The 183,135-nt window shown below is 62.7% G+C and carries 169 protein-coding genes, 6 tRNA genes, 1 other RNA gene, 4 pseudogenes and 2 riboswitches (2 of these 182 only partly in view); of the genes and pseudogenes, 91 read left to right on the top strand and 89 right to left on the bottom strand.

What is annotated here, in order from left to right; all coding sequences use genetic code 11:
- Both ACMDCM_RS10550 and ACMDCM_RS10555 read right to left on the bottom strand, forming a co-directional pair.
- Positions 1–948: the 5' portion of a methyltransferase gene (locus tag ACMDCM_RS10550; RefSeq protein ID WP_412773517.1), read on the bottom strand. Its footprint begins 204 nt before the window's first position; only the first 948 of its 1,152 coding nucleotides appear in the window; the start codon lies at positions 946–948; its stop codon lies off the left edge, out of view.
- 143 nt (positions 949–1,091) lie between these two features.
- Entirely contained in the window at positions 1,092–1,961 is an 870-nt protein-coding gene (locus ACMDCM_RS10555; RefSeq protein WP_412773518.1) for a polyprenyl synthetase family protein, read from the bottom strand.
- A 127-nt stretch (positions 1,962–2,088) separates the two neighbouring features.
- Between ACMDCM_RS10555 and crtD the strand changes: the two genes are divergently transcribed.
- Both crtD and ACMDCM_RS10565 read left to right on the top strand, forming a co-directional pair.
- Positions 2,089–3,618, top strand: coding sequence for a 1-hydroxycarotenoid 3,4-desaturase CrtD (gene crtD / locus ACMDCM_RS10560; protein ID WP_412773519.1), 1,530 nt, complete (start codon positions 2,089–2,091; stop codon positions 3,616–3,618).
- Positions 3,573–4,484, top strand: a complete 912-nt coding sequence (locus ACMDCM_RS10565) for a hypothetical protein (protein ID WP_412774727.1) — start codon at positions 3,573–3,575, stop codon at positions 4,482–4,484. The genes crtD and ACMDCM_RS10565 overlap by 46 nt, the downstream gene beginning before the upstream one ends.
- A 10-nt stretch (positions 4,485–4,494) precedes the next feature.
- Here ACMDCM_RS10565 and ACMDCM_RS10570 read toward each other — a convergent pair whose 3' ends face one another.
- The 9 genes from ACMDCM_RS10570 to ACMDCM_RS10610 all read right to left on the bottom strand — a co-directional run bounded on the left by ACMDCM_RS10570 (position 4,495) and on the right by ACMDCM_RS10610 (position 14,530).
- On the bottom strand, positions 4,495–4,629 hold the full coding sequence (locus ACMDCM_RS10570; RefSeq protein WP_412774793.1) for a hypothetical protein: 135 nt from the start codon (positions 4,627–4,629) through the stop codon (positions 4,495–4,497).
- Positions 4,630–4,634: 5 nt separating this feature from the next.
- Positions 4,635–5,681, bottom strand: coding sequence for a phytoene/squalene synthase family protein (locus tag ACMDCM_RS10575; RefSeq protein ID WP_412773520.1), 1,047 nt, complete (start codon positions 5,679–5,681; stop codon positions 4,635–4,637).
- Positions 5,678–7,219 carry a phytoene desaturase gene (locus tag ACMDCM_RS10580; RefSeq protein ID WP_412773521.1) on the bottom strand — a complete coding sequence of 514 codons (1,542 nt, stop codon included), beginning with the start codon at positions 7,217–7,219 and terminating at the stop codon, positions 5,678–5,680. Before ACMDCM_RS10580 ends, ACMDCM_RS10575 begins: the two co-directional genes overlap by 4 nt.
- A gap of 50 nt (positions 7,220–7,269) precedes the next feature.
- Positions 7,270–8,175, bottom strand: a complete 906-nt coding sequence (gene bchO / locus ACMDCM_RS10585) for an alpha/beta fold hydrolase BchO (protein ID WP_412773522.1) — start codon at positions 8,173–8,175, stop codon at positions 7,270–7,272.
- A gap of 45 nt (positions 8,176–8,220) precedes the next feature.
- Positions 8,221–9,192: an alpha/beta fold hydrolase gene (locus tag ACMDCM_RS10590; RefSeq protein ID WP_412773523.1), complete on the bottom strand. Its 972-nt coding sequence runs from the start codon at positions 9,190–9,192 to the stop codon at positions 8,221–8,223.
- 113 nt (positions 9,193–9,305) lie between these two features.
- Positions 9,306–11,066, bottom strand: a complete 1,761-nt coding sequence (locus ACMDCM_RS10595; protein WP_412773524.1) for a magnesium chelatase subunit D — start codon at positions 11,064–11,066, stop codon at positions 9,306–9,308.
- Positions 11,063–12,088 carry a magnesium chelatase ATPase subunit I gene (gene bchI / locus ACMDCM_RS10600; protein ID WP_412773525.1) on the bottom strand — a complete coding sequence of 342 codons (1,026 nt, stop codon included), beginning with the start codon at positions 12,086–12,088 and terminating at the stop codon, positions 11,063–11,065. Before bchI ends, ACMDCM_RS10595 begins: the two co-directional genes overlap by 4 nt.
- An 824-nt stretch (positions 12,089–12,912) precedes the next feature.
- Complete coding sequence (locus tag ACMDCM_RS10605) at positions 12,913–13,692, bottom strand: TIGR02391 family protein (RefSeq protein WP_412773526.1); 780 nt, start codon at positions 13,690–13,692, stop codon at positions 12,913–12,915.
- 283 nt (positions 13,693–13,975) lie between these two features.
- The gene (locus ACMDCM_RS10610; RefSeq protein ID WP_412773527.1) at positions 13,976–14,530 is read right to left on the bottom strand and encodes a recombinase family protein; all 555 of its coding nucleotides are present in this window, start codon (positions 14,528–14,530) and stop codon (positions 13,976–13,978) included.
- Between the two features lie 889 nt (positions 14,531–15,419).
- Here ACMDCM_RS10610 and ACMDCM_RS10615 point away from each other — a divergent pair.
- The 5 genes from ACMDCM_RS10615 (at position 15,420) to ACMDCM_RS10635 (ending at position 23,727) form a co-directional block, all read left to right on the top strand.
- Entirely contained in the window at positions 15,420–19,292 is a 3,873-nt protein-coding gene (locus ACMDCM_RS10615; protein ID WP_412773528.1) for a hypothetical protein, read from the top strand.
- Between the two features lie 122 nt (positions 19,293–19,414).
- On the top strand, positions 19,415–21,988 hold the full coding sequence (locus tag ACMDCM_RS10620) for a TIGR02594 family protein (RefSeq protein ID WP_412773529.1): 2,574 nt from the start codon (positions 19,415–19,417) through the stop codon (positions 21,986–21,988).
- Positions 21,989–22,256: 268 nt separating this feature from the next.
- Positions 22,257–22,967 carry a hypothetical protein gene (locus tag ACMDCM_RS10625; RefSeq protein WP_412773530.1) on the top strand — a complete coding sequence of 237 codons (711 nt, stop codon included), beginning with the start codon at positions 22,257–22,259 and terminating at the stop codon, positions 22,965–22,967.
- The gene (locus tag ACMDCM_RS10630) at positions 22,964–23,380 is read left to right on the top strand and encodes a hypothetical protein (RefSeq protein ID WP_412773531.1); all 417 of its coding nucleotides are present in this window, start codon (positions 22,964–22,966) and stop codon (positions 23,378–23,380) included. The genes ACMDCM_RS10625 and ACMDCM_RS10630 overlap by 4 nt, the downstream gene beginning before the upstream one ends.
- The gene (locus ACMDCM_RS10635) at positions 23,377–23,727 is read left to right on the top strand and encodes a hypothetical protein (RefSeq protein WP_412773532.1); all 351 of its coding nucleotides are present in this window, start codon (positions 23,377–23,379) and stop codon (positions 23,725–23,727) included. The genes ACMDCM_RS10630 and ACMDCM_RS10635 overlap by 4 nt, the downstream gene beginning before the upstream one ends.
- A 15-nt stretch (positions 23,728–23,742) precedes the next feature.
- Here ACMDCM_RS10635 and ACMDCM_RS10640 read toward each other — a convergent pair whose 3' ends face one another.
- Positions 23,743–23,916 carry a hypothetical protein gene (locus ACMDCM_RS10640; RefSeq protein WP_412773534.1) on the bottom strand — a complete coding sequence of 58 codons (174 nt, stop codon included), beginning with the start codon at positions 23,914–23,916 and terminating at the stop codon, positions 23,743–23,745.
- A gap of 465 nt (positions 23,917–24,381) precedes the next feature.
- Between ACMDCM_RS10640 and ACMDCM_RS10645 the strand changes: the two genes are divergently transcribed.
- The 4 genes and pseudogenes from ACMDCM_RS10645 to ACMDCM_RS10660 all read left to right on the top strand — a co-directional run.
- Complete coding sequence (locus tag ACMDCM_RS10645) at positions 24,382–24,873, top strand: hypothetical protein (protein WP_412773535.1); 492 nt, start codon at positions 24,382–24,384, stop codon at positions 24,871–24,873.
- Between the two features lie 9 nt (positions 24,874–24,882).
- Positions 24,883–25,656, top strand: coding sequence for a hypothetical protein (locus ACMDCM_RS10650; RefSeq protein WP_412773536.1), 774 nt, complete (start codon positions 24,883–24,885; stop codon positions 25,654–25,656).
- Between the two features lie 160 nt (positions 25,657–25,816).
- Positions 25,817–27,004, top strand: coding sequence for a hypothetical protein (locus tag ACMDCM_RS10655; RefSeq protein ID WP_412773537.1), 1,188 nt, complete (start codon positions 25,817–25,819; stop codon positions 27,002–27,004).
- A 1,802-nt stretch (positions 27,005–28,806) separates the two neighbouring features.
- Positions 28,807–29,454: pseudogene (locus ACMDCM_RS10660) on the top strand (tyrosine-type recombinase/integrase); the annotation flags it as partial.
- 150 nt (positions 29,455–29,604) lie between these two features.
- Here ACMDCM_RS10660 and ACMDCM_RS10665 read toward each other — a convergent pair.
- Positions 29,605–29,679, bottom strand: a tRNA-Glu gene (locus ACMDCM_RS10665).
- Positions 29,680–29,733: 54 nt separating this feature from the next.
- A complete protein-coding gene (locus ACMDCM_RS10670; RefSeq protein WP_412773538.1) occupies positions 29,734–30,066 on the bottom strand; it encodes a hypothetical protein in 333 nt (110 codons plus the stop codon).
- Between ACMDCM_RS10670 and ACMDCM_RS10675 the strand changes: the two genes are divergently transcribed.
- Entirely contained in the window at positions 30,065–31,144 is a 1,080-nt protein-coding gene (locus ACMDCM_RS10675) for an RluA family pseudouridine synthase (RefSeq protein WP_412773539.1), read from the top strand. The genes ACMDCM_RS10670 and ACMDCM_RS10675 overlap by 2 nt on opposite strands.
- A 215-nt stretch (positions 31,145–31,359) precedes the next feature.
- Positions 31,360–32,259, top strand: coding sequence for an RNA polymerase sigma factor RpoH (rpoH, locus tag ACMDCM_RS10680; protein ID WP_412773540.1), 900 nt, complete (start codon positions 31,360–31,362; stop codon positions 32,257–32,259).
- Between the two features lie 298 nt (positions 32,260–32,557).
- On the opposite strand, the gene ACMDCM_RS10685 is transcribed toward rpoH, so the two are convergent.
- Both ACMDCM_RS10685 and ACMDCM_RS10690 read right to left on the bottom strand, forming a co-directional pair.
- On the bottom strand, positions 32,558–33,862 hold the full coding sequence (locus tag ACMDCM_RS10685; protein ID WP_412773541.1) for a GGDEF domain-containing protein: 1,305 nt from the start codon (positions 33,860–33,862) through the stop codon (positions 32,558–32,560).
- A gap of 583 nt (positions 33,863–34,445) precedes the next feature.
- A complete protein-coding gene (locus ACMDCM_RS10690; protein ID WP_412773542.1) occupies positions 34,446–35,264 on the bottom strand; it encodes a lytic murein transglycosylase in 819 nt (272 codons plus the stop codon).
- Between the two features lie 478 nt (positions 35,265–35,742).
- Between ACMDCM_RS10690 and ACMDCM_RS10695 the strand changes: the two genes are divergently transcribed.
- Entirely contained in the window at positions 35,743–36,504 is a 762-nt protein-coding gene (locus tag ACMDCM_RS10695; RefSeq protein ID WP_412773543.1) for a hypothetical protein, read from the top strand.
- A 24-nt stretch (positions 36,505–36,528) separates the two neighbouring features.
- Here ACMDCM_RS10695 and ACMDCM_RS10700 read toward each other — a convergent pair whose 3' ends face one another.
- The 3 genes from ACMDCM_RS10700 to dnaG all read right to left on the bottom strand — a co-directional run bounded on the left by ACMDCM_RS10700 (position 36,529) and on the right by dnaG (position 41,917).
- Positions 36,529–37,092 carry a type 1 glutamine amidotransferase domain-containing protein gene (locus tag ACMDCM_RS10700; protein ID WP_412773544.1) on the bottom strand — a complete coding sequence of 188 codons (564 nt, stop codon included), beginning with the start codon at positions 37,090–37,092 and terminating at the stop codon, positions 36,529–36,531.
- 167 nt (positions 37,093–37,259) lie between these two features.
- Entirely contained in the window at positions 37,260–39,416 is a 2,157-nt protein-coding gene (rpoD, locus tag ACMDCM_RS10705; protein ID WP_412773545.1) for an RNA polymerase sigma factor RpoD, read from the bottom strand.
- A gap of 599 nt (positions 39,417–40,015) precedes the next feature.
- The gene (dnaG, locus tag ACMDCM_RS10710; RefSeq protein WP_412773546.1) at positions 40,016–41,917 is read right to left on the bottom strand and encodes a DNA primase; all 1,902 of its coding nucleotides are present in this window, start codon (positions 41,915–41,917) and stop codon (positions 40,016–40,018) included.
- 143 nt (positions 41,918–42,060) lie between these two features.
- Here dnaG and ACMDCM_RS10715 point away from each other — a divergent pair, with 143 nt between their 5' ends.
- Complete coding sequence (locus ACMDCM_RS10715; protein WP_412773547.1) at positions 42,061–42,891, top strand: N-formylglutamate amidohydrolase; 831 nt, start codon at positions 42,061–42,063, stop codon at positions 42,889–42,891.
- Positions 42,892–43,219: 328 nt separating this feature from the next.
- On the opposite strand, the gene ACMDCM_RS10720 is transcribed toward ACMDCM_RS10715, so the two are convergent.
- Complete coding sequence (locus ACMDCM_RS10720; RefSeq protein ID WP_291607982.1) at positions 43,220–43,384, bottom strand: DUF3309 family protein; 165 nt, start codon at positions 43,382–43,384, stop codon at positions 43,220–43,222.
- 244 nt (positions 43,385–43,628) lie between these two features.
- Positions 43,629–44,087: a GatB/YqeY domain-containing protein gene (locus ACMDCM_RS10725; RefSeq protein ID WP_412774728.1), complete on the bottom strand. Its 459-nt coding sequence runs from the start codon at positions 44,085–44,087 to the stop codon at positions 43,629–43,631.
- Positions 44,088–44,211: 124 nt separating this feature from the next.
- Here ACMDCM_RS10725 and carA point away from each other — a divergent pair, with 124 nt between their 5' ends.
- Complete coding sequence (carA, locus tag ACMDCM_RS10730; protein WP_412773548.1) at positions 44,212–45,402, top strand: glutamine-hydrolyzing carbamoyl-phosphate synthase small subunit; 1,191 nt, start codon at positions 44,212–44,214, stop codon at positions 45,400–45,402.
- A gap of 32 nt (positions 45,403–45,434) precedes the next feature.
- On the opposite strand, the gene ACMDCM_RS10735 is transcribed toward carA, so the two are convergent.
- Positions 45,435–45,971 (bottom strand): Dps family protein, encoded by a 537-nt coding sequence (locus tag ACMDCM_RS10735; RefSeq protein ID WP_412773549.1) that lies wholly within the window; start codon positions 45,969–45,971, stop codon positions 45,435–45,437.
- A 247-nt stretch (positions 45,972–46,218) separates the two neighbouring features.
- On the opposite strand from ACMDCM_RS10735, the gene ACMDCM_RS10740 reads away from it, so the two are divergent.
- The gene (locus ACMDCM_RS10740) at positions 46,219–46,980 is read left to right on the top strand and encodes a class I SAM-dependent methyltransferase (RefSeq protein ID WP_412773550.1); all 762 of its coding nucleotides are present in this window, start codon (positions 46,219–46,221) and stop codon (positions 46,978–46,980) included.
- Between the two features lie 54 nt (positions 46,981–47,034).
- Positions 47,035–47,109 (top strand) — tRNA-OTHER (locus ACMDCM_RS10745).
- A 129-nt stretch (positions 47,110–47,238) separates the two neighbouring features.
- On the opposite strand, the gene ACMDCM_RS10750 is transcribed toward ACMDCM_RS10745, so the two are convergent.
- Together ACMDCM_RS10750 and ACMDCM_RS10755 are read right to left on the bottom strand one after the other, a co-directional pair.
- Positions 47,239–47,499 (bottom strand): GCG_CRPN prefix-to-repeats domain-containing protein, encoded by a 261-nt coding sequence (locus ACMDCM_RS10750; protein WP_412773551.1) that lies wholly within the window; start codon positions 47,497–47,499, stop codon positions 47,239–47,241.
- 235 nt (positions 47,500–47,734) lie between these two features.
- Positions 47,735–47,804, bottom strand: a tRNA-OTHER gene (locus ACMDCM_RS10755).
- Between the two features lie 105 nt (positions 47,805–47,909).
- On the opposite strand from ACMDCM_RS10755, the gene ACMDCM_RS10760 reads away from it, so the two are divergent.
- The 5 genes from ACMDCM_RS10760 to ACMDCM_RS10780 all read left to right on the top strand — a co-directional run bounded on the left by ACMDCM_RS10760 (position 47,910) and on the right by ACMDCM_RS10780 (position 53,444).
- Positions 47,910–47,983 (top strand) — tRNA-OTHER (locus ACMDCM_RS10760).
- Between the two features lie 197 nt (positions 47,984–48,180).
- Positions 48,181–51,645: a carbamoyl-phosphate synthase large subunit gene (carB, locus tag ACMDCM_RS10765; protein WP_412773552.1), complete on the top strand. Its 3,465-nt coding sequence runs from the start codon at positions 48,181–48,183 to the stop codon at positions 51,643–51,645.
- A 352-nt stretch (positions 51,646–51,997) separates the two neighbouring features.
- Positions 51,998–52,474 (top strand): transcription elongation factor GreA, encoded by a 477-nt coding sequence (gene greA, locus ACMDCM_RS10770; protein ID WP_412773553.1) that lies wholly within the window; start codon positions 51,998–52,000, stop codon positions 52,472–52,474.
- A 147-nt stretch (positions 52,475–52,621) separates the two neighbouring features.
- On the top strand, positions 52,622–52,843 hold the full coding sequence (locus tag ACMDCM_RS10775; protein ID WP_412773554.1) for a hypothetical protein: 222 nt from the start codon (positions 52,622–52,624) through the stop codon (positions 52,841–52,843).
- 202 nt (positions 52,844–53,045) lie between these two features.
- Positions 53,046–53,444: a DoxX family protein gene (locus tag ACMDCM_RS10780; RefSeq protein ID WP_412773555.1), complete on the top strand. Its 399-nt coding sequence runs from the start codon at positions 53,046–53,048 to the stop codon at positions 53,442–53,444.
- Between the two features lie 84 nt (positions 53,445–53,528).
- Here the strand turns inward: ACMDCM_RS10780 and ACMDCM_RS10785 are convergent, their stop codons facing one another.
- Positions 53,529–54,008 carry an Lrp/AsnC family transcriptional regulator gene (locus ACMDCM_RS10785; RefSeq protein ID WP_412773556.1) on the bottom strand — a complete coding sequence of 160 codons (480 nt, stop codon included), beginning with the start codon at positions 54,006–54,008 and terminating at the stop codon, positions 53,529–53,531.
- Positions 54,009–54,253: 245 nt separating this feature from the next.
- Between ACMDCM_RS10785 and trxB (ACMDCM_RS10790) the strand changes: the two genes are divergently transcribed.
- The 4 genes and pseudogenes from trxB (ACMDCM_RS10790) (at position 54,254) to ACMDCM_RS10805 (ending at position 58,323) form a co-directional block, all read left to right on the top strand.
- Positions 54,254–55,219, top strand: coding sequence for a thioredoxin-disulfide reductase (gene trxB / locus ACMDCM_RS10790; protein WP_412773557.1), 966 nt, complete (start codon positions 54,254–54,256; stop codon positions 55,217–55,219).
- A 2-nt stretch (positions 55,220–55,221) separates the two neighbouring features.
- Positions 55,222–56,145, top strand: a complete 924-nt coding sequence (locus ACMDCM_RS10795; RefSeq protein ID WP_412773558.1) for a LysR family transcriptional regulator — start codon at positions 55,222–55,224, stop codon at positions 56,143–56,145.
- A 287-nt stretch (positions 56,146–56,432) separates the two neighbouring features.
- The gene (gene trxB / locus ACMDCM_RS10800) at positions 56,433–57,398 is read left to right on the top strand and encodes a thioredoxin-disulfide reductase (RefSeq protein WP_412773559.1); all 966 of its coding nucleotides are present in this window, start codon (positions 56,433–56,435) and stop codon (positions 57,396–57,398) included.
- A 2-nt stretch (positions 57,399–57,400) separates the two neighbouring features.
- Positions 57,401–58,323 (top strand): annotated as a pseudogene (locus ACMDCM_RS10805) (LysR family transcriptional regulator).
- 140 nt (positions 58,324–58,463) lie between these two features.
- Here the strand turns inward: ACMDCM_RS10805 and ACMDCM_RS10810 are convergent.
- The 3 genes from ACMDCM_RS10810 to ACMDCM_RS10820 form a co-directional block, all read right to left on the bottom strand.
- Positions 58,464–59,144: an AAA family ATPase gene (locus tag ACMDCM_RS10810; RefSeq protein WP_412773560.1), complete on the bottom strand. Its 681-nt coding sequence runs from the start codon at positions 59,142–59,144 to the stop codon at positions 58,464–58,466.
- Positions 59,145–59,332: 188 nt separating this feature from the next.
- Positions 59,333–59,644: a hypothetical protein gene (locus tag ACMDCM_RS10815; RefSeq protein WP_412774729.1), complete on the bottom strand. Its 312-nt coding sequence runs from the start codon at positions 59,642–59,644 to the stop codon at positions 59,333–59,335.
- A gap of 125 nt (positions 59,645–59,769) precedes the next feature.
- Entirely contained in the window at positions 59,770–59,922 is a 153-nt protein-coding gene (locus ACMDCM_RS10820; RefSeq protein ID WP_412773561.1) for a hypothetical protein, read from the bottom strand.
- Between the two features lie 133 nt (positions 59,923–60,055).
- Here ACMDCM_RS10820 and rnpB point away from each other — a divergent pair.
- Positions 60,056–60,493: RNase P RNA component class A (gene rnpB / locus ACMDCM_RS10825), an RNA gene on the top strand.
- A gap of 156 nt (positions 60,494–60,649) precedes the next feature.
- Here the strand turns inward: rnpB and ACMDCM_RS10830 are convergent.
- The gene (locus ACMDCM_RS10830) at positions 60,650–61,834 is read right to left on the bottom strand and encodes an extensin-like domain-containing protein (protein ID WP_412773562.1); all 1,185 of its coding nucleotides are present in this window, start codon (positions 61,832–61,834) and stop codon (positions 60,650–60,652) included.
- A gap of 409 nt (positions 61,835–62,243) precedes the next feature.
- Between ACMDCM_RS10830 and ACMDCM_RS10835 the strand changes: the two genes are divergently transcribed.
- Positions 62,244–63,800: a DUF4403 family protein gene (locus ACMDCM_RS10835; protein ID WP_412773563.1), complete on the top strand. Its 1,557-nt coding sequence runs from the start codon at positions 62,244–62,246 to the stop codon at positions 63,798–63,800.
- Positions 63,801–63,881: 81 nt separating this feature from the next.
- On the opposite strand, the gene ACMDCM_RS10840 is transcribed toward ACMDCM_RS10835, so the two are convergent.
- Entirely contained in the window at positions 63,882–64,397 is a 516-nt protein-coding gene (locus ACMDCM_RS10840; protein WP_412773564.1) for a PRC-barrel domain-containing protein, read from the bottom strand.
- A 278-nt stretch (positions 64,398–64,675) separates the two neighbouring features.
- Positions 64,676–64,876 carry a hypothetical protein gene (locus tag ACMDCM_RS10845; RefSeq protein WP_412773565.1) on the bottom strand — a complete coding sequence of 67 codons (201 nt, stop codon included), beginning with the start codon at positions 64,874–64,876 and terminating at the stop codon, positions 64,676–64,678.
- Between the two features lie 639 nt (positions 64,877–65,515).
- Here ACMDCM_RS10845 and ACMDCM_RS10850 point away from each other — a divergent pair.
- Complete coding sequence (locus ACMDCM_RS10850) at positions 65,516–65,899, top strand: transglycosylase SLT domain-containing protein (protein WP_412774730.1); 384 nt, start codon at positions 65,516–65,518, stop codon at positions 65,897–65,899.
- Between the two features lie 22 nt (positions 65,900–65,921).
- On the opposite strand, the gene ACMDCM_RS10855 is transcribed toward ACMDCM_RS10850, so the two are convergent.
- A complete protein-coding gene (locus ACMDCM_RS10855) occupies positions 65,922–67,403 on the bottom strand; it encodes a hypothetical protein (RefSeq protein ID WP_412773566.1) in 1,482 nt (493 codons plus the stop codon).
- 148 nt (positions 67,404–67,551) lie between these two features.
- Positions 67,552–67,679, top strand: a riboswitch (TPP riboswitch).
- Between ACMDCM_RS10855 and ACMDCM_RS10860 the strand changes: the two genes are divergently transcribed.
- The 6 genes from ACMDCM_RS10860 to thiC all read left to right on the top strand — a co-directional run bounded on the left by ACMDCM_RS10860 (position 67,667) and on the right by thiC (position 72,837).
- On the top strand, positions 67,667–68,683 hold the full coding sequence (locus ACMDCM_RS10860) for an FAD-dependent oxidoreductase (protein ID WP_412773567.1): 1,017 nt from the start codon (positions 67,667–67,669) through the stop codon (positions 68,681–68,683). Its footprint overlaps the riboswitch before it by 13 nt.
- A 4-nt stretch (positions 68,684–68,687) precedes the next feature.
- The gene (gene thiS / locus ACMDCM_RS10865) at positions 68,688–68,885 is read left to right on the top strand and encodes a sulfur carrier protein ThiS (protein ID WP_412773568.1); all 198 of its coding nucleotides are present in this window, start codon (positions 68,688–68,690) and stop codon (positions 68,883–68,885) included.
- Between the two features lie 194 nt (positions 68,886–69,079).
- Positions 69,080–69,862, top strand: coding sequence for a thiazole synthase (locus ACMDCM_RS10870; protein WP_412773569.1), 783 nt, complete (start codon positions 69,080–69,082; stop codon positions 69,860–69,862).
- Positions 69,849–70,475: a thiamine phosphate synthase gene (locus tag ACMDCM_RS10875; protein WP_412773570.1), complete on the top strand. Its 627-nt coding sequence runs from the start codon at positions 69,849–69,851 to the stop codon at positions 70,473–70,475. The genes ACMDCM_RS10870 and ACMDCM_RS10875 overlap by 14 nt, the downstream gene beginning before the upstream one ends.
- Before the next feature lie 9 nt (positions 70,476–70,484).
- Positions 70,485–70,871 carry a hypothetical protein gene (locus tag ACMDCM_RS10880; protein ID WP_412773571.1) on the top strand — a complete coding sequence of 129 codons (387 nt, stop codon included), beginning with the start codon at positions 70,485–70,487 and terminating at the stop codon, positions 70,869–70,871.
- A gap of 25 nt (positions 70,872–70,896) precedes the next feature.
- On the top strand, positions 70,897–72,837 hold the full coding sequence (thiC, locus tag ACMDCM_RS10885; RefSeq protein WP_412773572.1) for a phosphomethylpyrimidine synthase ThiC: 1,941 nt from the start codon (positions 70,897–70,899) through the stop codon (positions 72,835–72,837).
- 328 nt (positions 72,838–73,165) lie between these two features.
- Here thiC and ACMDCM_RS10890 read toward each other — a convergent pair whose 3' ends face one another.
- Entirely contained in the window at positions 73,166–73,600 is a 435-nt protein-coding gene (locus tag ACMDCM_RS10890) for a hypothetical protein (RefSeq protein WP_412773573.1), read from the bottom strand.
- A gap of 509 nt (positions 73,601–74,109) precedes the next feature.
- On the opposite strand from ACMDCM_RS10890, the gene ACMDCM_RS10895 reads away from it, so the two are divergent.
- Complete coding sequence (locus ACMDCM_RS10895; RefSeq protein WP_412773574.1) at positions 74,110–74,364, top strand: helix-turn-helix domain-containing protein; 255 nt, start codon at positions 74,110–74,112, stop codon at positions 74,362–74,364.
- A gap of 37 nt (positions 74,365–74,401) precedes the next feature.
- Here the strand turns inward: ACMDCM_RS10895 and ACMDCM_RS10900 are convergent, their stop codons facing one another.
- Both ACMDCM_RS10900 and ACMDCM_RS10905 read right to left on the bottom strand, forming a co-directional pair.
- On the bottom strand, positions 74,402–74,839 hold the full coding sequence (locus tag ACMDCM_RS10900) for a hypothetical protein (RefSeq protein ID WP_412773575.1): 438 nt from the start codon (positions 74,837–74,839) through the stop codon (positions 74,402–74,404).
- A 39-nt stretch (positions 74,840–74,878) separates the two neighbouring features.
- Complete coding sequence (locus ACMDCM_RS10905) at positions 74,879–75,145, bottom strand: DUF2277 domain-containing protein (protein WP_412773576.1); 267 nt, start codon at positions 75,143–75,145, stop codon at positions 74,879–74,881.
- A gap of 129 nt (positions 75,146–75,274) precedes the next feature.
- Between ACMDCM_RS10905 and ACMDCM_RS10910 the strand changes: the two genes are divergently transcribed.
- Positions 75,275–77,368 (top strand): S9 family peptidase, encoded by a 2,094-nt coding sequence (locus ACMDCM_RS10910; RefSeq protein WP_412773577.1) that lies wholly within the window; start codon positions 75,275–75,277, stop codon positions 77,366–77,368.
- A 61-nt stretch (positions 77,369–77,429) separates the two neighbouring features.
- On the opposite strand, the gene bfr is transcribed toward ACMDCM_RS10910, so the two are convergent.
- Both bfr and ACMDCM_RS10920 read right to left on the bottom strand, forming a co-directional pair.
- On the bottom strand, positions 77,430–77,912 hold the full coding sequence (bfr, locus tag ACMDCM_RS10915) for a bacterioferritin (protein ID WP_292613819.1): 483 nt from the start codon (positions 77,910–77,912) through the stop codon (positions 77,430–77,432).
- Between the two features lie 164 nt (positions 77,913–78,076).
- The gene (locus ACMDCM_RS10920) at positions 78,077–78,334 is read right to left on the bottom strand and encodes a (2Fe-2S)-binding protein (RefSeq protein ID WP_412773578.1); all 258 of its coding nucleotides are present in this window, start codon (positions 78,332–78,334) and stop codon (positions 78,077–78,079) included.
- 306 nt (positions 78,335–78,640) lie between these two features.
- Between ACMDCM_RS10920 and ACMDCM_RS10925 the strand changes: the two genes are divergently transcribed.
- Entirely contained in the window at positions 78,641–78,961 is a 321-nt protein-coding gene (locus tag ACMDCM_RS10925) for a hypothetical protein (RefSeq protein WP_412773579.1), read from the top strand.
- Between the two features lie 244 nt (positions 78,962–79,205).
- On the top strand, positions 79,206–79,484 hold the full coding sequence (locus ACMDCM_RS10930) for a hypothetical protein (protein WP_412773580.1): 279 nt from the start codon (positions 79,206–79,208) through the stop codon (positions 79,482–79,484).
- 154 nt (positions 79,485–79,638) lie between these two features.
- Here ACMDCM_RS10930 and ACMDCM_RS10935 read toward each other — a convergent pair whose 3' ends face one another.
- From ACMDCM_RS10935 to ACMDCM_RS10950, 4 genes are all read right to left on the bottom strand, one after another.
- Positions 79,639–80,892, bottom strand: coding sequence for a lytic murein transglycosylase (locus ACMDCM_RS10935; RefSeq protein WP_412773581.1), 1,254 nt, complete (start codon positions 80,890–80,892; stop codon positions 79,639–79,641).
- Between the two features lie 2 nt (positions 80,893–80,894).
- A complete protein-coding gene (locus tag ACMDCM_RS10940) occupies positions 80,895–81,482 on the bottom strand; it encodes a TIGR00645 family protein (protein WP_412773582.1) in 588 nt (195 codons plus the stop codon).
- A gap of 126 nt (positions 81,483–81,608) precedes the next feature.
- Positions 81,609–82,379, bottom strand: a complete 771-nt coding sequence (gene tam, locus ACMDCM_RS10945; RefSeq protein ID WP_412773583.1) for a trans-aconitate 2-methyltransferase — start codon at positions 82,377–82,379, stop codon at positions 81,609–81,611.
- Positions 82,380–82,456: 77 nt separating this feature from the next.
- Complete coding sequence (locus ACMDCM_RS10950; RefSeq protein ID WP_412773584.1) at positions 82,457–84,481, bottom strand: AI-2E family transporter; 2,025 nt, start codon at positions 84,479–84,481, stop codon at positions 82,457–82,459.
- A 133-nt stretch (positions 84,482–84,614) separates the two neighbouring features.
- Here ACMDCM_RS10950 and ACMDCM_RS10955 point away from each other — a divergent pair, with 133 nt between their 5' ends.
- Together ACMDCM_RS10955 and ACMDCM_RS10960 are read left to right on the top strand one after the other, a co-directional pair.
- Positions 84,615–84,917: a BrnT family toxin gene (locus tag ACMDCM_RS10955; protein ID WP_412773585.1), complete on the top strand. Its 303-nt coding sequence runs from the start codon at positions 84,615–84,617 to the stop codon at positions 84,915–84,917.
- On the top strand, positions 84,901–85,161 hold the full coding sequence (locus ACMDCM_RS10960; protein ID WP_412773586.1) for a BrnA antitoxin family protein: 261 nt from the start codon (positions 84,901–84,903) through the stop codon (positions 85,159–85,161). The genes ACMDCM_RS10955 and ACMDCM_RS10960 overlap by 17 nt, the downstream gene beginning before the upstream one ends.
- A gap of 98 nt (positions 85,162–85,259) precedes the next feature.
- On the opposite strand, the gene ettA is transcribed toward ACMDCM_RS10960, so the two are convergent.
- The gene (gene ettA, locus ACMDCM_RS10965) at positions 85,260–86,912 is read right to left on the bottom strand and encodes an energy-dependent translational throttle protein EttA (protein ID WP_412773587.1); all 1,653 of its coding nucleotides are present in this window, start codon (positions 86,910–86,912) and stop codon (positions 85,260–85,262) included.
- Positions 86,913–87,141: 229 nt separating this feature from the next.
- Here ettA and ACMDCM_RS10970 point away from each other — a divergent pair, with 229 nt between their 5' ends.
- From ACMDCM_RS10970 to ACMDCM_RS10985, 4 genes are all read left to right on the top strand, one after another.
- Complete coding sequence (locus ACMDCM_RS10970; protein ID WP_412774731.1) at positions 87,142–87,348, top strand: hypothetical protein; 207 nt, start codon at positions 87,142–87,144, stop codon at positions 87,346–87,348.
- Positions 87,345–87,563: a hypothetical protein gene (locus ACMDCM_RS10975; protein ID WP_412773588.1), complete on the top strand. Its 219-nt coding sequence runs from the start codon at positions 87,345–87,347 to the stop codon at positions 87,561–87,563. The genes ACMDCM_RS10970 and ACMDCM_RS10975 overlap by 4 nt, the downstream gene beginning before the upstream one ends.
- 519 nt (positions 87,564–88,082) lie before the next feature.
- Complete coding sequence (locus tag ACMDCM_RS10980; RefSeq protein ID WP_412773589.1) at positions 88,083–88,316, top strand: hypothetical protein; 234 nt, start codon at positions 88,083–88,085, stop codon at positions 88,314–88,316.
- A gap of 105 nt (positions 88,317–88,421) precedes the next feature.
- Positions 88,422–88,583 (top strand): hypothetical protein, encoded by a 162-nt coding sequence (locus tag ACMDCM_RS10985; RefSeq protein WP_412773590.1) that lies wholly within the window; start codon positions 88,422–88,424, stop codon positions 88,581–88,583.
- 69 nt (positions 88,584–88,652) lie between these two features.
- Here ACMDCM_RS10985 and ACMDCM_RS10990 read toward each other — a convergent pair whose 3' ends face one another.
- On the bottom strand, positions 88,653–89,105 hold the full coding sequence (locus ACMDCM_RS10990; RefSeq protein ID WP_412773591.1) for a hypothetical protein: 453 nt from the start codon (positions 89,103–89,105) through the stop codon (positions 88,653–88,655).
- Complete coding sequence (locus tag ACMDCM_RS10995) at positions 89,105–89,347, bottom strand: hypothetical protein (protein WP_412773592.1); 243 nt, start codon at positions 89,345–89,347, stop codon at positions 89,105–89,107. The genes ACMDCM_RS10990 and ACMDCM_RS10995 overlap by 1 nt, the downstream gene beginning before the upstream one ends.
- A gap of 326 nt (positions 89,348–89,673) precedes the next feature.
- On the opposite strand from ACMDCM_RS10995, the gene ACMDCM_RS11000 reads away from it, so the two are divergent.
- The 5 genes from ACMDCM_RS11000 to ACMDCM_RS11020 all read left to right on the top strand — a co-directional run bounded on the left by ACMDCM_RS11000 (position 89,674) and on the right by ACMDCM_RS11020 (position 98,802).
- Complete coding sequence (locus tag ACMDCM_RS11000) at positions 89,674–95,127, top strand: glycosyltransferase (RefSeq protein ID WP_412773593.1); 5,454 nt, start codon at positions 89,674–89,676, stop codon at positions 95,125–95,127.
- A 63-nt stretch (positions 95,128–95,190) separates the two neighbouring features.
- Positions 95,191–95,802 carry a class I SAM-dependent methyltransferase gene (locus ACMDCM_RS11005; RefSeq protein WP_412773594.1) on the top strand — a complete coding sequence of 204 codons (612 nt, stop codon included), beginning with the start codon at positions 95,191–95,193 and terminating at the stop codon, positions 95,800–95,802.
- Between the two features lie 161 nt (positions 95,803–95,963).
- Entirely contained in the window at positions 95,964–96,914 is a 951-nt protein-coding gene (locus ACMDCM_RS11010) for a hypothetical protein (protein ID WP_412773595.1), read from the top strand.
- A 186-nt stretch (positions 96,915–97,100) separates the two neighbouring features.
- Positions 97,101–97,772, top strand: a complete 672-nt coding sequence (locus ACMDCM_RS11015; protein WP_412773596.1) for an FkbM family methyltransferase — start codon at positions 97,101–97,103, stop codon at positions 97,770–97,772.
- A 94-nt stretch (positions 97,773–97,866) separates the two neighbouring features.
- On the top strand, positions 97,867–98,802 hold the full coding sequence (locus tag ACMDCM_RS11020; RefSeq protein ID WP_412773597.1) for a heparin lyase I family protein: 936 nt from the start codon (positions 97,867–97,869) through the stop codon (positions 98,800–98,802).
- A gap of 43 nt (positions 98,803–98,845) precedes the next feature.
- Here ACMDCM_RS11020 and ACMDCM_RS11025 read toward each other — a convergent pair whose 3' ends face one another.
- From ACMDCM_RS11025 to ACMDCM_RS11040, 5 genes and pseudogenes are all read right to left on the bottom strand, one after another.
- On the bottom strand, positions 98,846–99,622 hold the full coding sequence (locus ACMDCM_RS11025; RefSeq protein ID WP_412773598.1) for a class I SAM-dependent methyltransferase: 777 nt from the start codon (positions 99,620–99,622) through the stop codon (positions 98,846–98,848).
- A 217-nt stretch (positions 99,623–99,839) separates the two neighbouring features.
- The gene (galE, locus tag ACMDCM_RS11030; RefSeq protein ID WP_412773599.1) at positions 99,840–100,832 is read right to left on the bottom strand and encodes a UDP-glucose 4-epimerase GalE; all 993 of its coding nucleotides are present in this window, start codon (positions 100,830–100,832) and stop codon (positions 99,840–99,842) included.
- 268 nt (positions 100,833–101,100) lie between these two features.
- Positions 101,101–101,199 (bottom strand): annotated as a pseudogene (locus ACMDCM_RS16975) (IS481 family transposase); the annotation flags it as partial.
- 71 nt (positions 101,200–101,270) lie between these two features.
- Complete coding sequence (locus tag ACMDCM_RS11035) at positions 101,271–101,618, bottom strand: hypothetical protein (protein WP_412773600.1); 348 nt, start codon at positions 101,616–101,618, stop codon at positions 101,271–101,273.
- Positions 101,525–101,998: a hypothetical protein gene (locus tag ACMDCM_RS11040; protein WP_412774794.1), complete on the bottom strand. Its 474-nt coding sequence runs from the start codon at positions 101,996–101,998 to the stop codon at positions 101,525–101,527. The genes ACMDCM_RS11035 and ACMDCM_RS11040 overlap by 94 nt, the downstream gene beginning before the upstream one ends.
- On the opposite strand from ACMDCM_RS11040, the gene ACMDCM_RS11045 reads away from it, so the two are divergent.
- Positions 101,922–102,701, top strand: coding sequence for a lytic transglycosylase domain-containing protein (locus ACMDCM_RS11045; RefSeq protein WP_412773601.1), 780 nt, complete (start codon positions 101,922–101,924; stop codon positions 102,699–102,701). The two genes, ACMDCM_RS11040 and ACMDCM_RS11045, sit on opposite strands and share 77 nt — an antisense overlap.
- Positions 102,702–103,105: 404 nt before the next feature.
- Here ACMDCM_RS11045 and ACMDCM_RS11050 read toward each other — a convergent pair whose 3' ends face one another.
- From ACMDCM_RS11050 to ACMDCM_RS11070, 5 genes are all read right to left on the bottom strand, one after another.
- Positions 103,106–104,032: a CsgG/HfaB family protein gene (locus ACMDCM_RS11050; RefSeq protein ID WP_412773602.1), complete on the bottom strand. Its 927-nt coding sequence runs from the start codon at positions 104,030–104,032 to the stop codon at positions 103,106–103,108.
- 149 nt (positions 104,033–104,181) lie between these two features.
- A complete protein-coding gene (locus ACMDCM_RS11055; RefSeq protein ID WP_412773603.1) occupies positions 104,182–104,475 on the bottom strand; it encodes a curli assembly protein CsgF in 294 nt (97 codons plus the stop codon).
- Between the two features lie 41 nt (positions 104,476–104,516).
- Positions 104,517–105,041: a hypothetical protein gene (locus ACMDCM_RS11060; RefSeq protein WP_412773604.1), complete on the bottom strand. Its 525-nt coding sequence runs from the start codon at positions 105,039–105,041 to the stop codon at positions 104,517–104,519.
- Positions 105,026–105,397 (bottom strand): curli-like amyloid fiber formation chaperone CsgH, encoded by a 372-nt coding sequence (gene csgH / locus ACMDCM_RS11065; protein WP_412773605.1) that lies wholly within the window; start codon positions 105,395–105,397, stop codon positions 105,026–105,028. The genes ACMDCM_RS11060 and csgH overlap by 16 nt, the downstream gene beginning before the upstream one ends.
- Positions 105,398–105,450: 53 nt before the next feature.
- Positions 105,451–107,193 carry a beta strand repeat-containing protein gene (locus ACMDCM_RS11070; protein WP_412773606.1) on the bottom strand — a complete coding sequence of 581 codons (1,743 nt, stop codon included), beginning with the start codon at positions 107,191–107,193 and terminating at the stop codon, positions 105,451–105,453.
- Between the two features lie 304 nt (positions 107,194–107,497).
- On the opposite strand from ACMDCM_RS11070, the gene ACMDCM_RS11075 reads away from it, so the two are divergent.
- Genes ACMDCM_RS11075 through ACMDCM_RS11085 form a run of 3 tightly spaced genes read left to right on the top strand, consistent with a single transcriptional unit; the run spans position 107,498 to position 108,823 of the window.
- Positions 107,498–107,983 (top strand): hypothetical protein, encoded by a 486-nt coding sequence (locus ACMDCM_RS11075; RefSeq protein ID WP_412773607.1) that lies wholly within the window; start codon positions 107,498–107,500, stop codon positions 107,981–107,983.
- Positions 107,964–108,365, top strand: coding sequence for a helix-turn-helix domain-containing protein (locus ACMDCM_RS11080; RefSeq protein ID WP_412773608.1), 402 nt, complete (start codon positions 107,964–107,966; stop codon positions 108,363–108,365). Before ACMDCM_RS11075 ends, ACMDCM_RS11080 begins: the two co-directional genes overlap by 20 nt.
- A gap of 14 nt (positions 108,366–108,379) precedes the next feature.
- Positions 108,380–108,823 (top strand): hypothetical protein, encoded by a 444-nt coding sequence (locus ACMDCM_RS11085; RefSeq protein WP_412773609.1) that lies wholly within the window; start codon positions 108,380–108,382, stop codon positions 108,821–108,823.
- A 9-nt stretch (positions 108,824–108,832) separates the two neighbouring features.
- Here ACMDCM_RS11085 and ACMDCM_RS11090 read toward each other — a convergent pair whose 3' ends face one another.
- A complete protein-coding gene (locus ACMDCM_RS11090) occupies positions 108,833–109,177 on the bottom strand; it encodes a hypothetical protein (RefSeq protein WP_412773610.1) in 345 nt (114 codons plus the stop codon).
- 698 nt (positions 109,178–109,875) lie between these two features.
- Here ACMDCM_RS11090 and ACMDCM_RS11095 point away from each other — a divergent pair.
- Positions 109,876–110,334, top strand: a complete 459-nt coding sequence (locus tag ACMDCM_RS11095; protein ID WP_412773611.1) for a carboxymuconolactone decarboxylase family protein — start codon at positions 109,876–109,878, stop codon at positions 110,332–110,334.
- Here the strand turns inward: ACMDCM_RS11095 and ACMDCM_RS11100 are convergent.
- The gene (locus ACMDCM_RS11100; RefSeq protein WP_412773612.1) at positions 110,322–110,918 is read right to left on the bottom strand and encodes a cyclic nucleotide-binding domain-containing protein; all 597 of its coding nucleotides are present in this window, start codon (positions 110,916–110,918) and stop codon (positions 110,322–110,324) included. The two genes, ACMDCM_RS11095 and ACMDCM_RS11100, sit on opposite strands and share 13 nt — an antisense overlap.
- A 117-nt stretch (positions 110,919–111,035) precedes the next feature.
- Between ACMDCM_RS11100 and ACMDCM_RS11105 the strand changes: the two genes are divergently transcribed.
- Both ACMDCM_RS11105 and ACMDCM_RS11110 read left to right on the top strand, forming a co-directional pair.
- The gene (locus ACMDCM_RS11105) at positions 111,036–111,185 is read left to right on the top strand and encodes a hypothetical protein (RefSeq protein WP_412773613.1); all 150 of its coding nucleotides are present in this window, start codon (positions 111,036–111,038) and stop codon (positions 111,183–111,185) included.
- A complete protein-coding gene (locus ACMDCM_RS11110) occupies positions 111,151–111,627 on the top strand; it encodes a DNA adenine methylase (protein ID WP_412773614.1) in 477 nt (158 codons plus the stop codon). Before ACMDCM_RS11105 ends, ACMDCM_RS11110 begins: the two co-directional genes overlap by 35 nt.
- 674 nt (positions 111,628–112,301) lie before the next feature.
- Here ACMDCM_RS11110 and ACMDCM_RS11115 read toward each other — a convergent pair.
- Positions 112,302–112,376: transfer RNA gene (locus ACMDCM_RS11115), tRNA-Gln, on the bottom strand.
- Between the two features lie 267 nt (positions 112,377–112,643).
- Between ACMDCM_RS11115 and ACMDCM_RS11120 the strand changes: the two genes are divergently transcribed.
- From ACMDCM_RS11120 to clpS, 9 genes are all read left to right on the top strand, one after another.
- Positions 112,644–114,428 (top strand): acyl-CoA dehydrogenase, encoded by a 1,785-nt coding sequence (locus tag ACMDCM_RS11120; RefSeq protein WP_412773615.1) that lies wholly within the window; start codon positions 112,644–112,646, stop codon positions 114,426–114,428.
- Positions 114,429–114,458: 30 nt separating this feature from the next.
- On the top strand, positions 114,459–115,223 hold the full coding sequence (locus ACMDCM_RS11125) for a crotonase/enoyl-CoA hydratase family protein (protein WP_412773616.1): 765 nt from the start codon (positions 114,459–114,461) through the stop codon (positions 115,221–115,223).
- 164 nt (positions 115,224–115,387) lie between these two features.
- On the top strand, positions 115,388–116,317 hold the full coding sequence (locus ACMDCM_RS11130) for a histone deacetylase family protein (protein WP_412773617.1): 930 nt from the start codon (positions 115,388–115,390) through the stop codon (positions 116,315–116,317).
- 60 nt (positions 116,318–116,377) lie between these two features.
- Positions 116,378–116,641 (top strand): exodeoxyribonuclease VII small subunit, encoded by a 264-nt coding sequence (locus ACMDCM_RS11135; RefSeq protein WP_412773618.1) that lies wholly within the window; start codon positions 116,378–116,380, stop codon positions 116,639–116,641.
- A 498-nt stretch (positions 116,642–117,139) separates the two neighbouring features.
- Positions 117,140–119,086, top strand: coding sequence for a 1-deoxy-D-xylulose-5-phosphate synthase (gene dxs, locus ACMDCM_RS11140; RefSeq protein WP_412773619.1), 1,947 nt, complete (start codon positions 117,140–117,142; stop codon positions 119,084–119,086).
- A gap of 144 nt (positions 119,087–119,230) precedes the next feature.
- Positions 119,231–119,965, top strand: coding sequence for a TlyA family RNA methyltransferase (locus ACMDCM_RS11145; RefSeq protein ID WP_412773620.1), 735 nt, complete (start codon positions 119,231–119,233; stop codon positions 119,963–119,965).
- Between the two features lie 114 nt (positions 119,966–120,079).
- Positions 120,080–121,321 (top strand): class I SAM-dependent RNA methyltransferase, encoded by a 1,242-nt coding sequence (locus tag ACMDCM_RS11150; RefSeq protein WP_412773621.1) that lies wholly within the window; start codon positions 120,080–120,082, stop codon positions 121,319–121,321.
- A 392-nt stretch (positions 121,322–121,713) separates the two neighbouring features.
- Positions 121,714–123,396: a methyl-accepting chemotaxis protein gene (locus ACMDCM_RS11155; protein ID WP_412773622.1), complete on the top strand. Its 1,683-nt coding sequence runs from the start codon at positions 121,714–121,716 to the stop codon at positions 123,394–123,396.
- A 279-nt stretch (positions 123,397–123,675) separates the two neighbouring features.
- Complete coding sequence (gene clpS, locus ACMDCM_RS11160) at positions 123,676–123,981, top strand: ATP-dependent Clp protease adapter ClpS (protein ID WP_412773623.1); 306 nt, start codon at positions 123,676–123,678, stop codon at positions 123,979–123,981.
- Positions 123,982–124,011: 30 nt separating this feature from the next.
- Here clpS and aroC read toward each other — a convergent pair whose 3' ends face one another.
- Positions 124,012–125,103, bottom strand: coding sequence for a chorismate synthase (aroC, locus tag ACMDCM_RS11165; protein ID WP_412773624.1), 1,092 nt, complete (start codon positions 125,101–125,103; stop codon positions 124,012–124,014).
- A 297-nt stretch (positions 125,104–125,400) separates the two neighbouring features.
- Positions 125,401–125,994: a histidine phosphatase family protein gene (locus ACMDCM_RS11170; RefSeq protein WP_412773625.1), complete on the bottom strand. Its 594-nt coding sequence runs from the start codon at positions 125,992–125,994 to the stop codon at positions 125,401–125,403.
- Positions 125,995–126,189: 195 nt separating this feature from the next.
- Between ACMDCM_RS11170 and ACMDCM_RS11175 the strand changes: the two genes are divergently transcribed.
- Positions 126,190–127,023, top strand: coding sequence for an alpha/beta fold hydrolase (locus ACMDCM_RS11175; protein WP_412773626.1), 834 nt, complete (start codon positions 126,190–126,192; stop codon positions 127,021–127,023).
- Positions 127,024–127,207: 184 nt separating this feature from the next.
- Here ACMDCM_RS11175 and ACMDCM_RS11180 read toward each other — a convergent pair whose 3' ends face one another.
- Both ACMDCM_RS11180 and ACMDCM_RS11185 read right to left on the bottom strand, forming a co-directional pair.
- Positions 127,208–128,179, bottom strand: coding sequence for a DnaJ C-terminal domain-containing protein (locus ACMDCM_RS11180; protein WP_412773627.1), 972 nt, complete (start codon positions 128,177–128,179; stop codon positions 127,208–127,210).
- A 214-nt stretch (positions 128,180–128,393) separates the two neighbouring features.
- Positions 128,394–128,921 carry an RT0821/Lpp0805 family surface protein gene (locus tag ACMDCM_RS11185; protein WP_412773628.1) on the bottom strand — a complete coding sequence of 176 codons (528 nt, stop codon included), beginning with the start codon at positions 128,919–128,921 and terminating at the stop codon, positions 128,394–128,396.
- Here ACMDCM_RS11185 and pdxH point away from each other — a divergent pair.
- Entirely contained in the window at positions 128,920–129,561 is a 642-nt protein-coding gene (gene pdxH / locus ACMDCM_RS11190) for a pyridoxamine 5'-phosphate oxidase (protein ID WP_412773629.1), read from the top strand. The genes ACMDCM_RS11185 and pdxH overlap by 2 nt on opposite strands.
- Entirely contained in the window at positions 129,558–130,349 is a 792-nt protein-coding gene (locus ACMDCM_RS11195) for an SDR family NAD(P)-dependent oxidoreductase (protein ID WP_412773630.1), read from the top strand. The genes pdxH and ACMDCM_RS11195 overlap by 4 nt, the downstream gene beginning before the upstream one ends.
- Before the next feature lie 151 nt (positions 130,350–130,500).
- Here ACMDCM_RS11195 and ACMDCM_RS11200 read toward each other — a convergent pair whose 3' ends face one another.
- Both ACMDCM_RS11200 and ACMDCM_RS11205 read right to left on the bottom strand, forming a co-directional pair.
- Entirely contained in the window at positions 130,501–130,734 is a 234-nt protein-coding gene (locus tag ACMDCM_RS11200) for a hypothetical protein (protein WP_412773631.1), read from the bottom strand.
- 133 nt (positions 130,735–130,867) lie between these two features.
- Positions 130,868–131,848: a magnesium transporter CorA family protein gene (locus ACMDCM_RS11205; protein ID WP_412773632.1), complete on the bottom strand. Its 981-nt coding sequence runs from the start codon at positions 131,846–131,848 to the stop codon at positions 130,868–130,870.
- 350 nt (positions 131,849–132,198) lie between these two features.
- Here ACMDCM_RS11205 and ACMDCM_RS11210 point away from each other — a divergent pair, with 350 nt between their 5' ends.
- Positions 132,199–132,876, top strand: a complete 678-nt coding sequence (locus tag ACMDCM_RS11210; RefSeq protein WP_412773633.1) for a L,D-transpeptidase — start codon at positions 132,199–132,201, stop codon at positions 132,874–132,876.
- A 61-nt stretch (positions 132,877–132,937) separates the two neighbouring features.
- Here the strand turns inward: ACMDCM_RS11210 and ACMDCM_RS11215 are convergent, their stop codons facing one another.
- Positions 132,938–133,990 (bottom strand): extensin-like domain-containing protein, encoded by a 1,053-nt coding sequence (locus ACMDCM_RS11215; protein ID WP_412773634.1) that lies wholly within the window; start codon positions 133,988–133,990, stop codon positions 132,938–132,940.
- A gap of 129 nt (positions 133,991–134,119) precedes the next feature.
- Between ACMDCM_RS11215 and ACMDCM_RS11220 the strand changes: the two genes are divergently transcribed.
- Positions 134,120–135,733 (top strand): fatty-acid--CoA ligase, encoded by a 1,614-nt coding sequence (locus ACMDCM_RS11220; protein WP_412773635.1) that lies wholly within the window; start codon positions 134,120–134,122, stop codon positions 135,731–135,733.
- A 287-nt stretch (positions 135,734–136,020) separates the two neighbouring features.
- On the top strand, positions 136,021–136,863 hold the full coding sequence (locus tag ACMDCM_RS11225) for a DUF1499 domain-containing protein (RefSeq protein ID WP_412773636.1): 843 nt from the start codon (positions 136,021–136,023) through the stop codon (positions 136,861–136,863).
- Between the two features lie 2 nt (positions 136,864–136,865).
- Here the strand turns inward: ACMDCM_RS11225 and ACMDCM_RS11230 are convergent, their stop codons facing one another.
- The 9 genes from ACMDCM_RS11230 to mnmA all read right to left on the bottom strand — a co-directional run bounded on the left by ACMDCM_RS11230 (position 136,866) and on the right by mnmA (position 145,315).
- Positions 136,866–137,795, bottom strand: coding sequence for an MBL fold metallo-hydrolase (locus tag ACMDCM_RS11230; protein ID WP_412773637.1), 930 nt, complete (start codon positions 137,793–137,795; stop codon positions 136,866–136,868).
- A 144-nt stretch (positions 137,796–137,939) separates the two neighbouring features.
- Positions 137,940–139,154: an acyl-CoA dehydrogenase gene (locus ACMDCM_RS11235; RefSeq protein ID WP_412773638.1), complete on the bottom strand. Its 1,215-nt coding sequence runs from the start codon at positions 139,152–139,154 to the stop codon at positions 137,940–137,942.
- Between the two features lie 181 nt (positions 139,155–139,335).
- Positions 139,336–140,412 (bottom strand): 3,4-dihydroxy-2-butanone-4-phosphate synthase, encoded by a 1,077-nt coding sequence (gene ribB, locus ACMDCM_RS11240; RefSeq protein ID WP_412773639.1) that lies wholly within the window; start codon positions 140,410–140,412, stop codon positions 139,336–139,338.
- A gap of 136 nt (positions 140,413–140,548) precedes the next feature.
- Positions 140,549–142,279 carry a cation:proton antiporter gene (locus ACMDCM_RS11245; RefSeq protein WP_412773640.1) on the bottom strand — a complete coding sequence of 577 codons (1,731 nt, stop codon included), beginning with the start codon at positions 142,277–142,279 and terminating at the stop codon, positions 140,549–140,551.
- 148 nt (positions 142,280–142,427) lie between these two features.
- Complete coding sequence (locus ACMDCM_RS11250) at positions 142,428–142,814, bottom strand: hypothetical protein (RefSeq protein ID WP_412773641.1); 387 nt, start codon at positions 142,812–142,814, stop codon at positions 142,428–142,430.
- Positions 142,815–142,887: 73 nt separating this feature from the next.
- Positions 142,888–142,964, bottom strand: a tRNA-Met gene (locus ACMDCM_RS11255).
- A gap of 104 nt (positions 142,965–143,068) precedes the next feature.
- Positions 143,069–143,404: a hypothetical protein gene (locus ACMDCM_RS11260; protein WP_412773642.1), complete on the bottom strand. Its 336-nt coding sequence runs from the start codon at positions 143,402–143,404 to the stop codon at positions 143,069–143,071.
- Between the two features lie 47 nt (positions 143,405–143,451).
- Complete coding sequence (locus tag ACMDCM_RS11265; protein ID WP_412773643.1) at positions 143,452–144,090, bottom strand: class I SAM-dependent methyltransferase; 639 nt, start codon at positions 144,088–144,090, stop codon at positions 143,452–143,454.
- Between the two features lie 22 nt (positions 144,091–144,112).
- Positions 144,113–145,315, bottom strand: a complete 1,203-nt coding sequence (mnmA, locus tag ACMDCM_RS11270) for a tRNA 2-thiouridine(34) synthase MnmA (RefSeq protein ID WP_412773644.1) — start codon at positions 145,313–145,315, stop codon at positions 144,113–144,115.
- A gap of 334 nt (positions 145,316–145,649) precedes the next feature.
- Here mnmA and ACMDCM_RS11275 point away from each other — a divergent pair, with 334 nt between their 5' ends.
- From ACMDCM_RS11275 to ACMDCM_RS11320, 10 genes are all read left to right on the top strand, one after another.
- On the top strand, positions 145,650–147,242 hold the full coding sequence (locus tag ACMDCM_RS11275; protein WP_458575141.1) for a flagellar hook-length control protein FliK: 1,593 nt from the start codon (positions 145,650–145,652) through the stop codon (positions 147,240–147,242).
- Positions 147,243–147,252: 10 nt separating this feature from the next.
- Positions 147,253–147,945 (top strand): flagellar hook assembly protein FlgD, encoded by a 693-nt coding sequence (locus ACMDCM_RS11280; RefSeq protein WP_412773646.1) that lies wholly within the window; start codon positions 147,253–147,255, stop codon positions 147,943–147,945.
- 147 nt (positions 147,946–148,092) lie between these two features.
- A complete protein-coding gene (sciP, locus tag ACMDCM_RS11285; protein WP_002714638.1) occupies positions 148,093–148,368 on the top strand; it encodes a CtrA inhibitor SciP in 276 nt (91 codons plus the stop codon).
- 177 nt (positions 148,369–148,545) lie between these two features.
- Positions 148,546–150,168, top strand: coding sequence for a flagellar basal-body MS-ring/collar protein FliF (gene fliF, locus ACMDCM_RS11290; RefSeq protein ID WP_412773647.1), 1,623 nt, complete (start codon positions 148,546–148,548; stop codon positions 150,166–150,168).
- 6 nt (positions 150,169–150,174) lie between these two features.
- Positions 150,175–151,266 (top strand): flagellar motor switch protein FliG, encoded by a 1,092-nt coding sequence (gene fliG, locus ACMDCM_RS11295; RefSeq protein ID WP_412773648.1) that lies wholly within the window; start codon positions 150,175–150,177, stop codon positions 151,264–151,266.
- Positions 151,266–151,895, top strand: a complete 630-nt coding sequence (locus ACMDCM_RS11300) for a FliH/SctL family protein (protein WP_412773649.1) — start codon at positions 151,266–151,268, stop codon at positions 151,893–151,895. Before fliG ends, ACMDCM_RS11300 begins: the two co-directional genes overlap by 1 nt.
- 16 nt (positions 151,896–151,911) lie before the next feature.
- Complete coding sequence (fliN, locus tag ACMDCM_RS11305; protein WP_412773650.1) at positions 151,912–152,262, top strand: flagellar motor switch protein FliN; 351 nt, start codon at positions 151,912–151,914, stop codon at positions 152,260–152,262.
- 39 nt (positions 152,263–152,301) lie between these two features.
- The gene (gene flbD / locus ACMDCM_RS11310; RefSeq protein WP_412773651.1) at positions 152,302–153,681 is read left to right on the top strand and encodes a sigma-54-dependent transcriptional regulator FlbD; all 1,380 of its coding nucleotides are present in this window, start codon (positions 152,302–152,304) and stop codon (positions 153,679–153,681) included.
- Between the two features lie 152 nt (positions 153,682–153,833).
- Positions 153,834–154,943, top strand: coding sequence for an ATP-dependent DNA helicase (locus ACMDCM_RS11315; protein WP_412773652.1), 1,110 nt, complete (start codon positions 153,834–153,836; stop codon positions 154,941–154,943).
- A 433-nt stretch (positions 154,944–155,376) separates the two neighbouring features.
- Positions 155,377–155,754: a BA14K family protein gene (locus tag ACMDCM_RS11320; protein ID WP_412773653.1), complete on the top strand. Its 378-nt coding sequence runs from the start codon at positions 155,377–155,379 to the stop codon at positions 155,752–155,754.
- Between the two features lie 110 nt (positions 155,755–155,864).
- On the opposite strand, the gene metB is transcribed toward ACMDCM_RS11320, so the two are convergent.
- The 4 genes and pseudogenes from metB to clpB form a co-directional block, all read right to left on the bottom strand.
- Positions 155,865–157,049, bottom strand: a complete 1,185-nt coding sequence (gene metB / locus ACMDCM_RS11325; protein WP_412773654.1) for a cystathionine gamma-synthase — start codon at positions 157,047–157,049, stop codon at positions 155,865–155,867.
- A 122-nt stretch (positions 157,050–157,171) separates the two neighbouring features.
- Positions 157,172–158,871, bottom strand: a pseudogene (locus ACMDCM_RS11330) (NADPH-dependent assimilatory sulfite reductase hemoprotein subunit).
- 10 nt (positions 158,872–158,881) lie between these two features.
- Positions 158,882–160,720 (bottom strand): assimilatory sulfite reductase (NADPH) flavoprotein subunit, encoded by a 1,839-nt coding sequence (locus ACMDCM_RS11335; RefSeq protein WP_412773655.1) that lies wholly within the window; start codon positions 160,718–160,720, stop codon positions 158,882–158,884.
- 395 nt (positions 160,721–161,115) lie between these two features.
- A complete protein-coding gene (gene clpB, locus ACMDCM_RS11340; protein WP_412773656.1) occupies positions 161,116–163,752 on the bottom strand; it encodes an ATP-dependent chaperone ClpB in 2,637 nt (878 codons plus the stop codon).
- 230 nt (positions 163,753–163,982) lie between these two features.
- Here clpB and ACMDCM_RS11345 point away from each other — a divergent pair, with 230 nt between their 5' ends.
- Positions 163,983–164,768 (top strand): MOSC domain-containing protein, encoded by a 786-nt coding sequence (locus ACMDCM_RS11345; RefSeq protein ID WP_412773657.1) that lies wholly within the window; start codon positions 163,983–163,985, stop codon positions 164,766–164,768.
- Positions 164,769–164,838: 70 nt separating this feature from the next.
- Here ACMDCM_RS11345 and ACMDCM_RS11350 read toward each other — a convergent pair whose 3' ends face one another.
- From ACMDCM_RS11350 to metX, 3 genes are all read right to left on the bottom strand, one after another.
- Complete coding sequence (locus ACMDCM_RS11350) at positions 164,839–165,432, bottom strand: TIGR02594 family protein (RefSeq protein ID WP_412774732.1); 594 nt, start codon at positions 165,430–165,432, stop codon at positions 164,839–164,841.
- Between the two features lie 327 nt (positions 165,433–165,759).
- Entirely contained in the window at positions 165,760–166,452 is a 693-nt protein-coding gene (metW, locus tag ACMDCM_RS11355; RefSeq protein WP_412773658.1) for a methionine biosynthesis protein MetW, read from the bottom strand.
- 1 nt (position 166,453) lies between these two features.
- Complete coding sequence (metX, locus tag ACMDCM_RS11360) at positions 166,454–167,653, bottom strand: homoserine O-acetyltransferase MetX (protein ID WP_412773659.1); 1,200 nt, start codon at positions 167,651–167,653, stop codon at positions 166,454–166,456.
- 89 nt (positions 167,654–167,742) lie between these two features.
- Positions 167,743–167,822: riboswitch (SAM riboswitch) on the bottom strand.
- A 218-nt stretch (positions 167,823–168,040) separates the two neighbouring features.
- On the opposite strand from metX, the gene ACMDCM_RS11365 reads away from it, so the two are divergent.
- The 3 genes from ACMDCM_RS11365 (at position 168,041) to ACMDCM_RS11375 (ending at position 171,076) form a co-directional block, all read left to right on the top strand.
- Positions 168,041–168,886: a chorismate mutase gene (locus tag ACMDCM_RS11365; protein ID WP_412773660.1), complete on the top strand. Its 846-nt coding sequence runs from the start codon at positions 168,041–168,043 to the stop codon at positions 168,884–168,886.
- 157 nt (positions 168,887–169,043) lie between these two features.
- Entirely contained in the window at positions 169,044–170,141 is a 1,098-nt protein-coding gene (gene hisC, locus ACMDCM_RS11370; protein WP_412773661.1) for a histidinol-phosphate transaminase, read from the top strand.
- Positions 170,138–171,076 (top strand): prephenate/arogenate dehydrogenase family protein, encoded by a 939-nt coding sequence (locus ACMDCM_RS11375; RefSeq protein ID WP_412773662.1) that lies wholly within the window; start codon positions 170,138–170,140, stop codon positions 171,074–171,076. Before hisC ends, ACMDCM_RS11375 begins: the two co-directional genes overlap by 4 nt.
- Positions 171,077–171,271: 195 nt before the next feature.
- Here ACMDCM_RS11375 and ACMDCM_RS11380 read toward each other — a convergent pair whose 3' ends face one another.
- Positions 171,272–172,471 carry a DUF2125 domain-containing protein gene (locus ACMDCM_RS11380; RefSeq protein WP_412773663.1) on the bottom strand — a complete coding sequence of 400 codons (1,200 nt, stop codon included), beginning with the start codon at positions 172,469–172,471 and terminating at the stop codon, positions 171,272–171,274.
- A gap of 246 nt (positions 172,472–172,717) precedes the next feature.
- Here ACMDCM_RS11380 and ACMDCM_RS11385 point away from each other — a divergent pair, with 246 nt between their 5' ends.
- The gene (locus ACMDCM_RS11385; RefSeq protein ID WP_412773664.1) at positions 172,718–173,299 is read left to right on the top strand and encodes a gamma-glutamylcyclotransferase; all 582 of its coding nucleotides are present in this window, start codon (positions 172,718–172,720) and stop codon (positions 173,297–173,299) included.
- A 38-nt stretch (positions 173,300–173,337) separates the two neighbouring features.
- Here the strand turns inward: ACMDCM_RS11385 and ACMDCM_RS11390 are convergent, their stop codons facing one another.
- The 4 genes from ACMDCM_RS11390 to ftsE form a co-directional block, all read right to left on the bottom strand.
- Entirely contained in the window at positions 173,338–174,111 is a 774-nt protein-coding gene (locus tag ACMDCM_RS11390; RefSeq protein WP_412773665.1) for a lysophospholipid acyltransferase family protein, read from the bottom strand.
- Positions 174,112–174,135: 24 nt separating this feature from the next.
- The gene (locus ACMDCM_RS11395; protein WP_412773666.1) at positions 174,136–174,855 is read right to left on the bottom strand and encodes a YdcF family protein; all 720 of its coding nucleotides are present in this window, start codon (positions 174,853–174,855) and stop codon (positions 174,136–174,138) included.
- A 92-nt stretch (positions 174,856–174,947) separates the two neighbouring features.
- Positions 174,948–175,916 (bottom strand): cell division protein FtsX, encoded by a 969-nt coding sequence (locus ACMDCM_RS11400; RefSeq protein WP_412773667.1) that lies wholly within the window; start codon positions 175,914–175,916, stop codon positions 174,948–174,950.
- Complete coding sequence (gene ftsE / locus ACMDCM_RS11405) at positions 175,909–176,568, bottom strand: cell division ATP-binding protein FtsE (protein WP_412773668.1); 660 nt, start codon at positions 176,566–176,568, stop codon at positions 175,909–175,911. Before ftsE ends, ACMDCM_RS11400 begins: the two co-directional genes overlap by 8 nt.
- 213 nt (positions 176,569–176,781) lie before the next feature.
- Between ftsE and ACMDCM_RS11410 the strand changes: the two genes are divergently transcribed.
- Entirely contained in the window at positions 176,782–177,633 is an 852-nt protein-coding gene (locus ACMDCM_RS11410) for an MJ0042-type zinc finger domain-containing protein (protein WP_412773669.1), read from the top strand.
- A 3-nt stretch (positions 177,634–177,636) separates the two neighbouring features.
- On the top strand, positions 177,637–178,032 hold the full coding sequence (locus ACMDCM_RS11415; RefSeq protein WP_412773670.1) for a response regulator: 396 nt from the start codon (positions 177,637–177,639) through the stop codon (positions 178,030–178,032).
- Here ACMDCM_RS11415 and ACMDCM_RS11420 read toward each other — a convergent pair.
- Together ACMDCM_RS11420 and ACMDCM_RS11425 are read right to left on the bottom strand one after the other, a co-directional pair.
- On the bottom strand, positions 178,026–180,560 hold the full coding sequence (locus ACMDCM_RS11420) for a TIGR02302 family protein (protein ID WP_412773671.1): 2,535 nt from the start codon (positions 180,558–180,560) through the stop codon (positions 178,026–178,028). The genes ACMDCM_RS11415 and ACMDCM_RS11420 overlap by 7 nt on opposite strands.
- 171 nt (positions 180,561–180,731) lie before the next feature.
- Positions 180,732–181,145 (bottom strand): DUF3775 domain-containing protein, encoded by a 414-nt coding sequence (locus ACMDCM_RS11425; protein ID WP_412773672.1) that lies wholly within the window; start codon positions 181,143–181,145, stop codon positions 180,732–180,734.
- Positions 181,146–181,380: 235 nt separating this feature from the next.
- Between ACMDCM_RS11425 and ACMDCM_RS11430 the strand changes: the two genes are divergently transcribed.
- The gene (locus tag ACMDCM_RS11430; protein WP_412773673.1) at positions 181,381–181,998 is read left to right on the top strand and encodes a glutathione S-transferase family protein; all 618 of its coding nucleotides are present in this window, start codon (positions 181,381–181,383) and stop codon (positions 181,996–181,998) included.
- 46 nt (positions 181,999–182,044) lie between these two features.
- On the opposite strand, the gene ACMDCM_RS11435 is transcribed toward ACMDCM_RS11430, so the two are convergent.
- Together ACMDCM_RS11435 and ACMDCM_RS11440 are read right to left on the bottom strand one after the other, a co-directional pair.
- Positions 182,045–182,596, bottom strand: a complete 552-nt coding sequence (locus tag ACMDCM_RS11435; protein ID WP_412773674.1) for a methylated-DNA--[protein]-cysteine S-methyltransferase — start codon at positions 182,594–182,596, stop codon at positions 182,045–182,047.
- Positions 182,597–182,734: 138 nt separating this feature from the next.
- A protein-coding gene (locus ACMDCM_RS11440; RefSeq protein ID WP_412773675.1) for an FAD-dependent oxidoreductase crosses the window boundary here: on the bottom strand, positions 182,735–183,135 show its final stretch. The gene runs 1,120 nt beyond the window's last position; 401 of the gene's 1,521 nt are visible here — the last part of the coding sequence; its start codon lies beyond the right edge, outside the window; it ends in the stop codon at positions 182,735–182,737.

Genomic DNA, 183,135 nt, shown 5'->3' on the forward strand with positions numbered 1-183,135 from the left:
CAGCGTGCCCCCTTCGGGAAGCGCTTCCCGGACCCGCGCGAACAGGTTCAGGACCGCCTCGTCGCCATGGTCATGCACGACGCGAATCAAGGAGATCACATCCGCCCCGCGCGGCAGGGCGTCGGCCAGAAAATTCCCGCCGGCGACCGACGCTCGGTCGCCGAGCGAGGCGGCGGCGAATTTTTCACGCGCGATCGCGGCGACGTCGGGCAGATCGAACAGCTTCAACTCCAGGCGGGGAGCCTGACGTCCTGCCGCGATCAGGAAACTGCCGTCGCCGCCGCCGACGTCGAGCAGGCAGCGATGCCGCGCGAAGGAATAGGCGCCGAGCACCATCTCCGCGACCATCGGCTGCGAGGCCGCCATCAGCGCGGTATAGGGCGCTACCGCCGCGCGCGTCAGTTCCGGCGCGGAAGGCGCGGCGGCGTAAGGCCAGTAGCGCGACAGCCGGCGCTCGCCGCTCGTTCCGGATAAAAGCGCGACGGGATCGGCGAGATCGGCATAGAGCGCCGCATGGTGCGCGACCATCGCGGCGACACCGGGGTTGCCAAGCAACGCGGCGCCGAGCGGGCCGAGACCGAAGCCGCGTTCGCCGCGCCGCTCCAGCAGGCGCAGCGAGGCCGCCGCCTCCAGCAGCGCCGTCATCGCCTGCACGGGAATGGAAAAGCGCGCGGCCAGTGTCGCGGCCGGCTGCGGGCCGTGCTGCAACAACGAGAACAGGTCGAGCTGCACGCAGGCGGCCAGCACCTGCGAATAGACGAAGCCCGCGCAGAGATCGAACAGCGCGACGGCGTGGCGGCGCGCCACCGGCCGGGTCAGGGGAAACGCCGCGGCCCAGCGCTGGAAGCGCCTGCTGGACAGCAGCGTGTCGCGCAAGCCCCGCCAACGCTCACTGATGCCGCGAACAATCGGCATATCGTCGCCGGGCAGTCCGTCGCCGGCGGTCATGGCTGGCCTCGCCGTCCACTGTCGCGTTTTCGAGCGAAGCATGCCCTCGGGCCTGACCGTGGGCTGATTCTGGTTCGCGCGAAGAAACGCGTCGAAACAAAGATGGAAGTTCCGCTTCCGATTCTGTCAGAAGCGGAAAAACGCTAGGCGGCGAACTGCGCAAGCCGCTTCGGCACCAGACGCCTGGCTTCCTGCTCCATCAGGCGCCTCAACTCGTGCGCGTTGGCGCAGGGCGGCATCGCGCTGATGCCCTCGGCAACCAGCTCGTGCAGATGCGAGATGGCGCCGGCGATTCCATAGCGGATCACCGCGCTTGGACGTCCGAGCGCGGCATCCTTGCCGACCGGCTTGCCCGCCTCCTCCTCGTCGCTTGCGGCATCACTGATGTCGTCGGCGACCTGATAGGCTTCGCCGATCTTGTCGCCGAGCGCGCGCCATGCCTCGGCATCCTCCACGCCGGCCGCCACCGCGCCGCAAACGGTCGCTGCGGCGAACAGCGCGCCGGTCTTCGAGCGATGATAGCGCGACAGATCAATCTCGTCCTCGCACTCCCAGGCCTGGCCGGCGACGATCCCGAAAGGCACGCCGACGGCCGCGCCGACCGTCGAGATCAGCCTGACCAGCCGCCGCGGCGAGCATGAGGCACGCGCCATGGTCTGAAACGCGAGAACGATCAGCGCATCGCCGGCGAGAACCGCCAGCGGCTGGCCATAGGCTGCGTGGACGGAAGGTCGCCCGCGGCGCAATGCGGCGTCGTCGAAGCACGGCAGGTCGTCGTGCACGAGAGAGGCGCAATGCAACAGCTCGAGCGCGGCGCCTGCCGCTTCCGTCGCGCCGGGCTCGTCATCGCCGCACGCGCTGGCGACCGCATGGCAAAGCCTTGGCCGGACCCGCGCCCCTCGCGGAAACACCGAGGCCCGCATCGCCGCGGCCAACCGCGGCGGACATCCAGACTGTTCTGCCGATCCCACCGCCTTGTTGAGGGCTCCTTCGATCCGGGTCGCAACATCCATGGCAACCTCCTGGCCGGGCCTGCCCGGCTATGTCAGCATCTTGCGTCAGTTATAATTGACAATTGACATGTAAATAAGAATAGACAGATATTTTCGGACTGCAAGTGGATTGTTTGCGAGGCGCATCATGGGCAGCCGCCGGGTGGTGGTGATCGGAGCAGGCATCGCGGGATTGAGCGCGGCCGTCACGCTGGCGGCCCGCGGCCTCGACGTCACCGTGGTCGAGCGGTCCGGCCGCCCCGGCGGCAAGATGCGCGAGGCCGCCATCGGCGACCGGCGGATCGACTCGGGCCCCACCGTCTTCACCATGCGCTGGGTGTTCGATGCCCTGTTCGACGAGATCGGCGAGCGGCTCGACGACCACGTCGCGCTCAAGCCGCTCGACGTGCTCGCGCGCCACGCATGGACCGACGGCAGCCGCCTCGACCTGTTCGCGGACGAGGCGCGCACGGCGGACGCGATCGGCGATTTCGCGGGCAGCGCCAACGCCCAGGGCTTCAGGACCTTCAGCGCCGACGCGAAGAAGATCTTCAATGTGCTCCGCGAGCCGTTCATCTGCGCGCCCGAGCCGAGCATGGCCGCATTGCTGCGAAGCGCGGGCTTTCGCGACCTGCTGTCCATCAAGCCGTTCCAGTCGCTCTGGAAGGCTCTCGGCGGATATTTCCGCGATCCGCGCCTGCAGCAATTGTTCGGCCGCTACGCCACCTATTGCGGATCGTCGCCGTTCGATGCGCCGGCGACATTGATGCTGGTCGCGCATGTCGAGAGCGCAGGCGTCTGGTCGATCGAAGGCGGCATGCACCGGCTCGCCGCGGCCTTGTCGGCAATCGCCGCAAAACACGGCGCGTCCTTGCGCTACGACACCGACGTCGCTGACATCCTCGTCGACTCCGGCCGCACCACCGGCATCGCCCTCGCGAACGGCGAGCGCATCGACACTGACGCCGTGATCGTGACGGCCGACGTCGCCGCACTCGCGCGCGGCCTGCTCGGCCGCGACACCGCGCGGTTCGCCACAAACGTTCCCGACAGAGCGCGCTCGCTGTCGGCGATGACATGGAGTTGCATCGCCACGACCAGCGGATTTCCGTTGCTGCGGCACTCGGTGTTCTTTTCGAAAAACTACCGCGCCGAATTCGACAGCATCTTCAGCCACCGCCGCATGCCGGACCAGCCGACCGTCTATGTCTGCGCGCAGGACCGTGACGACGGCCCTGCCAAGCCTGCCGCGGACGAACGGCTGTTCGTGCTGGCCAACGCGCCGCCGGTCGGCGACCAACATCGTTACGCACCTGAGGAGATCAGCGAATGCGCCAAGCGGGTTTTCGGAATGCTGGAGCGATGCGGGCTCACCCTCAGGACCACGCCGGCACTGACGCAGGTCACCACGCCGACCGACTTCGAGCGGATGTTTCCAGGGACGGGCGGCGCGCTTTACGGCCGCAGTTCTCACGGCTGGTTGGCGTCGTTCCAGCGGCCGGGTGTGCGAACGAAGCTTCCGGGCCTCTATCTGGCGGGCGGGAGCGTGCATCCGGGACCGGGCGTGCCGATGGCGGCGCTGTCGGGGCGGATGGCGGCGGCGAGCCTGATCGCGGACCTGGGCTCGACCGCATCGTCGCGAAAAACGGCTATGCGTGGTGGTACGTCGACGCGCTGAGCGACGACGGCCGACAAGGCATCACGCTCATCGCCTTCGTCGGCAGCGTGTTCTCGCCCTATTACGCACTCGCCCGCCGGCTCGGACGGGCCGCCGATCCGCTCGACCATTGCGCGCTCAACGTCGCGCTCTATGGCGAAAAGCGCAAATGCTGGGCGATGACCGAGCGCCGCCGCGGCGCGATCCGCCGCGACGCCCGTGAATTCGTGATCGGACCGAGTTGCATTGACTGGGACGGCGACGCGCTTACGTTCAGGATCGACGAAGTCACTTGTCCGCTTCCATCCCGCCTGCGGGGCACCGTCCGGGTCTATCCGTCCGCGCTGACCGCGGAGACCTTCGCGCTGGACGCCGCCGGCCGTCACCACTGGCGGCCGATCGCCGCCTGCTCGCGCGTCCAGGTCGATTTCCAGGCGCCCACCATGCGGTGGCTCGGCGGCGGCTATTTCGACATGAATTACGGCGAAGCGCCTCTCGAAGACGATTTCCGGGGATGGGAATGGTCTCGCGCCGGCACCCGAACAGGAACGATCGTCTCTTACGACACTACGGCGCGCGGCAGCGCCGACAGCGCCAGCCTCGCCTTGCGTCTCGACCGGACCGGCGCGATCGACCGCCTCGCGCTGCCGCCGCGGGCCAGACTGCCGTCAACGGGCTGGCGCATCGCGCGGACGGCTCACAGCGACGCGCAGTCTCCCCCGACCGTGACGCGGACGCTTGAGGACGCGCCGTTCTATGCGCGCTCGCAAGTGTCGGCGAGCCTTTTCGGCGAGTCCGTCGATCTCGTTCACGAGAGCCTGTCGCTGGACCGCTTCCGCATGCCGATCGTGCAGGCGATGCTGCCCTTCCGCATGCCGCGATGGTAGCATGAGGTTCTCAGTCGCCGGCGCTTCGCCCCTCGCCCGGCTCGCGCTCGCCGCGCTTGCGGTCGAGCCGCCGCCCCTGCCATTCGAGCAGCGCCCAGCCCAGCGCGAACATCGCAACCACGCAGAACTCGATGAGTCCGCCCATCCCGTTCATGGCGCGTGACCGGACCGCAAAAATCGATCGCGGCGTTCGAGACGTTCGAACAGGTCGATCACCCACAACAGCCGTTCGCCGGTGCGCCGCCGCGGCGGTCGGACCGGAAGAACGGCGGATGCAGGCGCAGGCGACGACGCAACCGCCTCGACCAGAAAACGCGCGGCCGGCTCGACATGACTGCTGACCCGACCTTGCGCGCCGAACGCCCTGGCAAAGGCGGCGAGCAGCAGGACGCCCTTGCGGGACGCCGGCACGACCGCGCGGCCGGAGATGGAATCACAACTCCGCCGCTCCACCTCGCGTCCGATCCCGGCATAGATCAGGCAAGCCGCGTGAATGCCGGGGCGGCATGACGCCGGCAGCGCCCCGATGCCGGCGCGGGAGCGGCGATAGAACACGTCGGCGAGTGCAAGGACGCGGGCGATCACCCCGGCGATCCGGCCGTCGTGACGCGGATCGGCCAGCCACGCGTCGGGATCGAGTCCCGCCTCGCGCATCCATTGCAGCGGCAGATAGAGACGACCGGCGCGCGCGTCCTCCCCGACATCGCGGGCGATGTTGGTGAGTTGCATCGCGATGCCGAGATCACAGGCGCGCGCCACCACGGCCGGATCGCGCCGGCCCATCAGCAACGACATCATGGCGCCGACCGTCCCGGCGACGCGGACGGCATAATCGACAAGCACGTCCGGCGTCTCATAGCGGCGGCCGTCGGTGTCCCATGTCAGGCCCTCCAGCAGAGCCTGTGGCAGTTCGCGCGGGATCGCGAAGCGGGTGACGATATCCGCAAACGCGCGATCCGCTGCCAAGGGATGCGGCCGGCGCGCGTAGACGCAGGCCAGCCGCTCGCGCAACCGGGCGACCGCGTCGGCGCGGCCACCATCGAGATCGACGGCATCGTCAGCGAGACGGCAGAAGGCGTAAAGCGCGATCGCGGGTTCGCTGACCGCGCGCGGCAGCACCAGGGAGGCGGCGAAGAAGGTGCGCGAGCCGCCGCGCAGCAGGTCCTTGCAGGCTGCAATATCGGAATCGGGCGTCACGTCATCACCTCCAGGGAACGGGCATCGGGCACGATGTCGTCGAGCACCCGCGCCGACGACAGCACGCCCGGAAGACCCGCGCCGGGATGCGTGCCCGCGCCGACGAGATACAGCCGCGCGACCTCCTCGCTGCGGTTGTGCGGGCGGAACCAGGCGCTCTGGGTCAGGATCGGCTCAAGGCCGAAGGCGGCGCCGCGATAGGACGACAGCCGGTCCTGGAAATCCTGCGGCGTCAGCATCCGCGAGGTGACGACTTCTTGGTCGAGACCGGGCAGCACGGTCGCGGCAAGCGCCTGCGCGATGCGGCGGCGATACGGCTCCGCCTGCGACGACCAGTCGACGCCGCTTTGAAGATGCGGAACCGGCGACAGCACGTAGAAGGCATCGCAGCCGCGCGGCGCGAGCGAAGGATCGGTCGCGGTCGGCCGGTGCAGATAGAGACTGAAATCCTCCGCCAGCACCTTGCGCTCGAAAATATCTTCGAGCAGCGCGCGATAGCGCGGGCCGAGCAGGATGGTGTGATGCGCGACGTCGTCGTAGCGGCGGCGCGTGCCGAAGTACCACACGAACAGACTCATCGAGTAGCGCGCGCGGTCGATGCGGCGGTCGGTCCACCGCTTGCGCCGGATCCCCGGCAGAAGTTTTCGATAGGTCCAGGCCGAGTCGGCGTTCGACACCACGATATCGGCGTCGAGCACTTTGCCTGACGCAAACCGCACGCCGACGGCCGCGCCCCGCCGCGTGAGAATCTCCGCGACCTCCGCATTGCAACGCACAGTGCCCTGCTGTCCCTCGATCAGACTGACGAGCCCGTCCACCAGCCGGCCAGTGCCGCCCATGGCGAAGTGGACGCCCCAGCGCCGCTCCAGAAACGCGATCAGGCAATAGATCGACGTGGTCGTGAACGGATTGCCGCCGATCAGCAGCGGATGAAAACTCAGCACGACGCGGAGCCGTTCGTCGCGGACGTAAGCGGCGACGAAATCATAAACGGTGCGGTAGCTCTTGAGCCGCAACATCGCCGGCAGGATCCGGGCCATGTCGGTCCAGGAGTCGAACGGCACGTCGCCCAGCTCCTCGAAGCCGACCTTGAAGATCGCCTCGCTGGCCTTGAGGAAGCGCTCATAGCCCTCGACGTCGCCCGGCGCGAACCGCGCGATCTGTTCGCGCATCGCCCCGGCATCGCCCGAGCAGTCGAATTGCGCGTCGTCGTCGAAGCGAATGCGATAAAATGGCGAAACCGGACGGAGCGTCACGTCGTCCGACAGCCGGCGGCCGCACAGGTGCCACAACTCCTCGAACAGGAACGGCGCGGTGATGATCGTGGGACCCGCGTCGAAGGTGAAGCCGTCCTGCCGGTGCACATAGGCCCGGCCTCCCGGGGCGTCGAGTTTCTCGACCACGGTCACCCGATAGCCCCGCGCGCCCAGGCGCACCGCCGCGGCCAAACCGCCGAACCCGCTGCCGATTACGACAGCATGCGGGCGCGTATCGGCGCGTGACGGACGCGCGACCATGCGTGACGAGGCGTCGAGCATGAGAGGAAGCGTAAATCTAAATTGACGAATGCGCCAGACAAAATGTCAAACTAAACTGACATTCCATGCTGCATCGCGATAATCCCGCTCGCGACCGCGGCTTCCACGATCATGACCGCGGTCAGTTGCGGCGCCTCCTCGTGCATCAGGTGACCGTAACCGGGCACAATCTCCAATCTTGCGTTCGTCGTCAGTTCACGGACGCGGCACGCGACATCGGGCGGCACGGCCCGATCTTTCGCGGCCGCGATCAATCGCAGCTCGCATCGGAGCTTCTGCAGGTCCCGCACCAACGGGCGCAAATCCCAGTTCGCCATCATCTGCATGGCCGCCGCGACATGGGCGGGGCTCGCAACCAGCCTGCCGTAAAGCCGCTCGCCCTGCGCGTCGATGGTCGATCCCGTATTGACGATCAACCGATGCACGGCGGCCGGATCTCTGGCGCGCCGGGCGAAGATCCACGGCATCAGCGGGTTGAACGCCAGCGCCTTGGCGAGCGGCGACAGCACGAACGCCGCAAGTCCATCGAACGGCAGGAAAGCGCCATTGAGGCTGACGATCAGCCTCGGCGCGATGAGACCGTCGAGCGCCATGCGTGCAAGGATCGCGGCTCCAGCGGAGTGACCGACCGCGAGTTGCGGCTTCACCTCCAGCTTCACGCACAGCGCGGCGAGATCCCGCGCCATGCTGACGAGCGAAATCCGGTGGGCGCGCGGCGTCTCGGTGAATCCGTGCCCCGGCAAATCCGGCGCCACCACCGTGAACCGCTTCGCCAGCAGGGGCATCAGCGCGCGCCATGAATGGGTCGCGGCCCCGGTGCCGTGCGCCAGCAGCGCGACCGGCCCCTGCCCCAGCACCTGAACATGCCAGCGATACCCGGCGGCCTCGACGAAGCGGCTGGCCTGGCGGTTGGGCCAGCCGGAACCGTCGGTGCTCCATGACAGTCTTGAACCCATCGTACCGTCAACCTGATTGACGTAAGGACGCGCGCACGGACGCCATCACGCCGCTTTGGCCCGGTTCAGAAAAGCTTCAAAGCGGGCGATGAATTCGTCTGGTATTTCGAAATGCGGCATGGCGCCGGTCTGAAACGCCTCGATGCTCCAGTTCGGCAGCCGCTTCACGACGCGCGTTTCCTCGAAGTCCACGAAGTCGCCGCGTACGCCGTGGGCCACCCACACCGGCATTGACAGGCTTTGATAAAGCTTGAGGATGCCGGTGCTGAAGAGATAGCCCGCCACGAAATAATAAGGTGCGTTCTCGGCGCCCGGCTGGTGGGTCGTGATGGTGTCGTAGTCGAGCAGCGCCTCGTCGATGTTCTTCGCGCCCCAGGTTTTCTCCAGAAAGAAGCGGATGCTGGCGCGCGCCGTCAAGGCGGCGAACAGGCCGTGTCTCCACAAGGGAATATTGAGCAGCCGATGCAGCCACGGCATCGCCCGCGTCCCCTCAAGGCTTGGATTTTTTTCCGCGGCGCGCGCGGCGCGGCGATCGAAACCGGTCGGACTGATCAGCGCGACGCTGCGGAAGGCATTGGGCGTCTCGGTCGCCGCGCGCGCGGCGAACTCGCAGCCGAGCGACAGCGCGACGATGTCGATCGCGCCATCGCCGGCGCGCGACTGGATTTCGCGGACCGCCGCATGGATCGCGTCCGTCATCAGGCGCGGCGTATAGGTTCTTTCGCTGCGGTCGGACAGACCGAAGCCCGGAAGGTCGAGCGCGTAGACCGCGCGCGTGCCGCGATAGTGATCGAACAGCGGCTTCATTTCGTAGGCGGAGCCCGCCGCGTTGATGCTGTGCACGAGCAGCAAGGGCGGCACGCCTCCGGCGGCCGCCGCATCCTCCCCGTAAAAAGCGATGCGTCCGGCGCGCGCGTCGTCGAGTTCGATGCGCGGCCCGGGCAGCGGCGGCGGCATCGTGACGCCGCCGGGCGCAGCCATGCCCGAAGCGCGTTCGTTTGACGGGGGTTGCAACATCGGCCGGCCTCCTCCGCGTTCGTTGGCCGGCCGCTCTTGGCTGCTCGGTCGGGTCGGGGTCTGACAAGACAGATTGTCATCAACCTGTGAAAAGGCAAGCTGACTATCACCCGTCACGACAGACCGATGCGCGGCGTCCTGTTCACCTGCACCGCGCGCGACAGCCGCGCGGCGTCGGCGTAAGGCAAGGCGACATAGCGCGCGCTCATTTCCGCCGCGATCCGCTCAGCCTGCGGCTGCGGACGCGCCGATGTGTCGATGACGACGGCCGGAACGCCGGTCGCGCGCAACCGGCGCGCGGCCTCGCAGGCTTCGGCTTCGGCTGCGGCGCGGCCGGGGCTGCCGTCGCGGCTCACATTCGCGTGGCCGTCGGTCATCAGCACGACGGTGGGCGCATGGCCCTTGCCGCGAACCGCCAGCGCGAGCGTTTCCGCAGCACCGATCGCCGCCGACAGCGGCGTGCCTCCGCCGCCGGGAAGCGCGGCCAGGCTGCGCCGGGCGCGCGTCAGCGAGCGGGTCGGAGGCAGGAGCAATTCGGCCGCCCGGCCCCGGAACGCGATCAGCGCGACCTCGTCCCGCCGCACGTAGCAATCCGCCAGCAGCAATTCCACCGCGCCCTTGACCTCGGCGAGCCGTTGCAGCGCCGACGATCCCGACGCATCCACCACGAAAATCGTCGCCGTCGCGCTCCGCTGCTTGAAGCGGGTGATGCGGAAATCGTCCTTGCGGATCACAAGGCGCGCATCCGCGCCGGATTGAGTTCCCTCCGTTTGCCGGCGAAGCCGCTGCCAGGGCGCGGCGGCGCGCAGCGTTTCCAGCACGTTCAGCCGCGCGCCCGCGACAAGTTGCCCGCGGCGCACGCCGACGGGACGGCCGCGCCGCGGTCCCATCCGCGCCAGTCCCTGCTTGCCCTGGCTTGCATTGCGAGAGGCGCGGAGCGCGCCCTGCTGAAGCCGCTTCAGCAGGTCGGGCGGGATGGCGGCCTGCGCCGCTTCGAGAACGACATCTTCCAGCGGCGCGTCGTCGCGGCGGCTAGCGTCCGCTTCGCCGGGCTTGTCCTCGGGCGGCGGTTCGGCCTCGTCCTGCTCCTGTTCTGGCGCCGGCAAGAGCGTGACGCGCGGCGCGAGTACCAAGCGCGCGGCAAGCTCGACATGCGCGCGCTGCACCGCCTCAGTTGCATCGAGCGCGGCGGCCGCCCGCGCCGCGCGGACCGCGAGCAACGGCGCGCGCAGCGATGCGACGCCCAGAGAAGCCGCCGCACGGCATAGGGCTTCGACCGCGTCCGCTGCGATTGTCACGCCCGGCAGCCGAAGCCGCGCGGCCGCGATGTCGCCAGCCGTGACGCCGGCATCGCCGGTCTCGGCGAGCGGCACCGGCGACAGGTCGATCGCGAAGGCGAGGCGGTCGCACAGCGATGCCGGCGCGCGCTCGTCGTCGATGCCCTCGTCAAGGGCGACGACGCCGAAGCACGACGGAATCCGCTCCGACAGGCCGTCGCGCTCGATCACCACCGCGCGGGCGTCGAGCACCGCGCCAAGCTGCGCCACGGTCGAGGGCGCAAGCCGCTCGGCCATCACGGCGAGCAGGACGCCGCCGTCGATGTCGGCGAGCAGGCCACGCGCGACCACCGGCCGCCCCTGCCGCAGCGTCGCGGCGAGATCGAGCCCGCCAAGCAGCACGCCATCGGAAACGGCCGGCGGCAATTTCCGGATCGCGACGGCCGGCGGCAACAGTCCACGCAGAATCGCGATCCAGCGATCGCGGACAGGACCCGCGCCGGCACGAATGCGAACGCCGCCCGTGCCGGCGGGGTCGATCGCAAACAACGCGGCGGCCACGACGGCATCCGGCCATATCTGCGCGCCCGCGCTCATGCGACGAAGCACTCCGCGAGCGCGCGCTCCACCCGCGCGCCGGATCCGGACTCGTCGAGCGGATTGCGGCGCAGCCGGTGCCGCAGAGCCGACGGCGCGAGATGTTTCAGATGATTTTCAGTGACCGCCTTGGCGCCCGCGAAGGCTGCGAACGCGCGCGCGGCGCGCACCAGCGTCAGTTCGCCGCGCAGCCCGTCGGTGCCGAGCGTCATGCAGAGCTGCGCGGCCTTGGTGCGCATCGCGTCGGACACCGCCACCCGGTCGAGCCGTTCTCGCGCCGACTGGATTTTCCTGCGGATGCGGGCCTCGTCCTCCGCCCATTGCGCGACGAAGACGGAAGGGTCGGTCTCGAACGCGTCGCGCCGCTTCACGACTTCGATGCGCGTCGGCAGATCGTCCGGCGTCTTCACCTCCACGGACAGGCCGAACCGGTCCAGCAGTTGCGGGCGCAATTCGCCCTCTTCCGGATTTCCGGTGCCGACCAGCACGATTTTCGCGGGGTGCCGGATGCTGAGCCCATCGCGCTCGACCACATTCTCTCCGGAGGCGGCGACATCGAGCAGCAGATCCACGAGGTGGTCTTCCAGAAGATTCACCTCGTCGATATAAAGAAACCCGCGGTTGGCGCGCGCCAGCAATCCGGGCTCGAAACTCTTTTCCCCGTGCGCAAGCGCGCGCTCCAGATCGAGCGCGCCGACCACGCGGTCTTCGGTCGCGCCGAGCGGCAGATCGATCACAGGCACCGGCACCCGGTGCGATTTCAGTTTACCCTCGCCCGCCCGCGCCCGGCAGTCGTTGCATAATGAAACGGCAGCGTCCGGATCGCAGTGATAGCGGCACCCGACGACCGCCCGCATGGTCGGCAGCAGCGCCGCGAGCGCGCGCACAGCGGTGGACTTTCCCGAGCCACGGTCACCGAAGGCGAGCACGCCGCCGATCTTCGGATCGACCGCCGCGACGATCAGCGCCCGCTTCATATCATCCTGACCGACAATCGCGGGGAACGGAAAAGCCACCGTCATGGGCTAAACTTCCGCAGCACGGGTTCGCGCGATGATTCCGGCACCCTTATCGAGCAACTCCATGCGTAACGCGCCTCCCGGTTCGCAGCGACTGCTCGCCGTCCACCGGCGGGAAGCCCCGGTGAGGACGGCTTCGGGGCGGCTCTTATGCAGCAAACGAATGACCGCCCCCTGCGCGCCATAGCCACGGCGCCGTTGCGCGTCCCGGCCCGAAGGCTTCTTCCCGCTAATGCGTCTCCCATCGAGCGGAGCATGTGTCAACATTGATTGACGTTACGAACACTTAACGGCTAGGTCAACCGCATTGTGCCAGCAAGCCACCTGGGGCAACTCGTGCTGGAAATGCAGCCCTCCCGAAGAGTTGGCCAGCGCAAGCATGTCAACGAGTTGTGCGGCGACCGCTGGAACATCACTGCCGCGACCGTTGTGGAACCCGTGTGTTCGGCAACCCGCTGCGCGTGCCCCGCCGGCCCGATGCTGCCGAGCGGATTCTTGCATTGCGCCCGTTGCGGCGGTGCCATAACGGCACGCACCAGCACGACGCGATCACGCATTGGCATTCGACCCTTGCAGCGAGGGATCGACTGGTTCGGCTTCCCGCGAAGCCGAGAAGCCAAAACTCGTGCGGGGACAATTCCCGGAGAAGCCGAGGAAAACAAGGGACGAATTGGCCTTTGGCGCTCCCTAGGGGACCAAGAAGATTGAGCGGTGTCAGGATGTTGGCCTGAGGTGAGATCGAAAGGTGTTCCAGGGGATTGTTATGCTTTCCAATACGCTTGGCTCACTCCCTTGTGCTAGTAGGGAGCCGCAGCCGCAGCATAGCGTCAGGCTGCCGCCTCTTTGCGGCTTGGACGTTTCTTTGCCTCATCCACTAGCTTCGCCAAAAGACTAACATAGGCGATGAATTCCAACGCTCGCTCAGGATCATCCTTAACCAGCGAATGTGCTCTAGGGTTCCGAAGCCCAGCCACGGCACCGGAGAGCATCATCATGAACCCCTTTTGCTCGTTGCGATCCGAGTCATCCTTTAAAGCATTAAATGCAAGCAGCGGCTGCTTCGGACTAAAGACGAACTCCATCAACTCCATGCCGTCTTTGTTATCAACTCCACTTCGTAGTCTAACGAAATCATTGAGCGCTTTAACAGCATCTTCGATTGCGTTCGCGTAGTGCCCGTCGAGGTAAAGTTCGTTCGCTGCCCTCGCAATTTCGCTATGTAGCTCAAGTCCCTGGTAAGCTCGTATGACCTTATTATCGGCATCGTCATCGGCATCAGCGATCTTTTCTTGAAGGCGTTTTATTGCATCGCCAAGCAACTTTCGCGTTCTGGCCAATGCCGCCGTAAAGCGCTGACGTTTGGCCGCATCTTCCCTCAAATACAGTCCTGTGAACCAGTTCGCGTCGATTTGAAAATCGGCAGCATCGGCGGTCTCTGGTCCAAAAACGTCATCAATTGTCGCGTTCACGTTGATCGCAATCCGTTTGGCTTCGCCGTACCAATCCTCCTCGTAGCTCAACGTGAAGGATGAGACCTCTGATAGACGCCGTTCAAGCCTTTTTATCAGACTTGGAATTTTGTCAGGACGAGGGTTCGAGCGTTGCATCATCTGAAACCTTGATTCGCTTGGACTCATCGTTGGTTATAATTTTAAGGGTCACAAACGCGAAGGCTAGGACGTGACGGCTGCGAAGGCAGTTTCCCCCGTGCCCCGTCCGCGAGGCCACCCCTTGCGGTAAAGGTGGAGCGTGTGTGATCTACAATCTTCTCTGATACGGACCATGCCTCATGATTTCGATCCTTTTCACACTCGCATTTGTTGGCGTTATGCTGTTCCTCGGAGCGCGGGCCGTCCTGGGCTGGGCCATGCGAGACCGGCCGAAACGCCGCTAAGTCTGGCTGCCACCTTCAAGCGCCCGGTACACTGATGCGCGGCCGATCTTGAGAGCCTTGGCGATGGCAGCGGGTCCGAAGCCTTGCGCCTTCATGGCTCGCACCTGCTCAACATCGATGCTCGGCTTGCGGCCCTTGTAGACACCGCTGGCCTTGGCCTTGGCGATGCCTTCAAGCTGACGCTCCCGCCGAAGGTTCGTCTCAAACTCTGCAAACACACCAAGCATATCCAGAAACGCTTTGCCTGCCGCTGTGCTCGTGTCTATCGGCTGCTCAGTGGCCTTGAGGCTCGCACCCTTGGCCCGCACCGCGCGGACGATGTCTTGAAGATCACCGATGCTGCGGGCGAGCCGGTCAATGCGGGTGACCATAAGCACGTCACCGCTGCGCAGAAACTCAAGGATAGTCTGAAGCTCGGTGCGGCCGGTGGTGGTCGTGCCGCTCCGCTTTTCCGAACGGACCACCTCGCAGCCTGCCGCGCGAAGTGCCGCTTCCTGTATCTCTAGGTTTTGGTCCGTGGTGCTGACACGGGCATAGCCGAACACCGTCATCGTCAAATCCTCCTCGTTGTCTCACATGGCTTTAGACCCTGGGAGGATGATGTCTCAAAATGCCAATGTCAACCCTATTGAGACACCAATTCCGTCTCAGGCTGATACCTCGCTTGCGTATACCCTAGTGAGACATGGCGGGCAGACGGCCTGAGGTATAATCGTACTAAGTTTGTACGTCATATAAGGGGACAGGCCAAGCGCGGCGGTATCTTGGTGGGAAGTTTGGTGTCGTATATGGCCCCAGAGAGTCTGAGGTACAATCGTACTAAGTTTCCCTCAGTATAAGGGGGACAGGCTCTCCGCTTAACCGCATCGGGTATCCTGGTGGGAAGTTTGTCAGCCGTATATGACGAACGATACCACGGGACACCATGAGGCATGTCACGCCATATTGACGTGTGTGAGGAACGGTGGCTTGCGGCGCTCCGCTTTCCTGCGACTTCTCGCTGTTTGTAGAGGCGGAACTCTTATTCCCTCCCACTGGGGGGAGGCCCTAGGTGACGAATATCGCACGACGCTAAATTCTCTAGTGAAAACAATGCACTCTATTGTACTAATGCTAAGAGGAAAAAAAGCGTACGGTTTGATTCCCTAACACTGGGAGAAAGCAAGCTCTGTTTCGTGCTCCACTAGGACGCGGAACTTAGTTCGCTGACGCTGGGGAAGCTGCCACGAGGACCGCGCGGGCCGCCCGCTGTTTCTTCCACCTCTCCGACCATCAAGCCGCGCCTCAGGGCTCAGCGGCGCTCACCCTCACCCCGAAAGAAGGAAGCCAGACACCATGGCAGCCGCCGATGACGCACGTCCGCAATCTGACACGACTACCGCCACGCCCGCACCCGAGGGCCAACCACCGGGTCTCCCGCCTGAGATATTCGACGCCATCATGCAGCGGGCCAACGGATTGCCAGATGCCCAGCCGCAGGCGACCACTGAAGCCGGGGGTGGTGAGCAACCACAGCCCTCTCTCCTCCACCGCCTTGCCACGGGGCTCGCAGTCCCAGGGGCGGACGCCATCAGTGCAGCCACCGAGTCCGCAGCCCTGGGCGTAGCCAAAGCGGGCTTCGAGGCCAAAGACCTTGTGGCCGGTGAACCGAAGGACGCCGAGAAGTCGGTGGCGCGAAGGTGGATCGAGGGCGAGAGCAGGAAGCTCCGAGGCGAGAGCGTGGTCAATGGCATCGCGGAGAGCATTGCGCAATTCGGCACGGGGTTCATCGGCCTCGGGAAGATCACCAAGCCGCTAGGTGTTGCGTCTCGCATCGGGCACTGGGCTGAAGGTGTGGCTCGTGGTGCGACCGCAGGTGCCATCGTCATGGACCCGCACGAGGAGCGCCTCAGCAATCTCGTGCAGCAGTACCCGGCCTTGAGCAATCCCGTGAGTGCGTACCTCGCGGCCAAGCCTGATGATGGTGAGGCTGAGGGACGGCTCAGGAACGCGCTTGAGGGCATCGTGCTTGATGTCGGCTTGAGCGGTGCTCTCGCGCTTGCGGTGAAGGGCATCAAGCTCGCGCGGTCGGGAGACATCGCAGGAGCCAATGCGGCGGGTGCTACGGCTGATGAGGCGTTTGCCAAGGCCACGGAAGCCACTTCGGGCTTGCCACGGGAATCCGCAGGACTCAAAGTAGCTGGCGATGATGAGGGAAGTAGAGCCTTCGGAGGAGCGGATGTACTCGGCAATGTACCGCCTAGGCGAGGAGTTGGTCAAAGCGTTGAAGGAGAGGCGGGCCACGGAGCCATGGACGCGTCAGTCAACGGACAACTGGATGAAGCCAGCGGTCCGCTCGGTAGCGCTGATGGTGGTGCTAATAGTGGCGTTGAGCGCAATATACGTGGCGCGGTCTCAGCCGAAGATCATGCAGCACCAGATGCAACAAGCGGAAGCGGTGCAGCCGAAGCAACATCGGACCTTCGAGGAAATCATGGACCAAGCGGACGATATGGTCCTGCAATCAATGGAGAAGTCGCTCCAGGCGGACATATCGGCGGGCCTCAAGAGTCCGCAGTTGGCAGCCTCGGAGATGGAGTTAGAGAGAGCCAAGCTCAGGCACGAGCGTCTGAAACGCGAGGAGTTCTTCTCCATGAGATCAGAGCGGACACCTCCGCCCTCATCACCTACGGCGGACGCGATGCAGCCATAGACGCGGGCCACGCGTTCGCGCCACGGTCACCACAAGCACCGGGCCTCATCCCGTGGCAGAAGCTCCACACCACCGAGCAGACGCAAGCGTGGATGGACCACCTCATCCGCGACCAAGCCGACTACATCAATGCGCGTCGGGGCGGCGACGCCAAAGGTGCAATGTCCGATGCCGACATGGCGTCGATGCTCTCGGACCGCGCCAAGGCGTGGAATGAAGACCCGGCCGAAGTGCTTGGTATGCTCAAGGCTGCCGGGGATGGTGCGCCTCAGCTTGCAACGAACATGGAGACCTCGTTCCTCATCGCCAACAAGGCGTATCAGGACGCCTATGAGTTGGCCTCGCGCATCGGCAGCGACAACCTTGAGGGATTCGGCTCAAGGCAAGAGGCTTTAGCCGCGCTTCAGCACAGGATGGCGATGGCCACCACCATGTACGCGAACGGCAAGGCCATCGTGTCGAATGCCGCGCGGTCCATGCGGAGGATGAGGAGCGACTTCAAGTTCACCCCCGAGCAACTCCAGAACATCACCACCGCCGACCCCGAGCAACTGCTCAAGGTCATAGCCGAGACCAAGGGCGACCCGAGCCTCCTGGCCAAGGCTTCACGCATCACCGCTGCCCAGCGCATAATCGACTGGACCGCATCCCTCCAGGCGGCAAACCTGCTCTGGGGATGGAAGACACAGGTGGTCAACGCGCTCACGTCGGCTGCCATGCTCGTGTGGCGTCCGCTGGAGACGGGCATCGGGTCATACGGCCTCAAGGCTCTCGGCAAGGTCCGGGGTGATGAGGCTCTCATGGCGAACGCGGACAGCATCCGCAGGCAGAGTCTCCGCGAGGTCTCATACGCTGGATCGATGCTTAGCGACGGGTGGAACGCGGCATACAAGGCGTTCATGGAAGGTGACAGCATCCTCGCACCGCGCCAGCAAGAGCACTTCAGTGCGACCTCCCTTCAAGCCGACAACCTTCAGGAGTTGTGGAGCCAACTGCGGCCGATGAACACGATTGAGGACGCGGCTGCCAACGCGGTAACCGCAGGCTTGTTCGCGAAGGCCACCTTGACGGGCAGCTTGCGCACGCTCGGGGCTGCGGATGAGATGGTCAAGACCATGAGGTATCGCGCCGTGGTCGCGGCCAGGGCCAGCCTTGAGGCCGATGAGCGCGGGCTTGCTTCAGGCTCTCAGGCTTACAGCGATCACATCTCGTCACGGCTTGATGCTGCCTTTGATGGTGAGGGCAGAGGCATTGACCCTGATGCCCTGAGAGAGGCGCAAGCGTCCACCTTCCAGAACGACTACGTGAAGGGCGACGACACATGGCTTGGCCGTCAAGGGCTTGGTGCATGGTATGCGAACCTTGCGGCCGACCAGACGTGGCTACGCATCATCACCCCGTTCATCAAGACGCCCACCAACCTCTTCAGGTACGGCGTGAAGCTCACCCCTGGGCTCAACCTCTTGCAAAAGGAATACGTCAACGCACTCCGGGGCAACGCCGGGCCTGAGGCTGCCGCCCGTGCCATCGGCCAGCTTTCGCTGGGTGCCATGTTGGCGAGCATTGGTGTCGCCATGTGGTCGAAGGGGACGGTAACGGGGTCACCACCACAGAATCCGCAGCAGGCTCGGGAGTGGAGGAAGGCTGGCAATCGTCCATACTCCCTCTCATGGACCAACGCTGAGGGTGGCCGTTCGTTCTTCGAGCTTAGCCCCTTCGATCCGGTCATGATGCCGTTCATCATGGTGGCCGATGCCGCTTCGATCTACCGCGCAGGCCACATCAACCCCGAGGAAGCGCACGGCCTTGCGGCGAGCGTTGTGCTTTCCATCGCGCATCGGCTCAAGGACAAGACCTACCTCAAGAGCATCGCGGACGCCATCGATGCCATGCGCGACGACAACACGATGGCCTCATGGACCAAGCGCACGGCTCCGGGCTTTGTGCCGTTCTCCTCGCTGATGCCGATGGTCAACCCCGACCAGTACATGAGGGAGACGCGCACGGTGCTGGACAGCCTTGCCGCGAAGGTCCCCGGCCTGTCATCAACGCTACCGCCCGCCCGCGATGTGTTCGGTGACGTTGTGTCCCCGGCCTCAGGCATCATCTCGGCGCAGACCAAAGCCGACCCTGTGACCCGCGCGTTGGATGAGAGCTTTGCGGCAACGGGCCATTACCTCACGCCACCCGCTGCTAGGAGTGAAGCCACTGGCGGAGTGGACCTCAGGGACTACACGCTTGAGGACGGCCGCAACGCGTATGACCGCTATCAGGAGCTAATCGGTCACCCTGAAGGTCTCGACCCGCTGCGGGAGGCGGTGTCCGACCTCGTGCAATCGGGTGAGTACGAGGAGCTTCCTCATGGCGACTACCGCGAGGAGTACACCAAGGAAGGAGCGTTCATGGAGCTTGTCGTCAGGTACAGACAGGCAGCACTCAAGGCGTTGCTTGCCGAGAACGATGACCTCGCGGACGCGGTCAACAAGCGCAAGCTGGATATCGCCAACTCATTCGAACGAACGGACCCGAAGCTCGCAGCGGATAAAGCCCGCGTCAAACCGTTCGCGGACCTCCTGAAGTCTTATGGCATCTCCTTGCCGAATCTCTCCGTGCGTCAGTAAGCCACCGGCCGCGATTTCGGGGCACACCACCCCGCGCATCGACCACCTCCAGCCGTGCCTTTTAGCGGCGCTCCGCGCTCCTCATCACTCATCGTCAGTAACTCTGAAAGGAAGCCACACACATGGCAGCCGCCGATTCCTCACGTCGTCCACCAACACCTGAGGTCAACATCACCGAGGCCCTCCAGCCGGTAGCCGCCCCGGTCAATGCCGAGTTTCGCCATCCAGCCGCTTCAGGTCCAAGCCCGCTGCACGGGATCGCAGAAGCACTGTCCGCAATAAGCGGTGATCTCGCAGCCTGGGGCGCTAAGCAGAAGCAAAAACAGGATGAGGAGGATACTCTCCGAGGCGAGGCCGCGTTCTATGAGGGAACTGCGGGCGGATACGCTCAAGGTGTGGCGGATGGCGTCATCCCCGCAGACAAGAGCCCGAAGTTCATCGAAGGCTACAAGCGGGCCATGGGCATGTCCGCAGGCATCAGCCTGGACAGTTACCTCGGAGAATCGTTTCAGCAGTGGACGGACAAGACCAATCCCGACCCTGAGGCGTTCAATCAATGGTTCGGCAACACAGTCAAATCGCAACTCAAGACACAAGACCCGGACATCATACGCGGCCTTGCGCCTTACCTTCGCTCCGCTGGGCAGAAGTATCACTCCATGTGGCAGTCCGAGGTCACACAGAACACGCAGAACACGGCGCTTGCCTCATACGGTGCCGCTATCGCCTCCACCATCGACGATGCCATCTCGGATGCCCAGCAGGACGGCACGACGCTCAACCTCGACCAGCTTGGCACCAACATCGACGCCATCCGCGACCACGGCAAGGGCATCGGCCTTCGGAATGACCAAGTGGACAAGCTCGTGGCTGACACCATCCAGGTCAAAGCCCTCACGTCCCGCGATCCGACGCTCCTCTCCCTCTTCGACCGCAAGAGCGCCTCAGGCCCGCCGCTAGGCGACACGCCGCATGGCCTTGCCGTCAAGGCTGAAGTGACCTCATCGCTCATGCGCCTCTGGAAGACCGAGGAATCCGAGGCTCGCCTTCAGCAGGAGCGCCAAGACAAGCTCGCGGCCAACACAGCGAAGCGCACCATCGTTGAGCAGATACTCAAGGACCCGAACGCGCCGATAGATGAGCAGCAACTCGCGCCTATCCTCAAGCTAGATGACAACTTCAAGCTCGACCTCATGAAGTGGCGCGATGACATCCGCACTCGCAACATCATTGATGATCCCTCGAAGGTGTCCTTGCTGTATCAGGACATCCTCTCGGGTGGTGGTGATGGAGTGGAAAAGGTCACAAGCGCCATCAGGTCAGGCGACGTGCGCAACCCTGAGAACATCCGCCAAGCCATCACCTTCGCCAAGGCCATGCAGGACTACGGGCAGCGGCCCGATGGCATCCTCAGCACGTCCGCCGCCAGGTCGTACATCGGGCAGATTCAGATGGTCGGGCAGGATTCGAAGATGTCCCGGAGCAGAATCTTCGGTGACCCTGCGACCCTCACCGAGGACGGCCGCACGGCGTTGAACAACTATCGCTATGGCCTGATGCAATGGCAGATGAAGAACGCGAATGCATCACCCCTTGAGCGTGAGCAGTTTGCCACGAGCTTCGGGGAATCCATCTTGAAGAGCTTCAGGCCCGTTGGCCGCAATCTCACTCAGAGAGAATACACCCCGCCGCCATCAGTGCAGGGTCAACCGCAGGCTGCTCCACTTGCTGGTGACACGCCTCAAATCCCGAGCACCCCGAACCGAGCGACACAGCATGGCACCGAGCAGCCACCAACGGCGCAGCCACAACCCGCGACCAGCGGTCCCTTGAACGCGACCAGCATCAATCCGCTGTACCGCGCCATGTCCCCCGACCAGCGCAGCGCCGTTGAGGGTCTCGCAAAGCGGAAGGGGATGACGGTCGATGACTTCCTTGGCGGCATACAGACACAGCCTCAGGCTCCGCAGCAACCAGGGAAGCGCTCGGACGCGGGTGGTGGCACCATCCCCTTCGCAGCCATCAATCCTCGGTCCATGGTTGAGACCGCGCGAAGCGTGGCTGATAGGCTCGGGCTGGGCGGGATCATTAACTCTCAGGTCCCAGTCTCGGAGACACCGCAGCCATCGCCAGCGGCGCTTAACCCTCAGCAACAAGTCCCCTCGGGCAAGACCATCGAGGCGATAGGCGCTGAGGCTCCTCAGGGTGGCGAGCATAGTCCCCTTACCTTGGCGAAGTCCTACCTGGGCAAGTATGAGCGTGACCCTGAGGCCCGTGCGACCTTGAGTTCGTTCTTCGCGAAGTTCGGAGGCATCCACCTCGACCCGGCCACAACGCCCTGGTGCGCAGCGTTCGCCAATGCCGTGCTCGGAGCATCGGGCATCAAGGGCACGGGCAAAGCTAACGCGAGATCGTTCCTCGACTGGGGCACTCCGACTGACAATCCCTCCGAGGGTGACATCGTGGTCTTCAGACGCGGCAACTCTTCATGGCAAGGACACGTCGCGTTCTTTGTCGGCTTCGATGGAGATGGAAACATCAAGGTGCTTGGCGGCAACCAGCATGATCATGTGTCCATCACCACCATGCCGAGAGCAGCGCTTCTAGGCTTCCGCAGAGCACCGGACTTCAAGCGGCCGAGGAGTCGTGAGGAAGCAAACCTCATTCAATCGTCAGTCGCGCAGCTTGAGGCGTGAGACGGCGAGATGCCCCGGCTTCTACAAGAGGTCAACCTGCGCAACCTAGACACTCGGCACGATCTTAAGGTTCACCTTGAGGTGCACGTTGGGATCACGCTTGAAATGCACTCTAGGTACTACGCACATAGGCCCTACCTCACATCATACACATGTCTGACGTGATGCATGACCTCCACCCTTACGTGGTGCGCGCGTTTTTTTGGAATCTGTTTTCGCTTGACGAAATTCCACTCATTGCGGAGAGATAACGGAAAGGAATTGATTGATGACGATGACGATGCTTCAGCCGCGACGGCTCAGCGGCGCTCAACGAACACCACCGCAGAATGATCTTTCCGAGGTCGTTCTAACGACGCGGAACTTAATCTGCGCCGCCCGACGCAATGATGGCGATGACTTCAGACAAGACGCAGAACGACTCTGCACGAGCGTCGGGGCATGGCATAGAAGTCGCCTCCTCAATCCAATGCCGATTGATGGCGGATTAGCCGTTTCGACCATCGTGAAGCACAACCCGAGCAAGCACCCTCAGACAAAAGAGCCGAGAGAATTCGACACGCTGTTCTTCGCCGCGCTGTTCCTCATGGAGTTGGCGGGGATGACGATGACCTTCCAGTGGCTATGGAACGGAAAGAGCCGCTACTACCTTCGTGGTGAATTCTCATCCGCCGCGAGGTCACGGTTCTATATTGCTCGCATCATCCTCAGTGCCGAGCCACGGCAATGCGCACAGTTCAACGAGGATCACCACTCATATCGCCTCCGCGACCTGATACAGCGCCACGCTGGCGGCACCATGCTCCCCGATGGCAAGCTCGGGCGGCAAGCGGCTATCGAGCGATGCACCGAGGGTTACGAGACCGCTAGGCAGGCGCATCACGAGAGCTTGTCACCGGACGACTACCACAAGCTTCTCACGGACGTTCTTACCACCACCACCATCTTCCACGGAAAGAGAGGAGACACTCCACCATGACTGATGAGAGCGACGACTACACTAAGTCATTCGCACGCAGGCTGGAAGAGGATGCGGAGAGGCGAAACTGCTGGGTGATTAGCGGGGGAGTACCATCACCCGGACCTGATAACCGCGACTTCCATTATTTCTGGAAAAAGGTGCCCCTTCATCCAGAAGAGGTGTTCGCGCTCAGGCGAAAGCACTTCAAGGGGCTAGGAACCAAGAACCCGACCATACGCTACCCCGGCACGGCAGAGTGGCGCATGCTGTACGTGAAGGCAGCCAGAATCGTTGCCAAGCGCATCGGCAAGACCGGCGATCCTGAGGACCGACCATTTCCAGGCCGCTTTACTGTCATCAAGCTTATTCCTCGCAGCAGCGGGGGGAGGAGGAATGGAGTCCGCCAAGGCGACAGCGGAGCCGCAGCATGACGCATAAATATCATAAACCGATGAGCGTGTACGAATACCGCAAAGCGGGAGAATTGCTGCGGTTCATCGATCATACGGACCTGAAGATGGAAGAGGCGTTAGCGCTTCAGCGAAAGCACTTTACCGGGCTGGGCACTGACAAGCCAGTCATGCTTAAGCCACGGAAGCAGCCTTTGACAGGAAGCGCCGCGACCTTTGTCATCAGACGCCTCGCGCTTGAAGGTGATCCTGAGGACTATGTGCTCCCGCGATACCTCTTTTGCCCACCGCCGCCCGAACCAATTGACCTTAAGGCATCATCGCCTCTTCAGGCCGCTGCTGAGCGCTTGGCGCAACGTTGCAGGTAGTGTGTGTGTGTGTGTTCACTGGTTGTCGCGCTTCTCGACCAGCACCACATGCTTGGTACGGCCTTTCGCGAAACTCTCTCGCATGGTGCTCTTCTCAACGCGCGGCTTGAGTTGTAGTCCGCCTGGATAGACATTTGGTGGTGGAGGTGGCTGCGAGCTTATCTCCACCGGTTCAACCGCTGCGGCCATTGCAGTATCGAAGGCATCATCAGCATCAGCTTCGGAGTTCACCAAGGGTTGAGGCCATCGGCCCTCTGCCTTCAATGCCTTCACGCGAGCGAGCACGCCGGGCACGCCAGCGGTGCCTCTCCTCAGGCGTCATCGTCCCTGTCTCATTATGCTCATCGTCGTCCATCTCACCAAAATAGCAGAGCGTCATTGAATGCCAAGCCGCTACGGGCAGACGGGGTGCGTTGAGCCGAGGTGATGATTTTAATTTCACGTCCGCGTGAAGCTTTGACATTCCGCATGTCAACACCAATGACATTGCTAGCTATCCCATTGTGATCCGGGCCTCTGGAGCACCACGAGCACGTCAAGGCTTTTGACATTCGGCTTGCGGTTTCCGGGTCAATCATCCTGCCTCTTGCAATCGAATGCACCATGCGGCGAAGCATATCGCGCAACCATTTGTGAGAGAGGATTCAGGATTCGATGAACATCTTTTTCAAGACACACACCAAGGGCGACTTTAATCGGAAGACGCGCATAGCACGCAGGATCGACTCTTCAGAGATAGAGATCATTGTTTTTGAGGGGACGGAATTGGAAGGCATTCTGGCGTTTGCTCTCGGTATTATTCGCGATGCGGCCGAGCAAAGCACGTTAATCTTTCATTCCAAACGGAACACCTTTCGTGATGCTTTCGAGAAGGGATGGATTGAAGCCTGGGCTCGTGATGGATTTGCAAAAAGGCCACCAGAACATCGCGAGACCTGGGCGCAACTCTATGCGTTACTCCAAGAAAGAGACATCACCATCAAAGCTGCACATCTTCCAGAGCAGGAGGAAAGGGCGCTTACGGATGTGCTTCGGGGCAAACGGCGAGAAACCTGGGCACCCGGCGAGCCGGTTGAGAACCCGTGGGAAGATCGGTCATCGGAACTAAACGATGCAATCGACCGTGCGGTAAAGCGCAAGCGTTAGACCAAGAAGATGTTTAAACAATCGATCAATTCGCGCCTCGCAGTCGTCGCAGGGCGAGGCAAAGCGTGGTGCGTTGTGCCCGGCTGCGAGCGGCGCACGATGCAGATGAGCGGCAAGGGCTTGTCGGGCCGCTACTGCAAGATTCACACTCAGTTCAAGGCTCGGCATGGCAGCATGTGGCATCGGAGCTACTCGGCGGGTGACCTTAAGCCGTACCTCCGGGCAGCCACCAGCTACATTAGCCCGAGGCTGTTCGCCGTAACTGGACCGCTGCTCGCTGATACGGCCACGAGGGCTCATCCGCACTTCGCCATTAAGAACGCCGTGGACCGCTTGGCCTTCATGATCGAGGGCGCACCTTACGAGCAAGCGACAAGGCTCCGAGGATTGCCAGCAAGCACCCGCGCGGGCATCGCCTTCGGTCGATTCCGTAACCGTGGCGTGAAGCCCGAGAAGCTCCTGGCCATCACCCTCGCTGTATGCGCCCTCATCACCGATGACCCGAGGGCCGATAAGACCCCCGAGTTTCGCCGTGTGCAGATCGCCAAGGCATGTCATCGCCGCGCCTCAGGGTTTCATAGGGTGTGGTCCGAGAGGTCCCAGCTTCACGTCTTCGCAAGGTCCACCGGCCGCGTGCTGCGCATCCTGGGCGGGCGGCTTGAGGAACTCTGTGCGGCTGCCATCGATGAGCATCTTGAAGGCATCCTGAAGCTGAAGGTGAAACGATATGGCCAGCATCCGAACGCCACCATCGCCAGCGGAGCAACAATGCATGAAGAATAATCTCGCGTGTGATCTAGTGCCTAGTGTTCGGGCAGCGGACATCCCATCACCGTCCCGGTCACTCCGCGCCGATACCTTAAAGCCTATCCGCCTTGAGACACGGTGGAGGGCGGTTGATCCGCACCTCAAGCAATACTGCCGTGCCCTCTCAGCACGATTGATGGACAATGATGGTCACCGGCAACGCGCACCGAAGGCCAATGTCCGCGCGAAGTTTGACCTCGCGGTTGAGGTCATTGTGTGCAACCTCGTGGCTCTTGCATTGAGCAAGGAAGGGCACCATCGATCCCTCGCCATCATCAGGGCAAACCACGCATCCAGCACGTCCCCGGTCTATGGCAAGCCGTTCAATCGCGTGGTGACGCTGATGGATGAGGCTGGCCTCGTGACGGTGACGGTCGGTTATCGCCGTAGTGCCGCAGCCCGTGCGTCTTCGTCCGTCACAGCAACACCAGCCATGAAGGTACCAGCGGTAAGCGACTGGAGCGCATTGAGCCTTGAGGACCATGAGCGCCTCGTTGTACTCCACACGGACGGGCGGTCACCACCGTCACCACCGGGCTTAGAACACGATGTCATGGCCATCAACACCGGCCTATGCATGGCGAGCGTGGAGATGTCCGACGTGGTGGCTCATGTCGCCAGTCGGTCAAGCACCATCATAGACTGGCTCGTGACGCCGCTTCATCGCCAACTGCACCGGACGTTCAATGATGACTTTGAGTCCGGCGGCAGGCTGTACGGCGGCTGGTGGCAGACATTGCCTCGCGAGCTACGCAAGCACATTCGCATTAATAGTGAGGCAGTGGTCAACGTGGACTTTGCCACAATGCACCTCAGGCTCGCTTACGCTGCGGCTGGAAAGCGTGTCCCTCGCGGTGACCTCTATGACCTCACGGGCACCGATCAAGAACGGCTCGACTGGCCAAGGCTCAGGGAAGGCCGCAAGCAACTGGTGAGCGTGATGTTCATGAGCAAGAGCAGCTTACGGCAGTGGCCGGGAGGAACACTGCGAGAGCGCGAGGACATTCGGTCGTGCTTTCCGAAGGGTGCCAAGGTCAAACACGAGATCGCGGCCATCAGGGAGAGGCACGAGGCGATAGCCGGTCGCGGTGACGGGACCACTGGATGGTTCGAATGCGGCCGAGGGTTACGGCTCCAGCGGATCGAGAGTGACATCCTCGTGGCCGTCTTGCTCAAGTTGAACGCACTCGGCATCACCGCCTTGCCGATTCACGATGCCGTGCTTGTCGCGAGATCACATGGCAAGACGGCCCAGCGGATCATGGAGGCGGAGGCGCGACGGGTCACGGGTGCGAGAATCCCCGCGAAGATCGGTGAGGTTTAAGCCGTCTCCTGACGGCGACTGAGCGGCTTTAGTCGCGAGACGGCGACAGCTTTAATCAAATGCCCAGTAATCGGCCACAGCGGGCCACTGGTGCGTTTTGCCTCGTGGCGAGTCCCTGAGGCCAGCTAACAGGAACGGCTCTCAGAGAGTCTGTATGGCCGTTTATAATGGGTGCGACGGATTGACTCAGTAAAGAGTGACGCTGAGTGCTACTCCCGGCTGGCGCGGATTCCGCTTATCGTTCCAGTAGGGTACCCTATGCCCCCTATAGCTGGCAAGCTTAGCGCCGTTGCTCAGGGCTGAGGATAGTGGCCTATTGACCACCATCATCGCTGCACGGTGACTTGAGGGCGACGGCTTCAAGGCCGGGCTACTGGGTACCACCTCAAAGTGACCTAGCAGGGTCTCAAGCTACCGGACCAGCTTCAAGCATCACCATATCGTACGGACGACAGACGCATAAGGCCAGGGCATGAGGCTGGTTGCTTGAAGCGCTTGCCTGAAGTCGATGGTGAGCGGTGACAGCGAACCTCTATAGCTTCATGCTAGCACCCGTGGCATCATGTGTGCATGCGCAGCGGGGAGCACTGGGTGGTCGAATGGCCGTGGGTAGAGGGCTACTAGCCATCGCGAACGGGCGACTAGCGGTAGCCGTAGGCACGGCACTGGCGAGCCTCATGCTAAGCTCGGGCTTGAGCTTCGCGCAGACCGTGGTGCCAAGCACTGAAGCCACACGTTTTACCGAAAGCGATTGCCAATGGCTGCACCGAGAGTTCCTAGCCGCATGCATCGTGTCCGAGACTTGCGGTCCACACCCTGATGAACTTTCCTACTCCATGGCCCTGCAACGAAGGATGTCTTCCCTGGAGACTGTCATCACGGTCGCCGCAATGCACGAGATCGATGCTGCCTGTAATCGGTCCTGCAAGTCGAAGCACCTGATGGATTACTCCACCTTACGCCGGACGGTATGCCTCCTGCTCATGGAGCGGCGACACCTTAACGGGTCACACCATCAAGCCGCGCATACGGCTCGGCGGCACACTCACCATCACCACCACCAAGCCGCGCCTTTCTAGCAACGCTCAGTCAGAAGATTAATCACCAGCCGTCCCTCAGTCGCCCTCTCGCGACGGCTTAGCGGCGCTTCGAGCACCAAACCATCATGCGCACATCAGGTCCGCCGCCCAGTGCTGGCGGGCCTCTGGACTCATTGCAGCCACGCGGTCTCTCCCGTGTGCTGGCCGCAAAGTATATCGGCGTCTCGCCCTCACATTTCGACAAGCTCATCAGGGACCGCGTGATGCCACCCCCGAAGCGGCTCGGTGGTCGGGTGGTCTGGGACCGAAAACAACTCGATAAAGCCTTCGATGCTCTTGACGCGGACTCTAACGGGAATCAGGATGACCCTAGCGACCACCACGACGACACAAGCAACACCTGGGACACCTCCCTCAGCAACCACAATGCGCATTCGACTCAAGTACGTAAGTGAGGATGTGGACCGGCACGGCAACCCTCGGTGCTATCTCCGCATGCCCGGACGGCCGAAGGTCCGGCTTCGCTCCATGCCCGGCACCCCCGAGTTCATGCTTGAGTATCAGGAAGCCTTAAGTGGCTCCGCTGTCACCACCACCACCAAGCCGAAGCCAACCGCATTCCAGCGCGGCACCTTCAGGCACCTGTGCGTCCAATACTTCAAGAGCGGCGAGTACAGCGCGCTAGATGTCAGCACTAAGAATTGGCAGAGGCGGGCACTGGAGCGTATCTGTGAGACCCACGGCAGCAACCTCGTGTCGCACATGCAAGCTCGCCACGTCCGCAAGCTCCGCGATGAGTTGCTTGCTACCCCGGCCGCAGCCAACGGACGGCTCAAGGCTCTCCGGGCACTATTCAACTGGGCGAATGAGGCGGATGAGACGACGGTCAACCCGACCCTCGGGGTGAAGCGCATCAAGTATGCGAGCGATGGTCACCACACATGGACCGATGCCGAGATCGCACAGTATCAGAAGCGGCACCCGGCCGGCACCAAGGCCCGCCTCGCATTCGACCTCCTGCGCTACATCGCGTTTCGCCGCGAGGACGTGGTGCGGATCGGCCCGGAGCACATCCACGGAGGCCGGGTCACGTATCGCCAAGCCAAGAACGAGGACCGCAACCCGGTTGACCTGGACATCCCCCTCCACCCCGACCTTGAGGCGAGCATCGCCGCAGCTACTCGGAGCGATGGCTCAAAGACGTTCCTCCTCACCGAGTTCGGTAAGGCGTTCACGGCGAACGGCTTCGGCAACAAGTTCAAGGATTGGTGCCGCCAAGCGGACCTGCCTCATTGCTCGGCTCACGGCATCCGCAAGGCTACCGCAACGGCGCTCGCGGAGAACGCAGCGACCCCGCACGAGATCATGTCCATTACCGGCCACAGGTCCATTGAGGAGGTTGAGCGCTACACCAAGGCGGCACGAATGCGGATGATGGCGAACGCCGCAATGGCGAAGCTCTCCCCTCCCCGCGAAGCCGCTCAGAATTTGTCTCACCGCGCGGAGAGGTGGGACAATTCCCGGAGAAAAGCTAAGGAGAACAAGGGTCGAATTGGTGTTTGGCGCTCCCTAGGGGAATCGAACCCCTGTTTCAGCCTTGAGAGGGCCGCGTCCTAACCGCTAGACGAAGGGAGCGTAACGGACAGGCAATAGCCTTGAAATCGACAAGCTGCAAGGCACCGTCTGCAATCAGGGTTCGCTCGCGAATTTCAACGTGCCGGCGGGCCGCAACGTGTGTAGATCGAACGTTCGTATCTGGACGGAACCGGCGATATCGAGGGTCACGACAAGGCGATCTCCTGCAACGGCGGTGGCGGTGATCCTGGCTCCTGTGGGCAGCCTCGCGGTCACCTCGGTGATCGGCCCGCTTCCCTCCATACGGAAAAGACGGTAGCCGATGGCGATCAGAACGGCCGCCAGGGCAAGAGCCGTGGTCAGGCCCGCGATCAACATCATCCGTCGCACCCGCGAGAACAGCGCGGCCTGCTCCGGGGTCGGTTCGGGATTAACAGGCTCGGTCATGCAAGGCTCTGATCTGAAAGGCTCATCGTCGGATCGCGCTCGAAGGCTGGAGATCGTCGTCACGGGCAACGAGAACTCGGCGCGGCTCGACCGCGTCCTTGCGACACGCTGTCCGGAGCAGTCGCGATCGCGTCTGAAATCCCTGATACTCGCAGGCCAAGTCTTGGTCGGACGAAAATCCTCTGTTGGGAAGCGAGTCTTTGTCGCGAACGATGCGATCGGCCCCATCCCCGTTCGCGATCCCGCTTATCATGTCGCCCCCGGCGATACGATCACAATCGACATACCGCCCGCAATACCCGCCGCACCGAAGGCGGAAGCCATCGCGCTCGACATTATGTACGAGGACGACGACCTGATCGTCATCAACAAGCCGAAGGGGCTGGTGGTCCATCCTGGCGCCGGCCATCAGGCCGGGACCCTGGTCAATGCCCTGATCGCGCATTGCGGGGAAAGCCTGTCCGGCATTGGCGGCGTCTGCCGACCCGGCATCGTGCATCGGCTCGACAAGGATACCACCGGCCTCATGGTCGCGGCCAAAAACGACGCCGCGCACAAGTCGCTGAGCGCCCAGTTCGCGGATCATGGACGAACCGGCCCGCTGCGCCGGGGGTATCTGGCTTTTGCGTGGGGATTACCAAACCGCTTGCATGGCACCGTGGATGCCCCGATCGACCGCCACCCCTATGCCCGCGAAAAGATGGCCGTGCGAGCAGGCGGGCGCGAAGCGATCACCCACTGGAATGTGCGGGAAGCTTACAACGACCGCGACGGCAAACCGGTGGCGGTACTCCTCGCTTGCCAGCTCGCGACAGGCCGCACCCATCAGATCCGCGTCCACCTCGCTTATGCCGGCCATCCGCTGATAGGCGACGATGTCTATGGCCCACATTTCAAAACCAAGGCCAGCCATCTGGGATCATCGGCTCGGGCCGCCCTCGACGCTCTCGGGCGGCAGGCGCTACACGCTCATCTGCTGGTCGTCGAACATCCCAGAACCCGAGAAGTCTTGCGTTGGGAGGCAGCCCTGCCGGAAGACCTGTCCCGTCTTCAGGCGGCGCTGACGGCGGCGGAATGACGCAGATTCGTGAAACCCCAGCGATAGCAAACGGTTACAATCGCGATCACGGAATCGTAATCCCTTTTTGTTCTTCCCTTTTCCGTTTTCCTTGGTGTATGTTGCACTTGCGTTGAATACCCAACGTGGAACATCGCAGCGCGGTCAGCTTTAACTAAAGTGATCGCCTGCCGGCTCGCCGGTGTCGGGAGCCCGAACCAGTGGAGGGCGCTACCATGGCCCGTACTGCTACCTTACCGGTTCTCAACGGAGAATCTGGTCTTTCCCGTTACCTTGCTGAAATTCGCAAGTTCCCCATGCTGGAGCCGCATGAGGAGTACATGTTCGCCAAACGCTTGCGCGAACATGACGATCGCGATGCGGCGCATCATCTTGTCACCAGCCACCTGCGACTCGTGGCCAAGATCGCCATGGGCTATCGCGGCTACGGCCTGCCGATCTCGGAAGTCGTTTCCGAAGGCAACGTCGGCCTGATGCAGGCGGTGAAGAGGTTCGAACCCGAGAAGGGCTTCCGCCTCGCCACATACGCCATGTGGTGGATCAAGGCGTCGATACAGGAATATATCCTGCGTTCGTGGTCGCTCGTGAAGATGGGCACCACCGCGAACCAGAAGAAGCTGTTTTTCAACCTGCGCAAGGCGAAGAGCAAGATTTCCGCGCTTGACGAGGGCGATATGCGTCCGGATCAGGTCAAGCTCATCGCCAAGCGTCTGGGCGTCACGGAACAGGACGTTATCGACATGAATCGCCGCCTTGGTGGCGATGCATCGCTCAACGCGCCGATCCGCGACGATGGCGAGGCCGGTGAATGGCAGGACTGGCTGGTCGATCAGTCGCCCACCCAGGAAACCATCATGGCCGAGCACGAGGAGTTCGATCATCGCCGTCAGGCGTTGACCGGCGCGATGGGTGTGCTCAATCCGCGCGAACGCCGCATTTTCGAGGCGCGACGCCTCGCGGATGAGCCGATGACGCTGGAGGATCTGGCCGCCGAATTCAACGTGTCGCGCGAACGCGTGCGGCAGATCGAGGTTCGCGCCTTCGAGAAGGTGCAGTCGGCGGTGAAGACAGCGATCGCACGGCAAGAGCAGGCTGCTCTGGAAGCTGCCCGCTAGAGTCTGTTTCAACTGTGTTGAATCAGACTCGTCGCTTGTCTTTTTGTTTGAGCATGATCTTTTCCGAAAACCGGTTTCCACTTTTCGGGATCATGCTCTAACGCCGGCAAGCTTCGGTTTGAGCCATGGGGCCGGCGGCAACGCCGGCCTTTTTGTTTGGCGGCCGGAGGGCGGCGGCCAGAGGGTTTTCAAGCGAAGTGGCTGCCGATTCGCGTCAAGAAAACGCTTCAAATCAAAATCATAGAGCATCGCTTCTGATTCTAGCGGGTAGAATACTCGCACGTTATCGACCGCGAGCTTACGGCTCACCGGATTTCACTTGACCGGACCTCACTTGACCCGAACTCACTTGGCCAGAACTCACTTGGCCAGAACATGCTCTTGCAGCGCTCGCTTTCTGGTCAAGGGTTGTCTGCTTCGGGAAATCGGGAACAATCGACGGTGCGGAATCGCAGGCCGCGTAGCGGTTTTTTCCCTGGTTCTTGGCAACATAGAGAGCATGATCGGCGTCGGCGAGCAGGCGCTCCGAACAGACTCCGATCTCCCTGGTCCATTGAGCTAGCCCGATCGATGCCGCAATCGGAACATCGGCGCCGGTGCATCCGGCGGCGTCGTCACGGCAGGCGGTCAGTACGCGCCGCGCGATCACCGCGCCCTCGTCCAATGTCATGGCCGGCAAGAGGATGCAGAATTCGTCGCCGCCGGTACGCGCCAGCAGATCGCCGGGCCGCAATTGCATCTGCGCCATCAGCGTGAAATGCCGCAGGCAGGCATCACCGGCGGCGTGACCGTGAGCATCGTTGATCTCCTTGAAGCCATCGAGATCGATCACGAGGAGCGCAAAAGGTTCGCCGCTCCGTTGCGACATTGCGCACGCTTCCTCCAGCCGCGCCAGCAACTGCCGCCGGTTGGCGACGCCGGTGAGGTCGTCCACCAGCGCGAGATCGGCAACCTCATTCCGCAGTCGATCGATTGCCATCAACAGGAAACCGAAATTCCAGGTCATCGACAGGAACACAAGAACCAATATCAAGGCCGCCTGGAGACCATTGAAGTTGACATAGGAGACTCCGCCGCCGATGTCCAAGAATGAGCAGACCACTCTGATCACGCTGACGCAAATAATGAGCGCGCCGACGATTCCCGCGAGTTGGGCTCCCGAGTTGATGCGACCTTCCCTCCGCGACAGCACCAGCTTCAGCGTCATGGCGATCGGCGCCGCCTGAGCCGTTGAATAGATGAAGATACGCATCCGCATGTCGTCGCGCACATACAGGAAGAGTGCGAGTCCCGCGACGCTCAATGCGAGGGTGATGAATGTCGCCTGCCAGGAGACGGGCCCCTCGTAGAAGCGCTGGATTCCCATCGCGCAAAGGCAGATCGCGAAGATCAACCCGCCACCGCCAAACAGCAGAGGCAGCATCGAATCGACGTGACCGCGCAGCATCGATACCGCGGCAAAAAAAGCGGCGGTGAAAGCAGCCGCGGCCCAATATCGCGCGGCCGCAAGCGTCGGATAGCTCCGCATGACGTGGGTCCAGACCAGACCCAGCGCCAGGAAGTTCACGACGAACACGACCCATAACGTCGGTACGCTCAGCATCGCGAATTCAGAGCGTCTCCGCCCTTCCTGTGTCCCACGACTTTCCCGTCTTCCGGACAACGTGCGGCCGCAGCGCTTAACGGAACCTCACCGCGGTCAAACAACCCCTCGCCGTGGTTTTAAAATCATGAATGCCGCATCCGACCGCTCGACCAGACATGCAACAACTGTGGATAACGAGATGAAAGCAGCGTGACGGCGCGACGACAGGCTCATGCGAATCTGTTCGGATCGACGGTACGAGGCTGTCGTGAGGGACCCTCCGCCGAACACGCCTCGAAGTCGCGCTTCAACCATTTAACCCTAAGAGGATATTATGGCTAAGAAAGCGAAAAAAAAGACAGCGAAGAAGGCCGTGAAGAAGGCCAAAAAGGCCGCGAAAAAGAAAAAGTAGTTTCTCGACGGCTCGGGTGGAGTTCGCTTCGCCCGGGCCTGTTTGACGCGTTTTCGTCACGCAAACCGGATTCCATCCTCGGGTCAAGCCCGAGGACATGCTTCGATCGAACGCTATGAGACGACGGCTCCGTGCAAAACACCGGCGGAACCGATGCGCGGACAGACCATGCCCGCGTTCTGTTTTCAGCTACTGCCCGGCCAGCTTGTCGGCGAAATAGCCGATGGTCCTGCGATAGACCTCGGAGCGATTCCATTCCCGCATCGCCTCGAAATTGGCCGATCCCTGGTGATAGTCGCCGCCGGCCTTCCAGCCGTTGACCTTCAAGAGATTCGCCGTCGAGGCCAGCACGTCCGGCACCGAATGCCGCAGGTCGACGTGACCGTTGCCGTCGTAATCGATGCCATACTTGATGTAGGACGAGGGCAGGAACTGGGTCTGCCCGATCTCGCCCGCATAGGCGCCGATCATGTCGTTCAGCCGGAGATCGCCGCGCTGGACGATCTTGAGCGCCGCCAGCAGCTCATGCTGGAACAGATCGCTGCGGCGGCAATCATGGGCCATGGTCGCGAGCACACGGAACACCGGCAGCCTGCCCATGTCGCCGCGGCCGAAATCGGTTTCCAGTCCCCAGATCGCAACGAGAATTTCCGGCTGCACGCCGAACTGCTTTTCGATCCGCGACAACAGCGAGGCGTGACGCATGAGCATCGCCTTGCCGCCCTTGATGCGGCCGGCAGTGACGCGGGTCGCGGCGTATTGCTCAAAACTCTTGCGGAAAGTGCTACGCTGGCGGCGGTCGAAATTCAGCACCGCCTGGTCCTGCTGCACGCCGCCGAGCGCCTGCGAAATCACGCTCTGCGAAATGCCATCCGCTGCGGCCTCCCGCGACATCGCGGCCACGAAGGTGTTGAAGTCGCCGCCGCATTGGGCGGCGGATGCGGCGGTCGATGCGAGAGAAGCAGCGAGAAGGGCGGAGGCGAAGGCGACGGCGAAACGGAGTTTCATTGCAATCCCTTTTTTCTCTGAATCGACGCGCGTTATAGCACGACTGTGGCGGCCTGGCGGCGCGGCTACGCCGAGGCAGCCGCCCCGCAGTCCGTATCCCGGATGCGACGCAACGCATCAGCGATGCGGCAGATGCGGGATCATCGCAAAGGCCGGTCTCGCAACGGTCTCGGCTCTGTAATGCGGCACGACTGCACCGCATTGCATCCGGGACACGACGCACCTCCGGATGACACGGCGCGGGGCTGCCTCGTTCGCGCAGAACATAACGCGCTTGGCGCCTGCGCCATTCGCGCCAAATGAAGGGGCGCAGCGCAGCGGTTCACGCTCCCTTGAGGGGTCGAGGTGAACTGTATTCTTCGCTTCATCATTCCAGAGCGCACCGAAGGTGCGAACTTCGGATATGCAATTGCACATCGGGTCCCCTGCGACGACCACGAACCGTTTACGCCCGTCTTCAACGGGCTATGGGAGAGAGGTGAAGAAGATCGACATCCCATTTTTCCATGCCGTAAACGACCGGGGTTTCAACCTGGGAACCCGGCCTCACGCCTTCCCGCACCGTCGCAACGCAACGCGTAAGCCGCCTCGACATCACCCGGAAATCCGCTATGCTCGGCGCATGATCGAGCCAGCAACCGCTTTGGCCTCGACGGCCTATGACCTGTATTACCTGGTGAACGGCGAACGCTACTTCTGGCGCAGCGCGAGCCATGGCGTGTCGCTGATCGACGACGGGCGCGACTCCGCCATCGCCTGGCGCGCCGGCGCGGGCGAAGCGGGCCGGCAACTCTGGACCGACATCGTTTCCGTGAATATGCCCGACGCCCAGGGCAAAGATGCCGTCAACAAATGCCGCATCGATTTTCGCGGCGGCCGCTTTCTCATGGTCACCGACGCGGGCATCAACGGCAAGGTCGACCCCGTGCGCGCGCCGGTCTATCGCGATTTCATCCACGATCTGCACCTGCGTCTCGCGGACGCACCGGAAGGCCGCATCCGCTTCACCACGGGCGTTTCGCAGACGTACCGCAAGGCGATGGTGGCGCTCGGCTTGATAACGGCAGTGCTGTTCGTGGCGACGCCGGCGGTGCTGGTGGTCGACCTGCACGAATGGCGCGCGATCGGCCCGCTGACAGCCGGCGCCACGTTCATCTGGCCGTTCTGGAAGAAGATCGGCAGCAACCGGCCGCACGTGTACGACCCCCGCCATCCGCCGGGCGAAGCGACGGAGGACTGAGCGCGGGTCGCGGGTGCGCGGACTTCAAGCCGCGTGGCGCTGGTGACGGCCTTCGCGCACCTCCTCGATGATCTTGGCGCTGAACGCTTCGAGGTCGCCCGGATTGCGCGAGGTGACAATGCCCTCGTCGGTCACGACCTCGCTGTCCTCCCATCGCGCGCCGGCATTGATGACGTCGGTGCGGATCGAGTGATACGAGGTCATGCGGCGGCCCTTGGCGATGCCGGTCTCCACCAGCAGCCAGGGCGCGTGACATACTGCGGCCACCGTCTTGCCCGCCTCGTAGAACGCCTTGATCAGCGCGAGCGCATCCTTGTTGACGCGGAGCAGATCCGGATTGATCTGCCCGCCGGGCAGCACGATGGCGTCATAGTCATCGGCCTTCGCGGCCGAGAGCGGCTTGTCCACCTTCACCGCGCGACCCCAGTCCTTCTTGTCCCAGCCCTTGATCTCGCCCGCCTCCGGCGAGACGACGTGAACCTCGGCGCCGGCGGCCTTCAGCCGGTCGCGCGGAACCTCGAGTTCCGACTGCTCGAAACCGTTGGTGGCGAGAATGAGAATGCGCTTGCCTTTGAGCTGCTCCGCCATGGCGTGTCTCCGTTCGCGTTTGCGTTGTGTGAGCCCGGACAACGGCGCGGCGGGACGAATGTTTCATGACACAAAACGGCGAGCCTTGCGGCCCGCCGTTTGCTGGTCGATGGATGGCCGGGCTGCCGCGCAACACTTCGTGCTGCACGCGTCCGTGAAGACAAAAGCTAGTTGTCGAGGAAGCTCCGAAGCTTGCGGCTGCGCGAGGGGTGCTTAAGCTTGCGCAGCGCCTTGGCCTCGATCTGGCGGATGCGTTCGCGTGTCACCGAGAACTGCTGACCGACTTCCTCCAGCGTGTGATCGGTGTTCATGCCGATGCCGAAGCGCATGCGCAGCACCCGCTCCTCGCGCGGCGTCAGCGAGGCGAGCACGCGCGTCGTGGTTTCGCGAAGATTGCTCTGGATCGCGGCGTCGATGGGCAGCACCGCGTTCTTGTCCTCGATGAAATCGCCGAGGTGTGAGTCTTCCTCGTCACCCACCGGCGTCTCCAGCGACAGCGGCTCCTTGGCGATCTTGAGAACCTTGCGCACCTTCTCCAGCGGCATGCCGAGCTTTTCGGCGAGTTCCTCCGGCGTCGGCTCGCGGCCGATCTCGTTGAGCATCTGGCGCGAGGTGCGCACGATCTTGTTGATGGTCTCGATCATGTGCACGGGGATGCGGATGGTGCGCGCCTGATCGGCGATGGAACGCGTGATCGCCTGCCGGATCCACCACGTCGCATAGGTCGAGAACTTGTAGCCGCGGCGATACTCGAACTTGTCCACCGCCTTCATCAGGCCGATATTGCCTTCCTGGATCAGGTCGAGGAACTGCAGGCCGCGGTTGGTGTACTTCTTGGCGATGGAGATGACGAGGCGAAGGTTCGCCTCCACCATTTCCTTCTTGGCCTGGCGCGCCTCGCGCTCGCCCTTCTGCACGCTGTGCACGATCTTGCGGAATTCGCCGATCTCGAGCCCGGTCAGCGCTGCGAGTTGCTGGATCTCGCCGCGCAGCTCCTTGATGCGGTCCTTCTCGTGATGAACGAAGTTCTTCCAGCCCTTGGCCGAGAGTTTCGAAACCCGGTTGAGCCAGCGCGGATCAAGTTCCGAGCCCTGATAGTTGCGCAGGAAATCCTCGCGCGCCACGCCGTGGCTGTCGCCGAGCCGCAGCAGGCGACCCTCGAACGAGACCAGCCTCTTGTTGATGTCGTAGAGCTGCTCGACGAGGGAATCGATGCGCGCCTGATTGAGCCGCAGCGACTTCACCTCGACGACGATCTCGTCCTTCAGCTTCCTGTAGCGGCGCTCCTGGTTGGGCGAGAGCGATTCATTCTGAAGCTGGTTGGAGATGTCGGCTTCCTGCAGGCGGCGCAGCTTCTTGTAGTTCTCGGCGATCTTGTCGAAGGTTTCGACCACCTTCGGCTTCAGCTCGGCCTCGATGGCGGCGAGCGACATCTGGTTGTCGAAGTCGTCCTCCTCCATTTCGCCCTCGGCGGCGGCCTCGCCCGGAGCTTTCTCGTCGCGCTCGCCGGCACCGGCCGGCGCGCCGCGCGCGGCGCGGAACGGGGTCGGCGACGGCGGCGCCGCAGGGGGCGCGGTCACGGTAGCGTCGAGATCGCCCTCGCCCGATGCCGCAGCGACATCGTCCGCCGGCAACGGCTGGCCGTCGGGACCGACCGCCGCCCCGAGCAGCGCAGGGTTCATATTGTTCTTGGCGTCGGGGCCGGCATAAGTCGCCTCGAGGTCGATGATGTCGCGCAGGAAGATCTTTCCCTCGTTAAGTTCGTCGCGCCAGATGATGATGGCCTGGAAGGTCAGCGGGCTTTCGCAAAGCCCCGCGATCATCGCCTCGCGGCCGGCCTCGATGCGCTTGGCGATGGCGATCTCGCCCTCGCGCGACAGCAACTCCACGGTGCCCATCTCACGCAGGTACATCCGCACGGGATCGTCGGTGCGTTCGCCGGGCTCCGACTTCTTGACCTCCGTGACCGCCTTCTGCGTGACCTCGACCAGCTCGTTGTCGGTCTCGTCGTCGGCCTCTTCCTTGTTTTCGTCGTCGCTGTCGGTGTCTTCGGACTCGGACACGTTGATGCCCATGTCGGAGAGCATCGACATGATGTCCTCGATCTGCTCCGGCGAGGTGGTGTCGGAAGGCAGCACTTCATTGAGCTGGTCGAAGGTGACGAAGCCGCGCTTCTTGGCCTGCTTGATCATCTTCTTGACGGCGGCGTCGGACAGATCGAGCAAGGGCGACGGCGCATCGGCAGTATCCTTCTCGGGAGCGTCCGCTGCCTTGTCGTCCTTTTCCTTGTCCTTGACCTGCAGCGTCTTTGCCTTGCTCGCCATTCACAGCTCCTGAAACGCACTCGTGCGGAAGCACGCCTGCTCCCCCGTAAAATCCGCGCCGCGCCCCGGCGCTTCCGATTTGCGCCGCTCACGACGCACAAAGGGCGGCGCAATCCCTCGCCACCCCGTCAACCCTCTTGCCGAATGATCGTGCCCGCGTTGGACTACGTGTCGGATGACCTAACCTGTCAGGCCTTGACTTTCCATTAACCCTGTTTTTGCCGCCAAACCATGGATTTGGCGAGTCTTTTCGCTGCCCCGGACGCCGCCATCCCGCCTCAATCGTGTTTCGGACGCCCCGAGGCCGGGGCCGCCGGCACATGGCGGCTGCCGCTGGCGTAACTTGCTTCGCCGGGTCCGGCATCCTGCCGTGCTAATTCCCTAAGTAATGAGCGCGACTTACGATGCAAGCCGTCCGGCCCGGTATCGGGCGGTGAAACGCTGCAGCGCAACCGATTTGGCCTCCGATACCCGAACGGTCGGGCGGCGAGCCCGACCCCTGCATTCGCAACTTTTTCACACTCCGGTTTCCGCTCTGCTTTCCGCCTCCTTCGCTCGGGCGGAAGCCGCCACGATTCGCCGCCGGAGCCAGCACGTGCTCATGCGGCCAGATGCATCGTCCCGCTTTGGGGCGCCCAGATGCGGATGATGTCTTCCGCCCACTCCGATAGCACCACCCCCTCTGCCCTTATGTTTTCCTGCTCGGCGTGGCTTTCGCGAACCAGACTCAACAAGCGCGCGACTGCAGATTCGTCTCCCTGCCCGGCGTCAAGTTTCGCCCGCTGAATATCGTCTTCCAACTCATGCCAATGCAGAATCTTGATAAAGTGGTCCAGGCACCCGGACACAAAATCCAGCGACGGCTCGCGACTTAAAATTGGAAAGCGCTTAAACAGCCGGTGCCCATACGGTTTTCCTTCGCTTGCTTTTCCATGGACGGTTTGCAGCGTGTCATAAAATTCGTCGCCAAGTTCCTCCCAAATCACCGAGACCGACAGCTTTGCCTCGGTAACCAGCAACCGGAACAGCCGCGTGAGGAAACGATCGAAAGCCTCAGGGAAGTGTAAGCGCAAGACGGAGTCCTGCTTGTCTTCGAGAAGATCGGGATATTGGACGAGCATCCCGAGAACGGTCTTTTGCAGTCCCGAACGCGGCCCTTCTCCGTCAAACTTGAGTTTTGGATTTAATCTCGAGTCCGCTTCCTTGTGATTGCGGGCCGGCCGCCTATTAACCTGCCAGAACAGATTGGCGAGTTGCATCCGCGAGGTTCTGAAGAACGCCGTGTTGACGGCCGGATCCTGAATGGTCCGCACCAGCGCGTAGAGTTTCTGTTCCAGCGCGGCCTGTTTGTCAGGCGTTCGCACGTCCTGACCGTCGGTCTCGCGCTGCCAGAGCACATCCCACAACGGCAGGGAGCCGGACAGAACGCTTCTGAACGCCTCGACGCCCTTTTCCCGGATCAAATCGTCGGGGTCCTTCTGTTCGTCCATGAACACGAAGCGGAACGTCTTGCCGACGCGAAGCAGCGGCAGGATGCGGTCGACGGATCGATAAGCGGCCGCGACGCCTGCGCGATCGGAATCGAAGCAGACCACAGGCTCAGGCGACAATCGCCACAGCGTGGCGATCTGGTCTTCCGTGAACGCGGTCCCCATGGTGGCGACGACGGCCTTGATCCCCGCCTGATAGACCGCGATCGCATCCATGTAGCCTTCCACGGCGACGACCGAATTGGCCTCGTGCGCCGGCTGGCGCGCGCGATGGAAGTTGAAAACGATCGAGCCTTTGTGAAAGATCGAGGTTTCCGGCGAGTTCAGATATTTGGGCTGCGCGTCCTTCTTGAGCGCGCGGCCACCGAACCCGACGACCCGGCCGCGCTGGTCATGAATCGGAATGATGATCCGGTCACGGAAGCGATCGTAAGGAACGGGAATATCGTCGCCGGCGATCAACAGGCCGGCTTCGATCATGTCCTCGACCGGAACGCCCTTCGATCCCAGATATTCCTTTAACGCGAAGCGTTCCGCGGGCGCGTAGCCGATACGAAACTCGACGATGCTGGAGGGGGCAATCGCGCGGTCCGACAGGTAGCCGCGCGCCGGCGCGCCGCCGCGCGAGGCGAGATTCTGCTCGAAATATCGGGCCGCCAACTCCATCACCTCGAACAGGGATTTCTGACGCTGCTCGCGCTGCTCGTCTTCCCGCGAGTTGCGCGGAAGCGGTAGCCCCGCCATCGACGCCAGCCGCTCGACCGCTTCGGGAAACGAGACGCCCTCGGTCTCCATCACGAAGTCGAAGATGTTGCCGTGCTTGCCGGTGGAGAAGTCGTGATAGAATTGTTTCTGGTCGTTGACCGTGAACGACGGGGTCTTTTCCTGCTGGAACGGCGACAGCCCTTTGAACTCGCGCCCCGCCCGCTTCAGCTTCACGCGACGGCCCACGACTTCCGACACCGGAAGGCGCGCCTTGACCTCGTCAATAAAGCTGGGCGGGAAACGCATACGCCGTCTCACTCAAGCATTTCTGGAGGCGGGTAGTTGCGCCAATGCCCAATGTCGCGAATCATCGCCGCCTTCGCCAGTATAGCTCGCTGTCATCACCAATACAGTTCCCCATTTGTTCCAAAATATCCCTGTTATCCCAGATGTCCACCGACCGCGACGAAACAACCTTCCAGGGCGAAGCCCATCTCGCCGCGCGCGTCGGCGGCGCTCCCGTTCGCCCCGTCCTCGAACGCAATGTCTCCGGCGCCTCGCCTCTTCTTTTGACCTGCGACCACTATGGCCGGCTGATTCCGGACGCACTCGGCGACCTCGGCCTGCCGGACAACGAGCGACAACGGCATATCGCATGGGACATCGGGATTGCCGGCGTCGCCGAGCGGATTTCGGTGGCGCTGGACGCGCATCTGATCGCACAGCGCTATTCGCGGCTGGTGATCGACTGCAACCGGCCGCCGGATGTCGCAAGCTCGATTCCGGCAATCAGCGAGGCCACGGTCGTTCCGGGCAATGAAGGCATTTCGCCCGCCGATGCCGCCGCGCGGCGGCGCGCGATCTTCGAGCCCTATCATCGCCGGATCGCTCAGGCGATCGATGCTCGGCTGGCGCAAGGTCGTCCCACGGTGCTGGTGTCGCTGCACAGCTTCACGCCGGTCTATGCCGGGATCGCGCGGCCATGGCATGTCGGCACGCTCTATCACCGCAGCCCGGTGCTGCCGCAGCTCTTGCTGTCACTGCTGCGCGCCGACGGCGATCTCGTTGTCGGCGACAACAAGCCGTATGCGGTGAGCGACTTGACCGATTACACCATTCCGGTGCATGGCGAGGCGCGCGGGCTGATGAACACCGGCATCGAGATCAGGCAGGACTTGATCGCCGATGACACCGGGCAGGCGCGATGGGCGGAACGGTTGGCGCGGCTGTTCCGTGAGATCGAAGCGACGGTGATCGCGCCACAATCGTCGCACGCTTAAAGCGTTTTCAAGCGAAGCACGTCCTCGGGCTTGACCCGAGGATGGCTACCGGTTCGCGCAAAGAAAATGCGTCAAATCAAAAACAGAGAGCCCCGATTCTGATTTCCGTCAGAAGCGGGAAGGCTCTGGAATTCTCGAGGCCGCACGGCATAACACAAAGGCTCCGGAGGTCCGGAGCCTTTGCATTGTTGCTTTCGCGGAAAGCCGCAAGAGCATTGCCCGTTTGCACCGACTTGCCTCGCCCTTTCGTCTCTCCCGCTTGCAGGAAAGAACTTGCGGCGCTGCGATGATGTGCTCCTGTTAAAAACGGGCGTTATTCTGGATGCGTTCAGATGCGTCCCATCAAAACCAGGATCAGCAGGATGATGATCACCAGTCCAAGGCCGCCACCGCCGTAATAGCCGGTGCCGTAGAACGGCCCGCCGCCGATACCGCTGAAGCCGCCCAGCAACGCGATAATGAGAATGATCAGAATAATTGTGCCGATGCTCATGTCGTTCCTCGCTCAAGCTCAGTGATGCATGAGAAATGCAATGAGAATGATCAGCGGGATCGGAATGCCGATCAGCCAGAGAAGAAGTCCGCGTCCAAAGCCCATGTTGTTCGCCTCCTGTTTGCTTAGGGCGACAACGCGACGCGCGGCACGTCGTTCCGGCGCAGGAACCGAACTATTTTTCGCTGCGAGCGGAACCAAATTCAGCGGAGTGCGCGCAACCGCCTGATAGGAAGAGCGCAATTCATCCGGCGGTCAGCGCGGCCTTCACCACACCGCTGGCCTTGCCGAAATCCATCTGCCCGGCGTATTTCGCCTTCAACGCGCCGATGACCTTGCCCATGTCCTTGATGCCGCTCGCGCCGGTCTCGGCAATCATCGCCGCGACGGCGGCCTTCACGTCGTCATCGGACATCTGCTTCGGCAGGTAGCCAGAGATCACGAGAATTTCCGCGCGCTCCTGTGCGGCCAGTTCCTCGCGGCCGCCCTTTTCGTAGAGCTCGACCGACTCCTGGCGCTGCTTGATCATTTTTTGCAGGAGGCCGAGCAGGTCGCCGTCCGACAGCGGCGGCTTGCCCTGCCCGCGCGCCTCGATGTCGGCGTTCTTGATGGTGGAATTGACCATGCGCAGCGTGGAGAGCTTGCGCTCGTCCCTGGCCTTCATCGCCTCCTTGACGGCGTTGTTGATGTCATCGCGCAGCATCGGAAAGCCTCCCCTGCGGCGTGGAACGCCGCCGAATTCATCTTGAAACCTGATGTAAGCCGCGGCGGTGCGCGAGACAACCGGAGTTTGACGACGGCGCAAGCGCGGGCTATGTGATGCGCTCATGACCGCATCGGAAAACGCTTCAGCCTGGCCGGACCTCAAACCGACCGCGCTTCTCGTGCTCGCCGATGGCACCGTCCTCGAAGGCTTCGGCCTCGGCGCGGAGGGCCAGGCGGTTGGCGAAGTCTGCTTCAACACCGCGATGACCGGCTACGAGGAAATCCTCACCGATCCTTCCTACGCCGGCCAGCTCATCACCTTCACCTTCCCACATATCGGCAACGTCGGCGCCAACGACGAGGATATCGAAACGGTGAACATGGCGGCGACGCCCGGCGCGCGCGGCGTCATCCTGCGCAGCGCCATCACCTCGCCCTCGAACTACCGCGCCGCCAGGCACCTCGACGCCTGGTTGAGGGCGCGCGGCATCATCGGCATCTCGGGCATCGACACCCGCGCGCTGACCGCGACGATCCGCACCAAGGGCATGCCCAACGCGGTAGTCGCCCATGCGAAGGACGGACGGTTCGACCTTCACGGTTTGAAAGAGGAGGCGCGCGAGTGGCCCGGTCTCGAGGGCATGGACCTCGTGCCGATGGTGACGTCGAGCCAGCGCTACACCTGGGACGAGACGCCGTGGGCGTGGGGCAAGGGATTCGGCCGGCGGGACAAGGCGGAATTCAACGTCGTTGCCGTCGATTACGGCATCAAGCGCAACATCCTGCGCCTGCTCGCCGGCGAGGGCTGCAAAGTCACGGTGGTGCCGGCGACCACGTCGGCGGACGACATCCTGGCGATGAAACCGGACGGCGTGTTCCTCTCAAACGGCCCCGGCGATCCGGCCGAGACCGGCAAGTACGCCGTGCCGACGATCCGCAAAGTGATCGAGTCGGGGACGCCGACCTTCGGCATCTGCCTGGGCCACCAGATGCTCGGCCTCGCGGTCGGCGCGAAAACGAAGAAAATGCATCAGGGCCATCACGGCGCCAATCACCCGGTCAGGGACGAGACCACCGGCAAGGTGGAGATCGCCTCGATGAACCACGGCTTTGCCGTCGACGAGAAGACGCTGCCGAAGGGCGCGAAGCAGACGCATGTCTCGCTGTTCGACGGCTCCAACTGCGGCCTCGAGATCGAGGGCAAGCCGGTGTTTTCCGTGCAGTATCATCCGGAGGCTTCGCCGGGGCCGCGCGACTCGCACTATCTTTTCAGGCGCTTCGCCGACCTGATGCGGGCGAACAAGCGAGCTTGACCGCACGGCACAGCGACGAAGCCTTTAACTTGTCAGGCCTCGTTGCTGCCTTCCTGGCGGCTCGCCTCGAACAGGAACCAGGTGCGCCGCTCGGCCGCGTCGATGAAGTTTTCGAGCAGGCTCGCCGTCGCAACGTCCTCGTATTTGTCGCAAATATCGTGGGCCTTGCGCATGGCCGCCACCACCTTCTTGTTGTCGTTCATCAGTTCGCGCAGCATCTCCCGCGGCGGGACATAGCTCTCGTCGTTGTCCTCGAGGGTCTGGAGCTTGGCGACCTGGCCGATCGAGCGCAACGTGGTGCCGCCGATCTTGCGAACCCGCTCGGCGATTTCGTCGGTGGTTTCAAAAATCTGCTCCGATTGCTCGTCGAGCAGGAGATGGTAATCGCGGAAATGCCGCCCGCTGACATGCCAATGGAAATTCTTGGTCTTGAGGTAGAGCGCAAAGCTGTCAGCGAGGATTGTATTCATGGCGGCGGAGATCTTGTCGACGCCCTCCTGCGAAAGATCGGTCGGCGTGTCGAGTTCGGGATTTACTTTCCGCAAGGCGGAACTTTTGGCTTGGGTCACGATGCACCCTCCTGTTATGAAAAGCGGACGAATTGCCATTTTCGACGCGCAATGCGAGGCCGGAAAGCGGCTCCAGACCCTGCTAACGCGCTGTTTCGCGACAAGTTCGCCAGAGTCTGATTAAGCATGGTCTTATCCGAAAAAACCGGTTTCCACTTTTCGGGATCATGCTCTAACGTGCGATTCCGCAGAGGGTTCCGGACGCGGAACAATAGCGCGGACCGACAAGATTGGCTCAGACCGTCCAATGGATGACTGGATCGACTATTACGACTCCACGCACACGATTTACGTCAGCAAGCTCCACCGCGACGTCCATTTCCAAACCATCGCTCGGGACATCGTCGGCTACATTTCGTCGAAGGAAGCGGTCGTCCTGGATTATGCCTGCGGCGAAGCCCTCTCGGCGGAAACGGTGGCTGACGCCTGCGGCCGGCTGATCCTCGCCGAGCCCGCGCCGGGTGTTCGCGGCCGGCTGGTGGCGCGATTCGCACCCAACACAAAAATCAGGGTGCGCTCACTGGATGACCTTCGGCACATGGATGAGGCATCGGTCGATCTGGCGGTGATGAACTCGGTCGCACAATACATGACGCCTGACGAATTCGATGCCGCGATCACGACAATTCGCCGGTTGCTCAAACCGGCCGGCCGTCTGGTGCTGGGCGACATCCTGCAACCGAACGCAGGAATGGCGGGCGATGTGATCGCGCTGCTTCGCTTCGCGGCGCAGCATGGCTTCGTGAAGGACGCGCTGCTGGGGCTGGCCCGCACGGCCCTGTCCGATTATCGGCAACTGCGCACCAGGATCGGCCTGCAACGCTACGGCGAGGCCGACATGGTCGCGAGGCTTTCCGCCGCCGGATTCACGGCGACGCGCGCGCCGGTGAATATCGGCCACAATCCGTCGCGCATGACGTTCGTGGCGCGGCTCGCGTTCGAGCGCAACCGCGACGCGGAAACCGCAAGACACCGCATCGAAACGGGCAATCGGTCAATTGAACGTTAACGTTAAGCGACGTTAAGACTCGTCTCTGCTCGGTTGCCGCGGAATATTACCGTTGGCCCGGTGGCGGAAGTTCGACGCGAGAGCTGTGCAAAGCTTTTTATCCTGGTTCAAGTCCAGGCTGGGCCTCCAAACCTTCTCCTCGACACGAACTTTTGACGCGACGGATGCCGCGCACGCCGACCGCAGCCTCACGAAAACGGTGTCGACATTTCACTGCAAAGAAAAAGCCCGCAAGGCGCGGGCTCCTTCCTGTCCCACCTACCAGTGGTGCCAGTGGCGATGATGCCAGTGACGATGACGCCAAGGATCGAACCGCGGCGGACCATAATAGCCCCACGCGCCATGGAAGCGCCGGTCGGGCACGCAGTGCCCCCAGCCGTTGACGTGCCAGCCGGGGCCGCAGCGCCAGCCGACTTGCGTGACTGGACCGGTCGTGTCGTGCAGCGGCGCGACGGGCATCGCTTGCGCTGACGCCATGCCGAGGCCGACGGCGAAAGCGATGGAAGCCAAGAGTTTCATGTCTGCTTTCCTCCTTGAATTGAAAGGCAGGATTTCACCGCAATGCCGCTGAATATGCGATGAAGGGCGCCGTCGGATTTTTGCCTCAATGCAACCGCCGCGCAACCGCGTCCCCGAGCGCGGCCCGGACGGACTTTAGGCGTTCAGATCGTTCACGGAACGTCGGCGAAATCGAGCGGTCGCTGCACGCGTTTGCGAAAAATCACACAGGGGCCGCGGTCCCTGTTTGTGACGGAGCGGATTCGATGAATCGAACATCGGTCTGCGACCTGGAAGTCGCTGCTTTGCCACTAAGCTAAACCCGCGCAATGCAGACATAGCACATCGCCGGCCTTCATGTGCCGGAATTGCAATTAACGTTACAGTGAGCAATCGCTCGACCCGGCGGAAATATCTGCAAATATACCGGCGGCCCGGTGGCGGAAGTCGACGCGGGAGCTGTGCAAAGCTTTTTATCCTGGTTCAAGTCCAGGCTGGGCCTCCAAATTCTGTTAACTGTTCACAGCTGGCTCCGGCGCTCCGAAACGGGCTCAAATTGCCGGTTGATGAAGCCTTATAAGCCTTCCCCACCCTGGAAATCTGGTCTAAAGACACACCGCGCGCGAAAATCGCGCTCTTGCTCAAGGGACGCGCGGGACGCGCGCCCTTTTTTTGTGCCCAGTTTTCAGTCCCCGGGACTTAATGCCCAAACGCACCGACATATCGACCGTCCTCATCATCGGCGCCGGGCCGATCGTCATCGGCCAGGCCTGCGAATTCGACTATTCCGGCACCCAGGCGGTGAAAGCGCTGAAAGAGGAGGGTTACCGGGTCGTCCTGGTCAACTCCAATCCGGCGACGATCATGACCGACCCGGAACTGGCCGACGCCACCTACATCGAGCCCATCACGCCGGACATCGTCGCCAGGATCATCGAAAAAGAGCGCCATGTCGTTCCCGGCGGCTTCGCGCTGCTGCCGACCATGGGCGGCCAGACTGCGCTGAACTGCGCGCTGTCGCTGCGCAGACTGGGCACGCTCGAGCAATTTGACGTGGAGATGATCGGCGCCACCGCGGATGCCATCGACAAGGCCGAGGATCGGCAACTCTTTCGCGAGGCCATGACCAGGATCGGTCTGGAGACCCCGAAATCGCGGCTCGCCAATGCATCCGCGATGAAAAAGGCCGACCGCGACAGCTATCTCGCCGAGAAGGACAAGCTCTCCGGCGACGCGCTCGCCGAATTCGAGCGGCAATGGAGGCTTGGCGAGAACGAGCGGCGCAAGCGCTACCAGCAGCAGGCGATGGCGGAAGCGCTGATGGCGTTGTCGGAGATCGGCCTGCCGGCGATCGTCCGCCCCTCCTTCACCATGGGCGGCACCGGCGGCGGCATCGCCTATACGCGCGACGAATTTCTCGACATCATCGAGCGCGGGCTCGACGCCTCTCCGACCAACGAGGTCCTGATCGAGGAGAGCGTGCTCGGCTGGAAAGAGTACGAGATGGAGGTGGTCCGCGACAGACACGACAACTGCATCATCGTCTGCTCGATCGAGAACCTCGACCCGATGGGCGTCCATACCGGCGACTCCATCACGGTGGCGCCGGCGCTGACGCTGACCGACAAGGAATACCAGATCATGCGCGACGCCTCGCTTAGCGTGCTGCGCGAGATCGGCGTCGAGACCGGCGGCTCCAACGTGCAGTTCGGCGTCGATCCGGCCGACGGCCGCATGGTCGTGATCGAAATGAACCCGCGCGTGTCGCGCTCCTCGGCGCTCGCGTCAAAAGCGACCGGCTTTCCGATCGCCAAGGTCGCGGCCAAGCTCGCGGTCGGCTACACGCTGGACGAGATCGCCAACGACATCACCGGCGGCGCGACGCCCGCCTCGTTCGAGCCCAGCATCGACTACGTCGTCACCAAGATCCCGCGCTTCGCCTTCGAAAAATTCCCCGGCGCCTCGACCACGCTGACCACCTCGATGAAATCGGTCGGCGAAGTGATGGCGATCGGCCGCACCTTTCAGGAAAGCCTCCAGAAGGCATTGCGCGGGCTGGAGACCGGCCTCACCGGCCTCGACGAAATCGACATCGAAGGACTCGGCCAGGGCGACGACAAGAACGCGATCCGCGCCGCGCTCGGCACCCCGACCCCCGACCGCCTGCTTCAGGTCGCGCAGGCGATGCGGCTCGGCTGGAGCGACGACGAGATCTTCAACTCCTGCAAGATCGATCCGTGGTTTCTCGCCGAACTGCGCGGCATCGTCGAGATGGAGAACAAGGTCCGCGCCCACGGCCTGCCGGGCAACGCCTTCGCCATGCGCACGCTCAAAAGCATGGGCTTCTCGGACGCGCGGCTCGCGGTGCTCGCCGGCAGGACCGAAGCCGAGGTCAGGACGCTGCGCCGCGCGCTCAAGGTGCGCCCGGCCTTCAAGCGCATCGACACCTGCGCCGCGGAATTCGCCTCGCCGACCGCCTACATGTACTCGACCTACGAGCCGCCCTTCGCGGGCGCGGTGGCCGACGAGAGCGCGCCGTCGGGCAGGACCAAGGTCGTCATCCTCGGCGGCGGGCCCAACCGCATCGGCCAGGGCATCGAGTTCGACTACTGCTGCTGCCACGCCTGCTTCGCGCTGTCGGACGCAGGCTATGAGACCATCATGGTCAACTGCAATCCGGAAACGGTCTCGACCGACTACGACACCGCCGACCGGCTCTACTTCGAGCCGCTGACGGCCGAGGACGTGCTGGAGATCATCGACACCGAGCGGCAGAACGGCCGGCTCCACGGCGTGATCGTGCAGTTCGGCGGCCAGACGCCCCTGAAACTGGCGCGCGCGCTGGAAGCGGCCGACGTGCCGATCCTCGGCACCTCGCCCGACGCCATCGACCTCGCGGAAGATCGCGACCGCTTCAAGCGCATTCTCGACCGGCTGAAACTGAAGCAGCCGAAGAACGGCATCGCCTATTCGGTGGAGCAGGCGCGGCTGGTGGCGGCCGATCTCGGCCTGCCGCTGGTGGTGCGGCCGTCCTATGTGCTGGGCGGCCGCGCCATGCAGATCATCCGCGAGGACAGCCAGCTCGGCGACTACCTGCTCGGCACCCTGCCCGAGCTTGTGCCCGCCGACGTCAAGGCGCGCTATCCGAACGACAAGACCGGCCAGATCAACACGGTGCTCGGCACCAACCCGCTGCTGTTCGACCGCTATCTCTCCGACGCCACCGAGATCGACGTCGATTGTCTCTGCGACGGCAAGGACACATACGTCGTCGGCATCATGGAGCATATCGAGGAAGCCGGCATCCACTCCGGCGACTCGGCCTGCTCGCTGCCGCCGCGCTCACTCGACGCCGCCACCATCGCCGAGCTGGAACGGCAGACCCGCGAACTCGCGCTTGGTCTCGACGTCATCGGCCTGATGAACGTGCAATACGCCATCAAGGACGGCGAGATCTACGTGCTCGAAGTGAACCCCCGCGCCTCGCGCACGGTGCCGTTCGTCGCCAAGGTGGTCGGCCTGCCCGTCGCCAGGATCGCGGCGCGGATCATGGCCGGCGAGAAATTGGCCTCCTTCAGGCTCAAGCCGCAGAAGCTCGGCCATGTCGGCGTCAAGGAGTCGGTCTTCCCGTTCGCGCGCTTCCCGGGCGTCGATACCGTGCTCGGCCCGGAAATGAAATCGACCGGCGAGGTGATGGGGATCGACCGCTCGTTCGAGATCGCCTTCGCCAAGAGCCAGCTCGGCAGCGGCACGCGCCTGCCGCGCAAGGGCACCGTGTTCGTCTCGGTCCGCGAGACCGACAAGGTGCGTATCCTCGAGACCGTGAAACTATTGTCCTCAATGGGTTTCAGGGTGATGGCGACGTCGGGGACGCAACGCTATCTGTCAGACAGCGGCGTTCCGGCGGAGAAAATCAACAAGGTTCTGGAGGGCCGGCCACACATCGTCGACGCTATCACCAACGGCGAGGTGCAACTGGTGTTCAACACGACCGAGGGACCGCAGGCGCTGGCCGACAGCCGCTCGCTGCGGCGCGCTGCCCTCTTGCATAAAGTGCCGTATTACACCACTCTTTCAGGCGCCGTGGCGGCCGCGCAGGGCATCCGCGCCTATCTGGGGGGGGACCTTGAGGTTCGCACGTTGCAAAGCTATTTTTCCGAGACTTAAGGCCTGAACTGGATTCAGGGGCCCGAAACGGTTCCAGGGGTCCTGGCGGAGCCGGAACCTGCCGGCCACGGGAGTGTTTGTTCCAGCCGGGGCCGGCCGTGAACAGGCTGGTGTGGTGGTTCGGAAGTTCGCTTCATTTCCCGGCGAGTCCGTTCGTCAAGCGAACTTCCGAGCTCAAACCGCACCGGAAATATGGAGTTGCTGACGTCCCTCTGATTCAGAAGATCGCATTCAAAGGCTGCTGCAAAAACATGCGACCTTCGGAAAATGCGGGACGTTGGCCGAATGCGGATTTGCGCGATACCATCGAGTACAGTCGCAGGGCCGCAGATCAAGCGAAGGACGAAGTGAGATGGTCGACAAGGTTCCGATGACCCGGGGCGGACATACCGCCCTCGAAGACGAACTGAAGAAGCGCCAGTCGGTGGACCGGCCGCGCATCATCGAGCAGATTGCCGAGGCGCGCTCGCATGGCGACCTGTCGGAGAACGCGGAGTATCACGCCGCCAAGGAAGAGCAGTCCCACAACGAAGGCCGCATCGCCGAACTCGAGGACAAGCTGGCGCGCGCCGACATCATCGACGTCAGCAAGCTGTCCGGCGACACCATCAAGTTCGGCGCCACCGTGACGCTGATCGACGAGGACACCGACAAGAAGGCGGTGTGGCAGATCGTCGGCGAAGCCGAAGCCGACGCCAGAAAGGGGCGCATCTCGATCACCTCGCCGCTGGCGCGCGCGCTGATCGGCAAGAAGAAAGGCTCCTCGGTCGAAGTCGTCGCGCCGGGCGGCGCAAAAGCCTACGAGATCGCCAAGGTGGAGTGGCGATAGCGGAAAGCTCATTCTCTTCGCTGTTCGTTATCGCAAATACGTCGCCACGGTCGGGTTGCGTTTTTCTCGATATGATTTCATTTTCAATTTCCGCCAACCGGGACGTAAGCGATGACACAGCTTTCCTGTTCAGTCCTCGCTCTCGCGATGACGGCGGCGATCATCGCCGGACCCACCCTCGCCGCCGACATGGATATTCCGCCGCCGTCGGCGGCGAAGGGAATTTCGGTGCAGAAAGGCCCGCTCAATTGCAGCCGATGGACCGACGATTGCGTGAGCTGCACACGCGACGGCAACGGCGCGCCGACGGTTTGCTCGAACACCGGTTTTTCCTGCCAGCCTAAATCAATCCGCTGCCTCGAGCCTTGACCCGGGCGATCCCGAAACCCGGGATACGCGGGGCACAATGACGCACGGAAGAACCCGCATCGGCCGGTTCCAAATCTGGAACAATTCAAGAGCCAAGCCGTTCCACTTGCGTTAGCCTTGCGATGAGGCCGGGTCTCGTAAGACGAGGCGCGGAAGACAAGGCTGGTTAAGATTCGCGACGACATAACCCGGAGTCCCCGACATGAACCAAACGCTCTCAAAATGGCAGCCGATGGTGCTGAGCCTGCTGCGTTTCATGAGCGGGCTTCTGCTCATGCAACACGGCACCGCCAAGCTGCTCGGCTTCCCCGCGCTGCCGATGTTCGCCCACCTGCAAATCGGTTCGATGGTCGGGGCCGCGGGATTTATCGAACTCATCGGCGGCGCGTTGCTGGTGGTCGGGCTGTTCACGCGCGCGGCCGCCTTCATCGCCTCGGGCATGACCGCGGTCGCCTATTTCATGGTCCACGCGCCGCAGAAATTCATGCCGATCCTCAATGGCGGCGAACTGGCCGCGCTTTACTGCTTCGTGTTCTTTTACCTGGTCTTCGCCGGCGGCGGTCCGGTCAGCCTCGACAAGCTGATCTTCAACAAGAGCTGAAGCACGAGCAGGATAAAGCGCCGCTGAACGTGATGCCCGGTTGACGCCGGGCATGCGCGTCTTCGGCGCGCGCACTTCGTGGCCTCAGCCTGGCACCTTCAATTCCAGCGGCACCGCGGCGGCGTATTTGGAACTGTGCAGGACCAGCGAGGTGCGCACGTTGCGCACATGCGGCGCGGCAGTGAGATGCGACACGAAATCCTGAAACGTCGCCATATCGGGCGCGACGCATTTCAGGATGAAGTCGACCTCGCCCGATAGCATCCAGCACTCGCGCACAAGCGGCTCGCCGCGCACGAATTCCTCGAACGCGCGCAGGTCGGCGTCGGCCTGACTCGACAGGTGCACCGACGCGAAAACCGTGACCTCGAAACCGAGCCGCTGCGGATCGAGCAATCCGCGATACCCCTGGATGTAACCCTCCTCCTCCAGCGCCCGAACCCGGCGCAAACACGGGGGCGGCGAAATGCCGACCCGCCTGGCCAGTTCGACATTGGTGATCCGGCCATCGGCCTGAATCTCGCTCAGAATCTTGAGGTCGATCTCATCGAGACTTTTCGACACGCGCGTGCAAACCCCGAAGCTGACCCGAAATCGTGAGAATCTCCTCAAAGCTTATTAACGCAGTTGGAGCGGCCTGCGCAATTTTATTGCGCGGCGCCTGCTTTTGGGTTTAGAGGAATTGTCGCAGTGACGGGTTGCAAATCCCGCATAGCTTACCAGATATGCTATATATAAAGTTCCATGTTTTCCCGCCTCCGCAATTCGCCGCTCGCCCGCAGGCCGGCTTCTCGACATAGGTTCTAATTATGCCTGCTCCCGTTCACGCCAAGGTTGTGATCATCGGCTCTGGCCCGGCAGGCTATACGGCGGCGATCTATGCCGCACGCGCCATGCTTGAACCGGTGCTGATCCAGGGCATCCAGCCCGGCGGCCAACTGACCATCACGACCGACGTCGAAAACTACCCCGGCTTTGCGGACGTGATCCAGGGTCCGTGGCTGATGGAGCAGATGGAGAAGCAGGCGACGCATGTCGGCACCAGAATCGTTACCGATACCGTGAACTCGCTCGATGTGTCGCAGCGTCCGTTCCGGCTTACCTGCGACAGCGGCGACGTCTACCTTGCCGAGACCGTGATCCTTGCCACCGGCGCCCAGGCGCGCTGGCTCGGGCTGCCGTCCGAAGACACCTTCAAGGGATTCGGCGTCTCCGCCTGCGCCACCTGCGACGGCTTCTTCTATCGCGGCAAGAACGTGATCGTGGTCGGCGGCGGCAATACCGCGGTCGAGGAAGCACTGTTCCTGACCAATTTCGCCGCGCAGGTCACCCTCGTGCATCGCCGCGACCACGTCCGCGCCGAACGCATTCTGCAGGATCGTGCGTTCAAGCATCCCAAGATCAAGGTGATCTGGGACAGCGTCATCGACGAAATCTGCGGCACCGAAAATCCGCCCAAGGTTACCCACGCCCGCCTGAAGAACGTCAAGACCGGCGTGCTTACCGAAGTCGCGGCCGACGGCGTGTTCATCGCGATCGGCCATGCCCCCACCACCAAACTTGTAGCCGGCAAGGTCAAGCTGAAAAGCTCGGGCTATGTCGAGGTCGCGCCGAACTCGACGGCAACATCGGTGCCCGGCCTGTTCGCGGCCGGCGACGTCGCGGACGAGGTTTATCGCCAGGCAGTCACGGCCGCGGGCCTTGGCTGCATGGCCGCACTGGAAGCCGAACGGTTTCTCGCAGCCCATGCGAGCGACCGCGCGGCCGCGGAGTAACGATGCTACGGAATCGCGACGGTTTTGCCGACATGGACTGGGACAAGCTGAAGGTGTTTCATGCCGCCGCCGAGGCCGGGAGCTTCACGCATGCCGGCGAACAGCTAGGACTGTCGCAGTCCGCCGTGTCGCGGCAGGTCGGCGCGCTGGAGCAGGAGCTTTCGGTCTCGCTGTTTCATCGCCATGCGCGGGGACTGATCCTGACCGAACAGGGCGACCTGCTGTTCCGGACCGCGCATGAAGTCTTCATGCAGTTGCAGGCGGCGCGCGCCAAGCTCACCGACAGCCGCGAGCGGCCGAGCGGCGATCTCAAGGTGACGACCACGCCGGCCATCGGCATCAACTGGCTGATCCCCCGGCTTAACGAATTCACCGCGCTCTATCCGGAGATCCGGATATCGCTGGTTCTCACCGACGAAGAACTCGACCTGTCGATGCGACAGGCCGACATCGCGATCCGGACGCAAAAGCCGACCCAGCCCGATCTCATTCAGCGCAAGCTGTTTGCCATGGGCTTCCACGCTTATTGCTCGACCGAATACGTCAAGCGCTTCGGCACCCCCCGGACACTGGAGGAACTCGATGGACACCGTATCGTCCTGCTCAGCGATACGCACCCATCGGTACACCCCCAGAACCGCAACTGGCTGATCGACGCCGGTCGCAACGGCTCGGGAGCGCGCGAGCCGTACTTCATCGTCAACAACATTCTGGGCTTGTTCAGCGCCTGTCAGCAAGGCCTCGGCATCGCCGCACTGCCGGATTACCTGGTCGGCGAGAACAACCTCCTGGTACAGTTGTTCGGCGAATCCGATTCGATTCAGCTCGATACTTATTTCGTCTATCCCGAAGAACTGAAATCCGTCGCCCGGGTTCAGGCTTTCCGCGATTTCGTGGTCAGCAAGGCGCAGCGCTGGCCGTCCTGATCCGCCGGATAATGCTTTCGGCTCGCGGCAAGCACACAGCGGAAGACGACAAACNAGGGATCATGCTCGAAACGGAAAGAATCTCCTCAAAGCTTATTAACGCAGTTGGAGCGGCCTGCGCAATTTTATTGCGCGGCGCCTGCTTTTGGGTTTAGAGGAATTGTCGCAGTGACGGGTTGCAAATCCCGCATAGCTTACCAGATATGCTATATATAAAGTTCCATGTTTTCCCGCCTCCGCAATTCGCCGCTCGCCCGCAGGCCGGCTTCTCGACATAGGTTCTAATTATGCCTGCTCCCGTTCACGCCAAGGTTGTGATCATCGGCTCTGGCCCGGCAGGCTATACGGCGGCGATCTATGCCGCACGCGCCATGCTTGAACCGGTGCTGATCCAGGGCATCCAGCCCGGCGGCCAACTGACCATCACGACCGACGTCGAAAACTACCCCGGCTTTGCGGACGTGATCCAGGGTCCGTGGCTGATGGAGCAGATGGAGAAGCAGGCGACGCATGTCGGCACCAGAATCGTTACCGATACCGTGAACTCGCTCGATGTGTCGCAGCGTCCGTTCCGGCTTACCTGCGACAGCGGCGACGTCTACCTTGCCGAGACCGTGATCCTTGCCACCGGCGCCCAGGCGCGCTGGCTCGGGCTGCCGTCCGAAGACACCTTCAAGGGATTCGGCGTCTCCGCCTGCGCCACCTGCGACGGCTTCTTCTATCGCGGCAAGAACGTGATCGTGGTCGGCGGCGGCAATACCGCGGTCGAGGAAGCACTGTTCCTGACCAATTTCGCCGCGCAGGTCACCCTCGTGCATCGCCGCGACCACGTCCGCGCCGAACGCATTCTGCAGGATCGTGCGTTCAAGCATCCCAAGATCAAGGTGATCTGGGACAGCGTCATCGACGAAATCTGCGGCACCGAAAATCCGCCCAAGGTTACCCACGCCCGCCTGAAGAACGTCAAGACCGGCGTGCTTACCGAAGTCGCGGCCGACGGCGTGTTCATCGCGATCGGCCATGCCCCCGCCACCGAACTTGTAGCCGGCAAGGTCAAGCTGAAAAGCTCGGGCTATGTCGAGGTCGCGCCGAACTCGACGGCAACATCGGTGCCCGGCCTGTTCGCGGCCGGCGACGTCGCGGACGAGGTTTATCGCCAGGCAGTCACGGCCGCGGGCCTTGGCTGCATGGCCGCACTGGAAGCCGAACGGTTTCTCGCAGCCCATGCGAGCGACCGCGCGGCCGCGGAGTAACGATGCTACGGAATCGCGACGGTTTTGCCGACATGGACTGGGACAAGCTGAAGGTGTTTCATGCCGCCGCCGAGGCCGGAGCTTCACGCATGCCGGCGAACAGCTAGGACTGTCGCAGTCCGCCGTGTCGCGGCAGGTCGGCGCGCTGGAGCAGGAGCTTTCGGTCTCGCTGTTTCATCGCCATGCGCGGGGACTGATCCTGACCGAACAGGGCGACCTGCTGTTCCGGACCGCGCATGAAGTCTTCATGCAGTTGCAGGCGGCGCGCGCCAAGCTCACCGACAGCCGCGAGCGGCCGAGCGGCGATCTCAAGGTGACGACCACGCCGGCCATCGGCATCAACTGGCTGATCCCCCGGCTTAACGAATTCACCGCGCTCTATCCGGAGATCCGGATATCGCTGGTTCTCACCGACGAAGAACTCGACCTGTCGATGCGACAGGCCGACATCGCGATCCGGACGCAAAAGCCGACCCAGCCCGATCTCATTCAGCGCAAGCTGTTTGCCATGGGCTTCCACGCTTATTGCTCGACCGAATACGTCAAGCGCTTCGGCACCCCCCGGACACTGGAGGAACTCGATGGACACCGTATCGTCCTGCTCAGCGATACGCACCCATCGGTACACCCCCAGAACCGCAACTGGCTGATCGACGCCGGTCGCAACGGCTCGGGAGCGCGCGAGCCGTACTTCATCGTCAACAACATTCTGGGCTTGTTCAGCGCCTGTCAGCAAGGCCTCGGCATCGCCGCACTGCCGGATTACCTGGTCGGCGAGAACAACCTCCTGGTACAGTTGTTCGGCGAATCCGATCTGATTCAGCTCGATACTTATTTCGTCTATCCCGAAGAACTGAAATCCGTCGCCCGGGTTCAGGCTTTCCGCGATTTCGTGGTCAGCAAGGCGCAGCGCTGGCCGTCCTGATCCGCCGGATAATGCTTTCGGCTCGCGGCAAGCACACAGCGGAAGACGACAAACGCGCGAAACCCGCGCGCTTTATCATCCGGCATCAGAGCCTTTTCGCTTCTGATGGAATCAGAAGCGGTTCTATGGAATCCGTCGGGTCAGGCCGCGTTCTTGTGCATGGTCCCGTTCGAGGACCCGGCGCCACGGATGGCCTTGACGGACCGCTCGATCGCCGCCCACAACCGTCCGATCTCCGAGGCCGCGCGACCCTGGGAATCGTATTCGCGAGCACCTTCACCATGCGCGAGCGCCAGCAGCAGGTCGGCGCGATTGGTGATCTGGCCGCTCCAGACCGGAGCGCGGAATTTCGCAAGAGCCTCGCGGGCGATGGTGACGATCGGGCTTTCAGAGCCGTCGCGCATCGCCGGAGCTCCGTTGATGACAACGGCATAAGGCTTGCGTGCGGACCGGCAGGTCTGGATGGTGTCCTGCACCGCATTGACGTCGAAGACACCGGGCCGCGCGGGAATCACAACCATGGTTGCATTGCGGATGGCGTCGTCCACGACGGCCGACAGGTTCGGCGGCGTGTCGATAAATACCCATTCGAAACCGTCACGCTTGGCCGAGTTGATGATCTCGGTGACGGAACGGTTGGCTGTCCGGATCGGAGGTTCGTTGGTGCCGCGCAGCTTGTGCCAAAGGGTCAGCGATCCCTGCGGATCGGCATCCACCAGCAGGCAGGGCTTCGAGGCCTTATGAACTTGCGCGGCAAGGTGAGCAGCCAGGGTGCTTTTGCCTGAGCCGCCTTTACGCGATGCGAAAACAATAACGTTCATACCTTGGTCTCCAAGATTGACCCGGGAGACTAAAATGAATCAGCATACTGATTCGTTAAAGACAAATCTTGCCGCCAATCGCATCTTTGCGTCGGTTTTTCACACTGAACTGGCATTTGAGTCACACTCCGCCGGATATGTGAGTCATATTGCCGCAAAGATCACAAACGAGTTGTCCCGAGAAAACGTCACGACGTGCGTTTCGCCGCTTCTCGCTCCATCCATTTGCGCTCGATCCAGCCGAGCGTCCGCGCCATCGGTCGTTGCAGGAATGGAAGATCCAGCGCGATCAACATGAGCCCAAGAGGCAACATCCACAGCCCCAGCACCGGCAGAAAACTGAAGACGCCACCGACGACCAGCAGCACGGCCAGCGGAACGCGGGCCAGCCGCGAGGACGGCCTGCGCACCCAGCCTATGAATTTCGCCGGTCGTGGCGGCATTTTGCTTTCGAACCAGGCAAAATGCCGGTCCAGCTCCGCTCGGTGATCACTGCTCACTGTTTGCTCCGTGACGGAAAGATGTTGATCGGTCACACCGCGACAACGCGGCGGGATGTCGCGCAAAACAGCTCGACCTCCAGATACGGGTCTAAACATGCCGGCAGCAGGCGCCGGCTTTCAGCTCAGAAACCAAACGTCCAGACGATGCAGATCACCGTCAGCGTCAGGAGCGCACTGAGCGCCCAGCCGATGGCGTAATTTGTTTCCTCAGGCACGATCCCGCGCATATCCTCGATCGGCACGTCATGCGTACGCCAGAGACGCAAATCGGTCATGACAACCTCCCTTCGCGGACATAGCCGCAGGGATTCAATGACCATGGGCGGCGCGAGTTCCGCCGGACCGCCAGACGTCGGCATGGCTCCGCGCGGCTTGACGCCGCCGCGCGCAACCGTCATGCATATCGCGTCAGTCGGCCGGACGGCCGCTCCCGCTCCGGCCGAAAGGCTTTCGGGAGAGGAAAGTCCGGGCTCCATCGACACACGGTGCCGGATAACGTCCGGCGGGGGCGACCCCAGGGACAGTGCCACAGAAAACGAACCGCCGTTCCTGCCCCTGCCCTTCTCCTTGCGGGAAGGATAAGAGGGTGAAAAGGTGCGGTAAGAGCGCACCGCGTCTCCGGCGACGGAGACGGCATGGTAAACCCCACCGGGAGCAAAACCGAATAGGGACAGCATCGCGAATAGTTCGCCTCGGCGATAACATCGCAGGGCTGCGTCGAGCCCGCTGTCCGGGTAGGTTGCACGAGGCGACGCGCAAGCGTCGTCCCAGAGGAATGGCCGTCACGTATCGCGGGCGCAAGCGCGCGATGCCCTACAGAACCCGGCTTACAGGCCGGCTGATATGTTCGCGAAGCGTTTTCGAAGGAAGTGGGACTTCCGGTTCAGGTCAAGAAAACGCGCTTAATGTGAATGAGGGGTCCGGCGCATCCACGCCGGACCCCTCGCCATTTCAAAACCCGCGCGGCTGCTTGCGCATATCAAACACGCCTGTTCGCGCGCATCAGTCGTCGTCGGCGTCGTGACGGTGCGAACGGCTCGCTCTGCCGCCCAGCGATCCCGTCACCCCAGGCTCGCGGCCGGCATAAGAACCGCGCGCGGCGCGCGCCGCGATGTCCTCGCCCGACACCGCCGGCGGCTCGCAGATCGAGCGCCGGCTCGCGCGACGCATCAGATCGACATGGATATGATTGTAGTGATACACGTTCGCGCCCGGCGCCAGCACCGTGGTGAAGCGCTGACATGCCGTCGCTTCCACATCGCGCAGGAAGCCCTGCTCTTCCGGCAGACCCTTCCAGCCATGCTGCACGGAGACGTATCGCCCGTCCGCCAGCGTGAAGCCCGCGATATCCAGCGCATTGCCGAAGGCGTGCTCGGAGATATGTGCGTGCGGGTTGCCGTTCATGCCGCGACAGGAATAGGCGGAGATCTGCTTGATTTCGACGACGCGCGCGCCGAACCAGCGCATCGCCGCCGGCTGGACCGCATCCGCGAACCAGCGGTCGAGCGCCGAGACGATCGGACAGGCAAGCGTCGCGGCCGGCTTCACGGCGACAGGCCCAACGGCGCCGGTGAGGGTCCCGCGCACCGGCCCGAGCCGGGGCAACGACGAATCGTGCCGGGGCGAAGCGGCGGCGGGCGATGCCGGATAGGCCGACGATCGTTCGTACGGCTGGGCGTAACCGTCGCCAGGCGGATAGGACGATACACGATCCGCACCTGACGAGCCCTCCGCCGGCAGCTCGATCTGGTCGACGGCCGGCTGCACGCCGGGGGCTGTCAGGGAAACCGGGCCGCTCGACCCGCCGCCATAAACGGGCTGGCGAGCGGCTGTTTCCGGATACGACGTCGGCGGCGGGTAGGATGGCTGCGCAACCGGCCAGCGCGGCTGGCTGCGGCCGACCGACGCGGGGGGCCTGAGGTCCTCGTCGGCAAAGCCGTAGGCCGGGCTTTCCCCGAGCGCCGAGACCTTCAGAGGAAATTCGGCGCCGCAGACGCCGGGACCGTTGATCGGGCGGATGCGAACGAGATCGGCGCTTTCCCTGACCTCGCCGGATTTCAGACAAGCGGCTTCAGCCTCGGCCCGCCACGGCTCGCGCTCCGCGGTCTGGAAAAAACCGCGCCCGCAACCGGCCAGCGACACAAGGACGACGGAGCCGACGAGATACAAGGCAACTCTGCGCGTCATCCGCGCAAGTTCGGCGAATTTATTTAAGGCTTCTTCAACGCGTTGCATTCAAACATTTTTAACCATTGTTTCGCGTCGCACAGGGAAGATCGACAGCAAGACGGCCTCGCCTCTGGAACACGGCGCAAGCTTTCCGCGCATGAGCATCGGACCTACGCGCTCGCCGAGCAGGGAGATCGTGCTGGGCATCTTCTAGAGCCTGACTTTTGCTGGCCGCATGATTTTGTTTTGACGCGTTTCTCGACGCAAACCGGTATCATCCTCGGGTCGAGCGTGCAGGACATGTTCGCCCAAAAACGCAGGCTGTCGAAATTCCATTGTCATCTCCGACGCCACGTCGGGTCACGCGCTGGCGTCTGTGGCCCGCAGCCTGTAGAGTCCTCGCCGGGGGCCTTTTCGGGGAGCAAATGTGCGGCCTGGGTTCAACCTCAAGACCATCCTGCTCGGCACCGGAATCCTTGCGGTCTCGTTCTTCTTCAGTCTCAAGGCCATGGACTGGTTGTCTCCGCCTGGAATCAGCCAGCCCGCGCTTGCGACATTGCCGCCGCTGGCCCCGGTCAACCGCAGTTCGAGCATCATTGCACCGATTACAATTCCCATCGCCGTCATTCGCGACGCCGCCGACCGGGCCGCGCCGCGCAACTTCGCCGGCAAGGCGGAGAATCCGGCCACGCATATTCTTCAGAACGCGGACATCGGATGGACCGCGTCGCGCGGCGCGATCAGCGCCACGGGCGCCGACAACGTGCTGTCGCTGTCGACGCCGCTGAGCGGCACCCTCAAGGTCAAGGGGTCGCTGTCGGCCGAGGCCGAGGGCGCGATCGGCAACGCGCTAGGAAACCTGCTCGGCGGCAACGTCGCCAAGCAGATAGGGCGCGTGAACATCAAGAACCTGAACGCCAACGCCGAGATCAAGGGCAATGTCGTGATGACGGCGCGGCCGGTGCTGACCGCGAACTGGCGCATCGATCCTGGCATGACCGCACAGGTCCATCTCGGCGACACCAACCTTTCGGTCGCCGGCGCCCGCGTCAACGTCCCCTCGCAGGTCAAACCGGTCATCGACAGAGCAGTCAACGAACAACTCGCGAGCCTGCAACAGCGCATCCGCAACGATCCGGTTCTGGAGCGCGGCGCTCGACAGCAATGGAAGCAGATGTGCCGCTCCATTCCGCTGCGGGGCGCAGCCGGGTTGCAGGACCTGTACCTCGAACTGAAGCCGGTGCGCGCCGTCGCGGTTCAACCGCGCATCGATGCCAGCAACGTCACGCTGACGCTCGGCGTCGAGGCGGAAACGCGGATCACCGCCTCGGCAACCAAACCCGACTGTCCGTTTCCCGCAACGCTCGCCATCGTGCCGGCCATGCCGGCCAGATTGAACATCGGCATCCCGATCGATGTGCCCTTCACCGACATCAACAGGATCATCGAAGCCCGGTTGGCCGGCAGGACGTTTCCCGAGGATGGCAGCGGCCCGGTCGGCGTCACCGTCAAGCGGGCCAGCGTCGCGGCGGCCGGCGACCGGCTTCTGATCTCGCTTCTGGTTCACGCGAGGGAGAAGAAAAGCTGGTTCGGTCTCGGTGGCGAAGCCACCATCCACATCTGGGGCAGACCGACGCTCGACCAGGCCCACCAGACCCTGCGCCTGACCGATATCAATCTCGCGGTCGAATCCGAGACGGCGTTCGGCCTGCTCGGCGCCGCCGCGCGCGCCGCCATGCCCTATCTGCAAAAGGCATTGGCCGAGAAGGCGACCGTCGACCTCAAGCCCTTCGCATCGAGCGCGAGAGAGAGGATCGCGGCGGCCATCGCGGATTTCCAGAAAAACGACAACGGGGTGCGGGTCAAGGCCGAGATCACCAGCCTGAAACTCGCCGACGTTGCTTTCGATTCCAGTACGCTACGCGTCGTCGCGGAGGCGACGGGCGCCGTGAACGTCGAGGTCAGGACGCTGCCGCCGCCATGACGTTCGGCTGGTTGGCTCGCGCCCCCGCAAAGACGCGCCCGGCCAAAACCGGGCGCGTCGCTGATCCGCTTCGATCGCCGACTACTCGGCGTACTTGAATTCCGGCATCGACTTCAACTGCTCCTTGGTCGCGCTGAAGACCGCGTGATCGGGATACCAGGGATTGGTCTTCGCTGTCGTCGAGGTCGATGTGGCTGAACCCGTGGTGGTGCCTGAAGCCGTGCCGCCGGATGGCTTCGTCGTCGAGGCCGATGTCGACGATACGGGCGTATCGACGAATTTCAGCTTGTCGAAGGATACCGCGACCATATGCTCGCCAACGCCGAGAAACCCGCCGACGCCGATCACCGCGGCGTTGATCTTTCCACTCTTGTCCAGCAGCATATCGCTGATCGAGCCGAGCTTCTCGTTGGAGTCATTATAGACGTTAAGGCCGATCATCTTCGACGAGCGCCAGTCACCGTGATAGCCGGGCCCTGACGATGTAGCCGCCGGAGCGCTCATGGTGTTCGTCGTGCTGCCGGGCGTCTGCGCGACCGCCGCCGTCGCCAGCAGCGCGGATCCGATCAATGCGACGGTGATATGCTTGGCAATCATCAGTGTACCTCCTTCGGTTTTGAAATCAGTAGCCAAACACACAACTTGGGCACTCGTTCCCGGGAACATTTCCGATCGCCCGGGTTCCGCTCGCTGATGAGTGGATAGCGCACGAAGAAACCGACGGTGGGATTCGTCCGCGCAACATGCGAACGACACCCCAATGAAGGCATGAATGAAGGCGCCCCGCGCGAACGGCGACAACAAGATCGACGCCGCCTGCGGACCTGTCCGGAAGCGCGGTGATGCGACGCTATGCCCCGGCGCTGCGCCTGCCGTCAGGCTGCGATCGCGCTCGGCTCGCTTTTGCTCTCGGCGAAGAACGCGACCGCCTCGAACCGGTAGCCGCAGTTGGCGCATTGCCAGAGATACGCGGTCCGGCGCGGTCCGTGTTCAAACCAGGCCGGCGCGGCGATCGGGTGGCCGCATTGCGCACATGGATTTTGATGAGGCAAATAATCAGATACGGCAGCAGCCATGACGCTTCTCCCATCTGCTTTGCTTTCGCGGACTCTCTCGCACCTGGTACCCGCTTTTGCGAAGTTCGTGAGACATCGCAACACCTTCGGAAAGCAAAGGGTAATAGTAACTCTACAATCCTCGTACCGCTTTCGATTTGAATTCCCGAAGCCCCTGCAAGCGGTGCGGGAATTTCAAATCGGCCGTACTGGCATGAGCGCCGTCACGACATCCGCGTCGCGATGCCAGAGCGGGATGAGGAAAAGTGCGGTGCGTTTTCCGCCCGCATCCCGCTTCTCGAAATATCGGAATCGATCACGTTCATGATTTTGAATCCATCGATCCGAGATCATCGTGATCTAGACTCCGGCTCGCGACAAATTTGCGGCGCTTCGCATGACGCGCCTCATCGTTGATGCAAAATTGATTTGGGAGAACATGAAGGGAGGGCGCCCCGGAGTTCCTTTTTTCCGGGCGGCGATGGAACCCGCCGGAGCCTGCCCGGTGCTTTGCCACAGGAAAGTCGCGATTGTGGCGATAGGCATAAGGCAGGTTGTGAGGGCTCTCCCGTGATTTTGCGTAATTTTTTTCCGTTTCTTGTCGTCGTTGTGCTGGCGTTGCCGCGGCCGTCGTCCGCGCAGCGCGCGCAATACGAAGAGATGGTGGCGGCGCACGCGCATGCGAACGGAGTTCCCGTCGAACTGGTCCACCGCGTCATAGTCCGCGAGAGCCGCTACAATCCGCGTGCCGTCCATCGCGGCAATTACGGCATCATGCAGATCAAGCTCGCGACCGCGCGGGCCCTCGGCTACACCGGCACGGCCGAAGGACTGCTCGATCCGGAAACCAACCTCACCTATGCCGTGAAGTATCTTGCCGGCGCCTATCGCGCCGCTCATGGCAACCACGACCGCGCCGTGGCTTATTATGCCGGCGGCTACTACTACGTGGCGAAGCGGCAGCGGCTGCGACGAGTCCGGCAAGAGACCATGAGCGCCGACGCACGAATCCCCGGTGCACCGCTGTCGATCGCGCCGCACTGAAGCATTTCGATCCGGGGTTGCTTCAATCCAGCGACGGCCTGATCTGCGGAGCCAGTTTGGCGGTCCGCACATGCACCACCGCGTCGCCGTCGCTGTAAACGCGCCGCCAGCCATCGAGGCGGTCGAGCAGATGGACCGCGGGCGACGCGGGATCGAGCAGCGTCGCGTCGATGCGATAGGTGTCGAGCAGCGCCAGAAACTGGCCAACGTCCCGAAGCTGAAGCGCATTGACATAAGCGAGCACGAACCGTTCGCCGTAGAGTTCGGTGCGGCCGTCGATGAAGACCGGCACATCGGCTCCGATCAACAAACCGCCGAAAGAGTACTCATTGAGAACGCGGCGCGCGCCGTGATCCTTCAGCGCATGAACGGCCCCGGTCAGCGACTTTCCGTCAGCGGGAACGTAGGAATGGCTGGCGGCGAAGGCTGCGGTGAAGCCGCCGAGCACGAGCACGACAGCAGCGAGCCGCGCCGCCGACAGGGAAATAGCCGTGCTTTCCGTTCTGCGCAGCGCCGCGAACTGCGCCGACAACGGCTCCGCCACCACGAGCGGCAGCAGGAACGCAAAGACCTCGATATTGCGGCTGTGCGTCAACGCCATTTGCGTCAGGCCGAGCACCAGCAATGTCCGTGGCGGCGTGAGCCGAACGCCGCGAAAGAGCGCAAGGCCGAGCAGGCCGAGCAGGCAAACCTCGAGCACGCCGACGTGAGAAAAATCCGTCGGCCGCCATTCGACGATCAGCGACAACGCCTTTCCAAGCTCCAGAATTTTCCGCGCCGCCAGCAGCGAACCCCAGCCATAGGGCGTGACGCAGCTCGCGCCGAGCGCCGCGAGCCCGAACAGCACCCAGCCAAGCGCCACGCGCTTGCGCCGCGTGGCCTCGGCGTTCCACACGGCATCGAGCGCAAAGGCGCCGATCAGTGCCAGACCGAACACGAAGCCGCCATGGAGGTTGGCCCACGCAATCATCAACGGCAGCAGCCATAGCGAGGGCGTCTTGCCGCGCCCGCTGGCCGAGACCAGCCCGCTCGCCCATGCGACCATCACCGACATCGCCAGCACGTGCGGGCGGGCCAGTAGGTGTGGCGCCGCCAGCGCGAAAACCGCGCAGATCACCACGCCAACCTGCAGCGGCGGCAGCCAACGGCAGAGAACGTATGCAAGCAGCGCGCAGGCCGCTGCCGCCGCAAGAGCCGTCAGAACCACGACGCCGGCCCAGCCGCCGACATCGAATGCTTGCGCGAACAACACCTGCGCCAGCCAAGACGTCGATATCCACGGTTCGCCCGCGCGCGTGAAGGAATAAATATCGGTGAAAGGCACCGCGTGGTGCGCTGCGATCCACTGTCCGACCTTGATCTGCCAGAACGTGTCGGCGTCCCGGAGCAGGCCGTCGCCGCGGATCAGCAGCAGCAGATAGATGCCCGCTCCGACGAACAGCCAGGCCGGCGCGGCGGCAATGCGGCTACGCGTTCCGGCCCGCTCTGTGAACGCGATGCTCATCCAGAAATCCGATCCATGGAACCTGCGGGCGACCGCCGCATCGGCGTTCGATTATCCGCGGCAAAACATAATTTCGGGTAAAATGCCGGAACCGCATGGGAGACCGCGCGTTCCCGCGTTGACACCCGCAGCTATCCGCCTAAATTAAAGCTGTTCCGAGGGGTGCTCCGTCAGGGAGCTGAGATACCGCACCGATCGCGACTGAGGCGACAGCGCGGTGACCCTTTGAACCTGATCCGGGTCATGCCGGCGAAGGGACAGGGATGTTTCAAGCGACGCGGGAGATACGTGGGGATTCGCACGTCGCGGTGCTCGGCGCAGGCATCGCCGGCACGTGGCAGGCGTTGCTCTTCGCGGAAGCCGGCTATGCCGTTACGCTGCATGAGCGCGGCGGCGACACGATGACGCAGGCTACCAGCCATTGGGCGGGCGGCATGCTGGCGCCATGGTGCGAAGCCGAGGTGTCCGAACCTCTCATTACGCGTCTCGGCCTTCGCTCGCTCACGATGTGGCGCGAACACCTTCCCGATACGCCTTTCAACGGCTCGCTGGTGGTGGCGCATTCGCGCGACCGCTCCGACTTCGAGCGTTTCGCGCGCATGACGTCGGGGCACCGGCGCATTCAGGACGATGACGTGAGCGGCCTCGAACCATCGCTCGACGGACGGTTTCACGAAGCGCTGTTCTTTCCAGACGAAGGCCATGTCGAGCCGCGCCGCGTATTGCCCGAACTGCACACGTGCATCCGCGCCGCCGGCGGCCGGATCGAATTCAACAGCGCGCCCGAGCCCGCCGACATCGAGAGCCTTGCGATCGATTGCCGCGGTCTCGCCGCGCGCGATGCGTTCCCCGATCTGCGCGGCGTCAAGGGCGAGATGGTGATCGTCGAAACCGACGAGATCGCGCTGTCGCGCCCTGTGCGGCTCCTGCATCCACGCTGGCCGCTTTACATCATTCCGCGCGAGGGCAACCGCTTCATGATCGGCGCCACCTCGATCGAGCGCGAGGACGACGGCGTCAGCGTGCGTTCCGTGCTGGAGCTGCTCAGCGCGGCTTACGCGGTGCATCCGGCCATCGGCGAGGCGCGGATCGTGGAGATCGGTTCGGGCCTGCGCTCCGCGTTTCCCGACAACCTGCCACGCATCGCGATCGGCAAGGACCGCATCGCCGTCAACGGGCTTTTCCGCCATGGCTTCCTGCTGGCGCCGGCACTCGCGGAACTGACGCTCGGCTACGTCGCGCGCGGCGAGATCGACAACGAGGTGATGCAATGCGGGTGACGCGATGCAGGTGACCGTCAATGGCGAACGGCGCGAGATCGCGGCGCGGACAGTCGATGCGCTGCTGAACGAACTTGCCTACGAGGGTGCGCATGTCGCGATCGCCGTCAACTTCGAGGTGCTGCCGAAAAGCCGATGGGAGGGCGCAATTCTGAAAAGCGGCGACGAGATCGAGATCATCGCGCCGCGGCAGGGAGGGTGAGCGATGAGTCTCCTTATCGCAAACGAGTATGCCCCCTCCCCTACCCTCCCCCGCAAGCGGGAGAGGGAGCGCGCTTCGTTCTTTCTTCACCTCTCCCGCTTGCGGGGAATGTCGACGCGCTCGGCAACGCACTTGCGTGCCGAAGCGCGGCGGGTGGGGGCGGCGACCTTTCGCGATGAAAGGGCATTTACAGAATGCTGAATTTCTACGACAAAACTTTCAACTCCCGCCTGCTGATCGGCACCGCGCTGTATCCGTCGCCGAAAATCATGCAGGACGCGATCCGCGCTTCCGGCAGCCAGATCGTCACGGTATCGCTGCGGCGGGAGACCGCGGGCGGCAGGACCGGCGATGCGTTCTGGTCGCTGATCCGCGAACTCGATGTCCTGGTGCTGCCGAACACCGCCGGCTGCCGCAGCGTGCGCGAAGCCGTCACCACGGCGAAACTCGCGCGCGAACTGTTCGGCACGCCGTGGGTCAAGCTCGAGGTGATCGCCGACAACGACACGCTGCAGCCCGACGTCGTCGGCCTGGTCGAAGCCGCGTCGATCCTGATCAAGGACGGTTTCGAGGTGTTTCCCTACTGCACCGAGGACCTCAGCGTCGCCATGCGGCTGGTCGATGCCGGCTGCAAGGTGGTGATGCCGTGGGCCGCGCCGATCGGCAGCGCCAGGGGCATCGTCAATCGCGACGCCTTGCGGCTGCTGCGCGAGCGGCTGCCCGATATCACGCTCGTCGTCGATGCCGGCATCGGCGCGCCCAGCCACGCGGCGCAGGCGCTCGAACTCGGCTACGACGCGGTGCTCCTGAACACCGCCGTGGCCAAGGCCGCCGATCCGGTCGCCATGGCCGGCGCGTTCAGGCTCGCGGTCGAAGCCGGCCGCGCCGCCTATGAGGCGGGCCTGATGGAGGCCCGCGACTTCGCCTCCCCGTCAACGCCTGTGGTAGGGACACCGTTCTGGCATGCCGTATCCTGATCGCAACGCGTATCCTGATCGGTTCTATCCCGTCGTCGATACGCTGGATTGGGTGCGCCGCCTCACCACGCTCGGCGTCGGCACGGTGCAATTGCGCGCGAAAGACCTCAACGACGGCGAGGCGCTGCAGCTCGTCAGCGACGCGCTGGAGATCGTCAAGGGCACGCCGACGCGGCTCGTGATCAACGACTACTGGCGCGCGGCGATTGTCGCCGGCGCGGAGCATGTTCATCTCGGCCAGGAAGATCTGGCGGGGGCGGACGTCGGCGAGATCCGCAAAGCCGGGCTGACGCTCGGTCTTTCCACCCACGACGACAGCGAGCTTGAAACCGCGCTCGCGGCCGCGCCGGACTATGTCGCGCTCGGTCCGATCTTTCCGACCACGCTGAAATCGATGCGTTTCGCGCCGCAGGGCGTTGCGAAAATCGCCGAATGGAAGAAGCGCGTCGGCAACATCCCGCTGGTCGCGATCGGCGGCATCAAGCTCGAACAGGCGACGGAAATTTTCGCCGCCGGCGCCGACTCGATCGCCGTGGTCAGCGATGTGACGCAGAATCCCGATCCCGACGCGCGGGTGAAAGCGTGGCTCGAACAGGTCACCGAGGCCGCATGAGGTGCCGTCATGCAGACGTCCGTCTTTATCGCGCGGCTGATCGGCCCGGTCATGATCACGGCCGGTCTTGCCGTGCTGCTCAACCGGCAAAGTTTTCATGCGATGGCCGAAGAGTTTTTGGCCAGCCGCGGGCTGATGTTCCTCGGCGGGCTGATGGTGATGCTTGGCGGCCTCGCCATCGTGCTGACCCACAATGTCTGGACGTCGGACTGGCGCGTGATCGTGACGCTGTTCGGCTGGCTGCTGGTTTTCGCCGGTGCGATCCGCATCATCGAGCCGCCATTCCTTTATGCGGGCGGGCGCGCGTTCCTGCGCCACCCCGCCATGGCGATGATCGCCGGGCTGATCTGGCTCGCGATCGGCATCGTCTTCAGTCTTCTCGGCTATTTGCATTGAACTCGTCTCGAACCGGAGAAACGCCATGAACATCCGCTCCAATCCGGACAAGACCCGCCCCGCCGTCACCACCGGCTCCCTGCCCGCTTCGCGCAAGATTTTTTCGGTGCCGGAGGCCGCGCCGGACCTGCGCGTGCCGCTGCGGGAGATCGTTCTCTCCGAAGGCGCGGGCGAGCCGAACCTGCCGGTCTACGATACGTCGGGCCCCTATACCGACCCGAACGTCGTCATCGATGTCAACGCCGGCCTGCCGCGCACGCGCCTCGCCTGGGTGAAGGAACGCGGCAGTGTCGAGGACTATGAGGGCCGCGAGATCAGGCCGGAGGACAACGGCAATGTCGGCGCGACGCACGCCGCCGCCACCTTCAAGGCGCACCACAAACCGCTGCGCGGCGTCGGCGATGCACCGATCACACAGCTTGAATTCGCCCGCGCAGGCGTCATCACCAAGGAGATGGTCTATGTCGCCGAGCGCGAGAACCTCGGCCGCAAACGGCAACTCGAACGCGCCGAAGCCGCGCTGGCCGACGGCGAATCCTTCGGCGCATCGGTGCCGGCCTTCATCACGCCGGAATTCGTCCGCGAGGAGATCGCGCGCGGCCGCGCCATCATCCCTTCCAACATCAACCACGCCGAACTGGAGCCGATGATCATCGGCCGCAATTTCCTGGTGAAGATCAACGCCAATATCGGCAACTCGGCCGTGACGTCCTCGGTTGAAGAGGAAGTCGACAAGATGGTGTGGGCGATCCGCTGGGGCGCCGACACGGTGATGGATCTATCGACGGGCCGCAACATCCACACCACCCGCGAATGGATCCTGCGCAATTCGCCCGTACCCATTGGCACCGTGCCGATCTATCAGGCGCTGGAGAAGTGCGACGGCGATCCGGTGAAGCTGACGTGGGAGCTTTACCGTGACACGCTGGTGGAGCAATGCGAACAGGGCGTCGATTACTTCACCATCCACGCCGGCGTGCGGCTGCCCTACATCCATCTCACCGCGAACCGCGTCACCGGCATCGTCTCGCGCGGCGGCTCGATCATGGCGAAGTGGTGCCTCGCCCACCACAAGGAGAGCTTCCTCTATACGCATTTCGAGGACATCTGCGACCTGATGCGCAAATACGACGTCTCGTTCTCGCTGGGCGACGGCCTGCGCCCCGGCTCGATCGCGGACGCCAACGACCGCGCGCAGTTCGCCGAACTGGAAACGCTCGGTGAGCTGACGCAGATCGCGTGGAAGAAGGGCTGCCAGGTGATGATCGAAGGCCCCGGCCACGTGCCGATGCACAAGATCAAGATCAACATGGACAAGCAGCTTAAAGAGTGCGGCGAAGCGCCGTTCTATACGCTGGGCCCGCTGACCACCGACATCGCGCCGGGCTACGACCACATCACGTCAGGCATCGGCGCCGCCATGATCGGCTGGTTCGGCTGCGCGATGCTCTGCTACGTCACGCCGAAGGAGCACCTGGGACTGCCGAACCGCGACGACGTCAAGACCGGCGTGATCACCTACAAGATCGCGGCGCACGCCGCCGATCTCGCCAAGGGCCACCCAGCCGCGCAACTGCGCGATGACGCACTGTCGCGCGCGCGCTTCGACTTCCGCTGGCAGGATCAGTTCAACCTCGGTCTCGATCCGGAGACGGCGGTGGCCTTCCACGACGAGACGCTGCCGAAGGAGGCGCACAAGGTCGCGCATTTCTGCTCGATGTGCGGGCCGAAGTTCTGCTCGATGAAGATCACGCAGGACGTGCGCGACTACGCCGCCTCCCTCGGCGACAACGAGAAGGCGGCGCTCTATCCGGAGACCGCACAAAAGGCGAATGACGCCGCAGGCGTCACCGAGCCGTCTTATCGCGAACAGGGCATGGCCGAGATGAGCGCGAAGTTCAAGGAGATGGGCTCAAACGTGTATCTCGACGCCGAGAAGGTGAAGGAGAGCAACAAGGTGTTGTGATGCGCAGGACGGATTGAGCCAGCAACCCGTCATGCCCGGCTTTATGCCGGGCATCCACGTCTTTGGAATTTCAGCGGAGAAAGACGTGGATGGCCGAGACCATAGGCGAGCGGAAGCGACGCCGTTCTTCGAACGGCTATGGGCGAGCGGAAGCGACGCCGTTCTTCGAACGGCTATGTCCGGCCATGACGGAACAGGGTGTTTCCATCAAAACCTAAACCGCTATAGGCGAAGCCGTGATCCGCCGGCTTTCAGTTGCACACGCGGCAGGTTCCGTCTCCAGCGAGCACGGAATACGCGTCGCTCATCCGCCCTCTGTCCTGCGCCGTTATCGCATCGAGATCGCAAGGCCGGAGAGATCGGCGTTGGCCATCAGGCCGACCTGGCGGCCGGACAGTTCGAGCACCGCGCCCTTCTGGTTGCTCAGCACAATGGCGCGCGCGCCGCCGCCGATCGCCAGCCCCGCTCCCGCTGCGCCGTAAACGCCGGCGACATCGGAAGGCCGGTAGATGCGACTGACGCGGCCGTGCAGCACGGTCTTCGATCCGCCGAACACCAGCCCGTAATCCAGTCCGCCGACCGAAAGCGGATAGCGCCGGCCGCGAAAGGTGAGCGTGCCGCTGCCGGCGGAGGCGCCGATGATCCAGCCGCCTTTATAGATCGTCAGCGTCACCGTGCCGCTGTCGGCGCGGGCTGCGGAGCACAGGCCAAGGCAGACGGCCAGCGCGATCAGAGCGGCGCGAAACCGGGATGTCGACGGCATGGGAGGGTTCTCCGGGGTTCGAAGGAGGGACATGATTCGAAGCGGCTGCAAGCGTAAGAACCGCGCGCGGCAAGCGCAATCCGCTGCGGCGGCGCGGCATCCGCTGCTCACGGGAAAATTGCGATAACCCGATCGCAACGATATCGACGCAGCGATACGCGGCACTGTCCGGCTTCACCCGCGATGACGGCGGAAAATGACAGACACGACGCGCTTCGCCATGCCTCCGACCGGCAAAGCGATTCGCCCGCTTGCATGAGACCGCAATCGATGCTTGCGTTAAGCAGAATCACAATTCGCGTTAAACTCCCGCCTCACATATCACATTCCACTGTTACGCGTACTTTCTGCGGGTCGAACAGGGCCCTTTTCCGTTGTTTTGCGTCTCGCCCCGGGATCGCATTGACTGTTAAGAATCTGGTAATCATATCATTGGTCATATGGCCGGGGATGGGGGTCTCAATCCAGTCGCGCTTTCCGTGAGAATGGAAGCAGCCTCGGAGGGACTGATGACCCAGGAATCGCAAACCGGAGCGCAAGGCCCGCCGCGGAATCAAACCGGGCTCACGCCCGACGCGGTGATTCCGCTGTTGGTCGGCTCCACGGTCACCGACGTCGAACGGGAGCTTGTGTTGCAGACGTTGGCGCGTTGCGACGGCAACCGCACGCGCGCAGCAAGGGTGCTTGGCGTATCGGTGCGGACACTTCGCAATAAGATACGCCAGTATGTTGCCGACGGACTCGACGTGCCCGAACCCGGTTGAGAGCGGCGCGCGGCCGATGCCGCCCTGCGCGGTCGGTCTACCGGCGCGGACACTCCCGGTAGCCGAACCTGTCGATGATATCGGCGCCGGAGATGGCGTGAAACGCCAGCGTGTCCATGTAGTGATGGTCCATCACATACTGGCGCAGCTTCGGGTTGTAGGCATTCAGCATGCGCTGGGTCGATGCAACGTTGATGCGGCGCCGGCGATCGTGACCCGAATGAAACAGGAGTCGCGCGCTACGCTCGACGCAGACGTTCCGCACGCCGAGAAACAGCGTGCAGTTCGACTGGCAGTGCCCCGTGATGCGAAACAGTTCACCGCTGGCGTTGACGCGATCGATCTCGGGCTGGAAATCCTTGATCCAGCCGCCCATGCCAAACCGTTCGGACGTCGCCGCGCGAGCCGATGGCATTGCCGGACCAAGCGCGCCGGCCAGACAGAGCGCGCCGGCAAGACAATTCAGGTATTTCATCTTGCCCCTCCGTGATCTCGGGCAGCGCCCACGGCGCATTCAGCCGAACCGCGCCCGGCTGCGTTCGCGCGCCTTTTCCGCTTCCACCGCACGATCGCGCGCGGGCGCCTGCGTGCGTAGCGACGCCAGCAGATGATGCGCGGCATGTGCGACGTCATGGACGGCGCGATCGAACGCCGCCTTATTCGCCTCCGACGGCTTGTTGAAGCCTGAAAGCTTGCGCACGAATTGCAAGGCCGAGGCATGAATCTCCTCGTCCGTCGCCGGCGGCTCAAAATTGAACAGTGTCTTGATGTTGCGGCACATGAGGCTCGTCTCCGGCTCAGCCCGTCGCGAGGCAGGGATCATACCGCCTCGCAACGCGAACCGCCACCTGCACCGCCGCCGCACGGCAATCTCTTGCCGCCGCGGCCCCGCCCTCCTATGAACAGCATCATGACATCGACGTCCCCCAAGGCCGAACGGCGGCCGCACACCTCCATCCATCACGGCATCACCCTGACCGACGACTACGCCTGGCTGAAGGACGCGAACTGGCAGCAGGTGCTGCGCGAGCCGTCCTTGCTGGCGCCGGATATCCGCGCTCATCTGGAGGCCGAAAACGCCTATTCGAATGCCCTGCTCGCTTCAACCGAACCGCTGCAAAAACAGCTCGTCGCGGAAATGCGCGGCCGCATCAAGGAGGACGATACCACCGTCCCCTCGCCCGATGGACCCTTCGCCTATTTCGCGAAATACCGCGAGGGCGGCCAGCACCGCATGGTCGGACGGCAGCCGCGCGACGGCGGCGACGCCCGCTTCCTCCTCGATGGCGACGCGCTTGCCGAAGGCAAGAAATTCTTCAAGCTCGGTGATGTCAGGCATTCCCCCGACCATCGCCTTGAAGCGTGGAGCGCCGACGATCGCGGCTCGGAATATTTCACGATCCGGATCCGCGACTGGGACAGCGGCGCCGATCTCGCCGACGTCATCGAGGAGAGCGACGGCGGCGTGGTGTGGACCGCGGATTCGCGCGCTTTCTACTACGTCAAGCTCGACGACAACCATCGCCCGATGCAGGTCTATCGCCACCGGCTCGGCGCGCCGCAATCCGACGACGTGCTGGTTTATGAGGAGAAGGACACGGGCTGGTTCACGCATATCCATGAAAGCGCGAGCGGCCGCTTCTGCGTGATCGCCGGCGGCGATCACGAGACCTCCGAGCAGCGGCTGATCGATCTCTCCGAAGCGGAGGCAACACCGCGCCTGATCGCGGCGCGCGAGGGCGGCGTGCAGTATTCCGTCGCCGATCGGGGCAGCGAACTTTTCATCCTCACCAATGCCGGCGGCGCCATCGACTTCAAGGTCGTGACCGCGCCGCTAGCCACGCCCGAACGCGCGAACTGGCGCGACCTGATCCCGCATCGCCCCGGCACCTATGTGCTCGATCTCGAACTTTACTCCGGCCACATGGTCCGGCTGGAGCGCGCCAATGCGCTGCCCTCGATCGTGATCCGCGACCTCGCCACCGGTGAGGAACACGCGATCGCCTTCGACGAGGCCGCCTATTCCCTCGACACCCACGGCAGCTACGAATTCGACACCACCACCTTGCGCTTCAGCTACTCGTCGATGACGACGCCATCTGAGGTGTTCGATTACGACATGGCGAGCCGCGCGCGCACATTGCGCAAGCGCCAGGAGATTCCGTCGGGACATGATCCTGCAAATTACGTCACCACCCGCATCGTGGCGAAGGCGGACGACGGGGCCGAGGTACCGGTGTCGATCCTGCATCGCAAGGATTTCGCGCGCAACGGCCGCGCGCCGCTGCTGCTCTACGGCTACGGCTCCTACGGTCACGCGATGCCGGCGTCGTTCTCGGCCAACCGGTTGTCGCTGGTCGATCGCGGCTTCGTTTATGCCATCGCGCATATTCGCGGCGGTACGGACAAGGGCTGGGGCTGGTATCTCGACGGCAAGCGCGAGAAGAAGGTCGACAGCTTTGACGATTTCGCCGCTTGCGCCCGCGCGCTGATCGCCGCGGACTATACGTCGGCGAAGAACATCGTCGGCCACGGCGGCAGCGCCGGCGGCATGCTGATGGGCGCGGTCGCCAACCGCGCCGGCGAATTGTTCGCCGGCATCGTCGCCGAGGTGCCGTTCGTCGACGTGCTCAACACCATGCTCGACGACACGCTGCCGCTGACCCCGCCGGAATGGCCGGAGTGGGGCAACCCGACCGCGAGCGAGCAGGATTTCCGCACCATCCTGTCCTACTCGCCTTACGAAAACGTCGTGGCGAAAGACTATCCCGCGATCCTCGCCATGGGCGGACTGACCGATCCCCGCGTCACCTATTGGGAGCCCGCGAAATGGATCGCGCGGCTGCGCGCCACCATGACGTCGGGCGGCCCCGTTCTGCTGCGGACCAACATGGGCGCGGGACACGGCGGCGCCTCCGGCCGCTTCAACCGCCTCGACGAAGTCGCGCTCGCCTATGCCTTCGCACTGTGGGCGGTAAAACGCGACCGGGCGTCAGCGGACTGACGACAGACGCAAAAAGCCGGCGCTCGAAGGCGCCGGCTTTTCGGAAGGCGGAAGGTCGCGATCAGTCGTGATCCATTTCGCCGATATGCTTCTGCGAGTATAGCTCGACGCCGATCTTCTTGATGAGATCGATCTGGGTTTCGAGGAAGTCGATATGGCTTTCCTCGTCCTTCATCAGGCTCTCGAACAGGTCGCGGGTGACGTAGTCCTTCACCGAATGGCAGTGGGTCGCCGCCTCTTCGTAGAGCGCGCGCGCCGAATATTCCGCCTTGAGATCGCAATCCATCACCTCGCCGACGTTCTGGCCGATGTGCAGGGGATCGAGCACCTGCAGGTTCGGAAAACCATCAAGGAAGATGATGCGGTCGATCAGCTTGTCGGCGTGTTCCATTTCCTCGATGGATTCCGCGCGCCATTTCTTCGCGAGATCCTTGATGCCCCAGTTGTCCAGCAACCGGTAATGCAGCCAATACTGGTTGATGGCGGTCAGTTCGTGGCGAAGCGCCTTGTTCAGGTATTCAATAACTTTCGGTTCGCCCTTCATGGAGCAGCTCCTGTTCTATGTGCTGTGACGCCGGCAGGCGGCCGTCGCGCCCGCCGATCCAATTTAGAATACTTCTAAATCAGATTCGGCAGCGCAACAACCCCCAAGAAAGGATGGTCAGCCAATCGCTGGCCAAGCGAGGGCTTATCGGCGCGGTGGGGACGTCAGAGTGTGATTTCGGTCTGAATTTGCTCGACTTCTGCGTGCATTGCGGAGTGGGGACACCCTTCGCAACATTTCCGGGCACAAGCGCCGAGCGCTTCCTTGATGATGGTTCTGATCGTTCGGGCACATCGACCGCATTCTGCACTGCATCCAAGACATCCGTAGACCTGCCGGGGAGAGCGCCGCAGGTCATCCGGTGCGGTTACGGCGGAGCGAACGTCGTGATCGGTCAAAACGTTACAGGAACAAACAATCATAAACGGAACCCAAGCGTGACACGCGGACCCGGGCCGATATTGTTGGAGCCCGTCGCGAAACGCAAAGGGAAAACCGGCTGTTTGAAGCTATTCCAAACTGTCGGAAGGCCGGCTAAGGCCGCTCTGGCGCCTCTTTCCTGGTGCGATGTAACTTACTGAAATACATTATCAATTTTTCACGTTAAATTGCGGATCGTGGCGGCATTGAGCCCGTGCATTCATTAATCGTTCAAACCGGATGTGAAATCGTCCATCGACAGCCCGCCCGGATTGCTGTCGATGGACGCAAGAGGAAAAGGTGAAGCCATGAAGAGACAAATATTGGCCTTGGCCACTGCCGCCGCGCTGATCACAGCCGTTGCCGCGCCTCAAGCCGCCGAAGCGCGCGGCGGTCGCATCGCTGCCGGCGTCGTTGGCGGACTGATCGGCGGCGCCATCCTGGGCGGCGCGCTGGCGGGCCCAGGTTATTACGGCCCCGGATATTACGGTCCGGGATACGGATACTATGGCCCCGGCTACGGCTATTACGGGCCGGGTTATGTCGCGGCGCCCGGCTGCTATTGGCAGCGCCAGCGCTTCTGGGATGGTTACGGCTGGCGGCTCCGGCGCGTCCGGGTGTGCGGCTGATCCGGGAGCGGCCTCAGATTTAATTTAACGAATCGATCTCCGGATCATACCCTACGGGTGTTTTCCGGAGCGCCGGACGCAAGGGCCTGAAAAAGCCGTTATTTCGGCCAACTGACTTGCGAACGTTTGCATCAGGTTGATGTTGGGCACTTCGGGGTGGGACAGCCGACTTGAACGACGGCGTTGCAAGTTGCTCTAAACCTAGCGCCCGACCGTGGCGCCACTCTTCAGGAGAGACTTCAAGATGAAAAAGACAGTTTTCGCCCTTCTCGCGGCTGCTACGGTCGCGGCAGGTTCGGTAGTGGCGGCTCCGCAGGCGCATGCAGGCGGCGGCGATGTCGCAGCCGGTATTGCTGGAGGCTTGATCGGGGGCGCCCTTATCGGCGGCGCAATTGCCAACAGCCGTCCGGCCTATGCCGCGCCGGCCCCAGTCTATGTGGAAGAACCGCCTTGCCACATGGTGCGCGAGAGATTCTGGGACGGATATGGCTGGCGCTTCCGCCGCATCCGGGTTTGCGACTGATCCGGACCTCCTGACGATCCCATCCGAGAACCCGGTCTTCACGGCCGGGTTTTTCGTTTGCCGATGACGTCCGGCGCTTGTTGTCTGACGCGTTTTCTTCACGCGAACGGGAATCCATCCCTGGATCAAACCCGAGGACGTGCTTCGTTCGAAATCAGCGCGCCGCATTCATCGCGCGCAGCACCGCGTCGCTCGGCCAGCAATCCACTTTCAAGCCCGCCGACTTCTGGTAAGCGCCGAGGGCCGCGCGCGTCAGCATCCCGGCCTTGCCGTCGATCTTGTCCTTGTACAGGCCGATCCGCGTCAGATAGCGCTGCATGGTCTCGACGTCGCGGCTTCGCAACTGCGTCGATGCCGACCACGGCGTCGCGAACGGCAGCGGGCTGGTCATGCGGTCGGCGAGATGGCCGACGAACAGCACGTAGAGATCGGAGAAATTGTATTCCTTGATCACGAAGTAGTTCTTCGTGGTCAGGAACGACGGGCCGTAGATTCCTTCCGGTTGCAGCAGCGATGCGCTCTGCGCGCGCTCCGCCGCGGTCAATTGTTGTCCCCGCACCGGCAAGAACCCCTCGCGCAGCCACTCGCCGATCGGCCTGGTCACTTCCGGCACGCCTGTCGTGCAATCGACGTTCGCCGGGGCGCGCACCTCGTAGGCCCAGCGCAATCCCGGCTGCCAGCCCTTGTTGACCAGTTGCCGCGCGGCCGAGGCCAGCGCATCGGGCACCGAGGTCCAGATATCGACGCGGCCATCGCCGTCGAAATCGACGCCGTGCTTTGCAAGTTCGGACGGCAGGAACTGGGTGAGGCCGGTGGCGCCGCCCCACGATGCGCGGAAGTTCTTGCGCGAGACGTCGCCGTGCTGCAACAGCAACAGTCCGTCGATGAACTCGGTGCGGTATTGGTCCTTGCGGCGGCCGACATAAGCCTGCGTCGCCAGCACGCGCATCGCGTCGTAAGGCAGCGCGTAGCGGCCGTAGTCGGTTTCGCGGCCCCAGATCGCAAGGATGATCGGCGCCGGCACGCCGAACCGCTTTTCGATCGCATTCAGCGTGGCGCGGTATTTCCGCATCAGCCGCTGCCCCTCAGTCGCCAACCGCGCGATGCTGCCCTCCTTGACGTAATCCGCAGGCACCTGAACGAATTCCGCCTGCGACGGCGCGCCGGTCGCGGGCCGTCCGGGCAGGATCAGATCGGGCAGCTTGTAATCGGGTTCAAGCCCTGCGGTGACGGCATCAAAGGTCGCGCGCGAGACGCCCGCCCGCTGCGCCTCGGGCCACAGCGAGGCGATGAACTGCGTGAAGCCGGCGTCGGCCGCTTGCGCCGGCGGCATTCCGACACCGAGAACGAGCGCGACCATGATCGCGATCGCAAGCCGCCGCAGGGGATTCCGGCCGGCGGCGGCCATCCTCAATGCTCCGCCTGGCCGTGCGTTCCGTTCGGCCCGCTCGAGATGCGATCCGCGAGCGCGATGCCGATCGCCGACATGATGAATACGAGATGGATGATGGTCTGCCACATCACGCCGCTTTCGGTGTAATTGGTGGGACGCGCCGCGCTGCCGAGGTTTCCCGCCTCGATGAAGGTCCGCAGCAGATGTATCGACGAGATGCCGATGATCGCCATCGCCAGCTTGATCTTGAGAACGCTGGCGTTGACATGGCTGAGCCATTCCGGCTCGTCGGGATGCCCCTCGAGATTGAGCCGCGACACGAAGGTCTCGTAGCCGCCGACGATGACCATCACCAGAAGATTCGAGATCATCACCACGTCGATGAGGCCAAGCACCGCCAGCATGATCTGCTGCTCGGTGAAATCGAAGGAGTGCGCGATAAGATGCCACAACTCCTTCAGGAACAGGACGACATAGACGCCCTGGGCGACGATGAGGCCGATATAAAGCGGCAATTGCAGCCAGCGCGAGGAAAAGATCAGCATCGGCAGCGGGCGCAACGCGGTCGTCTTCACGGGGGGCGGAGTTTCAGGCGGCGGGGACATCACGCGGTCTCGTCGTGGGGGAGAAGCCTTCTATTCCATTCGCCAGGACGGAATCGAGAGGGGGCGCCGCGGCAAAAGGCAGCGCGGCGTTCGCTCCGGTGTCCTGCAATCGCTGGGCTCGCGGCTTCACTTGATCGCGACCAGGAAGAAGCGCGGAAAGCGCAGCAGCACCTTGCCGTCCGCCTGCAACGGATAGGCGGCGGCCACGCGCGCCGTGTATTCGCGCAGGAACTCCTTTCTCTCGGCGGGCTCGAGCGGATCGAGGAAGGGCCGCAGTCCGGTGCCCTTCACCCATTCGACGATCGCCGCGGCCTCCGCAAGGACATGATTATAAATGGTATGCCAGATATCGATGCGCCGGCACAGCGGCCGCAGCGCGTCGTAGTAGCCGCCCGGCCGCAGCAGCCTGTCTTTCGCCCGCGCGGCGTTCGCAAGTGTTTCCCGCCACGGTCCCGAATGAGCCACCTCGCGCATCATGACGTGACTGGGTTCGTCGAGATTGTCCGGCATCTGCACCGCCAGCGCGCCGCCTGACGGCAATGCGTCGAGCAGGCGCTGCAACTGGCGCAAATGATCCGGCACCCACTGGAAGATCGCATTGGCGAACAGCAGGTCGGTGTTCGCCGGCGGGACCCAGTGCGCGACGTTGGCTTCGACGAACGCCTGTTCTGGCAGCCGCTCGCGCGCCCGCCGCAGCATATCGGCGGATGTATCGATGCCGATGATCTCGGCTCCCGGCCAGCGCTCGACCAGCAGTTCGGTGGAATTGCCCGGACCGCAACCGATGTCGACGATTTTGCGCGGCGCGCTCAGCGGAACCTGCGCCAGCAGATCGCGCGACGGCCGCGTCCGTTCGTCCTCGAACTTCAGGTATTGCTCGGCACTCCAGTCGTCCATCGCCTCTTCTCCGAACCCCTTTCACACCAACAAGCAGGACCAGGCAAGTCAACACCGATCGCGGCGGGAAGCGGACGTCATGAGGGTCCGGCGCGATCCGCCTTTCGCTCGGCCCGCCCTGCCTTCCGCTCGGCTCCCCGCCCGGAAACGGCCGGCCGGGACGCCGCTCGCGGCCTGGCGCCGTTGTCCTGCACGGCAGTCTGCTCGACCAGCGACAGACAATAGGCGGCGGCTTCCCCAAGATTGTCCGCCACGGCGTCGGCATTGAGGTGATCGCGGGTCATCTCAGTGTTGGTCCGCCCCCAGCAGCAGACCAGGATGCGCGCCTGCGGCACCTTGCGTCGCAGCCTGCGCACGAGGTGGCGGGTGTGGGCGGTGCTCCCGTCCTCGAGGGTCGACACGCACACCAGCCTCACGCCGGAGCCGTCAAGCCGGAATATTCCGCTTGTCGAGGTTTCCTCCTTCCTCGCCGCCCGCGCTTGAAGACCATGCTTCGACAGGATCTGGGCGAGACACATCGCGGCCGCCTCGTCGAGATCGCTGCGCTCGGCGGCGCATAGCACCGGACATTCGGACTGCCAGTCCGGCGGAAGGCCTTCGCGGATAATGAACGGAAGTTCGGGCATCGGCGCATCGGCTGTCCCCTCCACCGCATCGGCGGCTTCCGCGTCCTTCGTCCGGCCTCCCGCCGGAACGTCGTCGAACTCGGAGGACAGATCGTCGACCACCTCAGCAACGCTATCCTTGATTTCGGCCAGACGATCAGGCAGCAGCCGGCCGCGCCTGAGATCGGCCTGGGCCAGCATCAATCCTTTCAGCGCGACGGTCTCGTAGTACTCGGCGAGCGAATTCTCTTTCAGAAACTCTTCCGCCGTGTCGACGGCCTCCGCCGGATCGTTGGCCAGCATTCTCTGATAGAACAGCTCCGGCGGGGACAAAGCCGGACGATCGCCGAGAAGGATGTCGAGAAACCTGAGATGCTCGACGTGCCGACCCAGCACGACCAGGCACACCGTCAGCGGAGTCGCAAGGACAAGGCCGATCGGTCCCCACAGCGCGGTCCAGAACGTCGCCGAGGCGACAACGGCCACGGGCGACAATCCGCTGCTATGCCCGACGAGCAACGGTTCGAACACCTGCCCGATCACGAGTTCCGTGAGGAAAATGAGCGCGCCCGCCCATAGCAGCATCGACCAGCCGGGATCGACCGCCACAGACAGCGTCAGCGGAAAGAACGCCGCGATGAAGACGCCGACATAGGGCACGAACCGCATGATGGCGGCCAGGATTCCCCAGAGGATGGCACTGGGAACGCCGATCACCAGAAGGCCGAGGCCCACCAGCACGCCGAAGCTGGTGTTGAGCGCGACCTGCATCAGAAAGAAACGGCTGAGGCGACCGGCCGCGTCATCGATCGCCGCGGTCGCGGACTGCAGATCGTTCGAGCCTGCGAGCTTGATGACGCGGTTACGCAGGTCCTCCCGCTGAAACAGGATGAAGACCACGAACACGATCACCACGCCTACCGTCGCCAGCGGATGCAGCAGGGGACTGATGAGCCCAAGGATGCTATCGAGAGCGGATGGCGGCGGAGAACGCACCTCGACCGGAATCGGCTTGGCCTCGCCGGGCGTTTCGGACGACGGCGCGTTCTCCGCCGATGGCGACGGCGATACATTGATTTCCTTGCCGAGCGTCTGAAGAATATCCGCGGCGCGATCGAGCGGCCCGGTCGCCGTCAGCGCCCGCAGCGACTGGATTTTCTGCTGCATGGTCTGCTGGTAACGGGGCAGGCCCTCGGCCAGATGCCTGACCTCGTTCGCGATCAGGCTGCCGAGCGCGAAGATCGCGATAAAGGCGACCACGACCACGACCGGCACGCTGGCGGCGCGCGGGAAATGCCATCGCTCCAGAATTTCCACCAGCGGAGCAAGCACGAAGCTCAGAAGTACCGCCAGCGCAATGGGGACGAAAATCTCGCGGCCGACATACAGCCCGCAGATCACAAGGGCGGCGATGACCGCCGATGCCATCGCCCCGTCGCCGAAACCGGCTTTCCGTGGCGTCACCCTCGCGTCCAGATCCAGACTCACAGCCGGCATGACCCCGAATATCCGGGATCATCAACGATCGCCGGGCCGTTTTGGTTCCATGGGTGGCAAGGACGAGCGCCGCCCGAAAGCTGAACGATGAGGAGACGTTTGATTTTTTTGTATATTATCATAATATACAAATATGATCGACCTCAACAGGATTGCCGGATTTGAATGGGACGATGGCAATCGCCGGAAGAATGAGGATAAGCATGACGTCAGCCCGGGGGAAGCGGAGCAGGTATTCCTGAATACGCCGCTTCTGCTTTTGCACGACACCGAGCACAGCGCAGTTGAACAGCGATTCCACGCCTACGGAAAGATCCATGCCGGCCAACTATTGCAAATTGCATTCACGTTGCGGCACGACGCAACGATACTGCGGGTTATTTCCGCCCGCCCCATGAGCGCGAAGGAGCGCATACGCTATGCCAAAGAAACTTAAGCGAGTTCCCAAATTCGCCAACGAGGCCGCGGAGCGAGCTTTCTGGGAATCACACGATACGGCCGATTACTTCGACTTGAGCAAAGCTGTTCCGGTGCGCTTCCCGAATCTCAAGCCGTCGACGGCCGCAATCTCGCTGCGCCTGCCGGTCAGCCTGCTGGAGCAGATCAAGATCGCCGCCAACAAGCGCGACGTGCCCTATCAGTCGCTCATCAAGATGTGGCTGGCGGAGAAGGTGGGGTAGACGATCATTCCGCCATCATTGCAGCGATCCAAAGAAGGAGCCGGATTGCTGCGTCGCTCGGGGCGACGCCCCGCGACACCCTTAGCTCCTCGCAATGATCACCGCGTCAGCTTCTTGTACTTCACCCGGTGCGGGATGACGCTGTCCTGGCCGAGTCGGCGCATCTTGTCCGTCTCGTAATCCTGGAAGTTGCCCTCGAACCATTCGACGTGGCTGTCGTCCTCGAAGGCGAGGATATGCGTCGCGATGCGATCGAGGAACCAGCGATCGTGGCTGATGATGACGGCGCAGCCGGCGAAATCCTCCAGCGCCTCTTCCAGCGCGCGCAGCGTATCGACGTCGAGATCGTTGGTCGGCTCGTCCAGCAGCAGCACGTTGGCGCCGGATTTGAGCATCTTGGCCAGATGCACGCGGTTGCGCTCGCCGCCTGAGAGCGAGCCGACCTTCTTCTGCTGGTCCGCGCCCTTGAAGTTGAACGCCGAGCAGTAGCCGCGCGAATTGACTTCCTTCCTGCCGAGCAGGATCTGGTCGTTGCCGCCGGAAATCTCCTCCCAGACGTTCTTCGATCCGTCGAGCGCGTCCCGCGACTGATCGACGTAGCCGAGATGCACGCTGTCGCCGACGGTAATGCTGCCGCTGTCCGGCTTCTCCTGCCCGGTGATCATGCGGAACAGCGTCGTCTTGCCTGCGCCGTTGGGACCGATCACGCCGACGATGCCGCCCGGCGGCAGCTTGAAGGTCAGGTTATCGATCAGCAGCCGGTCGCCGAAGCCCTTGGTCAGGCCCTCGAAGTCGACGACGTTGTTGCCGAGCCGCTCGGCCACCGGGATGACGATCTGCGCGGTCTGGGTCTGTTTCTCGCTGGCCTTGGCGAGCAGCTCCTCGTAGCGCTGGTAGCGCGCCTTGGACTTGGCCTGACGGGCCTTGGGCGAGGCCGCGATCCACTCCTGCTCGCGCGCCAGCGTCTTCTGATGCGCGGCATCCTCGCGGCCTTCCTGCTCGAGCCGCTTCTGCTTCTGCCTGAGCCACGACGAATAGTTGCCCTCGTAGGGAATGCCGCGGCCGCGATCGAGTTCGAGGATCCAGCCCGTCACGTTGTCGAGGAAGTAGCGGTCGTGGGTGACGATCAGAATCGCGCCGGGATAATTGCGCAGATGGCCTTCGAGCCATGACACCGACTCGGCGTCGAGATGGTTGGTGGGCTCGTCCAGCAGCAACAGTTCCGGCTGGTCGAGCAGCAGGCGGCACAGCGCGACGCGCCGGCGCTCGCCGCCCGACAATTTGGTGACGTCGGCGTCGTCCGGCGGGCAGCGCAGCGCGTCCATCGCCTGATCGACCTTGCTGTCGAGATCCCACAGGCCCTGCGCCTCGATCTCGTCCTGCAGTTTCGTCATCTCGTCGGCGGTCTCGTCGGAATAGTTCATGGCGAGATCGTTGTAGCGATCGAGGATCGCCTTCTGCTTGGCGACGCCCTCCATGACGTTCTCGCGCACGGACTTTGCGGGATCGAGCTGCGGCTCCTGCTCGAGATAGCCGACGCGCGCGCCTTCCGCGACCCAGGCCTCGCCGGTGTAGTCCTTGTCGATCCCGGCCATGATCTTCAGCAGGGTCGATTTGCCCGAGCCGTTGACGCCCAGCACCCCGATCTTGGCGTCCGGATAGAACGACAAATGGATGTTATCCAGCACCTTCCGGTTCGGCGGGTAGGTCTTGGACAATCCCTGCATGAAGTAGACGAACTGGCGCGCCATCGTGATCCCTGAAAGCTTGATTTTTGGGGAAGTTTGCCGCCGCTGATGTAGCGACGCGGCGGCGAAAGGGCAACCGTGCCCTTAACCGGCCGGTAAGGATGACGAAAGGAACATTCCGTCTCCTCACATTCGAACCGCTTTTTAATTCAATCTACCGAGAATGGCAGGCCAGCGTAATCATGGCGGTCTTCCAGCAGGAAGCTTGCGACATAACACGGCACAAACCACCATGGCGACTGGCGTATCGGCTTCAGCCTCCAACCGACCCGAAAAACAGCGCCATCAAAGCGGGCGATTCCACGGGATTCGTGCATTCTGGCGCGACTTCATCGCAACCGCGTTCAACTCCTACCGGCCCGAACTGCACTACATGCGCGGGCCGGGGCCTGCCTGGCGCGCCCGGCACGGCCAACGTCCGTCCGAGCGTTCCGAATGAACCGGCTGCGCGCCCGCGATCCCGCGCCACGCGACGAGATCGTGCCGACGATCGCGCGCGAGCCAACCAGCGACGAAACGGCGCAGCAGAAGCATTCGACCACCGGCGTCGGCCCGGACGCATTCCCGGGAAACTACCGGCGCTACTACATCGAGATGATCGAGGACATCGCCACGTGGCTCAAGGCAGCGGCGCCGTTGCGTCGTCTCGGGTAGATCGCACGCTGGACGCGAGCGGGATAGGAAAAAGTGTCCGCATCCCGCCTCTCAGGAATCGATCACGTTCATGATTTTGGATCGATTCGACCAAAATCATCGTGACCTAGAGTCTGATCCACTTCGTGAAATTACGCCTTCGTGAAATTACGCCCCGGATCAGGTCCGGGGCGGGCTTTTTCGGGATCATGCCCGGAGCCTTTCACTTCCGATGGAATCAGAAGCGGGTTCTCAGATTTTGACTTGACGCGTTTTCCTCACGCGAACCGGTATCCATCCTCGGGTCAAGCCCGAGGACATGCTTCGCTCGAGACCGCTGTAGAAACGGTTTCGATGCCGTAGAGAGCTTTTCAACACAAAAAGTCAGGATACAGGGTCATTCAAGCATTACGTCCGCGCTTGTCAAAAAACGTCATGCAGACAGCGTCTGTGACGGTCGTCATGGAGCGTTCCGGACCGCAAGGACATGCTGCACCCCGGTTGCGGAATAATTCCGCGCCTTAACAGAGGTGAACTGAGATGACACACGATATGAACGACAATGCAGCGATCCGCCAGCTTTCCATCGACGAACTCGACTCCGTGGCCGGGGCCGAGTTTAGCTGGGGCGGTTTGGTCGGATCGATAGCGGCCGGAGCCGTGACCGGCGCTGCCGGCGGTGCGGCGGCCACGGGCGGCCCCGGCGCCGCGCCCGGGGCCCTTGGCGGCGGTCTTCTTGGCGGCATCAGTTACTGCATCACATCGATCTTTTAAGCGCGCTGACGATCCAAGGCGGGACTCCCGGATCTTCCGGTTCAGGAGCCCTGCTTTGGCAGCGGGTTGAACTCACTCAACGCAAGCCAATGAACGGAGATTACAATGCAAGAACCTCAGGAATTGACCGATAACGAACTGGATTCCGTATTCGGGGGAAATCGCAGTGATGCCCCGACCGGCGCTTCGGATGCCGCTTCCGATTTCGTGAAGTGGCTTCTGGACCGCCTTCACGTGCCCGCCAAATCGGGCGGCCCCATTCTGTAGGCCAGCCCTGCTTCGTAACTATGAATGCAATATTCAATGCGAGGTCCTTAAAATAAGGACCTCGCATTTTTATTCATCGTCCGCGATCCGCTTCTCTTCTGCCGTCGGGTTGGGCTTATCGGTGATCACTTGCGGACAGCGGAGGCAAGCGTTCCGGCCTTCTTGACGAAACCAGCGGCAGGTCGGGCGGATCCGGCAAGGCGGCAGGGCGTTGACGACGGGGGCCAAACCTTCGACGATTCTTTGGGCGAGCTTGCATGCATTGCCCTCGAAGTGTTTGCAACCGGTCATCGCGCAAGGCGCCGCGATACGAAAGACTTCGGTCGGTTTTGCCGGTCCTGAGAGGGCCAACAGCTTCTCGGAGACAGCCTGCGTCTCGGTCAGGTAACCGATGCGGGGCGCGTCTGAAGTGCCGGTGCGCACGCCGTAGACCCGTGCGTCCTTGGCGCCCGCCTGAGCACTCGGACAATCGAGGGTTTCCGAGGTCAGGCGAGCGCCTCCTTTTGGCGAAGCGTGCGACATCAGGAGACTTCGAGCGTCGCGAGGAACGGCGGCTTGACAGGTGGGGCAATGACGCCGGTCGTGGCCCCGCCGATGGTCGTGCCCAGACCGCCAACGCCCCGCAGCGACCCCGCTACGTTGACGAGACCGCCAACTACCGCTTCGAGCTGATCGGGCGTCAAGGCAATGGGTGCTTCGAGAGCAGGATCGAACGGCTCTTTCGGCCGTCTGGTCGTCATATCGGACAGCGAAAATTTCGGCATTGACATCTCCTTGTGAGCTAAACCGGCTCTTTCAGCCGGCGCGCTCATGTTGGATTGCATTCCCGGGAGCGTCAGTGATGATGGTCATAGAAGAGGTCCGCCGTATCGCCCGGAGGCTTTTGGCATTTTAATGGCCTATCGGATCGAGGCCCGCCTATCGGCAGACTCTTTCTGGGCATTTGATAGACCCCAAAGTGCTTGAACTGGTCCGTCAATTAATTGTTTAACCGATCGGACAATGCATTATCTCGAGCCCAAGCGAGATGACGAGCCAGATCGTCATTCCGAGACCTTGGGGACCTTGAGATTTGGCGTAGGGTTCCGAGATGAACCAGGTCAATAAATTCGAAGCAACGATCGGCAAGCTTCACATCCGGCTTGCAGAACTAACGCCGAAGCTTCATGCCGTCACGGCCCAACTGGATGGAGGTGACTGCGGGCACCACCCCGATTCCATCGCAGAGATGGAAAGAACGCTAAGCGCGGTGCGGCGGGAATGCTCGGACGCCCTCGTCTCACTCAAAACCCTGTTCCAGTTGGTCGCCAGAACCAAACCGGAGCCCGATCGAGTAGAGCTAAAGGAGCCGCAACTGCTGAAGCGCGACCATGAAGGTCTCTCTGATGAGGCGACCCGGAACTTGGCAAGGCTCGCAGCGAACGGCGACCATTCATCGTCGGTTCCCGAAGTGCTGCCAATTCGACCGGGCGGTCAGGCGAGCGCGCCGATGGCGAGCCCGGTCATGAGCGTTGGCCCGCCTTCGCCGTCAGAGATGCAATCACAGTTGGAAGCAGCCCTTGATCGGGAAGCATCCCTGCGCGCGCAGTACGACCTTGTCGTCCTCAAGCTCAATCGGCTGCAAAACGAGCACAAGGATACGACCGCCATCGCGGCGAAGCTGAAGCTCGACAATGCAGCCAAGGATGGCGATTATCAAACCGACCGCTTGAAGCTGGCCGGAGATTTGTCAGAGGTCAGGAGCCTCTACGAGCGACGTCTCGACGCTGCCACGAGATTCATCGGACTGCTCTCAGAACAAAATCGCTGGCTAGAGACGACGCTGGATGCCTGCAAGCCAGTGCTGCGGTATGCGTTGCGAGAGGAGCTCGATCTGTACCGAGAGGAAGAAAATTTCCTCAATATCGGTCTGATCGGCGCCGATACTCGCTCGAGACAGCAGATTGTCGAACAAGTCCGGCTCATAAGGGAGAGCGGGCTTTTCGATCCGGAATACTACAAGAGACAGTTCGAGCGGCCATTACCGCGTGGCACCGATCTGATCAGCCACTATGCGACCGCGGGATGGCGCGAGGGCAAGAGTCCACAGCCCCTTTTTTCGGTTCCATTCTACCTGATGCGGAATCAGGAGCTTGCCCGAGATGGCATCGAGCCGCTCTGCCACTACATCGAGTACGGCTCGCGGGCGCGCAGGGATCCGCATCCGTTGTTCTCGACCCAGTTTTACGCGAAGTCTGCCGATGAGCCCCCGGAGGGCAGCACGTGGCTCACGCAGTTCCTCGAAATTGGCCCTTCACCACCAAGTCCGCATCCGCTGTTCGACCCGGCCGCCTATGCGCGCAAGGCCGGCCTTTCCGACAGCCATACTGCGGTCGCGCTGCTCGATTATCTCACCAGTGGTTGGCGCGAGAAGAGGTTCGCGTTTCTTCCGCTGTTCGATGCGGCCTATTACGAGACGCAGTTCGAAGGACCGATCGACCTGGAGCCCTATTCGCATTTCGTCATCTTCGGTGCAGCTCACGGCGTAAGCCCGCACGCCCTGTTCAACAGCCGATACTATCTCCAAGCCGTGGACCTCGATCCGCTGCAGGCCGATCCACTGCTGCATTACCTGCTTCAGGGGGAGCCCGACGACCGCCAGCCTTCACCGTTTTTTTCGCCCCGGCACTACCGCCGGAAATATCTGGCTGACGACCGCAGCACCTCCCCCTTGCTGCATTATCTGACGAAGGGCGCGGCGGCGCTGAACGATCCGCATCCGTATTTCGACGCGCGCACTTACGCACAACTTGCAAGGCGGCAGGACGCGGGCCTTGCTTCGGCCGGCCTCGATCACTTCGCCACGGAAGGGTTGAGGCGGCTGTCTTCCGAGATGATCGTCGGCTTTTTCAAGGATGCCCGGTTCGCTCCGCCGACGCCGCCGCCTGTCGTGGCGCCTACCGCCCAGCTCGCGGCAAAGCCGGACAGGACGCTGCTGATCGCCAAGCAATTCCCGGGCAGGCTGGACTATCGCGAAGACGCTCCCAACGTCCTGATCGTCGCCCACATTGCCGGCGATCACCTGTTCGGAAGCGAGCGCAGCTTCATTGACATGGTCGACGCCGTCGGCAGCATCCCGGGAAATGTATTCGTAGTGCTACCCCGCAATGTGCCGGACTATACCAACGCCATTCGTCCGCTCTGCCATCACGTCTATATTGTTGACTACAAATGGTGGCGGCATGGCGAGGCTACCTCTCCGAAGGCGTTGGAGGCGTTTGAATACATCATACGGACGGATCGCATCGATGCTGTCCACGTCAACACCATCATGCTGCGCGAGCCGCTCGATGCGGCACGCAGGTGTGGCGTCCCAGGCATCGTACATGTCCGGGAACTCATCCAGCACGACCAGGCGCTGCAGGACATGATCGGCGCGACGCCGGAAGACATCATCCGCGAGACAAAGGCGCGCGCCGACTGGGTGATCGGCAATTCCGAGAGCACCGGGCGCGCCTTCGCCAAGGAAGGCTGCACCTTCATCATCCCGAACACCATCGATGTCGAAGCCATGGACATCGCCAACGACCTGTCTGGCGGTGAGGTCAGGTTCGGGCTGATCAGCAGCAACATTCCGAAAAAGGGGATAGCCGATGTCGTGCAGCTAGCGCGGCTGGCGGCGGCTAAGGTGAAGAATGCCAAGTTCGTCATCATCGGTCCCGAAACCGACCTGGTCAGGGAGCTGAAGGCAAGGCAGGCCTCAGGCGAACTCCCCGACAACATCGTCTTCCTCGGCTATGCATCCAGCCCCAGGCGGGCTGTCGAGCAGGTCAACGTGGTCCTGAATTTCTCGCATTTCGCCGAATCGTTCGGGCGCACGGTTCTGGAGGCGATGGCGGCCCGACGACCCGTCATCGGGTATCGCTGGGGCGCGCTGCCCGAGCTGATCGACCACGGCAAGAGCGGCTATCTGGTCGAGTTCAAGAAATATGCGAAAGCGTTGCCCTGTGTGGAGAAGCTATGCCGCAATCCGCAGCTCATTAAGCAGTTGGGCGAGCGCGGGCGGGAAATCGCGGTGGCGCGGTTTGCCCTGGCAAGCTATCGGACCAAGATGGCGGAAGCCTATGCCAGAATCATTCCGCCGCGTGAGTTGCGGAAGGTCGCCGGCACGCCGCTCATCCGGCCGGCGCGCCGGCACGGATTGAAGAACCGGGAGGAGCGGCCGCGCGTCGCCTATTTCTGCTGGCATTTCCCGGTCCCCTCGGAAACCTTCGTTCTCAACGAACTCAAAGCGCTGGTCGAGACCGGCGTCGACGTGCTGGTGTTCTGTCGCCAGACGCCATGGAAGGACTTCACGCCGTCATTCTCGATTGCTTACGAACGGGTCGATTCGCCGAAGAAGCTCGCCCAGCGCCTGAAGGAGACCGGACGGACTATCGTGCACGCGCATTTCGTCTATCCAGTCGTCACCGACATGGTTTGGCCCGCCTGCGAAGAGGCACAGATTCCCTTCACGTTCATCGCTCACGCCCAGGACATCTTCCGCTACGAGAACGACATAAAGAACCGGCTGGCGGAAATCGGCCAGTCGAAGTGGTGCCGCGCCCTGTTCACGTTATCCAGGTTTCACCTCGACTTCGTCGTCGAGCGCGGCTTCCCGCGAGAGAAGGTCATCATCAATCCGAACGCCGTGGATACCACCCGCTTCTCGGCCGCCTATGACGAGGAGAAGCAGAATCGCTCGGCTCGCAAGATTATTTCCGTCCATCGCTTCGTGAAGAAGAAGGGTCTCGACCTGCTGATTCGCGCCGCTCCGCTGATCGAGGACCTCGGCGTTCGCATCGAGATCTACGGCTATGGTGAGCTGGAGGAAGAGTACCGCCGCCTCATCGCCGAGATCGGCGCTCGCAATATCGAGATCATGGGACAGTTGAGTCAGGACGAGATCGTCGACAGGATGAAGACTGCCGACCTGTTTGTCGCGCCCTCCGTGCGCATCGAAAACGGCGACATGGATGGCATTCCGACCTCCGTGGTGGAGAGCATGGCCGCCGGCGTGCCGGTACTGACGACCAATCTCTCAGGCATTCCGGATCTCGTGGTCGACGACATCACCGGAATCATCGTCGACCAGACGCCGGAGAGCGTGGCTGAGGGCATTCGGCGCTTTTACGGCATGCCCTCGCTCAAAGTGCGCGCGATGATTCGCGCCGCAGCGCAGCGTGCGCGCGAGCGGCACGACGTCGTGCGTCTGACGCGCGTGCTGATGCGGGTCTGGCGCAATGAGACGATCGACGTCATCATCGTGTCCTGGAACAACCTCGCCGAGCTGAAAATGACGGTGCAGCGGCTTCTCGAGAATACATCGCTGCCTTATCATCTGATCATCTGCGACAACCTGAGCCGACGGGAGCCGGTCGCCGAATATCTCGACGAACTCTGGCAGCAGCAGGACCGGGTCACGGTGATCCACAACACGGTCAATGCCATGGTCGGTCCCGGCACCAACGCGGCTTTGGCGCAGGGCACGAGCGACTACGCAATCTACATGTGCGGCAAGGAGGGCGTCAGCTTCGGCCGTGGCTGGGAGATCCCGATTGTGCACGCGCTGGAGGAACAGCCGGAGGCCGGGCTTGTCGGCACCATCGGCTATTCGCCGAGCTATCTGCACGGATCTGAATACCCGTCAGGCATCGAGCTGTTCCCCAAGTTCCGCAACATGTCGTTCGCCACCGATAATCCGGACCGGGTGTTCGGCCATGTGCAGGGTGGTCTGTTCGGCATGCGCCGGAAAATGGTGGACGAGATCGGGGGTTTCAGCGAGGACGTTCCGCACAGCTATACAGATGTCGAATACAGCTATTACGCGGAAAGCAACGGTTGGAAGCTCGGGACGGTTCCCGGCATGCTTGCGCTCTTCAACAAGAGCCGGCCCACACTGTCCCAACGTTTCGATGAGACGCTGGTGGTTGCCCATCCCGTACTGCCCGATGAACTCGATCGCTATGACGCGGTCGTGGGCGGCAGGCTAAAGCATTGCAACATCTGCGATTGGTATGGCCCGAGCTTTGGCGGGGCGGCCAGGTGCCCGTCATGCGAGGCATTACCGGAGGACCGTTCGGTCTACAGATGGCTGAGCGAAGGTACCTATATGTACCGGCGTCTGCCGGCGCTCGCGGTCGGTTTGGAAGGCAAGCTTGAAAACGAGTGGGCGCGGCAGTTCCAGGGTCCACGGATGACGGTCGAGGCGCTGATCGCCGAACTCAAGGCAAAGGGCCGCCTTCCAAACCGGGCGACTTCATTTCACCTGTCGCTTATTCGCTGCGGCGAGCTTTCCGAGGCGGAGCTTCAGATGATCGCGGGCGAACTGGCACGCGTGATGTTGCGCGGCGCAGTTGTCCTCTTGCAGCGGTCGCTGACGAGCAGCCAGCACTGGACCGCTTGGAGCGAGGCGCTGTCGCGTCTCATGGGAAACAACGGCTTTAGCGATCTTCCAGACATCCAGTTCAACAGCAAGGCCGTTGAATATTCCTTCGCTCCGATCAGGGCTTTTTCAAAGCGATGACCACGCCGATCAGAGCGCGATCTTCGATCAGAAGCTTTGAAGTCAAGGTTCCGAGGAACTCCCATGGATAGCGCGCGATCGAAGCGTCAAGCGGAAGTTGATCGGATCAAGGGACAAAAGCTTGACCACGTGCACACCGAGCACTGTCGGGTGGTCCCGACCAGGGATGACATGCTCGATGTGCTGCCGAAGGGAGGAAGAGCGGTCGAGGTCGGGGTTGCGGCAGGTGATTTCAGCCGGGAGATCATTGCGCGTCTTCGGCCAGACAAGCTTTATCTCGTCGATGCCTGGGAAGACCAGCGCTTCTCGGAAGGACTCGCGACCGTGACCAGCAGGTTCGCGACGCAGATCAAGACCGGCGCCGTCGAAATCGTGCGCGGCTTTTCGACCGAGGTCTTGGCCAGCTTTCCCGATGGCTATTTCGACTTCATCTATCTTGATACCACGCATGCCTACGACCTGACGGCTCAGGAGCTTGAACTGTCCTCTCGCAAATGCAGCGCACGAGGCCTTATCGCGGGGCACGATTTCTCGTCCGGAAATGTCGTGGCGCCGCATGTTTATGGCGTGATCCAGGCGACAGGTGCATTCTGCCGGAACTCGGAATGGCGATATAAATATCTGTCCATCGACCCAGACACTTACTTCAGCTTTTGTCTTGAGCGCATCTGTTGAGCTGCGCCATGGACGCCCGCGGCGGGATGCAAGAATCCCCTGGTTAAACGATCATTTTCCGATGCTTCTTTTTCGTGTAGGTTGTTCGTCCTTGGTCAAGTGAAACGATAGTTACATCACAGAACATTGCGAACAATGTTGCCGGATACCCAGGCGGACCGATGGCGAAGACCGGATTCTTCTTTAGGACACATTTCTGGAATCCGGATACGGAGCGCATATACCGGTTGCAGTGTGAGGCTGCCGGGCAGCCTGTCACTCTGCTTGTGGATGAGACCAATGGTCCCGTGGATTGCGCGGGGGACATCCGGAAGATTACCTACCGACTCGCCGATTTTCAGCGGATGGGACTGCCGGTATATCCCAATGCCGAACGTTGCCTCTGGCAGTGCGGCGACTACGCGCTATATACGGCGCTGCTCGCAACGGATGCCGATTATCTCGTGCTAATGGAATACGACTCCATACCGGCGATCGATCTATTGCATGTCACGAAGCGTGTCATGGAAGGCAATATCGATCTTGTCGCGCATCAATTCGCCCCCGCGAGTCCGCGCTGGGTCTGGAATGAGAGCACGATCGAATGGTACCAGCGAGAGGTCGATTCGCAGTTCGACCTGTCGAAGATACGGCAGTGCAACTTTCCGTTCGTGATCGTGTCGCGACGGTTTGCGCTGGATTTGTTTGCGCGGCGCCTGGAGATGGCCCGATTCCGGCGCTCGCGGTCACTGGAGGTGTGGGTTCATTGCGAGCCGTTCATCGCCACCGAGGTTGACCGGCTGGGCCATCGCGGCGCGCCACTCTCCGATTTCGGTGACGTAGCCGAATGCACAACCAATTTTCCGGTGTATGGACCGAGGGTCACCACGCTCAATCAGTGCTGGCGCCATCCGGTACTGTTCGATCAGAGCTACGTCGTCAAGCTGGCCGGCTTTGTTCGAAGCGCGAAACGCGACTGGACCGCAAATGACTTGCGGGATCTCGTGGTGACCCGGTCCAACTGGGATCTGCTTCGAGAGGGATTGATCCGCTACGATTCAGAGAGATGGACACCGTTTTTTGAAAGAGACAGCTTCGAGTCGGTTGTGCCATCCGATGCCGAGGGCAATTAGCGGGTGAATTTAACTCGGCACGATTGCCGTCGTGCAAGTAACCGGCCTGGTATTTCTCATGCGCTGAAGGTTTTGAAGGCGGGATAATGGCCATGATAGCACGTCGTGCCATTCAGACGAATGAGGCCTGAATTTCGTCATGATGTGAAATGACTTCTTACGGTGAGTGTATTCGGAGAAGGCGACATGCTCAATCTGATCGACGTGGGAGGCGCCGGCGGCCTTCACCCGAAATGGGAATGCTTTCTGGATCGCATTCACCCTGTGATATTTGAATGCAATCCTTCCGAGGCCGAAAAGATCCAAGCCAAGTATGCCGGGCGGGCCAATATCTCGATCATTCAAAAAGGCCTGTACGACAACGCCGGCAGGAAGACGCTCTATCTGACGAAACATTTCGGATGCACGTCCCTGCGCGAGCCGAACTTCAGTTTTCTGAACGGCTACCCGATAGCAAAACAATTCCAGGTCATCGATACGACGACCATTGATTGCGTGCGCTACGATCGCCTTTACGCGGACGGAGAGGTCCCTGCCCCGCACGTCATCAAGATTGACGTACAGGGCTGCGAATACGAGGTCTTACAGGGTTTCGGGAGTCTCTTGGACGGCGTCCTCGGCGTTGAACTAGAGGCTCATTTTTATGCGATCTACCGAGGCCAGCGCCTTCTGTCTGACCTCGTTGGGCTTCTCGATCAACACGGCCTGGTCCTGCGTCGCCTTAATCCGATCTCCCATTTCGAAGGCGACCTCGTCGAAGTGGATGCTTTTTTCACTCGTTCAAGGAACTCATCGAACCGTCTCGACAAGGTCGATAAAGACCGCCTCCGTTTTGTTGAAACTGTGTTCTCTCAATAGCTCCTTCACGCGAACCGTCCACCTCGCTCGAAAACGCCACAGTCTCGTGTACACCGTACGGCGTTCATGCGCTTCGAGCCCGTGAGACTTTGCTATGTCCCCATTATCGCGCAAGTTAAGGAAATTCGGCGTTCTGTCCCTATGCGGCGGGATTATCGCTCTCGTATATGCAAAAGAAGCTCTGTCAGAACAATCTGGTTTGATATCTTCGTTGGCGTTCTCCCTGTCCGACACGATCGACACGTCGAAATTCTCAAATCGAGACCTATCGAAGCCATTCTATTTTCGGATACATGGTCCTGCTGAATTTGGCTCATATCCGTTTACTGTTGATATCGGGTCTCATTTTAATGTTTGGCTCGATGAGCGCATTCCCGCGCGCCGCCGCTTGGGGAACAACGCTCGCTCCCTCGCGATTTCCCTGACGTCCAAAGACGACAGGAATGTAAAGGACAAAATTTTTCTCAATGCGGTGCCCCATCAATCGAGCCAGCATACCTTGGTAAGCAGCCTCGATAATGAGCGGTTTATCAGTTTTGATATGATGTTGGATAAGTCTTATCAGGTACCACGGTACTGGCTCATTCACTTCCAGGCATACCAATGCTGTGCCGGCCACCCGATCCTCGTCATGCGTGTAAATCCCGTCAAATCCAACGATAAAGAAATCACGCTCGAGCTTGCGGTATCCTCGGACGAGAGCGAAAGAGCTGCGTACGGCCGTCCCATAGTGGTGGGCTCATTTTCCGTTCAACGAGAACGTTGGTTTCATGTCGTGCTCGACTTGGAGCCGGCGCCGTGCGGCGTGAGGAATGGAAAAGTTCAGGCCTCAGTTGATGGCGTAAGCATTGCGAACTGGAGCGGATGCTGGGGCTATAGACCAGATCGAGCGTCCGTGGTCGAACACGGCAAGATTACGCAAAATATCGGTTTCGACATCGGTATATACCGCCGGCGTCAGCCGACAACTCAAACGATTTATGTAGACAATATACTGTATGGGACCACGTCCGGTAGCGTCAGCCGGTAACGCCTCAAGATCTCATCCATAAACGCCTTTGGCCAGTTGGGCTTCAAGAAAAAGTGGCTACAAGCTCCGTCGTGGTCAGAACGTCGTTCTCATACAGCCGGGCGAGCCTCGGCGGCGGCGCGATATCCGTTTTCGAGAGATGCTGCCGAATGCACTTGAGGCCCGCCGCCGAAGCCCGCCCCATGATGTCATGAGCGGTCAACCGGTTGAGCTGGAGGAATTGTTGCCACTCCCGTGCTTCTGAAGAGAGGAAGCCATCAGATACGACGCCGTCGCGCAATTCGTCCAGCGTCAAGAGCAGGTGGTGCCAGGGCGACTTGAAGTACTTGTAGAGATGCGATCCATGCGGGGAGAAGTAGAGCGGATTGCAGCAGACAAACAGCACGCCGTTGTCGGCGAGATGATCCTTCAGCATCGCGAAGGTATCAACCATCTTGTCTTCCTTGATGTGCTCGAACACCGACCAGGCGTAGATCAGATCGAATTTTTCGCTCGAAAACGGCGTCGGCGAGATGGTGCGATAGCTGACGTTCGATGGAATGGTACGGTCAATCTGTGCCTTAAGAAGATTGTTTAGCTGCGGCACGATCACGGGCTCAATGTCCACGCCAATGACGCGTGCCTCCGGATGACGCAGCGCAAAGGACGCCGCTGCCACGCCCTGTCCGCATCCAAAATCAAGGATTCGCGCCGTACTGAAGTTAATCCGATGGCCAGCCCATTTCCTCACTTGCTGATACTCGAACGTGGCACGGGCTTTGAACGCCTTGTCTGTAGCCGTCTCGAAGATCACGTCCGCTGACGGGGCTTCTTCAGTCATGAGGTCACTCTCCAAACAGATAGAGCAGCGCGACGGACGAACCCGGCGAATGGACGCCACCTCCGGATTGCGGGATCGGCCTGACTGATTTCTTCATACTCCGGAACCGGACACCTTGGAGCTATTCCGGGTTTGATGGAATCAGAAGATTATGATTTGAGGCGTTTTCTTCACGCAAACCGGCATCTGTTTCGCTCGAAAACGCTACAGCACGCGTTCATAATTTAGTCGGATGCGCTTTTTGGTGCCATGTCCAGGCCGTCTCGATGATCGTAAACAGGTCCGAACAGTTTGGGATGAATCCGAGTATTTCGCGCGCGGCGGAAGGATCCGCGACAAGGTAGGTGGGATCACCCGGCCGCCGCTGCTTAACCACGTATGGCACATCCCTGCCTGTGACCCGTTTAATGGCCGCCAGGATTTCGCGCACGGAAAACCCGGAGCCGGTACCCAGGTTGAAGCTTCCTCCCGAATGTCCTTCCTGCAGCAGCTTCAAAGCAGCTACGTGGGCCGCAGCGAGATCGTTGACATGGATGTAGTCGCGGATCGCCGTCTTGTCGGGCGTATCGTAGTCATCTCCGAATATGGCGAAGTCATCGATATAGCCCTGGAGCGCCATCATCGCTCGCGGGATGAGGTGCGTTTCGTTGGCGCGCCATTCCCCGATATCACCGGCCGGATCAGCACCGCTTGCGTTGAAATAGCGCAGACAGAATGCCCCGAAGCCATAGGCTGCCCGATAGTCCGATAGGATGCGCTCGATCATCCATTTCGACGCGCCGTACGGATTGATTGGAACGCAGGGAAAGTTCTCGGGAAGAGCCTTGCTGTCGGCGTTGCCATACACCGCTCCCGTAGAAGAGAAGACGATACGACGACAGCCGGCCTCGCGCATCGCTTGCAACAGCGAGAGCGTGCCAACAACGTTGTTCACGTAGTAGGTCTGTGGATCGGCAACGGACTCGCCCACCAGGCTTGAGGCCGCAAAGTGCATGACGGCCGTGACATCGTACTTCCTGAGAGCAGCAACAATCAGGTCTTTCTGAACAAGATCGCCGACCACCATCTCAGCCGAGACAAAGCTGCGGTGACCCGTCGAAAGATTGTCGTATACAATCGGCTTATAGCCGGCTGCGCCGAGCGCGCGGCAACAATGCGACCCGATGTAGCCTGCACCGCCAGTTACGAGAATGCATGTTTCGTCTGCCATCGTATCTCTGCTGATGTCTGCCGTGAAGGGGTGCCGAACTGAACAAATCCGTTTCCAGGTCTTGCAGGCCTGGGACCGTCACTCCCACGTTTAGCGCAAAGTACGTCCAAGGATCGCGTGAGGAAATGCCTTATACTCAGCACACCAAGGCACACATTTCTTGATCTCGCTTTAAAATTTTGCTTCGCCATTGAGCCACGTGAGTGCTCGAGCTGCGAGCGCGCGATGGGTATGGTTGCGGTCCTGGTCCCGACGACAAGAAGGAGCCATCGACACCCGACGATCGCTTCTTCCACTTCGCCACGGTCTTCTGATTGATCACGTAACGCCTCGCCGGAGTTATCAGGCTCTCTTGATTACGTTCTATCGCTCGACGGACCGCCCACCAGGATCAGCGCATGACCGGGATGGACGCCGGCCTGGATATAGCCGGCAGGATCAGCATCGCGGCCTCGACGACACGATGACGAGCGTGAGCGCGCAAAGCCCGACAAGCAGCGCCGGCTTCGGCGAACCCGTACATTCAGGAGCGCAAAAAACGGAAATATGCGTGGCATAAACCGCATTGGCATCGACAATGATCAGCGTATTGACCTGCCCCTCACGCATGTCCGCGATCAAATCGGAAATCGTGCCGGCGGAAGCCGGCCCCTCGACGGGATCGGTGAAGTTCAGGGTCTGGCCGGTGTTTTTCAACGCCTCATTGAGCCGAGCCACCCATAGCGCAACGTTTCGTCGCAGCATCCGCCACAGGCGACCAGGCAGCGCCCTGCGGATGCCTTGCATGCGACAGCCGCCGTTGCCACCCAGCGGCGCTCGGAATCGCTGGCGTCCGGCATCAATGCGCGGGCGATGCCGATCCGCACAGCCAACGCTTCAGCGAGCACCGGCATTCGCGGCGTTATCACCCGCCCGAATTTCAGATATGGAATGGTCTTTCCCGCGGTGGCCGGCAAAGAACCCTCATAATTGATCCAAATGTTGCGGAATAAATTTAGGGACAAGTGCAACTGTCGACTACGTCGTTCACCATCGCTTAACGCGGCGAATAGACGCCAACGGCTTGGTCTGATATGCAACCATCCCGGCATGTTGTCGAGAGAACTGTCCTTGCGCACGATCCTTTGGGCTTTGCTGGTCACCACATGTTTTTGCAACTCGGCCACCGGCGAACCAATTCAAAACCACACGTATCGCGCTGAAATATCCGAGGTTTCTATTTCTCAGATCTCGGCATCCCGGATCGCGCTTGCCAGGACTTTGAGAAAGGTCCGCCGCTCCAGGCCCTCTGCTCGAGACGATTTACAGGCAACGATCGCACGAGCGGCAAGGGCGCATTCCGTGCCAATCGAACTTTTTCTTGCCTTGATCAAGCAGGAAAGCGCGTTCAATCCGGATGCTGTCAGTGTAAAAGGCGCGCAAGGGATTGCGCAGTTCATGCCGGCGACGGCCGCGCAGCGGGGTCTCAAAAACCCGTTCGATCCGAACGAGGCGCTTTTTAAATCGGCGGAACTCTTGAAGGAGTTGAATGACTCTTTCCGCAACTGGGGCCTCGCCGCGGCGGCCTACAATGCAGGACCGGAACGCGTCAAACGATGGCTTGCCGGCAAAAGCGCCTTACCGATCGAGACAAGGCAATATGTTCAAGCGATCACGGCGGGACATCCCGAGTGGGTACCCGATGGATTTCAGCCTGTTGCCCGCGCCGCGGGTCTAAAGGTCAAGAGGCATCCTCCCACGCAACGCGAGCTGGAACTTAAGCTGCTAACCGAGATCAGCCGACATACCCAGCCGTTGATGGCGGCGAACAACACCAATGACCGGCGGCGGACCCTCTGTCCTGCTTGCATAACCCAAAGATTTTATTGATCGCAAACGCGCTCGACTCTAAGCTTTCGGTCGCGAGCCGTTGAATATCATCGCAGGTTTATGCGAGCGATGATTACCGTGGAAAAATTAGCATGCTGCGCATCGTATCAATCGCCGGAATGGCCGTTTTCGCGCTATCGGCCGTTTATCCCGTAAGCAGCGCATACGCACGCGCCCGGCACGCGTCCGAAGTTCATGTCGATCAAGCGCATGGACGCGTTCCCGCTACGGCAACTCCTGCCGCCAGCAACACGGCGCCAAAGACGACTCCGGAAGGAGCGAGCATCAACAGCGGGGCGGCAGGGAGTCCGTCCACCCCCGCGACCTGCAACCAACAGAATGCAGCATCGCCGGCCTGTTATAGCGCCACGCAATCGGCCCGACCGGTTGGCAGGTAGCGCCGCCTACTTCAAAACAACAGGCGGCCGCCCTGCCGGCCCCGGTGGCAGCTCGGCGGACGCCATCACATGCCTCGGATCGACGGCTTTCTTTTGCAGTTCAAGCTGCCTCATGAATTCGGCGCCTGCTACGGGATCCTTAAACTCCCATAGGCCGTTTTTCACGCCTTCAAAAATGAGGGAATAGACGGCCAACTGAACCCCTTCGCGCACCGCCAAGGTCGCCGGAGAGTTCTTGGTGAAGCCGAGATCCGCTTGAAGCAAATGATCGACGGCAGCGAACTGAAAACCTGTTCCGCTGACATTCACTGAATAAACGATCTTGGTGGTTGTGACCGACGCCAGCACGCGGCCGGTCTGCACGCTCACGGCCCGAAGCGCGACAGTGATGATATCCTGTCGGTATTGAACGTTTCCGCCGAGACCGAGATAGTTTGCGCCAATGCCTCCCGTCGTCTCGTTGGTGTCGTATCCGATGACACCTCCCTCGAGAATGATGCCGGCGAATCGGAGAGGAGGCAGGCTTGGAGCTTTCTTGCCCTCAAGCGCCGTCCTCGTGTTTTGGATAATCTGCCGCTCCTGGAGAAGCGGCTGAAGATCTGCCCTCTCCGCCACATCGAACCAGGCTCCGCCGCCGGCCTTGACCAGGACATCGGTCAGTATCGAACTGCCGCCTTGAGTCAGAGCGCGAGAAAACTCTGCGAAATTGTCATTGGATTTGTTCTGTCCGGTCAGGTCCGGAAAATCATAGACGGAAACATCGAGCTTACGTTTCGGCGGCGGCAGGTTATCAAGAACAACGCCGGTCTTGGTAGCTTCGACCATCGAGGCCGGAGGAGAAACCAGATCCTTGTTGGACCCGGTAATCGCACAGCCGGCACTGGCCAGTACGAGTGCGGCGGCACACGCCGCTCTTAAGAAAAATGACTGCACGCTTCGACCCCAATCGCAAAATTCGATTTGTAAGCGTCACGCCACGACTAAAGCGTTTTCAGGAGAAGTGGATACCGGTTCGCGTAAAAAACGCGTCGAAACAAAAAGGCTAAAGCCCGGCTTTGATTCCATCAAAGCCGGAATAGCTCTTAGGGGTTCTTAGGTATGTTGGAGCCACTCCCTTCGATGACAACGACCGGAGTAGAACTCGAGCCCGAGCCGATGCCGCTCAGCGCATCCGTCAGGCCTGACAGGTCGGGGCTTTGTTGGCCGGACTTGGTTCCCATCCCCTGCGCTTGCGCTGTCGAGAGCAGAAAACTGCCGTTGAGCGGGTTGCCGCCGAATGTCGGGCTGACCGGGTGGTAAACCTGCTCTGTTGCGAAAGCCGCCGTTGCGAACGCGCAAGCCGCAGCGAGTACAGAAGCGAAAATATATCGTCCCATCGTCCCCTCCCGAAAAGCACGCTTAAAAACCAACGACCAGATCAGCGCTTGATAAGCAGGCCGCCATTTGGCAACCGAGCGATCAGCATGTTGACCGGCGCCGATCTGTTCGGCTGAATAACGCCAACAGAAAGCCCCGTCGTATTGACTAGCAAAAGATTGGATCGAAGGCTGTGCCCCGCCTGCAACACGCCAACTTTGTTATAATCGCCCTTAATAATTCCTACATTAGAGATATTTCCCGAGCCGGCTTGAGCTTGGAATACGCTGTTGTAGTTGCCGATCTGGAGCGTGCTGGCGAAATTTCCTCCGCTTGCCGCCAGAGTCGTTTCCGGCGCGAACCGTGCAGACGGGGCGCGTGGAGCCCAGAATGACGGCCTGCCGGTCGACATCGCGGCCGTCAAGGGCACCGCAAGAGCCAGCGTACCATGGCCGGTAAACCCTATGGCTTGCTGAACGAAGGCTCCGTCCGCGTGGGCTTTCGAAGTAAACACCAGCGGCATCATGAGGAGAAGCAGCGCGCAAAGACCCGCGCGCGACAGCAAATTGATCAGGGTGAGACGCATGAGACGCTCCCAAACTCAGTGGAATTCAGGGTCAGACGGGCGCTGTAGTGCCCAACAGCCGACCCATCCAGGATGACGGTCGTAAGCAGTTCGTCGCGATTTCGGTGCAGGCGGAATTCGCCGCTTTGAACGTTCTGGCTGGTGCCAGTTGAACTGATCTTGGAAACTTCGAAACGATAGCTGCCGTTGGCCGCGCTTCGACCTTCTGCAACGGCTTCGAGGCGAAGCGCATCGCCTTGCTTTGTCGCGCGGATGTGGCAACCAATCGTCATCGCAGCCGCGGCCCTCGCCGACAAAACGGACGTCGACAAAAAAGCAGCCCCGGCAATCGCGAAGATCGTGCGGATGCCCGACATGCCGTCGTCCCATGGAAGGGAGGCGGCGGGAATGATCCCGCCGCCTCTGTAGCTTAATGCTGGACAGTAATCGCGTGGTTGCCCGAGCCGAACTGCGCGGTCACCGAGGTGTTCGATACGGAGGCGCTGTTCTGCGCGGTCACGGCGTAGTTGCCGTAGCCAACCTGCACGGTCGCCTGAGTGTTCAGGTTCGCGCCGATCATCGGCTGCAAGCCGGTCTGCTGGCTGGCAATGGCGGTATTGCCAACACCGAACTGTGCGATCAGAGAGCCGTTCAACCCAGCGGCAAGCGGATTGGCGACACTCTGCGAAGTAAAGGCGCGGTTGTACTTGCCGGCCTGGATCGTCGCAGCAGCATTGGCCGTGGGCAGAAGACCTGAGGTCGAGGTGTTGGTCTGGCTCGTAACGGCGAAGTTATGCTTGCCGAACTGCAGGGTCGCCTGGCCATTCAGGCCATTCTTCTGGCTGACCAGAGCGCCGTTGTCATCGCCAAACTGGGCAACGAGCGAGTCGTTGGAGACCGGCAGAACGTTGGCGCCGTTCTGATTGGTCCAGGCGAAGTTCCTATTGCCGAACTGCAGCGTGGCCGCATTGTTATCAACACCGTTCAGACCTAGGCCGTTTGGATAGGTGTACTGGCCATAAGCTGTGGACCAACCGCTTCCGTACGTGCCGTATTCGGATGTTGACGTCCGAGCACCCGTTGCATCCTGGGTGGTGATCGACGTGTTGTCCTTGCCCGCCTGGAGTGTCAGAGAACCATTAACACCGCCACCATATGCGGCATCGGCGCCGTATGTCAGGCCGGTCGCGTGAACGGGGCCATACCAACCCCAGCCATCAAAAGTGTAAGGCCCGACCGAAGCCTGCGCGCCACTGCTGTTCTGGAACGTGAACGACTTGTTGCCGCCGCCGAACTGCCCGGTGCCCGCGCCATTGCTGCCGCCCAGGGCATTTGTGTTCTGGCCGGTCAGCGAGAAGTTGCCATGGCCGAATTGCAGCGTGCCCTGATCGTTGTTGCCGCCGGTCTGGCCGACGATCGAGCCGTTGAAGGCGCCGAACTGCAGCGTGGTCGATTTGTTCGCGCCATCCGACTGATTCTGATCCGTCAGAGCGAAATTACCGAGGCCGACGCTCAGGGTGTCCTGAGTGTTGTTGCCGCCCGTCTGGTTGGCGAAAGCGCGGTTGAACCCACCGAACTGGGTGATGGTCGACTTATTGTTGTCGTTGCCGGCATTGTCCTGCGCTGTCGCGGCGAAGTTACCCGCACCGACCTGCAGCGTGGTCTGCTTGTTGTTGCCGTCCTTCTGGCTGACGATCGAGCCGTTCCCAAAACCGAACTGGGCCGTGGTCGAGTCGTTGATCTTGCCGGAGTGGGAGGAGCCCTGCTGCGTGGTCAGCGCAAAGTTGCCGACGCCGCCCTGAATGGTCCCCTGCTTGTTGTTGCCGCCGGTCTGGCGGGCGATGGCGCCGTTGTAATCGCCGATCTGCAGAATACCGGACTCGTTGGTGTGGCTTCCGGCGTTGTCCTGCAGCGTCGCTGCGCCATTGTGGCGTCCGAACTGAACGGTAGCCTGCGTGTTGTTGCCGCCGGTCTGACCCGCGAATGCATGATTGCGGTGTCCGGCCTGCAGGATGAACGACTCGTTGCTTGCCGCGGAGGCAAGCGACGTCGTGGCCAGAAGGATGGCCAGCGTTGTCAATGTTTTCATAACGTTCCCTGTTATCCAAAGCGGGGTCAGCGACCATCGCCGCCCTCGATCCAGATTTAACTTCTTTTTAATGATTCCGCGCAAGGGGAATCGTTAGTTTTGCGTTAATTTGGCCCTGGTTCTGGAGTTCGGGAAAGAATTGACGACCAGCGCTCGTCAAAGGTGGGGATGGATAACGCGTCCCGCCCCGGCGTCCACGATATTCGCAACGGCCGCCGAGCCTGATTTTCAACATATCTTCAGGTAGTTACGCGGCGTGGATCGATGCGGCGCGAACGGCTTCGCCCGCAATCGGGCTGCCGCAGTTTCGTTGACTATCCGCGGCATTCACGCTGTTAATGTAAACATCTTGTGACGCTTTGACGTCGATCAAATTGTAGATTTATATATGTCGACAATTGAAGACTTGGTCGAACGCGGCGCGATATCGAAAATCGACGTTGCCCTGGATGTCGGCGAACAGCCGCTGCGGCTGCTGTATGGGACACCCGGTTTTATCGAATGGCTCAAGCAGATTCTGGGAGGCATTGAACCAAACGTCAGGCTGGGAGACACAACTCCAGCCGAACAGCTTGATCATCTCTTTCATATGTTTCTGACGGGACGCCCGCTGGTTCATATGCGCCAGTTTCGCTACATCCGCGCTGAAGAGAACGCCGTTTGGGAGTTCAAGACGCCGGACATTCGAATCTTTGGCTGGTTTTTGAAGAAAGATTGTTTCGTGGGAGTTTTTGGTGATTGGGCCGACCAAGTCAAAGACCATGATCTGTATCGCGGTTACCGGATTTCCATCAGACGCCTGCGCCGCGAACTTGGAGTCGACGATACTTTGTGCGTAAGGGGGATATTGCCTGGTGACGTTATTTCAATTTGACATCGGCGATCGGGCCCGAAAAACCGGCCGTCTGATTGGCCGTGTCCGTCATGAACTGATTAGAGCGCTATCAGAGAAGCGCGCCAAAGAGCGCGTGACGCAGCAGGCGTTGGCCGAGAAGCTCGGCGTGCATCGCTCCCTGATCAATCGGCAGTTGTCGGGGGAAACCAATTTGACTCTTCGTTCCCTGGCGGACCTCGCCTGGGCGATGGACATGGAACTGGTTTTTGAGTTGCGCGAGCCTGTCCGGGGTTCGGGTCAGAACGAACAAATCGAAACATCGACGGTCAGCCATGCGCCCCCCAAGATCGTCAACGGCCGTCGGGGCGGCGGCTCGAATGCGAACGCAGACCCCGAAACCAACCCGGATACTCCGGCCTAGGCGGCCTGGCCTCAATGACGGAACGGTACGGCTACACGATATTCTGCGACGATATCCGCAACGAGCCCGGCGGCAAACTGACCTTCGTAGGCTGCTACAATGCCGTGATGTTCGTCAGCGGATGCTTTCCTCTATCGCTGCCGAAATTCTGCACTCATCTGCATATTTTTTCGCCGGCAACGCAACCTTACAAATCGGTGGTCGCGCGTTGCTATCTTCCGGGAGAGGTCGATCCGATTACCGAGGAGACGATCGAGGTGCCTTCGTTGCGCGATCAGGAAGACTTGCTGAAGGGCTTGCCCAAGGAGACGCTCCCTCCATTTATCGTGGTGGCCGCGAGTCTGATCTTTGCTCCGCTCGAAATCTCGCGACCCGGCCTGATCCACATCCGCGCGTTCATAAACAACGGTCCGAACGAACTTCACCTCGGCTCGTTACAGATTGTCGCCAAGACCTGACACCAGGCATCAGCGCCCGCGTGTCTGGGTGACGATCGCCTGATTGCCGGCGCCACGTTGAACGATCAATGACAGGTTTCCGCCGCCCGACTGGACAACGGCAGCGAAATTATTCGTTCCAGCCTGGCTGATGTAGGATGCGTTGACGCGCGGGTCGACCGCCGCGGAGGTGGGTGCAATGGCGGCCAAAGCAAGAGGGACCGCGAGATTTGCATGCGACGAATGACCGGCCGACAGCAACGCTTCAGGAGCCAAAAGAAAGCTGTGAGCGTTTGGCTGAGAGATGAATGCCTCTCCGGCGACGGCAGACTGAACCGCTGCAAAAAAGCAAAGTACTCCGATGATCGTCCGCATAAGCCCCTATCCTTCGGTTAAGCCTTTATTATTGGCACAACCGTTTTAAAGAGGCGTAAATCTTTCGGCGGTTTGGAGCAGAAGCCTCAAAGGCGCTTCAGGCACGTTGGGAGCGATGGCTGGTGGCTGCCGCTCACCCATCTCGCAGGTTGTGGGCGCGCCTTAAGCCCCTGCTGTCGCATTTTTCGCTCGATCCAATGGCAGTTCGCACGCTCGGTATGTCATGCCATAGGTCTCTTCGTGCCAAGGATGCGCCCCATTAGCGGGCTTTTCGCCAATTCTGCGGAAAAATATCGCACTGGATGGCTGGCGATGCAGTGATGCGCAACCAAATCTCCACCAGAATTCGCTGCTAACAGGGAATTTCACTTATTTGGCGCGTGAGAGACCAATGGCTCGATGATCTCGAATACTTTGTACTTCGCTCCCGCCTGCCTCAAGCTGGTCCTCGGTTTCGCTGACGAGCGCAACCTTCGCCGACCCGGCGGCCGCTTCGCATAAGGCTATGATCGCTATCGGACATATCGTGCAGAAGTAGGCTTATGTGATGGCGTTCAGCGGCACCTTCTTTCTGCTCGGTGGGGCGCTGATCGTCGCGCTTGCCGCGTCGCTTTTGCTCAGGAAGCCCGCGCATCTCGATGCAGGCGGCGCACATTAATTATCACCGGCCATATGGTTTCAACCAGAGGAGAACGATCATGAAAGCCAGATTGAATCCGTATCAAGCTGCGCCTCAGACAATGAAGGCGCTTCAGGCCCTCGAGACGCAGCTTCAGGCCAGCGGCCTGGAGAAGCCGCTGATCGAGCTGGTCAAGACCAGGGCGTCACAGATCAACGGTTGCGCATTTTGCATCGACATGCACACCCAGGACGCGCGCAAGCAGGGCGAGACCGAGCAACGGCTCTATCTGCTCAACGCCTGGCGCGAATCGCCGCTCTACACCGATAGCGAGCGCGCGGCGCTGGCCTGGACCGAAGCTGTGACGCTGGTGTCGGAAACCCATGTGCCGGATGACGTTTACGACGAAGTTCGCCGTCACTTCTCCGAAACTGAAACGGTCAATCTGACCATGCTGGTTGCGGCGATCAACGCGTGGAATCGCATTGCTATCAGTTTCCGGTCCATTCATCCGGTCAAGGCCGCTCACGCCGCCTGATTTGTTGAGGAGCGCGGTGCCGAACATCCCAGCAGCGGCCGGCGTATCCGTTGCAAGAGGTAGTTGCGATTACGACAATACGGGAGAACCGTTGGAATCGCGAGGGAGAGGCCACTGTCATCGTGCGAACCTGATGGGAACAACGAGCGTAATGGATCGGCCGCCGATGTTGGGAGGCGACGCGGGAAGGGGACTGGCGCGGCGCGGCAAGGACACGGCTTCAGTATCAAGTACCGTCCCCGGCCGAGCGCACCAGCCGCGGCGAGCACGCGGCCTGAGCGATTGATCGTGAACGCAACCGTGGCGATGCCGGTGCTGGCCGCCGGCGGGAAGCGCTTGTAGCGGTTGAGATGGGTCATCAGCGCTCCCATCCACGAACTGATCATGGGCCGGTCGCGAAAGACGCGCGTCAATTCACTATGCGGTATTGAAGCCACCATCGCATGATCCATTGCGCACAAGCCGTGGTCCATGAACAACATTTGAGCGTCTGGAATATCGCCCTTCAGGTGGAACGAAAGGTATTGCCGCCGACCGCTTGGCATCAGGTACGCGCGCCTGATGGAAGCGAGCGACGAGAGCATGAAGCACACGATCAACGACGGCGACACACTGCTAGTCGACGTCTCGCGGGCAGCATCCGAAATCGTTGAAGTAAGATTTACGTCTTCGGACTCGGCAATGAGGCCTACGTCAAGCGGTTGCGCCGCAACGGCAACGCGGTCATCATGATCTCGGATAACCGCGAGCTGTTTCCGCCAGAGGAAGCGCCGCATCATCTGCCGATGCATCGGTGGCAAGAAGAAGTTATCGAAGATGCTGGTCGATCGGATCAGCCGGATTCCACATGAGACCTATGCCGAGCCTTTCATCGGGATGGGCGGTGTCTTTTTAAGGCGTCCGCGCGCGCCGAGAGGCGAGATCATCAACGATCGATCCGGCGATGTCGCAACGTTCTTCCGAATCCTGCAGCGCCATTACGTGCCATTCATCGATATGCTGCGCTGGCAGTTCACCGGCCGGCAGGAATTCGAACGGTTGAAGGCGAGCGACCCGCGTACGTTGACCGACCTGGAACGAGCGGCGCGGTTTCTCTACCTGCAGCGGACGGCTTTTGGCGGAAAAGTCGCAGGCCGCAATTTTGGCGTCGATCCGCTCGGCGGACGTTTCAATGTGACAAAGCTCGCACCTATTCTGGATGCGCTGCATGATAGGCTCGCGGGCGTCATTATCGAGTGCTTGCCATGGTCTGACTTCATTGCGCGTTACGGCCGGCCTGGCACGCTATTCTAACCCTATTGGGGCAGCGAGAATGACTACGGTGCGGGCATGTTCGATCGTTCCGAGTTTGAACGGATGGCCGCCGTTTTAAGGGACCTTCAAGGCCGCTTCATTCTCTCGATCAACGATGTTCCCGAGATGAGAAAAGCCTCCGCCGGATTCACGACAAAACCGGTCTCACTGACCTGTACCGTGGCCCGCTCGAGCAACACGCGCCAAGCGCGCGAACTGATCATTTCGGGGCCGCGAACACGGCGATCCCGGATTCCCAGTTCCGATTCCCGGTTCAAGGAGCCATAGCTATAGCGGCTTTCAAAAAAGTCCCGTCATTGCGCTACAACATGAAATTCCCGAACTGGGAATCCGGCCCGCCGGGAGTAGCCTTTTATTCCCACTTCGCCGGCGCGATTCATATATTCCAGGGGTTTCTGCAATCGGCACTGGTGACGAGTGCCATTTGATCTTGCGCGCCGACTGGCCGCAGGAAACCCGCCGACTGGCAAAGAAACCCGCCAACGACGGGCACTTCCCGTTATTTCCCGATTGATCCCGGCCTATCCCGGATGGTGCCATTTGAAGTTGCGCGCTACAAAGGGGGCGCGTCACAGCGAAAGCTGAAGGCACAAAGCCCGCTATTAGCGGCTTTTCGCTAATTCTTCGGAGATTCCAGGAAATATCGCACTGGGTGGCTGGGGCGGGAGGGATCGAACCTCCGAATGGGGGAATCAAAATCCCCTGCCTTACCGCTTGGCTACGCCCCAACGGCCCGAAGCGCGGAACATGATCCCGCAGATTCCTCGGGCCCCGACGGTCTATAGAGAGAACCCTGTTTTTTCAACCTGCTGCACAGGGTCCGGAAGCAGCTTCGGTGGCCTCAAGTCCGGGCCTTTCGCCGGATTCGAAATAGCGCGGGGCCCAGGGCCAGCCGTTGCCGAATCGGTAGAGAGACATTCGGTTGCGTGGAAAGGCGGGTCGTAGCTGATAACATGGCTGCGGCTTCGTCCCCGTCAGCCGCAGCGAGACCTGCCATGACCTATCGGCCACCGATCAACGACATGCTCCTCGCCCTCAACCATGGCGCGGGGCTCCATGCCGCGACCGCGGCCGGTCATTACGGCGACTACGATCCGGACATCGCGCGGGCGGTGCTTGAGGAAGCCGGCCGGTTCGCGAGCGAGGTGCTGGCGCCGCTCGACCGCATCGGCGATCAACACGGCGCCAACCTTCAAGACGGCCGCGTGACGACCGCGCCGGGCTGGCTTGATGCCTACCGGCGCTGGACGGCGGCGGGCTGGAACGCCGTCTGCGGACCGCAGGATTTCGGCGGACAAGGCCTGCCGCTCGCGATCAACGCCGCCTGCACCGAGATCTGGAGCGCGGCGAACGTCGCGTTCGGCCTGTGCCCGCTGCTGACGCTCAGCGCGATCGAGGCGCTCGCCGCGCACGGCAGCGATAACCTGAAAAACATCTATCTCGCAAAACTGGTATCCGGCGAATGGACCGGCACGATGCAACTGACCGAGCCGCAGGCGGGCTCGGACGTCGGCAGCCTGCGCAGCCGGGCCGAACGCGCCGCCGACGGCAGCTATCGCATCGTCGGCACCAAGATCTTCATCACCTATGGCGACCACGACATGACCGACAACATCGTGCATTTCGTGCTCGCGCGCCTGCCCGATGCGCCGGCGGGCACCAAAGGGATTTCCCTTTTTCTCATCCCGAAATTCCTCGTCAACGCGGACGGCTCGCTCGGCCCGCGCAACGACATCCACGCCAGCGGCATCGAGCACAAGCTCGGCATCCATGCCTCGCCGACCTGCACCATGACCATGGGCGACGACGGCGGCGCCGTCGCCTTCCTGGTCGGCGAGGAAAATCACGGCATGCAATGTATGTTCACGATGATGAACCAGGCCCGGCTCGGGGTCGGGCTCGAAGGCGTCGGCATCGCCGAGCGCGCCTATCAACGCGCGCTGGATTACGCGCGGGAGCGCCGGCAGGGCCGCGCCGTGGGCAAATCCGGCGACGGCATGGACGCCATCATCGTGCATCCCGACGTCAAACGGATGCTGATGCAAATGCGCGCGCTCACCGCCGCCGCCCGCACGATCTGCTACGCCACCGCCGTCGCGCTGGATGTGGGGGCGCGCGCGACCGATCCCGCGGTGCGCGCGGCCGCCGCCGCCCGCGGCGCGCTGCTGACGCCGGCGGCAAAGGCTTTCTCGACCGACATCGGCAATGAGGTCGCCTCCCTCGGCATTCAGGTTCACGGCGGCATGGGTTTCATCGAGGAGACCGGAGCGGCGCAGCATTATCGGGACGCCCGCATCACCTCGATCTACGAAGGCACCAACGGCATCCAGTCGATCGATCTGGTGATGCGAAAGCTCGGCGCCGACCGCGGCGCAGCGGTGTTCGCGCTGCTCGACGAACTGTCGGAGACCGTCAAGCGCGTGGAGGCTTCGAACGATCCGGCGTTCGGCACCACCGGTATCAGACTGCGCGAGGCGGTGGGGTCTCTCGAACGCGCCAGCAAATGGCTGCTGGAGCGGCTGGCGTCGTCGCCGAATGACGCGCTCGCCGGCGCGACACCCTATCTACGGCTGTTCGGATCGACGCTCGGCGGTTGCAAGCTCGCGGAAGAAGCCCTCGCGGCACATGACGCCAGCGACGAATTCGGCGATGCCAGCCGCTACATCACGCTGGCGCGCTTCTTCGCCGAGACCGTCGCGGTACAAGCCCCGGCGCTGGAGCGTACGGTGATCGACGGCGCCGATGCCGTGAACGGCGCCGATGCGGTTTTGCTTGTCTAGATCGCGCGACATAGGACAACGAAATACATCATGACCGGCCATGTCACAGCCACCGACGGCGACCAGATCCGGATCATCGCCATGCGGCGTCCGGAGAAGAAGAACGCGATCACCCGCGGCATGTATCGCGCGATGAGCGACGCGATCGACGGCGCGCAAAACGACCCGGCGATCCGCTGCATCCTCATCACCGGCGGCCCGGACGTGTTCACGGCGGGCAACGACCTCGACGACTTCCTGAAGGACGGCACATCCGGCGGCAGCGGCGGGTCTCGCGCTTCCGACGCCGTGGCATTCCTTCACGCGCTGGCGCACAACGCAAAACCGCTGATCGCGGCGGTGGAGGGCATCGCCATCGGCATCGGCACCACCATGCTGTTCCATTGCGACCACGTCGTCGCCGGCAGGACGGCGACGTTCTCGACGCCCTTCATCCATCTCGGCCTGGTGCCGGAAGGCGGGTCCAGCCTGCTGGCGCCGCAGACCATGGGCCATCAGCGCGCCTTCGCCATGCTGGTGATGGGCCGCACGCTCGGCGCGGAGGAGGCCCGCGAGGCGGGTTTCGTGACCACCGTGGTCGCGCCGGGCGAGGCCGAAGCAGAAGCCGGAAAAGTCGCCCGCGAGATCTGCGCGCTGCCGGCGGAAGCCGTCGCTATTTCGCGCAAACTTCTGAAGCCGCCGCCGGAGGAACTGACGCGCAGGATCGATCAGGAAGCCTGCCTGTTCGCCGAGCGGCTGCGCTCGGAGGAAGCGATCGCCGCGTTTCAGGCGTTTTTTGCGCGCAGAAAGGAATGACAGCCGTTCCATGGAGCCACGGGCCGCCACTCCGTTCCCGCCGACGATTAACGGGATCCTGCCGGCGGCATCGGGATCATGGTACCCTTTCGGAACCTAGCGTAACCCGGTACATTGACCCTTAGCTGCCGCGCGCGATGCCCGCACGGCGGTCAGGATTCGGCATGACAACGCTTGTTCTCACGCATTCCGCCAGCCTCGATCATGTCACGCCGCCCGGCCACCCCGAGCGACCGGATCGGATTCGCGCCATCGACGAGGTGTTGGCCGAGGATCGTTTCAAGTGCCTGGCGCGCGGCGAGGCGCCGGAAGGATCGCTGGATTCGGTCGCGCTCTGCCACAACGAGCATTACATCGCCGAGGTTCGGCATATTTCGCCGTCGGACGGTCTGGTCTATCTCGACAGCGACACCTCGATGTCGCCGGGAACATGGGAGGCGGTCATGCGCGGCGTTGGCGGCGCAATCGCGGCGACCGAAGCCGTCGTCGCCGGCCGCGCCAGCAACGCATTCGTCGCCACGCGCCCGCCGGGCCATCATGCCGAGGCCGGCCGGGCGATGGGCTTCTGCTTTTTCGACCAGGCGGCGATCGCGGCGCGCCACGCGCAGCGCAAGCATGGGATCGGCCGCGTTGCGGTGGTCGACTTCGATGTGCATCACGGCAACGGCACGCAGGATATCTTCTGGGCCGACCGGACGGTGATGTACTGCTCGACGCATCAGATGCCGCTATTCCCCGGCAGCGGCGCCGCCGGCGAACGCGGCGATCACGACACCATCGTCAATGCGCCGTTGGCGTCGGGCGACGGGGGAACGAAATTTCGTTCCGCGTTCGAGAACCTGATCCTGCCGCGACTTGAGACATTCGCGCCCGAACTGTTCATCGTCTCCGCCGGTTTCGACGCGCACAGCCGCGATCCACTGGCGGGTCTCAATCTGGAGGCGAGCGATTTCGGATGGGTAACCCGCAAATTGATGGATATCGCCGACGCGACCGCGGGCGGCCGAATTGTCTCGGTGCTCGAGGGCGGCTATAATCTGCAGGGGTTGCAGGAGTCGGTGGCGGCGCATGTCGCCGCATTAATGGGCGCGTGACATTTCTGCTGCCGCGTCATCCCTGCTCCGACCTCGCGCAAGCAATTCCGGAAACCTCAGATGGTCGAAAATACCCTTGCCAATGCCCTTGCCGACGTGAAGACCCTGTCCTTTGAGCATGCCATCGCGGAGCTTGAATCCATCGTCAAGCGCCTGGAGGACGGCAAGGTCCCGCTCGAGGAATCGGTCGCGATCTATGAACGCGGCGAAGCGCTGAAGCGGCGCTGCGAGGAGCTGCTGCGCCAGGCCGAAGCGCGGGTGGAGAAGATCACCACGGACGCTTCCGGCCGGGTTACGGGTACGGAACCGCTGGACGTACAGTAAGGACTTCCGCCCTACCCCGATCATCCGAGGCAGGTCCCGCACCCCGGCGAACCGGAACCATCATCAAATTAAGTGTCCTTGAACTAATTGTCCTTGATTGTCGTCCTGTCGCGGGTTGTCCCGGGGATGCAACTTCAGCCCCTTGGCCGCGTTAGCTTTCCACTTTCCGGAGGGCTTGCTTGCGACCCTTGAACCTTCGCCCAAGCCTGCTCTACTCAAGTGGGCTGCCCGTTGGCTTTGACCGCAGGTTTGGTGTATTGCTTCTCAAGCTGTGCGCTGCCGAACCTGCTCCGCAACCGGCGCTGAAGCGGGGCAAGCGCCTCAAGCAGCTTGCAAAAATGATTGGAACGCGTGACACGATAAATAGTGATGTCTATCACAGTTCTCGGCCGGAACGCCGGCTAAACTTCGAACTTCTCAGTTTGGGAGGTTTCGCGGCCCAAGGACGTCTGTTGCGCGACGACGCCGGCGTCCTATCTCCGTTTGAGACACCCGGATATGCAAAATTGGAATGTCCCAGTGACCGATTTTAGTAAGACCCCGCTTCTCGACACCATCCGCACCCCCGCCGAATTGCGCAAGCTCAAGGTCGAGCAGCTCCGGCAGGTTGCTGACGAGTTGCGCCAGGAAACCATCGATGCAGTGTCGGTGACGGGGGGCCATTTCGGCGCCGGTCTCGGAGTGGTCGAACTGACCACTGCAATCCACTACATCTTCGATACACCGCGCGACCGGCTGATCTGGGACGTCGGCCATCAGGCCTATCCTCACAAGATCCTGACCGGCCGCCGCGACCGCATCCGCACGCTGCGCACCGGCGGCGGACTGTCCGGCTTCACCAAACGCGCCGAGAGCGACTACGATCCGTTCGGTGCCGCGCACTCCTCGACCTCGATCTCGGCCAGCCTCGGCATGGCGGTGGCGCGCGATCTTTCCGGCGGCAAGAACAACGTCATCGCCGTGATCGGCGACGGCGCGATGTCCGCGGGCATGGCCTATGAGGCGATGAACAATGCCGGCGCGATGAATTCCCGGCTGATCGTCATTCTCAACGACAACGACATGTCGATCGCGCCGCCTGTCGGCGCGATGTCGGCCTACCTGTCGCGGCTTTATTCCGGCAAGACCTATCGCTCGCTGCGCGAAGCCGCCAAACAGCTCGGCAAGCACCTGCCGAAAATGATCGCCGACCGCGCCGAACGCGTCGAGGAATATTCGCGGGGCTTCATGGTCAACAGCGGTACGCTGTTCGAGGAACTCGGCTTCTACTACGTCGGCCCGATCGACGGCCACAATCTCGACCATCTGCTGCCGGTGCTGAAGAACGTCCGCGACATGGAGAACGGCCCGATCCTGCTTCACGTCGTCACGCAAAAGGGCAAAGGCTACCCCCCCGCGGAAGCCGCTGCCGACAAATATCACGCCGTGGTCAAGTTCGACATCTCAACCGGCGCGCAGTCCAAATCCAAGCCGAACGCGCCCGCCTACCAGAACGTGTTCGGCGCGAGCCTCGTCAAGGAAGCCGAAAAGGACGACAAGATCGTCGCCATCACCGCGGCGATGCCGTCCGGCACCGGCGTCGACATCTTCAACAAGGCGTTTCCCAAACGCACCTTCGACGTCGGCATCGCCGAGCAGCATGCGGTGACCTTCGCCGCCGGCCTCGCCACCGAGGGCTACAAGCCGTTCTGCGCGATCTATTCGACCTTCCTGCAACGCGGCTATGATCAGGTCGTGCACGACGTGGCGATCCAGTCGCTGCCGGTACGCTTCGCCATCGACCGCGCCGGCCTCGTCGGCGCCGACGGCGCGACGCATGCCGGGTCGTTCGACAACGCCTATCTCGGCTGCCTGCCGAACTTCGTCATCATGGCCGCCGCCGACGAGGCCGAGCTGGTGCACATGGTCGCGACGCAGGTCGCGATCAACGATCGTCCGAGCGCGGTGCGCTATCCGCGCGGCGAAGGCCGCGGCGTCGAGATGCCCGAGGTCGGTGTCCCGCTTCCGATCGGCAAGGGCCGCGTCATCCGCCAGGGTAACAAGGTCGCGCTTTTGTCGCTCGGCACCCGCCTCGCCGAGTGCGAGAAAGCGGCAGACGAGCTTGCCGCGCATGGCCTCTCCACGACCATCGCCGACGCGCGCTTCATGAAGCCGCTCGACGTCGACCTGGTGATGAAACTCGCGCGCGACCACGAAGTGCTGATCACCATCGAGGAAGGCTCGATCGGCGGCTTCGGCTCACACGTCATGCAGACGCTGTCGGATAACGGCATGCTCGATGGCGGGCTGCGGATGCGCGCAATGATCCTGCCGGACGAGTTTCTCGACCACGACACGCCGACGGCGATGTATGCTGCCGCAGGGCTCGACGCCAAGGCTATCGTCGCCAAGGTGTTCGAGGCGCTCGGCAAGGATATCAACACCGAGACCGTCAAGCTGGCTTGAACCTGTTCGTCATCGTCGGGCATAGCCGTTCGAAGAACGGCGTCGTTTCGCTCGCCTATGACCCTGCAATCCATCTTTCCAACAAGGATGGGTGGGCGGATCAAGTCCGCACATGACGCCCTGAAATATTGGGATGACAGCACCATGCCCTCTCCCCGCAAGCGCGCCGACGTGCTGCTGGTCGAGCGCGGCCTGTTCGAGAGCCGGGCGCGTGCGCGAGCCGCGATCGAGGCCGGGCTCGTCGCGGCCGACGGCAAGGCGGTGACCAAAGTCTCCGAAGCGATTTCCGTCGATGCCATCTTGGATGCCCAGCCCGCGCACCCCTACGTGTCGCGCGGCGGCGTCAAGCTCGCCGGCGCGCTGGAACGCTATCCGATGGAGATCGAGAACCATGTCTGCCTCGATGTCGGCGCCTCGACCGGCGGCTTCACCGAGGTGCTGCTTGCGAACGGCGCCGCCCTGGTCTTCGCTATCGACGTCGGCCGCGATCAACTGCATCCGAGCCTGCGCGGCCATCCGCGCGTGGTGTCGATGGAGCAGACCGACATCCGTGCCTTCGAGGGCAAGCGGCTGCCGCAGCGGCCGGACGTGGTGGTGATCGATGCGAGCTTCATCTCGCTGAAGGCCATTCTTCCGGTCGCGTTGTCGCTGGCAGCCGCGCCAATGCATCTTCTCGCGCTGATCAAACCACAGTTCGAGGCGCCGCGCGCCGCAATCAAGAAGGGTATCGTGCGCGACGCGGCGGTGCATCGCGCGGTCTGCGACGACATCGCGGCCTTTGCGGCAACGCTCGGATGCGCCGAGATCGACGTCTTTCCTTCTCCGATCACCGGCGGCGACGGCAACATGGAATTCTTCCTCGGCGCACGCCGTGGCTGATTTTCAAATGCGGGCGCAGCGAAGCAATCCGGCCGCGCGACGGTTCGGGCTGCCTCGTCGCAAGAACTCCTCGCAATGGCGACCCGTCTTCCACAATTGGAACAGAGACGCGGCATGACCGAACGCCTGACCATCGATCATGTCGGCCACCGCGGCGACGGCGTCGCGCTGAGCGACGCGGGCAGTGTCTTTGTCCCCTACGCTCTCGGGGGCGAAGTCGTGGAGGTCGAGCCGCTCGCGAGCCGTCCCGACCGTGCGCGTCTTCTCCGCGTAGAGACCGCGAGTCCGGAACGGATCGCGCCGTTCTGTCCGTACTTCGGCGCCTGCGGCGGCTGCGCCGTCCAGCACTGGCAGATGGAGGCTTACCGCGCCTGGAAACGACAGATCGTCATCGATACGCTGGCGCAGGCCCGCATCGACTGCACGGTAGCCGAACTCATCGACGCGCACGGCGCAGGACGACGGCGGATCACTCTGCACGCCCGGCGCGACGGCGGCGGCAAGCTGCGCGTAGGCCTCGCCGCGCCGAACAGCCACGCCATCGTGCCGATCGACGCATGCCCGATCCTCGATCCCGGCCTCGACGGCGCGCTCGACGTGGCGCGGATATTGGCCGACGTACTGAAGCCCGCGAACAAGCCGCTCGACATCCAGGTGACCGCCACCGACAACGGACTCGATGTCGACGTCCGTGGTTCCGGACCGCTACCGGCGCGGCTGATTGCGACTTTGTCGCGCGTCGCCGAGGAACATCGGCTGGCGCGGCTGACACGTCACGGCGAACTCGTGCTGATGCGCACGCCGCCGGTGATCGGCATCGGTGCCGCGCAGGTCGTGCTGCCGCCGGGCTCGTTCCTGCAGGCCACCGTCGCCGGCGAGGAAATCCTGGCGGCGCTGGTGGCCGGTCATTGCAAGAAGGCGAAGGACATCGCCGACCTGTTCTGCGGCGTCGGGCCGTTCGCGTTGCGGCTCGCGAGCCGGACACGCGCCGCGGCGCTCGACAGCGATCCCGGCGCGATCGAGGCCCTGCGCAAGGCGGCCGCCGCCGCACCCGGATTGAAGCCGCTCAAGGCCGAAGCCCGCGACCTGTTCCGCCACCCGCTGGCGCCGCAGGAACTGCGCGAATTCGATGCCGTGGTGTTCGATCCGCCGCGGCAGGGCGCCGAGGCGCAGACGCGCCGGTTGGCCGCGAGCAAGGTGCCTTTGGTCATCGCCGTCTCCTGCAACGCCGCAACCTTCGCTCGCGACGCGCGCATCCTGATCGACGGCGGCTATCGGCTCGAAACCGTGACGCCTGTCGATCAGTTCAGGCATTCCCCGCACGTCGAACTGGTTGCGCGGTTCGAAAGAGCGTGAATTCCCTTCTTGCGGGAAGAAGCGGCGCTAGAGTCTGTTTCAACTGTGTTGAATCAGACCCGTCGCTTGTCTTTTTGTTTGAGCATGATCTTTTCCAAAAACCGGTTTCCACTTTTCGGGATCATGCTCTAACGGCTGCCAGGACGGAAGCATGCAACCCGTACGCACCTGCCGCGCGCACAACGTCTGATTTCAGCGCACGCGGCATACTCGTTGTTTACGAACATTTCATTCAACTCGTTCATGATCCGGGAACGAGTCCTGGTACCCCCCGCAACGGGGAGCAGCCTTCGTGACCAGGAACGCCCCATTATTCCCCGCGCTTCGCTCCCTCTCAGCCGGCGCATCGACGTTCCGTCAGCCACCCGCGGACTATCCAAAGGATCAGAATGATGCTTTCCCGCCTTTCAATTCGCGCCAAAATCACAGCCGTCATCTCGTTTCTCCTGCTGGCCATGGCCACAATGGGAGGACTGACCCTGCTTGAAATGGGATCCATCCACGCCCGCGCGGTTGATATCCGGACCAACTGGCTCCCCAGTGTCCGCGAACTCGGCGAGTTGCGCGCGAATGTCATCACCTACGGAATCGCGGTCCACTCCCACCTGCTCGCTACCGACGCCGCCGGAAAGGACGCCGCCGAGAAAACGCTGGATACCGTGGGACAGGCCGTCGAAAAGACGCGCAAGGCCTATGAGCCGATGATCGCCTCTCCTGACGAACACCGACTCTACAACGCATTTTCCAAGCAATGGGCATCCTATGTCGCAGGCGTCCGGGATCTGATCGCCATATCGCGGAAAAGCGACGTCAAGGCCGACCTGAACGCCGGCAAGGACAAGGTCTATCAGATCGGCCTGAAGGCCGATGAAACCCTGCGCAGGGCGATCGAACTGAACAACGCGGGAGCCGACGCCGCGGGTCATGCAGCCAGCCAAAACTATAAGGAAGCCCTCATGATCGTGATCGCCATCATGTCGGTGGCGCTGATGTTCGGCATCGGCATAGCCGTCTACATGGTGCGCGACATCTCGCGCGTGATCGCCTCGATCGTCGCGCCGATGCGGGCCCTGGGCGCCGGAGATCTTTCCGCCGTCGTTCCGCACCTAGGCGAAAAGAACGAAGTCGGCACGATGGCCGATGCGCTTCAGGTCTTCAAAACCGCGCTGATCGCCAAGAAGGCGGCCGACGAGGCTGCGTCGCACGATGCCGCGGCCAAACTCCAGCGCGCCCAGCGCATCGATACCATCACCGGCGAATTCGAATCGATGATCGGCGAACTGGTGGGCTCGCTGTCATCATCCTCGACCGAGCTTGAGGCCGCAGCCAATACCCTGACGGCGACCGCCGAGACCACCGGCAAGACATCCGGCGAAGCCGCCGCCGCCTCGCAGGAGGTTTCTTCCAACGTGCAATCGGTCGCCAGCGCCACGGAGGAAATCACCTCCTCCGTTCATGAAATCGGCCGGCAGGTCCACGAGGCGAGCCGTGTCGCCAGCGACGCCGTCAGGCAGGCCGAGCGGACCGACAGCAACATTACGGAGCTGTCGCAGGCGGCGGGCCGGATTGGCGACGTCGTCAAACTGATCACGGCGGTCGCCGAACAAACCAACCTGCTGGCACTCAACGCCACCATCGAGGCAGCGAGAGCTGGCGATGCCGGCCGCGGCTTCGCGGTGGTCGCATCCGAGGTCAAGACGCTGGCGGCGCAGACCGCGAAAGCGACCGACGAAATCAGTGCTCAGATCGCAGACATCCAGTCCGCCACACATGATTCGGTGACCGCGATCCGCGAGATCGGCAACACCATCAAACTGATTTCCGAAATTTCCTCGGCGATCGCCGCCGCAGTCGAAGAGCAGGGTGCGGCGACGCAGGAGATCGCCCGCAATGTCCAGCAAGCGGCTCAGCGCAGCGGCGAGGTCGCCTCCAGCATCACCGAGGTCAGCCGCGGCGCCGGCGAAACCGGCTCGGCGTCGAGCCAGGTTCTGTCCTCGGCGCAAATGCTGTCAACCGAAAGCGCCCGTTTGAAAATGGAAGTCGAGAACTTCCTGCACACGGTCCGCGCGGCCTGAGCCGGACTTGCGCGGGCGGCGACGTTCGCCGCCCACGCGGCCGCGGATGGGCTTGCCGCCCCTTTTCGCAGCGACTTCCGACGCTATATTCTACAGGTCACGGCCGCCGACGCCAGATCGGGGTTCCACGTTTGATCGATGCGTTTTCTTTACGCGAATCTGTCATCCCCCGGTCAAGGCCGAGGACATGCGTCGCTCGAAAACGCGAGTTTTAATTTGTTTTCGCGGCCCGATTGGCGGCCGTTCGCTCGAAAACGCTCCGATCCAGGGATAGCCCGAATGAGCGATACTGCCATCAAACCGCGGAAAAAGATCGAAACCAAAACCGAACGTCCGCGTCTGCACAAGGTCATCCTCCACAACGACGACTACACGCCACGCGAATTCGTCGTGATGGTGCTCAAGGCCGAATTCAACATGACCGAGGATCAGGCGCACAAGGTGATGATCACAGCGCACCGGCTCGGATCCTGCGTCGTCGGCGTGTTCGCGAAGGACATCGCTGAGACCAAGGCGACCCGCGCCACCGACGCCGGCCGCACCGCGGGCTTTCCGCTGCTGTTCACGACGGAGCCCGAAGAATAGCGGCTTCGAGGACCACGGCTTCGAGGACCGTCAGCGCGGGCCGACCTGGCCACGATGGCGCAGGAAGTGATCGGCCAGCACGCAAGCGACCATGGCCTCGCCCACCGGCACCGCGCGGATGCCGACGCAGGGATCGTGGCGGCCTTTGGTGAAGATTTCAGTGTCCGTGCCGTTGCGATCGACGGTCTTGCGCGGCGACAGGATCGACGACGTCGGCTTGACAGCAAACCGCGCCACCACCGGCTGGCCGGTTGAGATGCCGCCCAATATGCCGCCGGCATGGTTGGAGGTGAACACCGGGCCATGGCTGCCGGTGCGCATCTCGTCGGCGTTCTCCTCGCCGGTGAGCGCGGCGGCCTCGAAGCCCGCGCCGATCTCGACGCCCTTCACCGCATTGATGCTCATCAGCGCGGCGGCGAGGTCGCCGTCGAGCTTGGCATAGATCGGCGCGCCAAGCCCTGCGGGCACGCCTTCGGCCACCACTTCGATCACGGCGCCGATCGACGAGCCGCTCTTGCGGATGCCATCGAGATAGCTTTCGAAGAACGCGGCCTTGTCCTTGTCCGGACAGAAGAACGGATTTCTTGCGGTCTCGTCCCAGTCCCATTTTTCGCGGTCGATCTTGTGCGGTCCCATCTGCACCAGCGCGCCGCGAACGATCATGCCGGGGATGATCTTGCGCGCGATGGCTCCGGCCGCAACGCGCATCGCCGTCTCGCGCGCCGAGGAGCGGCCGCCGCCGCGATGGTCGCGGATGCCATACTTCGCCTCATAGGTGAAATCGGCGTGGCCGGGCCGAAACTTGTCCTTGATCTCGGAGTAGTCCTTCGAGCGTTGGTCGGTGTTCTCGATCAGCAGCGCGATCGGCGTGCCGGTCGTCACCTGCTCGCCGGTTTCGGGATGCGGCATGACACCCGACAGAATCTTCACCGCATCGGCTTCCTGCCGCTGCGTGGTGAAGCGCGACTGGCCCGGACGGCGGCGGTCGAGATCGCGCTGGATCTCCTCGACCGTCAGGGCGAGCTGCGGCGGGCAACCGTCGACCACGCAGCCGATCGCAACCCCGTGGCTCTCGCCAAAGGTCGTGACGCGGAACAAATGACCGAAGGTGTTGTGGGACATGAACCAACCAAGCAGGTTTGTAAAAAATGCAATTGGCCACCTGCAGGATCGCACCTACAAAGTTGCAATCTCGCAGATATTGGCCTGCATGTTTGCAATTGTCGTAGCCGGAAGTAGCAAAAATCGCAAACCTTTGGAGCAAAAATGCTCCTTCTCTAAGCGGCAAAGCGGCGAAAATCGCAACGTTCGTCATGCCCGGCCCTGTACCGGGCATCCACGTCATCTGGCTTTGAGAAGCGGGATAAAGGCGGTGATGGCCGGGACGGGTCCGGCCCGGATGTACGGTTGCTTTGGCCCTCAGCCATGCTTCGCCAGTCCGTCCTCGCGCAGGACATACACCGCGCCCTGCTCGATCCGCAGACTGGCGGCTGCTTGCGGCGTCTCAAGGCCGAGCACGACCATCAGCGCCCGAGCCGTACCGCTATGCGCCACGGCGACAGTGCCGGACTTCAGCGAGTGATACCAGTCGCGCAACCGCGACGTGGCCGAGGCATAGCTTTCGCCACCAGGCGGCGCCACGCTCCATTTGTCGACCTCGCGGGCCGCGAAGACGTCGGGATGGGCAGCCTTCATCTGCGCAAGCGTCAGACCCTCCCAGTGCCCGTAACCGACTTCGCGCAAGCGTTCGTCGACCGAATAGTCGTGCGGCGGCAGGCTCAGCACGCCGCGCATCAATTCCATGGTGCCGCGCGCGCGGGACAGCGGGCTCGTGACGAAGCCCAAACCAACGGGATCGCGCCCCTCGCGCGCAAACAGCTTGCGCAGAATGTCACCCGCCTTCACCGCCTCGGCGCGGCCGACATCATTGAGCGGAATGTCCTGCAGGCCCTGGAAGCGGCCGTCGGCGTTCCATTCGGTCTTGCCGTGGCGGATGTAGTAGATGGTGTGCATGTCAAGAGGATAGGATCTGGCATCGGCGAGGCGGGGCGCTCCGGGATATACACCATTTCGGCCCGACGACATACGCCAGCGGCGATACGCCGCTGAACTGCGGCCACGGCATCGAGAACCAAGACGCAAGCCTCTTTCCCAGCCGATACATTTTGGTCATGGTCCCACCGCCACATCATGCGCGGAGAGGGACTTATGACAACGACCGGAAGCATCACCACGGACGCGGGCCGGATCGCGTACCGGCAATCCGCCGGCACCGGCAGCACCATCGTTCTGGTTCACGGCAACTCGGCGTCGTCGAAGGCTTTTGCGCGGCAACTGGATGGAAATCTCGGCATGGCGCATCGCGTGGTCGCGTTCGACCTGCCGGGACATGGCGAGTCCGACAACGCGGCCGATCCCGACTCCACCTACACCATGCCAGGCCATGCGCGCGTGATGCGCCATGTCGCCGAGCACCTGGATGCAGCGGACGCAATTTTCGTCGGCTGGAGCCTCGGCGGACATATCGTGCTGGAGGCCGCACCCGACCTGCCGCAGGCCAAGGGTTTTGCGATCTTCGGCACGCCGCCGTTTGCGTTTCCGCCCGCGGTCAAGCAGGCGTTCCTGATGCATCCGGCGATGGCCTGCACCTTTGCGCAGGATCTTACCGAAAAACAGGCCAGAGGCTATGTCGCCGCGGCTTTCAGGCCGGGCGTCGCCGACCTGCCGGCTTTCATGGTCGACGACGTCCTGCGAACGGACGGCCGCGCTCGCAAAACTCTCGGCGCGAGCATCACGCCGGACGGCTTCCGTGACGAGGTCGAGGTTGTCGCCAGCCTGACCCGGCCGCTCGCGGTGCTGCACGGCGCGGAGGACCAACTCATCAACGGCGCTTACGTCAGCACGCTGGCGATGCCGACGCTGTGGCGCGGGGCAGTCCAGAGTATCCCCGACGCCGGCCATATTCCGCAGTGGGAACAGGCGGACACCTTCAACGCGCTGCTCAATGCGTTTGCCGGCGACTGCGAACAACAAGGGAGCTAGAGTCTGTTTCAACTGCGTTGAACCAGACTCGTCGCTTATCTTTTTGTTTGAGCATGATCTTTTCCGAAAACCGGTTTCCACTTTTCGGGATCATGCTCTAAATACTTTTCCGGTCATGCCGGATCGGGCGGACGCGGGGACGAACGGTGACGCAAACCGCATCGATGCCTTCGCTCGAAACGCTCTATCCCATATCGCGGCGAGGATTATAGGGGTGCACGTCGCGCCACTTCTCCATCAAGTCCTCAAGCTCGGCGTCGTTGCCGTCAGGCAGGATGATGCGCGTGGTGACGAACAGATCGCCGGACGCGCCGCCCTTCGGAATGCCCTTGCCCTTGAGACGAAAGGTGCGGCCGCCAGAGGTGTTCTTCGGGATCGACAGTTCGACCGCGCCGCCAAGCGTCGGCACCCGCACCTTGCCGCCGAGCACCGCCTCGTAAAGCGTGACAGGCAGATCGGCGCGCAGGTCGTTGCCATCGACCTCGAAGACCGGATGCGGCGCCACGGTCACCGTGATAAGAAGATCGCCGGGCCGATGGCCGGGCGCGGTGTCGCCCTGCCCCCTCAGCCGGATCTGCTGTCCGGAGGTGACGCCAGCCGGAATCCGGACATTAAGTTCCTTGCCGCTTGGCAGGCGGACGCGCTTGTCGCCACCCCTGACCGACTCCTCCAGCGACACCGTCATGGCGACGTTGTGATCAAGGTCAGGCGCGCCGAACGTGCTGGAGTCGAAGTCGAATCGCGCGCCGCCGCGGCGCCCGCCCCGCGGTCCGCTCCCCGGTGGTCCGCCGAACATGCTGTTGAGGATGTCGTCGAATCCGTCCCCGTCAAAACCAGGGGCAGCGCCGCCGGCGCGAAAGCCGTACTGCTCGAATCCGCCGCCAGGACGCGCGCCGCGCGGACCGCCGCCGCCCGGAAAACCCTGAAAGCGCGGCTTGCCGTCGGCGCCGATCTCGCCGCGGTCGAACTGCTTGCGCCTGGCCTCGTCGCCAAGGATCTCGTTGGCGGAATTCACCTCCGCGAAGCGTTCGGCAGCCTTCGGATCGTTCTTGTTGGCATCGGGATGGTGCTTTTTCGCAAGCTTGCGAAAAGCATTCTTGATCGCCGCCGCGGTGGCGCCCCGCTGCACCCCCAAGACCTCATAGGGGTCGCGCATCCGTCTCAGTCTCCTTCAGGACGTTCGGACCATGGGCCCCCGGACCCATGTGCCTATCATCTGGGGTATCCGTGGCATTTTTGCAACGGGTTGGCGAAAGCCACTCTGCAGTCTAGAGCCTTTCCGCTTCTGATGAATCAGAAGCGGGGCTCTATGTTTTTGTTTTGACGCGTTTTCTTTACGCGAACCGGTAGCCACTTCGCTCGAAAACGCTCTAGCTTCGCCGCCACGGTTTGAGCGACTGGATTTCCCATCGGCCGCCGCCGGACCTGCAGGCCGCGCCCTGCAGCCAGCTTTCGGAGTTTCCGTTAACGTAACTCGCCAAAAAATCGCGGCAGGTGCGCCCCTCAGCCGTGTAGGCCTGTGCCAGCGGCGTTACCGAACCCCGCGCGCCCGTCGAGGGATTTTCCCACGGCTGGCTCGCGTCCTTGCTCCCTTTGGTCAACACATCGGAGGCGGCCGTGCGGGCGAAGGCGAGATCGGTATCCGTCGGACCGGTGCGCGCGGGCGACGCGATCGATCCGGTGGTATCTCCGGCGGTCATCTGCGCGAAAGCCCCGTCATTGCGGGCCAAACTGCAACCTCCGGCCGTTGCCCCGATCAGAATTACCGTCACAACCGTGGCGGCGGGCCGGATCGCGGATAGGCCGACATGCAGACATGCCCTATACAGATTTGCGCTGTATAAGGACTGCAACGGACTTTCGACGGCAGACCGGCGCACCCTATGGACTCCACGCATGAACGACACCATGGATATCAAGGACACAAGCCAGTTAACGTCCGGTGATTTCACGGAAGCTCCGGAGCCCTTCATGCTGTTTGCGGCCTGGTTCGCGGAGGCCGTCGCGTCGGAACCCAACGATCCCAACGCCATGGCGCTCGCAACGGCCGATGCCGACGGCCTGCCCGACGTGCGCATGGTGCTGATGAAGGGCTATGACGCGGAGGGCTTCGTGTTCTACAGCCACATCGCCAGCGCCAAGGGCCGCGAACTTGCCGCAAATCCCAAAGCGGCGCTGTTGTTCCACTGGAAGTCGCTGCGCCGGCAGGTCCGCGTTCGCGGGGCGGTGACGCCCGTGACCGACGCCGAGGCCGACGCCTATTTCGCCACCCGCCCGAAGCAGGCGCAGATCGGTGCCTGGGCCAGCAAGCAGTCGCAACCGCTGGAGAGCCGTTTTGCGTTCGAGCAGGCAATCGCCAAAGAAGCCGCAAAATACGTCATCGGTAGTGTGCCGCGGCCACCAGGCTGGAGCGGCTGGCGGATCACGCCGGCGCAGTTCGAATTCTGGCACGACCGTCCGTTCCGCCTGCACGACCGCATCGAATTCCGCCGCACGACGCCTGATGGGCGGTGGACCAGGACAAGGCTGTATCCATGACCCCGGACAAGGCAAACCCTCGAACCGAAATGGCGACGGTGGCCGACCCCAATGCGCCGCGCCGCACGCTGCTGCTGACCGGCGCGAGCCGCGGCATCGGCCACGCGACGGTGATCCGGTTCTCCAGTGCGGGATGGCGCGTCATCACCTGTTCGCGGCATCCGTTTCCCGAACAGTGCCCCTGGGACGCCGGACCCGAGGACCACATCCAGGTCGATCTGTCCGACCCGGAAAATACCATGCAAGCGATCCAGGAGATTCGTTCTCGGCTCGAGGGCGGCCGGCTGCACGCGCTGGTCAACAATGCGGCGATCTCGCCGAAGGGCGAAGGCGGCGCGCGGCTCGGCTCGCTGAACACCGACATGGAAACCTGGGAGAAGGTGTTCCGCGTCAACTTCATGGCGCCGATCATGCTGGCGCGCGGACTGATCGGCGAATTGAAGGCCGCGAAAGGCTCCGTCGTGAACGTCACCTCGATCGCCGGCTCGCGCGTGCATCCGTTCGCGGGCGCGGCTTATGCGACCTCGAAAGCGGCGCTGGCCTCGCTGACCCGCGAGATGGCGGCCGACTTCGGCCGCATCGGGGTGCGCGTCAATGCAATCGCGCCCGGCGAGATCGACACCTCGATCCTGTCGCCAGGCACCGAGAAGATCGTCCAGCGGCAGATCCCGCTGCGCCGGCTCGGCACGCCGGACGAAGTGGCGAAGATCGTCTACGTGCTGTGCACGGAGACGAGTTCATACGTCAACGGCGCCGAGATTCACATCAACGGCGGTCAACACGTCTAGAACGTTTTCAAGCGAAGTGGCTACCGGTTCGCGTAAAGAAAACGCGTCAAATCAAAAACATAGAGTCCCGCTTCTGATCCCATCAGAAGCGGAAAGGCTCCAGCGTTCCTCACCGGCACTGCCGACCTCCCGGGAGACGAGAGGCGCCGTTTCATTCCGCACAAAACCGGCGCGGCGGCGCGCGCAGCACAGGCGGCGCGAGAACCGCACTCGAACAATCATCGTCGCTCTCGCCATCAAGCAGCGCCGCGCCGCAATGCCGGCAGGTGCGCGCAGGAGCGGCGGCGAGGCGCGCGGATGCCTCGTCCATCCTGGATTTGCGCAACTGTTGATAGTTGCGAAAATCAAGGACGTTGCGATCCCGGGTTACGACTTTCTCAACCATTGTAGCTCCCGCAGTTTCATGCAGGAGTTATGACAGTAATTTTTTTTGGAATCCGTTCAGGCGAACACTCAAATTTTACGAGGAAAAATGTGGCGGGCCCGTCGCGTGGCGCCACGAGGGAAAAGACGTCTGCTCACAACCATTTCTTCCACTTGAAGACCATATAGGGCAGCACCGCGACGAGCACCATCATGACGAGCGCAAACGGGTAGCCGTGCGGCCAGTCCAGTTCCGGCATCATCTTGAAGTTCATGCCGTAGATCGAGGCGATCAGAGTCGGCGGCATCAAGACCACCGCCATCACCGAAAACAGCTTGATGATGTTGTTCTGCTCGAGATTGACGACCCCGAGCATCGCGTCGAGCACGAAGGTGATCTTGTTCGACAGATAGGACGCGTGATCGGTCAGCGACGCGACATCGCGCTGCATGGTCTTGAGTTGCGCGCGCATTTCCTTCGACCATTTGATGCTGTCGGTCTCAGTGGCGACGAAGGTGACGAGCCTGCCGATCGAGACAAGACTCTCGCGGACCTTCGAGGTGAGATCGCCCTTGCGGCCGATCGTGATCAGGATTTCGGAATAGCGCTTGGCGTGACCGGTGCGCGCGGATTCTTCCGGCTCGAAGATGTCGTGGCTGACCTGATCGACGTCGGCGCCGGCGCGCTCCAGGATGTCGGCGCAGCGGTCGATCACGGCATCGAGCAGTTCGAGCAGCACGCCCTCGCCCGTCAAGCCCTGCGGGGCGGCGCGCGCAAGCTTGTTCTCCACCAGCGTGAACGGTTTTGGCGCATCGTAGCGCACGGTAACGAGTCGATGCTTGGACAGGATGAAGGTAACCGGGGTGATGCGCGGCGCGCCGGTCTCGCTGCCGCATATCAGGCTCGCGGTCATGTAGCGCGCGCCGTTCTCGAGATAGAGGCGGCTGGAAATCTCGATCTCCTGCATGTCCTCCCGGGTCGGCACCGCAACCCCGGCAAGCTGCTCCACGGCGCGGTCTTCGCCTGCGGTCGGCTTGTCGAGATCGATCCACACCGCATTGTCCGGCAGCGCGGCGAGATCGGCCGGACCGGTCTTCCGCAAGGCGAGGCCGGCCGGCGCGAAGATCGAGAGCATGGCTCCTCCGGGGATGACGGCGTGGATTCGCGTGAACGCGGACGACGTGAAGTGCGCCAAGTCGCATCGATTTGGCAAGCCCGGCAAAGGGTCATGGTGGCGGCCCGATGCCGTCGCTCCTTTTTGTCGAAAGGAGAGACGCCAGTGCCCGTGCATGCAGTTAACGCCGCCGTGTTCCAACGGAACCGCCGAGGCTTTGCGGCAAAAATACCACATACGCGACGCCGCGTGACGACGGCACCGTCTAAGTGCTGGAATTTCGGGGAATTTCGACAATAATAAAGCGCAGAGGAATCGTGGCTGTTCGGGTGCAAACCGTCATGGTTCAACGGGGTATTCGGAAGACAAAAATGTCGTCTCTTTGGGTCAAGCTTGGGATTCTGGCCGCGGGCCTGATGCTGTCAGGCTGCATGCAGGCCACGCATTACGAGGCCACCAACACCAACAATTTCAAACCGCGCGACAAGGAACTGCTGGCCAAGGTCTCCTATACGAAAACGCCGGTGGCCGCGCCGTTCCGCCGCGCGATCGTCGACTATCACCGCAAGGAAGCGCCGGGCTCGATCATGGTCGATTCCGACAACCATTATCTCTATTACGTGCTCGACGGCGGCAAGGCGATCCGTTACGGCATCACCGTCGGCGAGGAAGCGATGGCATGGTCCGGTATCGCGAAGGTCGGCGCCATGACCGAATGGCCCGCCTGGCACCCGACCCCGGGCGAGATCGAGCGCCTTGGCGTGCCGAAATACGTGCCCCCCGGTCCGGACAACCCGATGGGATCGCGGGCGCTGTACCTTTACGCCAACGGCAAGGACACGCTGTTCCGCATCCATGGCACCAACCAGCCGGAATATATCGGCGCCTCGATTTCATCGGGTTGCATCCGCATGACCAACGAGGACGTCATCGACCTCTACAACCGCGTCAAGCTTGGAACCGTGGTGGTTGTGCTTGAGCCGCATCACGGCGACTCACCCTACAGTCCAAAGATGGCGTTGCAGGGCGGCGGCGACAACACCTACTGACCGTTGTGGTATCGTGATCCGAAAAGCGCCGGTTCTCCGGCGCTTTTGTTTTATGCCGCCATCAATCGAGTAGCCGTCTGAGGAACGGCGGCAGGTCGATGCGCCGCTTGCGTCTGCGCTTGACAGGTTTCGCTGCCGAAAACCGCGTTGATTGCGCCGATGGTGGTGGCGGTGGCTCTGACGAACCCCGCATCGTCTTATCTGCTGCGTCAGCGGCCGCAGACCGCTTTCGAGGCTTGGGCACCACGTCCATCGGTAAGGCGGCTGCGGGCGCAGCTTGTGAGGCGGCAAGAGGCGTCGTCTCACGTTTCGGGGATGTTTTCGACGTCTTATCCGCCGTTTCCTCCGTTTCGCGCCGTGACGCCTCCGCCGGGCGTTCGGCCGGCGGCAACGGCGCAACCGCGGGCATGGGACCATGAATCTCCCAGTGACAAATCCGGTAGCCATTGCGGCGTTCGGCAAGATCGAGATGGATATGATCTTCGTGATAACCATCCGATCCCGGTCCCAATACGGTCGTGAAGCGCGCGCAGACCGACTTCAGCACCGTTTCGCGCAGCTCGCGCGGGACACTGCGATCCGTCAACGCGATCACCCGACCGTCGGAAAGCCTGACTGCACGAACGTCGAGCGCATTGGCTCGTCCGTGCTCGGACAGTTTTGCTCCGGCAACCCGGTTGCGTCCCCGGCATTCGAACGAATCGAAATTGTCGAGCTCACTGATGCGGCTTCCGAGCCCTTCCGCCAGGGGCGCCATGTCGGTGCGAATCCAGTCCGCGATCGCCGACGCCATCGGGCAGCGCAGCGTGGCGGCCGGCTTGACAGCGACGCGGCTCCGATCCGTCAGCACAACCGCTTCGAGCCGAACCAGATCATCACCGCCGCACGCGCCCGGCCCCTTGATCGCGGGAATGCTCGGGGCGACGGCGACCGCATCGGTCAGCGCCAGACGGCAGGCAGACGGCGAAGGCGAAGTCCCGGGCATCGCGGGCGCACCCTTCCTCGCCTCCTTGTCGTCGGGCGCCGGAGCGGCGGCCGGGCGAGACTGCGGCAACGGCAGTTTGGTCCCTGCCAGAGCCACCGCCGGCATGAAGAGGGCCGAGAGCGCAGCCATGGCCAATCGGTCGCGGCGCACGCCACCAAACGACCGTTTAAGATGAGCCATCCCGGCGTTAAACTTCTTCATGCCAATCCCTTACGGGACAACGATGGCCCGCGGGCGCGGATCGGGAGGAAGGTTTGAATGCACGGCTTGATGCAAGACTGGCCCTTGCTGTGTCATCGGATCATCGATCACGCGGCGAAGATCCATGGCAGGCGCGAGGTGGTGACCCGATCGGTTGAAGGCCCAATCCATCGGACAAACTACGCCGAAATTCGCCGCCGCGCGCTGAAACTGGCGCAGCGGCTCGATCGCGAAGGCATCAAGCTCGGCGACCGCGTCGCCACCATCGCCTGGAACACCTGGCGTCATCTCGAAGCCTGGTACGGCATCATGGGCATCGGCGCAGTGTGCCATACCGTCAATCCCCGTTTGTTTCCGGACCAGATCGCCTGGATCATCGACCATGCCGAAGACCGGATCGTGATGACCGATATCACGTTCATCCCGATCCTGGAAAAGATCGCCGGCAAGCTGCCGAGCGTGGAACGCTACATCGTTTTCACCGACAAGACACATATGCCACAGACCACGCTGAAAAATGCGGTCGCATATGAAGACTGGATCGCGGAGGCCGACGGCGACTTCGCCTGGAAGACGTTCGACGAGAATACCGCGGCGGCGATGTGCTATACGTCGGGAACCACAGGCAATCCGAAGGGGGTTGTGTATTCGCATCGTTCCAACGTGCTGCATGCGATGATAACCAACAACGGTGATGCGCTCGGCGCGGCATCGAAGGACACAATGCTGCCGGTGGTGCCGCTGTTCCATGCCAATAGCTGGGGAATCGCGTTCTCGGCGCCGTCCATGGGCACCAAACTGGTGATGCCCGGCGCCAAACTCGACGGCGCATCGGTGTACGAGTTGCTGTCGACCGAGAAAGTTACCTTCACTGCGGGGGTGCCCACCGTATGGCTGATGCTGCTGCAGCACATGGAGACAAGCAACCTCAGGCTGCCGGAACTCAAGGTCGTGATCTGCGGCGGCTCGGCGATGCCGCGCTCGATCATCAAGGCGTTCGACGACATGGGTATCGAGGTGCGACACGCATGGGGCATGACGGAAATGTCACCGGTCGGCACCGTCGGCGGATTGCAGGGCCAGTTCAGCCACCTCAAGGGAGAGGCCAAGCTCGACGTGTTGCAGATGCAGGGTTACGCGCCGTTCATGGTCGAAATGAAGATCACCGATGACGACGGCAGGGAGTTGCCGTGGGACGGCAGGACCGCAGGCCGGCTCAAGGTGCGGGGGCCCGCGATCTCCGGCGCCTATTACCGCCTCGAAGATAACATCCTCGACGAGCAGAGCTTCTTCGACACCGGCGACGTTGCCACCATCGACGAGTACGGCTACGTGCGGATCACGGACCGATCGAAAGACGTCATCAAGTCGGGGGGCGAATGGATTTCCTCGATCGATCTGGAAAATGTCGCGGTCGGCCATCCCAAGGTGGCGGAAGCCGCCGTGATCGGCGTGCACCATCCGAAGTGGGGCGAACGGCCGCTGCTGATCGTTCACGTCAAGCAGGGCGAGAGCGTGACGCGCGAGGAAATTCTCGCCTTCATGGACGGCAAGATCTGCAAGTGGTGGATGCCCGACGACGTCGCCTTCGTCGACAGCATTCCGCACACCGCAACCGGGAAGATCCTGAAAAGGGCGCTACGCGAACAGTTCAAGGACTATAGGATCTGATCCAACTTCGTCGGATCAGGCGCTTGCCTTATCCTCTTGATTGAGCACGGCATCGGTCTTCGGGCAGTTTTCCGGCCATGGCGGTGAAGGCCAGCCGCGACTCCGGCTCGCTGGTCGATGTGCTGCGGCAATGGCCCCCGCGCGCCGGTATGGTCCACGCGGTGTTCTCATCGCGGCGCAGGCCGTCGCCGTCGGTACGAGCACCCGCGCCTACGCCGGCGTTTCGCCGCATGGCGAAATGCGCTAGGTGATCTCGCGACGAACCACCTGTCCAACGAGATCCTCCGATGGCCCGCAGATTCCGCGCCGCTTACCAAGTCGAACCGTTCTCCGCGCTAGCCACCTGGGCGCGACGGCTCGCGCTGTTTTCGGCGGTTGCGACGCTGGTATCCGTCATGGTCGTCAGGTTCGGCTTTCTCGAGATCAAGCCCGCGCTGGCAACCTTCTTCGGTGCACTGGCCTGCGCCGGGCTGTCCATCCTGGTAGCGTTCGCGGGCCTGGTCGTACTCTGGCGGGACGGCTCGCGCGGTATAGGACGCATTCTTACGGCGCTGCTGCTGGACGTGATGATCCTCGCCTATCCCGCGTATCTCGCCCTGCAGTATCGCAGGCTGCCGCCGATCCACGACATCACCACCGATCCGATCAATCCGCCGCAGTTCGAGGAGCTGGCGCGGCTGCGCGGCACCGACGGCGCCAATACCGCCGTTTATGCCGGCCTTTCCTCCGCCGAACAGCAGCGCGTGGCCTATCCCGAGATCGAACCGGTTGATCTCGACATGACCACCAAACAGGCCTTCGACATCGTCCGACGGCTCGTCACCCGGCGCAAATGGCTGGTGATCGACGAGCACGCGCCACAGTCGCCGCGGCAAAACGGGCATATCGAGGCCGTCGCGAAAACGCCCATCATGGGATTCCGGGAGGATGTCGCGATCCGCATCGCGCCAAATGACGACGGAGCGCGCGTCGATATCCGTTCGTCATCGCGTTATTTCGAACATGATCTCGGCAGCAACGCCGCGCGCATCAGCAGCCTGATCGACGACATCAACGCGGCAGCGGAGAACAACGTCGAGAAGCTCAAGAAGGAGCCCCGCACACCGGTCAAGGGCGTGATCAAGCGATAGGTTCACGCCAACCGATAGCGGCCGCCGATGACGGGGTCGCCATCGGTGAGCACCATGCCGCGCGCCACCAGATCTTCCAGATGCGCGAGCACCGAATAGCCGGCGGCGGCGGACAGCCTCGGATCAAGCCCGATATAGATGGCGCGAACCAGGGTCGGAATGTCGGCCTCGCCTTTGGCGAGCCGATGCAGGATCGACGCCTCGCGCGCCCTGCGGTGCCGCACGAGATGCCGCGCGAACCGCGGCCCATCCGGGATTTCGGGGCCATGGCCTGAAAAATACAGTTGCTCATCCCGGCGCGACAGCTTCTCGAGCGAAGCCATGTAGTCGACCATCGATCCGTCCGGCGGCGCGACGATCGAGGTGGACCAGCCCATGACGTGATCGCCCACGAAATTGATCCCTCGCTCCGGCCAGGCAAACGCCATGTGGTTTGCCGTATGGCCCGGCGTCGCAACAGATACGAGCCGCCAGCTCTCGCCCTCGATCACGTCGCCATCGCGAAGGCGAACGTCCGGATGAAAATCGCGGTCAACGCCCGATTCCGGATTATGCTTTTCGCTTTCAAAACGCGGACGCGAGGCGCGATGCGGTCCCTCCGCATAAACCGGCGCGCCGGTGGCAGCCTTGATGCGCGCGGCGTTCGGCGAATGATCCCTGTGGGTGTGGGTGACGAAGACGTGCGTCACGGTTTCGCCCCTCACCGCATCGAGCAGCGCCTGCGCATGGGCCTCGCTGTCCGGCCCCGGATCGATGATCGCGACCTTGCCGCGGCCGACGATGTAACTCACGGTTCCTGTGAACGTGAAGAGACCCGGATTGTCGCACAGCACGCGACGGACGCCGGGCACGACCTCCTCGGCGACGCCCGGCCTCAGCGGAAAGTCGCGGTTGAACGGGATGTCGTCTTCGGCGTCAGACGGTTCGGACATCGGGGTGAATGCCTACGTTTATGCTGTCATGGCCGGGCTCGTCCCGGCTATCCACGTCTTCTTGTTTTTTTGCTGCTTTAAGACGTGGATGCCCGGCACAAGGCCGGGCATAACGAACACTAAGGCAGCGTCGCTCCGAAAACCCTACGAAAACGCGGAAATGCCGGTAATGGCGCGGCCGAGGATCAGCGCGTGGACGTCGTGGGTGCCTTCATAGGTGTTGACGGTCTCCAGGTTGGCGGCGTGGCGCATCACGTGATATTCGATCTGGATGCCGTTGCCGCCGTGCATGTCGCGCGCCGTCCGCGCGATATCGAGCGCCTTGCCGCAATTGTTGCGCTTGATGATGGAGACCATCTCCGGCGCCATCCGGCCCTCGTCCATCAGGCGGCCGACGCGCAGGCTGCCCTGAAGCCCGAGCGCGATATCGGTCTGCATGTCCGCGAGTTTCTTCTGCACCAGTTGCGTCGCCGCCAGCGGACGACCGAACTGCTTTCGCTCCAGCACGTACTGCCGCGCGCGATGCAGACAGTCTTCCGCCGCGCCCATCACGCCCCATGAAATGCCGTAGCGGGCCCGGTTCAGGCAGCCGAACGGGCCTTTCAGTCCGGACACGTTAGGCAGCAGGTTCTCTTCCGGAACCACCACGCCATCCATCACGATCTCACCGGTGACCGACGCGCGCAGGCTGAGCTTGCCGCCGATCTTCGGGGCGGAGAGGCCCTTCATGCCCTTCTCCAGCACGAAGCCGCGGACCTGGTTGTCGTGCGCCGCCGAACGGGCCCACACGATGAACAGGTCCGCGATCGGCGCGTTGGAAATCCAGATCTTCGAGCCGGTCAGCCGATAACCGTCCGATACCTTCTCGGCATGGGTTTTCATGCCGCCGGGATCGGACCCGGCATCCGGCTCGGTGAGGCCGAAACAACCGATCCACTCCCCGGTGGCAAGCCTGGGCAGGTATTTCCTGCGCTGGCTTTCGTCGCCATAGGCATAGATCGGATACATCACCAACGACGACTGAACGGAGTTCATGGAGCGGTAGCCCGAGTCGACGCGCTCGATCTCCCGCGCGACCAGGCCGTAGGCGACATAGCTCGCATTGGCGCAGCCGTATTGTTCCGGCAAGGTGACGCCGATCAGGCCGAGTTCGCCCATCTCGCTGAATATTTCGCGATCGGTCTTCTCTTCCAGATAGGCCTTGACGATGCGCGGCTGCAGCTTGTCCTGCGCATAGGCGTGCGCGGTATCGCGGATCATGCGCTCGTCTTCGGTCAACTGATCGTCCAGACTGAACGGATCGTCCCACTGGAAACAGACCGGCACGGGTTGGTCCTTGCTTTGCGGACGAACGCTCATGACAATCCTTTCACATGGTTCCGAATGTCGCCAAAGCCGGATCGATGATCAGTATATAGACAATTCGGCGACTCAACCAATGTGTTTCCGGACGTGCACTTGCCGCCTGAGGCGAAAGCGCTGCAATCTCGTCGAACGCATATCCCGCGCCGCCGGCGCCGATGCCGATGAGGAACAGGGGTCAGCTTTCAAGATGCTCGTTGGAAACGATCTCGATGCCGAAACCGGAAAGCCCCTTGTACTCGTATGCGGACGATGTCAGATGCCGGATCGAGGTCACGCCGAGATCGCGCAGGATCTGCGCGCCGACGCCGACCTCCCGCCATTGCCTGTTGCGATCGGCTTCCGCCGACTTGCTTTCGGGGAGCGGAGCCACCGGGACCCCCGCCGCGCCGTCGCGCAGATACACAAGCACGCCTCTGCCGGCTTTCCTGAAATGCTCGAGCACGACCTCCATCCGCCTTGGTCCGGTAAAGATATCGCGCACGATATTGGGCTTGTGGAAACGGGTTAGGACATTCCTGCCGTCGCCGATGCCGTTGTAGACGAACGCGACATGGGCAATGGAATCGAAAGGCGAACGATATGCGTAGCCCTGCAGCGGCCCGATCGGACTGTCGGTGGTGAATTCAGAGACCCGTTCGATCAGCTTCTCCCGCGCCTGACGATACGCGATGATGTCGGCGATGGTGACATGCTTGAGCCCGTGCGAGGCCACGAACTGGGCTACCTGCTCGCCTTTCATCACCGTGCCGTCATCGTTCATCAACTCGCTGATGACGCCGACCGGCGGCAGGCCCGCCAGCTTGCACAGATCGACCGCCGCCTCGGTATGGCCTGCGCGAAGCAGCACGCCGCCGTTGCGCGCGATCAGCGGGAAGATGTGACCGGGCCGGGCAAAGTCGCTGGCGCCGGCGTTGGGATTGGCGAGCGCCCGGCAACAGGAAGCGCGCTCTTCGGCCGAAATGCCGGTGCCGCCGTCGGGCTTGTAATCGATCGAGACGGTGAAGGCCGTGGTGTGATTGGATTCATTGTTCGCGACCATCGGATCGAGCCGTAGCCGCTGCGCGTCCTCGGTCGTGATCGGCGCGCAAACGATGCCGGACGTGTGGCGTATGATGAACGCCATCTTCTCCACGGTGCAGAGCGATCCCGCGACGATCAGATCGCCCTCGCCCTCGCGATCGTCATCATCGGTGACGACGACGATCTCGCCGCTGGCGAAGGCCTGGAGGACGTCCGGAATCGGATGGGGCATGGCGCGCGCTTTCCCGTGTGACGGAATTTCGTATGGCCTAGTGGAGGCTGCAGCGCAACCGGAAGGCCCGGCATCGGCCTACAAGTCACGCCTTTGATATATAGGGATCCGCGCGACAAAAATGGCGAGGTCCCGCTTACGGCAGCACCTCCCGGCGTTCGCTCAAAAGCGCGTCGGTCTCGGCGCGCTTGTCGGCCAGCAGGCCATTGTCGGCGGCCTCGATCGCCGCGAACAGCTCATGCGCGTCCGTCAGCCGCGTCACCGTCACGTAATCCGCGCCGGCGGCATATTGATCCTCGACGTCTGACAGCAGGTCCGCCGTCGAGATGATCTTCGCGGTCGGATTGAGCGAGCGGACGTGGCGGACGAGTTTGACATTGGTGGCGCCCTTGAGCAGCGAATCCGGCACGCTCAGAATGATGATCTCGGCGCCGCCGACCCCGGCATGCAGCAGCGTATCCACGTTGCTGATGTCGCCATAGGTGACGTGCAGGCCACGGGCGGAAAGAGTGCTGAACACCACAGGATTGAAGTCGACCACCGCGATCTGGTCCAGCAGCGACTCGTCGCGGCGTTCGATCTCGCTCAAAAGCGCGCTCGCGGCGCGGAAGAAGCCAAGGATGACAATGCGTCGCGGCTCGCCATGCCCACCGCCGTCGTGTCCGCCCTCGCCGGCGCCGGTGCGGTCGAGATCGCGCAAGCCGAGCCGCTTCAAAAAGCTGATTCCCGATCGCGAGAGCTGGTCGCTGCGTCCGATCGCGAACGTGCTCAGCACGGCCAGCACCACGAAGGCGAACGAGGCCGCGTTCGCGGTCTGAGTGCTGATGTGCCGCGCGGCCAGCCCGGTCTGGATCACGACCAGCGAAAACTCGCTGATCTGCGCCAGATTGATCGCCGGCAGCAGGCTGGCGCGCAGCCCCTGTTTCATCAGATACAGCGGCACGAAGGTGGTGATAACGCGACTCACCACCGTGAAGGCTGCGATGATCAGCGCAAGGCCGATCACCGAGCCGTTCGGGATCGGAATGGTCATGCCCAGCGCGACGAAAAACAGCGTGATGAAGAAATCGCGCAGCGTCGTCACCTTGGCGGTGACGTCGAGCGCATAAGGAAAGGTCGAGAGCGACACGCCCGCCACCAGCGAGCCCATTTCGCGCGACAGATGCAACCGCTCGGCGATCTCCCCGATCAGAAAACACCACGCCAGCGCGCCGAGCAGCACCAGTTCCGGGCGACGCGCGATCTGGTGGAACAGATGTGGCAGCACATATCGGCTGAGGACCAGCGCGGTCGCGACGAGCGCGCCGACCCGCGCGATCGACAACAGGACGATGGAAATCTGAAGGTTGTCGAGGCTCGGCTGCACCGCCAGGAACAGGATCGCGAAGATATCCTGCAACACCAGCACGCCGAGGGTGATGCGGCCCGGCAGCGTATCAAGCTCGCGTTTCTCGTACAGGACCTTGACGATGATGACCGTGCTCGACAGCGCGCAGGCGACACAGAGATACAGCGCGTCGAAACCGCCCTGGCCCATGGCCAGGCCGATCGCCATGAAGAACAATACGCCGAGGATGCAGCCGCCGAGGAGCTGGCCGCCGCCGGCGATCAGGATCACCGGCCCGGCGCGCACGATCTTCTTCAGGTCGATCTCCAGGCCGATCATGAAAAGCATGAAGATCAGGCCGAGTTCGGAAATGGTCTGGATCGATTCCTGCGATTTGACCCATCCCATCCCGAACGGGCCAACGAAGAATCCTGCCAGCAGATAAGCCAGAATCAGCGGTTGCCGGGAAAAATGAGCGGCCAGCCCCAGGCACCACGCAAACAGGATAGAAAGGGTGATATCGCCAATAAGTCCGTGCATGCCCCTCAGCCAGGTCGGCAGAATCCAGGAAACCCATGCCAAGGATAAGCGGTAACCGGCGAAGCCGGCAATGTGACGGACGACGCAATCCGCTTCGATCGCGGATCAATTCCCAAACGGCCACGAACCACCGCTAGCCCGGCTTAGATCAGCCGTCGAATTCAGTACCGTTGCCCGCCAGAAGATCCTTCAACTGGCTACGCATCAAATCCGCCTTGTCGTACCTGAGCGAAGCGACCGTAACCTTGTCGATCGCGACGACGATCTGGGCGCCGGCATTCACGCAGGAAATCCGGCCTGATGCATTATCAACACCGGCAAGCGCCTTGCCCAAGCCGCCTTCCAATGTCTCGGCTTCGACCGGACCCAATGGGAGTGCCGATCCGCCGTCTATCGTGAGATCAACCGCGATGCCGCTCTCTTCCCTGCGAGCAACAAGCGTCCAGTTACTCATTGGGAAATCCCTTCGCGCATCGATTAGCCCCGCCGACTGGTTAGCAATCCCGTTCGAGATCTGGCGTGGCGAATCCGGCACGGCGGATCAAGCGCGAGACTGCGACCTGAACGAGAAGCCTCGTTCCTGCAACGTTCTACAACTCTCAGGCCGTTGGTAGCGAGGGAGGGACTCGAACCCCCGACCCCAGGATTATGATTCCCGTGCTCTAACCAGCTGAGCTACCTCGCCGCAATGTTCACGACCGGCGAAAGCTGTGAACGCGCGGCATATAAAAAGCCGCTCAACGGCGTGTCAAGCAAAGCCGCCCGATATGCCGGTTTATTACCGAGTGGTTATTTCGGCCGCACGGTGGGATCGCCGCCGGGGCTGCCGGGCGGCGGAATAACCGGCGTATTGCCACCTTCCGGGGTCGGCGCGCGCATCTCCGGATCGACGCCCGCAGGCGGGCACAGCACGCCGTCGGATTTTGCCAATTTGTCGCCGAGCGGCTCCCCGGGTTTGCCGGTCGTCGTTCCGTGCGGCGGGGCCGTATCGCTAGGCGGGCAATTGCCCGCGTTCGGGGACGGAGCCGGCGTGGTGGCCGGAGGCGCGCCCGGCGGCGCCTGTGCAAAGGCAATCTCCGGGAGCGCAACAAGAGCGACCAATAAAGACGTAGCTATTATCCGCATGCCAAGGCAACGAACGGCGACAGCCGACGTTCCGCCGGAACCGACGATCAGGATTTGCGATAGCGGATCAGCGAAAAGTGCCCCATCGGTGGCATCGGGCGACGCTCGAAAAGCGTGACTCCGCCGTGCTTCGCAGCCCAGTTCACCAGGCGCTGCCACGGGAATTCCGGACGCCAGCCGAGCCGCCGCGCCAGCGGCGCAAAGGCCAATTCGAACAAGCGGCGCGGCCCGCGCTCCGCGCCGATATGATTGACCAGGATCAGCTCACCGCCGGGTTTCAGCACCCGGACGAAATCGTCCAACGTCGCTTCGGGATCCGGCACCGCGGTGATGACATATTGAGCCACCACGGCGTCGAAAAACGAATCTTCAAAGGCAAGATTTCTGGCGTCCATCACTGCCAGCGTTTCGACGTTTGTGAGATTGAGGGAACGCACGCGCTGCTGCGCCTTGCGCAACATTGGTTCGGAAATGTCGACGCCGTATAACTTCGTGGTGGGCGCATAATCCGACAATGACAGCCCGGTGCCGACGCCTACGTCAAGGACGCGCCCGCCGATCGCGTCGGCGATAGCGATAGTGGATTGGCGGCCGGGATCGAAAACCTTGCCGAATACGAGATCGTAAACCGGCGCCCAGCGGCCGTAAGCCCTGGCGACGCCCTCGCGGTCGATGTCGTTGCCCATGCGCCCCGGCCGCCCCGAACGTCTACCCGCGCATTTCGGCCGCGAAGGGTTGCACCGGCGCGCTGTTCTGCGCCGCCGTTCCGCTTGCGCGGTTCGCCATGGCGCGCGCGATGAAACCGCCGCCGAGCACGCGCGCCTGCCCTTCCGGCCCATCGTAGAACACGCAGGCTTGACCGGGCGATACGCCTTCCTCGCCGGCCACGAGTTCGATTTCGTAGCGCCCATCGATAGCGCGCAGCCGTGCCGGCTGTGGTTTGCGGGTCGAACGGACCCGTACGAACAGTTCGAGTCCGGCGCCGACAGCGCGATCGAGCGCGCCATCACCGATCCAGTTCACGTCGCGCAGGACGATGCGATGCATCTTCAGCGCTTCGCGCGGCCCGACGACCACGCGCCGGTTCGCGGCATCGAGGCTCAAGACGTAAAGCGGCGCGCCTGAGGCGATGCCGAGGCCGCGGCGCTGCCCGACCGTGAAATACACGATGCCTTCGTGATGGCCGATGACATGCCCGCCGAGATCGACGATGTCGCCGGGCTCCAATGCATTCGGCTTCAACCGGCTGATGATATCGGTGTAGCGGCCGGTCGGCACGAAACAGATATCCTGACTGTCATGCTTGTCGGCGACCGGCAGATCGAAACGCCGCGCCAGTTCGCGGGTCTGCGGCTTGGTCATGTCGCCGAGCGGAAAGCGCAGAAAATCGAGTTGCTCGCGCGTGGTGGCGAACAGGAAATAGCTCTGGTCGCGATCCGCATCCGCCGCGCACATCAGCGCGCGCGATCCGCCGGCCAGGCGGCGGGAGGCGACGTAATGACCGGTCGCCAGCGCCGTGGCGCCAAGCTCGCGCGCGGTGGCGAGAAGATCGCGGAACTTGACCAGGCGATTGCACTCGATGCAGGGCACCGGTGTTTCGCCCGACGCATAGCTGTCCGCAAAATTCTCGATCACGGTTTCGCGGAAGCGGCTTTCATAGTCCAGCACGTAGTGCGGAATGCCGAGGCGCTCTGCGACGTTGCGGGCGTCATGAATGTCCTGACCGGCGCAGCACGCACCCTTGCGATGGGTGGCCGCGCCGTGATCGTAAAGCTGCAGTGTTATTCCAACGACGTCGTAGCCCTCGGACTTCAACAGCGCGGCCGTCACCGACGAATCGACGCCGCCCGACATGGCGACCACGACCCGCGTATCCTGAGGACGGCCTTCCAGATCCAGACTGTTGAGCATTGATCCCGTCATTCGTGAAACCCGCGCAAGGACACGCGCCTTGCGGATCGGCGACTTTCGCGGGACTCCCAAGCAGGATTCCGTTCCGTCGAGCCAACCGAAAGACCAGCCTTTAATATAGTCCGTATTCCTGCGAGGCAATCACGGCCAGACGACGGCACCGACGGCACCGGTCGACGGCAAATCTTGCCGCCAGGCAGAAAGCAAGCGGCCAAACTGGCCGGGTCAGCCCTGCCAGCCAATGTAACTACATGAATCCAATGATCATTTTTCGTAGCGGCCGTGGCCCGGTCCTTGCTGTCTGCTTAAGCAAGCCTATCGCGAGAGGTTTCCTGTGCTTAGCGTGACATCCGAAGCCGCCACCAGCGTATCGCTCCCGAGCGCGCCGCGCATATCTGAACGGGACGATCAGCCGACCGGCGACAGCTTCGAGTCCCTGATCGATATCAACGCACAGGGCTCGACGGCGCAGACGTCGAATTCGGCCGATCGGCATCCTGACCTGCTTCCCAACGCCTCCCGTCCAGACCGCACTCCTTCGGCCGGCGAAAATGCACGGACGCAAAGCTCCCAGGCGTCATCCGGACGGACGTCGCAGACCGATTCAACGGCTGGACCGGGCACCGGCATTCAAAAGCCCGCGGGCGGAGACGCATCCAACACCACGCATCACCATCGGACCAAACATAAAGACCCGACCAAAGACGACCAGCTAGCGGCATCAACGTCGGACCCGAGCGCCTCGTCGCAGGCCACTGCAACGCCGCCTGCGGTTGCCGTTCCGGCACCCATCGCGGCCTCGCTATCGGGACCCGCTGCGCCTACGGCAACCTTGGCCACCAATTCGGCGACCGCATCCGGAGCGACCGGGGTATTGCCGGCTCGGGCGGCTTCCGCGACTCAGATTGCACCCGCGGGCACCGGTTTCAATCCGGCGGCAGATACGGCCACCGCTGCGGCGACAATCGTCGAAGGCGTAACCATCCCGCCTGATGCCCGGCAGGCCGCCCAGACGACCGCTGTGCAGGCCGACGGCGCCTTGGCCGCCGCAGTCGCCGCGGCAACACCGGCCGGCGCGAAGACAACTGCAAAAACACTCGACGACGCTCGGCCCGGCAAGACCACGGCACCGGCCCTCACCGGACTCCAGCCCGGATCGACGGCCGCAGACGCAACGGTTACGCCAGCCGCGTCCACCAGCGGTCCCGTCCAACCCCCCAACCCCACTCCCGGCGATCATAAGCATAATGCCGCCGACACCGACAACGCAAAGACCGCCACGACCGATACCGGCACGCCCGCGACGCAACCGGGGGCGGCAGCGCCGCAGCATCCCGCCGCGACGGCCGACGCTGCCGCCGCCGCTGCGCAGCCGCAACCCGGCCAGCCCGCCAGCGGTCAGCCGCAGGGCGTCAACGGCGCACTTGTACAACTGCAAATGCAACCCGCCGCGGCAACCCCTCCGGTCCCCCCACAACTCAACGTCGCGCTGGCTGCCGGCGCCGCGGTCCCGCTGAGCGGTCTCGCGGTCCAGATCGCGGTCACGGCGCAAAGCGGCAAGAGCCGTTTCGAGATCCGGCTCGATCCCGCCGATCTCGGTCGCATCGATGTCCGCCTCGATGTCGACCGCCAGGGCCGGGTCACGTCTCACCTGACGGTCGACAAGCCGGAAACGCTTGCGATGCTGCGGCAGGATGCGCCGCAGCTCCAGCGCGCGCTACAGGACGCCGGCTTGAAAACCGGCGACGGCGGTCTGCAGTTCAGCCTGCGCGACCAGTCCTCCCAGGGCCAGAACGCGCGCGACGACAGCAGCCGCAACGCCCGGCACCTGATCGTAACCGAAGACGACATCGTTCCCGTGGCAGCCGCCGGACGAAGCTATCGCCGGATATTGGGATCCAGCGGCGGTCTCGACATCAAGGTTTAGGGAGACGGATATGACGACGTCAGTGGGGTCTGCGGTTCAGCAGGTGGTGTCGGGCACGACGCAGCTTCCTGCGTCCTCGTCCTCGAACTCCTCGACCTCGACCGACGGCACGCTGGCGGGCAACTTCCAGACCTTCCTGACGCTGCTGACGACGCAGTTGCAAAACCAGAACCCGCTCGATCCGCTGGACACCAACCAGTTCACCCAGCAACTCGTCCAGTTCGCCGGCGTCGAGCAGCAGTTGAAGACAAACGACCAACTCGCAAGCCTGGTCACGCTGCAGCAGACGACGCAGGCGACGCAGGCGCTGGACTTCGTCGGCAAGAACGCCGTGGTCGACGGCAGCACCGCAACCATGACCAACGCGGCGGCGACATGGCAGCTCAGCGTCCCGACCGCCTCCACCCTCACCGTCAATATCGCCAACAGCACCGGCCAGAACGTCTTCACCGGCTCCTACGGCGTCAATGCCGGCGACAACCAGGTTTTTTCCTGGAACGGCCTCGGCAACGACGGCACGCAATGGCCGGACGGCAAATACACGCTGACGGCGACGGGGGCGGACGCCTCCGGCAATCCGGTCACGGTCTCGACGCAGATACAGGGGCAGGTGAATTCCGTTGATCTGACCCAGTCGCCGCCATTGCTGTCGATCGGCGGCCAGACCTACACGATCAGCCAGATCAAACGCATCGTGAACTGAGCCGGCGGGGTCGGCTCTGCCTTGTCGCTCCTTCCGGAACGGCCATTCGAAGGAGAATCGCATTGAAGCCTTGGGCTTAGGCAAATTTTAAGCCACGGAGCGTAGCTTTCACGGTGAGTTCAGTGGTCGAGAGTTTGTGAGTACGCCATGACAGAACCTCATCGCCCGAGGGTGAAATACGTGATCGGGCCCGACGGCAGCCCATTGACAATTGCGGATTTGCCGGCACCCGGAACCAAACGGTGGGTGATCCGCCGCAAGGCCGAAGTCGTTGCCGCCGTCCGTGGCGGACTGCTCTCGCTTGAGGAGGCCTGTAGCCGCTATACGCTGACCGTCGACGAATTCCTGTCGTGGCAGTTCTCGATCGACCAGCACGGCCTTGCCGGACTGCGCACCACGCGAATCCAGCAATATCGCCAGTAAGACACCTTCCAGATTAGCGCAAATTCTCGGAAAACCGGCCTCCTTCTGGAGACCGGTTTTTTGTCATTGAGCAATTTCGTCACGGGTCTTAATCGCCGTTAACCATATCGAAACCATACCGTAGGCAATAATTGCCGAGTCGGCCTTTTCCGCGGGCCGAGTCGAGGGGCTGGTTCGTTGCAGGGGCTGCTGGCATTTCTGAAAGGCCTGGGCGCATCAAGGCTGATGGCGATGGTCGCCGTCACCGCCGTGCTGATCGGCTTCTTCGCGTTCGTCATCGTGCGCGTCACCGCCCCGCAGATGACGCCCCTCTTTACCGACCTCAGCGTCGACGACTCCTCCGGAATTATCAAGGAGCTCGAACGCCAGGCAATTCCTTACGAGCTGCGCAACGACGGCACCGCGATCATGGTGCCGAAGGACAAAGTGACGCGGCTGCGGATGAAACTCGCCGAAGCCGGACTGCCCAAGGGCGGCGGGGTCGGCTATGAGATCTTCGACAAATCCGACGCGCTCGGCACCACCAGTTTCGTCCAGAACATCAATCGCCTGCGCGCGCTGGAGGGCGAACTCGCCCGCACCATCCGCTCCATCGACCGCATCCAGGACGCCCGCGTCCATCTGGTGCTGCCCGACCGGCCGCTGTTCTCGCGCGAGGCGCCACAACCCTCGGCGTCGATCGTGCTGCGTGTCCGCGGCAGCCTCGAACCCCAGCAGATCCGCGCCATCCGCCATCTCGTCGCCTCGGCCGTCAACGGGCTGAAGCCGCAGCGGGTGTCCATCGTGGACGAAACCGGCCGGTTGCTTGCCGACGGCTCGGCGACCGACGCCGACGGCGTGAGCGGAGACGAGCGGCGGGCCGCATTCGAAAAGCGCATGCGCGATCAGGTCGAAGCGATCGTGTCGTCGGTGGTCGGAAACGGCCGCGCGCGCGTCGAACTCTCCGCCGACTTCGATTACAACAAGATCACCCAGACCTCGGACAAGTTCGACCCGGAAGGCCGGGTGCTGCGGTCCAGCCAGACCCGTGAGGAATCCTCGATCACGGCCGACAACAACGGCCAGGTCACGGTCAACAACGAACTTCCCGGCAATCAGCAATCGGACAATCCAAACCCTGTCCGCGATCAGAGCAAGAAGAGCGAGGAAACCAACAACTACGAAATTTCCCGCACAACCAAAACCGAGGTGACCGAAGCCGGCCGCGTCAATCGCATCTCGGTCGCCGTTCTTGTCGACGGCACCTATACCATGAACGACAAGGGCCAGATGGTCTATGCGCCGCGCAGCAAGGACGAGCTCGACCGCATCGCCACGCTGGTGCGCTCGGCTATCGGCTTCGACCAGAAGCGCGGCGACCAGGTCCAGGTCGTCAACCTCAAATTCGCCGAGCCGCCTGCCGTCGCGCCGATCGAGGCGCGCGCCGGATTCTTCGGCATGATGGATTTCACGAAGGACGACGTGATGTACATCATCGAACTCGCCGTCATGATGCTCCTCGGCCTCGTGGTGATATTCATGGTGATCCGTCCGCTGGTCCGGCGGATCCTGGCGCCGGAGCCGGCCCCGGCCGCCGCCGCGCCGTCCGCGCTCCCCGCCCCGGCCGAGGCCAGCGCCCAGACCGGCGCGACAGGACAAAATCTCGTTCCCGGCAACAACGCCACCGCGCAACTGATCGACGTCGCCCAGGTGCAGGGCCAGGTTCACGCCCAGTCGGTGCATCGGGTCGGCGAACTGGCCGAGCGCAATCCTGCCGAAACCGCTTCCATCATCCGTCAATGGCTTGCCGAACCTGCGTGATCCGACATGGCCGTACCTCAGACCACGACCACCCCGAACGCCAACGACATCGCCAGCGTCGTCGCTTCGCTTGCGAGTCGCCAGAGCAACCGTCCCAAGTCCAAGCCGATGAGCGGGCCGAAACGGGCGGCGGTGATGATGCTGGCGCTGGGCGAGCAGTACGGCGGCAAGGTCTGGGCCATGCTCGACGACGACGAGGTGCGCGATCTGTCGCTGGCGATGTCCACGCTCGGCACGGTCGAGGCCGACGTGGTCGAGGACCTGCTGCTCGAATTCGTCTCGCGGATGTCGGCGTCGGGCGCCCTGATGGGCAACTTCGATGCGACCGAGCGGCTGCTGACCCAATATCTCCCCTCCGACCGGGTGAGCGGAATCATGGATGAAATCCGGGGGCCCGCCGGCCGCAACATGTGGGAGAAGTTGTCCAACGTTCAGGAGGAGGTTCTCGCGAACTATCTCAAGAACGAATATCCGCAGACCATCGCGGTCGTGCTGTCGAAGCTGAAGCCGGAACACGCGGCGCGGGTGCTCGCCATCCTGCCCGAGGACATGGCGCTCGACGTGGTCGGCCGCATGCTCAAGATGGAGGCGGTGCAAAAGGAAGTGATCGAGCGCGTCGAGCAGACGCTGCGCAGCGAATTCATGTCCAACCTGTCGCAGACCCGTCGCCGCGACGCCCACGAGGTGATGGCGGAAATCTTCAACAACTTCGACCGCCAGACCGAGACCCGTTTCATCACGGCGCTGGAAGAAGAAAACCGCGAATCCGCCGAACGCATCAAGGCGCTGATGTTCACCTTCGACGACCTCGTGAAGCTCGACGCGGGCTCGGCGCAGACCCTGATGCGCCACGTCGACAAGGACAAGCTCGGCATCGCGCTGAAGAGCGCCAACGAGGAGGTCCGCGCCTTCTTCATGGGCAACATGTCGTCGCGCGCCGCGAAGATGCTGATGGACGACATGGCTGCGCTCGGCCCGGTCCGGCTGCGTGACGTCGACGAGGCGCAGGCGCTGCTGGTCAATCTCGCCAAGGACCTCGCGGCCAAGGGCGAAATCATGCTGTCGAAAAACCGCGCCGACGACGAGCTGGTGTACTGATGGGCGCACCGGCGAAATTCCTGTTCGACACCGATTTCTCGGTTTCGCATAAATCCGGGGAACGGGCGCCCACGGCCCAGGAGGTCGCGCAGCAGATCGCGGCCGCGGAAGCCCGGGCATATCAGCACGGGTTCGACGCCGCGCAGCGCGAAGCCAGGGTGCAGAGCGACCGCCGCATGGCGCTGGCGATCGAGGATATCGCCGCCGGCATCAAGGGAATCGCCGGACGCTTCGCGGGCGTCGAAGCGCGGATGGAGACCGAGGCGGTCGATGTCGCGGTTGCGGTCGCGCGCAAATTGTGCAGCGAACTGATCGCGGCCGAACCCTTGACGGAGGTCGCCGCGCTGGTCCGCGACAGCTTCCGGCATCTGGTGTCGACGCCGCATCTGGTGGTGCGGATCAACGATCAGCTCTACGAGACGGCGCGCGAGCAAATCGAGCGTATCGCCAAACAAAACGGGTTTACCGGTCATCTCGTCATCCTCGCGGAACCCGACATCGAGACCGGCGACTGCCGGATCGAGTGGGCCGACGGCGGGATCGTGCTGGAACGTGCGACTGTCGATGCCGGGATCGGCGAGCTGGTGCGCGGTTACATGACGCTACGCAAATCGAACGGCAACCGCTGAGGACATGGGGCGAACAATGAGCGACAACGACACCGAGGTGCCGCTTCCCGACCTCAACGCCGCCGATGCGCCGGCGATCGATGATGTCGGATATAGCGAGGACGAGCAGGTTTCGCGGGTCGCGTCCGATCTCGAGGCGGTGTTCGACGTCCCGGTCCAGGTGTCCGCCGTGCTCGGGCGTTCGAAGATGGACGTCGGCGCGCTCCTCAAGCTCGGGCCCGGCAGCGTTCTGGAACTCGACCGGCGCGTCGGCGAGGCCATCGACATCTACGTCAACGATCGGCTCGTGGCGCGCGGCGAGGTCGTTCTCGTTGAGGACAAGCTCGGGGTGACCATGACCGAAATCATCAAGGCCGACAAAGCCTGACGCCCGTCGCGAGCCGGGGACACATAACAGGAGCAGATCATGCGGCTTCTCATCGTTGGCACATTGAAGGGCCAGCTCACGAACGCCACCAAGATCGCCATGGACAATGGCGCGTCCGTCACCCACGCGGACGGGAACGAACAGGCCATGGCCGTGCTGCGCGGCGGAAAGGGTGCCGATCTCCTGCTGGTGGATGTCGGCCTCGATATCCGCGACCTCGTGATCCGGCTCGAAGCCGAACACATTCACGTCCCGATCGTCGCCTGCGGTATCACCAGAGATGCGCGTGCCGCTGTCGCGGCAATCCACGCCGGCGCCAAGGAATACATCCCCTTGCCGCCGGATCCCGAACTGATCGCCGCGGTGCTCGCAGCCGTGGCCAACGACTCGCGCGATCTCGTCTACCGCGACGAAGCGATGGCGAGGGTCATCAAGCTGGCGCAGCAGATCTCCGGCTCCGACGCCTCGGTCATGATCACCGGCGAATCCGGCACCGGCAAGGAAGTGCTGGCGCGCTACGTTCATACCCGCTCGAACCGTGCCAGGCGGCCGTTCATTTCGATCAATTGCGCGGCGATTCCGGAGCATCTCCTGGAATCCGAACTGTTCGGTCACGAGAAGGGCGCGTTCACCGGCGCGGTCGCGCGCCGCATCGGCAAATTCGAGGAAGCCAGCGGCGGCACGCTGCTGCTCGACGAAATCTCCGAGATGGACGTGCGTCTGCAATCGAAGCTCTTGCGCGCCATCCAGGAGCGCGTGATCGATCGCGTCGGCGGTACCCGCCCGGTGCCGGTCGACATTCGCATCATCGCCACCTCGAACCGCAACCTTGCAGACGCCGTGCGTGAGGGAGCCTTCCGCGAGGACCTGCTGTTCCGCCTCAACGTCGTCAACCTGAAAATCCCGCCGCTACGCGAGCGTCCCGCCGACATTCTCGAACTTGCGCAGCATTTCGCGAAGAAATATGCCGAAGCCAACGGCCTGCCGGTACGTCCGATTTCGGCGGATGCGCGGCGCGTGCTGACCACCAATCGCTGGCAGGGCAACGTCCGCGAGCTTGAGAACACCCTTCACCGCGCGGTCCTGATGGCGGGCGGCGACGAGATCGGCGCCGACGCGATCCTGACGCCGGACGGCGATCGTCTCGACCTCGCGAAAACCGCGCCCGCCGTTGCCCACGCTACGCTCGCCGCCGAGCAGGTGACGCGGGCGCTGGTCGGCCGCACCGTGGCCGACGTCGAGCGCGACCTGATCCTCGAAACGCTGAAGCATTGCCTCGGCAACCGGACCCATGCCGCCAACATTCTCGGCATTTCGATCCGTACGCTGCGCAACAAACTCAATGAATACGCCGATGGCGGCATCCCTATCACGCCCCCCGGAAGCGGCGATCATCGCGCGTTCGTGGCGACGACCTGATGTTGCGGACCCACGACGAGCGCCACACGTAAAGGAATAAGCCCTTTCTGCCGTGCAGACGGAACGCATCTTGCGCCTGCTCCGCAAATAGTTAGCTTTCGAAGAGCGAGTCGCGGCACCCCTTCGCGGGCTCCGCCATGCTTCGAGACCCCATGACCTCCTTCACGCCGCATCAGGATACAGCGCTGAAAGCCGTCGCCGACTGGCTGAAAGCCAAACCCGGCAAAGGCAGCACGCCGCAGGTATTCCGCCTGTTCGGCTATGCCGGCACCGGCAAGACCACGCTGGCGCGCCATATCGCCGACGGCGTCGACGGCGAGGTCAAGTTCGCGGCCTTCACCGGCAAGGCCGCGCTGGTAATGCGCAATAAAGGCTGCGACGGCGCGTCGACGATCCACTCGCTGATCTATCGCGCCCGCGAATCCGGCGAGGAGCAGCCGAGTTTTGAGTTGTGGGACGATGCACCCGCCTCCAAGGCCAAGCTCATCGTGATCGATGAGTGCTCGATGGTCGACGCCGAACTCGGTCGCGACCTGATGTCGTTCGACTGCCCGCTGCTGGTGCTGGGAGATCCCGCGCAACTGCCGCCGATCCAGGGCGGCGGCTTCTTCACCAGCGCAGCTCCGGATGCCATGCTGACCGAGGTTCACCGTCAGGCCCAGGACGACCCGATCGTGCGCATGTCGATGGAGGTTCGCGAGGGCCGCGAACTCGACATCGGCCGCTACGGCGAAAGCGAAGTCGTGGCGCGCGGCGAGTTGGATCCCGCGCGCGTGATGAACGCCGATCAGGTGCTGGTCGGACGCAACAATACCCGCCGCTCCTACAACATGCGGATGCGGCAGCGGCGGAACGTCCAGGATCCGCTGCCGGTGGCCGGCGACAAACTGGTCTGTCTGCGCAACAACCGCAAGAAGGCGCTGTTCAACGGCGGCCTGTGGCGCGTGAAGTCGCGCGCCGCCTCGAAATCGAAAATCATCACGATGCGACTCTCCCCCGATGAAGAATTCGCGCACAAGGTGACGAAGGTCTCGGTGCGGCAGGACTGCTTCGCCGGCGGCATCGAGGATATTCCATGGGAGCAGCGCAAGCCTTACGACGAATTCGACTACGGCTACGTCCTGACCGTGCACAAATCGCAGGGCTCGCAATGGGACGACGTGGTGCTGTTCGACGAGAGTTTCGCGTTTCAGGACAGCCGCGCGCGCTGGCTTTATACCGGCATCACCCGCGCCGCGAAGCGATTGAGCATCGTGGTGTAGCCGCCGGAAAAATAACGCGATACGCCTTTCAGCTACGTCTCGGCGCTTGTGCGAACGGCCGTTGCCGACGGACAGACACGCATGAATATCGCGATGAGCGAGGCCGAGCAGCTCGATCCTCCTGTCGTCGCATATATAGCGTTTTCGAGCGAAGTGGAATCCGGTTCGCGTTAGGAAAACATGTCAAAAAGCTGGAGCGCGGTTTTGATTCCATCAAAGCCGGACTGGCTCTAGCCTCGCTCAAACGGGCGCCATTTGCTATTGATTCATCGTCGAGCTAAAGAAAAATGAACCTTGAGGAGGTCATGGCGCACCAAGCATCATGTCCGTCGTCATTTGGATCCGTGCCCGCTTGCGGCAATCTGACGCTTCGCCAATCATGACGCCTTGAACAAGTATCCTTTGGCGATATCCACCAGTGAGGAGATTGAAGATGCGATCGAAGATTCTGTTGGGAGCACTGCTCGCCGGTGCCGTGGCGTTCACATTTTCCGTGCCGGCAACCTCAGCGCCGCTCATCGGTCAATCCGGTCTGAGCACAGCCATCCCATCCTCGATCGAGACCGTGCAGTATTACAGGCACGGACACAGGTACTATGGCCACGGCCACTATCACCACGGGGGTGGCGGCGCCGGCGCATTGATCGGCGGCCTGGCGGCTGGCGCCATTATCGGCGGCGCAATTGCCGCGGGTCAGGCCAATGCGGCCGCGCAACAGAACGCAGCCTATTGCGCGCAGCGCTTCCGTTCCTACGATCCGGCATCCGGAACGTATCTCGGCTTGGACGGCTACCGTCATCCCTGTCCGTAGGCGACAGAATTTTTTCGGCCCACGATCCTGCCAACACATCCGAGCCGTTTGACGCGGAGCCCGTCGGCTCCGCGATTTTTATATATGCAGCATGTTTGCGACGTCGCGGTTCAGACGCCCGCTTTTTGACGGGCCGGTCCCTTGATTGCAGCAAGAGCCCGATCCAGATCGGCGATCAGGTCGGCGGCGTCCTCCAGGCCGATTGAAAGCCGTATGAGACCGCTCGTGATGCCGGCGGCCCTGCGCGCTTCCTCCGACATGCTGGCATGGGTCATCGTCGCGGGATGAGCCACCAGGCTCTCGGTGCCGCCGAGCGACTCCGCGAGACTGAAAAGCTTCACGGCCTCGACGAAACGGGCGGCTTCCACATCGCTTCCCTTCAGTTCGAAGCTGAGCATCGCGCCAAAGCCGGATTGCTGGGCCTTGGCGACGGCGTGGCCCGGATGCGTGGGCAACCCCGGATAGTGGCACGCGGCGACAAGCGGATGCTTCGCAAGAAACTCGGCAACCGCCTGCGCGTTGCGCTGTTGCCACTCCATGCGCGGAAACAGCGTGCGGATGCCGCGAAGCGCCAGATACGAATCGAACGGCGCTCCCGTGGTGCCGACGATATTGGCCCAGGCCGCCAGCGCCTCGGCATCGGCGGCATCGGCCGCGATCACGGCGCCGCCGACCATGTCGGAATGGCCGTTGAGATATTTCGTCGTCGAGTGAATGACAAAATCCGCCCCGAGCGCAATGGGACGCTGCAGAGCGGGCGACAGAAACGTATTGTCGACGGCGACTTTGGCGCCAACCGCTCCGGCCTGCGCGACAATCGCCCGGATGTCGACGATGCGCATCAGAGGATTGCTCGGAGTCTCGATCAGGACGAGCCTGGGCCTATCCTGCAAGGCGGCCGTCAGCGCCTTCGCATCGTTCTGATCGACAAAAACCACCTTGAAGTGGCCGCGGTCGCGGCGGTTCACCAGCAGGCGTTGCGTGCCGCCGTAACAGTCATGCGGCGCAATCACGACCTCATCGCGCGACAGTTGCGACAGCACCAGATCAATCGCGGCCAAACCCGAGGACACCACCACCGCGCCGGCGCCGCCTTCGAGCTTGGCGAGAGTGTCGGCCAGCAACGTCCGGGTGGGGTTGCTGGTCCGGGTATATTCGTGCGGGCCGCTGCGCCCGAAGCCGGGCCAGATGAAAGTGCTCGACAGGCAGAGCGGCGGCGTCACCGCTCCGAAGGCATCCTCCGTCGCGATGCCGTTTGCGGCCGCGACCGTTTTCAGGTTCGTAGATTCGGGCATGATGTTCGTGGACTTTCGATGAAATGCGGCGAGCGCACATCCCGTCCGGGGTGTCGCGACCAGCCGACCGCGACATATTTAAAGAGCTTCAGCCGAAATATAAATGGGCCGGCGCGGCCTATTCAATCGTTGAAGAACCGCCCTTCCTTGACCTCCGCGACATAACCGGCGCGAATGGCAAAGTCGCCGAAATGTTCGCCCGGCTTGCGCTCGCGGGCATAGTGGCCGAGCGTCTTGTCCAGCGCTTCCAGGATCGCGGGCTCGCCGACATTCTCCAGATACATCTTGTTGAGGCGCTCGCCGTGGAAGCCGCCGCCGAGATAAAGATTGTATTTGCCGGGAGCGCGGCCAGTCAGGCCGATCTCGGCGATGTAGGGTCGCGCGCAACCGTTCGGGCAGCCGGTCATGCGGATGGTAATCGGGTCATCCTTGAGTCCGTGCGTATTCAGAATGGCCTCGATCCTGGTGACGAGATCGGGCAGATAGCGCTCGCTTTCGGCCATCGCCAGACCGCAGGTCGGAAGCGCAACGCAAGCCATCGAATTGAGGCGCAGTCCGCTGCGCGTCTCGAACTGATCGAGACCATATTGCTTCATCAGCGCCTCGATCGCCGGCCGATCCCCCGGCGCGATGTCGGCAATGATGAGGTTCTGGTTCGGCGTGACGCGGAACATGCCCTTATGGACCTGCGCAATGGCGCGCAGACCGTCCATCATCGGAAAGTCCGGCATGTTGATGACGCGTCCGTTCTGGATGAACAGGATGCAATGCTCGCGGCCGTCCTCGCCCTTGACCCAGCCGAGCGGATCGCCGTTCGAGGTGAAGGTGTAGGGCTCCGCAGGCTTGAGCGCGAAGCCGAGCCGGCGCTCGGCCTCCGCCTTGATCCAGTCGAGTCCCTTTTCGTCGATGGTATACTTGAAGCGGGCATGCAGCCGGTCGAGCCGGTCGCCGTAGTCGCGCTGCACCGACATCACCGCATCGATCGTCGGAAACAGCTTGTCGGCGTCGATGTAGCCGATGACGCTGGCGAGACGCGGATAGGTTTTGGGCGACTGATCGGTGCGGCCAAGCCCTCCGCCGATAGCGACGTTGAAGCCTTTCAGCTTGCCGCGACGCGCGATCGCGATGAAGCCGAGATCCTGGCCGTAGACATCGATGTCGTTGCTCGGCGGAATCGCAAAGCCGATCTTGAACTTCCGCGGCATGTAGGTGCGGCCGTAGAACGGTTCTTCGGGGCCATCCGTTTCCTCGCGCTCGGCCTCGTACCAGATTTCCTTGTAGGCGCCCGTTCGATGGACGGCGTGATCGCTCGCGCGCTTGGCGAGCGCGTAAACCTCGGCGTGCAGTTTCGACAAATCGGGATTGACCGTGCACATCACGCCACGGGTATCGTCACCGCAGGCGGCTTTGGTGTCGAGCAGAACATCACGCAGCCCCTGGATCAGGCTGCGCAGGTTGTGCTTCATGACGCGGTGAAACTGAAACGTCTGACGCTGCGCGCCAACTCGTCGAGCTTCAGCCACTGGCCGGGGCTGCAAACGCCGCCCGGCAGCCGCACGCGCGCCATGAATGAGAACGCCGCTTCCAATTTCTGACGTCGGCGCTCGTCGCGGATGTCACGGTCATCCTGCTGGTAGATACCGAAGAACTTCATCAGCTTGGCGTCGCTCGCCGCCACCGCCGACGTGATCTCGTCGGCAAGGCTCTGCTTGATCGTTCCGCGCAGATAGTCGCTGTTGGCCTTCAGCGTTTCATCCGGCCCGAGTTTGTCGAGGGGTTGGGAAACGTCGCGGCTGCGATCGGGCTCAGCCTTCACATCCATCAAACTGGCCTCAATACACGTCAAGCCGATAACGGCGATCGCGCTGCAACGCCGAGAGATAGGCGACCGCCTCATCGCGATCGAGGCTGCCGTGCTCGGCCACGATATCGGTGAGCGTCGCATGGACATCGGGCGCCATGTGCGCGCTGTCGCCGCAGACGTAGATATACGCGCCCTCCTCCAGCCACGCATAGACATCGCGGCCCTGGCGGCGCAGCCGATCCTGCACGTAGGCCTTCGGCGCGGCGTCGCGCGAGAAGGCGAGATCGAGCCGGCTCAGCGCGCCGTTCTTGACCAGCTCCTGCCACTCCACCTGATAGAGGAAGTCGCTGCGGAAATTGCGCTCGCCGAAGAACAGCCAGGAGCGGCCGGATGCACCGCGGGCCTCGCGCTCCTGCATGAAGGCGCGGTAGGGCGCGACGCCCGTGCCCGCGCCGATCATCAGGATCGGCACATCGTCATCCGGCAAATGAAAGTGATCGTTGGACTGGATGTAAACCGGAATGGTGGCGTCCGCCTCGGTGCGCGCGGCGAGATAGCCGGAGGCGACGCCGGCGCGCGGCAGATCGTGCAGCGTATAGCGAACCGTGCTGACTGTGAGATGCGCTTCGTCCGGAGCGGCGGCAAGGCTGGAGGCGATCGAGTAGAGCCGCGGCTGCAACGGCCGAAGCCCCGCGACGAATTGCGCGGCATCGATGCCCGACGCCGGAAAGCGGCTGACGACATCAAGAATGTGGTAGTTGTGCTGGAACGCCGCGCGAGCCTCCTTCTGATCGGGCGCACGCAACGCCTGAAGTTCGGCGGCGCCGGTGACGTCGGCCCAATGATCGAGAAAGCGCGGCGTCAACGCCGTGATCTCGAAGGTCGCGCTCAACGCCTCCCCGAGGCTTGTCGTCGTCTGTTTCACCGTCACCGGGGCATCGGCCGGCAGCGACAGCTTCTCCAGCACAGCCTCGACAAGCGCAGGATCATTGCGCGGCAGGATGCCGAGCGCATCGCCCGGCTGGTAGGTCAGTCCGGAGTTAGCGAGTGACAGTTCGATATGGCGGGTCTCCTTGGTCGACCCGCGCCCGGTCAGCACGATGTTGTCGATGACCGCGGCCTGAAACGGATGCTTCTTGTCGAATGTCGCCGACGCCGGCTCACGGCTCTGCGCCGCGGCCGCCGATGCCGGCGCAGACTGCGCGGTTTGCGCCGATGGCGCGAGGCTGGTGACCCTGGCCGCAATCCACGCCTCAGCAGCGTCTTCATAATCGACGTCGCAGTCGACGCGATCAGCAAGGCGCTGCGCGCCCAGTTCCTCGAGCCGCCGGTCGACCCGCTTGCCTGCCTCGCAATATTTTTCGTAGGTGGAATCGCCCAGCGCCAGCACCGCGTAGCGCACCTGCGGCAACTTCGGCGCCTTGCGGCCTTCCAGGAATTCGAAGAAGCCGACAGCCGTCTGCGGCGCGTCACCCTCGCCATGGGTGCTGGTGATGACGAGCATGTCCTGCTCGTCCTTGAGGCCGCGCGTCTTGTAGTCCGCCATGTCGGCGAGGCGGGCCTCGATGCCCTTGGCCGTGGCCTTGTCGACGAGGGTCTGGGCTAAGGCCTTGCTGTTTCCAGTTTCGCTGGCGAACAGAACCGTCAACAATCGCGTCGCAGGCGCCGCGATGAGATTGCCTTGTGAAGGCGGCGCAAGCTCCGCGACATCCGAAGCAATAACGGCCGCGCGAGCCTTATGGCTCAAACCGGCGAAATAGCCGCTGATCCAGATCGCCTGTTCATGACTGAGCGAGGTCGCAAGCTGGTTGACTTGCGTCCACTGATCCGTCGAGAGCGCCGATCCTGGAAATTCCAATTTTGTCATCGCAAGCAAACCTCGGAAGCGAACTGCCCGCCCGATTGCGATTTGCACGTCACAGGTCGGGTCGAGCCGCTGAACGAACGGAATCTGCCGCGTCATTTTCGACAGTCCGGGCCTCTTGAATAGGTCCGGTTTGGCAGGGAAAACAATGCGTTATTGAAAAAAAGAATATTACCCTTCAGCGAACGCAGGCAGCGAAACGAATATTTCGTTGCCGCGCTCATTTTTAGCATTGCGGGAGAGTGTCCAGAACGCCTGGAATCGGGCTCCGGCGCGTCGGCCGGCTTTACCTTGCGTTAATGCCGGAAAGCGCGATCACGCAACGGGCGAGATCAAGGAACGGTCTTGCTTTTCGCACGCGGCTGCGATGCAGGAGATCAAGCCGCGTGCGGAGAAGCTCAGTGCAGCTTGCGCTTCGGCATGCGCGGTTCGAACTGCTCGATATCCGCCGTCGGGGGCGTCTCACCATTGAACGTGAGCGCGCCGCCTTTTGCCGAAATCGCGACATGATCGCCATCATGGATCTTGCCCGCCAGGATCATTTCAGCGAGCGGATCCTGCACGTCGCGCTGGATCACGCGCTTGAGCGGGCGGGCGCCATAGGCGGGATCCCAGCCTTTCTCGGCCAGCCGGTCGCGCGCGGCCGAATCGAGGTCGAGCACGATCTTGCGATCTTCGAGCAGCTTTTGCAGCCGGGCGAACTGGATGTCCACGATCCTGCCCATCTCGCTCTTCTGCAACCGATGGAACAGGATGATCTCGTCGACGCGGTTGAGGAATTCGGGACGGAAGTGCGCGCGCACCATCCCCATCACCTGCTCGCGCACGGCGGACGTGTCTTCGCCCTCGGGCTGGTTTACCAGAAATTCCGAACCGAGGTTCGACGTCATGATGATCAGCGTGTTGCGGAAATCCACCGTGCGGCCCTGACCGTCGGTCAGGCGGCCATCGTCGAGCACCTGCAACAACACGTTGAACACGTCCGGATGCGCCTTCTCGATCTCGTCGAACAGCACGACCTGATAGGGCCGACGCCGCACCGCCTCCGTCAGCGCCCCGCCCTCGTCGTAGCCGACATAGCCGGGAGGCGCGCCGATCAGCCGCGCTACCGAATGCTTCTCCATGTATTCGGACATGTCGATGCGGACCATCGCGGTTTCATCATCGAACAGGTAGGCGGCGAGCGCCTTGGTCAGTTCGGTCTTGCCGACGCCGGTGGGCCCTAAGAACATGAACGAGCCCATCGGACGGTTGGGATCCTGCAAGCCCGCGCGGGCGCGCCGTACCGCGGTCGCAACCGCGCGCACGGCCTCGGACTGTCCGACGACACGCGCGGCAAGACTCTCTTCCATCCGCAGCAGCTTTTCCTTCTCGCCCTCGAGCATCTTGTCGACGGGAACGCCGGTCCAGCGCGACACCACCTGAGCGATGCTGTCCGCCGTCACGGTTTCATTCATCATCGTATTGCTTTCGCTGGCCTCGATGCTCTCCAGACGCTTTTCGAGTTCGGGAATCCGCCCGTAGGCCAGTTCGCCGGCTTTCTGGTATTCGCCACTGCGCTGCGCGTTGGCGAGTTCGATCCGCGCCTGATCCAGCTCGCTCTTGAGCTTCGCGGCGTCCGACAACTTGCTCTTCTCGGCGTTCCAGCGCGAGGTCAGGTCCGCCGACCGTTTCTCCAGATCGACCAGTTCCTTCTCGAGATTCTCGAGGCGCGTCCTGGAGCCGGCGTCGTTCTCCTTCTTCAGCGCCTCCTGCTCGATCTTCAGTCGCACGATCTCGCGGTCGAGCGAGTCGAGTTCTTCCGGCTTGGAATCGACCTGCATCTTCAGCCGCGCCGCCGCCTCATCCACCAGATCGATCGCCTTGTCGGGCAGGAAGCGGTCGGTGATGTAGCGGTGGGACAACGTCGCGGCCGCGACCAGCGCCGAGTCGGCGATGCGGACGCCGTGATGCTGCTCGTACTTGTCCTTCAGCCCGCGCAGGATCGAGACGGTATCCTCCACGGTCGGCTCGGACACGAAGATCGGCTGGAAGCGCCGCGCCAGCGCCGCGTCCTTTTCGACATGCTTGCGGTACTCGTCGAGCGTGGTCGCGCCGACGCAATGCAATTCGCCGCGCGCCAGCGCAGGCTTCAAAAGGTTCGACGCGTCCATCGCGCCGTCGGCCTTGCCGGCGCCGATCAGCGTGTGCATCTCGTCGATGAACAGGATGATGCCGCCCTCGGCGGACGTCACCTCCTGCAACACCGCCTTGAGCCGCTCCTCGAACTCGCCGCGATATTTCGCGCCCGCGATCAGCGAGCCGAGATCGAGCGCCAGCAGCTTCTTGTCCTTGAGGCTTTCCGGCACGTCGCCGTTGACGATGCGCAGCGCGAGGCCCTCCGCGATGGCGGTCTTGCCGACGCCGGGCTCGCCGATCAGCACCGGATTGTTCTTGGTACGGCGTGACAGCACCTGAATCGTTCGGCGGATTTCCTCGTCGCGGCCGATCACAGGATCGAGCTTGCCGTCGCGCGCCGCCTGCGTCAGGTCGCGGGCATATTTCTTCAGCGCGTCATAGGCGTTTTCCGCCGTGGCGCTGTCGGCCGTGCGTCCCTTGCGCAGGGCGTTGATCGCCGCGTTGAGGTTCTGCGGCGTGACGCCGCCGTCCTTCAGCAGCTTGCCGGCGTCGCTGTCCCTGTCGAGCGAGAGCGCCTGCAACAGCCGCTCCACGGTGACGAAGCTGTCGCCGGCCTTTTCGGCCGCCTGCTCGGCGGCATCGAAGGCGCGCGCGGTCGCCGGCGCCAGATAGATCTGGCCCGCGCCGGCGCCCGACACCTTCGGCATCTTGTTGAGCGCGGCCTCGGTCGCCTTCAGGATCGCGCGCGAATTGCCGCCGGCGCGGTCGATCAGGCTTCCCGCCAGACCCTCGCTGTCGTCGAGCAAGACTTTCAGGATATGGAGCGGCGTGAATTGCTGGTGGCCTTCGCGGGCCGCGAGCGATTGCGCCGACTGGATGAAGCCGCGCACCCGCTCGGTATATTTTTCAATATTCATGAAATCTCCCTCAGCCTGCCGTCCCTGCCCCGAAGGCACAGGAGCGACATCTTCATTGGGTAGTGAATTCCGCTGGCCGCATTGACGTTCCTCAACCGGCAACGGTCGGCACGCCGGATCGTCGATCCGGCTTGTGGCAAATGTAGGAATACGCTCCCAGGAAATGAAGAGCGCCGACCCGGATTTTCGAAGTCGATGGCACGGTCGGTCCGAATCCCTTAAAGAACCCCATGCCTGCTATCCCGGATGCGGCCGTCGCGGCCCTTTACCGTTATCCCGTCAAGGGACTGACCGCCGAAGCCCTGCCGCATGCAACATTGAGCGCCGGCCAAACGGTTCCGGGCGACCGCAGCTACGCCATCGAAAACGGCCCCACCGGTTTCGACCCGGCCGCGCCCCGGTATTTTCCCAAGTCGCGTTTTCTGATGCTGATGCGCGACGAGCGGCTCGCCGCGCTCCACAGCCGCTACGACGACGCCAGCCGCATCCTGACCATCCGCACCAACGGCGAGGACGTGGTGCGCGCCGACCTCGGCACCGAGGCGGGCCGCGCCACGGTCGAACGGTTCTTCGCCGCCAACTTCACGCAGGAACTCAAGGGACCGCCGCGGATTCTCGTCGGCAACGGACACAGCTTTTCCGATGTCGCCAGGAAGGTGGTCTCGATCATCAACCTCGGCAGCGTCGCGGCCATCGAGGACATGGTCGGGCAAGCGGTTCACCCGCTGCGTTTCCGCGCCAATCTTTACGTCCGCGGCTGGCCTGCCTGGCGTGAACTCGACCTGCTCGAGCATACGCTTGCGATCGGCGACATCCGGCTCAAGGTGGTCAAGCGCATCGTCCGATGCACCGCCACCAACGTCGACCCGGAGACAGCCGTTCGTGATCTCGACATTCCGAACACGCTCACGCGAGCGTTGGGACATCGCGATTGCGGGGTCTATGCGGAAGTTATTGCCGGCGGAACGATCAAAATCGGCGACAAGGTCGAAACGCTTCGGAAGCAGCTCGCGTGAGCGGCGAACGATGTTTCTTCCCTCTCGCCTCAGGAGAAGGCGGCACGGACATTGTCCGTGCCGATTTGCTTCAGTTCGGCACGACGTAGGCATAGATGCGGCCGCGCGGATAGACCGATTCCGCGACGCGATGGCCGTGATTGCCCGACACGATAATGGGATTGCCGCGCCGGTCGATGCCGCTGACGACGCCGACGTGACCGCCGCCGCGGCGGCTCATGACAGCGATGGCGCCGACCCGCGGGCCGGAGACCCGCCGGCCGTAATGCGCGAATGAACTCGCCATGTCGGAGCCCGTTCCCCGATGCCCGGAACGCTTCAGAACCATGTTCATGAAGCGCGCGCACCAGAGCCGGCGACGGCCGGTTGGATTGCCGCCGATGTAGCGACGCGCTTCGGCGACGATATTCGATACAAAGCCAACGCCCGAAAACCCGGTTTCATCCTCGTCCCCGCGCGACGCGTGAAGGTCCCCGTGATGATGACGGCGATACCGATGATGCCGAACGTGATGATGATGTTTATGGTGATGAATGTGTGCGTGATGTCCCGCACGATGGTGAGGCCTTGCCGAGGCTGGCGCTGCGAACGCAACGACCGCCAAGGAACATACCGTCAGTGCCAAAATACGCGGCAGCTGGCGCAACGCAACTAACTGGAACATACTTGGTACTTGCTCCCCTGTGACACCTCCCACTTCCCCCACACGCTTCACGGTGAATCCGCGATTATGATCTGCGGGGAAAACGCGGCGTCTTGAAACCACGGGGGTTAAGGTTTTGGAAGTCATACCTGCATTGCGTTTTATGCATGGCAGCAATGCATCCGGTTAAGCAGATCGAATAATCAATATAAGTATATGTTTTATAATTATAAATTATGACTGTGGACAATCTGCAACAGGGATTGACGAGAATGCATCGCACTCCGGATTGTCGCCGAATCAGACCTCCCGGGTCTGCCCGGCGAGCTAAAAATACCCTCACCCGCGCTAGCCGACGCCTATCCGATCCTCTGCCCGGCTGAGCAGGAACACGCCCTGCTCCCCAAACATATTCCAGAACCACCACGGCGCGTTGAACCGCAGCGGCCGGCCGTAAAGATCGAGCGCGACCGCACGCTCCATCCTGACGTTGATCTCGTCGCAAAGCTGGACGAAATCCTTGATGGTGCAGAAATGGATGTTCGGCGTGTCGTACCAGGTCGCTGGCAGGTTATCCGTGCGCGGCATGTGGCCCCCGACCAGTAGCTGCACACGCATTTTCCAGTAGCCGAAATTCGGGAACGACACGATGGCGCGGCGGCCGATCCGCAGCAGGTTTTCCAGCACGGCCTTCGGCTGCCGCGTGGCTTGCAGGGTCTGCGAGAGGATGACGTAGTCGAAGGCGTCGTCGGGGTAGTTGACGAGATCGGTATCGGCGTCGCCCTGCACCACAGCTAGTCCCTTAGCGACGCAGTGATTGACGCCCTCGCGCGACAGTTCGATGCCGCGGCCATCGACGCCGCGCGTCTCGAGCAGTTGCAGGAGGTCGCCGTCGCCGCAGCCGACGTCCAGAACCTTCGAGTTGGGCTCGATCATCTCGGCCAGCAGGAGATGGTCGCCGCGATAACGGCCTTTCTGGCGATAGCGCTTTCGGGACGGCGCGTTGTCAACCAGCGGCAGGGGGGGGTGCGGTGCGCTCATCTCACTCACCTGACGCCGCCAGCCCACGGCTGTCGCCCGCCGATTCCAGGAACGCGCGAGCGATGTCGAAAAATTCGGGAACGTCGAGCAGGAAGGCGTCATGGCCGCGATCGGTCTCGATCTCCGCGAACGAGACCCGTGCCCCGCCGGCATTGAGTGCATGGACGGTGGCGCGCGATTCCGAGGTCGGGAACAGCCAGTCGCTCGTAAACGACACCACGCAGAACCGGCTCCGGGTGCCGCGAAACGCGGCCGCCAGCACGCCGTCATGGTCGGCGGCGATGTCGAAATAATCCATCGCCCGCGTCAGGTAGAGATAACTGTTGGCGTCGAAGCGTTCGACGAAGGACGACCCCTGGTGGCGCAGATAGCTCTCCACCTGAAAATCCGCGTCGAAGGAGAATGTCGGCAGTTCGCGGTCCTGCATCCGCCGTCCGAACTTGCGATGCAGCGCCGCGTCCGACAGATAAGTAATGTGCGCGGCCATCCGCGCCACGCCGAGCCCCCGGTGCGGATGGGTGCCCTGCTCGACATAGCGGCCGTCGCGCCAATCCGGATCGGCCATGACCGCCTGCCGCCCCAACTCGTGAAACGCGATGTTCTGCGCGGAGTGGCGCGTGCTGCACGCAATCGGCAACGCCGAGAACACGCGCTGCGGATAGGCCGCGCACCATTGCAGCACCTGCATGCCGCCCATGGAGCCGCCGACCACGGCAAACAGCGTATCGATGCCGAGCCGGTCGATCAGCATCGCCTGGGCGCGCACCATGTCGGGGATGGTGATGACCGGGAAGTCCAGCCCCCATACCTTCCCGGTGACGGGATTGGTCGAGGCGGGACCGGTCGACCCCATGCAGCCGCCGATCACGTTCGAGCAGATGATGAAATACCTGTCGGTATCGAGCGGCTTGCCCGGCCCCACCAGCGTGGTCCACCAGCCGGGTTTGCCGGTGACCGGATGAACATTGGCGACGTGCTGATCGCCGGTCAGCGCATGGCAGACCAGGACGGCGTTGGATTTGCCGGCGTTGAGTTCGCCGTAGGTCTGGTAGGCGATCTGGAACGGCGCGAGATCGATTCCGCAATCGAGTTGCAGCGGCTGATTGGCGGCGAACATCGCGACCTTCGAGGTGGGATGGTCCGCCTCAAGGGCTCGATCCTCGGCGTGAGCCGGGACCGGAATCGATTGCACGTTGACCATCCTGCCGATGACCTCCTCCGGGGCTTGGTGAAACCGCCGGACCGCAGGCCATAAAAACCCGGCCTGAACTGGGTTCGGCCGGGATCAGGATTTTGCTGTCCCCGGCCTGTTTAGCGAGTTGTTTAACGTGGCTGCAAGCCGGCCGGCTCAAATGACCACGGAATAACCGGAATTTAATCCCGCGTGCGCTTCCCGTCAAGGCAAGTCATGCGGGCGCGACCCGCCGCAACCGCCACAGGGGCGGAAGCAATGTTTTCTTTGCTTTCATGCGCCGTCTTTCCTATCAATGCGACGGCGAGCGGAATGAAATAACATTCGCTGCAACACCACGCGAATGTTAACCGGATCATCGATCACCCCGTTTCGCGCCGCCGACGAGTTGCATTCATGGCCAGAGCATCCCCGGCGCCACCCTCCCTGCAGGAGTTGCGCAAAGAGATCGACGCCATCGACGAGCAGGTTCACGCCCTGCTGATGCGCCGCGGAGACATCATCGATCGCCTGATCTCGGTGAAGCAGACCCAGGAGACCGGCTCCGCCTTCCGTCCGGCGCGCGAAGCCGACATGATGCGCCGCCTGGCGCAGCGCCATCGCGGCATCCTGCCGCTCGACACCGTGGAGAGCATCTGGCGCGTCATCATCTCGACCTTCACCTATGTGCAGGCGCCGTTCTCGCTGCATGCCGATTTGTCGCTCGGAGAATCCGCGATGCGGGATTCCGCGCGCTTCCACTTCGGCTTCACGGTCCCCTTCGTGCCGCACTTCAATGCGCAGGCGGCCGTGGAAGCCGTGGCGACCTCGAAAGGCGACCTTGCCCTGGTCTCGGCGACCTCGAGCCGCATACCATGGTGGCTCGCGCTTGAAGCCGACGGCGCGCCGAAAATCATCGCCCGCCTGCCCTTCATCGAGCGCGCCGACCATCCGGCCGCGCTGCCGGTGTTCGTGATCTCGCGCGTCGCCGACGATGCGCGGGTCACCGAAGTGGAGACCTGGAGCGTGCGGGTGTCCGGCTGGAATGCCGATACCGCCCGGACGCTGTCGCCGCTTGCCGAGATCGTGGCCGTGCCCGATACCGCCTTTGACGGCGCTGCCCTGCTGGTATCCGTAACGGGAGGCACTCGCCTCGACACGATCAAGTCGGCGCTGATCGAAGCAGGCGCGTCGGTCCGTTCGACGGCTCTCGTCGGCAGCCACGCAACACGCTATACGATGCCTTCCAGCGGGGCCGCTTGACCGCAACGTCCCGCTATGGCGTTTTCGAGCGAAGCATGTCCTCGGGCCTGACCCGAGGATGGTTACCGGTTCGCACGAAGAAAACGTGTAAAATCAAAGTCTTGGAGCCAGCTTCCAAGTCCGTCGGAAGCGAAACGGCTGTAGTCCGGAGTTCATGATGTCCCGACCGGTGCCCAATCGCGGCATTCTCGATATTGCGCCCTACGTGCCCGGCAAGCGGCCGGTGCCGGAGGCGGGCCGCAAGGTATTCAAACTGTCGGCCAACGAAACGCCGTTCGGTCCGTCGCCGAAGGCGATGGATGCTTACCGCAACGCCGTGGCGCATCTCGAGGACTACCCGGAAGGCACCTCGCGCGTGCTGCGCGAAGCCATCGCGCGCGCCTACGGACTCGACCCGGATCGCATCGTCTGCGGTGCAGGATCCGATGAAATCCTGAATCTGCTCGCGCACACCTTTCTCAGCCATGGCGACGAGGCGATTTCGACGACGCACGCCTTTCTTGTCTACCCGATCGCGACCATGGCGAATGGCGCGACCAACGTCGTCGCGCCGGAGATCGACTACACCGCCGACGTCGACGCGATCCTCAAGCGGGTGACGCCGAAGACGAAAATGGTCTGGCTCGCCAACCCGAACAACCCGACCGGCACCTATCTGCCATTCGACGAGATCAGGCGGCTGCGCGCGGGCCTGCCGTCGCATGTGCTGCTCGTGCTCGACGCCGCCTATTCCGATTACGTGTCGCGCAACGACTACGAACTCGGCATCGAGCTGGTGGCGACCACCGAGAACACCGTGCTGACGCACACCTTTTCCAAGATCCACGGCCTGGCCGCGCTACGCATCGGCTGGATGTTCGGCCCCGCGCATATCGTGGACGCGGTGAACCGGATTCGCGGTCCCTTCAATGTCTCGACCCCTGCGATGCTTGCGGCCGCGGCGGCGATCGAGGACATCGCGCACGTCCAGATGTCGAAGGCGCATACGGAGAAGTGGCGCAACTGGCTGACGGATGAAGTGACAAAACTCGGCCTCACAGTGACGCCGAGCGTGACGAACTTCATCCTGATCCACTTCCCCGAAACCAGGGGCAAGACCGCATCCGAAGCCGACGCGTTTCTGACCAGAGGCGGCCTGGTGCTGCGCGCGCTCGACAATTACGGCCTGCCGCATGCCTTGCGCTTGACCATCGGCACCGAGGAAGCCAACCGCCTGGTGGCGGAGGGCTTACGCGACTTCATGGCGCCGACATGACGGCAGCGCCTTTGTTCCAGCGGATCGCGCTGATCGGATTCGGACTGATCGGCGGCTCGATCGCGCGCGCCGCGCGTGCGCGAGGCCTCGCCGGAGAAATCGTCGTCACAGCACGCTCCGCGAAGACGCGTGCGCGGGTGATGGAGCTTGGCATCGCCGATCGCGTGGCGGAGACCAACGCCGAAGCCGCCGATGGCGCCGACCTCGTGATCCTCTGCATCCCCGTCGGGGCGTGCGGAGCGGTGGCGCAGGAGATCGCATCCCACCTCAAACCGGGCACGATCGTCTCCGACGTCGGATCGGTGAAAGGCGCGATTGTGCGCGACATGGCTCCGCATCTGCCAGCGGGCGTTCATTTCGTGCCCGCGCATCCGGTCGCCGGAACCGAGCATTCGGGTCCGGATTCCGGTTTCGCCGAACTGTTCGTCAACCGCTGGTGCATCCTGACGCCGCCTGAGGGGACGGATGCCGCCGCGGTCGACAGACTGCGCGCGTTCTGGACCGCGATCGGCGCCAGGGTCGAGACCATGACGCCCGAGCATCACGACCTGGTGCTGGCGATCACCAGCCATCTGCCGCACCTGATCGCCTACACCATCGTCGGCACCGCGGACGAACTCGGCGAGGTCACGTCCTCGGAAGTGATGAAATTCTCCGCCGGCGGCTTTCGCGATTTCACGCGCATCGCGGCTTCCGATCCCACCATGTGGCGCGACGTTTTCCTGTCCAACAAGGACGCGGTGCTGGAAATGCTCGGCACCTTCAACGAGGACCTCGCCAAGCTGACGCGCGCCATGCGTCGCGGCGACGGAGAGGCGCTGTTCGAGCATTTCACCCGTACCCGCGCGATCCGCCGTGGCATCGTCGAGATCGGCCAGGATTCCGCGGCCCCCGACTTCGGGCGGCTGCAGACGAGCGCGGCAAAGAAGCCTTAAGAAGTCATTGCCGGACTTGATCCGGCAATCCATCTGCCTACGAAGGTTGATGGATACGCGGGTCAATCCCGCGTATGACGGTCGGGGCAAATATTAGAGCGTTTTCGAGCGAAGTGGCTACCGGTTCGCGTAAAGAAAACGCGTCAAAACAAAAACATAGAACCCGCTTCTGATTCCGTCAGAAGCGGAAAGGCTCTAGAACAGCGGCGGCGTCTGGGCGACTTTCAGCGGTCCGACGAAGACTGCGCCATTGACGAACCGCAACGGGAAAGAGCGCGCCTTCTTCCCCTCCAGCGTCGCCTCCTGGCCGATCGCGGCGAGACCGGCGGCGACGCCGGCATTGGCGTTCTCACGCACGGCCTTGCCGAGTCCCGGAATCGCCCGGTCCAGCGCGCCGAACAGATTGTCGATGTCCTGCGTCTTCACGCCCGGCGCAACCTTGTCGAGAGTGCCCTGCGGCACCCCCTGCTCCAGCATCTGCTCGATTCCCAGCGCGGGAATCAGCTTCTCGAATCCGGTCGCCGTCATGTGCAACTCGCCGTCAAGGTGCCCGTCGGCAGTAAGGCCAAGCGAGCCGGCGGCAATCGCAATCAGATCGCCTTGCTGGATGCGCGACTGCATGATCTCGATGCTGCCGCCCGCCGCCTGCAATTCGCGAAACCGCACCGGCCAGGGTTTTGGCGCGTAATCCTTCAGTCCGCGCACCATCGCGTGGACCTCCGCATCGAACGGCTTGGCCAGCACCGGATGCACGTCCCGAAGCGTTGCGCCGGTCAACTCGATGACGGTCTCGATCATCGGGTGATCCGGCCTGGAATTCTCCGCGATGCGGCCATGAAGCTCCACATGGCTGGCGCGGGCAACCGGGGTCTGCACAGAAGCCTCGACGCGGTCGATCACCGGATCGTCGAATACGATGTCCGCGCTCTGTGGAGTACCGGGCAATCCAACGATGCTGCTGCGGGCGGTCTTCCAGTTGACCACCATCACCGGCTGCCCGTTCTGGGATAGCGTCGCCGGAGACTTGAACTCCGCGATCAGCAGTTTCGGAGTGTAGATCTGCGAGATCACAAAAATGTCCCCGAGGCGCGCGGTCACGGGCGGCGTCTGGGCAGCGGCCTGATCGGCGGTCTGCGACTTCAGCTCGACGGTCGCATCCAAGCAATGAACCTCCAGGCGGAACGGAAACCCTGCAACGGTCCGTTTGGCGCAATCATAGATGCGACCGGACGCGGCTTCGCGCGCGCGCCAGGCGTCGACGGTCCGGTCGACCTGCGAGGCCGAATAGAACCAGAACGCGCTCCACGCCGCGCCGGCGATGACCATCAGCACGGGCATGACGAAAATGGGCCAACGACGGTACTTGGTGGAAGGGGCGGCAGGGGTGGCAGTCATGCGGGGTGTAGACCCGTGAATTTTGTCAAATCGGCGGTCGCCTCGGACCATAGTCGCGCCGTTCCAGCAAAACCAGCCTCTTTCAATTCCGCTTCGCCCGAGCGCGCGGATCTGTTAGAATGCGGCTTTCCGATCCTGATCTTATCCGAAAACCGGTTTCCACCCCGGATCAAGTCCGGGGCAGGCAAAAAGCTGGAGCCCGGTCTTGATTCCATCAAAGCCGAAATGGCCTTAGATGTGCGCGTGATGAACGCGCAACGCCGATTCGAGCCGGGTTCCGGCCATTCCGACGACCTCTGGGTGTTCGCTTACGGTTCGCTGATGTGGCGGCCGGGATTCGATTTTGCCGAGCAGGTTCCGGCGCGGCTGATCGGCGAACACCGGGCGCTTTGCGTCTATTCGTTCGACCATCGCGGAACGCCGGAGAGGCCGGGGCTGGTTCTCGGCCTCGACCGCGGAGGCGCCTGTCGGGGGATCGCGTTCCGCGTTGCGGCCAGCCGACGAGAGGCGACGATCGCTTACCTGCGCGGGCGCGAGCAGACCACCCACGTCTATCGCGAGGTGATGCGCTCGGTCTGGCTCAACGACGATGCCCGCCGGCGGGTCGGGGCCTTGGCCTATGTCGTCGATCGCGGTCATGTCCAGTATGCCGGACGGCTGACCATCGCCGAGCAGGTCCGCTACGTCCGGCAGGGGCACGGCCGCTCCGGCCATAACCGCGACTATGTGCTGTCCACGGTGAGATCGATCGAGGCACAGGGGTTTCGTGACCCGAAACTTCATTTGTTGGCCGAATTCCTGCGCGACGATACGCCGGAGCGCGGCTAGAACCTTCCGCTTCTGATCGAATCAGAAGCGGAAAGGCTCTAATTCCCCGCCTCCGGCGCGCCCGGCACATGTCCGAACAACCTCGCCTGCTCGCGCCGCCCCGTCTCGACCAGGCGACCCGTCGCGCTCTCGATCGACTCCGTCAGTCGCGACATGAATTCGTCGCGCCGCAATCCCGGCGGCAGCGGATCGAGGAACTCGACCGTAATCGTTCCCGGGTAACGCAAGAACGTGCGGCGCGGCCAGCACAGGCCTGAATTGAGCGCGACAGGCACGCACGGCACCTCGGCCCCCGCATAGATCATGGCGACGCCGCTTTTGTAGGCCGGCGGCGCCCCGACCGGACGGCGCGTGCCTTCCGGAAAAATAACGAGCTGACGCCCGAGATGCATCTGTTCCTTGGTTGTCCTGGCCAGCATTTTGAGCGAGCGCATGCCGGCCTTGCGGTCGATGTCGATCATGCCCGTCTTCATCAAGTACCAGCCGAAGAACGGAATCCATTTCAACTCGCGCTTGAGGATAAAGATCGGCTGGTCGATGAGGCTGAACAGCGCGAAGGTCTCCCACATCGACTGATGCTTCGAGGCGATGATCAGAGGCCCTTTCGGAATCCTCCCGGCGCCGAGAATTTTCACGCGCGTGCCGCAGATGACGCTCATAAGCCAGATGTTCCAGCGCCCCCAGGCCTTCACCGTGCCGACCAGCGCCGCGCGCGGCATCGCGAATGTCGGCAGCGCGGCGATGATCCAGACCGCCATCGACAGATAGAACAAAACGTTGAAGACCAGCGAGCGCAGAAAGATCGAAATCATTAAGAATCCAATTTCTCGCCGCCGCTAGCCCGACGCCGGCCGGCGCGGCTCGATCGATCCCGTCGGCTGGTCACCGATCTCGGCCGAGAGCTCGAGGCCAAGATAGGCCAGGCGAACCCGTGCCTCCGCAACGAGATATTTGGCGTACTCCGACAGCAGGAGCCGCACCGTCGCGCCGCTCGTCCACCACGGCTCCTCGCGCCATTTGTCGCCGACCACCACGAACGGAATCAGGGTGACGTCCGGCATCGCGTACGACAATTCGACGAGGGCGCGGGGCATATGGTAGTTCGACGTCACCACGATCAGGGAACGGAAGCCGCGTTCGTTGACCCAGCGCCGCGTCTCGCTGGCGTTGCTTCGGGTGTTGACCGCCGAGCGATCGAGATCGACGCAGCATGTCAGTAGCTGCTGGCTGTCGGGCAGAGAGCGCGAAATATCGCTGATCCCGTTGGTCGGGTGGACACCCGAGATCAGCAGCCGCTTGCCGTAGCCGCGAGCCAGAAGCTCGACCGCGTCGGAAATCCGCGACGAGCCGCCGGTGAGCACGACGATGCCGTCGGCATTGCTGGCGGGCTTGGTCTCGACGCCGCGCAGTTGCGACAGGAATCCGATGAAGCCCACCGCCGTTGCGGCAAAGGCGATCCCTGCGGCGGCGACCGCGGCCGCGAGCAGCCTGACGCGACGCCGCTTCGACGCCGGGCGCGAGGCTTCCGACTTGTCACGGTGGACTTGTTCACTCATAGGTTTGACGTTCCTGTCTTCTCCACTTTAGTGCGTTTTGGGGCGAAGTGGAATCCGGTTGCGCCGGAACGTGTGGCCTCAAACGTGTGATCTCAATCGATATCGTCGAGCGTCGCAAACAACGTGCTGCGGGAGGCCCAGGCGGTGATCGCCGCGATCAGGACCGTCTGTACCACCAGTACGATATAGCCTGAGGGACGCAGCGAAAATGTGCCCAACAGCGCCGCAAACTGGTCCCCGACCGGCGTTCCGGAAAACCATTTGGCGATCGATTCCGAGAATCCGAACATCAGCATGGCTGCGACGCAGCCGATTGCTCCGCCCTCGAACCCGAGCCGCAGGAAGTGCCGCAGAAAACGATTGGCGATATAGCGATCGCTCGCGCCGACGAAATGCAGCACTTCGACGATCGGGCGATTGGCCGCCATCGCGCCCCGGGTTGCGAAGGATACCGAGATGATCGTCGCAACGATAACGAGGGCAAGCACGCCAATGCCGGCAAATACCGTCGCGCCGGTCATCGACCGCATGCGGTCGATCCAGGCGCGATGGTCGTCCACGCTGGCCGATGGCACCAACTGCGTCACCCTGCCGCGGAGCCCTTCGAGGTCGAGCCTGGTCCCGGGCGCCACCTGCGCCACGATCATCCGCGGCACCGGCAGATCGTCGAGCGACAGACCGCTGCCGAGCCATGGCTCCAGCAGCTTGGCGGACTCCTCCCTGGTGTACGGCCTGACGTCGAGAATCCCCGGCTGTCCACGCACGGCGTTGACGACTGTCGTGACATCGCGCTCGATGTCGCGTCCGACGACCGGACGTACCTGGATGGTGATTTCGCTTGCGACCTCCGACTGCCATTCCGCGGCCGAGGCGCTGACCAGCAGCACCGCCCCGGTCGTGATCGAGGCCAGAAATGTCATGATGGCGACGACCGCCACCAGCGCACGGCCTGCGATCGATGCGCGCGGCACGATCGGCGATACGTTGCGCGCGACCGGCACCCGCGGGCGTTCCCGCCCGAGATCGACCAGAACACCATGATGGTCGCCCGCGTCACTCATAGATGTGCAGCCGTCCCTGGTGCAGCACCAGCCGCCGCGCGTCGTACTGGTCCATCAGCGTGATGTCATGGGTAGCAATAATGACCGCCGTGCCGGTTTTATTCAGCTCGATGAACAGCCGCAACAGGCGCCGGCCGAGCGTCGGATCGACGTTGCCGGTCGGCTCGTCCGCCAGCAAAAGCTGCGGACGCGCGATCACGGCCCGGGCGATCGCGGCGCGCTGCTTCTCGCCGCCGGACAGGATCGGCGGCAGCGCATCCATCCGCTCGCCGAGACCCACCCATTTCAGGAGATCGATGACTTCGCGCCGGTAGGTCGACTCATCGCGCCCCATCACCCGGAACGGCAATGCGACGTTCTCGTAGGTGGTCATGTGATCGAGCAAGCGAAAGTCCTGCAGCACGATGCCGATACGCTTGCGCAGATCGGCGACCGCGTCCTTGCCGAGCAGCGAGATATCGTGGCCGAACAGGTTGACCAATCCCCGCGTCGGCCGCAGCGACAAAAACAACAGCCGCAGCAGGGAGGTTTTTCCGGCGCCGGACGGGCCGGTGAGGAACTGGAACGAGTGAGCGGGAATCTGAAAGCTGACGTCGCGCAAAACCTCCGGGCCGAGCCCGTAGCGCAGACCGACATTTTCGAACCGGATCAAGCCTGGCGTCCCGGAGCCAAAGTTCGCAACATTTTCAGCGCGTCCTTTCGCCAGGCGGGACCGTACAGACGGCCACCCCGCCGGACACCGCGCACGACCGCGGTCTCCGGAACTGCTGCCGCCGATCGACCCCGTTGTGCGTCGGTTATGGTTTCCGATTCGTTAACGGTCGGCGCATAGACTCCCGACAGCGTCATTTGCAGCGATTCGTCCATGCACATTGTCTGCCCCCATTGTACGACATCCTACGCAGTCGATCCCGCGAGTTTCGGCAAGGCTGGCCGGACCGTCCGGTGCTCGCGCTGCAAGGAAACATGGCGTGCGACGCCTGAGAACAGTGTGATCACCGAGGTTCGCGTCCCTTCGATGGCGGGAGCCGATGAGACGGCGGAGTGGAACGACCCGCCTCAGACCGATGACGTCCCATCCGTCGACAGCCCGTCGATCGCGAGCGCGTTGCCGGAATCCCCCGAACTCATGAGGTCGCAACAGGAACTTGCCGGCGCCGGAACGTCGACGGCAGGGCAGGACAATACGCCCCACGATAACGAGCGCTCGCTTTCGACCGCTCCCTCGCGGCTCGGCGCGCGCCTCAAGACCTCGTTCGCGTCGCACATGCCGGCGCTGAACCTGAACGCCCTCTGTGTCGCGATGGCCGCCATGGTGCTGGCCCTCGTCATCTGGCGCGCCGAGATCGTGCGTCTTTTGCCGCAAACCGCGACCTTCTACCGGCTGGCCGGGCTGGGGGTGAACTTGCGGGGGCTGGCATTCAAGGACGTCAAGATGTCGAGCGAAACCGTCGACGGCAAGCCGGTGCTGGTGATCGAAGGCACGATCGTGGCGCAGACCCGCAAGCCGGTCGAATTGCCGCGTCTGCGTTTCAGCGTCCGTGACGCGCATGACACGGAAATCTATGCCTGGAACGCGGTGCTGGAACAGGCCGCGCTCAAGCCCGGCGAAAAGGCCTGGTTCCGTTCACGGCTGGCGTCTCCCCCGCCGGAAGGCCGCAGCATCGATATTCGTTTCTTCAACCGGCAGGACCTTGCCGCGGGAAGCGGAGCATAACGCGTGGCGCGTGTTCTGATCGCCGACGACGAAGACTCGATGCGGTCGCTGGTGGCCCGCGCCATCGCCATGGACGGCCACGACACAGTGACGGCGGCTGACGGCGCCGAAGCGCTGGACATTTTGACAGAAGATGCGCGCGCCTTCGATCTGTTGCTTACTGACATCAAGATGCCGATCATGGACGGAATCGCATTGGCGCTGGCGGCCGCGCGTGATTTCCCCGATCTGGTCATCCTGCTGATGACGGGCTTCGCCGACCAGCGCGAGCGCGCGTCGGGGCTCAACGCTATCGTGCACGACGTCGTCACCAAGCCGTTCTCGGTAGCCGATATCCGTGCCGCCGTCACCGGCGCGCTTGCCGCGGGCGGGGCGCACGCCGCTTACGGAGATCAGTAACCCTTGAGCAGCCGCTCGATGTAATCGAGCTCGATCTTCGGCCGCGACGGATCGGCGAGGCGGCGTCGCAACTCCTCGAGAATGCGGCGGACTCGCTGCACGTCGATTTCGCCGGGAATCTTGACGCTCGAATCATTGCCGAACTCTCGGCCGCGCAGCGGCCGCCCCAGCGGGTCGGTCTGATCGCCGCCGTCTCCCCGACGGCCGACCTGACTGCCCGGACCGTCCTCGCCCTCCCCCTCGCTTTGCCGCATGGCTTCGGCGAGACGACGGGCGCCTTTGCGGAGCGCCTCAAGCGCCCGGCCTTGCGCATCCACGGCGCCCTCGGCATTGCCTTCGCCAAGCCGCCCGCCGGCGTCGCCCATGGCGGAATCGGCCTGACCGAGACCGTCTCCGCCTTCATCCTGACCGGCCTCCTGCCCCTCCCGGTCCTGCTGGCTCGGCCCCATTCCGCGCCTGGCGAGTTCCTGCTGCAATGCCTTGAGCCTGTCGTGAAGCGCCTGCTGATCCTGCTGCAAGCCATCCATCGCGTTGTGGTCGCTCTGGCTGTTGTCGTGCATCCGGTCGCGCGACTCCTGGCCCTGCTTGTAGGTCCTGTCGCGCAACTGCTGCTGCTTGCGGATCATGTCGCCAAGTTCGTTCAGCGATTGCTGCAGATTTCCGTCATCGCCTTGGCCCGGCTGCGCCATCTGCAGATTCTCGAGCATCTGCTGCAACTGCTCGAGCAACTGTGTCGCCGCCTCCTTGTCGCCCGAGCGCGACAGACGTTCCATGCGCTCGATCATGTTGTCGAGGTCTTGCGGGCGCATGATCCTGGTGTTGCGATCGAGCGGACGCGCCAGTTGCTGCGGATTGTCGCGCATCTGTTCGGCTAGCTGCTGCAGATACTTGTCCAGCGCCGCCCGCAGGTTCTCGGTGAGCTTCTTGATCTCGTCGTCGCTCGCGCCGCGCTGCAACGCCTCCTTGAGCGCATCCTGCGCCGCGCGCAGCGCCTTGTCGACGTCGGTCATATTGCCGTCCTCGATGCTCACGGCGAGCGCCCAAAGGCTGGCGACGACCTCACGTAACCGCGCGTCCGTCCGCGCGGCCCCAAGTTCCTTGGTCACGGTGTAAAGACCGAGGTACTCGCCGGTCTTCGGGGTGAACACCTCCGGCGCGATCATGAGAGCATCGAGTGCGGTATGGACTTGAGCATTCTTATTGGCGTCCAGCGCCAGGATGCGGCGCTGCTCGATCAGCGCGCGCGCAAGCGGCTTGGTGAACACGCGTTCCGGCAAGCGCAAGTCGAGCGGCTCGCTGTGTCCCTCGTTCCCGGCGTCGTCACGCGCGCTCAGCGTCAGAGTCACGTCGGCGCCGGCATAGGGACTCTCGCTCAGATCCTTGACGGTCTGGCCGATGCCGTTGCGGGTTCGCGCATTCGGCAACGCCAGCGCGAATTTCGGCGGATCGAACAACGGGCGCGGAGCAATGCCGTCCTTTACCGCGGACCCAGGTCGAGCCGAAAAGACCGCATGAGCTTCGGTCACGCCGTAGTCATCCTCCAGGCGATAGGACAACTGCAGCGATCCGCGCGCCCGGCGTTCCGGATGCTTTGCGAGCGATATGGCCGGAGCGCGATCGGGAATCGCGTTGAACGTCCATTGCGGTTGATCCGACGGCGCGCGCACATGGGCGGTGCCGTCGCCGGCAATGGTGAAATGCCGTTCATTCGTGCCTTCGGGAGGCTTTTCCGCCGGAGTTGATTCAGTCAATCCGCCGCCGATCGCCACGTTGAGACTGCCTCCGCTCGAGCGAACGACCAGCGTGCTGCCCGCCGGCACCGAAAGCGACTCGGTGTCCGACGACGCACTATTATCCTTGTTGGCCGCGGACAGGATGATCGGGGGCTTGCCAGTATAAGACGGCGGCGCAACCCAGGCATCGACCCTGACATTGGCCGGCGTCAGCATGCCGTCCCAATCGAACGCGGCAACCACCCGCTCGGTTCGTTCGCCGCCGGCGGCAACATAGGTTGCGACCATCAGCACCACCACCAGCGCGCGCAGCGCCCAGCGGTCATGGAGCGGCAGCCGCGGCGACGGCAACCCGGCACGAACGCGCTTGATCGACGCCAGCGTGCGCGCCCGCTGCGCCTGCCACAACGCCAGCGCGACCGGGTCCCGCGTCGCGACGGTATCGGCGAGCGCAGTCACCGGACGATGACGCAGACCGGCGCTGCGGTCGAGCCGGCTCAGCCCTTCCTCGCGGGTCGGCCAGCGGAACCTGAGCGCCGGCACCGCCGCCGCCAGCGCCAGCAGGACAAAGGCGGCCAAGGCAACGGCACGTCCCGTCGCCGGCAGTTCGAGCCACAGCCCCGCCCACGATGCCGCCAGGAACAGTCCGGCGACGCAGAGCAGCCGCGCGAGGTGCGGCCAGGCTCTTTCCCATGCAATCGCCCATCTTGCGCGCCGCAGGGCTCGCGCCAGGCCGAGCCCCGCCGCAGGCTCGCCGCGGTCCTGACTGGAGGGATCTGGGGTCACGCCGGTCAACCAACTCTCCGGATTGCTGGAGCCATTCAGACGGAATCGAAGCCGGACTCCAGCTTCTTGCTTGGAGCGTTTTCTTGACGCGAACCGGTCCCCGCCTCGCTCGAAACGCCATAAAACAGCATCCTACCACGACGGCGGCAATGAGGCATCCGCCGCCGGACCGCGACGGGCTCACCCTGCCGGCACAGTGCGCTCGTCGCCCCATTCCAGACCGAACTGGTCAAGCCCTTCCGCGAGAAAATCGCTCAGAAGCGGTTCGCCAAGCAGATAACTGGCTGTCCGGGAGTTGTGTCCGTCTGCGGCTTCGCGCCGCAAATCCGTCCATTCATCGATCGCGCCATCGCCCCGGCCGAGCCGCATCAGCGCGACCAGATCGATCTGCTCATCCTCGGACAGCGAATTGATGAACCCGGTGATTTCGCGAACCACCGGGTCGTCTCCATTGTCGGTCAGCACATCGATCATGTTGTCGTCGGAGGCGTTTGAGCCGGAATCCGGGTCCGTCGATCCCTCCTTGGCATCGAACTCTCGCGCTTTCTCGATGAGAAAACCGACCTTTTCCGGCGAAATGGCAAGATCCGGCATTGGCGATACTCCTTTGTTCGAGAACGCCAACGCAAAAGCTGCGAGGTTGATCCCAATCACCGTGACGTGAAGCAATTGCAGGCAAATTGCAGGCAACGGAAATTTACGGAGAGGCCCCGCGACCCCTCGGCCATCCTTGCGAAACGGGGCAAACAGTCGTCGAATGCACGCCCGTTATTCTTGAATAGTTCAAGACCACAAAGTCGAAGGGCGCGATCGGCGCTTGAGGCATTTCATGAAGCTGATTTTCTCGTCCACCTCGCCATTCGCCCGCAAGGTTCGCATCGCCGCCATCGAGCTTGGGCTGATCGACACCATCGAGCTGGTGCCGGCTGCCCTTGCGCCCGGCAAGCCCAACGACGACTATTCGCGCGACGTCAATCCGCTGAAGAAGCTGCCGGTGCTGATTCTTGACGACGACAGCGTGATTCTCGATTCCTATGTCATCGTCGAATATCTCGACGAGATCGCCGGCGGCAGAAAGCTGATTCCGGCGTCGGGTCCAGCGCGCTGGAGGATCAAGACGGATCATTCGATGGCGCAAGGCATTCTCGATTCGATGGTGCTGTGCCGATACGAGAAGGCGGCGCGCCCGAAGGAGTGCTACTGGCAGGCATGGGCCGACGATCACTGGCAGCGGGTTTGGGCTGGCATGGCGCATTTCGACAGGCAGAGCGACCTGCTGTCGCGACCGCTGGATGTCGCGCAGATCGCGCTCACCTGCGTGCTCGGCTATGCCGACTTCCGTTTTGCGGATAGCGGCTGGCGCAAGGCTTATCCGAACCTCGTCGCATTCCACGACAAGATGATGCAGCGCCCGTCGGTGAAGATTTCGGCGCCGCCCGCGGCGTGACAAGGTTCACATGCCGACCGGCCGGCATCCGCTTCGTCCGAACGGTTCAGTCGAACAGGCTCGGCGTATAATTGACGGCCGCGCCCTCGATGGCGAGCATCTTCAGCTTGGTGGCGACGCCGCCGTTCGCCGAGAAACCTCCGGGCTTGCCGCCGGCGGCGAGCACGCGATGGCACGGCACCACGATCGGACACGGATTGTGGCCGAGCGCCTGACCGACATCGCGCGACAGTTCGACGCCGCCGAGGCGCCGGGCGATGTCGCCGTAAGTCATGGTCCGTCCCGGCGCGATGGTGCGGGCGATCTCATAAACGTCGCGGTGGAATGCGGGAACATCTTCAAGGTCAAGCACGACATCGGATAAATCCTTCGCCTTGCCCTCCAGCAATTCGATCATGCCGTCGATCGCGGACCGCACGCCGGCTGGCGGGATCGCCTCCGCGAGTTCGCCACAGCGCTGGCGGATGCGCGCCCGGGTCTTGTTCTCGTCCGGCAGCGGCAGTTGCACGGCTTTGATGCCGTTTACACTCCAGACAATGCCGCATGTGCCGATCGCCGTGTCGAACAGCGCGAACTTGCAGTCCTTCACGTCGCTCATGGGCCGCTCCGTCTCCAAGACTCCCCTCGTCGGGAAATCTAGGTTTGGAGAACGCTGCGATCCACCCGGATTCCGACGGAATACCTGTCAAGCGTGACGGAACGGTCCTCGGCTCTAGCGGTTTCGGGCGGGCCGAATTTACGACCTGACGGCGCGTTCCATCGCCACTTCGGCCTTGAGGTGGTCGATGTCGCGGTAGATCGATGACACCGCAAGCACGCGCCCATTCTGCCTGTAGCGCAGCAGGCAATCCCTGTCGGCGACGCTGCCGTCGACCTCGATATCGTCCCACTTCAACGCGTGGCCGGCATAGTTGATCGGCACGTCGTAGTGCTGACTCCAGAAGAACGGCACCGCATCGAACTTTTCGCGGTGTCCGAGCATGTTGCGCGCGGCGACCTGGCCCTGACGCTGCGCCACCACCCAGTGCTCGACGCGGATGTTTTCCCCGGAATGGGAGTCCGGCCAGCGTGCGATATCGCCGGCTGCATAGATGCCGGGCGCGCTGGTTTCCAGAAACTCGTTGACGAGCACGCCGC

Origin of the sequence: Nitrobacter sp. (assembly GCF_047149785.1) — a bacterium.
GTDB lineage: Bacteria > Pseudomonadota > Alphaproteobacteria > Rhizobiales > Xanthobacteraceae > Nitrobacter.

Coding starts and splice junctions, on each gene's coding strand:
- ACMDCM_RS10555 (WP_412773518.1), bottom strand. CDS start 1,961: ATGGATGTTGCGACCCGGATCGAAGGAGCCCTCAACAAGGCGGTGGGA.
- crtD (WP_412773519.1), top strand. CDS start 2,089: ATGGGCAGCCGCCGGGTGGTGGTGATCGGAGCAGGCATCGCGGGATTG.
- ACMDCM_RS10570 (WP_412774793.1), bottom strand. CDS start 4,629: ATGGGCGGACTCATCGAGTTCTGCGTGGTTGCGATGTTCGCGCTGGGC.
- ACMDCM_RS10580 (WP_412773521.1), bottom strand. CDS start 7,219: ATGCTCGACGCCTCGTCACGCATGGTCGCGCGTCCGTCACGCGCCGAT.
- bchO (WP_412773522.1), bottom strand. CDS start 8,175: ATGGGTTCAAGACTGTCATGGAGCACCGACGGTTCCGGCTGGCCCAAC.
- ACMDCM_RS10590 (WP_412773523.1), bottom strand. CDS start 9,192: ATGTTGCAACCCCCGTCAAACGAACGCGCTTCGGGCATGGCTGCGCCC.
- ACMDCM_RS10595 (WP_412773524.1), bottom strand. CDS start 11,066: ATGAGCGCGGGCGCGCAGATATGGCCGGATGCCGTCGTGGCCGCCGCG.
- bchI (WP_412773525.1), bottom strand. CDS start 12,088: ATGACGGTGGCTTTTCCGTTCCCCGCGATTGTCGGTCAGGATGATATG.
- ACMDCM_RS10605 (WP_412773526.1), bottom strand. CDS start 13,692: ATGCAACGCTCGAACCCTCGTCCTGACAAAATTCCAAGTCTGATAAAA.
- ACMDCM_RS10610 (WP_412773527.1), bottom strand. CDS start 14,530: ATGACGGTGTTCGGCTATGCCCGTGTCAGCACCACGGACCAAAACCTA.
- ACMDCM_RS10615 (WP_412773528.1), top strand. CDS start 15,420: ATGCAGCGGGCCAACGGATTGCCAGATGCCCAGCCGCAGGCGACCACT.
- ACMDCM_RS10620 (WP_412773529.1), top strand. CDS start 19,415: ATGGCAGCCGCCGATTCCTCACGTCGTCCACCAACACCTGAGGTCAAC.
- ACMDCM_RS10625 (WP_412773530.1), top strand. CDS start 22,257: ATGACGATGACGATGCTTCAGCCGCGACGGCTCAGCGGCGCTCAACGA.
- ACMDCM_RS10630 (WP_412773531.1), top strand. CDS start 22,964: ATGACTGATGAGAGCGACGACTACACTAAGTCATTCGCACGCAGGCTG.
- ACMDCM_RS10635 (WP_412773532.1), top strand. CDS start 23,377: ATGACGCATAAATATCATAAACCGATGAGCGTGTACGAATACCGCAAA.
- ACMDCM_RS10640 (WP_412773534.1), bottom strand. CDS start 23,916: ATGGCCGCAGCGGTTGAACCGGTGGAGATAAGCTCGCAGCCACCTCCA.
- ACMDCM_RS10645 (WP_412773535.1), top strand. CDS start 24,382: ATGAACATCTTTTTCAAGACACACACCAAGGGCGACTTTAATCGGAAG.
- ACMDCM_RS10650 (WP_412773536.1), top strand. CDS start 24,883: ATGTTTAAACAATCGATCAATTCGCGCCTCGCAGTCGTCGCAGGGCGA.
- ACMDCM_RS10655 (WP_412773537.1), top strand. CDS start 25,817: ATGGACAATGATGGTCACCGGCAACGCGCACCGAAGGCCAATGTCCGC.
- ACMDCM_RS10675 (WP_412773539.1), top strand. CDS start 30,065: ATGCAAGGCTCTGATCTGAAAGGCTCATCGTCGGATCGCGCTCGAAGG.
- ACMDCM_RS10670 (WP_412773538.1), bottom strand. CDS start 30,066: ATGACCGAGCCTGTTAATCCCGAACCGACCCCGGAGCAGGCCGCGCTG.
- rpoH (WP_412773540.1), top strand. CDS start 31,360: ATGGCCCGTACTGCTACCTTACCGGTTCTCAACGGAGAATCTGGTCTT.
- ACMDCM_RS10685 (WP_412773541.1), bottom strand. CDS start 33,862: ATGCTGAGCGTACCGACGTTATGGGTCGTGTTCGTCGTGAACTTCCTG.
- ACMDCM_RS10690 (WP_412773542.1), bottom strand. CDS start 35,264: ATGAAACTCCGTTTCGCCGTCGCCTTCGCCTCCGCCCTTCTCGCTGCT.
- ACMDCM_RS10700 (WP_412773544.1), bottom strand. CDS start 37,092: ATGGCGGAGCAGCTCAAAGGCAAGCGCATTCTCATTCTCGCCACCAAC.
- rpoD (WP_412773545.1), bottom strand. CDS start 39,416: ATGGCGAGCAAGGCAAAGACGCTGCAGGTCAAGGACAAGGAAAAGGAC.
- dnaG (WP_412773546.1), bottom strand. CDS start 41,917: ATGCGTTTCCCGCCCAGCTTTATTGACGAGGTCAAGGCGCGCCTTCCG.
- ACMDCM_RS10715 (WP_412773547.1), top strand. CDS start 42,061: ATGTCCACCGACCGCGACGAAACAACCTTCCAGGGCGAAGCCCATCTC.
- ACMDCM_RS10720 (WP_291607982.1), bottom strand. CDS start 43,384: ATGAGCATCGGCACAATTATTCTGATCATTCTCATTATCGCGTTGCTG.
- ACMDCM_RS10725 (WP_412774728.1), bottom strand. CDS start 44,087: ATGCTGCGCGATGACATCAACAACGCCGTCAAGGAGGCGATGAAGGCC.
- carA (WP_412773548.1), top strand. CDS start 44,212: ATGACCGCATCGGAAAACGCTTCAGCCTGGCCGGACCTCAAACCGACC.
- ACMDCM_RS10740 (WP_412773550.1), top strand. CDS start 46,219: ATGGATGACTGGATCGACTATTACGACTCCACGCACACGATTTACGTC.
- ACMDCM_RS10750 (WP_412773551.1), bottom strand. CDS start 47,499: ATGAAACTCTTGGCTTCCATCGCTTTCGCCGTCGGCCTCGGCATGGCG.
- carB (WP_412773552.1), top strand. CDS start 48,181: ATGCCCAAACGCACCGACATATCGACCGTCCTCATCATCGGCGCCGGG.
- greA (WP_412773553.1), top strand. CDS start 51,998: ATGGTCGACAAGGTTCCGATGACCCGGGGCGGACATACCGCCCTCGAA.
- ACMDCM_RS10775 (WP_412773554.1), top strand. CDS start 52,622: ATGACGGCGGCGATCATCGCCGGACCCACCCTCGCCGCCGACATGGAT.
- ACMDCM_RS10780 (WP_412773555.1), top strand. CDS start 53,046: ATGAACCAAACGCTCTCAAAATGGCAGCCGATGGTGCTGAGCCTGCTG.
- trxB (WP_412773557.1), top strand. CDS start 54,254: ATGCCTGCTCCCGTTCACGCCAAGGTTGTGATCATCGGCTCTGGCCCG.
- ACMDCM_RS10795 (WP_412773558.1), top strand. CDS start 55,222: ATGCTACGGAATCGCGACGGTTTTGCCGACATGGACTGGGACAAGCTG.
- trxB (WP_412773559.1), top strand. CDS start 56,433: ATGCCTGCTCCCGTTCACGCCAAGGTTGTGATCATCGGCTCTGGCCCG.
- ACMDCM_RS10810 (WP_412773560.1), bottom strand. CDS start 59,144: ATGAACGTTATTGTTTTCGCATCGCGTAAAGGCGGCTCAGGCAAAAGC.
- ACMDCM_RS10820 (WP_412773561.1), bottom strand. CDS start 59,922: ATGACCGATTTGCGTCTCTGGCGTACGCATGACGTGCCGATCGAGGAT.
- ACMDCM_RS10830 (WP_412773562.1), bottom strand. CDS start 61,834: ATGACGCGCAGAGTTGCCTTGTATCTCGTCGGCTCCGTCGTCCTTGTG.
- ACMDCM_RS10840 (WP_412773564.1), bottom strand. CDS start 64,397: ATGATTGCCAAGCATATCACCGTCGCATTGATCGGATCCGCGCTGCTG.
- ACMDCM_RS10845 (WP_412773565.1), bottom strand. CDS start 64,876: ATGGCTGCTGCCGTATCTGATTATTTGCCTCATCAAAATCCATGTGCG.
- ACMDCM_RS10850 (WP_412774730.1), top strand. CDS start 65,516: ATGGTGGCGGCGCACGCGCATGCGAACGGAGTTCCCGTCGAACTGGTC.
- ACMDCM_RS10855 (WP_412773566.1), bottom strand. CDS start 67,403: ATGAGCATCGCGTTCACAGAGCGGGCCGGAACGCGTAGCCGCATTGCC.
- ACMDCM_RS10860 (WP_412773567.1), top strand. CDS start 67,667: ATGTTTCAAGCGACGCGGGAGATACGTGGGGATTCGCACGTCGCGGTG.
- thiS (WP_412773568.1), top strand. CDS start 68,688: ATGCAGGTGACCGTCAATGGCGAACGGCGCGAGATCGCGGCGCGGACA.
- ACMDCM_RS10870 (WP_412773569.1), top strand. CDS start 69,080: ATGCTGAATTTCTACGACAAAACTTTCAACTCCCGCCTGCTGATCGGC.
- ACMDCM_RS10875 (WP_412773570.1), top strand. CDS start 69,849: ATGCCGTATCCTGATCGCAACGCGTATCCTGATCGGTTCTATCCCGTC.
- ACMDCM_RS10880 (WP_412773571.1), top strand. CDS start 70,485: ATGCAGACGTCCGTCTTTATCGCGCGGCTGATCGGCCCGGTCATGATC.
- thiC (WP_412773572.1), top strand. CDS start 70,897: ATGAACATCCGCTCCAATCCGGACAAGACCCGCCCCGCCGTCACCACC.
- ACMDCM_RS10890 (WP_412773573.1), bottom strand. CDS start 73,600: ATGCCGTCGACATCCCGGTTTCGCGCCGCTCTGATCGCGCTGGCCGTC.
- ACMDCM_RS10895 (WP_412773574.1), top strand. CDS start 74,110: ATGACCCAGGAATCGCAAACCGGAGCGCAAGGCCCGCCGCGGAATCAA.
- ACMDCM_RS10900 (WP_412773575.1), bottom strand. CDS start 74,839: ATGAAATACCTGAATTGTCTTGCCGGCGCGCTCTGTCTGGCCGGCGCG.
- ACMDCM_RS10905 (WP_412773576.1), bottom strand. CDS start 75,145: ATGTGCCGCAACATCAAGACACTGTTCAATTTTGAGCCGCCGGCGACG.
- ACMDCM_RS10910 (WP_412773577.1), top strand. CDS start 75,275: ATGACATCGACGTCCCCCAAGGCCGAACGGCGGCCGCACACCTCCATC.
- bfr (WP_292613819.1), bottom strand. CDS start 77,912: ATGAAGGGCGAACCGAAAGTTATTGAATACCTGAACAAGGCGCTTCGC.
- ACMDCM_RS10920 (WP_412773578.1), bottom strand. CDS start 78,334: ATGATTGTTTGTTCCTGTAACGTTTTGACCGATCACGACGTTCGCTCC.
- ACMDCM_RS10925 (WP_412773579.1), top strand. CDS start 78,641: ATGAAGAGACAAATATTGGCCTTGGCCACTGCCGCCGCGCTGATCACA.
- ACMDCM_RS10930 (WP_412773580.1), top strand. CDS start 79,206: ATGAAAAAGACAGTTTTCGCCCTTCTCGCGGCTGCTACGGTCGCGGCA.
- ACMDCM_RS10935 (WP_412773581.1), bottom strand. CDS start 80,892: ATGGCCGCCGCCGGCCGGAATCCCCTGCGGCGGCTTGCGATCGCGATC.
- ACMDCM_RS10940 (WP_412773582.1), bottom strand. CDS start 81,482: ATGTCCCCGCCGCCTGAAACTCCGCCCCCCGTGAAGACGACCGCGTTG.
- tam (WP_412773583.1), bottom strand. CDS start 82,379: ATGGACGACTGGAGTGCCGAGCAATACCTGAAGTTCGAGGACGAACGG.
- ACMDCM_RS10950 (WP_412773584.1), bottom strand. CDS start 84,481: ATGCCGGCTGTGAGTCTGGATCTGGACGCGAGGGTGACGCCACGGAAA.
- ACMDCM_RS10955 (WP_412773585.1), top strand. CDS start 84,615: ATGATCGACCTCAACAGGATTGCCGGATTTGAATGGGACGATGGCAAT.
- ACMDCM_RS10960 (WP_412773586.1), top strand. CDS start 84,901: ATGCCAAAGAAACTTAAGCGAGTTCCCAAATTCGCCAACGAGGCCGCG.
- ettA (WP_412773587.1), bottom strand. CDS start 86,912: ATGGCGCGCCAGTTCGTCTACTTCATGCAGGGATTGTCCAAGACCTAC.
- ACMDCM_RS10970 (WP_412774731.1), top strand. CDS start 87,142: ATGGCGACTGGCGTATCGGCTTCAGCCTCCAACCGACCCGAAAAACAG.
- ACMDCM_RS10975 (WP_412773588.1), top strand. CDS start 87,345: ATGAACCGGCTGCGCGCCCGCGATCCCGCGCCACGCGACGAGATCGTG.
- ACMDCM_RS10980 (WP_412773589.1), top strand. CDS start 88,083: ATGACACACGATATGAACGACAATGCAGCGATCCGCCAGCTTTCCATC.
- ACMDCM_RS10985 (WP_412773590.1), top strand. CDS start 88,422: ATGCAAGAACCTCAGGAATTGACCGATAACGAACTGGATTCCGTATTC.
- ACMDCM_RS10990 (WP_412773591.1), bottom strand. CDS start 89,105: ATGTCGCACGCTTCGCCAAAAGGAGGCGCTCGCCTGACCTCGGAAACC.
- ACMDCM_RS10995 (WP_412773592.1), bottom strand. CDS start 89,347: ATGCCGAAATTTTCGCTGTCCGATATGACGACCAGACGGCCGAAAGAG.
- ACMDCM_RS11000 (WP_412773593.1), top strand. CDS start 89,674: ATGAACCAGGTCAATAAATTCGAAGCAACGATCGGCAAGCTTCACATC.
- ACMDCM_RS11005 (WP_412773594.1), top strand. CDS start 95,191: ATGGATAGCGCGCGATCGAAGCGTCAAGCGGAAGTTGATCGGATCAAG.
- ACMDCM_RS11010 (WP_412773595.1), top strand. CDS start 95,964: ATGGCGAAGACCGGATTCTTCTTTAGGACACATTTCTGGAATCCGGAT.
- ACMDCM_RS11015 (WP_412773596.1), top strand. CDS start 97,101: ATGCTCAATCTGATCGACGTGGGAGGCGCCGGCGGCCTTCACCCGAAA.
- ACMDCM_RS11020 (WP_412773597.1), top strand. CDS start 97,867: ATGTCCCCATTATCGCGCAAGTTAAGGAAATTCGGCGTTCTGTCCCTA.
- ACMDCM_RS11025 (WP_412773598.1), bottom strand. CDS start 99,622: ATGACTGAAGAAGCCCCGTCAGCGGACGTGATCTTCGAGACGGCTACA.
- galE (WP_412773599.1), bottom strand. CDS start 100,832: ATGGCAGACGAAACATGCATTCTCGTAACTGGCGGTGCAGGCTACATC.
- ACMDCM_RS11035 (WP_412773600.1), bottom strand. CDS start 101,618: ATGCAAGGCATCCGCAGGGCGCTGCCTGGTCGCCTGTGGCGGATGCTG.
- ACMDCM_RS11045 (WP_412773601.1), top strand. CDS start 101,922: ATGTTGTCGAGAGAACTGTCCTTGCGCACGATCCTTTGGGCTTTGCTG.
- ACMDCM_RS11055 (WP_412773603.1), bottom strand. CDS start 104,475: ATGGGACGATATATTTTCGCTTCTGTACTCGCTGCGGCTTGCGCGTTC.
- ACMDCM_RS11060 (WP_412773604.1), bottom strand. CDS start 105,041: ATGCGTCTCACCCTGATCAATTTGCTGTCGCGCGCGGGTCTTTGCGCG.
- csgH (WP_412773605.1), bottom strand. CDS start 105,397: ATGTCGGGCATCCGCACGATCTTCGCGATTGCCGGGGCTGCTTTTTTG.
- ACMDCM_RS11075 (WP_412773607.1), top strand. CDS start 107,498: ATGTCGACAATTGAAGACTTGGTCGAACGCGGCGCGATATCGAAAATC.
- ACMDCM_RS11085 (WP_412773609.1), top strand. CDS start 108,380: ATGACGGAACGGTACGGCTACACGATATTCTGCGACGATATCCGCAAC.
- ACMDCM_RS11090 (WP_412773610.1), bottom strand. CDS start 109,177: ATGCGGACGATCATCGGAGTACTTTGCTTTTTTGCAGCGGTTCAGTCT.
- ACMDCM_RS11095 (WP_412773611.1), top strand. CDS start 109,876: ATGAAAGCCAGATTGAATCCGTATCAAGCTGCGCCTCAGACAATGAAG.
- ACMDCM_RS11100 (WP_412773612.1), bottom strand. CDS start 110,918: ATGCTCTCGTCGCTCGCTTCCATCAGGCGCGCGTACCTGATGCCAAGC.
- ACMDCM_RS11110 (WP_412773614.1), top strand. CDS start 111,151: ATGCTGGTCGATCGGATCAGCCGGATTCCACATGAGACCTATGCCGAG.
- ACMDCM_RS11120 (WP_412773615.1), top strand. CDS start 112,644: ATGACCTATCGGCCACCGATCAACGACATGCTCCTCGCCCTCAACCAT.
- ACMDCM_RS11125 (WP_412773616.1), top strand. CDS start 114,459: ATGACCGGCCATGTCACAGCCACCGACGGCGACCAGATCCGGATCATC.
- ACMDCM_RS11130 (WP_412773617.1), top strand. CDS start 115,388: ATGACAACGCTTGTTCTCACGCATTCCGCCAGCCTCGATCATGTCACG.
- ACMDCM_RS11135 (WP_412773618.1), top strand. CDS start 116,378: ATGGTCGAAAATACCCTTGCCAATGCCCTTGCCGACGTGAAGACCCTG.
- dxs (WP_412773619.1), top strand. CDS start 117,140: ATGCAAAATTGGAATGTCCCAGTGACCGATTTTAGTAAGACCCCGCTT.
- ACMDCM_RS11145 (WP_412773620.1), top strand. CDS start 119,231: ATGCCCTCTCCCCGCAAGCGCGCCGACGTGCTGCTGGTCGAGCGCGGC.
- ACMDCM_RS11150 (WP_412773621.1), top strand. CDS start 120,080: ATGACCGAACGCCTGACCATCGATCATGTCGGCCACCGCGGCGACGGC.
- ACMDCM_RS11155 (WP_412773622.1), top strand. CDS start 121,714: ATGCTTTCCCGCCTTTCAATTCGCGCCAAAATCACAGCCGTCATCTCG.
- clpS (WP_412773623.1), top strand. CDS start 123,676: ATGAGCGATACTGCCATCAAACCGCGGAAAAAGATCGAAACCAAAACC.
- aroC (WP_412773624.1), bottom strand. CDS start 125,103: ATGTCCCACAACACCTTCGGTCATTTGTTCCGCGTCACGACCTTTGGC.
- ACMDCM_RS11170 (WP_412773625.1), bottom strand. CDS start 125,994: ATGCACACCATCTACTACATCCGCCACGGCAAGACCGAATGGAACGCC.
- ACMDCM_RS11175 (WP_412773626.1), top strand. CDS start 126,190: ATGACAACGACCGGAAGCATCACCACGGACGCGGGCCGGATCGCGTAC.
- ACMDCM_RS11180 (WP_412773627.1), bottom strand. CDS start 128,179: ATGCGCGACCCCTATGAGGTCTTGGGGGTGCAGCGGGGCGCCACCGCG.
- pdxH (WP_412773629.1), top strand. CDS start 128,920: ATGAACGACACCATGGATATCAAGGACACAAGCCAGTTAACGTCCGGT.
- ACMDCM_RS11185 (WP_412773628.1), bottom strand. CDS start 128,921: ATGCGTGGAGTCCATAGGGTGCGCCGGTCTGCCGTCGAAAGTCCGTTG.
- ACMDCM_RS11195 (WP_412773630.1), top strand. CDS start 129,558: ATGACCCCGGACAAGGCAAACCCTCGAACCGAAATGGCGACGGTGGCC.
- ACMDCM_RS11200 (WP_412773631.1), bottom strand. CDS start 130,734: ATGGTTGAGAAAGTCGTAACCCGGGATCGCAACGTCCTTGATTTTCGC.
- ACMDCM_RS11205 (WP_412773632.1), bottom strand. CDS start 131,848: ATGCTCTCGATCTTCGCGCCGGCCGGCCTCGCCTTGCGGAAGACCGGT.
- ACMDCM_RS11210 (WP_412773633.1), top strand. CDS start 132,199: ATGTCGTCTCTTTGGGTCAAGCTTGGGATTCTGGCCGCGGGCCTGATG.
- ACMDCM_RS11215 (WP_412773634.1), bottom strand. CDS start 133,990: ATGGCTGCGCTCTCGGCCCTCTTCATGCCGGCGGTGGCTCTGGCAGGG.
- ACMDCM_RS11220 (WP_412773635.1), top strand. CDS start 134,120: ATGCACGGCTTGATGCAAGACTGGCCCTTGCTGTGTCATCGGATCATC.
- ACMDCM_RS11225 (WP_412773636.1), top strand. CDS start 136,021: ATGGCCCGCAGATTCCGCGCCGCTTACCAAGTCGAACCGTTCTCCGCG.
- ACMDCM_RS11230 (WP_412773637.1), bottom strand. CDS start 137,795: ATGTCCGAACCGTCTGACGCCGAAGACGACATCCCGTTCAACCGCGAC.
- ACMDCM_RS11235 (WP_412773638.1), bottom strand. CDS start 139,154: ATGAGCGTTCGTCCGCAAAGCAAGGACCAACCCGTGCCGGTCTGTTTC.
- ribB (WP_412773639.1), bottom strand. CDS start 140,412: ATGCCCCATCCGATTCCGGACGTCCTCCAGGCCTTCGCCAGCGGCGAG.
- ACMDCM_RS11245 (WP_412773640.1), bottom strand. CDS start 142,279: ATGCACGGACTTATTGGCGATATCACCCTTTCTATCCTGTTTGCGTGG.
- ACMDCM_RS11260 (WP_412773642.1), bottom strand. CDS start 143,404: ATGCGGATAATAGCTACGTCTTTATTGGTCGCTCTTGTTGCGCTCCCG.
- ACMDCM_RS11265 (WP_412773643.1), bottom strand. CDS start 144,090: ATGGGCAACGACATCGACCGCGAGGGCGTCGCCAGGGCTTACGGCCGC.
- mnmA (WP_412773644.1), bottom strand. CDS start 145,315: ATGCTCAACAGTCTGGATCTGGAAGGCCGTCCTCAGGATACGCGGGTC.
- ACMDCM_RS11280 (WP_412773646.1), top strand. CDS start 147,253: ATGACGACGTCAGTGGGGTCTGCGGTTCAGCAGGTGGTGTCGGGCACG.
- sciP (WP_002714638.1), top strand. CDS start 148,093: ATGACAGAACCTCATCGCCCGAGGGTGAAATACGTGATCGGGCCCGAC.
- fliG (WP_412773648.1), top strand. CDS start 150,175: ATGGCCGTACCTCAGACCACGACCACCCCGAACGCCAACGACATCGCC.
- ACMDCM_RS11300 (WP_412773649.1), top strand. CDS start 151,266: ATGGGCGCACCGGCGAAATTCCTGTTCGACACCGATTTCTCGGTTTCG.
- fliN (WP_412773650.1), top strand. CDS start 151,912: ATGAGCGACAACGACACCGAGGTGCCGCTTCCCGACCTCAACGCCGCC.
- flbD (WP_412773651.1), top strand. CDS start 152,302: ATGCGGCTTCTCATCGTTGGCACATTGAAGGGCCAGCTCACGAACGCC.
- ACMDCM_RS11315 (WP_412773652.1), top strand. CDS start 153,834: ATGACCTCCTTCACGCCGCATCAGGATACAGCGCTGAAAGCCGTCGCC.
- ACMDCM_RS11320 (WP_412773653.1), top strand. CDS start 155,377: ATGCGATCGAAGATTCTGTTGGGAGCACTGCTCGCCGGTGCCGTGGCG.
- metB (WP_412773654.1), bottom strand. CDS start 157,049: ATGCCCGAATCTACGAACCTGAAAACGGTCGCGGCCGCAAACGGCATC.
- ACMDCM_RS11335 (WP_412773655.1), bottom strand. CDS start 160,720: ATGACAAAATTGGAATTTCCAGGATCGGCGCTCTCGACGGATCAGTGG.
- clpB (WP_412773656.1), bottom strand. CDS start 163,752: ATGAATATTGAAAAATATACCGAGCGGGTGCGCGGCTTCATCCAGTCG.
- ACMDCM_RS11345 (WP_412773657.1), top strand. CDS start 163,983: ATGCCTGCTATCCCGGATGCGGCCGTCGCGGCCCTTTACCGTTATCCC.
- ACMDCM_RS11350 (WP_412774732.1), bottom strand. CDS start 165,432: ATGTTCCAGTTAGTTGCGTTGCGCCAGCTGCCGCGTATTTTGGCACTG.
- metW (WP_412773658.1), bottom strand. CDS start 166,452: ATGAGCGCACCGCACCCCCCCCTGCCGCTGGTTGACAACGCGCCGTCC.
- metX (WP_412773659.1), bottom strand. CDS start 167,653: ATGGTCAACGTGCAATCGATTCCGGTCCCGGCTCACGCCGAGGATCGA.
- ACMDCM_RS11365 (WP_412773660.1), top strand. CDS start 168,041: ATGGCCAGAGCATCCCCGGCGCCACCCTCCCTGCAGGAGTTGCGCAAA.
- hisC (WP_412773661.1), top strand. CDS start 169,044: ATGTCCCGACCGGTGCCCAATCGCGGCATTCTCGATATTGCGCCCTAC.
- ACMDCM_RS11375 (WP_412773662.1), top strand. CDS start 170,138: ATGACGGCAGCGCCTTTGTTCCAGCGGATCGCGCTGATCGGATTCGGA.
- ACMDCM_RS11380 (WP_412773663.1), bottom strand. CDS start 172,471: ATGACTGCCACCCCTGCCGCCCCTTCCACCAAGTACCGTCGTTGGCCC.
- ACMDCM_RS11385 (WP_412773664.1), top strand. CDS start 172,718: ATGAACGCGCAACGCCGATTCGAGCCGGGTTCCGGCCATTCCGACGAC.
- ACMDCM_RS11390 (WP_412773665.1), bottom strand. CDS start 174,111: ATGATTTCGATCTTTCTGCGCTCGCTGGTCTTCAACGTTTTGTTCTAT.
- ACMDCM_RS11395 (WP_412773666.1), bottom strand. CDS start 174,855: ATGAGTGAACAAGTCCACCGTGACAAGTCGGAAGCCTCGCGCCCGGCG.
- ACMDCM_RS11400 (WP_412773667.1), bottom strand. CDS start 175,916: ATGAGTGACGCGGGCGACCATCATGGTGTTCTGGTCGATCTCGGGCGG.
- ACMDCM_RS11410 (WP_412773669.1), top strand. CDS start 176,782: ATGCACATTGTCTGCCCCCATTGTACGACATCCTACGCAGTCGATCCC.
- ACMDCM_RS11425 (WP_412773672.1), bottom strand. CDS start 181,145: ATGCCGGATCTTGCCATTTCGCCGGAAAAGGTCGGTTTTCTCATCGAG.
- ACMDCM_RS11430 (WP_412773673.1), top strand. CDS start 181,381: ATGAAGCTGATTTTCTCGTCCACCTCGCCATTCGCCCGCAAGGTTCGC.
- ACMDCM_RS11435 (WP_412773674.1), bottom strand. CDS start 182,596: ATGAGCGACGTGAAGGACTGCAAGTTCGCGCTGTTCGACACGGCGATC.